This is a genomic window from Inquilinus ginsengisoli (genome assembly GCF_050434925.1).
Classification (GTDB): Bacteria; Pseudomonadota; Alphaproteobacteria; order DSM-16000; family Inquilinaceae; genus Inquilinus; species Inquilinus ginsengisoli_B.
Genome location: NZ_JBNDJK010000001.1, coordinates 6,433,182 through 6,663,867, shown reverse-complemented (window position 1 = coordinate 6,663,867; position 230,686 = coordinate 6,433,182). Strand labels below are relative to the sequence as shown.

The 230,686-nt window shown below is 69.1% G+C and carries 184 protein-coding genes, 2 pseudogenes and 1 riboswitch (2 of these 187 only partly in view); of the genes and pseudogenes, 82 read left to right on the top strand and 104 right to left on the bottom strand.

What is annotated here, in order from left to right:
* From treS to QFZ27_RS31510, 6 genes are all read right to left on the bottom strand, one after another.
* A protein-coding gene (treS, locus tag QFZ27_RS31535) for a maltose alpha-D-glucosyltransferase (protein ID WP_429230416.1) crosses the window boundary here: on the bottom strand, positions 1-2,244 show its 5' portion. It extends 1,047 nt beyond the left edge of the window; 2,244 of the gene's 3,291 nt are visible here — the first part of the coding sequence; the start codon lies at positions 2,242-2,244; its stop codon lies off the left edge, out of view.
* Between the two features lie 2 nt (positions 2,245-2,246).
* Positions 2,247-5,297, bottom strand: coding sequence for an alpha-1,4-glucan--maltose-1-phosphate maltosyltransferase (locus QFZ27_RS31530; RefSeq protein ID WP_429230415.1), 3,051 nt, complete (start codon positions 5,295-5,297; stop codon positions 2,247-2,249).
* Positions 5,298-5,728: 431 nt separating this feature from the next.
* Positions 5,729-6,934: a (R)-mandelonitrile lyase gene (locus tag QFZ27_RS31525; RefSeq protein WP_429230414.1), complete on the bottom strand. Its 1,206-nt coding sequence runs from the start codon at positions 6,932-6,934 to the stop codon at positions 5,729-5,731.
* A gap of 305 nt (positions 6,935-7,239) precedes the next feature.
* Positions 7,240-7,803, bottom strand: a complete 564-nt coding sequence (locus QFZ27_RS31520; RefSeq protein WP_429230413.1) for a PqiC family protein — start codon at positions 7,801-7,803, stop codon at positions 7,240-7,242.
* Complete coding sequence (locus QFZ27_RS31515; RefSeq protein WP_429230412.1) at positions 7,803-9,494, bottom strand: PqiB family protein; 1,692 nt, start codon at positions 9,492-9,494, stop codon at positions 7,803-7,805. The genes QFZ27_RS31520 and QFZ27_RS31515 overlap by 1 nt, the downstream gene beginning before the upstream one ends.
* Positions 9,487-10,752 carry a paraquat-inducible protein A gene (locus tag QFZ27_RS31510; protein ID WP_429230411.1) on the bottom strand — a complete coding sequence of 422 codons (1,266 nt, stop codon included), beginning with the start codon at positions 10,750-10,752 and terminating at the stop codon, positions 9,487-9,489. Before QFZ27_RS31510 ends, QFZ27_RS31515 begins: the two co-directional genes overlap by 8 nt.
* A gap of 356 nt (positions 10,753-11,108) precedes the next feature.
* Between QFZ27_RS31510 and QFZ27_RS31505 the strand changes: the two genes are divergently transcribed.
* Entirely contained in the window at positions 11,109-11,597 is a 489-nt protein-coding gene (locus tag QFZ27_RS31505) for a hypothetical protein (RefSeq protein ID WP_429230410.1), read from the top strand.
* A gap of 262 nt (positions 11,598-11,859) precedes the next feature.
* Here QFZ27_RS31505 and QFZ27_RS31500 read toward each other — a convergent pair whose 3' ends face one another.
* The gene (locus tag QFZ27_RS31500; protein WP_429232514.1) at positions 11,860-12,567 is read right to left on the bottom strand and encodes a Crp/Fnr family transcriptional regulator; all 708 of its coding nucleotides are present in this window, start codon (positions 12,565-12,567) and stop codon (positions 11,860-11,862) included.
* Positions 12,568-12,837: 270 nt separating this feature from the next.
* Complete coding sequence (locus QFZ27_RS31495; protein ID WP_429230409.1) at positions 12,838-13,737, bottom strand: LysR substrate-binding domain-containing protein; 900 nt, start codon at positions 13,735-13,737, stop codon at positions 12,838-12,840.
* 288 nt (positions 13,738-14,025) lie between these two features.
* On the opposite strand from QFZ27_RS31495, the gene QFZ27_RS31490 reads away from it, so the two are divergent.
* The 10 genes from QFZ27_RS31490 (at position 14,026) to QFZ27_RS31445 (ending at position 24,331) form a co-directional block, all read left to right on the top strand.
* Positions 14,026-14,871 carry a helix-turn-helix domain-containing protein gene (locus QFZ27_RS31490; RefSeq protein ID WP_429230408.1) on the top strand — a complete coding sequence of 282 codons (846 nt, stop codon included), beginning with the start codon at positions 14,026-14,028 and terminating at the stop codon, positions 14,869-14,871.
* A complete protein-coding gene (locus QFZ27_RS31485) occupies positions 14,864-15,622 on the top strand; it encodes a helix-turn-helix transcriptional regulator (RefSeq protein ID WP_429230407.1) in 759 nt (252 codons plus the stop codon). Before QFZ27_RS31490 ends, QFZ27_RS31485 begins: the two co-directional genes overlap by 8 nt.
* An 82-nt stretch (positions 15,623-15,704) precedes the next feature.
* The gene (locus tag QFZ27_RS31480) at positions 15,705-15,986 is read left to right on the top strand and encodes a YgjV family protein (protein WP_429230406.1); all 282 of its coding nucleotides are present in this window, start codon (positions 15,705-15,707) and stop codon (positions 15,984-15,986) included.
* Positions 15,987-16,030: 44 nt separating this feature from the next.
* Positions 16,031-17,893 carry a calcium-binding protein gene (locus tag QFZ27_RS31475; protein WP_429230405.1) on the top strand — a complete coding sequence of 621 codons (1,863 nt, stop codon included), beginning with the start codon at positions 16,031-16,033 and terminating at the stop codon, positions 17,891-17,893.
* A 5-nt stretch (positions 17,894-17,898) separates the two neighbouring features.
* Complete coding sequence (locus QFZ27_RS31470; protein ID WP_429230404.1) at positions 17,899-18,390, top strand: hypothetical protein; 492 nt, start codon at positions 17,899-17,901, stop codon at positions 18,388-18,390.
* A 42-nt stretch (positions 18,391-18,432) separates the two neighbouring features.
* Positions 18,433-20,925, top strand: coding sequence for a hypothetical protein (locus QFZ27_RS31465; RefSeq protein WP_429230403.1), 2,493 nt, complete (start codon positions 18,433-18,435; stop codon positions 20,923-20,925).
* Between the two features lies 1 nt (position 20,926).
* Complete coding sequence (locus QFZ27_RS31460; protein WP_429230402.1) at positions 20,927-21,571, top strand: DUF924 family protein; 645 nt, start codon at positions 20,927-20,929, stop codon at positions 21,569-21,571.
* 86 nt (positions 21,572-21,657) lie between these two features.
* Complete coding sequence (locus QFZ27_RS31455) at positions 21,658-23,568, top strand: calcium-binding protein (RefSeq protein ID WP_429230401.1); 1,911 nt, start codon at positions 21,658-21,660, stop codon at positions 23,566-23,568.
* Positions 23,569-23,611: 43 nt separating this feature from the next.
* Positions 23,612-23,872, top strand: a complete 261-nt coding sequence (locus tag QFZ27_RS31450; RefSeq protein ID WP_429230400.1) for a DUF1127 domain-containing protein — start codon at positions 23,612-23,614, stop codon at positions 23,870-23,872.
* Between the two features lie 33 nt (positions 23,873-23,905).
* Entirely contained in the window at positions 23,906-24,331 is a 426-nt protein-coding gene (locus QFZ27_RS31445; protein WP_429230399.1) for a DUF3574 domain-containing protein, read from the top strand.
* A gap of 103 nt (positions 24,332-24,434) precedes the next feature.
* Here the strand turns inward: QFZ27_RS31445 and QFZ27_RS31440 are convergent, their stop codons facing one another.
* Positions 24,435-25,697: a calcium-binding protein gene (locus tag QFZ27_RS31440; protein ID WP_429230398.1), complete on the bottom strand. Its 1,263-nt coding sequence runs from the start codon at positions 25,695-25,697 to the stop codon at positions 24,435-24,437.
* On the opposite strand from QFZ27_RS31440, the gene QFZ27_RS31435 reads away from it, so the two are divergent.
* The 4 genes and pseudogenes from QFZ27_RS31435 to QFZ27_RS31420 all read left to right on the top strand — a co-directional run bounded on the left by QFZ27_RS31435 (position 25,690) and on the right by QFZ27_RS31420 (position 29,419).
* The gene (locus tag QFZ27_RS31435; protein ID WP_429230397.1) at positions 25,690-26,049 is read left to right on the top strand and encodes a M10 family metallopeptidase C-terminal domain-containing protein; all 360 of its coding nucleotides are present in this window, start codon (positions 25,690-25,692) and stop codon (positions 26,047-26,049) included. The genes QFZ27_RS31440 and QFZ27_RS31435 overlap by 8 nt on opposite strands.
* Before the next feature lie 240 nt (positions 26,050-26,289).
* Positions 26,290-27,312, top strand: coding sequence for a tyrosine-type recombinase/integrase (locus tag QFZ27_RS31430; RefSeq protein ID WP_429230396.1), 1,023 nt, complete (start codon positions 26,290-26,292; stop codon positions 27,310-27,312).
* Positions 27,231-28,065: pseudogene (locus QFZ27_RS31425) on the top strand (IS91 family transposase). The gene QFZ27_RS31430 and the pseudogene QFZ27_RS31425 overlap by 82 nt, the downstream one beginning before the upstream one ends.
* A gap of 478 nt (positions 28,066-28,543) precedes the next feature.
* A complete protein-coding gene (locus QFZ27_RS31420) occupies positions 28,544-29,419 on the top strand; it encodes a hypothetical protein (RefSeq protein WP_429230395.1) in 876 nt (291 codons plus the stop codon).
* Positions 29,420-29,431: 12 nt separating this feature from the next.
* On the opposite strand, the gene chrA is transcribed toward QFZ27_RS31420, so the two are convergent.
* The 5 genes from chrA to hmgA all read right to left on the bottom strand — a co-directional run bounded on the left by chrA (position 29,432) and on the right by hmgA (position 38,921).
* The gene (gene chrA, locus QFZ27_RS31415) at positions 29,432-30,664 is read right to left on the bottom strand and encodes a chromate efflux transporter (protein ID WP_429230394.1); all 1,233 of its coding nucleotides are present in this window, start codon (positions 30,662-30,664) and stop codon (positions 29,432-29,434) included.
* A 75-nt stretch (positions 30,665-30,739) separates the two neighbouring features.
* Positions 30,740-34,792 carry an NAD-dependent epimerase/dehydratase family protein gene (locus QFZ27_RS31410; protein ID WP_429230393.1) on the bottom strand — a complete coding sequence of 1,351 codons (4,053 nt, stop codon included), beginning with the start codon at positions 34,790-34,792 and terminating at the stop codon, positions 30,740-30,742.
* Positions 34,793-35,253: 461 nt separating this feature from the next.
* Entirely contained in the window at positions 35,254-36,180 is a 927-nt protein-coding gene (locus QFZ27_RS31405) for an NAD-dependent epimerase/dehydratase family protein (RefSeq protein WP_429230392.1), read from the bottom strand.
* Between the two features lie 417 nt (positions 36,181-36,597).
* Positions 36,598-37,614: a fumarylacetoacetate hydrolase family protein gene (locus QFZ27_RS31400; protein WP_429230391.1), complete on the bottom strand. Its 1,017-nt coding sequence runs from the start codon at positions 37,612-37,614 to the stop codon at positions 36,598-36,600.
* On the bottom strand, positions 37,611-38,921 hold the full coding sequence (gene hmgA / locus QFZ27_RS31395) for a homogentisate 1,2-dioxygenase (RefSeq protein WP_429230390.1): 1,311 nt from the start codon (positions 38,919-38,921) through the stop codon (positions 37,611-37,613). The genes QFZ27_RS31400 and hmgA overlap by 4 nt, the downstream gene beginning before the upstream one ends.
* 638 nt (positions 38,922-39,559) lie before the next feature.
* Here hmgA and QFZ27_RS31390 point away from each other — a divergent pair.
* On the top strand, positions 39,560-40,597 hold the full coding sequence (locus tag QFZ27_RS31390) for a hypothetical protein (RefSeq protein WP_429230389.1): 1,038 nt from the start codon (positions 39,560-39,562) through the stop codon (positions 40,595-40,597).
* Positions 40,598-40,712: 115 nt separating this feature from the next.
* Here the strand turns inward: QFZ27_RS31390 and QFZ27_RS31385 are convergent, their stop codons facing one another.
* Both QFZ27_RS31385 and QFZ27_RS31380 read right to left on the bottom strand, forming a co-directional pair.
* Entirely contained in the window at positions 40,713-40,883 is a 171-nt protein-coding gene (locus QFZ27_RS31385; protein ID WP_429230388.1) for a hypothetical protein, read from the bottom strand.
* 78 nt (positions 40,884-40,961) lie between these two features.
* Entirely contained in the window at positions 40,962-41,900 is a 939-nt protein-coding gene (locus QFZ27_RS31380; RefSeq protein WP_429230387.1) for a LysR family transcriptional regulator, read from the bottom strand.
* Positions 41,901-41,993: 93 nt separating this feature from the next.
* Between QFZ27_RS31380 and QFZ27_RS31375 the strand changes: the two genes are divergently transcribed.
* Complete coding sequence (locus QFZ27_RS31375) at positions 41,994-42,806, top strand: NAD(P)H-dependent oxidoreductase (RefSeq protein ID WP_429230386.1); 813 nt, start codon at positions 41,994-41,996, stop codon at positions 42,804-42,806.
* On the opposite strand, the gene QFZ27_RS31370 is transcribed toward QFZ27_RS31375, so the two are convergent.
* Together QFZ27_RS31370 and QFZ27_RS31365 are read right to left on the bottom strand one after the other, a co-directional pair.
* Positions 42,803-44,146, bottom strand: a complete 1,344-nt coding sequence (locus QFZ27_RS31370) for a lysine N(6)-hydroxylase/L-ornithine N(5)-oxygenase family protein (protein ID WP_429230385.1) — start codon at positions 44,144-44,146, stop codon at positions 42,803-42,805. The genes QFZ27_RS31375 and QFZ27_RS31370 overlap by 4 nt on opposite strands.
* Positions 44,143-45,210: a GNAT family N-acetyltransferase gene (locus tag QFZ27_RS31365; protein WP_429230384.1), complete on the bottom strand. Its 1,068-nt coding sequence runs from the start codon at positions 45,208-45,210 to the stop codon at positions 44,143-44,145. The genes QFZ27_RS31370 and QFZ27_RS31365 overlap by 4 nt, the downstream gene beginning before the upstream one ends.
* A gap of 360 nt (positions 45,211-45,570) precedes the next feature.
* Between QFZ27_RS31365 and QFZ27_RS31360 the strand changes: the two genes are divergently transcribed.
* The 10 genes and pseudogenes from QFZ27_RS31360 to QFZ27_RS31315 all read left to right on the top strand — a co-directional run bounded on the left by QFZ27_RS31360 (position 45,571) and on the right by QFZ27_RS31315 (position 79,757).
* The gene (locus QFZ27_RS31360; protein WP_429230383.1) at positions 45,571-45,813 is read left to right on the top strand and encodes an MbtH family protein; all 243 of its coding nucleotides are present in this window, start codon (positions 45,571-45,573) and stop codon (positions 45,811-45,813) included.
* 4 nt (positions 45,814-45,817) lie between these two features.
* Positions 45,818-46,582 carry a thioesterase II family protein gene (locus QFZ27_RS31355; RefSeq protein ID WP_429230382.1) on the top strand — a complete coding sequence of 255 codons (765 nt, stop codon included), beginning with the start codon at positions 45,818-45,820 and terminating at the stop codon, positions 46,580-46,582.
* A complete protein-coding gene (locus tag QFZ27_RS31350) occupies positions 46,579-47,577 on the top strand; it encodes a TauD/TfdA family dioxygenase (RefSeq protein ID WP_429230381.1) in 999 nt (332 codons plus the stop codon). Before QFZ27_RS31355 ends, QFZ27_RS31350 begins: the two co-directional genes overlap by 4 nt.
* A gap of 21 nt (positions 47,578-47,598) precedes the next feature.
* On the top strand, positions 47,599-49,278 hold the full coding sequence (locus tag QFZ27_RS31345) for a cyclic peptide export ABC transporter (protein ID WP_429230380.1): 1,680 nt from the start codon (positions 47,599-47,601) through the stop codon (positions 49,276-49,278).
* An 8-nt stretch (positions 49,279-49,286) separates the two neighbouring features.
* A complete protein-coding gene (locus QFZ27_RS31340; protein WP_429230379.1) occupies positions 49,287-53,813 on the top strand; it encodes a TauD/TfdA family dioxygenase in 4,527 nt (1,508 codons plus the stop codon).
* Positions 53,810-56,977 (top strand): non-ribosomal peptide synthetase, encoded by a 3,168-nt coding sequence (locus QFZ27_RS31335; RefSeq protein WP_429230378.1) that lies wholly within the window; start codon positions 53,810-53,812, stop codon positions 56,975-56,977. The genes QFZ27_RS31340 and QFZ27_RS31335 overlap by 4 nt, the downstream gene beginning before the upstream one ends.
* A 5-nt stretch (positions 56,978-56,982) precedes the next feature.
* Complete coding sequence (locus tag QFZ27_RS31330; protein ID WP_429230377.1) at positions 56,983-64,743, top strand: amino acid adenylation domain-containing protein; 7,761 nt, start codon at positions 56,983-56,985, stop codon at positions 64,741-64,743.
* Positions 64,740-66,830, top strand: a pseudogene (locus tag QFZ27_RS31325) (condensation domain-containing protein); the annotation flags it as partial. The gene QFZ27_RS31330 and the pseudogene QFZ27_RS31325, both read left to right, overlap by 4 nt.
* A gap of 58 nt (positions 66,831-66,888) precedes the next feature.
* A complete protein-coding gene (locus QFZ27_RS31320; RefSeq protein WP_429230376.1) occupies positions 66,889-75,708 on the top strand; it encodes an amino acid adenylation domain-containing protein in 8,820 nt (2,939 codons plus the stop codon).
* Complete coding sequence (locus QFZ27_RS31315; RefSeq protein WP_429230375.1) at positions 75,705-79,757, top strand: amino acid adenylation domain-containing protein; 4,053 nt, start codon at positions 75,705-75,707, stop codon at positions 79,755-79,757. Before QFZ27_RS31320 ends, QFZ27_RS31315 begins: the two co-directional genes overlap by 4 nt.
* A gap of 28 nt (positions 79,758-79,785) precedes the next feature.
* Here the strand turns inward: QFZ27_RS31315 and QFZ27_RS31310 are convergent, their stop codons facing one another.
* The 8 genes from QFZ27_RS31310 to QFZ27_RS31275 all read right to left on the bottom strand — a co-directional run bounded on the left by QFZ27_RS31310 (position 79,786) and on the right by QFZ27_RS31275 (position 90,097).
* Positions 79,786-80,598 carry an ATP-binding cassette domain-containing protein gene (locus QFZ27_RS31310; RefSeq protein WP_429230374.1) on the bottom strand — a complete coding sequence of 271 codons (813 nt, stop codon included), beginning with the start codon at positions 80,596-80,598 and terminating at the stop codon, positions 79,786-79,788.
* Positions 80,595-81,317, bottom strand: a complete 723-nt coding sequence (fhuF, locus tag QFZ27_RS31305; protein ID WP_429230373.1) for a siderophore-iron reductase FhuF — start codon at positions 81,315-81,317, stop codon at positions 80,595-80,597. The genes QFZ27_RS31310 and fhuF overlap by 4 nt, the downstream gene beginning before the upstream one ends.
* A 33-nt stretch (positions 81,318-81,350) precedes the next feature.
* A complete protein-coding gene (gene fhuB / locus QFZ27_RS31300) occupies positions 81,351-83,360 on the bottom strand; it encodes a Fe(3+)-hydroxamate ABC transporter permease FhuB (protein WP_429230372.1) in 2,010 nt (669 codons plus the stop codon).
* The gene (locus QFZ27_RS31295; protein WP_429230371.1) at positions 83,353-84,252 is read right to left on the bottom strand and encodes an ABC transporter substrate-binding protein; all 900 of its coding nucleotides are present in this window, start codon (positions 84,250-84,252) and stop codon (positions 83,353-83,355) included. Before QFZ27_RS31295 ends, fhuB begins: the two co-directional genes overlap by 8 nt.
* Before the next feature lie 7 nt (positions 84,253-84,259).
* A complete protein-coding gene (locus tag QFZ27_RS31290; protein ID WP_429230370.1) occupies positions 84,260-86,353 on the bottom strand; it encodes a TonB-dependent siderophore receptor in 2,094 nt (697 codons plus the stop codon).
* 333 nt (positions 86,354-86,686) lie between these two features.
* Positions 86,687-87,220: a DUF4142 domain-containing protein gene (locus QFZ27_RS31285; RefSeq protein ID WP_429230369.1), complete on the bottom strand. Its 534-nt coding sequence runs from the start codon at positions 87,218-87,220 to the stop codon at positions 86,687-86,689.
* Positions 87,221-87,257: 37 nt separating this feature from the next.
* Complete coding sequence (locus QFZ27_RS31280) at positions 87,258-87,995, bottom strand: endonuclease/exonuclease/phosphatase family protein (protein WP_429230368.1); 738 nt, start codon at positions 87,993-87,995, stop codon at positions 87,258-87,260.
* Positions 87,992-90,097: a VTT domain-containing protein gene (locus QFZ27_RS31275; RefSeq protein ID WP_429230367.1), complete on the bottom strand. Its 2,106-nt coding sequence runs from the start codon at positions 90,095-90,097 to the stop codon at positions 87,992-87,994. Before QFZ27_RS31275 ends, QFZ27_RS31280 begins: the two co-directional genes overlap by 4 nt.
* Before the next feature lie 185 nt (positions 90,098-90,282).
* Between QFZ27_RS31275 and QFZ27_RS31270 the strand changes: the two genes are divergently transcribed.
* The gene (locus tag QFZ27_RS31270; RefSeq protein ID WP_429230366.1) at positions 90,283-91,545 is read left to right on the top strand and encodes an arsenic transporter; all 1,263 of its coding nucleotides are present in this window, start codon (positions 90,283-90,285) and stop codon (positions 91,543-91,545) included.
* Here QFZ27_RS31270 and QFZ27_RS31265 read toward each other — a convergent pair whose 3' ends face one another.
* Complete coding sequence (locus tag QFZ27_RS31265; protein ID WP_429230365.1) at positions 91,546-91,746, bottom strand: hypothetical protein; 201 nt, start codon at positions 91,744-91,746, stop codon at positions 91,546-91,548.
* A 232-nt stretch (positions 91,747-91,978) separates the two neighbouring features.
* On the opposite strand from QFZ27_RS31265, the gene QFZ27_RS31260 reads away from it, so the two are divergent.
* Positions 91,979-92,485 (top strand): ferritin-like domain-containing protein, encoded by a 507-nt coding sequence (locus tag QFZ27_RS31260; RefSeq protein WP_429230364.1) that lies wholly within the window; start codon positions 91,979-91,981, stop codon positions 92,483-92,485.
* A gap of 24 nt (positions 92,486-92,509) precedes the next feature.
* Here QFZ27_RS31260 and QFZ27_RS31255 read toward each other — a convergent pair whose 3' ends face one another.
* The 15 genes from QFZ27_RS31255 to QFZ27_RS31185 all read right to left on the bottom strand — a co-directional run bounded on the left by QFZ27_RS31255 (position 92,510) and on the right by QFZ27_RS31185 (position 109,594).
* A complete protein-coding gene (locus tag QFZ27_RS31255) occupies positions 92,510-94,441 on the bottom strand; it encodes a glycoside hydrolase family 127 protein (protein WP_429230363.1) in 1,932 nt (643 codons plus the stop codon).
* Between the two features lie 40 nt (positions 94,442-94,481).
* On the bottom strand, positions 94,482-95,336 hold the full coding sequence (locus QFZ27_RS31250; RefSeq protein WP_429230362.1) for a carbohydrate ABC transporter permease: 855 nt from the start codon (positions 95,334-95,336) through the stop codon (positions 94,482-94,484).
* Positions 95,333-96,262, bottom strand: coding sequence for a carbohydrate ABC transporter permease (locus tag QFZ27_RS31245; RefSeq protein ID WP_429230361.1), 930 nt, complete (start codon positions 96,260-96,262; stop codon positions 95,333-95,335). The genes QFZ27_RS31250 and QFZ27_RS31245 overlap by 4 nt, the downstream gene beginning before the upstream one ends.
* A 244-nt stretch (positions 96,263-96,506) precedes the next feature.
* On the bottom strand, positions 96,507-97,754 hold the full coding sequence (locus QFZ27_RS31240) for an ABC transporter substrate-binding protein (RefSeq protein WP_429230360.1): 1,248 nt from the start codon (positions 97,752-97,754) through the stop codon (positions 96,507-96,509).
* A 59-nt stretch (positions 97,755-97,813) separates the two neighbouring features.
* Positions 97,814-98,866 (bottom strand): LacI family DNA-binding transcriptional regulator, encoded by a 1,053-nt coding sequence (locus QFZ27_RS31235; RefSeq protein WP_429230359.1) that lies wholly within the window; start codon positions 98,864-98,866, stop codon positions 97,814-97,816.
* 387 nt (positions 98,867-99,253) lie between these two features.
* The gene (locus tag QFZ27_RS31230; protein ID WP_429230358.1) at positions 99,254-100,138 is read right to left on the bottom strand and encodes an ABC transporter ATP-binding protein; all 885 of its coding nucleotides are present in this window, start codon (positions 100,136-100,138) and stop codon (positions 99,254-99,256) included.
* Positions 100,135-100,983, bottom strand: coding sequence for an ABC transporter ATP-binding protein (locus tag QFZ27_RS31225; protein WP_429230357.1), 849 nt, complete (start codon positions 100,981-100,983; stop codon positions 100,135-100,137). The genes QFZ27_RS31230 and QFZ27_RS31225 overlap by 4 nt, the downstream gene beginning before the upstream one ends.
* Entirely contained in the window at positions 100,980-101,867 is an 888-nt protein-coding gene (locus tag QFZ27_RS31220) for an ABC transporter permease (RefSeq protein WP_429230356.1), read from the bottom strand. The genes QFZ27_RS31225 and QFZ27_RS31220 overlap by 4 nt, the downstream gene beginning before the upstream one ends.
* A 3-nt stretch (positions 101,868-101,870) precedes the next feature.
* A complete protein-coding gene (locus QFZ27_RS31215) occupies positions 101,871-102,848 on the bottom strand; it encodes an ABC transporter permease (RefSeq protein WP_429230355.1) in 978 nt (325 codons plus the stop codon).
* Positions 102,849-103,009: 161 nt separating this feature from the next.
* A complete protein-coding gene (locus tag QFZ27_RS31210) occupies positions 103,010-104,668 on the bottom strand; it encodes an ABC transporter substrate-binding protein (protein WP_429230354.1) in 1,659 nt (552 codons plus the stop codon).
* A 78-nt stretch (positions 104,669-104,746) separates the two neighbouring features.
* Positions 104,747-105,784: a glycoside hydrolase family 3 N-terminal domain-containing protein gene (locus tag QFZ27_RS31205; RefSeq protein WP_429230353.1), complete on the bottom strand. Its 1,038-nt coding sequence runs from the start codon at positions 105,782-105,784 to the stop codon at positions 104,747-104,749.
* A gap of 64 nt (positions 105,785-105,848) precedes the next feature.
* Positions 105,849-106,334, bottom strand: coding sequence for a GNAT family N-acetyltransferase (locus QFZ27_RS31200; protein WP_429230352.1), 486 nt, complete (start codon positions 106,332-106,334; stop codon positions 105,849-105,851).
* Between the two features lie 206 nt (positions 106,335-106,540).
* Positions 106,541-107,551: a calcium-binding protein gene (locus tag QFZ27_RS31195; protein WP_429230351.1), complete on the bottom strand. Its 1,011-nt coding sequence runs from the start codon at positions 107,549-107,551 to the stop codon at positions 106,541-106,543.
* Positions 107,485-108,477: a calcium-binding protein gene (locus QFZ27_RS31190; protein ID WP_429230350.1), complete on the bottom strand. Its 993-nt coding sequence runs from the start codon at positions 108,475-108,477 to the stop codon at positions 107,485-107,487. Before QFZ27_RS31190 ends, QFZ27_RS31195 begins: the two co-directional genes overlap by 67 nt.
* A 133-nt stretch (positions 108,478-108,610) precedes the next feature.
* Positions 108,611-109,594 carry a LacI family DNA-binding transcriptional regulator gene (locus tag QFZ27_RS31185; protein WP_429230349.1) on the bottom strand — a complete coding sequence of 328 codons (984 nt, stop codon included), beginning with the start codon at positions 109,592-109,594 and terminating at the stop codon, positions 108,611-108,613.
* A 251-nt stretch (positions 109,595-109,845) separates the two neighbouring features.
* On the opposite strand from QFZ27_RS31185, the gene QFZ27_RS31180 reads away from it, so the two are divergent.
* From QFZ27_RS31180 to QFZ27_RS31150, 7 genes are all read left to right on the top strand, one after another.
* Positions 109,846-111,039, top strand: coding sequence for an ABC transporter substrate-binding protein (locus tag QFZ27_RS31180; protein ID WP_429230348.1), 1,194 nt, complete (start codon positions 109,846-109,848; stop codon positions 111,037-111,039).
* Between the two features lie 58 nt (positions 111,040-111,097).
* Complete coding sequence (locus QFZ27_RS31175) at positions 111,098-111,973, top strand: carbohydrate ABC transporter permease (protein WP_429230347.1); 876 nt, start codon at positions 111,098-111,100, stop codon at positions 111,971-111,973.
* Positions 111,970-112,875 (top strand): carbohydrate ABC transporter permease, encoded by a 906-nt coding sequence (locus QFZ27_RS31170; protein WP_429230346.1) that lies wholly within the window; start codon positions 111,970-111,972, stop codon positions 112,873-112,875. The genes QFZ27_RS31175 and QFZ27_RS31170 overlap by 4 nt, the downstream gene beginning before the upstream one ends.
* 4 nt (positions 112,876-112,879) lie before the next feature.
* The gene (locus QFZ27_RS31165; protein ID WP_429230345.1) at positions 112,880-113,965 is read left to right on the top strand and encodes an ABC transporter ATP-binding protein; all 1,086 of its coding nucleotides are present in this window, start codon (positions 112,880-112,882) and stop codon (positions 113,963-113,965) included.
* A 30-nt stretch (positions 113,966-113,995) separates the two neighbouring features.
* Positions 113,996-114,763 (top strand): sugar phosphate isomerase/epimerase family protein, encoded by a 768-nt coding sequence (locus QFZ27_RS31160; protein WP_429230344.1) that lies wholly within the window; start codon positions 113,996-113,998, stop codon positions 114,761-114,763.
* Between the two features lie 174 nt (positions 114,764-114,937).
* Positions 114,938-116,089: a Gfo/Idh/MocA family protein gene (locus tag QFZ27_RS31155; RefSeq protein ID WP_429230343.1), complete on the top strand. Its 1,152-nt coding sequence runs from the start codon at positions 114,938-114,940 to the stop codon at positions 116,087-116,089.
* Positions 116,090-116,259: 170 nt separating this feature from the next.
* On the top strand, positions 116,260-117,651 hold the full coding sequence (locus tag QFZ27_RS31150) for an FAD-binding oxidoreductase (protein WP_429230342.1): 1,392 nt from the start codon (positions 116,260-116,262) through the stop codon (positions 117,649-117,651).
* Between the two features lie 160 nt (positions 117,652-117,811).
* Here the strand turns inward: QFZ27_RS31150 and QFZ27_RS31145 are convergent, their stop codons facing one another.
* The 5 genes from QFZ27_RS31145 to QFZ27_RS31125 all read right to left on the bottom strand — a co-directional run bounded on the left by QFZ27_RS31145 (position 117,812) and on the right by QFZ27_RS31125 (position 122,418).
* Positions 117,812-118,540: a class I SAM-dependent methyltransferase gene (locus QFZ27_RS31145; protein ID WP_429230341.1), complete on the bottom strand. Its 729-nt coding sequence runs from the start codon at positions 118,538-118,540 to the stop codon at positions 117,812-117,814.
* A 62-nt stretch (positions 118,541-118,602) separates the two neighbouring features.
* Complete coding sequence (locus QFZ27_RS31140; protein WP_429230340.1) at positions 118,603-118,929, bottom strand: NIPSNAP family protein; 327 nt, start codon at positions 118,927-118,929, stop codon at positions 118,603-118,605.
* Between the two features lie 81 nt (positions 118,930-119,010).
* A complete protein-coding gene (gene der, locus QFZ27_RS31135; RefSeq protein ID WP_429230339.1) occupies positions 119,011-120,426 on the bottom strand; it encodes a ribosome biogenesis GTPase Der in 1,416 nt (471 codons plus the stop codon).
* Positions 120,427-120,442: 16 nt separating this feature from the next.
* Positions 120,443-121,765: an outer membrane protein assembly factor BamB family protein gene (locus tag QFZ27_RS31130; RefSeq protein WP_429230338.1), complete on the bottom strand. Its 1,323-nt coding sequence runs from the start codon at positions 121,763-121,765 to the stop codon at positions 120,443-120,445.
* 11 nt (positions 121,766-121,776) lie between these two features.
* Positions 121,777-122,418, bottom strand: coding sequence for a tetratricopeptide repeat protein (locus tag QFZ27_RS31125; RefSeq protein WP_429230337.1), 642 nt, complete (start codon positions 122,416-122,418; stop codon positions 121,777-121,779).
* Positions 122,419-122,650: 232 nt separating this feature from the next.
* Between QFZ27_RS31125 and QFZ27_RS31120 the strand changes: the two genes are divergently transcribed.
* Genes QFZ27_RS31120 through QFZ27_RS31110 form a run of 3 tightly spaced genes read left to right on the top strand, consistent with a single transcriptional unit; the run spans position 122,651 to position 124,471 of the window.
* Positions 122,651-122,983, top strand: coding sequence for a DUF2794 domain-containing protein (locus tag QFZ27_RS31120; protein WP_429230336.1), 333 nt, complete (start codon positions 122,651-122,653; stop codon positions 122,981-122,983).
* 34 nt (positions 122,984-123,017) lie between these two features.
* Positions 123,018-123,785 (top strand): SDR family NAD(P)-dependent oxidoreductase, encoded by a 768-nt coding sequence (locus tag QFZ27_RS31115; RefSeq protein ID WP_429230335.1) that lies wholly within the window; start codon positions 123,018-123,020, stop codon positions 123,783-123,785.
* A 32-nt stretch (positions 123,786-123,817) separates the two neighbouring features.
* Complete coding sequence (locus QFZ27_RS31110) at positions 123,818-124,471, top strand: DUF2625 family protein (protein ID WP_429230334.1); 654 nt, start codon at positions 123,818-123,820, stop codon at positions 124,469-124,471.
* Between the two features lie 177 nt (positions 124,472-124,648).
* Here QFZ27_RS31110 and QFZ27_RS31105 read toward each other — a convergent pair whose 3' ends face one another.
* Entirely contained in the window at positions 124,649-125,335 is a 687-nt protein-coding gene (locus QFZ27_RS31105; protein WP_429230333.1) for a B3/B4 domain-containing protein, read from the bottom strand.
* A 49-nt stretch (positions 125,336-125,384) separates the two neighbouring features.
* On the opposite strand from QFZ27_RS31105, the gene QFZ27_RS31100 reads away from it, so the two are divergent.
* The 3 genes from QFZ27_RS31100 to QFZ27_RS31090 all read left to right on the top strand — a co-directional run bounded on the left by QFZ27_RS31100 (position 125,385) and on the right by QFZ27_RS31090 (position 126,872).
* Positions 125,385-126,008 (top strand): helix-turn-helix domain-containing protein, encoded by a 624-nt coding sequence (locus QFZ27_RS31100; RefSeq protein ID WP_429230332.1) that lies wholly within the window; start codon positions 125,385-125,387, stop codon positions 126,006-126,008.
* A 185-nt stretch (positions 126,009-126,193) separates the two neighbouring features.
* Complete coding sequence (locus QFZ27_RS31095; RefSeq protein WP_429230331.1) at positions 126,194-126,466, top strand: type II toxin-antitoxin system Phd/YefM family antitoxin; 273 nt, start codon at positions 126,194-126,196, stop codon at positions 126,464-126,466.
* 82 nt (positions 126,467-126,548) lie between these two features.
* Complete coding sequence (locus QFZ27_RS31090; RefSeq protein WP_429230330.1) at positions 126,549-126,872, top strand: hypothetical protein; 324 nt, start codon at positions 126,549-126,551, stop codon at positions 126,870-126,872.
* Positions 126,873-126,960: 88 nt separating this feature from the next.
* Here the strand turns inward: QFZ27_RS31090 and QFZ27_RS31085 are convergent, their stop codons facing one another.
* From QFZ27_RS31085 to QFZ27_RS31075, 3 genes are all read right to left on the bottom strand, one after another.
* Positions 126,961-128,427: an NAD-dependent succinate-semialdehyde dehydrogenase gene (locus tag QFZ27_RS31085; protein ID WP_429230329.1), complete on the bottom strand. Its 1,467-nt coding sequence runs from the start codon at positions 128,425-128,427 to the stop codon at positions 126,961-126,963.
* A 140-nt stretch (positions 128,428-128,567) separates the two neighbouring features.
* Positions 128,568-129,848 (bottom strand): 4-aminobutyrate--2-oxoglutarate transaminase, encoded by a 1,281-nt coding sequence (gene gabT, locus QFZ27_RS31080; protein ID WP_429230328.1) that lies wholly within the window; start codon positions 129,846-129,848, stop codon positions 128,568-128,570.
* 88 nt (positions 129,849-129,936) lie between these two features.
* Positions 129,937-130,839, bottom strand: coding sequence for a LysR substrate-binding domain-containing protein (locus QFZ27_RS31075; protein WP_429230327.1), 903 nt, complete (start codon positions 130,837-130,839; stop codon positions 129,937-129,939).
* A gap of 214 nt (positions 130,840-131,053) precedes the next feature.
* On the opposite strand from QFZ27_RS31075, the gene QFZ27_RS31070 reads away from it, so the two are divergent.
* From QFZ27_RS31070 to QFZ27_RS31055, 4 genes are all read left to right on the top strand, one after another.
* Positions 131,054-133,348 carry a calcium-binding protein gene (locus tag QFZ27_RS31070; protein ID WP_429230326.1) on the top strand — a complete coding sequence of 765 codons (2,295 nt, stop codon included), beginning with the start codon at positions 131,054-131,056 and terminating at the stop codon, positions 133,346-133,348.
* 130 nt (positions 133,349-133,478) lie between these two features.
* A complete protein-coding gene (locus QFZ27_RS31065; protein ID WP_429230325.1) occupies positions 133,479-135,242 on the top strand; it encodes a calcium-binding protein in 1,764 nt (587 codons plus the stop codon).
* Positions 135,243-135,289: 47 nt separating this feature from the next.
* Positions 135,290-138,583: a beta strand repeat-containing protein gene (locus QFZ27_RS31060; RefSeq protein WP_429230324.1), complete on the top strand. Its 3,294-nt coding sequence runs from the start codon at positions 135,290-135,292 to the stop codon at positions 138,581-138,583.
* A gap of 133 nt (positions 138,584-138,716) precedes the next feature.
* A complete protein-coding gene (locus tag QFZ27_RS31055; RefSeq protein ID WP_429230323.1) occupies positions 138,717-139,874 on the top strand; it encodes an MFS transporter in 1,158 nt (385 codons plus the stop codon).
* 7 nt (positions 139,875-139,881) lie between these two features.
* On the opposite strand, the gene QFZ27_RS31050 is transcribed toward QFZ27_RS31055, so the two are convergent.
* Positions 139,882-140,730, bottom strand: a complete 849-nt coding sequence (locus tag QFZ27_RS31050; protein ID WP_429230322.1) for an NmrA family NAD(P)-binding protein — start codon at positions 140,728-140,730, stop codon at positions 139,882-139,884.
* Between the two features lie 86 nt (positions 140,731-140,816).
* On the opposite strand from QFZ27_RS31050, the gene soxR reads away from it, so the two are divergent.
* Complete coding sequence (soxR, locus tag QFZ27_RS31045; RefSeq protein ID WP_429230321.1) at positions 140,817-141,269, top strand: redox-sensitive transcriptional activator SoxR; 453 nt, start codon at positions 140,817-140,819, stop codon at positions 141,267-141,269.
* A 6-nt stretch (positions 141,270-141,275) separates the two neighbouring features.
* Here the strand turns inward: soxR and QFZ27_RS31040 are convergent, their stop codons facing one another.
* From QFZ27_RS31040 to efeU, 8 genes are all read right to left on the bottom strand, one after another.
* Positions 141,276-142,049: an ABC transporter permease gene (locus QFZ27_RS31040; RefSeq protein ID WP_429230320.1), complete on the bottom strand. Its 774-nt coding sequence runs from the start codon at positions 142,047-142,049 to the stop codon at positions 141,276-141,278.
* Positions 142,046-142,969, bottom strand: coding sequence for an ABC transporter ATP-binding protein (locus tag QFZ27_RS31035; protein WP_429230319.1), 924 nt, complete (start codon positions 142,967-142,969; stop codon positions 142,046-142,048). The genes QFZ27_RS31040 and QFZ27_RS31035 overlap by 4 nt, the downstream gene beginning before the upstream one ends.
* The gene (locus QFZ27_RS31030) at positions 142,966-144,123 is read right to left on the bottom strand and encodes an ABC transporter permease (protein WP_429230318.1); all 1,158 of its coding nucleotides are present in this window, start codon (positions 144,121-144,123) and stop codon (positions 142,966-142,968) included. Before QFZ27_RS31030 ends, QFZ27_RS31035 begins: the two co-directional genes overlap by 4 nt.
* A 246-nt stretch (positions 144,124-144,369) precedes the next feature.
* The gene (gene osmF / locus QFZ27_RS31025) at positions 144,370-145,299 is read right to left on the bottom strand and encodes a glycine betaine ABC transporter substrate-binding protein OsmF (protein WP_429230317.1); all 930 of its coding nucleotides are present in this window, start codon (positions 145,297-145,299) and stop codon (positions 144,370-144,372) included.
* Positions 145,300-145,727: 428 nt separating this feature from the next.
* Positions 145,728-146,552 (bottom strand): iron uptake system protein EfeO, encoded by an 825-nt coding sequence (gene efeO / locus QFZ27_RS31020; RefSeq protein WP_429230316.1) that lies wholly within the window; start codon positions 146,550-146,552, stop codon positions 145,728-145,730.
* 67 nt (positions 146,553-146,619) lie between these two features.
* Positions 146,620-147,906, bottom strand: a complete 1,287-nt coding sequence (gene efeB, locus QFZ27_RS31015) for an iron uptake transporter deferrochelatase/peroxidase subunit (RefSeq protein WP_429230315.1) — start codon at positions 147,904-147,906, stop codon at positions 146,620-146,622.
* A 14-nt stretch (positions 147,907-147,920) separates the two neighbouring features.
* Complete coding sequence (efeO, locus tag QFZ27_RS31010) at positions 147,921-149,012, bottom strand: iron uptake system protein EfeO (RefSeq protein WP_429230314.1); 1,092 nt, start codon at positions 149,010-149,012, stop codon at positions 147,921-147,923.
* A 13-nt stretch (positions 149,013-149,025) separates the two neighbouring features.
* Positions 149,026-149,856, bottom strand: a complete 831-nt coding sequence (gene efeU / locus QFZ27_RS31005) for an iron uptake transporter permease EfeU (protein ID WP_429230313.1) — start codon at positions 149,854-149,856, stop codon at positions 149,026-149,028.
* Positions 149,857-150,082: 226 nt separating this feature from the next.
* Here efeU and QFZ27_RS31000 point away from each other — a divergent pair, with 226 nt between their 5' ends.
* Positions 150,083-150,409: a hypothetical protein gene (locus tag QFZ27_RS31000; RefSeq protein WP_429230312.1), complete on the top strand. Its 327-nt coding sequence runs from the start codon at positions 150,083-150,085 to the stop codon at positions 150,407-150,409.
* Positions 150,410-150,412: 3 nt separating this feature from the next.
* On the opposite strand, the gene QFZ27_RS30995 is transcribed toward QFZ27_RS31000, so the two are convergent.
* The 3 genes from QFZ27_RS30995 to QFZ27_RS30985 all read right to left on the bottom strand — a co-directional run bounded on the left by QFZ27_RS30995 (position 150,413) and on the right by QFZ27_RS30985 (position 152,889).
* Complete coding sequence (locus QFZ27_RS30995) at positions 150,413-152,095, bottom strand: SulP family inorganic anion transporter (protein ID WP_429230311.1); 1,683 nt, start codon at positions 152,093-152,095, stop codon at positions 150,413-150,415.
* A 74-nt stretch (positions 152,096-152,169) separates the two neighbouring features.
* Positions 152,170-152,442 (bottom strand): helix-turn-helix domain-containing protein, encoded by a 273-nt coding sequence (locus tag QFZ27_RS30990; protein WP_026870957.1) that lies wholly within the window; start codon positions 152,440-152,442, stop codon positions 152,170-152,172.
* A 201-nt stretch (positions 152,443-152,643) separates the two neighbouring features.
* The gene (locus QFZ27_RS30985; protein ID WP_429230310.1) at positions 152,644-152,889 is read right to left on the bottom strand and encodes a hypothetical protein; all 246 of its coding nucleotides are present in this window, start codon (positions 152,887-152,889) and stop codon (positions 152,644-152,646) included.
* A gap of 305 nt (positions 152,890-153,194) precedes the next feature.
* On the opposite strand from QFZ27_RS30985, the gene QFZ27_RS30980 reads away from it, so the two are divergent.
* From QFZ27_RS30980 to QFZ27_RS30970, 3 genes are read left to right on the top strand one after another with little or no spacing between them, the layout of a single operon-like run.
* Positions 153,195-153,911, top strand: coding sequence for an amino acid ABC transporter permease (locus tag QFZ27_RS30980; RefSeq protein WP_429230309.1), 717 nt, complete (start codon positions 153,195-153,197; stop codon positions 153,909-153,911).
* Entirely contained in the window at positions 153,908-154,660 is a 753-nt protein-coding gene (locus QFZ27_RS30975; RefSeq protein ID WP_429230308.1) for an amino acid ABC transporter ATP-binding protein, read from the top strand. Before QFZ27_RS30980 ends, QFZ27_RS30975 begins: the two co-directional genes overlap by 4 nt.
* A 26-nt stretch (positions 154,661-154,686) precedes the next feature.
* Complete coding sequence (locus QFZ27_RS30970; RefSeq protein ID WP_429230307.1) at positions 154,687-155,478, top strand: transporter substrate-binding domain-containing protein; 792 nt, start codon at positions 154,687-154,689, stop codon at positions 155,476-155,478.
* A 40-nt stretch (positions 155,479-155,518) separates the two neighbouring features.
* Here QFZ27_RS30970 and QFZ27_RS30965 read toward each other — a convergent pair whose 3' ends face one another.
* A complete protein-coding gene (locus tag QFZ27_RS30965; RefSeq protein ID WP_429230306.1) occupies positions 155,519-157,084 on the bottom strand; it encodes an acid phosphatase in 1,566 nt (521 codons plus the stop codon).
* Between the two features lie 169 nt (positions 157,085-157,253).
* Between QFZ27_RS30965 and QFZ27_RS30960 the strand changes: the two genes are divergently transcribed.
* The gene (locus QFZ27_RS30960) at positions 157,254-158,501 is read left to right on the top strand and encodes a cytochrome-c peroxidase (protein ID WP_429230305.1); all 1,248 of its coding nucleotides are present in this window, start codon (positions 157,254-157,256) and stop codon (positions 158,499-158,501) included.
* A 112-nt stretch (positions 158,502-158,613) separates the two neighbouring features.
* Positions 158,614-159,321 (top strand): DUF2076 domain-containing protein, encoded by a 708-nt coding sequence (locus QFZ27_RS30955; protein WP_429230304.1) that lies wholly within the window; start codon positions 158,614-158,616, stop codon positions 159,319-159,321.
* Positions 159,322-159,469: 148 nt separating this feature from the next.
* Here QFZ27_RS30955 and QFZ27_RS30950 read toward each other — a convergent pair whose 3' ends face one another.
* From QFZ27_RS30950 to QFZ27_RS30890, 13 genes are all read right to left on the bottom strand, one after another.
* Positions 159,470-159,931 (bottom strand): NUDIX hydrolase, encoded by a 462-nt coding sequence (locus QFZ27_RS30950; RefSeq protein ID WP_429230303.1) that lies wholly within the window; start codon positions 159,929-159,931, stop codon positions 159,470-159,472.
* Between the two features lie 10 nt (positions 159,932-159,941).
* Positions 159,942-160,385, bottom strand: coding sequence for an SRPBCC family protein (locus QFZ27_RS30945; protein ID WP_429230302.1), 444 nt, complete (start codon positions 160,383-160,385; stop codon positions 159,942-159,944).
* Positions 160,295-160,714 carry an ArsR/SmtB family transcription factor gene (locus QFZ27_RS30940; protein ID WP_138892067.1) on the bottom strand — a complete coding sequence of 140 codons (420 nt, stop codon included), beginning with the start codon at positions 160,712-160,714 and terminating at the stop codon, positions 160,295-160,297. The genes QFZ27_RS30945 and QFZ27_RS30940 overlap by 91 nt, the downstream gene beginning before the upstream one ends.
* 97 nt (positions 160,715-160,811) lie before the next feature.
* Positions 160,812-161,561, bottom strand: a complete 750-nt coding sequence (locus QFZ27_RS30935; protein WP_429230301.1) for an ABC transporter permease — start codon at positions 161,559-161,561, stop codon at positions 160,812-160,814.
* A complete protein-coding gene (locus QFZ27_RS30930) occupies positions 161,558-162,355 on the bottom strand; it encodes an ABC transporter ATP-binding protein (protein WP_429230300.1) in 798 nt (265 codons plus the stop codon). The genes QFZ27_RS30935 and QFZ27_RS30930 overlap by 4 nt, the downstream gene beginning before the upstream one ends.
* A gap of 8 nt (positions 162,356-162,363) precedes the next feature.
* A complete protein-coding gene (locus QFZ27_RS30925) occupies positions 162,364-163,377 on the bottom strand; it encodes an ABC transporter substrate-binding protein (RefSeq protein ID WP_429230299.1) in 1,014 nt (337 codons plus the stop codon).
* Between the two features lie 25 nt (positions 163,378-163,402).
* Complete coding sequence (locus tag QFZ27_RS30920) at positions 163,403-163,843, bottom strand: VOC family protein (protein WP_429230298.1); 441 nt, start codon at positions 163,841-163,843, stop codon at positions 163,403-163,405.
* A gap of 437 nt (positions 163,844-164,280) precedes the next feature.
* Positions 164,281-165,324, bottom strand: a complete 1,044-nt coding sequence (locus QFZ27_RS30915; protein WP_429224106.1) for an IS110 family RNA-guided transposase — start codon at positions 165,322-165,324, stop codon at positions 164,281-164,283.
* Between the two features lie 161 nt (positions 165,325-165,485).
* Positions 165,486-166,349, bottom strand: coding sequence for a helix-turn-helix domain-containing protein (locus QFZ27_RS30910; protein ID WP_429230297.1), 864 nt, complete (start codon positions 166,347-166,349; stop codon positions 165,486-165,488).
* A gap of 132 nt (positions 166,350-166,481) precedes the next feature.
* Entirely contained in the window at positions 166,482-166,718 is a 237-nt protein-coding gene (locus QFZ27_RS30905) for a tautomerase family protein (RefSeq protein ID WP_429230296.1), read from the bottom strand.
* Positions 166,719-166,775: 57 nt separating this feature from the next.
* Positions 166,776-167,489, bottom strand: coding sequence for an SDR family NAD(P)-dependent oxidoreductase (locus QFZ27_RS30900; protein ID WP_429230295.1), 714 nt, complete (start codon positions 167,487-167,489; stop codon positions 166,776-166,778).
* Positions 167,490-167,634: 145 nt separating this feature from the next.
* Positions 167,635-168,558, bottom strand: coding sequence for a LysR family transcriptional regulator (locus QFZ27_RS30895; RefSeq protein ID WP_429230294.1), 924 nt, complete (start codon positions 168,556-168,558; stop codon positions 167,635-167,637).
* A 240-nt stretch (positions 168,559-168,798) separates the two neighbouring features.
* Positions 168,799-169,914: a winged helix DNA-binding domain-containing protein gene (locus tag QFZ27_RS30890; RefSeq protein WP_429230293.1), complete on the bottom strand. Its 1,116-nt coding sequence runs from the start codon at positions 169,912-169,914 to the stop codon at positions 168,799-168,801.
* 157 nt (positions 169,915-170,071) lie between these two features.
* Here QFZ27_RS30890 and QFZ27_RS30885 point away from each other — a divergent pair, with 157 nt between their 5' ends.
* The 3 genes from QFZ27_RS30885 to QFZ27_RS30875 all read left to right on the top strand — a co-directional run bounded on the left by QFZ27_RS30885 (position 170,072) and on the right by QFZ27_RS30875 (position 172,283).
* Positions 170,072-171,052 (top strand): S1C family serine protease, encoded by a 981-nt coding sequence (locus QFZ27_RS30885; protein WP_429230292.1) that lies wholly within the window; start codon positions 170,072-170,074, stop codon positions 171,050-171,052.
* Positions 171,053-171,060: 8 nt separating this feature from the next.
* Positions 171,061-171,855 (top strand): helix-turn-helix domain-containing protein, encoded by a 795-nt coding sequence (locus tag QFZ27_RS30880; RefSeq protein ID WP_429230291.1) that lies wholly within the window; start codon positions 171,061-171,063, stop codon positions 171,853-171,855.
* A gap of 74 nt (positions 171,856-171,929) precedes the next feature.
* Entirely contained in the window at positions 171,930-172,283 is a 354-nt protein-coding gene (locus QFZ27_RS30875) for a VOC family protein (protein ID WP_429230290.1), read from the top strand.
* A 59-nt stretch (positions 172,284-172,342) separates the two neighbouring features.
* On the opposite strand, the gene QFZ27_RS30870 is transcribed toward QFZ27_RS30875, so the two are convergent.
* Both QFZ27_RS30870 and QFZ27_RS30865 read right to left on the bottom strand, forming a co-directional pair.
* Entirely contained in the window at positions 172,343-173,308 is a 966-nt protein-coding gene (locus QFZ27_RS30870) for an OmpA family protein (RefSeq protein WP_429230289.1), read from the bottom strand.
* Between the two features lie 255 nt (positions 173,309-173,563).
* Positions 173,564-174,604: a LacI family DNA-binding transcriptional regulator gene (locus tag QFZ27_RS30865; protein ID WP_429230288.1), complete on the bottom strand. Its 1,041-nt coding sequence runs from the start codon at positions 174,602-174,604 to the stop codon at positions 173,564-173,566.
* 200 nt (positions 174,605-174,804) lie between these two features.
* On the opposite strand from QFZ27_RS30865, the gene QFZ27_RS30860 reads away from it, so the two are divergent.
* The gene (locus QFZ27_RS30860) at positions 174,805-176,082 is read left to right on the top strand and encodes an ABC transporter substrate-binding protein (RefSeq protein ID WP_429230287.1); all 1,278 of its coding nucleotides are present in this window, start codon (positions 174,805-174,807) and stop codon (positions 176,080-176,082) included.
* A gap of 8 nt (positions 176,083-176,090) precedes the next feature.
* Positions 176,091-177,758, top strand: a complete 1,668-nt coding sequence (locus tag QFZ27_RS30855) for an acyltransferase (protein ID WP_429230286.1) — start codon at positions 176,091-176,093, stop codon at positions 177,756-177,758.
* 12 nt (positions 177,759-177,770) lie between these two features.
* Here the strand turns inward: QFZ27_RS30855 and QFZ27_RS30850 are convergent, their stop codons facing one another.
* Positions 177,771-178,682, bottom strand: a complete 912-nt coding sequence (locus tag QFZ27_RS30850) for a LysR substrate-binding domain-containing protein (RefSeq protein ID WP_429230285.1) — start codon at positions 178,680-178,682, stop codon at positions 177,771-177,773.
* Positions 178,683-178,779: 97 nt separating this feature from the next.
* On the opposite strand from QFZ27_RS30850, the gene QFZ27_RS30845 reads away from it, so the two are divergent.
* The gene (locus QFZ27_RS30845; RefSeq protein WP_429230284.1) at positions 178,780-179,133 is read left to right on the top strand and encodes an ArsR/SmtB family transcription factor; all 354 of its coding nucleotides are present in this window, start codon (positions 178,780-178,782) and stop codon (positions 179,131-179,133) included.
* Positions 179,130-179,633, top strand: a complete 504-nt coding sequence (locus QFZ27_RS30840) for an SRPBCC family protein (RefSeq protein WP_429230283.1) — start codon at positions 179,130-179,132, stop codon at positions 179,631-179,633. The genes QFZ27_RS30845 and QFZ27_RS30840 overlap by 4 nt, the downstream gene beginning before the upstream one ends.
* A 260-nt stretch (positions 179,634-179,893) precedes the next feature.
* On the opposite strand, the gene QFZ27_RS30835 is transcribed toward QFZ27_RS30840, so the two are convergent.
* Positions 179,894-180,505 carry an acetoacetate decarboxylase family protein gene (locus QFZ27_RS30835; RefSeq protein WP_429230282.1) on the bottom strand — a complete coding sequence of 204 codons (612 nt, stop codon included), beginning with the start codon at positions 180,503-180,505 and terminating at the stop codon, positions 179,894-179,896.
* A 107-nt stretch (positions 180,506-180,612) separates the two neighbouring features.
* Positions 180,613-180,802, top strand: a riboswitch (cobalamin riboswitch).
* A 111-nt stretch (positions 180,803-180,913) separates the two neighbouring features.
* On the opposite strand from QFZ27_RS30835, the gene QFZ27_RS30830 reads away from it, so the two are divergent.
* Positions 180,914-183,829 carry a ribonucleoside-diphosphate reductase subunit alpha gene (locus QFZ27_RS30830; protein ID WP_429230281.1) on the top strand — a complete coding sequence of 972 codons (2,916 nt, stop codon included), beginning with the start codon at positions 180,914-180,916 and terminating at the stop codon, positions 183,827-183,829.
* 24 nt (positions 183,830-183,853) lie between these two features.
* Here QFZ27_RS30830 and QFZ27_RS30825 read toward each other — a convergent pair whose 3' ends face one another.
* Positions 183,854-185,464: a GMC family oxidoreductase gene (locus QFZ27_RS30825; RefSeq protein WP_429230280.1), complete on the bottom strand. Its 1,611-nt coding sequence runs from the start codon at positions 185,462-185,464 to the stop codon at positions 183,854-183,856.
* Between the two features lie 83 nt (positions 185,465-185,547).
* Here QFZ27_RS30825 and QFZ27_RS30820 point away from each other — a divergent pair, with 83 nt between their 5' ends.
* Both QFZ27_RS30820 and QFZ27_RS30815 read left to right on the top strand, forming a co-directional pair.
* Positions 185,548-186,456, top strand: a complete 909-nt coding sequence (locus QFZ27_RS30820; RefSeq protein WP_429230279.1) for a LysR family transcriptional regulator — start codon at positions 185,548-185,550, stop codon at positions 186,454-186,456.
* A 268-nt stretch (positions 186,457-186,724) separates the two neighbouring features.
* A complete protein-coding gene (locus tag QFZ27_RS30815; RefSeq protein WP_429230278.1) occupies positions 186,725-187,783 on the top strand; it encodes a fatty acid desaturase family protein in 1,059 nt (352 codons plus the stop codon).
* Here QFZ27_RS30815 and QFZ27_RS30810 read toward each other — a convergent pair whose 3' ends face one another.
* Together QFZ27_RS30810 and QFZ27_RS30805 are read right to left on the bottom strand one after the other, a co-directional pair.
* Positions 187,784-188,248: a hypothetical protein gene (locus QFZ27_RS30810; protein WP_429230277.1), complete on the bottom strand. Its 465-nt coding sequence runs from the start codon at positions 188,246-188,248 to the stop codon at positions 187,784-187,786.
* A gap of 118 nt (positions 188,249-188,366) precedes the next feature.
* Positions 188,367-188,816, bottom strand: coding sequence for a tetratricopeptide repeat protein (locus tag QFZ27_RS30805; RefSeq protein ID WP_429230276.1), 450 nt, complete (start codon positions 188,814-188,816; stop codon positions 188,367-188,369).
* A 463-nt stretch (positions 188,817-189,279) separates the two neighbouring features.
* Here QFZ27_RS30805 and QFZ27_RS30800 point away from each other — a divergent pair, with 463 nt between their 5' ends.
* The 4 genes from QFZ27_RS30800 (at position 189,280) to QFZ27_RS30785 (ending at position 193,487) form a co-directional block, all read left to right on the top strand.
* Positions 189,280-189,420 (top strand): hypothetical protein, encoded by a 141-nt coding sequence (locus QFZ27_RS30800; protein ID WP_429230275.1) that lies wholly within the window; start codon positions 189,280-189,282, stop codon positions 189,418-189,420.
* Positions 189,421-189,508: 88 nt separating this feature from the next.
* Positions 189,509-191,791, top strand: a complete 2,283-nt coding sequence (locus QFZ27_RS30795) for a glycosyltransferase family 4 protein (protein WP_429230274.1) — start codon at positions 189,509-189,511, stop codon at positions 191,789-191,791.
* Between the two features lie 35 nt (positions 191,792-191,826).
* A complete protein-coding gene (locus QFZ27_RS30790) occupies positions 191,827-193,125 on the top strand; it encodes a glycoside hydrolase family 130 protein (RefSeq protein ID WP_429230273.1) in 1,299 nt (432 codons plus the stop codon).
* A gap of 50 nt (positions 193,126-193,175) precedes the next feature.
* Positions 193,176-193,487, top strand: coding sequence for a hypothetical protein (locus QFZ27_RS30785; RefSeq protein ID WP_429230272.1), 312 nt, complete (start codon positions 193,176-193,178; stop codon positions 193,485-193,487).
* Positions 193,488-193,533: 46 nt separating this feature from the next.
* Here QFZ27_RS30785 and QFZ27_RS30780 read toward each other — a convergent pair whose 3' ends face one another.
* The gene (locus QFZ27_RS30780) at positions 193,534-194,304 is read right to left on the bottom strand and encodes an SDR family oxidoreductase (protein WP_429230271.1); all 771 of its coding nucleotides are present in this window, start codon (positions 194,302-194,304) and stop codon (positions 193,534-193,536) included.
* A 75-nt stretch (positions 194,305-194,379) separates the two neighbouring features.
* Entirely contained in the window at positions 194,380-195,018 is a 639-nt protein-coding gene (locus QFZ27_RS30775; protein ID WP_429230270.1) for a hypothetical protein, read from the bottom strand.
* 276 nt (positions 195,019-195,294) lie between these two features.
* On the opposite strand from QFZ27_RS30775, the gene QFZ27_RS30770 reads away from it, so the two are divergent.
* Positions 195,295-195,525 (top strand): hypothetical protein, encoded by a 231-nt coding sequence (locus QFZ27_RS30770; RefSeq protein WP_429230269.1) that lies wholly within the window; start codon positions 195,295-195,297, stop codon positions 195,523-195,525.
* Here QFZ27_RS30770 and QFZ27_RS30765 read toward each other — a convergent pair.
* The 5 genes from QFZ27_RS30765 to QFZ27_RS30745 form a co-directional block, all read right to left on the bottom strand.
* Positions 195,455-196,102, bottom strand: coding sequence for an RNA polymerase sigma factor (locus tag QFZ27_RS30765; protein ID WP_429230268.1), 648 nt, complete (start codon positions 196,100-196,102; stop codon positions 195,455-195,457). The genes QFZ27_RS30770 and QFZ27_RS30765 overlap by 71 nt on opposite strands.
* Before the next feature lie 285 nt (positions 196,103-196,387).
* The gene (locus QFZ27_RS30760) at positions 196,388-196,558 is read right to left on the bottom strand and encodes a DUF3309 family protein (protein ID WP_429230267.1); all 171 of its coding nucleotides are present in this window, start codon (positions 196,556-196,558) and stop codon (positions 196,388-196,390) included.
* Between the two features lie 48 nt (positions 196,559-196,606).
* The gene (locus tag QFZ27_RS30755; protein ID WP_429230266.1) at positions 196,607-196,789 is read right to left on the bottom strand and encodes a CsbD family protein; all 183 of its coding nucleotides are present in this window, start codon (positions 196,787-196,789) and stop codon (positions 196,607-196,609) included.
* A 116-nt stretch (positions 196,790-196,905) separates the two neighbouring features.
* Positions 196,906-197,451, bottom strand: a complete 546-nt coding sequence (locus QFZ27_RS30750) for a DUF1003 domain-containing protein (RefSeq protein WP_429230264.1) — start codon at positions 197,449-197,451, stop codon at positions 196,906-196,908.
* Positions 197,452-197,739: 288 nt separating this feature from the next.
* Entirely contained in the window at positions 197,740-202,125 is a 4,386-nt protein-coding gene (locus QFZ27_RS30745) for a chemotaxis protein CheB (RefSeq protein WP_429230263.1), read from the bottom strand.
* Positions 202,126-202,349: 224 nt separating this feature from the next.
* Between QFZ27_RS30745 and QFZ27_RS30740 the strand changes: the two genes are divergently transcribed.
* On the top strand, positions 202,350-202,715 hold the full coding sequence (locus QFZ27_RS30740) for a response regulator (protein WP_429230261.1): 366 nt from the start codon (positions 202,350-202,352) through the stop codon (positions 202,713-202,715).
* Positions 202,716-203,278: 563 nt separating this feature from the next.
* On the opposite strand, the gene QFZ27_RS30735 is transcribed toward QFZ27_RS30740, so the two are convergent.
* The 4 genes from QFZ27_RS30735 to QFZ27_RS30720 form a co-directional block, all read right to left on the bottom strand.
* Positions 203,279-203,800 (bottom strand): DUF2147 domain-containing protein, encoded by a 522-nt coding sequence (locus QFZ27_RS30735; protein WP_429230259.1) that lies wholly within the window; start codon positions 203,798-203,800, stop codon positions 203,279-203,281.
* 162 nt (positions 203,801-203,962) lie between these two features.
* Positions 203,963-205,276 (bottom strand): Na+/H+ antiporter NhaA, encoded by a 1,314-nt coding sequence (gene nhaA / locus QFZ27_RS30730; protein WP_429230257.1) that lies wholly within the window; start codon positions 205,274-205,276, stop codon positions 203,963-203,965.
* 301 nt (positions 205,277-205,577) lie between these two features.
* A complete protein-coding gene (locus QFZ27_RS30725) occupies positions 205,578-205,778 on the bottom strand; it encodes a hypothetical protein (RefSeq protein WP_429230255.1) in 201 nt (66 codons plus the stop codon).
* Between the two features lie 180 nt (positions 205,779-205,958).
* The gene (locus QFZ27_RS30720) at positions 205,959-207,005 is read right to left on the bottom strand and encodes a fatty acid desaturase (protein WP_429230253.1); all 1,047 of its coding nucleotides are present in this window, start codon (positions 207,003-207,005) and stop codon (positions 205,959-205,961) included.
* 223 nt (positions 207,006-207,228) lie between these two features.
* Between QFZ27_RS30720 and QFZ27_RS30715 the strand changes: the two genes are divergently transcribed.
* On the top strand, positions 207,229-207,570 hold the full coding sequence (locus tag QFZ27_RS30715) for a hypothetical protein (RefSeq protein WP_429230251.1): 342 nt from the start codon (positions 207,229-207,231) through the stop codon (positions 207,568-207,570).
* Here QFZ27_RS30715 and groL read toward each other — a convergent pair.
* Positions 207,564-209,189: a chaperonin GroEL gene (groL, locus tag QFZ27_RS30710; protein WP_429230250.1), complete on the bottom strand. Its 1,626-nt coding sequence runs from the start codon at positions 209,187-209,189 to the stop codon at positions 207,564-207,566. The genes QFZ27_RS30715 and groL overlap by 7 nt on opposite strands.
* A 36-nt stretch (positions 209,190-209,225) precedes the next feature.
* A complete protein-coding gene (locus tag QFZ27_RS30705) occupies positions 209,226-209,513 on the bottom strand; it encodes a co-chaperone GroES (protein ID WP_429230249.1) in 288 nt (95 codons plus the stop codon).
* A 276-nt stretch (positions 209,514-209,789) separates the two neighbouring features.
* Here QFZ27_RS30705 and QFZ27_RS30700 point away from each other — a divergent pair, with 276 nt between their 5' ends.
* Positions 209,790-210,038, top strand: coding sequence for a hypothetical protein (locus tag QFZ27_RS30700; protein ID WP_429230248.1), 249 nt, complete (start codon positions 209,790-209,792; stop codon positions 210,036-210,038).
* Positions 210,039-210,122: 84 nt separating this feature from the next.
* Here the strand turns inward: QFZ27_RS30700 and QFZ27_RS30695 are convergent, their stop codons facing one another.
* The gene (locus QFZ27_RS30695) at positions 210,123-210,467 is read right to left on the bottom strand and encodes a hypothetical protein (protein WP_429230247.1); all 345 of its coding nucleotides are present in this window, start codon (positions 210,465-210,467) and stop codon (positions 210,123-210,125) included.
* 282 nt (positions 210,468-210,749) lie between these two features.
* On the opposite strand from QFZ27_RS30695, the gene QFZ27_RS30690 reads away from it, so the two are divergent.
* The 6 genes from QFZ27_RS30690 to QFZ27_RS30665 all read left to right on the top strand — a co-directional run bounded on the left by QFZ27_RS30690 (position 210,750) and on the right by QFZ27_RS30665 (position 215,046).
* Positions 210,750-211,178 (top strand): hypothetical protein, encoded by a 429-nt coding sequence (locus tag QFZ27_RS30690; protein WP_429230246.1) that lies wholly within the window; start codon positions 210,750-210,752, stop codon positions 211,176-211,178.
* Positions 211,179-211,262: 84 nt separating this feature from the next.
* The gene (locus QFZ27_RS30685; protein ID WP_429230245.1) at positions 211,263-212,018 is read left to right on the top strand and encodes a response regulator; all 756 of its coding nucleotides are present in this window, start codon (positions 211,263-211,265) and stop codon (positions 212,016-212,018) included.
* Positions 212,018-213,373 carry a sensor histidine kinase gene (locus tag QFZ27_RS30680; RefSeq protein WP_429230244.1) on the top strand — a complete coding sequence of 452 codons (1,356 nt, stop codon included), beginning with the start codon at positions 212,018-212,020 and terminating at the stop codon, positions 213,371-213,373. The genes QFZ27_RS30685 and QFZ27_RS30680 overlap by 1 nt, the downstream gene beginning before the upstream one ends.
* A gap of 59 nt (positions 213,374-213,432) precedes the next feature.
* Complete coding sequence (locus QFZ27_RS30675; protein WP_429230243.1) at positions 213,433-213,723, top strand: Dabb family protein; 291 nt, start codon at positions 213,433-213,435, stop codon at positions 213,721-213,723.
* 423 nt (positions 213,724-214,146) lie between these two features.
* A complete protein-coding gene (locus QFZ27_RS30670; RefSeq protein WP_429230242.1) occupies positions 214,147-214,875 on the top strand; it encodes a MipA/OmpV family protein in 729 nt (242 codons plus the stop codon).
* A gap of 9 nt (positions 214,876-214,884) precedes the next feature.
* Positions 214,885-215,046 (top strand): hypothetical protein, encoded by a 162-nt coding sequence (locus QFZ27_RS30665; RefSeq protein WP_429230241.1) that lies wholly within the window; start codon positions 214,885-214,887, stop codon positions 215,044-215,046.
* Positions 215,047-215,105: 59 nt separating this feature from the next.
* On the opposite strand, the gene QFZ27_RS30660 is transcribed toward QFZ27_RS30665, so the two are convergent.
* Positions 215,106-218,471 (bottom strand): M10 family metallopeptidase C-terminal domain-containing protein, encoded by a 3,366-nt coding sequence (locus QFZ27_RS30660; RefSeq protein WP_429230240.1) that lies wholly within the window; start codon positions 218,469-218,471, stop codon positions 215,106-215,108.
* 999 nt (positions 218,472-219,470) lie between these two features.
* On the opposite strand from QFZ27_RS30660, the gene QFZ27_RS30655 reads away from it, so the two are divergent.
* Both QFZ27_RS30655 and QFZ27_RS30650 read left to right on the top strand, forming a co-directional pair.
* A complete protein-coding gene (locus tag QFZ27_RS30655) occupies positions 219,471-220,595 on the top strand; it encodes a ribonucleotide-diphosphate reductase subunit beta (protein ID WP_429230239.1) in 1,125 nt (374 codons plus the stop codon).
* A 91-nt stretch (positions 220,596-220,686) separates the two neighbouring features.
* Positions 220,687-221,880 (top strand): NAD(P)/FAD-dependent oxidoreductase, encoded by a 1,194-nt coding sequence (locus QFZ27_RS30650; protein ID WP_429230238.1) that lies wholly within the window; start codon positions 220,687-220,689, stop codon positions 221,878-221,880.
* 20 nt (positions 221,881-221,900) lie between these two features.
* Here QFZ27_RS30650 and QFZ27_RS30645 read toward each other — a convergent pair whose 3' ends face one another.
* Positions 221,901-222,863 carry a sugar-binding transcriptional regulator gene (locus QFZ27_RS30645; RefSeq protein WP_429230237.1) on the bottom strand — a complete coding sequence of 321 codons (963 nt, stop codon included), beginning with the start codon at positions 222,861-222,863 and terminating at the stop codon, positions 221,901-221,903.
* Positions 222,864-223,087: 224 nt separating this feature from the next.
* On the opposite strand from QFZ27_RS30645, the gene QFZ27_RS30640 reads away from it, so the two are divergent.
* Both QFZ27_RS30640 and QFZ27_RS30635 read left to right on the top strand, forming a co-directional pair.
* A complete protein-coding gene (locus QFZ27_RS30640) occupies positions 223,088-224,311 on the top strand; it encodes a L,D-transpeptidase family protein (RefSeq protein WP_429230236.1) in 1,224 nt (407 codons plus the stop codon).
* Positions 224,312-224,906: 595 nt separating this feature from the next.
* Complete coding sequence (locus tag QFZ27_RS30635) at positions 224,907-226,895, top strand: M1 family metallopeptidase (protein ID WP_429230235.1); 1,989 nt, start codon at positions 224,907-224,909, stop codon at positions 226,893-226,895.
* Between the two features lie 63 nt (positions 226,896-226,958).
* Here the strand turns inward: QFZ27_RS30635 and QFZ27_RS30630 are convergent, their stop codons facing one another.
* From QFZ27_RS30630 to QFZ27_RS30620, 3 genes are all read right to left on the bottom strand, one after another.
* Complete coding sequence (locus QFZ27_RS30630; protein ID WP_429230234.1) at positions 226,959-228,656, bottom strand: calcium-binding protein; 1,698 nt, start codon at positions 228,654-228,656, stop codon at positions 226,959-226,961.
* Between the two features lie 183 nt (positions 228,657-228,839).
* Positions 228,840-229,298 (bottom strand): GFA family protein, encoded by a 459-nt coding sequence (locus QFZ27_RS30625; RefSeq protein ID WP_429230233.1) that lies wholly within the window; start codon positions 229,296-229,298, stop codon positions 228,840-228,842.
* A 92-nt stretch (positions 229,299-229,390) separates the two neighbouring features.
* On the bottom strand, positions 229,391-229,795 hold the full coding sequence (locus tag QFZ27_RS30620) for a VOC family protein (protein ID WP_429230232.1): 405 nt from the start codon (positions 229,793-229,795) through the stop codon (positions 229,391-229,393).
* 90 nt (positions 229,796-229,885) lie between these two features.
* On the opposite strand from QFZ27_RS30620, the gene QFZ27_RS30615 reads away from it, so the two are divergent.
* The gene (locus QFZ27_RS30615) at positions 229,886-230,590 is read left to right on the top strand and encodes a helix-turn-helix transcriptional regulator (protein WP_429230230.1); all 705 of its coding nucleotides are present in this window, start codon (positions 229,886-229,888) and stop codon (positions 230,588-230,590) included.
* A 29-nt stretch (positions 230,591-230,619) separates the two neighbouring features.
* Here the strand turns inward: QFZ27_RS30615 and QFZ27_RS30610 are convergent, their stop codons facing one another.
* Positions 230,620-230,686, bottom strand: the 3' portion of a protein-coding gene (locus QFZ27_RS30610) for an ABC transporter ATP-binding protein (RefSeq protein WP_429230229.1). The gene runs 1,577 nt beyond the window's last position; the window shows 67 of its 1,644 coding nt (coding positions 1,578-1,644); the start codon falls outside the window, past its right edge; it ends in the stop codon at positions 230,620-230,622.

Sequence of the window (230,686 nt, the reverse complement as noted above, 5' to 3'; positions counted from 1 at the left end):
GAGCACCAGCTTGTCGCCCATCACCAGCGAGCTGTTCGACTGCTCGGCGGCGAGCCACTGGATCTCGACATCCGGCGGCAGCTCGAAGCCCTCCATCCGTGTCGTCGGCCGGAACCGGATCTCCCCGTCTTCGGTGGGCACCGTGCGGCCGGTCTGCAGCCCGTCGATCAGGGCCAGCGGCAGCTCGCGCAGCGAGAAGGCGTCGGTCAGGAAGCCGACGCGCCGGCCGCGCCGGACCCGGGCGACGGCCAATTGCTGCTGCAGCGCCGGCAGGCCGCCATCCTCCCAGGCGATGCCGAGCGGCACCTGGTAGCAATCCGTCGTGCCCCCGGCGGTCGTCTCCACCTGGGTCAGCATCAGATCGGTCCCCGGCAGCGGCGTCGCCTTGGCGATGCGGACGCTGTCGATGCGTCGGTCCTTGGCCGCGAACCAGCGGCGCTTCGGCAGATAGGCCGGCAGGCTCTCCGTCTCCAGGATCTGCCGCGACGCCGACGACAGCACATCGGCCAGGCCGTCGCGCAGCACCAGGGTGACGAATTCCGGCATCTGCTCGGGCGGCTCCTGGTGCCAGCGCGGCGCCGTGGCGTCGGCGTGCAGATGGAACCAGTAGAAGCCGTAGGGCGGCAGCGTCAGCAGATAGGTCAGCTGGCCGATCGGCGGGAACACGGTGTCGCCGGTCATCTCGACCGGCGAGCGGCCCTCGAAATCGGCGAGGTCCAGCTCCACCGCCTGCGGCGCCCGCGACAGGTTGGCGACGCACAGGATGGTCTCGTCCTCGAAGCTGCGCAGATAGGCCAGGATCTTGCGGTTGCCGGGATACAGGAAGCGCAGCGTGCCGCGGCCGAAGGCGCGGTGCCGGCGGCGCAGCGCCAGCATCCGGCGGGTCCAGTTCAGCAGCGAATGCGGGTCGCGCCCCTGGGATTCGACATTCACCGCCGGAAAGCCGTACAGCGCGTCCATGATCGCCGGCAGCACCAGCTTCTCCGGATCGGCGCGGGAGAAGCCGCCGTTGCGGTCGGGCGACCATTGCATCGGCGTGCGCACGCCGTCGCGGTCGCCGAGATGGATGTTGTCGCCCATGCCGATCTCGTCGCCGTAATACAGCACCGGCGTCCCCGGCATCGACAGCAGCAGGCTGTTCATCAGCTCCATGCGCCGGCGGTCGCGCTCGAGCAGCGGCGCCAGGCGGCGGCGGATGCCGAGGTTGATCCGGGCGCGCCGGTCGGCGGCGTAGGTCTCCCACAGATAGTCGCGCTCGCTGTCGGTCACCATCTCGAGCGTCAGCTCGTCATGGTTGCGCAGGAAGATCGCCCATTGGCAATTCTCAGGGATCTCCGGCGTCTGGCGCATGATGTCGCTGATCGGGAACCGGTCCTCGCGCGCGATCGCCATGTACATGCGCGGCATCAGCGGGAAGTGGAACGCCATGTGGCATTCGTCGCCGCGGCCGAAATACTCCTGCGTGTCCTCCGGCCACTGGTTGGCCTCGGCCAGCAGCATGCGGCCCGGGTAATGCGTGTCGAGATAGGCGCGGATCTGCTTCAGCACCGCGTGGGTCTCGGGCAGGTTCTCGTTCGAGGTGCCCTCGCGCTCGACCAGATAGGGGATGGCGTCGAGGCGCAGCCCATCGACCCCGAGGTCGAGCCAGAACCGCATCACCCGCAGCACCGACGCCAGCACCCGTGGATTGTCGAAGTTCAGGTCCGGCTGGTGCGAGTAGAAGCGATGCCAGAAATAGGCGCCGGCCACCGGGTCCCAGGTCCAGTTCGACGTCTCGGTGTCGAGGAAGATGATCCTGGTGCCGGCATAGGCCTGGTCGGTGTCGGACCAGACGTAGAAGTTCCGGGCCGAGGAGCCTGGCTTGGCCCGCCGCGCCCGCTGGAACCAGGGGTGCTGGTCGGAGGTGTGGTTGATCACCACCTCGGTGATCACCCGCAGCCCGCGGCGGTGCGCCTCGGCGATGAAGCGGCGCGCATCGGCCATGGTGCCGTAATCCGGATGCACCTCGGTATAGGCGGCGATGTCGTAGCCGTCGTCGCGCCGGGGCGAGGGGTAGAAGGGCAGCAGCCACAACGTGTCGACGCCCAGGCTGGCGATGTAGTCCAGCTTCGAGATCAGCCCCTTGAAGTCGCCGATCCCGTCGTCATTGGCATCGAAGAACGACTTCACATGCAGCTGATAGATGACCGCGTCCTTGTACCAGGTCGGGTCGTCGAAGCCGGGGGCGGGGGAATGGTTCGCCATGGTCAAACCTCCTGCGCCGGACGGACGCGCCAGATCGCGAAGGGCGCGGCAGGGTCGAGGCGGATGTGCTGGATCTTGCCGTGCCAGGTGATTGCGCGGCCGGTCATCAGGTCCTCGGCCGCCAGGGCGCCGTGGTCCGGCAGGCCCCATTCCCACAACGGGATCTCGATATCGGCTTCCTGCGGCCGGTGCGGGTCGAGATTCACGACGACCAGCAGGACGTTGCCGCGGTCCGGCGTCGCCTTGCCGTAGTAGAGGATGCTGTCGTTGAAGGCGTTGTAGAAGGTCAGGCCCAGATGGCTGTGCAGCGCCGGGTTGGCGTGGCGGATCCGGTTCAGCCGGGTGATCTCGGCGACGATGTTGCCGGGCCGGTCCCAGTCCCAGGCGCGCAGCTGGTATTTCTCGCTGTCGAGATACTCCTCCTTGCCCGGGACGGCCCGCGCCTCGCACAGCTCGAAGCCGTTATACATGCCCCACAGGCCGGACAGAGTGGTCGCCAGCGCGGCGCGGATCAGGAAGCCCGGGCGGCCGCTGGTCTGCAGGAACTGCGGGTTGATGTCCGGCGTGTTGACGAAGAAGTGCGGCCGGAAGAAATCCTTCGGCGCCGTCGTGGTCAGCTCGGTCAGGTAGCTGGTCAGATCCGCCTTGCTGTTGCGCCAGGTGAAGTAGGTGTAGCTCTGCGAGAAGCCGATCTTGGCCAGGCGATACATCACCTTCGGCCGGGTGAAAGCCTCGGCCAGGAACACCACGCCGGGGTCGCGGCTGCGGATGTCGGCGATCAGCCATTCCCAGAACGGGAAGGGCTTGGTGTGCGGATTGTCGACCCGGAACAGCCGCACCCCCTCGCCGACCCAGAAGGCGACGATGTCGCGCAGGGCCCGCCACATGTCGGGCAGCGCCGCCTCGGCGTAGAACTCGACATTGACGATGTCCTCATACTTCTTCGGCGGGTTCTCGGCGTAGCGGATCGACCCGTCCGGCCGCCAGCCGAACCAGCCCGGATGCTCGCGCAGCCAGGGATGGTCGGGGGAGCATTGGACGGCGAAGTCCAGCGCCAGCTCCAGCCCGTGCTCCGCCGCCGCGTCGCGCAGCCGGCGGAAATCCTCGATGGTGCCGAGCTCGGGGTGGATCGCGTCATGCCCCCCTTCGTCCGAGCCGATGGCATAGGGGCTGCCGGGATCGTCCGGCCCGGGGGTCAGGCTGTTGTTGCGGCCCTTGCGATTCTTCCGGCCGATCGGGTGGATCGGCAGCAGGTACAGCACGTCGAAGCCCATGGCGCGGATCGCCGGCAGCCGCGGGATCACGTCGTCGAAGGTGCCGTGCCGGTTCGGGTCGCCGCTCTGCGACCGCGGGAACAGCTCGTACCAGCTGGCGAAGCCGGCGGCGCGGCGCTCCGCATCCACCGCCTGCGGCGGGTCCTGGCGGATGGCGAAGGGGCGTCGGTCGGCCCTGGCCATCAGCGCTGCGGTCTCCGGCGCCTGCAGCCGCGCCAGCCGGTCCGCCGGCGGCGCCTCGGTGAAGCCGGCCAGCAGCGCATCCAGCTCGGCCCGGATCCGGCCTCGGGCGGGGTTCTTGGCCTGCTCGACCAGCAGCCGGCCCTCCTCGATCTCGACGGTCAGGTCCAGCCCGGCCAGCTGCTTCTTGCGCAGGTCGGACAGGTAGGTGCCGAACACATCGCGCCAGGCCTCGACGGCGAAGAGGTAGCGCCCGATCCGCTCCAGCGGGAATTCCCCCGCCCAGCGGTCGTTGCCGATCGGCGCCATGCGCTGCTCGCGCCAGGCCCGCTCATCCTCCGGCCGCCACAGCAGGGCGACGGCGGTAATCTCGTGCCCGTCGGTGATCACGTCGGCCTCGACCCGGACGCTCTCGCCGGCGGTGCGCCGGACCGGGAAGCGCGGATGGCCGGGGGAGGGGGAGATCGCCTCGATCGCCACCCGCGGCGCGCGGATGGCGCGGGCCAGATCCAGCTCGGCGACGCGCGACGGGGCGGCGGCGACCGGCGCCGCGCGCGGCGCCTCCAGCACCCGGGTCTCGCCGGCGTCGAGCGTGATCGGTCCGTCCAGCCCGGCCGGCGCCGCGCCCGGCTTGCCCGTGCCCAGCTTGTCAATGAACGGGCCGAATTCGCCGCCGACGCCGCGCCGCACCGGCGCCGGCTGCAGCGTCGCCGGCCGGTGCAGGTCGGTGTTGGCCAGGATCAGCTCGGCCCGGTCCGGCGCCGCGCCGGCATCGCTGCGCAGCAGCGCGACCACCGTGGCCTCCGGGCCGGTCAGGCCGCGCAGCGCGGCGGCCCTGCCGTCCGGCCGGTCCAGCGCCGCGATCGTGGCGCCGATCTCCTCGCTCAGGTCGAACGGCGCCGTCTCGCGGGCCCAGCGCAGCTCGGCTTCGGCGGTGCCGATCGGCGTCTCGCGGGCGGCGAGCTCGAAGCCCATCGGCAGCAGCAGCCCGTCGCCCGCGGCGGCGGCCAGCCGCAGCGACCGCCGATAGGCGCGGCGCAGCAGCGCCGGGTGCCGCACAATCGCCGCCAGGCGTGGGCCGGCGGCCGGCTCGGGGGTGGTGATGGCCGGCAGCACCGGCGCCACCGGATCGGGCGGCGACCGGCGCCAGCTGTCGAGCAGCCCGGCGGTCGCGAGAGTGGCGTCGAAGCCGCTGTCGCGCAGCAGGGCCTGGTCCGCCGCCGGGTCGGCCCAGGCGCCGAACCAGATGTCGGCGGCCTCCTGGCGGGTCCCGGCGATGACGCCGCCCCATTGCCGGGCCTCGTCCGCGTCGGAGGCACCGCAGACGAAGCCGCCGATGCCCGCCTTCACCAGGGCCGCGAGCGCGCGCGCCAGCCCGGCATCCTTGCGCAGCACCACGTCCCGCCCGTCCGGCGCCCGGCGTGGGTCCGGCGGCTCATCGTCCGGCGGCGCCTGCCCCGCGCCCTTGGGCACGATCCGGCCCGCCAGGTCGAGCACGACGCCCAGCCCATGGCCGCGGCAGGCCGCGATGACGGAGTCCAGCGCGGCCGATCCCCAGGACTCCGGTGCCGCCGCGATCATGACATGGCCGAACCCCATCCGCGCAACATGCGGAAGGATGCTGCTCAGGACATCCGTCGGGATCGCCTCGGGACCGGCCGGGATGGAATAGAGATGGCGAGGCTGGGGTCGGGGTCCGGGCGGATTGTCATGGATGCGTCGACGCGACCGAAGTGCCTGTGCGGGCATTGCCCACCCCTCCCGACAGTGGCTTCTGTCCTCGTGAACGGGAGTGGCGTCGTGACGGTTCCTGTCTTTCCGGGACCGCCGCGCCTGCCATGGCGGAGCGGCTGGTTAACGGTGATGGAAAACAGCGAGTCTCTTACGGGCTGTGATTCCATTTTTAACTGTCATGCCCGGGCTTGACCCGGGCATCCAGGGAATGTCGAGGCCGCTCCGGGCGGCCCCTGGATCGCCGGGTCAAGCCCGGCGATGACAATAAGAGAATGGCCGGGCCGCCGCTGTGGTGCTCAGCGGGCCCCGTACTGCGCGTCGGTCACGTGCTCCAGCCAGTCGACGCTCTTGCCGCCGAGTGACTCCGAGACGGCGACATGGGTCATGGCCGTCGTCGCGGTGGCGCCGTGCCAGTGCTTCTCGCCCGGCGGAATCCAGACCACGTCGCCGGGGCGGATCTCCTCGACCGGGCCGCCCTCGCGCTGGATCCAGCCCTGGCCGGCGGTGACGATCAGCGTCTGGCCCAGCGGATGGGTGTGCCAGGCGGTGCGGGCGCCGGCCTCGAAGCTGACGATGGCGCCGCCGACCCGGGCTGGATCGGTGCGCTGGAAGCGCGAGGCGATCCGGACCGTGCCGGTGAAATATTCCGCCGGGCCGGGCTGGGCGGGGGTCGAATCGTGGCGAACGATGTCCAATGTCGTGCTCCCTTGCGTCTCGGAACCGGCGGCCGGCGGCAGGCCGCGCGCCTCGAACACCGATTTGGCGACCGGGACCGCGGACATCGCCTTGGGCCAGCCGGCATAGAAGGCGAGATGGGTGATGACCTCAGACAACTGGGCCGGGGTCAAGCCGTTGTCGATCCCCCGGTTCATGTGAAAGGTCAGCTGCTCGGCCTGGCCGGCCGCGATCAGGGCGGCGATCGTCGCCAGGCTGCGGTCGCGCGGCGTCAGGTCGTCGCGCCGCCACAGGTCTCCGAACAGGACGCCGTTGGTGTAGCCGGCGAGGGCCGGGGCAACGGCGCCGGCCATGGCCTCGACCGCGGCGGCGCGCCGCGCTTCCGCGGCCTCGTCGATCGGCAGCGGCTCGTCCGAAGGCGGTGCCAGCCGGTCGGGCCCGATGCCGCGCTTCTCGAACACCTCCTTGGCAAAGTCGACCGCCGACATGGCATTCGGCCAGCCGGAATAGAACGCCAGATGGGTGATGATCCCGGTGATCTCGCCCGGCGTCACGCCGTTGTCCAGCGCCCGGTTGAAATGGCCCGTCATCTGCCGGGTGTGGCCGCCGGCGACCAGCGCGGCGACGGTGACGAGGCTGCGGTCGCGGGGGGCGAGATCGGGCCGCGCCCAGACATCCGCGAACAGGACTTCATCGGTGTAGCCGGCCAGCGCCGGGGCGACCGCCCGGACATCGGCCGGGGCTACGCGTGGGGCCGGCTTCCGCTGCTCCGCCTCGGCCGATGCGGCCAGGGACAGCATGGCGAGCGTGGTGGCAAACAGCTTCATCGGTCACCCTTTCCGTTCTTCCGGTGGTCCGGAGATGGGCCGGGCGGCCGCGGGCGATTAGACGCCCGATGATGCATGGAGCTATCGATCGGGCTCATGAATTCGGATTCGGGTCTCCGCGGTAGCGACGCCCTGTCCGGCATTGCCGTGCAGGGCGCCCGCTACCCGGAGCACCTGCAGCGGCTGGTGGGGCGCTGACTCGCTGCTACGAACGTGTAGGAATTGTGCTTGCGCCATTTTTTGTTCCCCCTCGCCTTGCGGGGGGACTTACTTTGCAAGCGGGAGACGCAGTCACTTCGCTGGCCTTACCGCATCCCCTGGGCGATGCGGTCGGCGAGCTCGCCCAGCGCTTCGCTCATCGCCCGGACCTCGGCGGCGATGCTGTCGTCGGCCGGGCGGCGGGTGATGCGGGCGGTCTCGGTCTTGGCCCGGCCGCCGGCGTTGCGCCGCACCCGCCACTGCGCCTGCAGCACCACGGTGCCGTCCGAATCCGGGTCGAAGCGGCCGACCGCCAGCTCCACCGTCTGGGCCTCGTCGCCGGACAGCGTCCGGCTGGTGGTGACGACCGAACCGGCCGGCAGGCGCGCCGTCAGGTCGTCGGCCAGCACCCGCTGCACCATGTTGGCCAGCGGCTCGCCCCAGCGCTCGAACTCGTCGACGCCGAGCTGGTTCGCGCCCGAGCGGCGGACGATCTGCGGCCGGTCGAGATATTTCGGGATGTCGACCAGCGCCACCGAGGCCGTGACCGGCCGGCCGCCGACCGCCGTGCCCGGCACCGTCGTCAGGGTGTAGACCTTGGGCGGCGTCGAGGAGCAGGCCGCCGTCCCGGCCAGCAGGATGGTGAGGGCGGCGCGGCGGGACAGCATCATCAGTTGAACCCTTCGGTCTTGCCCCGGATCAGCGCCTCGGGGTGCTGCTCGAGATAGTCGGTCAGGACGCGGACCGAGCGCAGCGTGTCGTCGACCTGGCTCATCAGCCGGGTCAGGTCGCGCTTGAAGGTCGAATCCGCGCCATAGCCCTGGGTGACCGAGCCGAGCGTGCCGCTCAGCCGCCGCACCGCCTGCTGTGCCGCGTCCAGCAGCGGCGGCAGCTTTTGGATCACCGGGCCGAGATCGGTGTTGGCCTGGCTCAACAGCTGCTGGGTCGAGGCCAGGGTGCCGGCGAGCGAGCGCAGCGACTCGGTGATCTCCGGCGCGGCCGCGAGCGTCTCGAAGGATTTCAGCGTGGCGTTGGCCTGCTCGATCAGCTTCTCCAGCGGCAGCGACGAGACCTTGTCGAGGATGCCGTTGATCGAGCGCATGGCGCTGTCCAGCTGCCCCGGCACGCTCGGGATCACCGGATAGCGGTCGCCGGTGCCGAGCTCCGCCGGCGGCAGGGTGGGATCCATCTCGAAGGACACCACCATCGCGCCGGTCAGCAGGTTGCCGGTCTTCAACTGCGCCCGCAGCCCGCGCCGGACCAGCGCTTCCACATTGGCGCCACTGCCGAAGGCCTGGTCGGTGCCGACCAGTTCGATCCGCTGCGGCTCCACCTCGATCGTGACCGGGATCCGGGCCATGCCCGCGACGGCGTCGTATTGCAGCCGGACGTCGGTGACCTGGCCGATCTTGATGCCGTGCCATTCGACCGGGGCGCCCGGCGCCAGGCCGCCGACCGAGCTGTCGAAATAGACCAGGTAGGGCAGGCGGATCGTGTACTCCGATTCCTGCACGCTGGTCTGGTCCTTGTAGAGGGCGAAGCTGGTGCCGGCCTTGGCCGGCTCTCCGGTCCGGGCGGTGCTCGGGGTGTCGAAGGCGATGCCGCCGGCCAGCACTGCCTGCAGCGATTCGATCTGCAGCCGGAAGCCCTGCGGCCCGGTGGTCAGCGAGATGCCGGCGGCGTTCCAGAACCGGGTGCCGGCATAGACCTGCCGGTCATAGGGCGCGCGGACGAAGGTATGGATCTTCACTCCCGCTTCGAGATTGGATGAATCGAAGCCCATCACCTGGCCGACCTGGACGTCGCGGAAATAGATCGGCGAGCCGGCGCCGATCGAGCCGATCCGGTCGGCGGTGAGCAGGAATTCGGTGCCGGGCATGTCTGCCCGCACCACCGGCGGGTCCTCGAGGCCGGTGTAGCTCTGCTCGCTGGCTCCCTGGCCGGGGTCGAGCTCGATATAGGCGCCGGAGACGATGGTGGAGAAGCCGGTCAGCCCGCCGCTGGCGGAGAGGCGCGGCCGCACCACCCAGAACCGGGTGCCTTGGCGCAGATGCGGCGCCGCCTCCTTGGTCATCTCGGCGGTGACCTCGACATGGCTCAGATCCTCGGTCAGGGCCAGGCTCTTGACCGTGCCGAACACCACCTCCTTGTGCTTGATCACGGTCTTGCCGGCTTCCAGCCCGTCCGCGGTCTGGAAGGTGATGGTGATGGTCGGCCCCTTGTCGGACAGGGTGATCCAGGCGAGATAGACGCCGACCAGCGCCGCCACGATCGGCACCAGCCAGATCGGCGACAACCGGCGCTTGCGGTCGATGCGCGGCGCGGCCGGCGCCCCGGGCGCGGGATGATCGATGTCAGTCACGGTTTTCCCCCGCCGCGTCCCAGATCAGGCGCGGATCGAATGTCATGGCCGCGATCATGGTGGTGATCACCACGGCGGCGAAGCACACGGCGCCGACCCCGGGCTCGATCGTCGCCAGCCGGCCGAGCTGGACCAGCGCCACCAGGATCGAGATCATGAAGATGTCGATCATCGACCAACGGCCGACCGCCTCGACGATGCGGTAGATCACGGTGCGGTTGCGCAACTGCCCCGTCTTGCCGCGCTGGGTCGTGACCAGCAGGTAGATCAGCCCGGCCAGCTTCAGCACCGGCACGGTGATCGACGCGAAGAACACCAGCGCCGCCAGCGGCCACATGCCGGCATCGGCCAGCTCGATCACCCCGCTCATGATCGTGTCCGGCGCCCCGCTGCCCAGCGAGACCACGGTCATCACCGGCAGCAGGTTGGCCGGGATGTAGAGGATGATCGCGGTCACCACCAGCGCCCAGGTGCGGGTCAGGCTGTCCGGCCGGCGGCGGTGCAAGGCGGCGCCGCAGCGCGGGCACTCGCCGTGGCCGACGGGCGGCAGGTTGGAAACCAGGCCGCAGCCATGGCACAGGCAGGTCGGCCGGCGCGGATCGGCCGGCGGCGGGGTCGGCACCAGGCCACGGCGCTCGAACTGCCGCCACACCGTCTCGGTGTCCAGGCTGGTGCCGGCGGCGATGATCGCCAGCATCAGCCCGCCGACCGAATAGAGGCCGGGCCCGACCACGATGGTGGCGAGATCGATCAGCTTCACATAGGCGACGAAGACGCCAAGCATGTAGACTTCGATCATCGCCCAGGGGCCCAGCAGGTCGGCCCAGCGGTACAGCCGCGGCAGCCAGCGCGGCGGGCGCCTCAGCCGCAGGCCTCCCAGCACCAGGAACAGCGTGCCCAGCCGCAGGCCGGGGGCGACGAACATGGTCAACGCCACCACCGCCGCCAGCTCCCACAGCCCCTGCTGGTAGAGGGCGTAGACGCCGGTGACCAGGCTGGCGCTCTGCACCCGGCCGGAGATCTCCAGCGACAGGAAGGGCAGGAAGTTCGCCATCAGGAACAGCACCAGCCCGGCGCAGGCATAGGCGAAGGCGTGGTCCAGCGAGCTGGCGCGGAACTTGTGAAGCGTCGCGCCGCAGCGCACGCAGCGGGCGGCGGTGCCGTCCGGCAGCACCGGCACGGCATGGCCCAGGCCGCATTCGTGGCATTCCATCAGGCGCGGCGCGCTCGGATCGTGGGCCGGCCCATATCCCGGCACGGGACCGGATCGGCCTGCGGCGTTCACCTCAGATCCACTCGGCGCCAAGCATCCGCCCCGGAAATATCCCCTGAAGCACCATGCCTGTTCATTCCCTCAATGTCATCAATGCGTTGCCAAGAAACACTGCGACGACGACTGCATTGTATCAAAATGAATTCGATGCCACTCCGGAATAATTCCGGTTCCATAATATTGTATGGTCGGGATGGGGCGCTCGTCGCCTTAAAGTCATTGAACATTTGTATTTTTCTCACCAGAATGGCGGCAGAGCGCAAGCAGTTTTCGGATCGCCAAGCCGTGAGCGGCGCGCCAAGCCGAGAATTCAGAACACGATACAATAAGAGGGGGAGAACATGGCACTCGGTTTCTTCAGGGCGCATCGCGCGCGGATCGTCCTCGCTGCCGCGCTCCTGGCGCTGGGCGCGTGCTCGCAGCAGGGGGGCGGCACCGGCACCACCACCGAAACGGTCAAGAACCAGACCCCGTCCGGCACCGTCGAGATGAGCCAGGTCCAGGCCGCCTTCATCGGCAGCGGCAACACCGGCGACGGCACCCTGCAGTTCCGCGGCAGGACTTATCCGTTCACGGTGTCGGGGCTGGGCATCGGCGGCATCGGCGTGTCGACGCTCGAAGCCACCGGCGAGGTCTATGACCTGGCCAAGGCCGACGATTTCGAGGGCGCCTATGTCCAGGGCCGCTACGGCTTCGCCATCGGCGAGGAGAGCGGCGGCGCCCTGTGGCTGAAGAACGACAGGGGCGTGGTGATGCGCCTCAAGACCAAGCGCACCGGCCTGATGCTCAGCCTCGGCGGCGACGCCGTCGTGATCACCCTGAAGCGGTAGGCCTCCGGCCCGTCTGCCCGATCCCCTTCTTCCTAGTCCCCCCTTCCCTTGCGGGAGGGGGGTAGGGGGAGGGGTCTGCGCGCGTCCGCGCGCGAATGGGGTGGCAGATCCGGCTTGGTTAAAGAGCCTGTTGTTCGCCTGAGGGGCTGGCCGGATCGAGCGGAGAAAACCCCCTCCCCCTAATCCCCTCCCGCAAGGGGAGGGGGGACTCGTTAAGCTTCAACTGAGCTCGCGACGTCGACGAATTTGTCGCCTCGTCGCCTCAAATCTCCTCCGTCTCGGCAATATCCGCCAGACGGTCGCGGTCCTGCAGCACCAGCGCGTTGCCTTCGCGGCCCAGGATGCCTTCGGCGATCCAGCGGCCGATCTGGACATTGACCTTCGACCGGCTGGCCCCGATCAGCAGGCCGAGGTCGCGCTGCGACAGGGTCCGCGGCAGGCGCACCGCTCGCCCCGGCGGCGTGCGCCCGGCCTCGGTCTCGCCCAGGGTCAGCAGCAGCCGGGCCAGCCGCGCCGGCAGGTTCAGCAGGGCCACGCCCTCGAGTTGGTCGCTGGTCCGGCGCAGCCGGGTGGTCAGCAGCTCCATCATCTGCAGGCAGGCTTCGGGCGACTGCTTCAGCATGCGCCGCATGTCGCGCCCGTCGATGATCCGCAGCCGGCATTCGCCCAGCGCCACCGCATCGGCGCTGCGGCCGCGGCCGTCCAGCGCCGAGACCTCGCCGAACATCTCGCCGGCGCCGAGGATGCCGAGCAGGATCTCCCGCCCCTGGCGCGAGATCAGGCGCAGCGCCACGCGGCCGGACAGCACGACCATGATGCTGTCGCCCGGATCGCCGCGCAGGAAGATGGTGTCGCCGTCGTCGTAGCGCCGTTCGGTCAGCCGCATCGGAATGGCATCCAGCGTCGCGGGCCCGCCGCCGGCCGAACGGCGGGGCTCGCCTGCAGGGTGGGCCGAGGCCCAGGTCATCATGTAATTCACGGGTCTTCTCCAGCGATGGCCGGCCGTTGGCGCGGTCCGGGACGCGAGGCCCCGCAAGGCCCGCGTCCCGGCGCTCCCGGCCGGTGATCCATTGGTTCCGCGGCGACGCCGATGCGTCTCCGCCCTTCGTCGGAGGTCTCGGCGGCGGCGGCATTCGCTCCGTCGCCCCGGCGCTCCGTGATGTGAAGATTGTCTGCAAACGGGCCGGTCGGCTCAATACGCTAGAAATGAGGTATCGCCGCCCGCCGGTCGCCCAGCCGGTCAGGGGCCGCCGGCCTCCGCCTTCAGCCAGTCGACGAACTGCCGGATCGGCTGCCAGTCGGCGAGGGTGGGCAGGGTCACGGCATAGTGGTTCCAGTTGGTTGGGATCTCGGCGTCCAGCAGCCGCAGCAGGCGGCCGGTCCGCAGATCCTCCTCGACCAGCGTGCGGCGGGCGATGGCGACGCCCAGCCCGTTCACCGCGGCCTCCAGCGCCAGCAGCGAGCCGGTCAGGTTCATGCCGTCATTGACCGCGTCGAGCGGCAGCCCGTTGGTCTCGAACCAATGCTGCCAATGCGCGCCGCTCTGGTCGTCCCGGGCGGTGGTGTCGATCAGCCGGTCGAGGCGCAGGATATCGGCCGGCCCGGTCACCGGCCCACGCCGCGCGACATAGTCCGGGCTGGCGACCGGGAAGATCGCATCGGTCATCAGCCGCTCGACGCGCAGGTTCGGATAGGCGCCGCCGCCGAAGCGCAGGGCGATGTCGACCGCGCGCTGCGGCAGGTCGGCCAAAGCCAGGTCGGCGATGATGTCGATGTCGACCTCCGGGTGCAGCGCGCGGAACCGCTGCAGCCGCGGCGCCAGCCAGCGCACGGCGTGCGACGGGATCGCGCTGACCCGCAGGCGGGGCCGGCCCCGCCGGTCGACGCTGGCCACGGTGCGGCGGATCTCGTGCAGCGCCCGGCCCATCCCGGCGGCCAGGCCTTCGCCCTCGGAGGTCAGCTCGACGCGCCGGACATGCCGCACCAGCAGGGCGACGCCGAGATCCGCCTCGAGATCGGCGACCCGGTGGCTGACGGCGCTGGCGGTGACCGCCAACTCCTCGGCGGCGCGCTTGAAGCTGCCGAGCCGGGCCACCGCCTCGAAGGCGCGCAGGGAGTCGAGCGGCGGCAGCCGCCTCATCGCCGGCCTCCGGAAAGCGTGATCGGCCCCATGGATGAGCCCGCCTCAGTCATTGACGCAGAAATGATCGCTTGTCCGGCAATTCGTGCCAAGTCATAGCAATGTACGAGCGACCCGGTCTGCGCGGAGGCTTCCGCGGGCCGGGTCGGACCTCTGCCGGGCTTCGGCATGTCTCGGCTGTGACCGGCGTAACGTTGAGACCGCGTCTCACACGCAATGATTGTCGTAGCGGGGAGGCCGATCCCCAACCCAGGCGCAGGCGGACAGCGCCGCATCCCGACGGGGCCGATGCTCGATCGTCCTGACTCATCCACCAGCGCCGCCCGGGCGCCTGCCGTGCCGGCGCCGCGGCGCCGCCGGATCGATGCACGCGGTCCGGCCGCGTCCCCGCCCGGCGAGGACGACATCCTCAGGCTGGTCGGCCAGGTCTATGACGCCAGCCTCGATGGCGAGGCGTGGGAGGCGGTGCTGATCCGCCTGCTGGACCTGCTGGGCGGCGAGTCCGGGGCGCTGTTCCCGGCCGGCTACGCGGCGCCGGCGGACGGCGCCATCCATGTGCGCTGCGACCCGGCCTTCATCCCGCCCTACAACGACCATTACCACCGGATGTCGCCGGCCGTGCCGGCCATGGCCCGGCTGCCGGCCGGATCGGTCGTCACCAACCACATGCTGGTGCCGGAGGCGGCCTACACCCGGACGGAGTTCTACAACGACCACATCCGGCCGCAGGGCAAGTACAGCAACATTTCCTGGTTCGGGACCGGCGACGGCGCCGACCGGAGGATGCTGTGCCTGTGGCGGCAGCGCTGGCAGCCGGCATGGGAGCCGGCCGCGCTCCGCGTGCTCGGCGCGGTCGGGCTGCATCTCGGCCGGGCGCTGGAGATCCAGCGCCGCCTCGCCGCCACGCGCGCCCGGCCCACGGCGGCCGGCCCGGCCGACCTCCTGGCGCCGCAGGAGCGCGCCTGCCTGGCCGGCGTCGCCCGCGGCGCCTCCAGCAAGCTGATCGCCCGCCGGCTCGGCCTGTCGATGCACACGGTCAACGCCTATCTGGCCTCGGCCAAGCGCAAGCTGAAGGCCGGCAGCCGCAGCGAGGCCGTGGCCATGGCGCTGGCCGCCGGGGTGCTCGATGGCTGACCGGGTGTCGGGCGAGGACGGGGTCTCGGCCCTGATCGCGCAGGCCTATGACGCCGCCCTCGGCCGCGAGAGCTGGCCGGCGCTGCTGACCCGCCTGGCGGATCTGCTCGGCGGCGATGCTGCCGCGACGCTGCATCCGACCGGCACGCCGCTGCCGCGGGACGGGGCGGTCCGCATCCGTGTCGATCCCGGCTATGTGCCGCTCTACAACACCCATTATCACGCCACCTGGCCGGTGCTGCCGGCCCTGCCGCGGCTGCCGGCGGTCTTCGTCGATCGCGCGGCGGTGCCGGAGGCCGCCTTCCTGCAGACCGAGTTCTACAACGACTATGCACGGCCGCAGGGCCGGCACAGCGGCCTGTACTGGATCGATGTCGACCGCCGAGGCCTGGCCGCCCATCTCTCGGTCTGGCGGACGCGGCGCCGGCCGGATTGGAGCGAGGCGGAGGTCCGGCTGCTGCGCCAGGTCGGCCCGCATCTCGGCCGCGCGCTGAAGATCGCGGACCGGCTCGCCGCCGCGATGCAGCCCCGGCCGCCATCCGCCGTCGATCCCGACATCGTCGCGCCGCAGGAGCGCGCCTGCCTGGCCGGCGTCGCCCGCGGCGGCTCCAGCAAGCAGATCGCCCGCCAGCTCGGCCTGTCGATGCACACGGTCAACGCCTATCTCGCCTCGGCCCGGCGCAAGCTCAAGGCCGGCAGCCGCAGCGAGGCCGTCGCCACGGCGCTGCAACTCGGCCTGATCGAGGCCTGACCACCTGTTCCCCCGGTGACACATCCGGCCCGGACCTCCCGCTAAAGATCATCCGAACCATCGGCTGATGTGGAGGACGCCTGTGAACTGGATCGAGGCCTTCGGCTATGCCGGGACCGGCTTCACCATCCTGGCCTATTCGATGCGGCGGCTGCTGCCCCTGCGCATCGTCGCCATCCTCAGCAGCGCCAGCTTCCTGGTCTATGCCGGCCTGATCGGCAGCGCCCCCTTGATGCTGATGGAGGCGGCCCTGCTGCCGATCAACGCCTGGCGCCTGGTCGAGCTGCTTCGCCCGGCATCTGGCGGGCGGCTCTTCCCGCAACGACCTGTTCCCGCGGGGACATCGGACCGGCGGGGAAGCTGATAGGACATCCTCGCCACCCGATCTGATCTACAGAGAGATGAATCATGGCCACCGTGAACGGAACCGCAGACAACGACGTCATCCATGTCGCCGGCGACGGCACGCTGGTGCCGGTCGGCTTCACCGACATCGCGCTGGCGACCAGCAATGCCGACCAGATCCTCGCCGCTGACGGCGATGACCTGGTCGCCGGCGGCGGCGGCGACGACACCATCGACGGCGGGCTCGGCAGCGACGCGCTGTCGGGCGGGGCCGGCAACGACGTGCTGAGGCCGGGCGACAAGGATGTGGACGAGCCGGATACGATCAGCGGCGGTGCCGGCGTCGACACGGTCGACTACAGCGCGGCCAACCGGATCGTGTTGGCGGAGATCGGCGACTCCAACAATCAAGATCAGATTGCATCCGACGTGGAGAACATCACCGGGGCGAATTTCAACGACTCTCTGACCGGGTCGGCCGGAATCAATCGCCTGGTCGGCCTCGCGGGCAATGATTTCATCCACGGGCTCGGCGGCAACGATCAACTGATCTCTGGCGAGGGCAACGACTCGCTGGAGGGAGGAACCGGGGCAGACCTCCTCGACGGTGGTGCCGGCATCGATCAGGCCTTCTACAGCGACGGCATCGCCGGGGTCGTCGTGAACCTGACGACCGGGACCGGTTCGGGCGGCGAGGCCGATGGCGACACGCTGGTGTCGATCGAAAGCGTCATCGGTTCGGACGCCAACGACACGCTGATCGGGTCGGCCGAGGCGAACTTTCTGGACGGCCGTGACGGCAACGACATTCTCAACGGCATGGCCGGCGCCGACGTGTTGGGCGGGCTCGACGGCAACGACGTGCTGCGCGGAGGGGCCGGAGCGGATCTGCTGGCGGGCGGCGATCTTCAGACGGATACCGGCATCGACACCGCCACCTACAGCGACAGCGCGGCGGCGGTTGCGGTCAGCCTCGCCGCCGGCGCCGGCACCGGCGGCGACGCCCAGGGCGATACGCTGTCCGGCATCGAGAACCTGGTCGGCAGCGCCTTCGGCGACCATCTGACCGGCAATGCGGCCGACAACGTCCTGACCGGCGGGGCAGGGGGCGACCTGCTCGAAGGCGGCGGCGGCATCGACACGATCTCCTATGCCGACAGCACGGCCGGAATCGTGGTCAGCCTCGCCACCGGCCAGGGCGCGGGCGGCACCGCCCAGGGCGACCGCTTTTCCCTGATCGAGAACATCGTCGGCGGTCAGGGCACCGACCGGCTGACCGGCGTCTCCGGCGCCAACCGGCTGCAGGGATCCGGCGGCAACGACATTCTTGCCGGCGGCTCCGGGGCCGACACTCTGGACGGCGGCACCGGCATCGACCTTGCCAGCTATTTCGGCGCCGCGGCCGCGGTGACGGTCGACCTGGCGTCGGGGATCGGCAGCGGCGGGGACGCCGCGGGCGACCGCTATCTCTCGATCGAGAACGTCAATGGCGGCAAGGCCGGCGACCGCATCACCGGCACTGCCTCCGGCAATGTGCTGAACGGCTTCGAGGGCAACGACGTGATCCTGGGCGGCGCCGGAAAGGACGCGCTGGGCGGCGGCCTCGGCGCGGACATCTTCGCCTTCACCGCGATCGGCGACAGCGTGGTCGGTGCCAATGCCGACCGGATCACCGATTTCAGCCGGGCCCAGGCCGACCGCATCGACCTGTCGGCGATCGACGCCAGCACCGCCGCCGCCGGCAACCAGGCCTTCAGCTTCATCGGCGACGGCCTTTACACCGGCGTTGCCGGGCAGCTCCGCGCCGCCGTCACCAGCCCCGGCGTCACCACCATCGCCGGCGACCTCAACGGCGACAAGGTCTCGGATTTCCACATCACCCTGACGGGCGGCATCACGCTCACCGCCGGCGACTTCGTGCTGTAGCCGCCATGATTGCGATGACAGCCGAGGCGACGCCACGCGGGCTGCGCCTGGCCCGGCCCCACGGCGCGGCTGCGGCGCTGGGCCTCGCCGTCAGCCATCTGATGACGAAGCCCGCCTTCGCCGCGCTGCCCTTCGGCACCTGGTCGCGGGTGCTGGTCGGGCAGATCAACCGCGGGCACTACCAGCTCGTGGTCGACGACACCGGCCGGGTGGTCGGCTTCCTCGGCTGGGCCGCGACCAGCGAAGCGAATGCCGAGGCCTGGATGCGAGGCCATGGCGACGTGCCCGAGCTTCGCGACGGCGACTGCATCGTCATCAATGCCTGGTCGGCGGATGACCCCGCAGCCAACCGCCTGGTGCTGGCGGCGGCGCGCCAGGCCATCCAGGACAAGCGGCTGGTCTATTTCAAGCGCCACTACAAGGACGGCCGGACCCGGCCGATGCGGCTGGCCGTCAACGACTTCGTCGCCGGCCATCTCGGCCGCGGCGCGGGCTGAGGCCGGTCTCGTCATCCATCACTCGAACCAGGGACAACCAACATGGCTCTCGTTATCGGCACGGCTGCAGACGACATCATCCACGTTCCGTCGGACGGCCAGTTCATTCCGGTCACCTTCCATGAGATTGCGGAGGCCACGAACGACGCTGACATCCTCGATGGCGGCCTCGGCAACGATCGGCTGTTCGGTGGTGGCGGCGATGACTTTCTGATCGGCGGGATCGGCGCGGACATCGTGATCGGTGGAGACGGTGTCGATACGGCGTCCTATTCCGGCAGCACGGCCCAGGTGATCGTCGATCTGAGCACGGGCACCGCATCCTCCGGTGAGGCCCAGGGCGACACGCTGGCCCTTGTCGAGAACGTCGACGGATCCGCGTTCGACGACACCCTCGTCGGGGCGGCGGGCGCCAATGTGCTCGAAGGCTTCGGCGGCAACGACACGCTCAAGGGCCTGGGCGGCGACGACATCCTGGCCGGTGGCCGCGGCGACGACGATCTCCGGGGCGGCGCCGGTGCCGACCGCTTCATCGGCGGCGCCGATATCGACACGATCACTTACTTCGCCGCGGATGTCGACGGCGACGGCGACCTCGAGGGCGTGCGGATGACCATCGGCGGCACCGGCACCTTCGGCGAAGCCCTGGGCGATATCATCGACAGCGACGTCGAGAACGTCATCGGCACGACGGAAGGCGACGATCTGGTCGGATCGGCCTTGGACAACATGCTCGACGGCGGCGCCGGCGACGACGATCTCAGGGGCGAAGCCGGCAACGACACGCTGGTCGGAGGGGACGGCATCGACGACCTGGTCGGCGGGGTCGGGGCGGATCATCTCCAGGGCGGCGCCGGCATCGACACGATCCGGTACTTCGGCGACGTCGGGGTTCGCGTCGACCTGGCGGCGCTGACCGCCTCGAACGGCGAGGCCGAGGGCGACGTGCTCTCCGGCGACATCGAAAACATCAACGGGACGATCGCGGGCGACGACCTGGTCGGGTCGGCCGTGGACAACGTGCTCGACGGCGGCTCCGGCAACGACGACCTCACCGGCGGCACCGGCAATGATACACTGTTCGGTCGTGCCGGCGACGACGATCTCATCGGCGGGGCCGGGGCGGACCATCTCAGCGGCGGCAGCGGTGTCGACGAAGTTTCCTACAGCGGCGACACGAATGGGGTGACCGTCAATCTGACGACCGGGACCGCCGATTTCGGCGACGCCGCGGGCGATGTCATCACCGACATCGAGAATATCACCGGCGGCAATGGCCGGGACTTCCTGGACGGCTCTGCTGTCGACAACACCCTCTCCGGCAGCGGCGGCAATGACCGTCTCCACGGCCTGGCCGGCAACGACTTCCTGGTTGGTGGGTCCGGTGACGATGTTCTGGCCGGCGGGGCAGGGGCCGACAGGCTCAGCGGCGGTTCCGGCATCGACGCCATCATCTTCAGCGGCCTCGCCGGCGTCACCGTCGACCTGACGGCGCGGATTGCCCAGGGCGGCGAAGCGCAGGGCGACGTGCTCAGCGCCGGCCACGGCATCGAGGACATCTCCGGCGGCGATGGCGGCGACACCCTGACCGGATCGGGCGTGGCGAACGCATTCTCCGGCGGCAACGGCAACGACATCCTCAGCGGCCTCGACCGCGACGACATCCTGAACGGAGGCGCCGGCAGCGACGTGCTTCGCGGCGGCGCGGGGGCGGACAAGATGGATGGCGGCCAGGACAACGACGCCGACCTCGTCACCTATTTCGGCGCCGCGGCGGCGGTGACCGTCAACCTGCAGACCGGGACCGGCAGCCGCGGCGACGCCCAGGGCGACATCTATTCCGCCATCGGGAACGTCAATGGCGGCAAGGGCGGCGACGACATCACCGGCAACGGAGGCGCCAATGTCCTGCGCGGCTTCGAGGGCGATGACGTGCTCCGCGGCGGCATCGGGCCCGACACCCTCGACGGCGGCACCGGCATCGACACCGCCAGCTATTTCACCGGTTCGGTCGGGGTCGCGGTCAGCTTGGTCACCGGCAAGGGCGCCGGCGGCGAGGCTCAGGGCGACACCCTGATCGGCATCGAGAATCTCTCCGGCAGCCAAGCCAATGACGGCTTGGCCGGGAACGCCGGCGCCAACACGCTGCAGGGCTGGAACGGCAACGACGCCCTCGTCGGCGGGGCCGGCAAGGATGTGCTGACCGGCGGCCTCGGGGCCGACCGCTATCACTTCACCGCCCTCGGCGACAGCGTGGTTGGTGCCAATGCCGACCGGATCACCGATTTCAGCCGGGCCCAGGCCGACCGTATCGACCTGACCGCGATCGATGCCAGCACCATCGCGGCCGGCAACCAGGCCTTCAGCTTCATCGGCGCCGGCCTCTACACCGGTGTCGCCGGGCAACTGCGCTTCGGCGTCACCGCACCCGGCGTCACCACCATCGCCGGCGACGTCAACGGCGACAAGGTGTCGGACTTCCACATCACCCTGGCCGGCAGCATCACGCTCGCCGCCGGCGACTTCGTGCTGTGACATGACCGACATGGATTGGCGCAGGGTCCATCACTTCTGGTTCCCGGACGGCCTCGACACAGCCGATCTGGAGACGCATATGCGGCTGCATGGCTGGTGGTTCGGCGGCGGCGCCAATGCGGCCTTGATGCCGCTGGCCCCGGTGCTGGCCGCCGCCCGCGCCGGCGGCCTCGGGTCCTGGCTCGAAACGCCGCTCGGGCGGTTGTCGCTGATCCTGGTGCTGGACCAGTTCCCGCGCGGCCTGTTCGCCGGCCGCCCGGAGGCCTATGCCGGCGATGCCGAGGCCTTGCGGATCGCCCGGGACGGGCTGGCGAACGGCCATTACGATGCGCTGACCCGGCCGTGGGAGCAGATCTTCTTCCTGATGCCGCTGGCCCATGCCGAGGGGCCGGACCACCAGGCCCGGCTGAAGCAGGTGGTGGCGATGGCCGAACTGGTGGCGGCCGAGGCGCCGGAACGGCTGCGGCCGCTGTACCGGTTCCATGTCAGCCAGGCGCGGTCCCATCTCGATGTGATCGCCCGGTTCGGCCGCTTTCCCCATCGCAACCCGATCCTCGGCCGCGCCTCGACCGCGGCGGAGGCGGCCTGGCTGGCCCAGGGCGACCTCGTCCATCTGCGCCGCCCGCCCGGTCTCAAGCCGTCCTGAACCGCGCTGTTCCCCAGGTGACAGACGCTCCGGGGCGGATGCCGTAGACCGGCTTCGACACGCAACCCAAGACAAAGGAATCGATCATGGCCAACATCGTGGCAACCGACGGCCCGGACTTCATCCATGTCGCCGGCGACGGCAACTCGCCCCCAAGCGCCATCTTCACCGAGTTCGATACTGCCACCAACGGCAGCGACGTCATCAACACGGCGGGGGGCAGCGACATCGTCTTCGCCGGCGGCGGCGGCGACACGCTGAAGGGGCTCGGCGGTAACGACATCCTGAGCGGTCAGGCCGGCGACGACTCCCTCGACGGCGGCGACCTCAACGACCGGCTGATCGGCGGGGCGGGGGCGGACGCGCTCAGCGGCGGCGCCGGCCGCGACATCATCCAGTTCGACGGCGGCACCGGCGTGACGGTCAATCTGACGACGCTGCAGGCTTCGGGCGGCGAGGCCCAGGGCGACACCCTCGCGAACGACATCGAGGACATCCAGGGCAGCGCCGGCGGTGATGCCCTGACCGGGTCGGTCGTGGCCAACCAGCTCTTCGGCCTGAACGGCAACGACACTCTCCTCGGCCTCGGCGAAGACGACACGCTGGACGGCGATGCCGGCAGCGACCGGCTCGAAGGCGGCGACGGCGACGACATCCTCCGCGGCGGCGCCGGGGGCGATGTCCTGATCGGCGGCGCCGGCATCGACACGGCCCAGTTCGGCGGCGGCGCGGCCGGGGTGGTGGTGAATCTCACCGCCAATGCGGTCGCCGGCGGCGACGCCGCGGGCGACACCATCTCCGGCATCGAGAACGTCCTCGGCACCGGCAGCGCCGACACGCTGATCGGGTCCGCCGCGGCCAACCTGCTGGATGGCGGCGGCGGCAACGATATCCTGTCGGGACTCGCCGGAAACGATACGCTGCGCGGCAACTCCTTCGACGACCGCCTGCATGGCGGTGCCGGGGCGGATGTGCTGGACGGCGACAGCGGCATCGACACCGCCACCTACAGCGACAGCGTGGGCGGCGTGGCGGTCAACCTTGCCACCGGCATCGGCAGCGGCGCCCATGCCGCGGGCGACACGCTGCAGCAGATCGAGAACGTCCAGGGCAGCGCCTTCGCCGACAGCCTGACCGGGTCGAGCCTCGACAACGTCCTCCGCGGCGGTGCCGGCGCCGACGTGCTGGTCGGCGGGTTCGGCATCGACACCGCCGCCTATGACGAGGGCGGCGTCGGCGTGGTGGTTGACCTCGCCGCCGGCACCGGTGCCGGCGGCAACGCCCAGGGCGACACGCTGAGCGGGATCGAGAACCTCACCGGCGGCCTCGGCGCCGACCGGCTGACCGGGTCGAGCGCGAAAAACGTCCTGCAAGGTCTGTCGGGCAACGACATCCTCCGCGGCGGCAATGGGGGCGACACGCTGGACGGCGGCGCCGGCATCGACCTCGCCACCTATTTCGGCTCCACCACCGCGGTGAAGGTCGATCTCGGCAACACCAGCCTGGAAAGCGGCGGCGAGGCGGGCGGCGACCGCCTGATCGACATCGAGAACGTCAACGGCAGCACCGCCGGCGACACCCTCACCGGCAATGCCGTCGCCAACGCCCTCAGCGGCTTTGAGGGCAACGACCTGCTCAAGGGTGCGGCCGGCAAGGACATGCTGGCCGGCGGCCTCGGCGCCGACCGCTTCATCTATGCCGCGACCGGCGACAGCGTGGTCGGCGCCAATGCCGACCGGATCGTCGATTTCAGCCGAGCCCAGGGCGACAGGATCGACCTGGCCGGCATCGACGCCAACCTCTCGGCCATCGGCAACCAGAGCTTCAGCTTCATCGGCAGCGGCCTGTTCACCGGCGCGGCCGGACAGCTGCGCTTCGCCGTCACCGCCCCCGGCGTCACGACCGTCGCCGGCGACGTCACCGGCGACGGCGTGTCGGATTTCCACATCACCCTGGCCGGCCAGATCGGCCTGCAGGCCACGGACTTCGTGCTCTGACCCGAGCACCCGCCGCGGCCACCCGATATCGAGGAAGCGGATCATGCGCAGACGACAGGTCTTCACCGGACCTTGCCCGGCCCGGTCGGAAGCATCCGCGCTCTGGGGCCTGGCAGCCGCCGGGATGCTGCCCGGCCGGAGCATGAGCGACGCCGGCAGCCCGCGGCAGACCTTCGAGCTGTGGCTGCGGCGGGCGCGGACCCGCCGCCAGCTCGGCGTGCTCGGCGACCGTGAGCTGCGCGACGTCGGCCTCGACCGCGCCGCCGCGGCCCGCGAGGCGAACAAGCCGTTCTGGATGGCCTGACGGCAGACCTCTCGCTTCACAAGGAATCGCATCATGCGCAAACGACTGGTCCTCGCCCTGCTGTGCCTCGCCCTGCCGTCCGCGGCCCGGGGACATGAGGCGGCCGACGCAGCCCTGTGCCGCGGCGTCGGCGGCGACGGCGTGCTGCAGGCCGAACTGCTGTTCGGCCGCAATATCGAGGGGCGGGCCAATGTGTCCGACGCTCAATGGACGGACTTCCTGGGCCGGGAGGTGACGCCGCGCTTCCCGGACGGGCTGACGGTGTTCGAGGCGGCCGGCCAGTGGCGCGACAGCGAGACCCGGCAGGTGGTGCGCGAGCCCTCCTATGTCGTCATGATCCTGGCCCCGAACACGCCGGACACGCTGGCCCGGCTGGCGGAGATCCGGGCCGCCTATGTCAGCCGGTTCCGCCAGCAATCGGTCGGGCTGACCCTGGCCCCAACCTGCGCCGACTTCTGAGGCCTGTCGTGGCCAGTGCAGGCATGGCGCGTCGGGACGAGGTGGCGACCGCAGGCTGGCGCGACGTCTACGACGCTTGGTTCCCGTCGGGGCTGAATCGCCACTATATCACGAAGTCGCCGGCCACCACGCCGATAGACCCCGTGAGCTGGATGTGAAAGTCCGAAGTGCCGTCGCCGTTGATGTCGCCGGCAATGGTGGTGATGGTGCCGTTGGAGTGGTAGCGCAGCTGCCCGGCGACGCCGGTGTAGAGGGCGGGGCCGATGAAGCTGAAGGCTTGGTCGCCGGCGGAGCCGGTGTCGGCGTCGATCGCCGACAGGTCGATCTTGTCGCCCTGGGCATGGCTGAAATCTGTGATCCGGTCGGCATTGGCCCCGACTGCGCTGTCGGCGGAAGCGGTGTAGGCGAAGCGGTCCGTCCCGGTGCCGCCGGCGAGCGTGTCCTTGCCCCCGGCGCCGGTAAGCACGTCGTTGCCGTTCCAGCCCTGCAGTGTGTTCATGCCGCTGTTGCCGATAAGACTGTCGTCGCCGTGGCTGCCGGAGAGGTTCTCAATTCCGGTCAGCATGTCGCCCGCGGCTTGGCCGCCGCTCCCGGTGCCGCTGACGAGGTCGACCACGACCCCAGTGGTGCCAGTATAATAGCTGGCGGTGTCGCTGCCGGTGCCGCCATCGAGCGTGTCGGCGCCGAGATAGCCATAAAGCACATCGTTGCCGCCGCCGCCGTTGAGCACGTCGTTGCCGCCGTTGCCGGTGAGCACGTCGTTGCCGTACCCGCCTTGCAGCGTGTTCGCGCCGCTGTCGCCGATGAGGCTGTCGTCGCCCTGGCTGCCGTCGATGTTCTCAATTCCGGTCAGCCTGTCGCCCGCGGCCTCGCCGCCGCTGCCGGTGCCGTGGTGGTCGACGAGGGTGAGGTTGACCACGACCCCAGTGGTGCCAATGTAGTAGCTGGCAGTGTCGCTGCCGTCGCCACCGAAGAAGTCGTCGGCGCCGGCGCCGCCGCGGAGCACGTCGTCGCCGGAGTAGCCGAAGAGGACGTCGTCGCCTTCAAGTCCAGACAGCATGTTGGCGCCGTCATTTCCCGAGATCCTGTTGTCGGCGGCGTTGCCGGTTCCGCTGAGATTGGCGAGGCCGCCGAAGGCGAGCGCCTCGACATTGTCGGCCAGCGTGAAATTGATGAAGGCGGCGACCTGGTCATAGCCTTCGTTGGCATACTCGATCACGATGTCGCCGGCGGAGTCGACCGTCACCTGATCGTCACCGGTGCCGCCGATCAGGAGGTCGTCGCCAACACCGCCGTCCAGCCGGTCGTCACCGGTGCCGCCGATTAGGATATCGTCACCAAGACCGCCATCCAGCCGAGTGCTCACCGGGGGCGGCGGCGGCGACCTGCTGAAGGGCGGGGCCGGCAATGACAGCTTCGTCTACACGGCGCTGTCGGACAGCACCGTCTCCGGCGCCGGCAAGGACACCATCGCCGATTTCTCGACCGGCGACCGGATCGACCTGTCGGCGATCGATGCCGATGGCAACCCGAGCAATGGCGACACCGCCTTCAGCTTCGGCACCGGCGACTACACCCGCCATGCCGGCGAACTGCGGATGGTGACCTACGGCCAGGTCCAGGTGGTCTATGTCGACGTCAACGGCGACAAGGTCTCCGACTTCGCCATCAACGTCACCGCCGACCACGCCCTGACCGCCAGCGACTTCCTGCTGTAGCCGCTGCTGATCTGAGCAATCTTGCGACCGCTTCCTGCCCAATCCGGACGTCGCGCCAAGCCGCCGTGACGTCCGCTCCTCACCCATGAACGAACCCGCTTTCGCGGGAGGACGAGTGTCGCAGCCGGACCATAATTGGCAATGGTGGTGGGTGGGTGAGCGGTAAGGCGTGACGACCAGGGCATCCGATCCCGAGCATCGAAGGTCCAGCGACCTTCGGCTCGAGAGAGGAGCACCCCGATGACCATCCATCCGTCACATCGTCCCGTCAGCGCGCTCCGCGAGCGCATGATCGAGGACATGAGGGTGCGCGGCTTCACCGAGAAGACCCGCAGCGACTATGTTCGGCACGTCCGTTCGTTCGCGGCCTTCATCGGCCGGTCGCCGGACACGGCGACGGCGGAGGACCTGCGCCGTTTCCAGTTGCACCAGACGCAGACCGGCGTGCAGCCGCCGAGCGTCAACAGCGCGGTCTCGGCCCTGCGCTTCTTTTTCACCGTGACGCTGGATCGGCCGGACTTGGCCCGGCGGCTCACCGTGGTGCGCGAGCCGCGCCGGCTGCCGGCCGTGCTGAGCGTCGAGGAGGTCACGCTGCTGCTCCAGGCGTCGCCGGGGCCGAAGTACAAGGCGGCGCTCGCCACCGCCTACGGCGCCGGGCTGCGCGTCTCCGAGGTGGTCGCGCTCAAGGTCGGCGACATCGATTCCGAGCGCATGCTGCTGCGGGTCGAGCAGGGCAAGGGCCGCAAGGACCGCCACGCCATGCTGTCGCCGCAGCGGCTCGAGCTGCTGCGCGCCTGGTGGCGGGAGGGGCGGCGCTTGGGCGTTCTGCTGCCGCGGGGCTGGCTGTTTCCGGGCCGCAACCCGGTCGAGCCGCTGTCGACCCGTCAGCTCAACCGTGCCGTCCATGCCGCCGCCGAGGTCGCCGGGATCAAGAAGCGGGTGTCGCCGCACACGCTGCGGCACAGCTTCGCCACCCACCTGCTGGAACAGGACACCGACATCCGCGTCATCCAGAGCCTGCCCCGCGAAGGCGGGGGTGCTGCTCGGCCACGCCAAGCTCGACACCACGGCCCTCTACACCCGCGTCGCCAACACCACGATCCGCAGCGTGACCAGTCCGCTCGACCGGCTCGCGCCGCTGCCCGCAGGGAGGCCGAGACCCGGAGCCTAGCCCGGCGGCGGTGCGCCGCCCGAAGCTGGAGGTCGCAGACATCTTCCATCACCATGGGGCCGCCTGGCGCCGAGCCAATGCCGGGCATGTGAGCCTCGGCCAGCTCAAGGTGATGTCGGCCATCGAATGCTGCCGCTCGGCCGCCCTCGGCGGTCATGTCGAGCACTGCGAGGATTGCGGCCACAGCCGGATCGCCGACAACTCGTGCCGCAACCGCCATTGTCCCAAGTGCCAGGGCGCCCATGCAACCGGCCGGCTGGCGTTCTTCGGCGAACTCGATGGCTTGCGTGACCGGCAGGCCTTCGCCGCGCACCTCGCGCCGCTCGGCAGGAAGAACTGGTTCGTCTACGCCAAGCCGCCCTTCGCCGGGGCCCGAGGCGGTGCTCGCCTATCTCGCCCGCTACACCCACCGCGTCGCCATCTCCAACAGCCGCCTGGTCGGCCTCGACGAGCGCGGCGTCACCTTCCGCGACAAGGATTACCGCCGCAACGGCCGGGAGCGGCTTCGCACGATGACGCTGGCGCCCGACGAGTTCATCAGGCGCTTCCTGCTCCATGTTCTGCCCAAGGGGTTCCACCGCATCCGTCACTACGGATTGCTCGCCAGCGCCACCTGCAAGGCCAACATCGCGCGGGCCAAAGAACTGATCGCCGCGCCCCCGATCTCGATCGATCCGGCAACCCAGCATGACGACGCGGACATGGCCGCCGGCGTCGCGGCCGACCATCGCCCGCCATGCCCCTGTTGCGGCGGCCGCATGATCATCGTCGAGAGCTTCAGGCGCGGCAACGCACCCCGCGGCCCACCATCGCCCCGAGCCGGGGTCAGGGCCGCGATGCCATGACGCCCACTGCCTCATCGCACCAGCCGCCTGCCGGGGGACCTTGCTTCCGCCGTCGCATCGCTGTCGCCCCGGCGCCTCCGAAGGCGCGGGCGACGCCGTCGATCATGCCAGGACAACCCCGCCGACGGCCGTCGCGACGACAAACTCCCGACCGCTATCGTCGTGCCGCCGCCATCGATACCCGCCAGCGCATTCCTCACGCACCCCGCCGCCGCCATCAAATCCCCATAGACCGCTGATCCTCACCTGGCCGCCGCGGGGTCCTTCCTGGGAGGGTTTCGGACGCCGGCCCTCAGCGCCGGCGGATAGGTCTCGACGGGCCGGCATCCGAAACCCTTCACCATTGCAGACGTTCGACAGCCCTGACGGAAAGCATCCACTGTGGGTCGAGCAAGGTTTCGAGCCGTTTCCAGGTCGGACGGCGTTGTTAACGCAATGTTCATTGCGCCGGTTATGTGCCTCGTTCATGATACGTTCTATGGAACCCGCATCAGAAGAACTCGACCTCCAGGCCTATTGCCGCAGCCTTGCGCTGCAGCAGGTCCGGACGCTTACGCGCCTGGCCGAGATCGCCATGCAGTTGGCCGAAGGCGAAGGCGCCCGCGCGCTGGCCGCCCAGGTTCGGGCCGCCGAGCCCAAGGCCGACGCGGTCGCGGTGGAGACGGCCCGGGCCGAGGCGCGGGAGGCCGGGCTGGCCTTCAGCCGCTTCTCCAACTCGGTGCAGCGCTCGCTGGCCCAGCGCGCCCGCGCCGCCGACCGGCTCTGCGCCCGCGACAAGGTCGAGGCTCCCGACCGCGAGGCCGCCCGCAAGGCCCGCCGCGATCGGCACCGCGAGCAGGTCCGGGAGGTTCTGCAGGACATGATCTGGAATGAGACCGAGGATCTCGACCGCGTCGACGACCTGCACGCCGAGCTCGATGAGCGGATCCGGCACCTCTACGAGGACGAGGATGTCCGGGTCGAGGACCGGCCGGTCGGCTCGGTGATGGCCGGGCTGGCCTGCGGCCTCGGCTTCGCCGAGCAATGGCGCAACTGGGCTCACGGCTGGCCGGGCACGCCGCGGCCGGCCCGCCCCGCCGGCAGCGAGGCCAGAATTGAAGCCGAGCGGGCCAAACGTCGGGACGCCGCCGTTGCCGCTGTCGAGCGGGCCTGCGCCCAGGTCGACCCGGCCCGGATCGACGGGATCAGGGCCGGTCTGGCGGTCCGGCTGCAGGAAGCCGACGTGATCGAATGGCTCGACACCGAGACCATCTTCACCGTCACCGACCGTCTCTGCCGCTCCCTCGGCATCGACAGCTCCGACTGCCTCGAATCCCTCTGCGACCAAAACCCCGACACCCCCGACACCGGATAACGGTCCGCAGCGCTACGCCCCGATCAGCGGCAGCGCGCCTCCGGCCGCGGCCAGGCCGAGGACGACGGTCCAGGGCGGCGCCTTCCACACCGTCAGGGCCAGGAAGCCGGCCAGCGCCAGGGCGAAATCGCTCGGCGCCAGCACGGCACTGGTCCAGACCGGGCTGTAGAGGGCCGCGCCGAGGATGCCGACCACGGCCGCATTGGCGCCGCGCATGGCGCTCTGCGCGCCCGGGTACCGGCGCAGCGCGTCCCAATAGGGCAGGGCGCCGTAGAGCAGCAGCAGCCCCGGCAGGAAGATCGCGGCCAGCGCGATCGCGGCGCCGGCGACGCCGTTCGGCGCCGGCCCCATCACCGCGCCGAGCCAGGCGGCGAAGGTGAACAGCGGCCCGGGCACCGCCTGTGCCAGGCCGTAGCCTTCGAGGAAGGCCTCGTTCGTCACCCAGCCGGGCGCCACCACCTCGGCCTGCAGCAGCGGCAGCACCACATGGCCGCCGCCGAAAACCAGCGCGCCGGAACGGTAGAAAGCATCGAACAGCGCGAGGCCCTGGCTTCCGGTCGCCGCCGCCAGCGCCGGCACGGCCAGGAAGAGCGCGGCGAACAGGATCAGGGCGGCGGCGCCGCCTTGGCGCGACACCGGAACGTTCAGCCGGCCGGCCGAGGCGGGGCCGCCGTCGCGGCAGAGCCGAAGGCCGGCGACCGCGCCGAGGGCGATGGCGCCGATCTGGCCGAGCGATCCGGCGGCGAACGCCGTGACCGCCACTGCCGCCAATGCGATCGCCGCACGCTCCCGGTCGGGCGTCAGGGTCTTCGCCATGCCCCAGACCGCCTGGGCGACGACGGCGACCGCGACCAGCTTCAGCCCGTGCAGCACGCCCGCCGCGACCGGGCCGGTGAGGGCGGCGGCGCCGAACGCGAACAGGCAGAGCAGGACGGCCGAGGGCAGGGTGAAGCCGCACCAGGCGGCGAGCCCGCCGAGCAGCCCGCGGCCGCGCAGCAGGCCCAGGGCGAAGCCGACCTGGCTCGAGGCCGGCCCCGGCAGGAACTGGCACAGGGCGACGAGATCGGCATAGCCGGCCTCGTCGATCCATTTCCGCCGCGCCACCAGCTCGTCCCGGAAATAGCCGAGATGGGCGATCGGCCCGCCGAAGGAGGTAAGTCCGAGCTTGAGGAAGACCCAGGCCACCTCGGCCGGCGAGCCCCGGCTTGGCGGCGCGGCCGTTTCGGCGTCGTCGGTAGCAGTCATCGCGGCGGCTCGCAGCTCCGGGCGGGGCTCACCGATAGGGGAGTCCCGCCGAGGCCGTCAACCGTGGACTCCCGCCTACTCCGCCGCCGTGCCGCTGTACTGCGCCGCCGGCACGGCCGGCTGCCTCACCCGGCTCTGCGGCCTGGCCTTGCGAGCCTCGGCCAGGGCGATCTCGAGCTGCCGCCGCGCCCCGGCATGGGACGGCTCCAGCTCGACCGCCCGGCCCTGCGCCAGGGCCGCCTCGTCCCAGCGCTTCTGGGCGGCCAGCAGGTTGCCGAGATGGCGATGCAGCGCCGCCTCCTCGGGCGCCAGCTTGATCGCCTTGCGCGCGGTCGAGACCGCCTTGTCCGCCTGGTCGAGCGCGGCGAAGGCGGCGCTGAGCTGCCGCAGCGCGCCGGCATGGCCGGGATCGAGCTCGATCGCCCGGCGCAGCTCGACCACCGCGTCCTTCCAGCGCTTCCAGCCGGCGAGCAGGTTGCCGAGGTGGCGGTAGAGAGCCGCATCGTCGGGCGACAGCTCGATCGCCCGGCGCGCCGCCGCCTCCGCCTCCGCCGGCCGGTCGAGCGCGGCGAGGGCGTTGCTCAACTGGCGCTGGGCGCCGGCATGCGACGGTTCCAGCGCGATCGCCGTCTCCAGCGCCCTGGCCGCCTCGGCCCAGCGCTTGTCGGTGATCAGCAGCGCGGCCAGGGCGCGGTGCAGATGCGGCCCCTCCGGATCATGCTCCAGGGCGCGCCGGCAGGCGGCGATCGCCCGCGGCATCCGGCCCAGCTGCGACAGCACGGTGCTGTGCAGGTGGTGCAGCCGGGAATGGTCCCCGCCGCGGGCGATGGCCTCGGCGATCAGCCGCTCGGCCGCCTCGGCCTTGCCCGCCGAGATCAGGAAGCCGGCCCGCGCGGTCGTGGCATTGGCGCTGCCGGCGAAGTGCCGGCCGATCTCCTCGATCGTCGCCATCGCCTCCGCGGCATGGCCGCAGCGCAGCAGGATGCCGGCGACCCAGGCGTACAGCCCGACCATGTCGCGCTCGCGGTCGAAGGCGGTGCGGATGGTGTTGGGCGGATGGCCCAGCAGCTCGCGCGCCACCGCCGCTGCCTTCTCCTGCTCGGCCCTGGCCTGCTCGGGCTTGCGCAGATCGGTCAGGATCTCGGCCAGCAGCAGATGCAGGTCCGGGTCGATGCGGCTGTTGCGGATGGCCTCGCGCACGGCGTTCAGGGCACCGTCCAGGCGGCCCCTGGCGCGCAGGATGCGCCCGAGCTGCTCCCACATCGACGACCGGGTCGATGCTCGCAGCAGCAGCTTGCGCTTCAGCTTCTGCACCAGCTCCGGCGGGGTGGGGTCGCGGTCGTGGTCGGTCTCCGCCTCGAACAGGCGGATCGCCGTCCGCTCCGCGTCCTCCGCTTCGGCCAGGCTGCGGTCGAGCAGCAGGCAGCGTGCCAGGCTGTGGTGGAAGTCGGACCGTTGGGGATCGAGCGCCAAAGCCCGGCGCCAGTGCGGGATCGCCTCCGGCGCCCGGCCGATCGCCATCAGCATGGTGCCGGCCAGAGCCTGAGCCTCGGCCAGGTCGACCGGGGCGCGGGCGATCCACTCGCGGGCCAGCGCCCGGCCCTCGCCGTAGCGGCCATGGCCCCAGAACAGCTTGAACAGCAGCTCGGCCGCGTCGATCGACTCCGGGTCGAGCTCGAGAGCGCGGCGCAGGCTGGCGACGGCCTCGTCGATCGCGCCGGTGTGCTGGGCCGACCGGCCCATCTGGACATGGTACAGCGGGTCTGCCTCGCGCAGGCGCTGCGCCTCCCGCTCCAGGCCGGCGGCCTCGTCCTCGCCGCCCCCGTCCTTCGGGCCCCCCATGCGCAGCAGCTTGCCGAGATGCAGGAGTGTCGCCGGATGGCCGGGCAGCAGCTCCGCGGCGCGGCGCGCCTCTCCGATCGCCTCCCCGGTCCGGCCGCCGCGGGCCAGGGCCTCGCTCCGGACCCGGTGCTGATAGGCCGTGACCTCGGCCGGCCGGGCAGGGGCCTCGACCGGCTGCTCGTCCTCGCCGTCGGGAAAGACCCGGGCCAGGGTCCGGTGCAGCTCCTCGTCGATCTCCAGCCCCGGGCCGTCGCCATGGAACAGCTCGGTCCGCTTGGCGTCGGACAGGTTCGAATCGACGTCCCAGGCGGTGTTGATCGGCTTGAAGTGGCGCAGGCCGACCTTGAAGCCGGCTTGGTCCGGGATCATGCCGATGACGTTGTGGATCGCCCACTGCACGTCCTCGGGCGACTTCGCCGGCACCACCGCCCATTTCTCGGTGCAGGCGTCCAGGCGCCCCGCCTTCTTGTGGAAGAAGTGCTTGTGCCGGCGCTGCTGCGGCAGGGGCTCGGTCGCGTAATTGTGGATCCACCAGCCGTCGAAGCGGATGAAGCCGGTGTCCGACTGCTCGGCGATCTCGAACACGCTCTGCCCGTCGCGGGTGACGGCCAGCTCGTCGATATCGGCGTTGACGACGCTGGCGGCCGTCGGGAAACAGCGCAGCCGCGCATGCTCGAAGGCCGCGGCCTGGCCGTAAAACGAATCCCAGATGCTGTAGGACAGCGGCCGTCGGCCGTCGAACACGCCCCATTTGTACGGCCAGGGGATGGTCAGCACCTCGATCGCCGGATCGATCGAGCGCAGCGCGTCGTCGAGCTCGCGCACGTCGTAGGCGGTGGAGTTGTTGTCGTACAGGACGACGCCGTTGCAGCCATGGCCGCGCGAATAGTAGCGGACCCAGTCCTGGATCCAGGCGATGTCGTTGTCCTGGCTCATCGCATAGATGCAGCGCCGGCCGGCGAACAGCCCGCTCAGATTGGGCTGCGGCGCCAGGAAGGCGCGGCCCAGGCTGGTGTCGGCGATCAGCCCGGTGGTCCCGGGCGGTACCGGGACGGTGACCAGGTCGACCCAGCGCTTGTGCCGCACCTGGAAGGTGCACGGCTGCATCGAGGGCAGGGCGGTGAACCGGAACTCCAGTTCCGTCTCCAGGTTCAACAGCGGCGGCCCGACCAGGCGGATCGACTCGCCCGACGCGTCCCAGAACACGTCGCAGAACACCGTGGTGAAGTCGAAATCATCCTCGTAGTCGGCATGCCGCAGGGTGGGCGGCCGCGGCGGCATGCGGATCGGGTCGTGGCTGAAATCCAGGATCCAGGGGGACAGCGCCGACAGCCGCCGGGGCGCGCTGCTCTTCGTCGCCGGCGTCTCGGCGGCCTGCTCCGGCTCCGCCTCGGCCGCATAGGCTTGGATCAGCCGGCGCAGCCCGTCCTCGACCGTGATCTCGGCGCGCCAGCCCAGCAGCGCTTCGGCCCGTGCCGGATCGCCCCGGAAATGTGCCACGTCGAAATTGCGGGGCGGTGCCGTGCGGATCTCGACCGGGGCCAGCGCGCCCGCCCGGGCCATCTCGGCCAGCTCGCCCAGCGACACGGCGCGGCCGCCGACGAAATGGATCGGCGGCAGCGCCCGGTGGCCGTCCTTCAGGCATTCCACCAGCAGGGCGAGGCCGCGGCCGACATCCTCGACATGGGTGAAGTCGAAGGTGTTCTCGGCGCCTTCGATCGAGATCGTGCCGCCCGTCGCGGCCGCCCGGGCGAAGGCCGGCACCACCCGGTCGGGATGGTCGGCGGTCGAGCCGAAGACGTTGGAGAAGCGGACGATCGCGGTGGCCAGCCCGGCCTCCCGGGCGCGGCCGACCGCGGCCTCGGCGGCGGCCTTGGACCGGCCGTAGATGTTGACCGGCTCGAGCGGCGCGTCCTCCGGCACCGGCAGCGTCGCCGAATCGCCATAGACCTCGCGGCTGCTGGCATAGACCACCCAGGGCCGGCGGTCGGCCGGCTGCTCCAGCGCGACCTTCAGCACCGTCTCGGTGCCGTTCACATTGATGTCCCAGCACAGCTCCGGGTTGCGCTCGCCGGTGATGACGCGGGAGACGGCGGCGAGGGAGATGACGCCATCGCAGCCGGCCATGGCCTGCCGCAGCTGGTCGGCGTTCCGGATGTCGCCATGGCCGGGCGTTTCCGGCTCATGGGCGATGTCGAAGGGGACCGGCTCGTGTCCGGCCTCAGCCAGGCATCGCATCGCTTCCGTGCCGATCAGCCCGCGCGAGCCCGTGATGAGGATTCTCATGAAGGTCGGCGTTCCCATGCTCGAAGGCGGCAAGTCCGCGCTCGCGCGCCCTCAGGTTCCACGCATCCGAACGAAAGCTCGGCAATGAAACCTTGCGTCACCCGACGGGCGGCCGCTGGAATGATCGCCTTGTCACGAAACCTTGGTTTCGCCGGAGTTTCGGTCGGAGGTTTTCAGATTTCGAATTCAACCTTTGAGAGCTTGTGATGTCAATGAAGTTTCTGTAAAGTTTTATGAGATAATTTTCTCAAGATATAAACTCGAAATCTTAGTGCCTGGAGGGGTGGTTGGCATCGATGCGGGAACGGGCAGGCTCGCAGAAGGCGTGCCGAGCATGGCCTCGACGGACGTCGCCGATCTCAAAACGAAAAGGCCGGCCACGCGTCACGTGGCCGGCCTCTCCGGGATCCTGGCTGCGGCTTGGGTCTACATGACCCTGCCGCGGAATTGTCCGAAGCCTGCTACTTCGCCGGTGCCTGTTGTCGGGCGGCGTCGGCCGCATAGGCGTGGATCAGGCGGCGCAGCCCATCCTCGACCGTGATCTCGGTGCGCCAGCCCAACAGTTCCTCCGCCCGCTTCGGGTCGCCCCGGAAATGCGCCACGTCGAAGTTGCGGGGCGGTGCCGTGCGGATCTCGACCGGGATCAGCGCGGCCGCCTGGGCCATCTCGGCCAGCTCGCCCAGCGACACGGCGCGGCCGCCGACATAGTGAATCGGCGGCAGCGCCCGGTTGCCGTCCTTCAGGCGCTCCACCAGCAGGGCGAGGCCGCGGCCGACATCGTCGACATGGGTGAAGTCGAAGGTGTTCTCGGCGCCTTCGATCGAGATCGTGCCGCCGGTGGCGGCCGCCCGGGCGAACGCCGGTACCACCCGATCGCGGTGGTCGGCGGTCGAGCCGAAGACGTTGGAGAAGCGGACGATCACCGTGGCCAGCCCGGCCTCGCGGGCGCGCCCGACCGCGGCCTCGGCCTCGGCCTTGGACCGGCCGTAGATGTTGACCGGCTCGAGCGGCGCGTCCTCCGGCACCGGCAGAATCGCCGGGTCGCCATAGACCTCGCGGCTGCTGGCGTAGACCACCCAGGGCCGACGGCCGGCCGGCTGCTCCAGCGCGACCTTCAGCACCGTCTCGGTGCCGTTCACATTGATGTCCCAGCACAGCTCCGGGTTGCGCTCGCCGGTGATGACGCGGGAGACGGCGGCGAGGGAGATGACGCCGTCGCAGCCGGCCATGGCCTGCCGCAGCTGGTCGGCGTTCCGGATGTCGCCATGGCCGGGCGTCCCGGCTTCATAGGCGCTGTCGAAAGCGACCGGCTGGTACCCGGCCTCGGCAAAGCGCCGCATGATTTCGGTGCCGATCAGCCCACGCGAGCCTGTGACAAGGATTCTCATAAGGGATTTCTCTCAAACGTTGTCCGATACGATGCCGGCCAATGTGTGCCGGCCGGGTCTTGGTCAGGCTGTTCCGACCCTGGCTTCCGCTCTCCGCCTTGCCCAGTCTACGCGGCCGAAGAGCAGAACTCTACTTCCGTGAATCACATCCCCCTCCCTCATCAATGGGCACGAGAAATCCTGGTTATTGAGATTCCGCGCGCCATGCCCCCAAACCCGATAGTGAAATCTCGATACAGTTCGCCAACTGAGCGGCAGACAACCTGTCCGTCTCGAAAGAAATTCCTCCGAGGGTGGATTTCAAGCTTTCTGTGCTTGGAGTGTCAAACGATTTTTGTGAGTTTTGTGGGCTTTTTTGAGGCGAAAGAAGGCCTGGCACGAGGCGAAGCCGGATGCAGCCACGCGATGCCGCCTCCGCTACCCGGCAGCCTCCTCGACCGTCTGCTCGATGGCGCCGAAGATCGAGTGGCCCTGCGCGTCCTTCATCTCGATCCGCACCGTGTCGCCGAAGCGCAGGAAGGATGTATGGGGCGCGCCCGACAGGATGGTCTCGACCATGCGCAGCTCGGCCAGGCAGGAATAGCCGTGGCCACCCTGCAGGATCGGCTTGCCCGGCCCGCCGCCGGCGTCGCGGTTCGACACGGTGCCGGAGCCGATGATGGTGCCGGCGCCGAGCGGCCGGGTCTTGGCCGCATGGGCGACCAGAGTGGGGAAGTCGAAGGTCATGTCGACCCCGGCATCGGCCCGGCCGAAGGGCGCGCCGTTCAGCTCGACCAGCAGCGGCCGGTGCAGCTTGCCGCCGTGCCAGGCGTCGCCCAGCTCGTCCGGGGTCACCGCCACCGGCGAGAAGGCGGAGGACGGCTTGGACTGGAAGAAGCCGAAACCCTTGGCCAGCTCGGCCGGGATCAGGTTGCGCAAGGACACGTCGTTGACCAGCATCACCAGCCTGATGGACTGGGCCGCCGCGTCGCGGCCGGCGCCCATCGGCACGTCGCCGGTGACCACCGCGACCTCGGCCTCCAGGTCGATGCCCCAGGCCTCGCTCGCCATCCGGATCGGGTCGCGCGGGGCCAGGAAGCTGTCGGATCCGCCCTGGTACATCAGCGGATCGGTCCAGAAGCTCTCCGGCATCTCGGCGCCGCGGGCCTGCCGCACCAGCGCGACATGGTTCACATAGGCCGAGCCGTCGGCCCATTGATAGGCGCGGGGCAGGGGCGACAGGGCCTGGTGCTCGCGGAACCGGTCGCTCGGCACGGCGCCGAGCTCGAGGTCATGGGCCAGCGCCTCCAGCCGCGGCCGCAGCAGGTCCCAGTCGTCCAAGGCGCGCTGCAGCGTCGGGGCGATGCCCCCGGCCACGGTGTAGCGGGTCAGGTCGCGTGAGACGACGACGAGGCGCCCGTCGCGCGACCCGTCCCTCTGGCTGGCGAGCTTCATCGGCCGGTGTCCTCCCGTTTGTCGAACTGCTTCTCCAGCCCGCTCCAGCAGGCCGGATAGTCATCCTGCAACGTCGGCAGCTCCGCTGCATAGCGCGTCAGTTGCTGCGGGAACCGGGTCTCGAACATGAAGGCCATGGTGCCGGTCAGCTTCACCGGCTTCAGCTCGGCGGTCGAAGCCTTGGCGAAGGCGTCGGTGTCGGGCCCGTGCGGCAGCATGCAGTTGTGCAGGCTGATGCCGCCGGGCAGGAAGCCCTCCTCCTTGGCGTCGTAGCGGCCATAGATCAGGCCCATGAACTCGGACATGATGTTCATGTGGTACCAGGGCGGCCGGAACGAATGCTCGGCCACCAGCCAGCGCTCCGGGAAGATCACGAAGTCGACATTGGCCGTGCCGGCCTCGCCGGACGGGGCGGTCAACACCGTGAAGATCGACGGATCCGGATGGTCGAAGCCGATCGCGCCGACCGGCGAAAAGGTTCGCAGATCATATTTGTAGGGGGCGTAGTTGCCATGCCAGGCGACGACGTCGAGCGGCGAGTGACCGATCACCGTCTCGTGGAAGCCGCCGCACCATTTCACCACCACGCGGTGCGGCGTGTCTCGCTCCTCGAAGGCGGCGACCGGCGTCTTGAAGTCGCGCGGATTGGCCAGGCAGTTGGCGCCGATCGGGCCGCGGTCCGGCAGGGTGAACTTGGCGCCGTAATTCTCGCAGACATAGCCGCGCGCCGGCCCGTCCACCAGCTCGACCTTGACCTTGGTGCCGCGCGGGACCACCGCGATCTCGGCCGGGCCGATCTGCATGATGCCGAGCTCGGTGACCAGGCGCAGCGACCCCTGCTGCGGCACGATCAAGAGCTCGCCGTCGGCGTCGATGAACACCTCGTCGACCATCGATTCGGTGGCCAGGTAGACGTGCGCGGCCATGCCGGCCTGGGTGAACACGTCGCCCGCGGTGGTCATGGTCCGCATTCCGGTCAGGAAGGTCAGGCGCTCATCCGGGATCGGCGTCGGGTCCCAGCGCAGCTGGCCCAGCGGCAGGCCGTGGCGGACGACATGCGGCGCCGTCTTCCAGTGCGGCAGCTCGATCTCGCGGAACCGGCCGACATGCTTGACCGAGGGCCGCAGCCGGTACAGCCAGGACCGCTCATTGGTGCCGCGCGGCGCGGTGAAAGGCGAGCCGGAGAGCTGCTCAGCATAGAGCCCGTAGGCGCAGCGCTGCGGCGAGTTCTGGCCCTGGGGCAGGGCGCCGTCCAGGGCCTCGGTCTCGAAATCGTTGCCGAATCCCGGCATGTAGCGGAGCGTCATCGCATCCTCCCGGCCGGCCCGGCGCGACCCGAGCCTCATCAGTTCATCTTACGTGGATGATCGTTTCATTTGAAACGAATTTCAATGTGAATCTGCGCCGCAACCGAAAGGGCCACGGCCCGCCGGGGCCGGGTCCTCCGTATGAAACAACCGCTCTGGCCGATTTTTGAGCATTGCTCGCTTCCAAAAAATAGAGTAATATACAACGTATATTGTTTAATAATTATTAGATTCGGGAAAGGATGAAGATGATGATTACGAAAAACGATTTGGAATCATACTTGGGGAAAGACATAAAGAGTATATGTCAAAACGATTTCGATGATCCCAACTTAAATCACTGCGCACACTTCGCGTCACATGCGCTCAATCTGGGCTTTTCGTTCAGTTGCGCGCAGATGACCGGCGGCAGTCATCCTACGGCTAACATCCGCGTCCACGAGGTTTTTGCTCGCTGCCCGCGGGTCGGAAAATGGGATGACGCAGACACATCCCAGATCCAACTCGTCTTCGTGATACGAAAGGATGCTTGCAATATATCTACGAAGACAATGCAAAATATACCACAGAAGCACGTCGGGATTTTCTGTGATGGGTTTGTCTATAATTATTCAAACGGGAATGATCAGGTTATAAAGGTGACTGTTGATGATTTTTACCAGCGCTTCCAGTCGATATACACGGGGGATCAGGGTTTGTTTTTTGGTGAAATCCCTGGCTCTGACCTGTTGCTGTCGGTCGACGCAACGGGCGGCGTGATCGACCGGGGCATCGGCTTTTCCCTCAGCAAGCAAGGAAAGAAGTGGTTCGCGCACAGGATCGACTCGCCTCAGGAACCGAAGTTCTATGTAGGTAGTGAAACTATTAATCCGGCGAAGGGATTCTACGGACTTTTTCAGCCCGGTTCTGCCTATTATGGCGCGCAATACAGGGCCAGTGATCACATATCGAAGATCGACCATTGGGCCTATCTGCTGGATGTCACGGCATTCTGCGAGAGTGATCTCTATATAAATCTAATAAACACATATGATCGTGCTCGATTTACGTTCGGATTCTATCAACTGGCCGCGCATACGCCTCGTGACAACCTCATTCTGTTTTTCCGGGCAGCGCTTGTGGAATCTGAATTCCAGGAGCTTTTCCCTGATTTGGCGTTGAAGGGAGGCCGTGTCTTCCGTGTTGCGGAGGACGGAACCGAAACCGATCTCGAGAAGGAGACGTTTGACCCCGCATCCGGTGAGGATCAGCTTCAGGCCTTCATGGAGTATATGAATCCGACGCGCAAACAAATCGACGAGCAGGAGATTCTGCAGTCCGCCCGATTGATCTGGTGGGCGAACACATCGACGAAATGCGCGGAGATACAGGCAGATGTGAGCGCATCGATTCTTCAAGGGAAAATGGCGAACCGCTATGCTGCCTGGTACGACCTCGATGGTGAGTCCGACATCGTTTGCGCGATCATAGCCGACATTCATCATCAGGGACGCGGGAAGAAAGCCGACGTCCGGAACGCGTTGGCAACGGCCAACAAGGTGAACGCGCTGCTGCAGATCGGAAAGACCGCCTATCCTGTGCGCGTCCAAGCCCTGACAGAGCGGATCGAGAAGTGGAAGGCCGCCGGGATCATGGGGGTAAAGCGCTACCGGCTCGGCACGAACGAGTTCCAGTGAGAGAAGGCGGCCAGCGCCAGGGCGATCGCTCGTCCGGAAAGTCGCATCTTGACGGTCTGCCGTGAGTGAGACGCCGCTCGCCCGCCTTTTCGCTGTGGGCGAAGCGGCGCATCCATCAGTCGTCGTTGACAGCGAGGCGGCGCAGCGGGGCGGGGGCGTGGAGATCGGGCGGGACGCCGCGTCGGCGCTTGGCCGCCAGCAGCGATTCCGCGATCTCCCGCGACCGCACCGACAGCAGCGTGTTGCTGAGCCCGTGCGAGGTTTCGGGCGACCCCTGCTGCGGCACGACCAGCAGCCCCGAGCCTCGTTATTCCGTCTTACGCGGGTGATCGTTTTATTTGAAACGAATTTCAATGCCAAACTGTCAGCGCGGGCGGTCCGGCCGCGGCGTCTCGATTCCCGGGATGCCGCCGATGCGCTCGGCCAGGAAGTCGACCAGCAGCCGGACCCGGGCGATGCCCGCCCGCTCCGGCACGATCAGCAGGCTCAAGGGGACGGGCGGCGGCTCCCAGCCCGGCAGGATCGCCTCGAGCCGGCCGGCCGCCAGCAGGTCGTCGACCAGCCAGCGATGGGCGGGGGCGATGCCGCGCCCGGCGGCCACGGCCTCGCGCGCGGCGAGGCCGTGATCGATCCGGAACCGCCCGCCGAACGGCACGGCATGCCGCTCGCCGCCCGGTCCCTCCAGGGTCAGCGTGTCGCTGCCCGCGATGTTCGTCATCCGGATGCCCTCGTGCCCGGCCAGGTCCGCCGGTGTAGCCGGGCGGCCCCGTGCCGCCAGATACTCCGGCGCCGCCACCAGCAGGCGCCGCGACCGGCCGAGGGCGCGCAGCTTCATCGAGCTGTCGGTCAGCGGCCCCAGGCGCAGGGCGATGTCGACGCCCTCGCGCACCAGGTCGACGCGTTCGTCGGTCAGGCTGAGGTCGATCCCGATGTCGGGATAACGGTCCTGGAAGGCAAAGGTCAGCCTGCTGACCTGCAGCACCCCGAAGGCCGCGGTGCAGGAGATCCGGATCGTGCCGGCCACAGCACCGCGCGTGGCGCGCGCCTCGTCCCCGGCCTGTTCGACCAGGCGCAAGATCTGGACGCAGTCGGCGTAGTAGCGGCTGCCCTCGTCGGTCATGGTCACGCGCCGGGTGGTGCGGCTGAGCAGCGGCACGCCGATCGCCTCCTCCAGCTCGCGCAGGTGCCGGGTAATGGTCGACTGGCCGACTCCGAGCTCGCGTGCCACCGCCGACAGACTGCCGCGCTCGGCGACGCGGACGAAGCTGCGCATGCGCTCGAGCGATACGTCCGGCCTATCCATTTATCGGCACAATCCTATCCATTATCGACATATAGTGGATCAACCGAGGACTGGCCACCTGAAGGGTCGGTTTCCTTGGAAGGATCGTTGATCATGAAGGTGCTGCTTGTCTTCGCCCATCCCGAACCCCGCTCGCTCAACGGCGCGTTGCGCGACGTGGCCGTGCGCGAGCTCGAGGCCCAAGGCCACGAGGTGCGGGTGTCGGATCTCTACGCCGAGGGCTGGAAATCAGAGGCCGACCGCGGTGACTTCCCGGCGCTGGCGCCGGAGGCCCGGCTGAAGGTGGCCGGGGCGTCCGCCGAGGCCTTCGCCGCCGGCGCGCTGACCGAGGATGTCAGAGCCGAGCAGGAGAAGCTGCTTTGGGCCGACATGCTGATCCTGCAGTTCCCGCTGTGGTGGTACAGCATGCCGGCGATCCTCAAGGGCTGGGTCGACCGGGTCTACGCCTATGGCTTCGCCTACGGCGTCGGCGAGCACAGCGACAAATATTGGGGCGACCGCTTCGGCGAAGGGACCCTCGCCGGCAAGCGCGCCATGCTGATCGTGACCACCGGCGGCTGGGAGGAGCACTACGCCCCGCGCGGCGTCAACGGGCCGATCGACGACCTGCTGTTCCCGATCACCCACGGCATTCTCTACTACCCGGGCTACGAGGTGCTGCCGTCCTTCGTGGCCTATCGGGTCGATCGTCTCGACGAGGCCGGGTTCGCAGCCGTGGCCGAGCGGCTGCGCGAGCGGATGCGGACGGTCGCCACCACCCCGCCGATCCCGTACCGGCGGCAGAATGGCGGCGACTATCTGATCCCGAGCCTGCAACTCCGTCCCGGCCTGGGCGATCCGGGTACGACCGGTTTCGCACTCCATGTGGACGACGTCGGCACGGCTAGCCGGGCTTCGGCCGCCTAGTCGTCGTTGACGGCGACGCGGCGCAGCGGGGCGGGGGCGTGCAGCTCGGGCGGCACGCCGCGCCGGCGCTTGGCCGCCAGCAGCGATTCCGCGATCTCCTGCGACCGCACCGCCAGCACCGACAGCAGCGTGTCGCTGAGCCCGTGCGAGGTCTCGGACTGGCCTTGCAGATGGATCTGCGGCCGGAACTCGGGCCGGGTTCGCAGCCGGTAGTCGCGGTCGACCGTGAAGTCCTCGATCCAGGGGGCCAGCGCCGACAGGAGGCGGCGCCCGCCGTCGCGCTCATAGCCGGTGGCCAGCACCACCGCGTCGTAGCCGCGCCGCGCGGCGGTGCCGGCGAAGCCGTCGCGCACCGTCAGCTCGACCGTCTCCGGGCCTGCCATGGCCTCGGTCACCTCGCAGCGTCCGCACAGTGCCAGCCGCGCCGGCCCCTGCACCTTCTGCTGGTACAGGATGTCAAAGATCCGCTCGATCAGGTCGGCATCGACGACCGCATAGTTGGTGTTGCGGAACTCGCGGATGATCGCGTCGCGCTGCGCCTCGCCCTGGCCGAAGACGTAGTCGGTGAAGCCGGGGTTGAAGATCTCGTTGACGAAGGGGGTGTTGTCCGACGGCTTCAGCGCGTGGCCGCGGTAGATCAGGTCGATGCCGAGCTGCGGGAAGCGGCCATGCAGGTCGAGCGTGATCTCCGCCGCGCTCTGGCCGCCGCCGATCACCGCCACCCGAGCGGAGGGGCGGCGCGCCAGGCCCAGCCCGTGGATGCGGTCGAGGTAGAAGGAAGAATGCAGGACCCGCGATTCGCCGCGGAGGGTGGCGAAGGCCGCCGGGATGCGCGGGCTGCCGCCGGTGGCGACGACCAGGTTGTGCGTCCGGCGCACGGTCTCGCCGCCCGAGACGGTGCGCGACCGCACCCGCAGCCCGGTGACGACGCCCTGCGCCATCTCCGGCTCGACCGCCGTCACCTCTTCGCCATAGCTGCAGTGGTCGGCGAAGCGGGCGGCAACCCAGCCCAGATAGTCGTTGAACTCGACCCGGCTGGGGAAGAAGGTCTTGCGGTTGATGAAGGCCTCCAACCGGCCCTTCTGGTGCAGGTAGTTGACGAAGGTCAGCGGGCTGGTCGGGTCGCGCAGCGACACCAGGTCCTTGAGGAACGAGATCTGCATGTCGCTGTCCGGCAGCAACATGCCGCCATGCCAGGTGAAGCCGGGCTGCTTCTCGACGAAGTGATGGCTCAGCGCCGCGCCCCGTTGGCGCAGCACCTCGTCCAGCGCGATGGCCAGGGCCAGGTTCGACGGGCCGAAGCCGACGCCGACGACGTCGTGGATCGCGTCCTGACTCATGCCTGCGGCACCGGCTGCTTGGCGGAGGCGGGCAGCCACAGCCGGTCGAAGAAGAAGCGCTCGCGCAGCAGCATCACCAGCGCCGCCCGCTTGTGCGGGAAGTCGAAGGTCTTGATGCGAACGAAGCCGGAGGTCTCGAGATTGCGGATCTGCTGGTGATGCGCCGCCGCCGGCTCGCCGACGATGCGCTGGGTGCGGCAGTCGTCGAGCAGCATGTAATGCGTCAGCGAGGGCAGCCAGGCGCTGATGAAGCTGCGGCCGCGATACGCGTCTTCGCCGACCACGACATGCCAGCCGCGGTCATAGTCCTGCACGTCATAGAACGGCGCCAGCCGGTTCTCGCGGGCCCAGTAGATCTCGAAATAGGCGAAGGGCGTGCCGTCGAAGGTCGCGATCAGCGGCACCATGTGCGGGTCCGCGATCAGCCCGGACAAATAACGGCGATGCTTCTCCAGGTCGCCGTCCTCGTTCCAGAAGGCGGCGACCCTCGGATCGTTCATCCATTTGTGCAGATTGCCGAGATCGTCCTCCACCGTGGCGGCGCGGAAGGCGATGGTCTGCTCCAGCCAAGGGATGTAGCGGGCATAGACCGTGCCCTGCGGCTTCGGCGGCCGCTGCGGATGGCGCTTTCCGTCGGTCATGACGTGGCGCTGCGGGAAGGCCGGCAGGTCGGGCCGGCCGTGCCAGAGTTCGGCCTGCTGCATGAACAGTTCGGGCAGCACGGTCAGCGGGGCTTCGGTGGTCTCGACAGCGACGCCGCGCCGACGCAGCGCGTCGGCCAGCACCTCGTTGCCGTCGCCGAGGTCGAGCGCCAGCCGCTCCTGCTCGGGATGCCAGGCGAAGGCGGCTTCGATAGCGGCATTCAGGCCTCGGAAGGTGGTGTCACCGGAGCCGGCCGGTCCGGTCAGCGTCAACCGCCCCTCGGCCAGGCGCAGGGTGAGTGGCGCGGAGCCGGCCTGCCGCACCGTCAGCGAATCACCCTGGCGCGACGTCGTCACCGGAGCCGTGGTGGCGGCGTAGGAAAGGAAGGTCGTGCCGGGCTGCGGAATGGGTATGGCGTCCATCGTCTTCTCCTTCCGCGGCCGCAGGGACCCTGCCGGTTCCGGCATGCCAGCGGCCGCCGGCAAGCGGCGGATTCGTCTCGTCTGGTCTGATCGCCTGTTCCCTGACGAGGGGCGGGGAAGGGCGAAAACGGGCTTGACTTGCAATGCAACTGCAACTCATTATCATTCATAGCCAGAAGGGAACGGGAAGTCCAGGCACGTTGTCGCCTCCTGATCGATCTCCTTCAAGCCACCGGAAACCGATGAAGATCAAATCAAGACGCCAGGCCGAGAGCATTCGGCAGGGCGTCGTGTGGCTGCATCTGCGGAATCCGTAAAATTTTCGTCAACTCTGCATGCGATATCGGCGAGGAGTGCCTGATGGCCTTCGATCGGGACGACACCGTCTTTCACGTCGTGGTCAACCACGAAGAGCAATACTCGATCTGGCCCAACTACAAGGAGATCCCGGAGGGCTGGACCGCCGTCGGCAAGACCGGCCCGAAGGCCGAGTGCCTGGCCTATATCGCCGAGGTCTGGACCGACATGCGGCCGCTGTCGCTGCGCCGGCACATGGACGGCCCGGCCACGGCGGACGCGCCTCGGGCCGACGCGGCGCAGTGACCGCATGAGCAGCGTTGCCGCCCGGCTGTTCTGCCTGCCCTATTCGGGGGCCAGCGCCATGATCTATGCGCGCTGGCGCCGAGGGCTGCCGTCCTGGGCAGTGCATCCGGTCGAGCTGCCCGGACGCGGCGCCCGCGCCGGAGAGCCGCTCTCGACCGACCCGGTCCGCCTCGCCGCATCATTGGCCGGGGAGGTCGAGGGTCAGATCGACGGGCCCTACGCCTTGTTCGGTCACAGCCTGGGCGGCCTGCTGGCCTTCGAGCTGGCGCACGCTCTGCTGGAGCGCGGTGCCGCGCCGCCGCTGGTGCTGTTCGCCTCCGGCAGCGAGGCGCCGGCCGTCCGCGACGACCGCGACCTGGCCCGGCCGCGCAGCGATGCCGAGCTGATCGCCGATCTCCGCGGCTACCGCGGCACGCCGGAGGAGGCGCTGGCCGATGCGGAGCTGATGGCCGCCGTCCTGCCGGTGCTGCGCGCCGACTTTATGATGGCCGGCGCCTATGCCTACCGGCCTCGCCCGGCGCTGCCTTGCCCGGTGCATGTGCTCGGCGGCACCGAAGACGGTCTCGACCGCCCGGCGCTCGATGCCTGGGGCCGGGAGACGCACGGCGACTTCGCCATCGACCTGTTCGACGGCGACCACTTCTTCATCCACTCCCGTCAGGCGGAGGTGCTCGGCGTCGTCGACGCCGCCCTGTCGCGACGGATGAACGGCGGCCGGGCCGCCCTGTCCCGTGCCGGCGGATCGCCCGCCGGCCGGACGCTTCAGTGAGTGCACACGCCATGGATGCCGTGACCACCGCCACGCTGACGATCCGCCCGCTGCGCGACGACGGACCCTTGCCGCTGCTGGTCGAGCCCGCTGCCGGCAGCACGCCGTCGCTGATCGAGGCCCTGCCCGAGATCCGGCCGATCGTCGACCGCCATCTGAGCGTCGAGGGCGGATTGCTGTTCCGCGGTTTCGCGCTGGACGGCGCCGACGCCTTTCGCGGCTTCGCCGCCGGCTTCGGCCACCCGCTGCTGACCTACGAGTTCGGCTCGACCCCGCGCAGCAAGGTGACGCAGGGCGTCTACACCTCGACCGAATACCCGCCGCATCAGCACATCCCGCTGCACAACGAGCAGGCCTACACCCGGGACTGGCCGATGAAGATCTGGTTCTACTGCCAGCAGGCGGCGCCGGAGGGGGGCGAGACGCCGATCGCCGACAGCCGCGCCGTCTACCGCGCCATGCCGCCCGCCCTGCGCGACCGTTTCGCCGCGAAGGGGCTGATGTATGTCCGCAACACCGGCAACGGCCTCGACGTCTCCTGGCAGCAGGTGTTCGGCACCGAGGATCGCGGCGAGGTCGAAGCCTATTGCCGCGGCCACGGCATCGACTGCGAATGGAAGCCGGATGGCGAGCTGCGCACCCGCCAGGTCTGCCAGGGCACGATCGCCCATCCGGTGACCGGCGAGATGCTCTGGTTCAACCAGGCCCACCTGTTCCACGTCTCGAACCTGGAGCCGGAGGTGCGGTCGACGCTGCTGGAGCTGGTCGACGAGCCGGACCTGCCGCGCAACGTCTATTACGGCGACGGCTCGCCGATCGAGGACGAGGTGCTGGCCACCGTTCGCGAGGTGCTGGAGGCGAACAAGATCAGCTTCCCCTGGCAGGCGGGCGACGTGCTGATGCTCGACAACATGCTCACTGCCCATGCGCGGGCACCGTACAAGGGGCCGCGCAAGGTCATCGTCGCCATGGCGGAAGCGCACGGTCTGCACTGACGCTCCGAGCCGGAGAAAGCCGTGCCGCTTCTCGGAATGCTGATCCGCGGGTCGCGAATCCTGTTCGCGGCCGCCATCCTGGCCAGCCTGGCCTGCGGGATCGGCGGCGCGCTGCTGGTGCTGCTGATCAACCGCGCCCTGCACGCGCCGGCCGAGACATTGCCGCAATGGCTGCTGCCCTTCGTCGCCGCCGCGGTGCTGGTGATGGCGGCGCAGGTCGCCTCGCGCGCCCTGTTCGCCCGCCTCGGTCAGCGGGCGCTCGGCGGGCTGCGGCAGCACATCGCCGAGGCGGTGGTGGCGGCGCCCTACCGGCGGCTCGAGGTGGTCGGCCGGGCGCGGATCCAGTCGCTGCTGACCGACGACGCCTCCGCCATCGCCACCTTCTGCATGGGCCTTCCGATCCTGGTGACCAACGGGGTCGTCATCCTCGGCGTGCTGATCTATCTCGCCACGCTGTCCTGGAGCTTCCTGCTGCTGGCCGCGGTGGTGCTGGTGCTCGGCTCGGTCGGCCACCAGCTCAGCTACGGCCGCGTGCTGTCGCATTTCCGTGAGGCAGGCCGCGACCAGGACCGTCTGTTCGGCCATTTCGAGGCCCTGAACGGCGGTGCCAAGGAGCTGAAGCTGAACGCCGGCAAGGCGCGCCACTTCCTCGACGCGGTGCTGGCGGAGGCGATCGACGCGGTTGCCCTCAGCCGGGTCCGCGGCCTGTCGCTGCTGGCCTTCGCCGATGGCTGGGGCCGGCTCCTGTTCATGGCGACGATCGGCACGGCGCTGTTCGCGCGGATCTGGATCGCGCCGGAGGATGCCGGCGTGGTCTCCGGCTATGTCATCGCCTTCCTCTACATCATGGGCCCGCTGGAAGGGCTCCTGGCCAACATCCCGCATCTCGGCATGGCCCGGGTGGCGCTCGGCCGCATCGGCGACACGCTGGCGGAGCTGGAGGCGGGGAAGGAGGACCCGACGCCTGTCCCGGCCGGGCGCGAGGTGACGCTGGCGCTGGAAGGCGTCACCCACGGCTACTATGACGAGCGCGAGGACGAGGTCTTCACCCTCGGCCCGATCGACCTGACGCTGCGGCCGGGCGAGATCACCTTCCTGGTTGGCGGAAACGGCAGCGGCAAGACCACGCTGGCGAAGCTGGTCACCGGCCTGTACGCGCCGGAGGCCGGCACCATCCGCGTCGACGGCCGGGCCCTGGCCATGCCGGGCGGGGAGGCGCACCGGCAGCTGTTCTCGGCCGTGTTCTCCGACTTCCACCTGTTCGAGACGCTGCTGGAGGCGGCGGAAGGGTCGCTCGACGACCGCGCCAACACCTGGCTGCGACAGCTCCATCTCGACCACAAGGTCGCGGTCCGCGGCGGCGCATTCTCGACCCGCGACCTGTCGCAGGGCCAGCGCAAGCGCCTGGCGCTGGTGGCGGCCTGCCTCGAGGACCGGCCGGTGATGGTGTTCGACGAATGGGCGGCCGACCAGGACCCGCAGTTCAAGGACGTGTTCTACCGCGAGGTCCTGGCCGAGCTGAAGGTGCGGCGGAAGACGGTGCTGGTCATCACCCATGACGACCGCTGGTTCCCGCTGGCGGACCAGCTGGTCAAGCTCGAGCGCGGCCAGGTGGTCGAGCGCAGCGGCCCTGTCGCGGCGGATGCTGCACCGCCATCGCGCGCGCCCGGTCGCGATCTTTCCCTTTCGCCGGTGTCATGAGGTTCGCCGTGAGCGACGCTGCCTTCGATCTCCGCCCGCGCCGCGACGCCGCCGCCCCGCTGGCCCTGGACTATGCCGATGCCGAGACGCTGGTCGAGCTGCTGCGCCGCCGCGCCGCCGCCGATGATGGCGGGCCGGCGCTGCGCTTCCTGACCGATGGCGAGACCGTCGGCGACACCCTCGACTACCGCGCCCTGGACCAGCGGGCCCGGGTGATCGCGGCGCATCTCCAGGCGGTCGCGGCGCCGGGCGACCGGGCGCTGATCCTGCTGCACAGCGGGCCGGACTACATCGCCTCCTTCTTCGGCTGCCTCTATGCCGGGGTGATTGCCGTGCCGGCCTATCCGCCCGAGGGCATGAGCCTGCATCATGTCGAGCGGCTGCGGGGCATGGTCGAGGATGCCGGTGCCCGCCACCTGCTGATCGACCGGTCGCATCGGGTCTCGGTCGAAGCCCTCTGCGCCGGGCAGCATGGCGTGGACGTGATCGCCGTCGACACCCTGTCCGCCGCGCTGGCGGAAGCCTGGCGGCCGCATCCGGCTGCAGGCGGCGACATCGCCTTCCTGCAATACACCTCGGGCTCGACCGCGAACCCGAAGGGCATCGAGGTCACCCACGCCAACCTGATCGACAACCAGCGGATGATGGTGCATGGCTGCGGCGTCACCGCCGCCGACGTGCTGGTCTCCTGGCTGCCGCTCTATCACGACATGGGGCTGATCGCCGGGATGATCCTGCCCTTCTTCGCCGGCATCCCGCTGGTGCTGATGGCGCCGCAGCATTTCCTGGCCCGGCCGGCGCGGTGGTTGGAGGCGATCCACCGCTTCGGCGGCACCGTCAGCGGCGGACCCGATTTCGCCTTCCGCCTGTGCTGCGAGCGGATCAGCGACAAGACCCTCGCCGGCCTAGACCTGCGGTCCTGGCAGTTCGCCTTCTGCGGATCCGAGCCGGTGCGGGCCGACACGATGGCGGATTTCTCCGCCCGCTTCGCCCCGGCCGGCTTCCGGCGCGAGACGCTGGCCCCCAGCTATGGGCTGGCCGAGGCCACGTTGACCATGTCCTGCAGCCCGCGGCCGCACGCCTATGTCACGCTGCGCGTCGACCCCGAGGCGCTGGCGGCGCACCGGGTGGTGCCGAGCGGCGCGGGCATCGAGCTGGTCAGCAGCGGCCGGCCGATCCGGCCGGAGCAGCTGCATATCGTCGATCCCGAGACGCTGCAGCCGCTGGGCGAGGGCGCGGTCGGCGAGGTCTGGGTGACCGGCGGCAGCATCACCCGCGGCTACTGGCGCAACCCGAAGGCGACGGGCGAGGCCTTCCTCGATCGCGGCGAGGGAGTTTGGCTGCGCAGCGGCGACCTTGCCTTCCTGCATGAGGGCGAGCTGTTCATCACCGGCCGGCGCAAGGATGTGATCATCATCCGCGGCCAGAACCGCTACCCGCAGGACATCGAGAAGGCGGTCGAGGCCGCCGTGCCCAAGATCCGCAAGGGCCGGGTCTCGGCTTTCGCGGTCGAGCATGACGGCCGCGAGAGCATCGGCGTCGCCGTCGAGATCAGCCGCACCACCCAGCGCAAGATGGCGCCGGGGGTGCTGGTCGAGGCGATCGACCGGGTCATCGCCGACGCCCAGCAGGAACCGGCGGCGCTTGTCGCGCTGCTCAACCCCGGCACTTTGCCGAAGACCACCAGCGGCAAGCTGCAGCGCTCCGCCTGCCGCGACCGGCTGGCCTCGGGCGAACTGCAGGCCTGGCACCTTTACCGCCGCCCGTCGGCCGGCGACGGGGCGCAGGATCGGGAGGTCCCGCGGGACGGCACGGAGCAGCGCCTGGCCGCGATCTGGACCGAGCTGCTGGATTGCGGGCCGATCGCCCGCGGCGACCAGTTCCTGGCCCTCGGCGGCCATTCGTTGCTGGCGATGCAGGCGATCGACCGGATTCGGGCCGAGTTCGGCGTCGAGCTGCCGCTGCGCGAGATCTTCGCGCCGCACAGCCTGGCCGAGCTCGCCGCCCGACTGGACGCGGCGCCGCGCCAGGCGCCGGAGGCCGGGCTGCCGCCGGTGACGGCCGAGCCGCGGCAGGCCGAGATGCCGCTGTCGCTGGCGCAGCAGCGCCTGTGGCTGGCGGAGCGGCTGGCGGGGGAAGCGGCCCGCAGCGCCTACAACCTCACCGGCCAGCTGCGCCTGACCGGCCCGCTGTCGCGGCCGGCCCTGGACCGCGCCCTCACCGGCCTGCTGGCGCGGCACGAGATCCTGCGCACCGCCTATCCGGAGGATGCCGACGGTGTGCCGGTGGCCCGGGTCGATGCCGACGCCGTCCTGCCGCTGCCGGAGATCGACCTCTCGGCGCTCGACCCGGCCCGGCGCGAGGCGCGGCTGGCCGAGATCGAGGCGGAGGAGGCGCGGCGGCCCTTCGACCTGGCCACGGCGCCGCTGCTGCGCGCCACCCTGCTGCGGCTGGGGCCGGCGGAGCACAGCCTGCTGCTGGGCCTGCACCACATCGTTGCCGACGGCTGGTCGATCGGCGTGCTGATCGACGATCTGGGCGCGCTGTACCGCGCCGCGCTGGCGCACGGCCCGGCCGATCTGGCGCCGCTGCCGGTGCAGTATCTCGACTATGCGCTGTGGCAGCGCCGGCTGCTGCAGGGCGAGGGGCTGGAGCGGCGGAAGGCGTTCTGGCGCGACCGGCTGGCCGGCGTCCCGCACCGGCTGGAGCTGCCGGCCGACCATCCGCGCCCGGCCGTGGCGTCCCAGGCCGGGGACAGCGTCCGCTTCAGCCTGCCGGGCCCGCTGGTCGCGCGGCTCGAAGCGCTGGGCCATGCCCGCGGCGGCACGCTGTTCATGGTGCTGCTGGCGGCGTTCGAGGCCCTGCTGCACCGCCTGACCGGCGCCACCGACTTCGTCGTCGGCACCGATGTCGCCGGCCGGCCGCGGCGCGAGCTCGACCGGCTGGTCGGCTTCTTCGTCAATGTCCTGCCGCTGCGCGCCCGGCCGGAAGCGGCGCTGTCCTTCGCCGGGCTGTTGGACCGGGTGCGCGAGGACTCGCTGCAGGCCTTCGAGCAGCCGCTGCTGCCCTTCGACCAGATCGTCGAGGCCGCCGGCACGCCGCGCGACCGCGCCCGCAATCCGCTGGTGCAGGTGCTGTTCGTGCTGCAGAGCGCGCCGCGCGGCCGCTTCGGCGTCGACGGCCTGACGGCGGAGCTGCGGCCCGCCCAGGCGCATGGCTCCAAGTTCGACATGGCCCTGTTCCTCGACCCGCTCGGCCCCCGCGCCGCGCAGGGGCTGGAAGGCGAGTGGGTCTTCGCCACCGACCTGTTCGCCCGGCCTCGTGTCGGGCGGCTGGTGGCCGCCTGGACCGCTCTCCTGGAGCAGATCGCCGAAACCCCGGACCGCTCGCTGAGCGGCTTCACCCTTCCCTCACTGGAGGAACCAGCGATGTCGTCGTCCGCGTCGCCGTCCGAAACCACCGCCCGCATGGGCGCCAAGCTGGACAAGCTGAAGAAGTTCGCCTCGCCCGCAGCCCGGCCGGCTGCCGCAGCGGTGCCGGCGCGCGAGCTGGTGCGGACCTCGTCGCTGACCCCGGGCGCGATCTTCCCGCTGGTGGTCGAGCCGGCCAGCGCCGATCTCGACGCCGTGGCCTGGGCCGCCGCCCATCGCGACCAGGTCGAAGCCTGGCTGCGGCGCCATGCCGGCCTGCTGTTCCGCGGCTTCGGCCTGGCCACGCCGCAGGAGTTCGAGGCCTTCGCCGAGGCGCTGCAGCCCGGCCTCTACGGCTCCTATGGCGACCTGCCGAAGAAGGAAGGCGGCCGCAACACCTATCGCTCCACGCCGTATCCGGAGCGGAAGATGATCCTCTACCACAATGAGAGCTCCCACCTGCCGCGCTGGCCGCGCAAGCAGTGGTTCTTCTGCGAGCAGCCGTCGCCGGTCGGCGGCGCCACCCCGATCGTCGATTGCCGCGAGATGCTGCGGCGCCTGCCGGCGGAGCTGGCGGAGCGCTTCGCCCGCCTCGGCCTGACCTATGTCCGCACCTTCACCGAGAATCTCGACGTCGACTGGCGCGACTTCTTCAAGACCGACAGCCGCGACGAGGTCGAGGCCCGCTGCCGGGCCGCCGGGGTCGATTTCGCCTGGATCGGCCAGGACGAACTCCAGACCCGCACCCGCTGCCCGGCGGTGATCACCCATCCGCTGACCGGCGAGCGCTCTTTCTTCAACCAGGTCCAGCTGCACCACACCCGCTGCCTCGACGCCGATGTGCGCGAGGACCTGCTGGCCATGGTCGGCCCGGAGCGGATGCCGCGGCAGGTGTTCTACGGCGACGGCTCGCCGATCGAGGACGAGGTCATGGACCTGATCGGCGAGCTGTACGAGGCCTGCGCCGTGCGCTTCGACTGGCGCCGCGGCGACGTGGTGATGCTCGACAACATGCTCGCCGCCCATGCCCGCGACCCGTATGAGGGGCCGCGCCGCATCGTCGTGGCGATGGGCGACATGGTCGACCGCAGCAGTCTCGACGCCGGGCAGGGGGGCGCGCGATGACCGACCCCGCCCTCTCCGCCGGGGTGGAGACCTGGCCGCTCGGTCCTGAGCAGCGCATCGCCGCGGAGCATCCGGACGATGCCGCGATCCTGATCGTCGGCATCGCCGGCGACCTGGACGAGGCGCGGCTGCGCGCGGCCCTGCTGCGGGTGGCCGGCCGGCACGAGATCCTGCGCACCGCCTTCGTCGCCGTCCCCGGATTCCGCGGCCTGCGCGCCCGCCCGCTCGACGCGCCGGCGGAGCCGGCCTGGTCTGGGCTCGACCTGCGCGGCCGGGCCGATGCCGTTGATACGATGGCGACGGACCTGGCGGCGCAGAATGGCTTCGATCTCGGCTCCGGTATGACCCTGCGGGCGGCGCTGTATCGCCTGGGCGACGCGGAATGGCGCCTAGCGCTGCTGGCCTCGCCGCTGGTCGCCGATCGCGGCGCGCTCGACCTGATCCATCGCGCCCTGCGTGACGAGTACGCCGGCCCCGCCGTCCCGGCCAACGAGGACGGCGTCGCCTACGCTCAATATGTCGAGTGGCGCGCCGAGATGGCGGCCGACGAGGACGCTGCCGAGGGCCGCCGCTACTGGCAGGACCATCTCGGCCCCTCGGCGCCGCCGGCCCTGCATCTGCCCTATCGCCATCGCGAGGCCGACACGAGCGCGCGAGCCAGCCGCGATGCCGCGATCGACGCCGCGGTGGCGCGGCGGCTGACGGAACTCGCCACAGCGCGCGGCATCGGCTTTGACGTCGTGCTGCAGGCGGCCTGGTGGGCGCTGCTGGCCCGCATCGCCGGCCGGGCCGAGCTGGTGGCCGGCTGGCAGCATGATTGTCGCCGCGACTACGACGCCTTCGCCGAGACCGTCGGCCCGTTCGACAAGGTGCTGCCGCTGCGGCTGACGGCCGACCCGGGCAAATCCTTCTCCTCCTTCCTGGACCGTCTTGCGCCGGTGCTCGACAGCCATCGCGGCTGGCAGGAGCACTGGCCGGTCGAGGCGCCGGGCCGCAGCGACCACCTGATCGCCGGCTTCCGGGTCACAGCCCATGCGGCCGATGACGGCGCCTGGCGCCTGGTCTCGGCGGACGCGCCGCAGTCCTTCGAACTGGCGCTGCAGGCCGACCTCGCCGAGGACGGCAGCCTTCGCGCCGTCGCCCTCCACTGGGACGGCGGCCGCTACAGCGACGCGGCGATGGAAACGCTGCTGGAGCAGGTCGTGGCCTTGCTGTCCGAGCTGCCGGACCAGCTCGAGACGCCGCTCGGCGCCCTGTCGCCGGTGGCCGCGGCGGAGCGGGCGCGCCTCTCGTCCTTCGACGCCACGGCGCAGGCCCCGTCGCCCGGCCCGTCGCTGCCGGCGTTGATCGCCCGCTGGGGCCGCGAGACCCCGTCGGCGCCGGCCCTGGCCGGCAGCGGCGTCGCTCTCGACTATGCCGGGCTGAATGCACAGGTCGACGGGCTGGCCGCCTGGCTCGTCGCCCATGGCGTCGGCCGCGAGGCGGTGGTGGCGCTCGACATGGCGCGCTCGGCCGACATGGTGGTGGCGCTGCTCGCCGTCTGGCGCGCTGGCGGCGCCTATCTGCCGCTCGATCCGCAATGGCCGCAGGCGCGGCGGCAGTTGCTGCTCGACCAAGCCCGTCCGGTGCTGGTGCTGACCGACGCCGCCGACCCGGTTGCTTCCGACTCCATTCCGGTCCATCCGCTTGCTGCGGCGACCGCGGAACCCGCGTCGGCAGCGCTGCCTGACCTCGACCAGGACGACTGCGCCGCCTATGTGCTGTTCACCTCCGGCTCGACCGGCACGCCGAAGGGCGTGGTGATCGAGCACGGCCAGCTGCGCACCTATGTCGAGGCTGTGAGTGAGGCGCTCGGCCTCGCCGGCTGCCGGCGCTTCGCCCTGACCTCGACCGTCGCGGCCGATCTCGGCAACACCGTGCTGTTCGGCGCGCTGCGGCACGGTGCCTGCCTGGTGGTGGCGGATGAGGCCGAGATGGCCGATGGCGCCGCTTTCGCCGGCTTCCTGCGGCGGAACGACATCGACTGCGCCAAGCTGGTGCCGTCGCATCTGGCGGCGCTGCTCGATGCGCCGGAGCCAGCGCTGCCGGCCACGCTGATCCTCGGTGGCGAAGCGACGCCGAAGGCGCTGGTCGAGCGGATCCTCGCGGCGGCGCCGCAATGCCGGGTGTTCAACCATTACGGCCCGACCGAAACCACGGTCGGCGTGCTGGTGCACGCCCATGATCCCTCAGCCCCGGCCTGGGCCGGCGACGCGCTGCCGCTCAGCCGCCCGGTCGCCGGCAACGAGGTGCTGGTGCTCGACGCCGCCGGCCGGCTGGCGCCGACCGGTGCCGTAGGCGAGCTCCACATCGGCGGAGCCCAGCTCTGCCGCGGCTATCTGCACGGCGACCCGACCGGCGCCTTCGTCGACCACCCGTTCCGCGAGGGCCAGCGGCTCTATCGCAGCGGCGACCTGGCCCGGCACCTGCCGGACGGTTCCCTTCAGGTCGTCGGCCGGGCCGACCACCAGGTGAAGATCCGCGGCTTCCGGGTCGAGCCGGGCGAGGTCGAGGCCGCGCTGCAGGCCCTCGATGGTGTCCAGCAGGCGGCGGTCGTGGTGCATCGGCCGGACGGCGGTGAGGCACATCTGGTCGGCTTCGTCACTCTGGCCTCGGGCGACGCCGCGGCGTTGCGCCCGGCCCTGGCGGCGCGGCTGCCCGGACCGATGGTGCCGGCGCAGATCGTGGCTCTCGACCGGATGCCGCGCCTGGCCAATGGCAAGATCGACCGCCGCGGCCTGCCCGATCCGGCGACTTTGGCCGAGACCAGCGCGAAGGTGGCGCCGCGCGACGCGGTCGAGACGCTGCTGCGCCAGGTGGCGGCGGAGCTGCTGGAGCGGCCGGCCGAGGGGATCGGCGTCACCGACGATTTCTTCGACATCGGCGGCAACTCGCTGCAGGTGATCAAGCTGGTCGCCCGCATCCGCAAGCTGTTCCAGCTCGACGTGCCGCCCGGCATCGTCTTCGACCATCCCAGCATCGCCGCCCTGGCCCAGGCGCTGCGCGGCCATGCGGCGCCGGGTCGGATCGACCAGATCGCCACCCTCCGCCTCAGCCTCGACGGCATGAGCGAGGCCGAGCGGGCGGCGCTCCTGGAGAAGGCGCGGCAGGCCAAGGCTCTCTGAAGACCATGAACGATATCGACGCCGACGCGCTGCTCGCGCTGCTGCTGGACGACGACGTCGCGGACCCGGATGCGATCCGCCCGCGCGACGGCGGGGCCTCGGCCCCGCTGTCCTTCCAGCAGCAGCGCCTGTGGTTCCTGCAGCACTACGACCCGGAGGGTGCGGCCTACAACTCGGTCCGCGCGCTGCGGCTGCGGGGGCGGCTGGATGTGCCGGCGCTGGAGGCCACATTCCGCCGCCTGGTTGAGCGCCACGCCGTGCTGCGCACCCGCTTCGAGGGCGGGGAGGGCGAGCCGCGGCAGGTGGTGCTGCCGCGGGTCGATGTCGCGATCGAACATGCCGTGCTGCCCGCGGCCGAAGTGTCGGGGGCTGAGCAGGCGCTGTCGGCCTGGCTGCAGGCGCGGGTGCGCCGGCCCTTCGACCTCGCCCGGCCGCCGCTGCTGCGCGTCGCCCTGGCTCGGCGCGGTGAACCGCGCGGCGATGACGGCGAATGGGTGCTGCTGCTGGTGATGCACCACATCGTCGTTGACGCCTGGTCGGCCGCCGTGCTGGTGCGCGACCTCGCCCAGGCCTATGGCGAAGCGCTGCGCGACCCGTCCCGCCGGGGCCGGCCGCTGCCCGCCCAGGCGCTCCACTACGCCGACTACGCCGTCTGGCAGCGCCGGCGCTTCGCCGGCGACCGCCGCGACCAGGCCCTGGCGCGATGGAAGGAATATCTCGGCGGCGACGTGCCGGTGCTGGCGCTGCCGACCGATCGGCCGCGCGACGCCGAGGGCAACCGTCCCGGCGGCCGGATCGATTTCGCGCTGCCGCCGGACCTGGTTCGGTCGGTCCAAGCTCTGTGCCGGGAGGAGAACTGCACCCCCTTCGTGGTGCTGCTGGCCGCCTGGCAACTGCTGCTTGGCCGGCTCTCTGGCCAGCCGGATTTCGCGGTCGGAGTGCCGAACGCCGCGCGCGGCCGGGCCGAGGTCCAGGACCTGCTCGGCTTCTTCGTCAACACCCAGGTCTACCGCGTCCGGCTCGATCCGTACCTGAGCGTCCGGGCGCTGTGCCGCCGGCTGCGCGGCGAGGCGATGGCTGCGCTCGACCAGGCCGATGTGCCGTTCGAGCTGCTGCTGGATGGTCTCGGCATCGCCCGCGACGCGCGGCACACGCCGCTGTTCCAGTCGCTGTTCAACTTTCGGCCCACCCGCGACGCGGCACCGCTGGCGCTGGACGGGGTGACGGCCGAGCTGATCGACATCGACACCGGCAGCGCCCAGTTCGACCTGTCGCTGGACGTGGCCGCGGACGGGCGCGGCATCGATTGCCAGCTCGAATACGATGCCGCGCTGTTCGACCGCGCCACCGTGGCTCGCTGGAGCACGCATTTCGTCACCGTGCTGCGGCAAGTGACGGCCTTGCCGGATGCGCCGGTGGAAGCCCTCTCCTTGCTGGCGGAGACGGATCTCGCCCAACTCGTGGCGTGGCAGACCGAGCCGTACGAGGCGGAGCCGTATCGTCCGGTGCAGGACTGGATCGCGCATTGGGCGGCGGCCGAGCCGGGCCGGACGGCGGTGATCTTCGGCGACCGTGAGGTCAGCCGGGGCGAGCTGGACCGGCGGGCCAACCATCTGGCCCATCGGCTGGTACAGGCCGGGATCGGGCCGGACGTGCTGGTCGGAGTGGTGCTGGAACGGTCGGTCGAGCTGCTGGTGGCGCTGCTGGCGGTGCTGAGGGCGGGCGGCGCCTATGTGCCGCTGGCGCCGGATGCGCCGGCGGCGCGGCTGGCCGAGGTGGCGGCGGATAGCGGGCTGCGCCTGGTGCTGACCCAGGCGTCGCTGGCCGGGCGGCTGCCGCAGGATCTGGAGCGGATCCTGGTCGAGGCTGGTGAGGCCGAGGCGGGGCCGGCGGTGGCGCTGCATGCCGACAACCTGGCCTATGTGATCTACACCTCGGGCTCGACCGGCAAGCCCAAGGGCGTCGCCGTCGCCCACGGCCCGCTCGCCATGCATTGCCGCGCCGTCACCGCGCTGTTCGGCCTCGGCGAGAGGGTTCGCGAGTTCCATTCCCTGTCCTTCAGCTTCGATGCGGCGCATGAGCGTTGGCTGACGGCGCTCGGCTCCGGGGGCAGCCTGGTCCTGTCCTCCGAGGGGCTGTGGACGGCGGACCAGGCGCTGGCCGCCATCCGTCGCCACCACGCGACCAACGCGGATTTCACTCCCGCCTATCTCGCCGAGCTCGCCGCCTCTTCGGATGCGGACGGAACGCCGCCGCTGGAGCTGATCTCCTTCGGTGGGGAGGCGATGCCGGCGGCGGGGTACGACCGTGTACGCCGGGCTTTGCGACCGCGGGCGCTGATCAACGGTTATGGCCCGACGGAGGCGGTGGTGACGCCTTTGGTGTGGAAGGGGACGTCGGAGACGGCGTGCGATGGTGCGTATGTGCCGATCGGCCGTCCGGTGGGGGACCGCCGGGCCTATGTGCTGGATGGCAGGCTGCAGCCGGTGCCGGTGGGGGTGGCGGGGGAGCTCTATATCGGTGGCAGTGGGCTGGCGCGCGGCTATGTCGGCCGGGCGGACCTGACGGCGGAGCGGTTCGTGCCGGACCCCTATGGCGAACCGGGATCGCGGATGTACCGGACCGGGGACGTGGTGCGGTGGCGGCCGGACGGGTCGATCGACTATCTTGGCCGGGCCGACCACCAGGTGAAGATCCGGGGCTACCGGATCGAGCCCGGCGAGGTCGAGGCACGGCTGCTGTCGCACCCGGATGTGCGCGGCGCGGTGGTGTCGGCGGTGTTGTCGCCGGGCGGCAAGCGGCTGGTGGCGCATGTCGCGGCGCCGGAAGCCGGCGAGGGGCTGGAGGCGGCGCTGAAGGCGTATCTGGCGGGGCAGCTGCCGGACTACATGGTGCCGTCGCGGATCGTGGTGCTGCCGGCGCTGCCGCTGCTGCCGACCGGCAAGCTGGACCGCAAGGCGCTGCCGGAGCCGGAATGGGAGAGCACCGCCCGGTCGGCGCCGGAGGGCGACGCGGAGCAGGCGATCGCCGGAATCTGGGCGGAGGTTCTGGGGCTGCGGCAGGTCGGCCGGGACGACAACTTCTTCGAGCTGGGCGGGGATTCGATCCTGTCGCTGCAGGTGGTGTCGCGGGCCCGCCGGGCGGGTCTGGTGCTGACGCCGCGGCAGCTGTTCGAGCACCAGACGGTGCGCGGGCTGGCGGCGGTGGCCGGTCGCGAGGCGGTCGCGGTGCAGCAGACGGCGACGGGCGAGGCGCCGCTGACGCCGATCCAGCGCTGGTTCTTCGCCGAGGCGATCCCGCAGTGGCAGCACTGGAACCAGGCGGTGCTGCTGGCGCCGCGGCAGCGGCTGGACGCGGACGCGCTGCGCCGCGCCATCGCGGCGATGGTGGCGCATCACGACGCGCTGCGGCTGCGCTTCGTGCAGGGCCAGGACGGCGCCTGGAGCCAGGCCTATGCCGATCCGGCGGAGCAGGACTGGCTGTGGCTCCGCAACGTCGCCGACGAGGCCGGGCAGATTGCGGTGGCGGAGGCGGCCCAGCGCAGCCTGGACCTGGCCGCGGGCCCGCTGCTGCGGGCGGTGCTGATGGAGCGCTGGGACGGCACGCAGCGCCTGCTCCTGGCGATCCACCACCTGGTGGTGGACGGGGTGTCCTGGCGGATCCTGCTGGAGGACCTGCAGGCGGCCTATGGCCAGGCCGTGGCGGACGAACCGATCGCCCTGCCGGAGACGAGCAGCAGCTTCGGCGCCTGGGGCCGGGTACTGCAGGCCCATGCCATGAGCCCGGAACTGCTGGCGGAGCTGCCCTACTGGCAAACTGTGCTGGACGGTCCGTCGCGCTTCCCGGTGGCGCGTCCGGCGGGCGAGAACACGGTGGCGCATCGGGCGGAGCACCGGCAGCGCTTCGATGCCGCCTTGACCGAGCGCCTGGTGACGGCGGGGCGGGTGTGGCGGGCCGGAGTGGAGGACCTGCTGCTGACGGCGCTGGCACGGGCGCTGTGCCGGCAGACCGGGCAGGCCTCGGCGCTGGTGGCGCTGGAAGGCCATGGCCGGGAGGAGCTGGGCGGGCTGGACCTGAGCCGGACGGTCGGCTGGTTCACCAGCATCTACCCGGTGCGGCTGACGCCGGCGGAAGATCTCGAAGCGTCGCTGAAGGCGGTGAAGGAGCAGCTGCGGGCGGTGCCGCAGCGCGGCCTCGGCTATGGCGTGCTGCGGCACATGGGATCGGACGAGACGCAGGCGTCGCTGTCCGGGCTGCCCTGGCCGGCGGTGACGTTCAACTATCTGGGCCGGTTCGACGGTGTGACGGCGGGGGCGTTCGCCCTGGCGCGGGAGAGCGCGGGCCGGGACCAGTCGGAGGGCTCGCCGCTCGGCGCCGAGCTGGTGGTGAACGGCCAGGTGGCGGAAGGCGTGCTGGGCCTGTCCTGGCTGTACAGCGCCGCCCGGCACGATGCCGGCACCATCGAACAGCTGGCGCAGGCCTTCGCGTCCGAGCTGGAGGCGCTGGTCGTGCTGTGCTCTGCGCCGGGAGCGGGCGGGCTGACGCCGTCGGACGTGAAGCTGGCCGGTCTGAGCCAGGCCGAGCTCGACGCGCTGCCGGTGCCGGCCCAGGAGATCGAGGACCTGTACCCGCTGTCGCCGATGCAGCAGGGGATGCTGTTCCACAGCCTGCAGGTGCCGGAGCTGTATGTGACGCAGATCCGGGTGGATGTGGACGGGCTGGATGCCGGCCGCTTCGGCCGGGCCTGGGAGGCGGCGGTGGAGGCCCATGCGATCCTGCGCACCGGCTTCCTGTGGCAGGGCGACACGCCGCTGCAGCTGGTGCGCCGTCGGGTGCCGTCGCCGGTGGAGCATCTGGACTGGCGGGACAAGCCGGATCCGGAGCAGGCGTTGACCGACCTCGCGGCGACGGACCGGTCGCGCGGCTTCGACCTGGCCACGCCGCCGCTGCTGCGGGTGCTGCTGGTGCGGACATCGGAGGCGCGGCATCGGCTGATCCTGACCAGCCACCACCTGCTGCTGGACGGCTGGAGTACGTCGCGGCTGATCGGCGAGGTGTTGACGCGGTACCACGGCAAGCCGCCGGCCTCGGTGGTGGGGCGGTACCGGGACTACATCGCCTGGCTCGCCGGGCGGGACCAGGCGGCGGATCAAAGCTTCTGGCGGGAGCGTCTGTCCGGTGTGGAGGAGCCGACGCTGCTGGCCGTGGCGCTGCCGGCCTTGGCCGTGCCGGCGCCGGAGGCGCAGCCGGGGCACGACAGCGCCAGGCTGCGGCTGGACGGCGCGGCGACGGAGGCGCTGAAGGCCTTCGCCCGGCGCGAGCACGTCACGCTGAACACGCTGCTGCAGGGGGCGTGGGCGCTGCTGCTGTCGCGGGTCACCGGGCAGCGTCGTGTGGTGTTCGGGGCGACGGTGTCGGGGCGCCCGGCGGAGCTGCGGGATGCCGAGGCCATGATGGGGCTGTTCATCAACACCCTGCCGGTGGCGCCGGCGCTGGACCCGGTCCGGACGGTCGGGGGCTGGCTGCGGGAGCTGCAGGCGGAGAATGCGGCGCTGCGCGAGCACGAGCACACGCCGTTGTATGAGATCCAGGGCTGGGCGGGCCAGGGCGGGCGGTCGCTGTTCGACACGATCCTGGTGTTCGAGAACTACCCGGTCGACCAGGCGCTGCGCGAGCGCGACAGCCGCGGGCTGCACAGCCAGGGGCTGCGCTTCGGCGAGGTCTCGAACCTGGAGACGACGAACTACGCGCTGACCCTGACGGTGCAGGCCGGCGGCAACATCGAGATCGGCTGGGGCTGGCGGCGCGATGCCTTCGACCGGGACCGCATCGACAGCCTGATGCGGCAGTTCGAGGCGCTGCTGGTGGGTCTCGCCCAGGCTCCGGATGCACTCCTGGGCACCATCGCCCTGCCGGCAGCGGAAGACCGGCAGCGCCTGTTGCAGTGGAACGCGACGGAGATCGCCTACGAATCCGTCCCGACCGTGCTGGCGCTGATCGAGCGCCAGGCGCGGGCGACGCCGGAGGCGGAGGCGCTGGTGTTCGGCGCCGAGCGGCTGAGCTATGCCGAGCTGGACCGCCGGACCAATCGGATGGCCCAGGCGCTGGCGGCCCGCGGCGTCGGCCCGGACGTGCTGGTCGGGGTGGCGGCGGAGCGGTCGGTCGAAATGGTCGTGGCGCTGCTCGGCATCGCCAAGGCGGGTGGGGCGTATCTGCCGCTCGACCCGGAGCATCCGCGCGAGCGGCTGGCCGGCACCATCGCCGAGACCGGGCTGACGCTGGTGCTGGCTCAGGCGCATCTCACCGACCGGCTGCCGCAGGGCGTCGAGGTGGTGGCGCTGGAGGGCTGGGACCTGTCCGGCTATCCGGACCAGGCGCCGGCGGTGGCTTGGCATCCGGAGGGGCTGGCCTACTGCATCACCACCTCGGGCTCGACCGGCAAGCCCAAGGCGGTGGGCAACAGCCACAAGGGGCTGCTGAACCGGCTGCAATGGATGCAGGCGGAATACGGCATCGGTCCGGGGGACCGGGTGCTGCAGAAGACGCCCTATGGCTTCGACGTGTCGGTGTGGGAGTTCTTCTGGCCGTTGATGACCGGGGCCTGCCTGGTGGTGGCGGAGCCCGGAGCGCATCGCGACCCCGAGGCTTTGGGCCGGGTGATCCGGGACGAGGGGATCACAACGCTGCACTTCGTGCCGTCGATGCTGGGGGCCTTCGCGGCCTCGGGCGAGCTGCCCGCCTGCCGCAGCCTGCGCCGGATCATCTGCAGCGGCGAGGCGCTGCCGCGTGAGCTGCAGGACGCGGTGCTGGGGCAGACCACGGCCGGGCTGCACAATCTGTACGGCCCGACCGAGGCGGCGATCGACGTGACCGTCTGGGCCTGCCGTCCCGAGCCCGGACAGACCAGCGTGCCGATCGGGCATGCCATCGCCAACACCCGGATCCACATTCTCGATGCCGACCTGAACCCGGTGCCGGAGGGGGTGTCGGGCGAGCTGTACATCGCCGGGGTGAACCTGGCGCGGGGCTATCTCGGCCGTCCGGACCTGACGGCGGACCGGTTCGTGCCGGACCCGCAAGGTCCATCGGGCAGCCGGATGTACCGCTCGGGCGACCTGGTGCGGCGCCGGTCGGACGGGGCGATCGAGTATCTCGGCCGGCTGGACCACCAGGTGAAGCTGCGCGGCCTCAGGATCGAGCTCGGCGAGATCGAGGCGGGCCTGCGCTCCTACTCCGACATCCGGGATGCGGTGGTGGTGCTGCGGGAGGGCCGGCTGGTCGGCTATGTCGCCGGCGAGGCGCAGCCCGACGAGGCTGCCATCAAGCAGCACCTGTCGGCGATGCTGCCGGAGTACATGGTGCCGTCACGGCTGCTGTGGCTGGAGCGGCTGCCGATCTCGGCCAACGGCAAGCTCGACCGCAAGGCGCTGCCGGACCTGGAGTGGGAAAGCACGGCTGACAGCCGGGCCGAGCCCGAGGGTGAGACCGAACTCGCCATCGCCCAGATCTGGATCGACGTCCTCGGCCTCGCCCGCGTCTCCCGCCACGATGACTTCTTCTCACTCGGCGGACATTCGCTGCTGGCGACCAGGATGGTGTCGCGGCTGCGTCAGACCCTGGCGGTGGAGCTGCCGCTGGCGGCGCTGTTCGAAGCCCGCACCATCGCCGGCCTGGCTGCGCTGATCGATCGACACGGCCGCGGCAACGCCGCGGCGGAACTGGATGCGATGTCCGACCTCTTGGACGCGCTGGAGCTGCCCGAATGAACGACATGACCGTGCCGCCGGCCGACCCGATGCGCGCGATCGCCGAGCGCGTCGCCGCCCTGCCGGCCGACAAGCGCCGGCAGTTCCTGGCCCAGCTCGACGCCAAGGGCATCAGCGCCCAGCGGCTGCCGATCGTGCCGGTACCGCGCGACGGCGATCTGCCGCTGTCCCACGCCCAGCGCCGCCTCTGGCTGCTGTGGCAGCTCGAGCCGGAGAGCACGGCCTACCACATCACCGGCGGCCTGCGCCTGTCGGGCAATCTCGACCCGGCCGCGCTGCAGGCGGCGCTGGATGGGCTGGTCGCCCGGCACGAGGCGCTGCGCACCGTCTTCCCGGAAGCCGAGGGCGAGCCGCGGCAGCGCATCCTGCCGCCGGGGCCGGTGGATCTTGCGCGCGTCGACCTGTCGGCGGTGGCGGAGACCGAGCGGCAGGGGCGGCTCGACGAGATCTCGGCGGCCGAGGCGCGGCGGAGCTTCGACCTCACGGCCGGACCGCTGCTGCGCGCCACTCTGGTCACGCTGGCGGCTGACGAGCATGTGCTGCTGCTGACCCTGCACCACATCGTCGCCGATGGCTGGGCGCTCGACCTGCTGGTCGAGGATCTGGCCCGCGGCTACGACGACCACCGGTCGGGCCGGCCGCAGGCTGGGGCATCCGGGATCCAGTACGCCGACTATGCGGTCTGGCAGCGCCAGGTGATGGAGGCCGGCGAGGGCGAGCGGCTGCTCGCCTCCTGGCTCGAGCGGCTCGGTTCCGAGCAGCCGGTGCTGGAGCTGCCGGCCGACCGGCCGCGGCCGACCGAGCCGAGCTGGCGCGGCGGCACCGTCGCCTTCGACCTGCCGGACGATCTTTCCGCATCGCTGCGCGCGCTGGCGCAGCAGCAGGGCGCGACCCTGTTCATGGTGCTGCTGGCCGGCTTCTCCGCGCTGCTGCGGCGGCTCGGCGGGCAGGACGAGCTGCGCGTCGGCGTGCCCGTGGCCAACCGCCAGCGCCAGGATATCGAGGCGGTGATCGGCTGCTTCGTCAACACCCAGGTGCTGCCGGTCCGGGTTGACGGCCGGGCGGATTTCCGGTCGCTGCTGGCAGCGGTGCGCGACACGGCGCTGGCTGCCCAGTCGCATCAGGCGCTGCCCTTCGAGCGGCTGGTCGAGGCGCTGAACCCCGAGCGCAGCCTGAGCCGCAACCCGCTGTTCCAGGTGATGATGCAGCACGGACGGCGCCGCGACGCGGTCGCGCTGCGCCTCGGTGACGTGCGGGCCGAGACCCTGGGGCGGCCCGGCGGCAGCGCCCAGTTCGACCTGAGCCTGACCACGGCGGAGGATGAGGCCGGGCGGATCTCCGCCGAGCTGGACTTCGCCACCGAGCTGTTCGACCGGTCGACGGTGGAGCGCTGGCGCGACAGTTTCCTCCGACAGCTGCAGCAGGCCGTGGCGCATCCCGACCGGCCGCTGGCGCGGCTGGACCTGCAGACCGATGCGGACCGGCAGCGCCTGTCGCAGTGGAACGCGACGGAGATCGCCTACGAATCCGTCCCGACCGTGCTGGCGCTGATCGAGCGCCAGGCGCGGGCGACGCCGGAGGCGGAGGCGCTGGTGTTCGGCGCCGAGCGGCTGAGCTATGCCGAGCTGGACCGCCGGACCAACCGGCTGGCCCAGGCGCTGGCGGCGCGCGGCGTCGGACCCGATGTGCTGGTCGGGGTGGCGGCGGAGCGGTCGGTCGAGATGGTCGTGGCGCTGCTCGGCATCGCCAAGGCGGGTGGGGCGTATCTGCCGCTCGACCCGGAGCATCCGCGCGAGCGGCTGGCCGGCACCATCGCCGAGACCGGGCTGACGCTGGTGCTGGCTCAGGCGCATCTCACCGACCGGCTGCCGCAGGGCGTCGAGGTGGTGGCGCTGGAGGGCTGGGACCTGTCCGGCTATCCGGACCAGGCGCCGGCGGTGGCTTGGCATCCGGAGGGTCTGGCCTACTGCATCACGACCTCGGGCTCGACCGGCAAGCCCAAGGCGGTGGGCAACAGCCACAAGGGGCTGCTCAACCGGCTGCAATGGATGCAGGCGGAATACGGCATCGGTCCGGGGGACCGGGTGCTGCAGAAGACGCCCTACGGCTTCGACGTGTCGGTGTGGGAATTCTTCTGGCCGTTGATTGACCGGGGCCTGCCTGGTGGTGGCGGAGCCCGGAGCGCATCGCGACCCCGAGGCCTTGGGCCGGGTGATCCAGGCGGAGGGGATCACGACGCTGCACTTCGTGCCGTCGATGCTGGGGGCCTTCGCGGCCTCGGGCGAGCTGCCGGCGTGCCGCAGCCTGCGCCGGATCATCTGCAGCGGCGAGGCGCTGCCGCGTGAGCTGCAGGACGCGGTGCTGGGGCAGACCACGGCCGGGCTGCACAATCTGTACGGCCCGACCGAGGCGGCGATCGACGTGACCGTCTGGGCCTGCCGTCCCGAGCCCGGACAGACCAGCGTGCCGATCGGGCATGCCATCGCCAACACCCGGATCCACATTCTCGATGCCGACCTGAACCCGGTGCCGGAGGGGGTGTCGGGCGAGCTGTACATCGCCGGGGTGAACCTGGCGCGGGGCTATCTCGGCCGCCCGGACCTGACGGCGGACCGGTTCGTGCCGGACCCGCAAGGCCCATCGGGCAGCCGGATGTACCGCTCGGGCGACCTGGTGCGGCGACGCGGGGACGGTGCGATCGAGTATCTCGGCCGTCTGGACCACCAGGTGAAGCTGCGCGGCCTCAGGATCGAGCTCGGCGAGATCGAGGCGGGCCTGCGCTCCTACTCCGGCATCCGGGAAGCCGTGGTGGTGCTGCGCGACGGCCGGCTGGTCGGCTATGTCGCCGGCGAGGCGCAGCCCGACGAGGCTGCCATCAAGCAGCACCTCGCGGCGCTGCTGCCGGAGTACATGGTTCCCTCCAGGCTGCTGTGGCTGGAGCGGCTGCCGCTCTCGGCCAACGGCAAGCTCGACCGCAAGGCGCTGCCGGACCCGGAATGGGAGAGCGAGACCGAGGCGCTGGCCGAGCCGGAGGGCGATGCGGAGCAGGCGATCGCCGGGATCTGGGCGGAGGTTCTGGGGCTGCGCCAGGTGGGCCGTGACGACAATTTCTTCGATCGGGGCGGGGATTCGATCCTCTCCCTGCAGGTAATCGCCCGCGCCCGGCGGCAGGGGCTGGTCCTGACCCTCCGCGACACCTTCCAGCACCAGACCGTGCGGGCCCTGGCCGCGGCGGCGCGCCGGGGGACGGCACCGACACCCGGTCCGGCCTCGACGGTCGTCACCGAGAGGGCAGAGCGCCTGACGCCGTCGGACCTGCCGTTGGCCGGGCTGACCCAGGCGCAGATCGATGCGCTGCCAGTCCCGGCCGCGGAGATCGCCGACGCCTATCCGCTGTCGCCGCTGCAGCAGGGGCTGCTGTTCCACGCCCTGCACGCGCCGGAGGCGGGGCTCTACGTCAACCAAGTGCTGGCGACCTTCGACGGGCCGTTCAACGCCGGCCGCTTCGTCCGCGCCTGGGAGGCGGCGATCGCGCGGCACGACATCCTGCGCACGGGCTTCCTGTGGGACGGCCCCGCGCCGCTGCAGCTGGTGCGGCGCAGCGGGTCCGTGCCGGTCGAGATCCGCGACGGCAGCGGCCTCGACGAGCCGGGGATCGCCGAGATCGCCCGCTGGGAGCGCGAGCGCGGCTTCGACCTGTCGACACCGCCGCTGATGCGGGTGCTGCTGCTGCAGGTGGCGGAGGACCGGCACCGGCTGGTCTGGACCTTCCACCATATCCTGATGGATGGCTGGAGCACGGCGCGGCTGATCGGCGAGGTGCTGTCGCAGTATCATGGCGCGGCGCCGGCTGTCGGCCCGGGCCGCTACCGCGACCACATCGCCTGGCTGGCCGGCCGCGACGCCGCGGCGGACGAGGCCTTCTGGCGCGGCCAGCTGGCAAGGCTGGAGGCGCCGACCCGCCTGGCCGATGCGCTGCCGGCCCCGGTGCAGAAGGGCGACGGGCACGGCGTCCTCGCCACCCGCTGCGACGCTGGCCGCACCGCGCGGCTGGCCGCCTTCTGCCGGCGTCAGCGCATCACCCTGAACACGCTGGTGCAGGGCGCATGGGCGCTGCTGCTGTCGCGCTACATCGGCCAGCCGAGCGTCGCCTTCGGCGCCACCGTCGCCGGCCGCCCGGCCGAGCTGCCGGGCGCCGAGACGCTGCTGGGCCTGTTCATCAACACCCTGCCGGTGATCCAGCAGCCGGACCCCGAGGCCCGGGTGGGCGACTGGCTACGCCAGGCGCAGGACGTCATGCTGGCGCTGCGCGAGCACGAGCATACGCCGCTGGCGGATATCCAGCGCTGGGGCGGCCAGGGCGGCCTGTTCGACACGCTGCTGGTGTTCGAGAACTACCCGATCGACCATGCCGCGCGCGCCGGCGGCGACCTGCAGGTAGTGGCGGCGGAGACGGTGGAGGCGACGCATTATCCGCTGTCGCTTGCGGTCCAGGCCGGCGACACGCTCGACATCGCCTATGGCTATCGCCGCGACTCCTTCGCGCCGGCGCAGATCGAGGCGCTGGCCCGCCATCTCGACACGCTGCTCGACCGTATGGCCGGGAACGAGGGTGCCGTGCTCGGCTCCCTCTCCCTGCTGGCGGAGGCTGATCTGGCGCAGCTGGCGGCCTGGCAGACCGAGCCGTACGAGGCCGAGCCGTATCGTCCGGTGCAGGACTGGATCGCGCATTGGGCGGCGGTGGAGCCGGGCCGGACCTCCGTGATCTTCGGCGACCATGAGGTCAGCCGGGGTGAGCTCGACCGGCGGGCCAACCATCTGGCGCATCGCCTGGTGCAGGCCGGCGTCGGTCCGGATGTGCTGATCGGGGTGGTGCTGGAGCGGTCGGTGGAGCTGCTGGTGGCGCTGCTGGCGGTGCTGAAGGCGGGCGGCGCCTATGTGCCGCTGGCGCCGGATGCGCCGGCGGCGCGGCTGGCGGAGGTCGCGGCCGACAGCGGGTTGCGGCTGGTGCTGACCCAGGCCTCGCTGGCCGGACGGCTGCCGCAGGGTCTGGAGCGGATCCTGGTCGAGGCCGGGGAGGCCGAGGCGGGGCCGGCGGTGGCGCTGCATGCCGACAACCTGGCCTATGTGATCTACACCTCGGGGTCGACCGGCAAGCCCAAGGGCGTCGCCGTCGCCCACGGCCCGCTCGCCATGCATTGCCGGGTGACCTCGCCGCTCTACGACATGGACGAGATGTCGCGCGAGTTCCACTTCATCGCCTTCAGCTTCGACGGCGCGCATGAGCGCTGGCTGACCGCGCTGACCTGCGGCGCCAGCCTGGTGCTGCGCGACGAGAGCCTGTGGCCGGCGGAGAAGACGCTGGCGGCGATCGGCCGGCACGGCGTCACCAATGCCGGCTTCCCGCCGGTCTACATCAACGAGATGGCGGCCTGGGCCGAGCAGACCGGCCAGTGTCCGCCGGTCGACCTCTACTCCTTCGGCGGTGAGGCGATGCCGGCGGCGGGGTACGACCGTGTGCGCCGGGCTTTGCGACCGCGGGCGCTGATCAACGGTTATGGCCCGACGGAGGCGGTGGTGACGCCTTTGGTGTGGAAGGGGACGTCGGAGACGGCGTGCGATGGTGCGTATGTGCCGATCGGCCGTCCGGTGGGGGACCGCCGGGCCTATGTGCTGGATGGCAGGCTGCAGCCGGTGCCGGTGGGGGTGGCGGGGGAGCTCTATATCGGTGGCAGTGGGCTGGCGCGCGGCTATGTCGGCCGGGCGGACCTGACGGCGGAGCGGTTCGTGCCGGACCCCTATGGCGAACCGGGATCGCGGATGTACCGGACCGGGGACGTGGTGCGGTGGCGGCCGGACGGGTCGATCGACTATCTTGGCCGGGCCGACCACCAGGTGAAGATCCGGGGCTACCGGATCGAGCCCGGCGAGGTCGAGGCACGGCTGCTGTCGCACCCGGATGTGCGCGGCGCGGTGGTGTCGGCGGTGTTGTCGCCGGGCGGCAAGCGGCTGGTGGCGCATGTCGCGGCGCCGGAAGCCGGCGAGGGGCTGGAGGCGGCGCTGAAGGCGTATCTGGCGGGGCAGCTGCCGGACTACATGGTGCCGTCGCGGATCGTGGTGCTGCCGGCGCTGCCGCTGCTGCCGACCGGCAAGCTGGACCGCAAGGCGCTGCCGGAGCCGGAATGGGAGAGCACCGCCCGGTCGGCGCCGGAGGGCGACGCGGAGCAGGCGATCGCCGGAATCTGGGCGGAGGTTCTGGGGCTGCGGCAGGTCGGCCGGGACGACAACTTCTTCGAGCTGGGCGGGGATTCGATCCTGTCGCTGCAGGTGGTGTCGCGGGCCCGCCGGGCGGGTCTGGTGCTGACGCCGCGGCAGCTGTTCGAGCACCAGACGGTGCGCGGGCTGGCGGCGGTGGCCGGTCGCGAGGCGGTCGCGGTGCAGCAGACGGCGACGGGCGAGGCGCCGCTGACGCCGATCCAGCGCTGGTTCTTCGCCGAGGCGATCCCGCAGTGGCAGCACTGGAACCAGGCGGTGCTGCTGGCGCCGCGGCAGCGGCTGGACGCGGACGCGCTGCGCCGCGCCATCGCGGCGATGGTGGCGCATCACGACGCGCTGCGGCTGCGCTTCGTGCAGGGCCAGGACGGCGCCTGGAGCCAGGCCTATGCCGATCCGGCGGAGCAGGACTGGCTGTGGCTCCGCAACGTCGCCGACGAGGCCGGGCAGATTGCGGTGGCGGAGGCGGCCCAGCGCAGCCTGGACCTGGCCGCGGGCCCGCTGCTGCGGGCGGTGCTGATGGAGCGCTGGGACGGCACGCAGCGCCTGCTCCTGGCGATCCACCACCTGGTGGTGGACGGGGTGTCCTGGCGGATCCTGCTGGAGGACCTGCAGGCGGCCTATGGCCAGGCCGTGGCGGACGAACCGATCGCCCTGCCGGAGACGAGCAGCAGCTTCGGCGCCTGGGGCCGGGTACTGCAGGCCCATGCCATGAGCCCGGAACTGCTGGCGGAGCTGCCCTACTGGCAAACTGTGCTGGACGGTCCGTCGCGCTTCCCGGTGGCGCGTCCGGCGGGCGAGAACACGGTGGCGCATCGGGCGGAGCACCGGCAGCGCTTCGATGCCGCCTTGACCGAGCGCCTGGTGACGGCGGGGCGGGTGTGGCGGGCCGGAGTGGAGGACCTGCTGCTGACGGCGCTGGCACGGGCGCTGTGCCGGCAGACCGGGCAGGCCTCGGCGCTGGTGGCGCTGGAAGGCCATGGCCGGGAGGAGCTGGGCGGGCTGGACCTGAGCCGGACGGTCGGCTGGTTCACCAGCATCTACCCGGTGCGGCTGACGCCGGCGGAAGATCTCGAAGCGTCGCTGAAGGCGGTGAAGGAGCAGCTGCGGGCGGTGCCGCAGCGCGGCCTCGGCTATGGCGTGCTGCGGCACATGGGATCGGACGAGACGCAGGCGTCGCTGTCCGGGCTGCCCTGGCCGGCGGTGACGTTCAACTATCTGGGCCGGTTCGACGGTGTGACGGCGGGGGCGTTCGCCCTGGCGCGGGAGAGCGCGGGCCGGGACCAGTCGGAGGGCTCGCCGCTCGGCGCCGAGCTGGTGGTGAACGGCCAGGTGGCGGAAGGCGTGCTGGGCCTGTCCTGGCTGTACAGCGCCGCCCGGCACGATGCCGGCACCATCGAACAGCTGGCGCAGGCCTTCGCGTCCGAGCTGGAGGCGCTGGTCGTGCTGTGCTCTGCGCCGGGAGCGGGCGGGCTGACGCCGTCGGACGTGAAGCTGGCCGGTCTGAGCCAGGCCGAGCTCGACGCGCTGCCGGTGCCGGCCCAGGAGATCGAGGACCTGTACCCGCTGTCGCCGATGCAGCAGGGGATGCTGTTCCACAGCCTGCAGGTGCCGGAGCTGTATGTGACGCAGATCCGGGTGGATGTGGACGGGCTGGATGCCGGCCGCTTCGGCCGGGCCTGGGAGGCGGCGGTGGAGGCCCATGCGATCCTGCGCACCGGCTTCCTGTGGCAGGGCGACACGCCGCTGCAGCTGGTGCGCCGTCGGGTGCCGTCGCCGGTGGAGCATCTGGACTGGCGGGACAAGCCGGATCCGGAGCAGGCGTTGACCGACCTCGCGGCGACGGACCGGTCGCGCGGCTTCGACCTGGCCACGCCGCCGCTGCTGCGGGTGCTGCTGGTGCGGACATCGGAGGCGCGGCATCGGCTGATCCTGACCAGCCACCACCTGCTGCTGGACGGCTGGAGTACGTCGCGGCTGATCGGCGAGGTGTTGACGCGGTACCACGGCAAGCCGCCGGCCTCGGTGGTGGGGCGGTACCGGGACTACATCGCCTGGCTCGCCGGGCGGGACCAGGCGGCGGATCAAAGCTTCTGGCGGGAGCGTCTGTCCGGTGTGGAGGAGCCGACGCTGCTGGCCGTGGCGCTGCCGGCCTTGGCCGTGCCGGCGCCGGAGGCGCAGCCGGGGCACGACAGCGCCAGGCTGCGGCTGGACGGCGCGGCGACGGAGGCGCTGAAGGCCTTCGCCCGGCGCGAGCACGTCACGCTGAACACGCTGCTGCAGGGGGCGTGGGCGCTGCTGCTGTCGCGGGTCACCGGGCAGCGTCGTGTGGTGTTCGGGGCGACGGTGTCGGGGCGCCCGGCGGAGCTGCGGGATGCCGAGGCCATGATGGGGCTGTTCATCAACACCCTGCCGGTGGCGCCGGCGCTGGACCCGGTCCGGACGGTCGGGGGCTGGCTGCGGGAGCTGCAGGCGGAGAATGCGGCGCTGCGCGAGCACGAGCACACGCCGTTGTATGAGATCCAGGGCTGGGCGGGCCAGGGCGGGCGGTCGCTGTTCGACACGATCCTGGTGTTCGAGAACTACCCGGTCGACCAGGCGCTGCGCGAGCGCGACAGCCGCGGGCTGCACAGCCAGGGGCTGCGCTTCGGCGAGGTCTCGAACCTGGAGACGACGAACTACGCGCTGACCCTGACGGTGCAGGCCGGCGGCAACATCGAGATCGGCTGGGGCTGGCGGCGCGATGCCTTCGACCGGGACCGCATCGACAGCCTGATGCGGCAGTTCGAGGCGCTGCTGGTGGGTCTCGCCCAGGCTCCGGATGCACTCCTGGGCACCATCGCCCTGCCGGCAGCGGAAGACCGGCAGCGCCTGTTGCAGTGGAACGCGACGGAGATCGCCTACGAATCCGTCCCGACCGTGCTGGCGCTGATCGAGCGCCAGGCGCGGGCGACGCCGGAGGCGGAGGCGCTGGTGTTCGGCGCCGAGCGGCTGAGCTATGCCGAGCTGGACCGCCGGACCAATCGGATGGCCCAGGCGCTGGCGGCCCGCGGCGTCGGCCCGGACGTGCTGGTCGGGGTGGCGGCGGAGCGGTCGGTCGAAATGGTCGTGGCGCTGCTCGGCATCGCCAAGGCGGGTGGGGCGTATCTGCCGCTCGACCCGGAGCATCCGCGCGAGCGGCTGGCCGGCACCATCGCCGAGACCGGGCTGACGCTGGTGCTGGCTCAGGCGCATCTCACCGACCGGCTGCCGCAGGGCGTCGAGGTGGTGGCGCTGGAGGGCTGGGACCTGTCCGGCTATCCGGACCAGGCGCCGGCGGTGGCTTGGCATCCGGAGGGGCTGGCCTACTGCATCACCACCTCGGGCTCGACCGGCAAGCCCAAGGCGGTGGGCAACAGCCACAAGGGGCTGCTGAACCGGCTGCAATGGATGCAGGCGGAATACGGCATCGGTCCGGGGGACCGGGTGCTGCAGAAGACGCCCTATGGCTTCGACGTGTCGGTGTGGGAGTTCTTCTGGCCGTTGATGACCGGGGCCTGCCTGGTGGTGGCGGAGCCCGGAGCGCATCGCGACCCCGAGGCTTTGGGCCGGGTGATCCGGGACGAGGGGATCACAACGCTGCACTTCGTGCCGTCGATGCTGGGGGCCTTCGCGGCCTCGGGCGAGCTGCCCGCCTGCCGCAGCCTGCGCCGGATCATCTGCAGCGGCGAGGCGCTGCCGCGTGAGCTGCAGGACGCGGTGCTGGGGCAGACCACGGCCGGGCTGCACAATCTGTACGGCCCGACCGAGGCGGCGATCGACGTGACCGTCTGGGCCTGCCGTCCCGAGCCCGGACAGACCAGCGTGCCGATCGGGCATGCCATCGCCAACACCCGGATCCACATTCTCGATGCCGACCTGAACCCGGTGCCGGAGGGGGTGTCGGGCGAGCTGTACATCGCCGGGGTGAACCTGGCGCGGGGCTATCTCGGCCGTCCGGACCTGACGGCGGACCGGTTCGTGCCGGACCCGCAAGGTCCATCGGGCAGCCGGATGTACCGCTCGGGCGACCTGGTGCGGCGCCGGTCGGACGGGGCGATCGAGTATCTCGGCCGGCTGGACCACCAGGTGAAGCTGCGCGGCCTCAGGATCGAGCTCGGCGAGATCGAGGCGGGCCTGCGCTCCTACTCCGACATCCGGGATGCGGTGGTGGTGCTGCGGGAGGGCCGGCTGGTCGGCTATGTCGCCGGCGAGGCGCAGCCCGACGAGGCTGCCATCAAGCAGCACCTGTCGGCGATGCTGCCGGAGTACATGGTGCCGTCACGGCTGCTGTGGCTGGAGCGGCTGCCGATCTCGGCCAACGGCAAGCTCGACCGCAAGGCGCTGCCGGACCTGGAGTGGGAAAGCACGGCTGACAGCCGGGCCGAGCCCGAGGGTGAGACCGAACTCGCCATCGCCCAGATCTGGATCGACGTCCTCGGCCTCGCCCGCGTCTCCCGCCACGATGACTTCTTCTCACTCGGCGGACATTCGCTGGCCGCCATGAAGGTGCGGGCGCTGCTGCTGCAGCGGCACGGCCAGGCCTTGCCGATCCGCCATTTCTTCGACCATTCCACCCTCGCCGGGCTGGCCGCCAGCCTGGACCTCGGGCCTGCCGAGCAGCGCCTGGACGAGATGGACAAGTGGATGAGCGAACTCGAGGACCTGACATGACCGTCGACGCTCAGCAGATCGCGCGCCGCTTCGCCGCGCTGGCACCGGACCGCCGCCGCGCCTTCCTCGGCAAGCTGGCCGAGCACGGCGTGGATTTCGCCACCCTGCCGATCGTGCCGGTCGAGCGCGGCGGCGACCTGCCGTTGTCCCACGCCCGGCGCGGGCTGTGGCTGACCTGGCAGCGCGACCCGGCCAGCCCGGCCTATACCATGGCCGGCATCCTGTCCCTGTCCGGCGATCTCGACGCCGCGGCGCTGCAGGCGGCGGCCGGCGATCTCGTCGCCCGGCACGAGGCGCTGCGCACCACCTTCGGCATCGACGCCGAAGGCCGTCCGGTGCAGCGCCTGCATGCCGAGCTGCCGCCGCCCTTCACCGTCCGCGACCTGCGCGCGGCAGGGGAGGTGGAGAGCGACGCCTTCGCCGAGGCCCTGGCGCGCCAGCCCTTCGACCTTGAAGCCGGGCCGCTGCTGCGCTTCGAGCTGCATGGGCTGGGCGAGCGCGAGCACCGGCTGGTCCTGGCCCTGCACCACATCGTCGCCGACGGCTGGTCGATCGGGCTGCTCATCCGCGACCTTGCCGCCCTCTACGCGGCCCGGCGCGACGGCAAATCCGCCGGCCTTCCGCCGCTGGCGCTGCACTATGCCGACTACGCCGCCTGGCAGCGCAGCTGGCTGGAGGCAGGGGAGGAGGCGCGCCAGCTCGAAGCCTGGAAAGAGGCGCTGGGCGCCAGCCACCCGCCGCTCGACCTGCCCTTCGACCGGCCGCGGCCGCAGGAGCGCAGCGACGCCGGGGCAGCGCACCACTCGCGGCTGTCCAGGCCGGTCAGCGACGGGCTGCGCGCTCTGGCCCGCAGCCGCGGCGCCTCGACGTTCATGGCCGTGCTGGCGCTGTTCAAGCTGCTGCTGGCGCGCAACGGCGGCGGCGACGACATTCGCATCGGTGCGCCGCTGGCCCATCGCGGCCGGGCCGAGACGCATCCGATGATCGGCTACTTCACCAATGTCGCGGTGCTGCGCACGGTTCTGGACCAGCGCCAGGGCTTCGCCGCCCTGCTGGACCAGGTGCGCGAGGGCCTGCTGGCGGCCGAGGCCCGGATCGACGTGCCCTTCGACATGGTGGTCGAGGCGCTGGCCCCGCCGCGCCAGGCCGGGGTGCATCCGCTGTTCCAGGTGAAGTGCACCGAGCAGGCCGATGCGCCGGGGGGCGGCGACTTCGCCGGCCTGGCCATGACGCTGCGCGGCCTCGGCAGCGGCGCCGCGCATTTCGATCTCAGCCTCGACTTCACCGACCGGGCGGAGGGCATCGACATCCTCATCGCCTACACCACCGACGTGTTCGACGCGGCGACGATCGAGCGGCTGGCGGCGGATTTTTCCGCCCTGGCCGAGACCGTTGTAGCTGCGCCGGGGCGGCGGCTGGTCGATCTTGCGCCGGCCCCGGCGCCGGACACCGCGTTCGGGCCGGTGAACGGCGAGGCGCCGGCGGATCTGGTCGCCGCTTGGCGGGCGCAGGCGGCGGCGCGACCGGAGGCGGTCGCGATCCGGCATGAGGAGCGGTCCTACAACCGGGCGCAGCTCGACCAGGCCTCCGACCGCCTGGCGCGACGGCTGGTCGCCCGCGGCGTCCGGCCCGAGGACCGGGTGGCGCTGCAGATGGGGCGGACACCGGAATGGGTGCTCGGCATCCTCGGCGTGCTCAAGGCCGGCGCGGCCTATCTGCCGCTCGACCCCACGGCGCCGGTGGAGCGGCGGGCCGAGCTGGTGGCCGACAGCGGCGCCCGCTGGCTGCTGGTCGATGCCGAGACGCCTGAAAGCTTCGACTGCGAGGTGCTTCGCCTGTCGCTGGACGACAGCACCGATGAACCTCTGGCGCAGCTGCCCGAGCCGGCGTCGGACCAAGCCGGCTGCCTGATCTACACCTCGGGGTCGACCGGCAAGCCCAAGGGCGTGGTCGTCACCCGTGGCGGCGTCGCCGACTACGCCCGTGGCGTGCTGCAGGTCCTCGGCCTGCCGGATGGCGCGCGGATGGCGATGGTGTCGACCGTCGCCGCCGATCTCGGCAACACCGTGCTGTACGGGGCCCTGTACGGCGGCGGCGAGCTGCACCTGATCGACCCGGCCCGCGCCTTCGACCCCGACCGCTTCGCCGAATACATGGCGGCGCAGCGCATCGAGGTGCTGAAGATCGTGCCGAGCCACCTGCAGGCGCTGCTGCAGGCGCGCCAGCCCCAGGATGCGCTGCCGGCCCACACCCTGGTGCTGGGCGGCGAGGCCACCGGCTGGCCGCTGCTGGAGCGGATCCACGAGTTGGCGCCCGCCTGCCGCGTGGTGAATCATTACGGCCCGACCGAGGCCACCGTCGGCGCCCTGTGCCAGCCGGCCGCCGAGGCTTGGCGCGCATCCGGCACGCTGCCGATCGGCCGGCCCCTGCCGGATGCCGCGGCGCATGTGCTGGACGATCACCTGAGCCCGGTGCCGGCCGGGGCGGCGGGGCAGCTCTATCTCGGCGGCCCCGGCGTGGCGCGTGGCTATCTCGGCCGCCCGGACCTGACGGCGGAGCGTTTCGTGCCCGATCCCTTCGGGTCGTCCGGCGCCCGGTTGTACCGCACCGGCGACCGGGTGCGGCGGCTGGCCGATGGCAGCCTGGAGTTCCTCGGCCGGGCCGACGACCAGTTGAAGATCCGCGGCTACCGGGTCGAGCCGGGCGAGGTGGCGACGGCGCTGCGCGGCCTCGACGGCGTCGCCGACGCCGCCGTGGTGGCGCTGCCGGCGGAGGATGGCAGGCTGCAGCTCGCCGCCTATGTCGCGGCGCCGGCCGGCACGGATCTGGACGCGGTGAAGGCCCGGCTCGCCGCCCGGCTGCCGGACTACATGGTGCCGGCCGCCTGGGTGCGGCTCGACGCCCTGCCGGTCACCCCCAACGGCAAACTCGACCGCAAGGCGCTGCCGGCGCCCGAGGCGGCGAAGCCGGCCGGCGAGCCGCCGCGGGAGGGGACCGAGCAGGCGCTGGCCGCCCTCTGGTCCGGCCTGCTGGGCACCGACGCGATCGGCCGCGACGACAACTTCTTCGCCCTGGGCGGGGATTCGATCCTCAGCCTCAAGCTGCTGGCCCGGATCCGCAAGCAGGGGCTGGCCGGGGGGAAAGCCCTGACCCTGGCCGACATCCTGAACGCCCGCAGCCTGGCCGACCTTGCGTCCCGGATCGCGCCGGAGCCGCCGAAGGGGCCGGAGGTCGTGCACCTGCAGCAGGGCGGCGACGGCGTGCCGCTCTATTGCCTGCCCGGGCTGATCGTGAACTCGACCGAGTTCGCCTCGATGGTCGCGGCGCTGGGCGGCGACCGCCCGGTCACCGGCTTCGTCAGCCACGTCTATACGGGGCAGCGCTGGCGCGGCTACGACATGGCGGCGCTGGCCGAGGAGTTCGCCGCCCATATCGAGCGCACCGCCGGCGGCCGCTGCGCCCTGCTCGGCTGGTCCTCCGGCGGCGACCTGGCCTTCGAGACGGCGCATCGCCTGAAGGGCCGGGTGGCTGTCGAGTTCCTGGGCCTGGTCGACGTCTTCGAATCCGTCGATTTCCGCACTGATTGGCGGCCGGCGGCGGAGGAGCGGCAGCGGTCCGCGGCCCTGCTGGAGCAGTGGCTCGGCCGCTCGGCCATGGCGGCGCAATGGCGGTCGCTGTTCGGGCTGATGGGCGAGAGCGAGCGGGCGGCGCTGGACGAGTACGTCCTGGCCCATGCCGACGGCCTGCCTGCGGACGGGCCCGACCTCACCTCGCGCGAATTCGAGCTCTGGGCGATGCTGGACAAGCGGCTGCGCGCCGCGCGCTACGCCTACCGGCCGCTCGACCTGCCGGTCCATGTCTGGCAGGCGGAGGATTCGCTGCACCGGCCGGAGCGGCTGCGCGACTGGAGCCTGCTGGCGCCGGTGGCGGCGCTGGCCCGGGTGCCGCGCGCCACGCATCTCGACATCATCCACGCCCCGGACTTCCGGTCCGGGGTTCGGGAGGCGCTGCGCCGGGCCGATGCCGTGCCGGCGGTGGCGGCGCAGTAGGCGGAGAAGGGGGCTCCGGCCCCGCCGGTCAGTGCGGATAGCTGATCGGCGGTCCGCCGGCCGGGTTGGGCAGGACGCCCATCGGAATGCCATAGATCGCTTGCAGCCGCTCCGGCTGCAGGATGGCGTCGGGAGCACCGCGGGCGATCAGCCGGCCGGAATGCAGCGCCACGATGTCGTCGCAGAACCGCGCCGCCATGTTGATGTCATGCAGCACCACGACGACGCCCAGCCCCTTGCTGCGGCTCAGCCGCTGCACCAGCGCCAGCACGTCGACCTGATGGGCGATGTCGAGGGCGGAGATCGGCTCGTCCAGCAGCAGGCAGGCGGCGTCCTGCGCCACCAGCATGGCCAGCCAGGCGCGCTGCCGCTCGCCGCCCGACAGGGTCTCGACCAGCCGGTCGGCGAAGGGGGCGATGTCGGTCAGCACCATCGCCTCCTCGACCTTCTCCCGGTCAACGGAGCCGAAGCGGCCGAGCGCGCCGTGCCAGGGATAGCGCCCGAGCGCCACCAGTTCGCGCACCAGCAGGCCGGAGGCGGGTGGCGTCTGCTGCGGCAGATAGGCGACCCGGCGGGCGAAGGCACGGTCGGCCCAGTCCCGCAGCGGCCGCCCCTCGAAGCGGACCGAACCCGCGCTCGGCGGCTGCTGCCGTGCCAGGATCTTCAGCAAGGTGGACTTGCCGGAGCCGTTATGGCCGATCAGCCCGGTGACCCGGTGTGGCGCCAGCGTGAGGTCCAGCGGCTGCAGCAAGGTGCGGTCGGCCACGGCGAAGGCGGCCTGCGACAGCTCGAACATCGCGGGCGCGGCATCGGTCTCGGCCGCAGGCGCGGCGTGGTTCATGCCGGTCTCGCTTTCACCAGCGGGCAGGTCGAGCACAGCTCGAGGCTGGGGATCAGATAGCGGATGCAGCAGACCCGCCGCAGCCTCTTTTGCTGGCCGTCGCGCTCGACATAGCGCACCGGCTCGAACAGCGGGTTGGCGCGGCGGCCGGGCCAGTCGCGGGTGGCCATCAGGGCGCGGGCCTGGGCCGGGCCTGGGCCGCGCGCCATGCCGGATGCCTCGATCTGCCGCAGCAGGTTCTCGAACAGGTTGCCGACATTGCTCCACAGCACCTTCGCCGAGGCGCCGCTTTGTGCTGAGACCGCCCGGATCAGCGGGTCGATATGGCCGTCGACCAGCATCCCGAACCGCTCGAACCCGTCAACCGGCGTGGTCCAGCCGCCGCCATGCGGCAGCCGGAAGGCCGTGGTCTGCCCGTCGGGCGCAACGATCACCTCGATCTCGTCGAGGTCGGTCGGCAGCTCGTGCTCCAGCAGCAGGCTGGCCGCCACCACCGGGGTCAGCAGCATCCAGAAATGAAATTTCACCCACATCGAGGCCACCGCCCGCGGCTCCGGCTGGTCGTAGCGCTGGGCGAAGCGCTCCAGGATCGGGCCCAGCACGGCGGGGTCGAGCAGATCCGCTCCGCGCACGCCCGGGCGCGGATCATCGGCCAGCACCAGACGGTCGGCGAAATCGGCCAGCGGGCCGATGAAGATCGGGGCCAGGGCGTCGATCATGGGGTGCCTGCCATCACTTGTCGCTCACCCATGTCACGCCGGCCGCCGTCGCTGCATCAGCCAGATGAAATACGTGCCGCCGACGAAGGTCGCAACCAGCCCGGCCGGCACCTGCCAGGGAAAGGCGATGGTCCGGCCCAGCCAGTCGGCCAGCACCATCAGCCCGGCGCCGAGCAGACCCGCCCCCAGGATCTGCTGCGTCGGCCGCCGCAGGCCCAGCATGCGGACCATGTGCGGCGCCATCAGCCCGACGAAGCTCAGCGGGCCGACGGTCAGCGTCGCCCCGGCCGTCAGCACGGCGGCCAGCAGCAGCAGGGCGGCCCGGCTGCGGGCCAGCGACACGCCCAGCGCCCGGCCGGTCGCGGCGCCGAGCGGCAGGATGGTCAGCCAGCGCCCGACCAGCGGCAGGATCAGGGCGGCGGCTAGGGCAAGGCCGCAGGTGATTGCGGCGTCGCGGGCGGAGACGCCATAGGTCGATCCGGACAGCCAGCCCAGCAGCAGCGCGGTGCGCGGATCGCCGCTGAACAGCAGCCCCGCGAGGAAAGCGAAGGCGATGGTGGTCAGCGCCGTGCCGGCCAGCAGCATGTGCTCGGAGGAGTAGGCCGAACGCCGACCGAGGGACAGGACCGCCAGCAGCGCCGCCAGGGCGCCGAGCCCGGCAATCCCGGTCAGGGCCAGCCGGTCCAGCCCGGGCACAATGAGGGCGGCGACGATCAGGGCCAGGGTGGCGCCGGAGGAGACGCCGAGCAGCTCCGGGCTGGCCATGGCGTTGCCGGTCAGGCGCTGCAGCACCACGCCGGCCGTCGCCAGCATGAAGCCGGCGCCCAGAGCGGCGGCGACGCGCGGCGCCCGCCACGGCAGCAGCAGATCGAGCTCGCCGTCCAGGCTCCAGCGCCAGCCCTCCGGGATGCGGCCCAGCGCCAGCGCCGCCCAGACGACAAGGCCGAGCAGCAGCAGGGCGCCGGCGATCCAGGGCCAGGGATGCCGGCGGCGGTGATCAGCGGACACGGCGGGCCGGTCCGGCCGGGCCTCGCCCGCCGCCGGCCGCAGCCGGCGCAGCAGCCACAGCAGCAGCGGCGCCCCGAGAATGGCGGTGACCGCGCCAGTCGGGATCGCACCGCCGGCATCGACGAACTGCACCAACTGGTCGGTTAGCGCCAGCAGCCCGGCCGAGACCGCGGGACCCCAGACCAGCCGGTCGCGAAAGCGGCGGGCGCCGGCGAGGCGGGCGATCGCCGGCCCGGCCAGGCCGATGAAGCCGATCGGCCCGACCAGCGCGGCGACCGAGGCGCTCAACAGCACCGCCACCGCGATCGCGGCGAGGCGCGCCGCCGCCGGCGACAGGCCGAGGCCGCGCGCGCCGTCCTCGTCGAGATCGAGCAGCGTCAGCGGCCGCAGCATCAGCGCGCCGGCCAGCGCGGCCAGGGCCAGGCGCGGCGCGAGGGCCAGCGCCACGTTCCAGTTGTTCTGGTTCAGCGATCCGCCCTGCGACACGAACAGGTCGGTCAGGGCCTGATGGTTGAACAGCACCAGCATCTTGCTGCCGGCGTCGAGATAGAAGGTGACGACCAGCCCGGCCAGGATCACGGCGATCGGGGCCAGCTTGTGACGCCAGCTCAGCAGCAGGATCAGGGCCATCGCCGCGGCGCTGCCGAGCAGGGCCACGGCCTCCTGCCCGACATCGAGCAGCGACGGCGCCGACAGGGTGGCGGCGATCAGCGCCAGCCGGGCGCCGGCGAAGACGCCCAGCGTCCCCGGCTCGGCCAGCGGATTGCGCAGCGCCTGCTGGAACAGCACGCCGGCCAAGCCCAGCGCGGCGCCGCCGAGCAGTCCCACGATCAGGCGCGGCAGCAGGCTGTACTGGGCCAGCATCTGGCGCATGTCGGCCGGGTCGGGCGCGGTCAAGGCCTGCTGCCATTCCGCCGGCGGCAGCAGCGCCCGCAGATGGTGCAGGAACAGGGCCAGGGCCGCGGCGATCAGCAGCGCTGCCAGCAGGGCCGGGCGGCCGGTTGCCGCCGGCCGGGACAAAGCAAGGTCAGCCATTCGCGGTGCCGTGCGCCGGCAGAACCCGGGCGAGCTGCTGGGCGAAGCGCGCGGCCGAGAACAGCCCGCCATTCGGATAGATCACCGGCATCTCGATCACCCGGCCCTGGCGCACTGCCGGCAGCGCGGCCCAGAGCGGGCTGGCGGCGAGCTGCCGCAGGGCGCGCTCGGTTTCGGCGCCGCGGTCGAAATGGATCAGCCTGGCCTCGGAGTTGCCGGCCAGCTGTTCGATGCCGATCGAGACGGTGCCCCAGACATTGGTCCGCCCGGTCCAGGCATTGCGCAGGCCGAGGCGGGACAGGACGTCGCCGATCATGCCGTTGCCGCCGAAGATCGCGGCGTGGCGCCCGTCTTCGTTGAAGCGGACGACATAGACCGGCCGGTCGGTCCAGGGCTCCAGCACCTCCCGGGCTTCGGCCACGACGGCGGCGGCGCGGTCGGACCAGGCCTTGGCTTCGGTGTCCCGCCCGGTCAGCGCCGCCGCCCGGACCAGCAGGTCCCGGGCATGGTCCAGCGCCGGCTTCTGGGTGGAGAAGGTCGGCAGCCAGGCGACCGGGGCGATGCGTTCGAGATTGTTCAGCCCGACCTCGGCCCAGGACGGGGCCAGGATCAGGTCGGGCCGCAGCTGCTGCAGCAGCTCGAGATTTGGCTCCTGCAGCGGCCCGAGATCCGGCACGCCGTCCAGCAGCGCCGGCTCGGCCACCAGCCGCTGATAGAGCGGGATGTTGCCGACCGCGACAGGGGTGACGCCGAGCGTCAGCAGCGTCTCGGTCAGCAGCAGGTCGAGGCAGGCGACCCGGCGCGCGATGGGGTCGGAAACTTGCGCACGCGTCCGGGCCGGGCCCGCCAGGGCCAGGCCGACCCCGCCCAGGAGCGCGCGCCGGTTCAGCATCAGCAGCTCACCAGCGGTAGCCCAGCGAGGCCGAGACCGTGAGGGGCTCGCCATAGCGGCAGCCGCTGATGTCGGCGCAGGTCATGTATTCCTTGTCGAACAGGTTCTTGGCGTTGAGCTGCAGCGTGGTCCCGGTCAGGCGCTCGTCGAACGCACCGAAATCATAGGCAATCATGGCGTCGACCAGCACCCGGCCCGGCACGTCCTTCTCGGTCTCCTCGTTGCCCGGGATGTTGGTCGAGCTCAGATACTGCAGCCCGGCACCGATCGTCAGGCCGGCGAGGCCGAGTTCGTCCAGCTTGTAGTCGGCCCACACAGCGAGGTTGTGATACGGCACCTGGGCGAGGCGCTCGTCCTTGAAGTAGTCGGCCTCGTTCTCGAGGAAGCGGGCGTCGGTGTAAGCATAGGCGGCGACGAGGTTGAGCGCGCCGATGCTGGCCCGGGCCTCCAGCTCGATGCCTTGCGACCGCACCTTGCCGTTCTGGATCGAAAAGGTGTTGTCCTCCGGATCCGTGGTCAGGACGTGGTCCTGGTCGATCCGGAAGATGGCGCCGCTGATCAGGAAGTTCTCGCCGGCCGGCTGGTAGCGCAGGCCGATCTCGTACTGGTCGGCCTTGGTCGGCTCGAACTGCTGCCCGGTCGCGCTGATGCCGGCGTTCAGCGCGGTGGGCTGGAACGACTGGCTGAAGCTGGCATAGGGCGCCAGGCCGTTGTCGAACAGGTACAGCAGCCCGACGCGGCCGGTGAAGGCGGTGTCCTCCCGGCTCTGCTTCCGGTCGAGGTCGAACGCGTCGAGGAAGGCCTGCGAGCGGTAGTTGGTGTTGTACGAGTTCGCCCAGTCGTAGCGGCCGCCGAGCACCAGAATCAGCTTGTCGTAGATCTTCATCTGATCCTGGAAATAGACGCCGACCTGTGAGCCCGAATTCTTGAAACCGGTGTTGTTGTTGTAGTTGACGGTCACGTCCGCGTCATAGACCGGGTCATAGATGTCGGCGAGCGGGCCGACGCTGCCGCCGAAGCGGTTGGTGTCGTAGCTGACGCCATAGGTGTCCACGCCGGCCAGCAAGGTGTGCTGGACCGGCCCGGTCTCGACCTTCGCTTCCAGCGAGGTGTCGGTGGTGAAGCCGGTCGACGTCTCGCGGCGGTTGACCACGGACCGGCTCAGGCTGTCGCCGGTGAGCGTGCCGTAGTTCAGGTAATCCCAGGTCACGTCGGCGTGATAGTAGCGCAGGGAATTGCGCAGGATCAGGCTGTCGTTGAACTCGTGCTCGAGCTGGTAGCCGAGCGTGTAGCTCTCGCTATGGTAGCGGTCGTAGCCCTTCTGGCCGATGAACAGGTCGCGCGGGATCGTGCCGTGGCGCAGATCGTCATAGTCCATCGGCGGGGCGAAGCGGGTGTAGATCTCCTGATAGTCGCTCAGGAAGGTGATCGTGGTCGCATCGGAGGGGCGCAGGGTGAAGGCCGGGGCGATGTACAGCTTGTCGTCGGGGACGTGGTCCACCCAGTTGCCCGAATCGCGCCACAGCCCGGTCAGCCGATAGGACAGCACGCCGTTCTCGTCGATCGGGCCGCCGGTATCGCCCGAGAACTGGGTCCGGCCATAGCTGCCGTATTCGGCGTTCATCTCATGGAACGTCGTGTCGGTCGGCCGCTTGCTGATGGCGTTGACCACGCCGCCCGGGCTGAGCTGGCCGTAGAGCACGGAGGAGGGGCCGCGCAGCACCTCGATGCGCTCCAGACCGTAGGGCTCCTGGTTGCCGTCATAAACGTTGGACTGGAGCCGCAGGCCGTCGCGCAGCATGCCGGACCCGCCGGCGGCGACGTTGAAGCCGCGGATCATGAAGTCGTCGTTCATCCGGCTATAGGCCGGGGACTGGAAGGTGATGCCGGGCGTGTAGGTCAGCGCCTCGGACAGGGTCTCGGCATCCGTCGCCGTGATCTGGTCCTTGGTCACCACCGAGATCGACTGCGGCGTCTCGATCAGCGGCGTGTTGGTCTTGGTGGCGCTGAGGCCGGTGTTGGCCACGAAGCCCTGCACCGGCCCGGTCGGGTCTTCGCCCTGGCCGGTGACGACGATCGGGGGCAGGGCGGCACCATCCACGGCCGGGGCCTGCTGGGCCTGTGGCTGCACCGGAGGCTGAGTTTGCGTCTGCGCCTGCGCGAACGTGCCGACCGATCCGCCGGCCGCGACGAGAATGGTTGTCGTTAGCAACATCCGCACGCGATCGCGCGCGCCGTATCCAGCACCCACCATGCCACCCCATCCTTCTTATTCGGAACCGCGGGCGCCGGCGACCTGCGCCGACCCGTCTTCGAATGCCGGGTGCTCATTATCAAGAATAATAATGACTCGCAATCTCATTTCGTGAAGATTTTCGACGATCTCGACGGATCGGCGGGCCTCGGCGGCATCCGTTCCGAGGCCCGCCGATTATCACGCCTTGGCGAGCCGGTCGAGGATGGTCTGGGCCTGGTCCAGGTGGCGCTTGGTGACCGGCACCAGTTGGGTCGCGATCGCCTTCAGCGCCGGGTTGGCGCCGAAGCTGCTGTAGTCCTGCTGCAGCTTCAACGCCGCGGTGTGGGCCTCCACCTGAGTCCGCATGTACAGCCGGTCGAAATCCTGCTCGGTGGCGCTGGCCAGATCCTGCAGCAACTGGTCGTGCCGGGCGTCGACGCTGGTGGGCAGGGAGAGGTCCTGGCCCTTCGCCGCCTCCGCCAGCTGCTCGCCGGCCTTGGTGTGGTCGTCGAGCATCATCCGGGCGAAGCTGCGGACCTCTTCGGTGGACGCCTTCTGCAGCGCCGCCTGGGCGGCCGAGACCTCGAACAGGTTGCTGATCGCGGTCTGCTCGACATAGCCGGAGGCATCGGTCTGCGCCGGTTGGGCGGCGGCGCTCTGCGCCGATGCGGGCGGGACAATCGCCAGGCAGGTCAGGGCGGCGAGGGCCGCAACCGCCAGGAGGCGTCTCATGGTCGGCTCCGTGCTGGAGGCAGGCGGGCTTGCCTGGTCAACGAGCGGCCCGGATCGCGGGTTCCGACGCCATCGGCACCGGGTTGACGCGGATCTCTGCGATCAGCGGCAGATGGTCCGAGACGTGCCGGCCCTCGGGATCGACCCAGCTGCGGATCAGGGCATCGTGCGGCCGGCAATACACCCGGTCCAGCGTCAGCACGGGGCAGCGGGCCGGGTAGGTGCGTTGCGGCGTCCGGCCCGGCAGCACTTCGGCCAGCGACCGCCGCACGGCGCCGTTCCAGGTCCAGTCGTTGAAGTCGCCGAGCATGACCGAGGTCCGCGCCGCGCTGTCGGCGATCCGCGCCAGCATCGCCGCCTGGCGCCGCCGCTCGGCGAAGGCGAGGCCGAGATGCACCGAGGCGATGTGCAGCGGCCCGCCCGGGGTGGTGACCATCGTCTCGATGGCGCAGCGCGGCTCCCGGCTGGAATGGGTCAGGTCGTGCAGCTGGATGGCGGACAGGGGCCAGCGGCTGATCAGCAGGTGCCCGTAATGCCCGTCCGGCGCGACGATGGTCCGCGCCGCGGCGGTGTGGTTGCCGAGCGCGGCCGCGAGCTGGGCGAAGGGCGAGTGCGGGCCGGTGCCCCGGCCGCGTGAATCCACCTCCTGCAGGGCAATGATGTCGGGCTCATGCCGGCGGACCAGGGCGATCACCCGGTCCAGGTCGTAACGTCCGTCCGGACCGATGCCGGCATGGATGTTCCAGGTCAGCAGGCGAAGCGGCGCATCCGTCACGACCGGGAACGCCGCCTCCGGCTGACCAGCGCCTGCAGCCCGACCGACAGCGCGATCCAGGCGGCGATGACCGCCAGCAGGATGCCGATCTGCGCCGGCGACGGGTCGTTCAGGATCGACAGCAGGCGGTCGCCCAGCGTCGACAGCACCAACAGCCCCGGCGCCAACCCCATGGCCGTGCCCAGGACGAAGTCCAGGATCGGGATCCGTGCTGCGCCCGCCACCAGGTTGACCAGGGTGAAGGGCGCGATCGGGACCAGCCGGATGCTGGCCACGGCGACGATGCCGCGGCGGGCGATGCCGTCCCGGATCCGGTGCAGCCGCGGGCCCATCACGGCGCGCAGGGCCTTCTCGCCGGCCAGCATTCCGACCAGATAGCCGGCGAGAGCGCTGGCCAGCGCGCCGGCGCCGGCATAGGCCAGCCCGGGCCAGGCACCATAGGCGGCGGCGGTGGCGGCGATCAGCACCGTCACCGGGAACATCACCATGCCGCCCAGCACGAAGGCGGCGATGACCAGCGGCAAGGCCCAGCCGGTGCCGGCCAGCCCGTGCAGCGACTGCTGCAGCCGCTCCGGCTGGACCCAGCCGGCAAGGTCGGTGGTGCCCCAGGCCAGCGCCAGCAGCAGGGCGGCGACGACGATCGGGGCGATGCGCAGCAGGCCGCGCCAGCGCGCCTTGACTGAGGCCAGGGCGCGATCGACCAGGCCGGTCGCCGGCAGCGGAGTGTGAGGATCGGCCACCGCTGCGATGGTCCAGCCCCGTTCCTCCGCGGCCGCCCGGCCGTCGTCGATCGGCACCAGGCGGCGCTCTCCGACACCCATCCCGTCGAGGGCGGCGAGCAGCGATCCGGCGGCGCAGATCTGCCGCTCCACCTCTGCCGGCTCGACCCCGCAATGCTCGCCGAGCAGCCGGGCGCGCACCGCCCGGATGGCTTTACGCTCCGCCGCGGTCATGGCTTCGATGGTCAGGTCGCATTCACTGTCGACGCCCATCGACCGGTTGCACAGGTTGGCCGAGCCGACCCGCAGCAGCCGGTCGTCGACGATCATCAGCTTGGAATGGACCATGATGTCGGCGGTCGTACCGTTGTGGCCGGTCTGGGGATGCAGCAGCCGGACGCGGTCGGCGACGCCGGCGGCGCGCAGGATCTCGACGAAGCGGATGCGGCCCGCCGCCATGGCGTGGTGCTCGACCCAGCTGTGATGGATCCGCGGCGCCGTGAGCACTGCCTGCAGCCCAGGCACCTGCCGCATCCGGCGGGCCAGACGTTCGGCGATGCGGGTGCAGGTCAGGAACTGGTTCTCGATGTAGATCGTCTCCTGCGCCGCATCGATCATGTCCTCATACAGGGCCTCGATCTCGCGCACCTCGCCTTCGCCGGGATAGAGCGGGAGAGTGCGCGAGATGCCGACCGCGACATCGCTGAAATCGGCCTCGAGCCCGTCGGGCCAGGGCACGGAACGGGCGGCGATGGCGGGCAATGCCTCGCAGCTGCTGCGCTCCCAGCGCCATCGGGCCAGGTCGCCCAGGGCCCGCGCGGCGGGGCCGTCGACCGCCATCTGCACGTCGTGGAAGGGCGGGTAGGGGACACCGGCGGGGTCGATGCGGCCGGGCTCTTCCGGCCGGTGCTCGGTCGTGTCCCAGCGCCGGATCGTGAGGTCGAGCCCGCCGACGAAGGCGACCGTATCGTCGATCACCACGATCTTCTGGTGGTGCGAGGAGCCGACCGGGATCTCGTCGTCCAGGCACAGCTCGATCTGCGGCGGCGTGCTCCATTGCAGAGTGAGAAGCGGCAGCGGCTCCCGCTCCAGCGTGTAGTAGAGCGAATAGTTCCACAGCAGCAGCTTGACCGACAGCTCCGGCCTTTCGCGGACCAGGGCGCAGAGGAAGTCGCCCAGCGCCTTCGGCAGCCCGTCCGTCGGCTCGCCCTCCGGCCCGACCAGCGGCGTGCGGCTGTCGATATCCCAGCCGATCACCAGGATGCGGTGCTTCGCCTGCCGCATCGCCGATCGCAGCGCCCCGAAATAGGCGGCGGCGTCGACCAGCACGGCGGCGCGATGCGCATGCTCGATCCGCCAGACGTTCCGCCGTGGCCGCAGCACGGACGTCTCAGGCGGGCATTCCTCGTCGACGGCGGCACTTCGAATGACCCTCACGTGCGGGATCCCTCGCTTCATCTCCTGTCACTCAACGCGCGGAGGACGAAAAATGTCACCGCCGACGGCTCTTGCCGCGGAAACGGCGGCCGGCTACGAGATGCGGCTTCCTCGCCTGGAGACGAACCGCCATGAGCCTGCTGACCGACGGTGCCGCCGCCACCTGGGGCATCGCCGCGCTGGCCACGGGCGGGGTGATCCTGCGGCCCTGGCGCCTGCCCGAGGCGATCTGGGCGGCGATCGGCGCCGTGGCGCTGGTCGGGTTCGGCCTGCTGCCCGTCACTGACGCCCTGGCGGCGATCGGCAAGGGCGCCGATGTCTACCTGTTCCTGATCGGCATGATGCTGCTGGCCGAGCTGGCGCGGACCGAGGGGCTGTTCGACTGGGCCGCGGCGATCGCGGCGCGCAAGGCGCGCGGCTCGGCCAGCCGGCTGTTCGGCTTGACCTATGTCGTCGGCATCGTCGTCACGGTGTTCCTGTCGAACGACGCCACCGCCGTGGTGCTGACGCCGGCGGTCTACGCCGTGGCCCGCGCGGCCGGGGCGGCGCCGCTGCCCTACCTGTTCATCTGCGCCTTCATCGCCAACGCCGCCAGCTTCGTGCTGCCGATCTCCAACCCGGCCAATCTGGTGGTGTTCGGCAGCCAGATGCCGCCGCTGCTGACTTGGCTGTCCTGGTTCGCCCTGCCGTCGGCGCTGGCGATCGGCGCCACCTTCGTCGCCCTCCGGCTGACCCAGGCGAAGGCGTTGCGCGCGCCGATCGCGACCGAGGTGACAGTGCCGGCCCTGCCGCCCGGCGGCCACATGGCGGCCTGGGGTCTCGGCGTCACCGCCGTGGTGCTGCTGCTGGCCTCGGCCTTCGGGCTCGATCTCGGCCTGCCGACGGCGCTCGCCGGCCTCCTGACCACCGCGGCGGTGCTGCTGCATCGCCGGGCCGCGCCCTGGGGCCTGCTGCGCCGCATCTCCTGGGAGGTGCTGCCGCTGGTGGCCGGGCTGTTCGTGCTGGTCGAAGGGCTGGACCGCACCGGCGTGGTCCATCTCCTCGCCGCGACGCTGCAGGACGTCGCCGCCCGCTCGGTCGACGGCGCCGCCTGGGGCACCGGTGCGATCGTGGCGGTCGCCACCAACCTGATGAACAACCTGCCGGCCGGGCTGATCGTGCAGTCGACGTTGAGCCAAGCCCCGATGCCGCCACAGATCGCCGGCGCCGCCTTGATCGCCATCGATCTCGGCCCGAACCTGTCGGTCACCGGGTCGCTCGCCACCATCCTCTGGCTCGTCGCCCTGCGCCGCGAGGGGATCGAGGTCGGGGCCCTGCAGTTCCTCCGCCTCGGCCTGGTGGTGATGCCGCCGGCGCTGCTGCTGGCCCTGGCTGGGTTCCTGCTGCCCTGGTGATCAGGCCAGGGGCCACAAGGCGAGGATCAGCGTCACCACGAGCACCAGCACGAACAGGAGAACGACGGAATAAATCGGCCTCAGGCCCTGGGGCGTCCGTGGATCGGGCGTTTCCGGGCCGCGCGCGAGCCCGGTGTCCGGCGGACGCCCGATCGACTCGCGACGGCGGGCGTCCTGGATCTCGTCGGGTGTGGGCGGCATGCCGGCGGCCTCGTCATCGGTGCCGAGCGGGGCCGCCGCCGGGATCTTGCCTCCGGTCAGGCCTCGGCCGTTGTCCTGGCAATGCCTGGAGCCGGCCGCCGGTTCCGGAGAAGGGGCGGCTCTGCATTTTTGACGGGCCGGGCGAACGGCTCCCGGCGCGGCGCTGTTGAGCCTTCAAGACGCATCGGAGCCGGAGAGAGCCGGCCCGGGCGCGGTTCGACAGGAGAGTGCGATGACTGACCCGAGAGAGCATCTGACCCACTGGTTGCGCGACGCCTACGCCATGGAGAGTCAGGCTGTTTCCTTGCTGGAGACGCAGATCAGCCGGCTTGAGACCTATCCCGCGGCCAAGGCGAAGGTGCAGGAGCATCTGCAGCAGACCCGGCGGCAGCGGGAAGATGTGGAGGACTGCCTGGCGAAGCTCGGCGCCGACCCGTCCGACCTCAAGGTCCTGGCGCAGAAGACCATCGCCAATATCCAGGGCCTGTTCCACTCGATGACCGAGGACGAGGTGCTGAAGCACGCGCTCGGCAGCTACTCCTTCGAGCAGTTCGAGGCCGGCAGCTACCGCATGCTGGCGGCGGCCGCCCGCGAGGCTGGCGAGCCCGGGATCGCCGAGACCTGCGAGCGCATCCAGGCCGAGGAGGAGGCGATGGGCGACTGGATCTGGCAGCAGATGCCGGCCCTGACCCAGGAGTATCTCAGCCGCTCCGAGGTCGGGGTCACCGCCAAGCGCTGACCCCGGCCGGCCGGGCGCGGCCGATCAGGCCGTCCGCACCCAGACCAGCATCTCGCCCGGATCGCGGTTGTCCCAGGCGTAGTAGGGCACGGCCCTGACCCGCACCGGCCGCTCCGCCAGCGGTGCTGTGCGGTACAACTCGTCGCCCCAATCCGCCGGGGACCCGGCCCGGGCCTCGCCCTCCAGCGTCACCACCCCGCCCAGCAGGCCCGGCTCCTCTCGCGCGGTTAGTGCCGCATCCGCCGGCAGCACCACGCTGTTCAGCGGCACGCCGTGGTCGATGCCTTCCAGGCAGTAGACCAGCGGCCCGCGCCGGATCGCGGCCCGGCCGGCATCGTGACGGATCTCCGGATGGGCGTGGATCCGCTCCACTGCCAGCTCCAGGTCCAGCCGCACCGTGTCGCCGGCCGCCCAGCGCCGGGTGATCGCGGCATAGCCGTTGCGGGTGATCGCGGCCAGGTTCTGGCCCTCGCCGTTCACTGAGAGCGTCGCCTTCCGGCACCAGCCGGGGATGCGCAGATGCAAGGTGAAGCTGGCCGGCGCCTCCGGCTCGACGGTCAGAGCGATGGCGCCGTCCCAGGGATAGCGTGTCGCCTGGGTCAGCCGCACCTTGCCGCCGGCGACGTCGAGCGTCGCGGTGCTGTCGCCATAGAGATGGACGGCGATCCCGTCCTCGGACTGGCCATACATGTAGCTGCCGATCGAGGCGGTCAGCCGGGCGATGTTGGGCGGACAGCAGGGGCAGCGGTGCCAGGTCCAGCGGTGGTGGCCGCCGCGGCTCTCCAGCGGGTTCTCGTAGAAGAAGGTGGCGCCGTCCAGCGACAGGCCGGAGGCGGCGCCGTTGTACAGCGCCAGCTCCATCATGTCGGCGTAGCGCGCATCGGGGCCGAGGCCGAGCATCCGCCCGGCCCAGAACACCAGCCCGACCGCGGCGCAGGTCTCGGCATAGGCGCTCTCGTTCGGCAGGTCGTAATCGGCGGTGAAGCCCTCATTGTCGGCGGAGGGGCCGAGGCCGCCGGTGACGTAGAGGCGCTTGCTCGTCAGGTCGCGCCACAGCCGCTCCAGCGCCAGGCGCAGGCTGTCGTCGCCATACTCCATGGCGATGTCGGCCATGCCGCTGTACAGGTACATGGCGCGGACGGCGTGGCCGACGACCTTGTCCTGCTCCCGCACCGGCAGATGCGACTGGTTGTACTCATAGGTCTTGAAGATGTAGTCCTTCGGGTCGCGACCTTGCTCGCGCGCCTCGGCATCGTAGAAATGCGGCTGCCGGCCGCGTTCGTCGATGAAGTACTTGGCCAGATCCATGTATTTCTGCTGCCCGGTGACGCGGGCCAGCTTGACCAGCGCCAGCTCGATCTCCTCATGGCCGCAATAGCCGCGCTTCTGGCCGGGGCCGGTGCCGAGCACCGCGGCGACGTGGTCCATGAAGCGGCACATGATGTCCAGCAATTGCCGCTTGCCGGTGGCCTGGTAGTAGGCGACGGCGCCTTCGATCAGGTGGCCGGCGCAGTACAGCTCGTGGCAGTCGCGCAGATTGGTCCAGCGCAGCCCCGGCTGGATCCGCTGGTACCAGCTGCTGAGATAGCCGTCGGGCTGCTGCAGCCGGCCGTACAGCTCGATGACATGGTCGACCTTGCGCTCCAGCTCCGGGTTCGGGGTGCGCTGCAGGCAATAGGCCGCGGTCTCGATCACCTTGCCGAAATCGGAATCCCAGAACATCTGGGCGGTGACCAGCCCGCCATGGAACGGGATCTTCACCCCGGGCGAGGGCGCGTCGGGGTCGATCTGCTGCAGCATCCCGGCCTCCTCGCAGCGCTGGTACAGTGTGTCGGCGGTCCTGGCGCAGACGGCATCAATGCGGCCGCCCCAGAAGCCGCGGACCTCGACCTGCGGCACGGCGGGCGGGCGGAAGCGGGCGCGGGGCGCAGTCTCGGCAGCGAGGGCGAGGGTCATCCGGAACTCCATTGATCGATCGGTCGGTCAGGGAATGCGCCTACTTCACCGCGCCGGCCGTCAGGCCGCGGATGTAGAAGCGCTGCAGGGCGAGGAACAGGATCAGGCAGGGGATCATCATCACGGTGACGCCGGCCTGCACCGCGCCCCAGTTCACGGCGCCGAAGCGGCCGGAGCGGACGGCGGTCATCAGGATCGGCAGGGTGAACTTGTCCTGGTCGGTCAGCAGGATCAGCGCCGCCAGGAACTCGTTCCAGGCGGCGAGGAAGGCGAACAGCGCCACGGTGACGATGCCGGGGAACACCAGCGGCAGCATCACCCGGGCGAGCAACTGGAGGCTGCCGGCGCCGTCGATCCGCGCCGCCTCCTCGATCTCGCGCGGCACCGCGTCGAACGCGTTGCGCATCATGAAGATCGAGAAGGGCAGCTGCAGGGTGACGTAGATCAGCACCAGCCCGGCCAGCGTGTTCTGCAGCCCCAGCCTGGTCAGCAGCAGGAACAGCGGCGTCAGGATCGACTGGAACGGGATCATGATCGTGGCGATGACCAGGACAAACAGCGCGTTCTTCAGCGGGAAGCGGAAGCGCGAGAAGCCGTAGCCGCCGAGCAGGCTGACGATCGAGGTGATGACGGCGGTGGCCAGGGCGACGGTCAGGCTGTTGCCGGCATAGTGGCCGACCCCGGCGCCGAAGGCGTCGAGCGCGGCGTAGCTGTCGGTGCTCCAGCCCGCGCTCGGCCAGGGCGGCAGCGGCGGCAGGTTGGCCTCCGACGCCGGCTTCAGGCTGGCCAGCATGGTCCAGGCGATCGGGGCGAGGAACAGCAGGGCGGCGATCAGCGCCGCCGCCTGCAGCAGGAAGCCGGGGGCGGCCCGGCGCAGCGGCACGGCCGTGCTCATGACTCGCCCTCCGGATGGCGCAGCAGGCGAAGCTGGACGACGCTCAGGACCAGCAGGATGGCGAGCAGCACCATCGACAGCGCCGCGCCGTAGCCCAGGCGGAACGAGACGAAGGACTGGTTGAAGATCCAGTAGACCGCGGTCACGGTCTGGTTGCGCGGGCCGCCGCCGAGGATGATGTAGAACTGGTCGAAGGCCAGCATCGATCCCGTGACCGACAAGATCAGCGCCAGGGCGATGGTCCGGCGCATCAGCGGCAGGGTGATGCGGCGGAACCGGGCCCAGGGGCCGGCGCCGTCGATCTTCGCGGCTTCCAGGTAGTCGGCCGGGATGCCCTGCAGCCCGGTCATCAGGATCACCATGGTGAAGCCGGCGACCTTCCACACCACCATGGCGATGATCGACCAGAAGGCCGGGTCGAAATCGGCCAGCAGGTTGGCCCGGCCCGCGGTCAGCCCCAGCGCCTCGGCCGCCGGGCTGAACAGGCCGGCATCGACGTTCAGCAGCCAGGCCCAGAGCAGGCTGGCCGAGGCGAAGCCGACAACCACCGGCAGGAAATAGGCGGTGCGGTAGAAGCTGCCGAAGGGCCGCGGCTTCTCCACGAACAGCGCCAGCGGGAAGGCGGCGGCGAAGATCGCGATGGTGACGACGACGGTGTACAGCGCGGTGAAGCGCAGCGCGTTCCAGAACCGGGTGTCGCGGGCGATGGCCAGGTAGTTGTCGAAACCGATGAACCGCGACACGCCCATCAGCGGCCAGTTGTGCAGCGACATCCACGCCGTCATCGCTAGCGGCACCACGAAGAACACCACCACCAGCGCCACCGCCGGCAGGACGAAGAGCAGGCCTGCCCATTGGTGCCGGCGGATCGGGCGGCGGCGGGCGAGGGGCCGCGGGATGGCGCCAGCGGCTTGAGTCGTGGACATCAGGCCTGCCTCCCCGGCGAGCCGAGTTCTTTCTTGTCCCCCCTCCCCTTGCGGGAGGGGGGCAGGGGGAGGGGGCTGCGCGCGTCCGCGCGCGAATGCGGAGAGGGTCGATCTCGTCGGAACCGGTTTGCGACGGTCAGGGCTGGCCCAGGCGGAGACAACCCCCTCCCCCTAACCCCCTCCCGCAAGGGGAGGGGGGACTCGTTTGGGTTGGCCTCGGCGTTTCTGGATGCCATCACCGGCCTCAATTCCCCGGGGCGCTGTCGATGATGCCCTGCATCGTCTCCTGGGCGTTGGCGAGGGAGGCGTCGATGTCGTCGCCGAAGAACACCTCGTTCACCATCTGCGCCCAGGGGCTGTTCATGCTGTTGATGATGTCGTTGAAGACCACGGAATAGGGCGTCCGGCCCTTCTCCATCGCCTCGGCGGCGATCTTGTAGCGGGGGTCGAGGTCCTTCAGCGCCTCGCCGGAGATGTCGCTGCGCACCGGCAGGCTGCCGTAACGGGCCAGCAGCGTCTGCCCTTCCAGCGAGTAGGAGAAGTCGAGGAAGGCCTTGATCGCCTTCAGCTTGGTCGTGCCCTTGGTGACCACGAAATTGTCGCCGCCGGCGAAGGACGACCAGCCGCCGGTCTTCCCCGGCAGGAAGGTGACGCCATAGTCGATGTCCGGATACTGCGTGTTGAGCGCGCCGATGGCGAAGGCGCCGGACGGGGCCAGGCCGATATTGCCGCGGGCGAAGGCGGCGAAGAAGTTCGACCCGGTGTCGGTCCGCGCCCCCTCCGGCACCAGCCCCTTGCCGACCATGCTGCGATAGAAGGCGATGGCGTCGCGCATCTGCGGCGTGTCCAGCGTCGCCTTGCTGCCGTCCTCGGTCAGGATGTCGCCGCCGCTGGCCCAGATCAGCGGCGTGAAGGTGAAGATGTTGCAGCCGCCGCAGGCGCCGGAGAAGTAGAAGCCCTTGATGTCGCCGCCCAGCGCCGCGACCTTCTCCGCCGCCGCCTCGATCTCGGCCCAGTTGGTCGGACCCTTGTCGGGGTCGAGGCCGGCCTGGCGGAACAGCTTCTTGTTCCAGATCAGGACCGAGCTGTCGGCGGAGTAGGGCAGGCCGTAGATCCGGTCCTTGTAGGTGCCGGTCTTCACATGCGCCGGCGACAGCTTGTCGAAATACGGCAGCGACTTGGCCCAGTCGGTGATGTCCTCGAGCTGCCCGGCGGCGGCGAAGGACGGGGTGTAGATCAGGTCCAGCGACAGCGCGTCGGGCGCCGCGCCGCCCGCGGCCGCGGTGGCGTATTTCTGCACCAGCTCGGCCACCGGCACGATCTGCAGCTCGGCCTTGTCCTCGTGGCTCTGGTTGAACGCCTCGACGATGCGGGGCATGAAGTTCGACCCGTCGGACCGCACCCACAGGGTGAAGGTCTCGGCCGAAGCGGCGGAGACGGTGAGGGCCAGAAGGGCGATGCCCCCGGCCAGGCGCTGCATCAGACGCTTCATCTCGTGTCCTCCCTCGGTTCCGGCCGTCCTTCGGGGCGGCCTTGTTGCTCGGCGTGCTCTCAGACGGGCGGGGCGCCGCAGGACGCCCGCACCACCAGGCGGCAAGGCAGCTTGCGGATGCCCGGTTCGATCGGTTGGCGGTCGACCAGCTTCAGCAGGGTCAGCCCGGCCTCGCGGCCCAGATCCTTCAGGTTCATGTCGACCGTGGTCAGCGGCGGACGCGTCGCGGCGGCGACGATCTCCCAATTGTCGAAGCCGATCACGGCGACGTCGTCCGGCACCCGCCGGCCGCGCTCGCGCAGCGCGTCGACCACGCCGCGGGCGATCTGGTCGTTGCCGCAGAACACCGCGTCGGGCGGGCGGCCGATGCCGTCGAACAGATAGCCGGCGGCCTCATGCCCCCAGGCCTCGGTCCAGTGCCCGGTCAGCACGCCCTGTTCGGGCTCCTCCAGCCCGACCTCGCGCAGCAATTCGCGATAGGCCTTGGCCCGCTGGTGCACGACGCGGAAACTGGACGGGCCGGTGACATGGGCGATGCGCTTCCGGCCCAGCCGGGCGAGATGCTCCATCGCCAGCCGGGCCCCGGCCTCGTCGTCGGAGACGAAGCCGATCGACTCCGGGTCGGGCTCGGTGAAGGCGTAGATCACCGGGATGCCGAGGCTCGACAGGTCGACCGGCAGATGGCGGTCGATCCGCTTGCCGGAGGCGATGATGCCGTCGACCCGCTTCTCCAGCATGGCGTCGACATGGGTCTGTGCCAGCCGCGGATCGTCCTCGATGTTGCACAGGAAGACCGAGACGCCGTTGTCGACCAGCGCGTCGGCGATGCCGGCCATCACCGGCAGGGTGAAGCGGCCATAGGTGTCGTTGGTGAGCAGGCCGACGGTGAAGCTGCGCTGCCGCGACAGGCTCTGCGCCAGCCCGTTCGGGCGGAAGCCCAGCGCCTTGGCGGTCTGGCGCACCCGTTCCCGCGTCTCCTCCGCCATCCGGCCCTGGTCGTTCAGCGCCTTCGATGCGGTGGCGACGCTGACCCCGGCGGCCCGCGCCACGTCGCGCAGCGTCACCGGCCGGCCGGGCCCGTTCGGAGCGGATCGTGGTGACCTCTGGTCCATGCCGAGCCTGGTTGCGCCTTGATGAGAAAGTGGTTTCTCTCGTCACCTTCGTGAAGTTTGCCTTCAAGTGTGAGAAACCGTTTTCTCAAGCACGGTAAGCGAAGTCGCCAGGGGTCGGCAAGTCGGAATCATCGGCTTTCAAACTTTGGACCAGCCTCTGCCTTCCATCCTCCCCCTCTCCTTGCGGGAGGGGGCAGGGGGAGGGGGTTCTCTCGGCGCGAACCAGTCCTGACTGTCGCAAACCGGCGCGGACGCGAGTTCGGTGCCCTGCCTTGTATGCGCGCGGACGCGCGCAGACCCCTCCCCCTTCCCCCCTCCCGCAAGGGGAGGGGGAGAGTAGAAGGGGTAGACGGCTCCAAATGCCGGGGGATTCCGACTCGCAGCCGGTCAGGCCGCTCGCACGAAGTGGTTGCCGGCGATCTGGCGCACGCCGCCGGTCATGCGGGCGGCGTCGCGAGCCTGGGCGACGAGGTCGGCCTGAAGCTGTGAGGCCTCGCCGTCAAACGGCCGCTCGGGGTCCGGCACGGCGGAGAGCAAGAGCTGGGTGTAGGGGTGCTGCGGCGAGTCGACCACCGCGCCGGTGTCGCCCCATTCGACGATCCGGCCGGCATACATCACCGCGATTTCCTCGGCGACGTAGCGCGCCGTGGCGATGTCGTGGGTGATGTAGAGGAAGGCCATGCCGCGCTCGCGCTTCATCCGCTCGAGCAGGTTGAGCACGCCGAGCCGGATCGAGACGTCGAGCATCGAGGTCGGCTCGTCGGCCAGCACCACCTCGGCCCCGACCGCCAGGGTGCGGGCGATGTTGACCCGTTGGCGCTGCCCGCCGGACAGCTGGTGCGGGTATTTCGGCGCGGTCGAGTCCGGCTCCAGCTCCACCGCCGCCAGCAGCTCCATCACCCGGGTGTTGAGCGCCTTGCGGCCGGCGATGCCGGCATGCAGGGACAGGGGGCGGGCGATGTGGTGGAAGATGGTGTGCACCGGGTTCAGCGACCCGAAGGGGTCCTGGAACACCATCTGCACCGCGCGGCGATACGCCAGCAGCTCGGCCGTGCCGTGCAGCGCGGCGACGTCGCGGCCGCGGAACAGCACCCGGCCGGCCGAGGGCTGGTGCTGCAGCATCAGGATCCGGGCGCAGGTGGTCTTGCCGCTGCCGGATTCGCCGACCAGCGCCAGGGCCCGGCCGGCATGGAGGTCGATCGACACGTCGTCCAGCGCCTGCAGCGGGCCGAAGCGCTTGCCGACGCGTTCGAGGGCGAGGAGAGGGGTCATGATGCCTCCGCCGCATCCTGCAGCGCCGTGCGCCGGGCCCCGTGCACCGAGGGGAATGAGGCCCAGAGCTTGCGGGTGTAGTCGTGAGCAGGCGCGCGGAAGATCTGCTGCGCCGCCCCGACCTCGACCAGCTTGCCCTTCAGCATCACGCCGATGCGGTCGCAGAACTGCACCATCAGGCTGAGGTCGTGGGTGATGAACAGGATCGAGAAGCCCAGCTTGCGCCGCAGCCCGTCGATCTGCTGCAGGATCTCGCGCTGGACCACGACGTCGAGCGCAGTGGTCGGCTCGTCCATCACGATCAGCTTCGGGTTCAGGGCCAGGCAGATGGCGATGACGATGCGCTGGCGCATGCCGCCGGAGAACTGGTGCGGATAATCGCGCAGCCGCGCCGGGTCGATGTCGACCATGCGCATCAGCTCGACCGCACGGTCATGCGCCTCGACCCGGCTGCAGCCGGTGTGGGTGACCAGCACGTCGCGGAACTGCGCCTCGACCGTCAGCACCGGGTTCAGCGCGTTCATCGCGCTCTGGAACACCATCGCGACCTCGCTCCAGCGGAAGCGGCGCAGCGCCTCGCCGTCCAGGCGCAGCACATCCTGCCCGTCGAAGCGGATCTCGCCGCCGCTGATCAGCGCCGGCGGCTTGTGCAGCCGGGTGATGGCGAAGGCGATGGTGCTCTTGCCGCAGCCGGATTCGCCGGCCAGGCCGAACACCTCGCCGCGGCCGATGTCGAAGCCGACGTCGTCGACCGCCCGGAAGTCGCCACGGTCGCCGATATAGTCGATGGTCAGGCCCTGCACCGACAGCAGCGGCCCCGGCGCCGCACTCGCATCCGGGCTCACGGCCGTGCCTCCCGCAGCCGGGCCAGCCGCTTCCAACGCGCCATCGACCGGCCGACGCGCAACTGCGGGTTGGCGACCTCGTCGATGGCGAAGTTCGTCAGCGACAGCCCGGCGCCCAGCAGGGCCAGCACGGCGCAGGGCGACAGCAGCTCCCACCACGCCCCGACCGCCATGGCCGAGGCGTTCTGGGCGTTGAACAGCATGATGCCCCAGGAGATGGTCTGCGGGTCGCCCAGGCCCAGGAACTCCAGCGTCGCCTCCGTGATCACGGAATAGATCACGCTGCCGATGAAGTTGATGCCGACGATCGACACCAGGTTCGGCAGCAGCTCGAACAGCATGATGCGCCAGCGCGGCTCGCCGATCATCTCGGCCGAGCGCACGAACTCCTTCTCCCTGAGCGCGAAGGTCTGAGCCCGGGTCACGCGCGCGCCCCAGGCCCAGGACGTGGCGCCGATGATGAGGGCTATGACCAGCGGGCTGGCCTGGCCGATGAAGGCGGCCAGCACCAGCAGCAAGGGCAGGTTCGGGATCACCAGCACGACATTGGTGGCGAAGTTCAGCGCCTCGTCGGTCTTGCCGCCGAGATAGCCGGCGGCGATGCCGACCGCGGTGCCGATCACGGTGATCAGCAGCCCGGCGCCGAAGCCGACCGCCAGCGAGGTGCGGGCGCCGTAGACGAGCTGGGAAAAGACGTCGTAGCCGTTGCGGGTGGTGCCGAGCACATGGGTGGCCGAGGGCGGCTCATGCGGCCGGCCGACCCGGCGCGACGGGTTGTAGTCGGTCAGCAGCGGCGCGATCAGCGCCATCACCAGAAGGAAGGCGACGATGACGAGGCCGATCGCGGCCTTGCGGTTGGACAGGGCAGCCAGGATCATCCGCATGGTTCAGCTCCTGCGCAGCCGGGGGTCGAGCCGGGCATAGGCGATGTCGGCCAGGAAGTTCGCGGTCAGCATCGCCAGGGTCATGATCAGCAGCTGGCCCTGGATCACCGGATAGTCGCGCCCGAGGATCGCCTTGTAGAGGGTGTTGCCGAGGCCGGGATAGTTGAACACCACCTCGGTCACCAGCGACCCGCCCAGGACCTTGCCGATGGCGATGGCCAGATTGGTGACGCCGGGGAGGAGCGCGTTGCGGGCGCCGTACATCAGCATCACCCGCCGGTCGGCCAGGCCCTTGGCCCGGCCCATGGTGACGTAGTCCTCGCCCAGCAGGTTGATCATGTTGTTGCGCATGGTGACCAGGAAGTCCCCGGTCAGCACCACCGACAGGGTCACCACCGGCAGGATCGCGTGGTACAGCACGCTGAGGATGTATTGGGCGGAGAGGGCGGGATCGATCGAGGTGTCGGCGGCGTAGCCGGTCGGGAACCACTGCAGCGTGAAGCCGAAGACGAACAGCCCGAACAGCGCCACCACCACCGCCGGGGTGGCGGTGGAGACGATGGCGGTGGTCGAGACCGTGACGTCGAAGCGGCTGCCGCGGCGCCAGGCGGCGACGATGCCGAGCAGCGTGCCGAGCGTGAAGCTCAAGAGCGTCGCCCCGCCCATCAGCACCAGGGTCCAGGTCAGGGCGCGGCCCAGCACGTCGGACACCGGGGTCGGGAAGTACTTCACCGAGACGCCGAGGTCGCCGGTGAAGACGCTGCCCAGATAGGTCAGGTATTGCTGCCACAGCGGCCCGTCGACGAAGCCGAAGGTCTGCTTCAGCGCCGCCAGATTCTCGACCGACAGCCTTGTGCCGGACTGCGAGAACATGATGTCGATCGGATCGCCCGGCATCAGCCGCGGGATCAGGAAGTTGATGCTCGCGGCCACCAGGAAGGCGACCAGGTAGAAGAACAGTCGTCGGGCGACGAAGGCCATGTGGTCAGGTCATCCGGCTGGTGGGCGGGCTGTGGGCTGATGGTGGTACCGCAATCCCCCATCTGTCATGCCCGGGCTTGACCCGGGCATCCAGAGACTGTCGACGCCGTCTGGATTGCCGGGTCAAGCCCGGCAATGACAGAAAAGGGGAGGGGCCTCGACTACTGAGCCGGCCGCAGCGCCAGCAGGTGCAGCAGCCGCTCGTGGTTGGGGTCGTAGTTCTGCGGGCTGACGAAGGGGTTGTCGGCGGTGGCCCAGCCGGTGAACCGCTTCGAATTGTACTCGTACCAGATCGGGTTGTTGTAGATCGGCACCACCGGCAGCTTCTCCGCCAGCAGCGTCTGCGCCTGGTCCAGCAGGTCCTTGCGCTTGGCGTCGTCGGTGGTCTGGGTGTAGGCGTCCAGCAGTTGGTCCAGCTTCGGATCGAAGAAGCGCTGCGCCGAGAACCGGGTCTTGCCCTTGTTCCGGGAATGGAAGGCGTCGTCCATCTGGTAGTAGGGCGTGGCGCCGACGTACCAGGAGTTCAGGGCCATGTCGAACTTGCCGTCCAGCAGGCTCTGGCGCCACACCGCACCGTCCGGCGTCGCCAGCTTGACGTCGATGCCGATCTGATTGAGGCCCTCGATCGCGATCTGCGAGGTGCTGATCCAGTCGGTCCAGCCATTCGGCACGATCAGGTCGAAGGACAGCCTCTCGCCGTCCGGCGTGTCGCGGAAACCGTCGCCGTCCTTGTCCTTGAAGCCGGCCTGGTCGAGCAGCGCCTTGGCCCCTTCGAGATCGTACTGGGTGTACTTGCCATAGGTCTCCTTGACCTTCGGGTCGGCCCAGCTCTCGAAGCGCTTGCCGAAGGTGCCGGGGTCGTCATTCAGCGTCGGATAGCCGTAGCCGGCGACATTGACCATGGCGTCGCGGTCCATCGCCATGCTGACGGCGCGGCGGAACTCGACGCTGTCGAAGGCCTTGCGATGGACCGGGTCCGGGCTCTCCAGGTTCATGATCACCGCCACCAGGCTGCCCGGCGGGAACCAGTAGCCGTGATGGTCCTTGTCGGAGGCGACATAGGTCTTGTCGATGTCCGGCAGGAAGGAGGCGAACCAGTCCAGCTCGCCGGCGGTGGCCGCGGCCAGGGCCTGGTCGTTGTTGGCGATCTGCGGGAAGCGCAGGCAGTCCACCTTCAGCGACGCCGCGTCCCAGTAGTTCGGGTTGCGGCACTGCTCATAGACCTGCGGGGTGAAGCGGGTGACCTCGGTCATCGGCCCGGTGCCGACCGGGGTCTCGTTCAGGAAGGTCACCGGATCGGCCACGTCCTTCCAGGCGTGCTGGGCGATGATCGGCATCTCGACGATCTTCTCCGGCCCCAGCGCGGTCGGCTCCTTGAAGGTGAACTTCACCTTGGTCGGGCTCAGCTTCTCGACGCCGTCGATCACCTGCCAGATGCTGTTGAAGTCCAGCGCCGGGAATTTCTTCATCAGTTCGAAGCTGAACGCCACGTCGTCGGCGGTGAAGGGCTTGCCGTCCGACCACTGCACGTTCTCGCGCAGGTCGAAGGTGACCGCCTTCAGGTCGTCCGCCAGGCTCATCGCCGTCGCCAGGCGGTAATAGGGCTTGTTGCCCTGCAGCTTGCCGAACACCACCAGCGGCTCGTAGATGAAATCCATCGTGCTCTGGCGGTACGAGGTGCGGTTGAACGGGTTGAAGTTCCGCACCCAGTTCGTCTCCTCCTCGATATGCATCGACAGGACGGTCTGGGCGACGGCCGTGGCGCTGGTCGCCGCCAGCAGCGCGGCCGCGAGCAGGAACACCGACTTCTTCTGTCTCATGACATTGGCCTCCATCTGTGCGTTTTCTCGTTGAACGTCAATCTGCCGGCCTGCGAGCCCGGTCGGCAGCCGGGTGGATCAGGCCGCGGCCAGCAGGGCCTCGACCTCGGCGTGCAGCGCGGTGACGTCGGCGGGGGCGGTGCCCAGGCGCCGCTCCGCCGCGTCCAGCCGGGCGACCGCGGCATCGTCCAGCGGCCGGGCCCGGGCGGCGGCGCGCTGCATCTCCGGCAGCTCGCCATGGCAGTGCAGGGCGATGTCGCAGCCGCCGTCCAGCACCTGGGCGACGCGGTCATGCACCTCGCCCTGCAGCGAGTTCATGAACACGCAGTCGGAGATCAGCACGCCCTCGAAGCCGAGGCGGCCGCGGATCACCTCTTGCGTGATCACCGGCGAGACCGAGGCCGGCCGGTCGCGGTCGAAGGCGCTGTAGACGACGTGGCTGACCATGGCCCAGGGCGTGTCGCGCAGCCGGGCGAAGGGCAGGAAGTCGGTGGCGTCCAGCGTGGCCGCATCGGCGGTCACCACCGGCCGGGTCTTGTGGCTGTCCTCAGTGGCGCGGCCATGACCGGGGATGTGCTTCATCACCGGCATCAGCCCGACCTCGAGGAAGCCGTCCACCACCTCGCGGCCCAGCGCCGCCACCAGCTCCGGATCGCCGGCGAAGGCGCGCTCGCCGATCACCGCGTCGGCGCCGGGCATCAGCAGGTCCAGCACCGGCGAGCAGGCGCTGTTCAGCCCGACCTCGCGCATCATCCGGCCCATGGCGATGGAGGACAGGCGGATGGCGCGCTTGGCCGCCGGCAGGTCGCGCTCGGCCAGCCGGCCGAAGCTGCGAAAGCTGCGGAACATGGGCCAGGCGCCGGAATCGAGATGCGAGACGCGGCCGCCCTCCTGGTCGGTCAGCACCGGCGCATCCGGCCGGCCCACCGCCTCGCGGAAGGCGGCGCACAAAGCGCGCAGCTGCTGCGGGTCCTTCATGTTGCGGCGGCCGAGGAACAGGCCGTAGGGGTTGGCCTCGCGGAAGAAGGCCAGCTCGTCCGCCGACAGGGTCGGCCGCTGGATGCCGAGGACGAGTGCGAGCGGCCGGCCGCCCCTGGACGCATTGGCTGCGGTCACGTCTCAGAACCTCCCGAATGTCTGCGATGGGGCGGGCCCGCCGTGGTCGGGCCGCGCCGTCGGATCACTCCGTCGTCTTGGACCGTATCATGCCGTGGTATAGACCACTTGTGGAACCCGGAATCTCGGTCGCCCCGACGATTTTCTCGTAGAAGGCGACCGGGCCGGCGCCGCCGATGATGGCGTAGGCGTGGCCGAGGTGGCGCATCGCCTCCATGGTCTCGCGCAGCAGCGCCTCGCCGATGCCCTTGGCGCGCTGGCCGGGGTCGACGCCGGTGGGGCCGAAGAAGCCGATGGCGGTGGCGTTGTGGCAGGCGAACCCGAGCAGGGCGCCGTCCTGGACCGCGATCAGGCAGCCGACCGGGCGATGGGCGAAGGCGACCTCGACCTCGCTGGCCCAGCCGTCGCCGAAGCGCTCCGTCACCCAGCGGACGACCGCGCGCTTTTCCGGCGCGATGGCGGGGCGGACGGTGATGCCGGCCGCCGCCATCGCCGCGCGCGACTCCATCGGCGGCGCCAACGCGTAGAGCTTGACCAGAAGATCGGCCATCCCTGCCCTCCTGTTATTCCACAATAACGAAATATGTGACGTTATTGCGTCCTAACAGGTAAAGCCGGGAACGGGGGCGGCGTCAATATGGAAGGCAGGGAGTCCGCCTCAGGCCAGCGTCCAGAATAGTCCGTGGCACATCACTCCGGGTTGCGCCGCGCCCGGACGGCGGGGTGGCGAAAGTCTGGTGAAGGGGCTCGCCGGTATCAGAGCACGAAGTCGGCGGCGACGAGACGGACGGTGCCGGTCAGGGTGATGTGGAAGTCCGAGACCCTGTCGCCGTTGACGTCGCCGGCGACCGTGGTGACACCGGGGCTGGTGAAAGCAAAGCGAAGCTGCCCCGTGACGCCGGTGAACAGTCCGGCCCCGATGAAGCTGAAGGCCTGGTTGCCGGCCACGGTGGTCCGGGCGTCGATCCCTGCCAAGTCGATGCGGTCGCCGTGGGCGTGGCTGAAATCGGTGATCCGGTCGGCATTGGCCCCGACCACGCTGTCGTCGCGGGCGGCGAAGGCGAAGCGGTCCGCCCCGGCGCCGCCGGTGAGCGTATCCTTGCCGGCTCTGCCGAAGAGTGCGTCGTTGCCGTTCCAGCTCTGCAGGACATTGGCCCCGGCGTTGCCGTAGAGGCTGTCGCTGCCCTGGCTGCCGGAGAGGTTCTCGATGCCGGAGAGGATATCGCCCTGCGCCTCGCCGCCGCTGCCGAGGCCGCTGGCGAGGCTGACCACGACCCCGGTCGTACCGCTGTAGTAGCTGGCGGTGTCGAGGCCGGCGCCGCCCTCGAGCCGGTCGGCCCCGGCGCCGCCGCGGAGGATGTCGTTGCCGGTCCAGCCTTGCAGCGTATTGGCGCCGGCGCTGCCGGCGAGGGTGTCGTTGCCCTGGCTTCCCGACAGGTTCTCGATCCCGATCAGGGCATCGCCCTGGGCCTCGCCGCCGACGCCCCTGCCGGTGGCGAGATCGACCGAGAGTCCGACCACACCGGTATAGTAGCTGGCCGTGTCGATGCCGGTTCCGCCCCTCAGCGTGTCCGCGCCGGCGCCGCCCCGGAGGACGTCGTTGCCGGCACCGCCATCGAGGGTGTTCAGCCCGGCATTGCCGACCATGGTGTTGCCGAGACCGTTGCCGGTGCCGTTCACGCTGGCAAGGCCGGTCAGCGTCAGATTCTCCACATTGCCGAAGACGCGGGACGCGTCGGCCAGGCTGAAATGGATCGAGGACTGCACGGTGTCGATGCCCGACGAACCCGCCCAGGCCTCGTCAACCCGTCGCCGGATTCGTCGATGACATAGGTGTCGTCACCGCTCGCGCCGCGCATGGTGTCGCTGCCGGCACCACCATCCAGACGATCATTGCCGGCTCCACCGGACAGCAGGTTGCTGGCGGAATTGCCCGTCAGCACGTTGTCAAGGGCGCTGCCGGTGCCGTCGATCGCTTCCGTTCCTGCGAGGGTCAGGTTCTCGATCGCCGGGAAATCCGCCAGGCTGCGGCTCGTGGTCGAGAGGAGTGTGTCGATCCCGGAGGAATCGCTGATGGTGTCCGCATCCCCCGCCAGAACGTAAGTGTCGTTGCCGGCGCCGCCATCCAACGCGTCGATGCCTTCCTGGCCGTCCAGGGTGTCATCGCCCTCGCCGCCGCTGAGGGCGTCGTTGCCCTCGTCGCCCTTGAGCGCGTCGTCACCCGCGCGGCCGTCGAGCGCGTTTGCCCCGTCGCTTCCGTAAAGCCGGTTGTCTGCTGCATTGCCGGTCAGGTCGAAGGGCTCCGAGTACCCGCCGAACGTCCCATTCTCGACATTCTCTGGGAGAGTATAGTGGGTCGTCAGGCCCCCGAACTGGCTCGGCGCGGGCAGGATTATGATCGTGTCGATGCCGCCATCCGCCTCCTCGATCACCGCGTCATACGCCTCTCGTAGGGGGTTTATGAGGAGAGTCACATCGAACAGCAGGTAAGTGTCGTCGCCCGTGCCGCCGATGAGCCGATCGTATCCCTCGCCGCCGCCCAGCCAGTCATTTCCGCCGAAGCCGTACAGGAGATCCCCGCCCGATCCGGTTGCCACGTAATCGCCGGCCGCGGAACCAAAGATCCTGAACGAGTCGGTGGAGTCCCCATGGGCAAAGGAGGTGTTGGTTACGGTCAGATAGACGTCGGTCATCTCGTCCCCTCCGGCTTGGCTCGGCAGCACCGTTTGCTGCGGTGCGACTGGGAGACTATCAGCCCAGCGGCGCCGCTTCGTCATACGGATGGGGGATGTTGTCGCGATAGACGGCCGGAGCTCCCGGGAGGTCTCAGCCTCCGCTGCTCCTCCGCTCGACCAGCGCGAAGGGCAGGGTGACGTCGCCGCCGATGTCGGACTCGCCGGCGATGCGGCGGCCCAGCAGGGCCATCGCCTCTGCCCCCATGCGGCGGCGCGGCTGGCGGATCGTGGTCAGCGGCGGCTCGTAGGTGCCGGCGAACTGGATGTCGTCGAACCCGGCCACGGCCACATCGCGCGGCACCTCGCGGCCGCTGACGCGCAGCACCCGGATGGCGCCGATCGCCATCTCGTCATTGCTGCAGAACACCGCCGTCGGCGGGGCGGGCAGGGACAGCAGCGCCGCCATCGCCGACTCGCCGCTCGGGATGGTGAAGTCGCCATGGCGGATCAGGCTTGGCTCCACCTCAAGGCCGGCCGCGCACAGGCCGGCGCCATAGCCGGCCAGGCGCTGCTGGGTCAGGATGTTGCTCTCCGGCCCGGCGATGTGGCCGATGCGGCGGTGGCCCAGCCCGGTGAGGTGGGCCACGACCGCAGCCGCGGCGCCCGCATTGTCGATGCCGACCACCGGCACCCTGGCGCCGGGGATCGCCTCCGACACCGCCACGATCCGGCCGTCGAAGTCGCGGTCGCGCTGCAGCCGCGGCGGCAGCCGGCCGTTCAGCAGGATCAGCCCGTCGACCGCGCCGGTCAGCATCTGGCCGGCATGCCGGTCCTCGCGCGCCGGATCCTTGGCGGTGTTGCCGACCAGCATGCTGAAGCCGCGCGCCGCCGCCTCCTCCTCGATGCCCAGCAGCACCTCGGAGAAGAACGGGTTGCCGATATCCGGCACCAGCACCAGGATCTGCCGCGCCTCCTGCCGGCGCAGGCCGCGCGCCAGCGGGTTCACGGCATAGCCGGTCTGGCGCACCGCCGCCTCGATCCGCTCGCGCGTCTCGGCCGTGACCAGGGGCGAGCCGGTCAGCGCCCGGCTGACCGTCGCCACCGAAACCCCGGCCAGCCGGGCGATATCGACCATCCTGGTGCGGTTCGACCCATTCCCGGAAGAAGGCAATATTCGATCCCCGATTCCGCGGTTGACGCCCCAATGTAATCGATTGTACGATCCGGTCAAAATACGGAATGCGCTGCAGTTCCAGTGTTCGCTGTCCGCTGTGCGGGCGGTGATGGGTCCGATGAGCCGGTAAACCGAATAATCGAGGGAGGAGACTTATGAATTTTCCCCAACGACTTCTGCTGTCCGCCGCTTTTTGCGGTGCAATATCAGCGGTGGCTGCGGGAACGGCGACGGCGCAGACCGTCGACGTGATCCATTGGTGGACCAGCGGCAGTGAATCCAAGGCGATCGGCGTGTTCGCCGAGGAGTTCAAGAAGCGCGGCGGCACCTGGATCGACAGCGCCGTGGTCGGCGGCACCGCGGCGCGGCAGGCGGCGATGAACCGGATCGCGGGCGGCGACGCGCCGGGCGCCATCCAGTGGAACATCGGCGTCGCCGTCACCAACCTGGCGAAGGAAGGGCTGCTGGCCGATCTCGACGACCTCGCGGCCGCCGGCAAGTGGCAGGAGAAGCTGCCGCCGCTGATCGTCAAGAACGCCTCCTATGACGGTCATTTCTACGCCGTGCCGACCGACATCCACGGCGACAACTGGCTGTGGTACTCGACCAAGATCTTCCAGGAGATGGGCGCCGAGCCGCCGAAGACCTGGGACGAGTTCTTCCCCCTCGCCGACAAGATCAAGGCCAAGGGCTACGTCGCGCTCGGCGTCGGCGGCGAGCCGTGGCAGGAGGCGCTGCTGTTCCGCTCCGTCCTGATCGGCGCCGGCGGCAAGGAGACCTACCGCAAGGTCTATGTCGACCATGACGCCGAGGCCGCGGGCGGGCCGGAGATGGTCAAGGCCTTCGAGACCTTCGGCAAGCTGCGCGCCTACGTCGACCAGGGCAGCGCCGGCCGGAAGTGGAACGACACCACCACCATGGTCGCCACCAACAAGGCGGCGATGCAGATCATGGGCGACTGGGCCAAGGGCGAGTTCGCCGCCGCCGGCCTGACCCCGGGGAAGGAATTCGGCTGCGCCCGGCCGCCGGGCAACCAGGACGCCTATGTCCTGACCGTCGACGTCTTCGCCTTCCCCAAGCTGGACGACCCGGAGAAGACCAAGGCCCAGAAGCTGCTGGCCGAGGTGATGATGGACCCGGCCACCCAGGTCGCCTTCAACAAGTTCAAGGGCGCCCTGCCGCCGCGGACGGATGCCGAGGTCGGCGCCCTCGACATCTGCTCGCAGGAAGGCCAGAAGGTGATGTCCAAGGTCGAGAACCAGCTGCCGAACACGGCGCTGGCTTTCAGCAACGACGTCGAAGGCCAGCTGCAGGACCTGATCACCCAGTTCTGGACCAGCCCGGAGATGAAGCCGGAGGACGCGGCCAAGCAGTTCTCCGAGATCGTCGCCAACGCCGACATCTGACCGACCACCTCAACCGGACCGCTCCGCCGCCGTGGCGGGGCGGTCCCCGGGAGGGATCATGGCTGCGCTCCGCATCCGATACCTGACGGCCAAGGCCGTGGTCGCGCCGACCGTGCTGGTCATGGCCACGTGCTTCTACGGCGCCATCCTCTGGACCATCTATATCTCCTTCACCCGGTCCAGCCTGGTGCCGAATTACGACTTCGCCGGCATCGCCCAGTACGTCCGGCTGTTCAGCACCGCGCGCTGGTACACCGCCTTCGGCAACATGTTCGTGTTCGGCGGGCTGTTCATCGCTTTGGCCCTGGTGCTGGGCACGCTGCTGGCGGTGCTGATCGACCAGAAGGTGAAGGGGGAAGGGGTGTTCCGCACCATCTTCCTGTATCCGCTGTCGATGTCCTTCATCGTCACCGGCCTGGCCTGGCAATGGTTCCTGAACCCGGCCATGGGGCTGCAGGATTTCGTCCGCGGCCTGGGCTGGGAGGGCTTCACCTTCGACTGGATCGTCGACCGCGACCGCGCCATCTACACCCTGGTGCTGGCCGCCGTCTGGCACTCCTCCGGCCTGATCATGGCGATCATGCTGGCCGGGCTGCGCGGCATCGACCACGAGATCTGGCGCGCTGCCCGGGTCGAAGGCATTCCGCGCTGGCGCACCTATCTTTCGATCGTGCTGCCGATGCTGCGGCCGCTGGTCGTCACCTGCGTCGTGCTGCTGGCGATCGCGGTGGTGAAGAGCTACGACCTGGTCGTCGCCATGACCCGGGGCGGCCCCGGCAACGCCACCGACATGCCGGCCAAGTTCGTGGTCGACCTGACCTTCGAGCGCGCCAATATCGGCCTGGCCTCGGCCGGCGCCGTGGTCATGCTGGTCGCGGTGCTGGCGGCGCTGGCGCCCTATCTCTACATCGAGCTGTCGCGGAGGGCGCGATGACCCACACTGCCGTCGTTGGTGCGATCCCGCGCGCCGCCCGCCGGCCGGCCCGCAAGGTCTCGGCAAGCCGCGCCGGGCTCTACGCCGTCCTGGTGCTGGCCGCACTGTTCTTCGCCATCCCGCTGCTGATCGTGCTGTCGACCTCGCTGAAGCCGATGGACGAGATCCGCGAGGGCTCGATCTTCGCCCTACCGATGGCGCCGACCCTGGAGCCCTGGTCGAAGGCCTGGCTGTCGGCCTGCACCGGCCTGTTCTGCGACGGGCTGCATGTCGGCTTCTGGAACTCGATCCGCATCCTGGTGCCGAGCGTGATCCTGTCGGTGCTGGCCGGGGCGCTGAACGGCTATGCCCTGGCGCAGTGGCGCTTCCGCCATGCCGATAAGATCCTGACCGCGCTGATGCTGGGCGCCTTCATACCGTACCAGGTGATCCTGTATCCGCTGGTCAAGATCTTCTCCAACATGGGCCTCTACGGCACGCTGCCCGGCATCGTGCTGATCCATGTCATCTTCGGCCTGCCGACGCTGACCCTGATCTTCCGCAACTTCTATGCCGGCCTGCCGGAGGAGCTGGTGAAGGCGGCGCGGGTCGACGGCGCCGGCTTCTTCCGCATCTTCCTCCAGATCATGCTGCCGATGTCGGTCAACATCCTCATGGTCGCCCTGATCCTGCAGGTCACCGGCATCTGGAACGACTACCTGCTGGGCTACATCTTCGCCGGCCGCGAGAACCTGCCGATGACGGTCCAGCTCAACAACATCGTCAACACCACCACCGGCACGATCGAGTACAACGTCAACATGGCGGCCACGGTGCTGACCGCGCTGCCGCCGCTGCTCGTGTACTTCCTGTCCGGCCGGTACTTCGTCCGCGGCATCGCCTCGGGCGCCGTGAAAGGATAGGCCCATGTCCGCCGGCATCCAGATCCGCAGCCTGAACAAGTCCTACGGCGCGCTGCATGTGCTGCGCGAGATCGACATCGAGGTCGATCCCGGCGCCTTCACCGTGCTGCTCGGCCCGTCCGGCTGCGGCAAGTCCACCCTGCTCAACGCCATCGCCGGCCTCGACGACGTCGATTCCGGCGAGATCGTGATCGGCGGCGTCGACGTCACCGACGCCGAGCCGAGCGCCCGCGGCCTGGCTATGGTGTTCCAGTCCTACGCGCTGTACCCGACCATGACGGTGCGCAAGAACCTGTCCTTCGGGCTGCGCGTCAACCGCATGCCGAAGGAGCAGGTGGAGAAGCGCGTCGCCTGGGCCGCCGACCTGCTGCAGATCCGTGAGCTGCTGGACCGCAAGCCGGGCCAGCTGTCGGGCGGGCAGCGCCAGCGCGTGGCGATCGGCCGGGCCCTGGTGCGCGACGCCCAGGTGTTCCTGTTCGACGAGCCGCTGTCCAATCTCGACGCCAAGCTGCGCACCGAGATGCGGGTCGAGATCAAGCGTCTGCACCAGGAGCTGGGCTCGACCATCGTCTACGTCACCCACGACCAGATCGAGGCGATGACGCTGGCGACGCGGATCGCGGTGATGAAGGGCGGGCAGGTCGAGCAGTATGCCGACCCGCAGACCCTCTACGAGAAGCCGGCGACCCTGTTCGTGGCCGGCTTCGTCGGGTCGCCGGCGATGAACTTCCTGCCCGGCACGGTGGTCGGCGGCGGCGGCGCCAATGCCCGAATCGAGGGCCACGACCTGCCGCTGGCCGGCTATCCCTTCCTGTCCGAGCCGGCGGCGGGGGACGAGATCGTGCTCGGCTTCCGGCCCGAGGATATCGGCCTGGCCGAGGACGGCGCACCCGGCGTCCAGGTCGAGGCGCCGCTGCTCTTCACCGAGCCGATGGGCGCCGACACGCTGGCCTGGTTCGACCTGGCCGGCAAGCGCGTCTCCGTCCGCCTGTCGCCGGACCGGGCGCGGGGGCTTTCGGGCGGCGCCCGGCTGGCGCTCGACCTGTCCAAGGCCTCCCTGTTCAGCACCCAGACCGAGCGCCGGCTGTAAGGCCGGGCTCCCCGAAACCACGAGGAAGCGATGTCCACTCCGGATGTGATCTCCATCCAGCTCTACAGCCTCCGCAACTATGGCGATCTCGACAAGCAGCTCGATGCCGTGGCGGCCGCCGGCTACCGCCATGTCGAGACGATCCAGTCGCATTTCGACGACGCCGCCGGCACCCGCCGCAAGCTCGATTCCCGCGGCCTGACGGCGTCGTCCGGCCATATCGGCCTGCCGGCGCTGCGCGAGCGGCTGGACTGGGTGGTCGAGGGCGCCAAGACGGTCGGCCTGACCCAGCTGTTCATGCCGGCCCTGCCGACCGAGGAGCGCAAGGGCGGCGGTGAGCATTGGCGCCGCGCCGGCCAGGAGCTGGGCGAGTTCGCGGCCCGGCTGGCCGACAAGGGCATCAAGCTCGGCTACCACAACCACCATTGGGAGCTGGAGGCGGCGGAGGACGGCCGCCCGGTGCTGGCGCATTTCTTCGACGGCGCCAACGGCCTTCCGCTGACCTGGCAGGTCGACGTCGCCTGGCTGGCACGCGGCGGGGCCAATCCGTCCGAGTGGCTGGTGAAGGAGAAGGCGCGGGTGACCTCGGCCCATGTCAAGGACATCGCCCCGGCCGGCCAGAAGACCGACGAGGATGGCTGGACCGATGTCGGCACCGGCACGCTCGATTGGCCGCGGCTGTGGCGCGAATGCCGCGCGGCGGGCGCCGAGTGGATGGTGGTCGAGCACGACAACCCCAAGCACCCCGACGCCTTCGCCAAGGCCAGCTTCGACTTCCTCAAGGGCCTGCCGGCCTGACCTGAAGGTCTTCGCCGATACCGCCTTGTCCCCTTACTGTCATGCCCGGGCTTGACCCGGGCATCCAGAGACTGTCGACAGCTTCTGGATTGCCGGGTCAAGCCCGGCAATGACAGGGTGGGGAAGGGGTGGCACCGACGGACGGCCAACCAAGACACCCCGGAGACTCCATCCATGACCCCCGTCACCCTCGGCATCATCGGCTGCGGCAACATCAGCGACGCCTATTTCCGCGGCGCCGCCGGCTCCAGCCTGGTGCGCGTCAAGGCCTGCGCCGACCTGCGGCGCGAGGCGGCCGAAGCCAAGGCCCAGCAATACGGCGTCACCGCCCTCTCGGTCGACGAGCTGCTGGCCGACCCCGAGATCGAGATCGTCATCAACCTGACCGTGCCGCTGGCCCATGCCGCGGTCGGGCTGCAGATCATCGCCGCCGGCAAGCATGTCTATCTGGAGAAGCCGCTGGCGGCGACGCTGGCCGATGCCCGCGCCCTGGCCGAGGCCGCGGCAAAGGCCGGCCTGCGCATCGGTTGCGCGCCCGACACCTTTCTCGGCGGCGCCCACCAGGCCTGCCGCCGGGTGATCGACGAAGGCCGCATCGGCCAGGTGGTCGGCGGTGCCGCGGCGGTGATCTCGCGCGGCATGGAGATGTGGCACCCGAACCCGGAATTCTTCTTCAAGCCGGGCGGCGGGCCGATCCTCGACATCGGGCCGTACTACGTCACCCAGCTGATCAACCTGCTGGGGCCGGTGAAGCGGGTGGCGGCGGTCGCCACTAAGGGCTACCCGACCCGCACCGTCACCAGCGAGCCGCTCAACGGCCAGATCATCCAGGTCGAGGTGCCGACCACGGTCAATGGCGTGCTGGAGTTCGAGAGCGGCGCCAACATCTCGCTGACCGCGTCCTGGGACGTGTGGAAGAACAAGCGCATCCCGTTCGAGATCTACGGCACCGAGGGCTCGCTGCTGGTGCCCGACCCGAACTTCTTCGGCGGCGCGCCGCAGATCACCGATCAAGGCGGCGACTGGCAGGATGTCGACATTTCCGTGCATCCCTTCGGCGTGCCGAACCGGCCGCTGAAGGATGGCCGGTCGGTGGCCGACTACCGCATCATCGGTGCGCTCGACATGGCCGTGGCGATCCGCGAGGGCCGGCCGCACCGCGCCTCCGGTGACCTGGCGCTGCATGCGCTCGAGGTGATGGAGGCGTTCGCGCTGTCCTCGACCGAGGGCCGGCACGTCACCATCGAGAGCGTCTGCCAGCGGCCGGAGCCGGTGCCGCTGGGCACCGACGAGTCGGTGTTCGTCGCGGCGCGCAAGGCGGCGTAACGGGGAAGGCAGACCCTATTTGCTGTCATTGCCGGGCTTGACCCGGCAATCCAGGAGATGTCGACATTCTCTGGATGCCCGGGTCAAGCCCGGGCATGACAGCTTTGGGGTTGCGGCTTGCTTGCAATGGCCTCCCCCGCCATTCTCGGCCGTCACCGACCGGGACTGCCATGACCACCCTCGACGCCGCCTTCCTCGCCCGCCTCGACGCGCTGCTCGGTCCGGGCGGGGTCGCACGGGCGGAAGCCCTGGCCGGCCTCGATCCCGGCTACCACCCCGACAACCTGGCGGCCGGCATCCAGGCCTCGCCCCGCAGCGTGGATGAGGCGTCGGCGGTGCTGGCGCTGTGCCATGAGGCCGGCGTGTCCGTCGTGCCGCATGGCGGCCGAACCGGCCTGGTCGGCGGCGGCGCCTCGCGGCCCGGGCAGATCGTGCTCAGCACCCGCCGGCTCGACCGCATCCTCGAGATCGACACCGCCGCACGGCTCGCCGTGGTCGAGGCCGGGGTGACGCTGCAGCAGCTGCAGGAGGCAGCCGCCGAACACGGCCTGACCCCCGGCATCGACCTCGCCGCCCGCGGCTCCGCCACCATCGGCGGGCTGATCGCGACCAATGCCGGCGGCATCGAGGCGTTCCGCCGCGGCACCATGCGGAACCGGGTGTTCGGCCTGGAGTTCCTGGGCGCCGACGGCACCTTGGTGTCCGACCTGGTGCGGGTGCTGAAGAACAACACCGGCTACGATCTGAAGGACCTGATCGCGGGGTCGGAGGGCACGCTGGGCATCGTCACCCGGGCCGTGATCCGGCTGGAGCGGCTGGTCGGCCCGGCGGCGACGGCGCTGGTCGCCTGCGCCTCGGCCGAGGCGGCGCTGACCGTGGCCGGGCGGCTGCGCGACCGCTTCCCCGGCCGGCTGCGGGCGCTGGAGATCCTGTGGCACGCTTATGCCGAGACGGTGGCGCGGGAGCATGGCGTTGCCCTGTCCGGCTTCGGCCTCGACCCGGCGCCGGTCTATCTGCTGACCGAGGCCGAGCAGGACCCGGACATCGACATCGCCACAGCGATGGAGGCGGAGATCGGGGCGTTGTGGGAGGAGGGGCCGGTGACCGGCGCCGCCCTGGCGCAGAACGAGCGGCAGCGCGAGATGTTCTGGCGCATCCGCGACGATTCCGACGCGGTCAGCCGGCCCTGCCCGGACGCCAAGACCTTCGACGTCTCGGTGCCGCTGTCGGGGCTGCCCGGCTATGTCGAGCGGATGCGCTCTGACCTGGCCGCGGCCTTCTCGCCGGCGATGCGGGTCTATGTCTTCGGCCATCTCGCTGACGGCAACCTGCATGTCATGATCGGCGACCGGCCGGAAGGGTCGGAGGCGCGGATCGAGGCGATCCTCTATGACGGGCTGGCCGAGGCCGGCGGCTCCTTCTCCGCCGAGCACGGCATCGGGCTGGAGAAGCAGGACGCCTTCCGCCGCTACGGCGACCCGGCCCGGCGGGCGGCGATGGCGGCGATCAAGGCAGCGCTGGACCCGAAGGGGATTCTCAACCCGGGGAAGATCCTGTCCTAGTCGACTGTTTTTGTTCCCTTTCTGTCATGTCTCGCCTTTTTCCTGTCATTGCCGGGCTTGCCCCGGCAATCCAGGGGCCATCGAGAACCGCTCCGGCCGCCCCTGGATCCTCGGGTCAAGCCCGAGGATGACAATAAAAATAGAAATGGAAGGGGGACGGCTACCCCAGCGGCCGGGCCTTCAGCCACAGGAACAGCGGCAGCCGCATCCATTGCTGCAGCAGGGCGTTGCCCTCCGGGTGGTCCGGCTGCGGCTCGCGGATCGAGGTGACGGCCAGGCCGGCGGCTTCCAGCGCCGCGGCATAGGCCTCCAGCGGCTGCGACCAGCCGGCGAAGTCCATGCGCAGCCCGTCGCGCTCCTCGCTGCCCTCGAAGCGCTCGCGGCCGTAATAGCTGCCCTCGAAGATGAAGGGCGCGTCCGGCTCCGGCCCGGCAAAGCGGCCGCGGTCGCGGAACGGGTGGACCAGCGAGATCATCAAAGTGCCGCCGGGCCGCAGCACGCGCCGGATCTCGCGCAGCGCGCCCGGCACGTCCTCGACATCCATCAGCATGTTGTAGGCGACCACCAGGTCGAAGCGGCCGTCCTCGAAGGGCAGGGCGGCGGCGTCGGCCACGGCGTAGTCCTGCGCCGACCCGGCCTCGGCCGCGATCTCGACCAGCTCGGCCACGGTGTCGGCGGCGGTGACGCGGTAGCCCAGCGCCGTCAGCTCGCGCGACACCCGGCCTTCGCCGCAACCCAGGTCCAGCGCCTCGCCCGAGCCGCGGCCGAGATAACCGATCAGCGCGTCGCGATAGGCCCAGAAGGCGTCATGGCCCGGCTTCCGCGCCCAGGCGGTCCAGTCCCGGGCGACGCGGGCCCAGTGCTCCCGGTCGGGTGAAGTCTTCGTCATCGCCCTCTCCGGCAAAAGGAAAGGGCGGCCGTAACCGGCCGCCCCGTCGGTCGGTCAGTCGCCTACTTGACCTTCGAGAACGCCGTCGGCTTCAGGATCGTGTTGGTGATGTGCGACACGATCGGGCCGTCGCGCTCGGTTCCGGCACGCTTCTCGAGCCACTCCGGGTCGGTCGCGAAGGCGGTCCATTTCTGCTCCCGCTCGGCCAGCGACTCCCATTCCAGCAGGTAGTACAGGGCCTGGTTGCTCTCGCCGATGTCGACGGTCCAGAAGCCGGCCTGGCGGATGCCGAAGCGCTCCCAGATCTTCAGGGTGATGGTCTCGAAGCGGTTCACCACCGCCGGCAGCTTGCCCGGCACGGCGTAATAGACGCGCAGCTCGTGAATCATTCTGATCTCCTCCCGCAGGGAAGGGGACTGTGGCCCCGCCGCGGACCGATTGCAATCGTCCGGCAAAAGGGCCGGCAGCGATCAGTCCTTGTCGGCGTAGGGGTTTTTCGGCTGGCGCAGCACCACCCGGATCGGCACGCCGCCCAGATCGAAGCTCTCGCGCAGCCCGTTCACCAGATAGCGCAGATAGCTGTCCGGGAACTCCTCCGCCTGGGACACGAACAGGGCGAAGGTCGGCGGCCGGGCCTTGACCTGGGTGATGTAGCGGATCTTCAGTCGACGGCCGCGCACCAGCTGCGGCGGATGCGCGTCCAGCATCGCCGGCAGCCAGCGGTTCAGTGGGCCGGTGCGGACTCGGCGGTTCCACACCTTGTGGATGTCCAGCACCGCGTCCATCAGCTTGTCCAGCTTCTGGCCGCGCAGGGCGGAGATGGTGACGGTCGGCACGCCGCGCACTTGCGGCATCGAGGTCTGCAGCTTGTCGCTCAGCTGCCGCAGCGCCGCGGCATGGTCCTCGACCGTGTCCCATTTGTTGATCGCGATGACCAGGGCGCGGCCTTCCTCGATCACGTGCCGGGCGATGGTCAGGTCCTGCTTGTCCATGATGGCGCCGGCGTCCAGCAGCAGCACACAGACATGGGCCAGCCGGATCGTCTCCAGCGTGTCGCCGACCGACATGAATTCGAGCTTGTCGTCGATCTTGTCGATCCGCGCCTTGCGGCGCAGCCCGGCGGTGTCGACCAGCTTGATCGCCTGGCCGCGCCAGGTCCAGTCGACCATGATCGCGTCGCGGGTGATCCCGGCCTCGGGCCCGGTCAGCACCCGGTTCTCGCGCAGCAGCGCGTTCATCAGGGTCGATTTGCCGACATTCGGCCGGCCGATGATGGCAAGGCGGATCGGGCGGCTGAGCTCGACCTCGGGGTCGACCACGTCGCCTTCGCCTTCCTCCTCCGGCATCACCTGGTCGTCGTCCTCGACCGGCGCGTCGTCGTCGGCCCCATCCTCCGGCATCAGCGGCCGCAGCGCATCGAGCAGGTCGACCAGGCCCTGGCCATGGGCGGCCGAGATCGCCACCGGCTCTCCCAGGCCCAGCGACCAGGCCTCGTGCATCCCGGCCTCGGCGGCGCGGCCTTCGCATTTGTTGGCCACCAGGATGACCGGCCGGCCCTGGCGTCGCAGCCAATTGGCGAAATGCGCGTCCAGCGGCGTCACCCCGGCACGGGCATCGATCATCATCAGCGCGACGTCGGATTCCTGCAGCGCGATCTCGGTCTGCTGCCGCATCCGCGCCTCGAGGCTGTCGTCGAACGCCTCTTCCAGCCCGGCGGTGTCGATGACGCGGAAGGTCAGATGGCCCAGCTGCCCATCGCCGATGCGCCGGTCGCGCGTCACCCCCGGCAGGTCGTCGACCAGCGCGGTGCGCTTGCCGACCAGCCGGTTGAACAGCGTCGACTTGCCGACATTCGGCCGGCCGATGATGGCGAGGGTGAAGGGCATGCGCTCTCTGGACTGCTCAGCGATAGGCGGTCAGGGTGCCGCCGGTGCTGACAATATACAGCGTTCCGTCGGCGATGACCGGGGCGATCCGCGTCGGGTCGGTTTCGAAGGTCCCGGCAATCTCGCCGGTCTTGGGCGAGATCAGCACGCCGTCGCCGGTCGAGCTGGCCAGGACCAGCGTGTCGCCGGCCAGCACCGGGCCGGTCCAGGTGATCGGGCCTTCCTTGTCCTCGGGGTCGGTCCAGCGGTCGAGCTCGCGGACCCAGCGCACCTTGCCGGTGTTGCGGGCCAGCGCCACCGCGACGCCTTCATTGGAGACCAGATAGACGGTGTCGCCGGCCACCCAGGGCATCTGGGTGCCGCTGATCGGCTGCTCCCACACCGTGATGCCCGAGCGCATGTCGATGCCGACCGCCTGGTTGCCGTGGCTGACCGCGACCACTAGGTCGCCGTCGATCGCCGGCAGCGCGGTGATGTCGGCCAGACCGGCCAGGGCGCCCGCGGCACGGGCGGCGCCGCCGCCGACCGTGGCCGACCACACCGGCCGGCCGTTCTCGATCCGCAGGCCGTACAGCTCGCCCGAGGAATAGGGCACCACCACCACGCCGTTGTCGACCGCGGCGCTGCCGCCGCCGAGCAGGGCCGAGGCTTCGGTGATGCCGCTGTGGTTCCACACCTCGGTGCCGGTCTTGGCGTCCAGCACCTCGGTCTGGTTGTCGACGGTGATGGTGACGACGCGGCCCTGGGTCACGGTCGGCGCGCCGCGCACCGGCCCGGCCAGCTTGCTGCGCCAGATCAGGCCGCCGGTCGACGGGTCGACCGCCACCGCCTCGCCGAAGCCGGTTGTGGCGTAGACCGTGCCGTCGGCATAGGCGGCACCCCCGCCGATCGGCACGCTGTCCTGCTCCGGATCCGCCACCCGCACCCGCCAGTAGGAGCGGCCGGTGGCGGCGTCGAGCGAGCTCAGCCGGCCGGAGGCGTCGGTGATGTAGACCTTGCCGTCGGCGATCACCGGGCCGGTCAGCAGGGCGGTGCTGCTGCTGTCGCCGGTGCCGATGCTGCTGCTCCACGCCCGCTGGAATGGGATCTTCAGCGCCAGGTTGCCGTTGACGTGGTTCACCGCCCCGCCCGGGTTGCGCCAGTCGGGATTGGTGCGCACCGCCGGCAGCACGGCCGGCTGCCCGGCATCGGCCGACGGCTCCAGCCCCTGGGTTCGGCTGATCACCGCGATCCGTTCGCCCGGCAGCGGCGTCTTCGCCTCCTCGAACCAGCTGCAGGCGCTGAGCAACCCGGCGAGCGCAAGTACGGAGATCCGGGGCAGCAGGTGGCGTCGCCGCATGGCGTGGTCCCTCAATTGCTCGAAATGCTGAGGAGCTGTTCGGCCCGGCTGCGCACGCCGGGGGACGAGGCCGGGTCCTTCGACAGCGCCTCGAAGATCTCGCGGGCCTTGGCCGCATCCTTCTGGCGCAGGGCCAGCAGGCCCTGCAGCTCGCGCGCCTCGGCGCGCCAGGGCGCGCCGTCGGCAGCCAGCGGCGCCAGCTCGTCGGTCAGCGCCGCGGGGTCGCCGTCGTCGAGCCGGGCCATGACCGAATAGAGTCGGGCGAGGTCGCGCACCACCGCATTGACGCCGCTGTCGCCGGCGATCTGCTGATAGATCTTGCCGGCCTCGTCGCGCTTGCCGGCGTCGAGATCGGCGCGCGCCTCCAGCAGGCGGGCCAGGGCCCCGCGGTCGGCGCTGCTGTCGGCAGCGACGGCGGCGTAGATCGAGGCGGCGTTCTGCGGGGTGGCGGCGGCCTGCTGCTGAGCGTTGACCAGGGCCAGGGTCTGCGACTGCGCCTGGCTCTGGCTGTAGCTGCGCCAGCCGACGAAGGCGGCGGTGCCGAGGACGATCGCGACCGCGCCCGCGATGATCAGCGTGCCGTGCCGGTTCCAGATCGCCTTGACGCGATCCTCGCGCAGGGCTTCGTCGACTTCGCGGAAGATATCGGTCATTCACAGGATTCCGAACAGGGCGCCGCCTCGGCCGGGCGTCGCGGCCGAGCCGCCCTAACTAGACGATTGGTTCGGGGAAGACAATCCAACGGTGTGGCAGCGGTATGGCGATGTGCGGCGGCGGGGCGATCCGGCCGATCCGGCGATCGCTGCGACTCCATCTGGACGCGGCGCCGGATTTGTCCAACACTCGGCGGACCGACTCAACGGTGTCGAGGCGTCTCGTCGGCGTATGTCGCAGGTTCTCGATCTCTCCCAGATACGGCGCCGCCGCGGGCGCGTCTATTTCAACCGCGGTGAACTCGGCCAGCTTCTCGGGCTGTATTTCGATCGTGTCGCCGCCGGCGAATGGCGCGACTATGCGATCGACCATGGCGTCGGCATCGCCGTGTTCAGCGTGTTCCGGCACAGCCATGACCGGCCGCTCTACGGCATTGCCAAAGTGCTGGCCGCGCAGGGGACGGAATACTGCGTCTATGAAGGCCGGCACCGGCTTCGCCGCGGCCACACCCTGGCCGAGGTGCTGGAGATGTTCGAGCGCAAGCTGACGCTGGTCCGCGACTGACCCCGATTCTGTTCATCCCCATCCAGGCGGCATCATGACCGACTTCGCGCTCTATCCCAGCCTGCAGGACCGGGCCGTGCTGATCACCGGCGGCGGCTCCGGCATCGGCGCCGCCCTGGTCGAGCATTTCGTCCGCCAGGGCAGCCGGGTGGTGTTCTGCGACATCGATGCGGAGTCGTCGCGGGCGCTGGCCGAGCGGCTGGCGGGGAAGGGGCTGGCCGCCCCGGCCTTCCTGCCCTGCGACCTGCGCGACATCGATGCGCTGCGCGCCATGGTGCGGGCGGCGGAGGCGGCGGTCGGGCCGATCCGGGTGCTGGTCAACAATGCCGGGCACGACCAGCGCCACAGCATCGACGAGGTGACGCCGGAGTATTGGGACGACCGGCTGGCGGTGAACCTGAAGCATCAGTTCTTCGCCGTGCAGGCGGTACGGCCGGCGATGCGCGAGGCCGGCGGCGGCTCGGTGATCAATTTCGGCTCGATCTCGTGGCGCGCCGGGATGGGCGGCATGCCGGCCTACACCACGGCCAAGGCGGCGATCGAGGGCCTGACCCGCAGCCTGGCGCGCGATCTCGGCGCCGAGGGCATCCGGGTCAACTGCGTCCTGCCCGGCGCGGTCCGGACCGAGCGGCAGGTCAAGCTGTGGTACACGCCCGAATATGTCGAGCGGATCATGGCAGCGCAATGCCTGAAGGGCTTCGTCGAGCCGGACGACATCGCCCGCATGGTCGCCTTCCTGGCCTCCGACGACGCCCGCATGTGCACCAGCCAGATGTATGTTGTGGACGGCGGCTGGATCTGAACGGCCGGTCCCCGGCCGTAGAGAGTGCTGCCATGCGCTCGCTTGACGATCTTCTCAACGTAGCCGATCCGGCGTGGCCGCTGTTGCGGCAAGAGATCGGCCGTGCCAGCAATCCGGTCGACGTCCTCCCACCCACGCCAACGACTGCGGCTGATTTGCACCGACTGCAGGTCACTGTGCGCTCGACTCTCGGCGCAGTTGTCTATGAGACCGGCGGGCTGCTGATCGACCATGGCTGGGTGCGGCTGCTGGGGTCCGGGGACGATCGGCTGGGCCGCTCGCTCGTGTCCTGGAACCTGATCTGCGGTCTGATTGTGCCGGGAGATTCGCTGCTACTGGTCGGCGATGATGCCGTCGGAGGCCTTTTTGCCGTCAATGCCGGTCGGTTTGCCGGCCCGCCGGGCGAGATCCACTATTTTGCGCCCGACAGCCTGGCCTGGGATAGCCTTGGCCTGGGCTATTCGGAGTTCGTCGCCTTCCTCCTGAACGGGGATCTGGCGGAATTCTACGGCAATACCCGCTGGGATGGATGGCAGGCGGAGGTCGCGGCCATGGCCGGGCATCAGGCCATGTCGATCTATCCGCCCCTCTGGGCGAAGGCATCCAAGAGCGGAGAGCGAAGCCGGCGGCCGGTGCCTCTGCAGGAGCTGGTCGGGCTGACGGGAGCGCTCGAAACGCGGCCGTGATCGCTAGCCTCGCGTCGATTCTGGTACCATCGATCATCCTCATCTGGATCTAACGGCCGCGGCCGAAATCCCACATGCTGCGATCGACCCGGCATTCGGCTGGACCGTCGCGATGCCCCGGCGTGGCCGGGGCAGGAGGAGGCGCAAATGCGCGCGACCTGCCCAGGGCCGCCCGGCTCAGGGGCTCAGCAGCGTGGTTTCGATCCGGGCCGCCGGCGCGATCGCGCGGATGCCGTCGGCCAGCTCGCGGCCGACCGCCTCGAGCGCCGCGAGCGGCATCGGCTCCAGCCGTTCGATCACGAACCACATCTCGGTGGTCGGCAGGTCGAGGCGGGTGCGCGGGCCCTGCCGCCAGTTCCAGCGCCGGCAGGTGACGCCGCGGTCGTCGCGCCAGACCACCTCGCCCGGCTCCGGATGCTCGATCGCGGGCTCGCCGTTCGCCAGCATCTCGAAGGCCTCCTCGCCCGTCGCCCGCACCAGCCGCGGCGGCCCGGCATAGGCGGCCAGGTCCTCGCCGCCGATCGGCACCGCCCAGCGCACGCTCAATGCATTGTAAAGGTCGACCATGCGGTTGATCGGCGGCAGCCCGCCGTCGCGCTGGGCCCGCTTGCGCAGCGCCTCGGCCGAGCAGGGCGTACGCTGCGGCTTGGCGCCGAAGCCGCGATAGGCCTCGCGCCAGGCCTCCAGATGCGCCGCGGCCCAGTCCGGTCCTGTCGCGGCGGCCTGGCAGGCCGCGGCCAGCCGGGCTGCGCCGTCGGCATCGCTCCCACCGTTGCGGGCGCCGCGTGCCACCACGCTCAGCCCCATGAAATCGGGGCGCAGCGCCCGGACGGCAGGATCGACGACGGGTGTGAAGGACAACATGAGATCGGTTCGTTAAAGTGACCGAATGTATCACTATGTTGAATAGGCCATGACGATCGAAGAGGTCAATACGCTGACCGACACCGCACCCGACGGCGCCGAGGCGGAAACCACCGCGGCGGTGGCGCGCCGTGTCGCCGAGCTGCGGCGAGCGCGGCGGCTGTCGCTGGAAGGGCTGGCCCGGCTGTCAGGCGTCAGCAAGGGCATGCTGGTGCAGATCGAGAACGCCCGCTCCAACCCCTCGATCGCCACGCTGTGCCGGGTGGCCGCGGCGCTCGGCGTCTCGGTGGCGCAGCTGGTGGAGCTGGGCGGCGAGGACGTGGTGCGGCTGGTCGCGCCGGAGGAGGCGGCGCGGCTGTGGGCCGGGCCGGAGGGCGGCCGCGCGGTGCTGCTGGTCGGCAGCGAGGGCCCCGACATGCTGGAGCTGTGGAGCTGGGAGCTGAAGCCGAAGGAGCGGCACGTCTCCGACCCGCATCCGGCCGGCACGCGCGAGCTGCTGCACGTCACCGCTGGCACGCTGCTGCTCGAGGTCGAAGGCCGGGCGCACGAGGTCCAGGCCGGCACCTCGGTCCTGCTGCACAGCGACAGGCCGCACGCTTATGCCTGTAAGGGCGCGCGGTCGGTCCGCTTCACCATGGCGGTGATGGAGCCACATGCTGTGCGGCGCTTTTGAGCCGGCTTGGCGCGATCAAACTTTCGCTGTCCCGTGTTGTCGCCGTGGTTCCCTAAATTGACGATTTCCCGGATTATCCTTATCTTCCGGAAAATCGCGCCTCCATGCTCAGGCCCAAACTGCCGACGCACAGATCCTCGCGCATTGAAGCCCGAAGCCCGCAAACCGCGCTGGAGCACCCGGTCATGACGAAAGCCATGGAGATTGTTCCCTCGAGTGAGCTGCAGAAGCAGTTCGGTCGCTACTCTGACGAGGCGATGATTCGCCCGGTCGGCGTCAGCCGGAATGGTCGCGTGCGCTTCGTCATGGTTCCCGTCGATGAATATGAGCGTCTGCGCCGCCGCGAGCGCGTCGCGGGTTGCGCGGAGGATCTGGATGACGAAACCCTCGCGGCGATCCGGTCCGTCGAACCCGCATCCGAATGTGAAGATGCAGAGGCCAGGCTCAAGTCTCCCTAAGCCGGGCGAGGTCATCAACTACAGCTATCTCTGGGAGCACGAGTATCGGGAGGGGCGCGACGAAGGCGCGAAGGATCGGCCGGTGGCGGTTGTCCTTGTGACGGAATCGGCCGATGGTCTCGACCAAGTCCATGTCGTGCCGATGACCACCAGGCCGCCTGGGCAGGGCCAGGAGGCTGTCGGGGTTCCGGAGGCGGTGCGTCGTCAGCTCGGCCTGTCGGCCGAGCGCTCCTGGATCATCGTCAGCGAATGGAACCGGTTCACCTGGCCCGGCTGCGACATCCGGCCGATCCGCGGGCGCGAGCCCTCGGTGAGCTTCGGCTTCCTTCCGGCCGGGCTGTTTCGGCGGGTGCGCGACGCGCTCGTTGCCGCGGCGATCGGCCGCCCGGTCGATCGGGGCGATTGACCGGGTGCGACGAGGTGCCCAATGAGAGAAATGGGGCGAGCAGGCCGGGTTCGCCGTGGCGAATCCAGCCTGCTGCCTATCCGATGACCTAGCTGCCCATCCCGGCGAGCAGGACGTATTTCAGCTCCACGAACTCCTCGATGCCGTGATGCGAGCCCTCGCGGCCGAGGCCGGATTCCTTGACCCCGCCGAAGGGAGCGACCTCGGTGGCGACCACGCCGGCATTGACGCCGACGATGCCGTAATCCAGCGCCTCCGCCACCCGGAACACGCGGCCGAGGTCGCGGGCGTAGAAATAGGCGGCGAGGCCGAAGGGCGTGGCGTTGGCCTGGGCCACCACATCCGCCTCGTCGCGGAAGCGGTAGACCGGGGCCAGCGGGCCGAAGGTCTCCTCCTGCGTCACCACCATCTCGGTGGTGGCGCCGGACAGCACCGTCGGCTCGAAGAAGGTGCCGCCCAGCGCGTGGCGATGGCCGCCGGTGACGACCGCCGCGCCCTTGGCCGTGGCGTCGGCGATGTGGCGCTCGATCTTCTCCACCGCCTCCATGGTGATCAGCGGGCCCTGGACCACGCCGGGCTCGGTGCCGTTGCCGACCTTCATCGCCTTCACCTTGGCGGCGAAGCGGGCGACGAAATCGTCGTAGACCGCGTCCTGGACGTAGATCCGGTTGGCGCAGACGCAGGTCTGGCCCATGTTGCGGAACTTCGAGGCCAGCGCGCCCTCGACCGCCGCATCGATGTCGGCGTCGTCGAACACGATGAAGGGCGCGTTGCCGCCGAGCTCCAGCCCGACCTTCTTCACCGTGTCCGCGGCCTGGCGCATCAAGAGCTTGCCGACCTCGGTCGACCCGGTGAAGCCGACGAACTTCACCGCCGGGTGACCGGTCAGCACCTTGCCGATCTTCGGCGCGTCGCCGGTGATCACGTTCAAGACGCCCGCCGGCACGCCGGCGCGCACCGCCAGCTCGGCCAAAGCGAGGGCGGTCAGCGGCGTCTCCGGCGCCGGCTTGATCACGGCGGTGCAGCCGGCGGCCAGGGCCGGCGAGACCTTGCGGGTGATCATCGCCGCCGGGAAGTTCCAGGGCGTGATCGCCGCGACCACGCCGATCGGCTGGCGCAGCACCAGGATGCGGGCGTCGGCGCGGTGGCTCGGGATGGTCTCGCCGTAGATGCGCTTGGCCTCCTCGGCGTAGAACTCGACGAAGGAGGCGGCATAGTCGACCTCGCCGCGCGCCTCGGCCAGCGGCTTGCCCTGCTCGCTGGTCATGATCAAGGCGATGTCCTCCCTGTTCGCCAGGATCAGGTCGAACCAGCGGCGCAGGATGGCGGAACGCTCCTTGGCGGTCTTCTTCGCCCAGGGGCCGAAGGCGGCCTCGGCGGCCTCGACGGCGTCGGTGGCCTCGGCCTCGCCGAAGCGGGGCACGCGGCCCAGCGTCTCGCCGGTCGCCGGATTGGTCACCGGGTCGACGGCCTCGCCGATCCAGGAGCCGCCGATCAGGGCCTGGCTCTTCAGCAGGGTCGGGTCGTTCAGGGTCAGGGTGGTCACGGTCGACATTGGGGACCTCACGGGGTCACGGAACGGGGGCGCCCGAAGGCGCACACTCTCTCGTCATTCCCGCGAAAGCGGGAATCTCTTCGGTCGATGCTTCGCGAGATCCCCGCTTTCGCGGGGATGACGCAGTCGTCGTGGGTCGATCAGGCGGCCGCCAGGGCCGTCTCCAGCACGTCCAGGCCTTCGTCGACGATGGCGTCGCTGGCGGTCAGCGGCACCAGGATGCGGATGACATTGGCGTTGACGCCGCAGGACAGCAGCACCAGGCCGTTCTCATAGGCCTTCTGGGTCACCCGCTTGGTGGCGTCGGCATCCGGGTCGTAGGCGCCGCGCGACTTGACGATCTCGAAGGCGACCATGCCGCCCAGGCCGCGGATGCCGGCGATCGGCAGCAGGTCGTTGCGCCGCGACAGCGTCTCCAGCCGCGCCTTGATCCGGGCGCCGATGGCGTTGGAGCGCTCCAGCAGCTTCTCCTCCTTGAACACCTCCAGCACCGCCAGCGCCGCGGCGCAGGCCAGCGGGTTGCCGGCATAGGTGCCGCCCAGCCCGCCCGGATCGGCGGCGTCCATGATCGGCGCCCGGCCGATCACGCCGGACAGCGGGAAGCCGCCGGCCAGGCTCTTGGCGACGCAGATCAGGTCGGCCTCGACGTCGAAATGCTCCATCGCGAGCATCTTGCCGGTGCGGCCGAAGCCGGTCTGCACCTCGTCGGCGATCAGCACGATGCCGTGCTCGTCGCAGACCCGGCGCAGGGCGCGCATCAGCTCGGCCGGGACCTCGTAGAAACCGCCTTCGCCCTGCACCGGCTCGATGATGATCGCGGCGACGCGCGACGGGTCGACATCGGCCTTGAACAGGAAGCTCAGCGCCTTCAGCGAATCCTCGACGGTGACGCCGTGCTGGGCGACCGGGAAGGGCAGGTGCCAGACCTCGGGCAGCACGGGGCCGAGGCCCTTCTTGTACGGCACCACCTTGCCGGTCATGGCCGAGGCCATCACGGTGCGGCCGTGGAAGGCGCCGGTGAACGAGATCACGCCGCTGCGGCCGGTGGCGGCGCGGGCGATCTTGACCGCATTCTCGGTGGCCTCGGCGCCGGTGGTGAAGAACACCGATTTCAGCGGGCCGCTGATCGGCGCCAGCGCATTCAGCTTCTCGGCCAGCTCGATATAGGGCTCGTACAGCATCACCTGGAAGCAGGTGTGGGTGAAGTTCGCCATCTGCTCCTGGACGGCGGCGATCACCTTGGGATGGCAATGACCGGTGTTGACCACCGCGATGCCGCCGGCGAAGTCGACATAGCGCTTGCCCTCGACATCCCAGATCTCGGCGTTCAGCGCGCGGGCGGCGGAGATCGGCGTGGTGTGCCCGACCCCGCGGACGACGGCGGCGTTGCGGCGCTGGAAAAGCTCGGCATTGGTGGTCATGGGCATCCCCTCGGGTCAGGCTGTCATAAGAGAGTCGGTGCGGCAGGGCCGCTGCACAATCGCCTAGTTTGAACGTGTCCGGTGCATTCTATGCACCATTGCCGTTCGGGGTCGCGAACAGATCGCGCAGCCAGCGCCGCAGCGTGGCCAGGCCGGGCTCCTCCCAGCGCGCCGCCTCGGACAGGAAATAATAGCCGCCCAGGCGGATGTCGGACGGCACCATCTCGACCAGCAGGCCTGCAGCCAGATCCTCGCCGGCCAGCACGGCATTGGCCAAGGCGACGCCCTGGCCCAGCCGCGCTGCCTCGATCGCCAGATGGGCATGCCACAGCCGCGGGCCGCGCAGCGGCGGCAGCTCGGCCACCCCGGCCTTGCGCAGCCAGCGCTCCCATTGCTCGGTCGACTCCTCATGGATCAGCGGCACCCGCAGCAGGTCGGCCGGCGCCGCGACATCGGCATGGCGGGCGCGGAAGGCGGCGCTGGCCACCGGGAAGACGCGCGGGCTGGACAACAGCTCGGCCCGCACCCCATCGCGTGGCCCTGCCGCCTCCAGATAGATGATCTCGGCATCGGCCTCGTCGCGGGCGAAATCCGGCCGGGCCAGGGTCGGCAGCAGGGTGATCTCGTGCTCCGGCAGCAGCGCCTCCAGCTCCGGCAGCAACGGCAGCACCCGGCGCGAGGCGACGCCGGGGGCGCACCAGATGGTGAGGGTGCGGCGGCGCGGCGCCGCCAGCTCGGCGGTGGCGCGCTCGATCAGGTCCAGCGCCTGGGCGATCTGGGCCAGGTAGCGCTGCCCTTCCGGCGTCAGTGCCAGGCCGCGCCCGGCCGGCCGCAGCAGCCGGGCGCCCAGCCGCTGCTCCAGGTTGCGGACATGGCGCGACACCACGGTGTGGCTGACCGCCAGCTCCTCCCCCGCGGCGCGGACGCTGCCGAGGCGGCCGACGGCCTCGAAGGTGCGGAGCGCGATCAGTGGAGGCAGTCGGCGGGCCATGGCGGTCTCGGGTCGGGGCCGGGTTCGGAGGCGGGCGAGGCGGACCCTAGCACGGCGGCGGCGTAGCCGGGCGCTCGGCCGATCTGTGAATTTTTTCACGAATTCGCAGAATCCGCATTGCCGAGTGGGGCGCAGCCGGGATTAGCTGGTATGGGCGCGGGAAGGCCGGGGAACACCGGCCGCGGCGCGTGTGATTTGAGGGGGAGAGGATTTCATGCCAGTATTTTGGGGAACGGCGGCTGCCGACGCGATCCTCGGCAGCGCCGGGGCGGACGAGATTTATGGCCGGGACGGCGATGATGCGCTCTACGGCGGAGATGGCGACGACCTTCTGGTGGGTGGCAGAGGCAATGATGGGATGGTCGGCGGCAAGGGGGACGATGTCTATGACGTCGATGCTGCCAGCGACCGGATCGTGGAGCAGGCGGGCGAGGGGGTCGACGGCGTTCGGGCGTGGGTCAGCTATCGGCTGGCTGGCAATGTCGAGAACCTGACCCTGGTCGGCCCGGAGGATCTCGACGGTGTCGGCAACGCACTGGACAACAGGATCGGCGGCAATGCCGGGGCCAATCTGCTGTATGGGCTGGCCGGGAGTGATCTGCTTTCCGGCGGTGCCGGCAACGACAGGCTCTTCGGCGGAGACGGCATTGATTATCTCTATGGCGGAGACGGCAGCGATGTTGTCGATGGCGGCGCCGGAATCGACCGCATGGAGGGCGGGGCAGGCGACGACACTTACGAGGTCGACTCCGCCGGCGACCGGGTGGTGGAGGAGGCCGGCAAGGGCATCGACGGCGTCCGGGGCTGGGTCAGCTATCGGCTGACCGAGAATGTCGAGAATTTGCTGCTGCTCGGCACAAGCGATCTCGACGGCGTCGGCAATGCGGTGGACAACAGGATCATTGGCAATGGCGGAGCCAATCTGCTGTACGGGTTGGCCGGGAATGACGTGCTTTCCGGCGGTGCCGGCAATGACAGGCTCCTCGGCGCCGACGGCATCGACTACCTCTATGGCGGGGCCGGAAACGACGAGCTCGATGGCGGTATCGGCGCCGACCTCATGGATGGAGGGAAGGGCAACGACAGCTACGAGGTCGATTCGGCCGGCGACCGGGTGGTGGAACTGGTTGCCGAAGGTATTGACAGCGTCCGGTCCTGGGTCAGCTATCGGCTGGGCACTTATGTCGAGAATCTGACCCTGCTCGGCACGGGCGATCTGGACGGCATCGGCAACGCGCGGAACAACAGCATCACCGGCAATGCCGGAAACAACGTGCTGGACGGGGGTGAGGGAGAAGACATTCTGGTCGGCGGCCAGGGCAACGACATCTATTACATCGACGCGTTCATCGACCAGGTCGTGGAACAGACCAGCGGGGGCATCGACGAAATCAGGATACGAAACGACGGCTTCACCATCGCTCTCCCCGACGCTATCGAGAATGTGAGGTTGCTCACCAACGGCGGCGCGGATGCCTATGGCAACGGGCAGGGCAACGGCATGGTCGGCGGCGGCTGGCGAAATATGCTGAGCGGTCTGGCCGGAAACGACGTCCTGATGGGAGAAGGGGGCGACGACACGCTTTACGGCGGCATCGGCCGAGATCAACTCTATGGCGGATCGGGCAATGATGAGCTCAATGTCGGTGAGGATCTCGCTCTCGATGCTCGCAATGGCATAGCGGCTGGAGAGGTTTATGATGGCGGAGCTGGCACAGATGAACTAAGGGTTGTTCAATATGATCTGTCCGGCGGCGGCGGAGTTGATCTGTCTTCTATAGATATTTCCAAAATTAATATCTCGAATATCGAAAATATCGAAAGTCATTTTCACACAACCAAGCTTTCGGCTGCTCAAATGTCTTCATTTGAAGAAGTCCGGGCGAATGAAATTGATATCACAAACGGTGGCTACGTCGATATCTCCAGTATGAATGTTCAATTCAACTGGATAAATCTATCGAGCTTCGGAAATACATTGATCTTGGGGCCTGGTCCTTTCGGATCCATAAATTTTGGTATCTCGTGCGGAGCCGGTGATGATATTCTGGTCGGCGCAAATTCATACGGTACGATTCACGGCGAAGGTGGAGATGACGAGATCACAGGTGGGACTGTAGACAATCAGTTCTTTGGTGACTCCGGAGATGATATTCTTCGCGGTGAAGGTGGCAACGACGTTCTCGGCGGTGGTGAGGGCAACGATCGCCTTGTAGGAGGCGCCGGTGAAGATGAGTTCGCGTTTTATAGCGTAAATTCTGGAATAGATATCATAGCAGATTTCAAGTCGGCACAAGACGACAAGCTGGCTTTTTCAAATCTGCTACACGGTACCTTCAGCTATCTCGGATCGGCAGCCTTCACCGCCGGTGGCAACAGCGAGGCCAGGTTCGCTGGCGGGCAGGTGCTCGTCGACACGGATGGGAGCGGATCGGTGGATATCGTCATCAACCTGACGGGGATTACGGCGGCGTCCGAGCTCCACGCCTCCGACTTCATATTCTCCTGACGGTTCCCTGCCGGGCGGGCTCACGGCGAGCGATCCATCCGGCATCACCATGTCGACCGCGCCCGGGGCGCGGCGCGGCCGCGAGACATCAATCGTTGCGTGCCGGGTATTTGCAGGGGGAGAGGGCTTCATGGCAGTGTTTTCGGGTGCGGCCGCAGCTGACAGGATCGTCGGCAGCGCTGAGGCGGACCAGATCTACGGCCTGGGTGGCGACGACACGCTCTACGGCGGGGGCGGCGATGACTGGCTGATCGGGAGTGTTGGTGCCGATATCCTGGTCGGCGGCCTGGGCGACGACTCCTACGACGTCGACGCCGCAGGCGACCAGGTGGTGGAGCGCGCGGGCGAGGGCATCGACCGGGTGCGCGCTTCGGTCAGCCATCAGCTGACGGCCAATGTCGAGATTCTGACGTTGTCGGGCGGGGCCGACATCAACGGCTTCGGCAACGGGCTGGACAACACCATCGTTGGCAATGCCGGCAACAACGTCCTCAATGGCGGCGCCGGCAATGACGCGATGGCTGGAGGCAAGGGCGGCGATGTCTACGATGTGGACTCAAGTGGCGACCGGATATCGGAAGTCGCAAATGAAGGTCACGACCGGGTTCGCTCGCTGATCAGCTGGCAACTGGACGCCAACATCGAGGATCTGACCCTCGGCGGCGGCGGCAATCTGGTCGGCACCGGCAATGCGTTGAACAATACGATCATCGGCAATGCCGGCGACAACGTGTTGAATGGCAGCGCCGGTGATGACCTGTTGATCGGCAGGGCCGGCAACGACGTCTATGATGTGGGCTCGCTCGGTGACCAAGTCCAGGAAGCCGCGAATGAGGGCTATGACCGGGTTCGGTCGTCGGTCAGCTTCACGCTCGGAGCCCATTTCGAGGAACTGAACCTGACCGGCACAAGCTCCATCAACGGCATCGGCAATGCGTCGGCCAACACGATCGTCGGCAATGCCGGCAACAATATGCTTAACGGCGGCGCTGGCAATGATCTCGTTATCGGCGGCGCCGGGGCCGATACTCTAGGTGGCGGCGCCGGCAAGGACCACATCAGCGGCGGTCTTGGCAATGACACCCTCAAGATTGGTTGGAGGGACTATGCGGCGGGAATTATAATCGATCCGCGTGCAGATGCCACTGCAGGGGATGTTTTTGATGGCGGCGACGGGAATGACGTCCTTTTCATAGAAGAGGATTTTGGCACTCCGGTTGATATATCTGGAGCATATCTCTACAATATGGAGTCTCTGACAAGTTACGCCAAAATATTTGAGATTTCTGTCGCGCAAATCTCTCAATTTTCCACTATAGGCGGAAATACGATTATCATATCCGATGGTGGGACAATAGATTTATCCGGAAAGCGTGTCAGTATGCTTGATATTGTTCTGTCTGACGAAGGGAATAGTTTGATATTTAAGCAACCCTGGACTGGTATTTCGGGGCCGTCGATTCATGGGGGAGCGGGGGCTGATGTCATTGTCGGCGGAGACAACGGCAGTGATATTTTTGGGGGTGGCGGAGATGACAGAATTACCGGTGGATCTTATGGGGATCGCATCAACGGTGGCCAGGGAAATAACTATCTCACTGGCGGAGCCGGAGGGGATTGGTTTGTATTTTACGGTGATAATGAAGGAATAGATACTATTTCGGATTTCAATTCCTCGAAAGGGGACAATCTACGTTTTAAGGATCTGTTGCATGGCTATTTCACCTATCTTGGGTCGGATGCATTTAGAGCCAGCGGAAACAGCGAGGCGCGGTTTGCAGATGGACGTGCTCTCGTCGACGTCGATGGCAATGGTACCACGGATATCACCATCAAGCTGATCGGCTTCACGAGCGCGTCGCAGCTTTTTGCCTCCGACTTCGCGTTCTTTTGAGGCGTCGGTCGCCGATATCGGCCGGCCGGGGTGAACGATGCGGTTCAATGGGTATGCGCGCTGATTGCCAAAGCACGATCGGGCATCGGCGTGCCGGATTTGAAGGGGGAGAAGATTTCATGCCTGTATTTTGGGGAACGGCGGCGGCCAACGTGATCCTCGGCAGCGCCGGGGCGGACCAGATCTATGGCCAGGCCGGCAACGACACGCTCTATGGCTCGGGCGGCGACGACTTGCTGAACGGAGGCCTGGGCAACGACTTGATGGGGGGAGGGCTCGGCAACGACGTCTACTACGTCGCCGCGGCCGGTGATGCGATCGTGGAGCGCGCGGGCGAAGGCACCGACTCGGTGCTGGCTTGGGTCAGCTATCAGCTCGCCGCCAACGTCGAGGTGCTGATCCTGCAGGGCGCGGCCGCCATCAACGGCACCGGCAACGGACTGAACAACACCATCATCGGCAACGCCGGAAACAACGTCCTCAACGGTGGTGTCGGGAGCGACACGCTGGCCGGGGGTAAGGGGAATGATATCTACGACGTGGACTCGGCCGGCGACCGGGCCCAGGAGGCGGCGAACGAGGGCTATGACCGGGTGCGCTCATCGGTCAGCTTTGCGCTCGGCGCCAATCTTGAGGAGTTGAGCCTGACCGGCACGGCGGCCATCAACGGCACCGGCAATGCGCTGGCCAACACCATCACCGGCAACGCCGGGAACAACCTGCTCAACGGCGCCGCCGGTGACGATCTGCTGGTCGGCGGCAAGGGCAACGACATCTACTATGTCGCCGCAGCCGGTGACCGGGTGGTGGAGCAGGCGGGAGAGGGCCTCGATCAGGTTGTGGCTTGGATCAGCCATCAGCTTGCAGCCAATGTCGAAAATCTCACCTTGGTTGGTACGGCTGATCTGGCCGGCACCGGCAACGCGCTCAAGAACACGATCATCGGCAATGCCGGGAACAACGTGCTTAACGGTGGGGCCGGGAGCGACACGCTGGCCGGGGGCAAGGGCAACGATGTCTACGACGTCGACTCGACTGGTGACCGGGGCCAGGAGGCAGCGAATGAGGGCTATGACCGGGTGCAGGCGTCGGTCAGCTTCACGCTCGGCGCCAATCTCGAAGAATTGACCCTGACCGGTGCTGCTGCCATCGGCTTCGGCAACGCGCTGAGCAACACCATCACCGGCAATGCCGGGGCCAATGTGCTGAGCGGCGAAGGCGGGGACGACGTGCTCCTTGGCGGAGCTGGGGACGATTCCTTATATGGCAATTCAGGACGGGATCGTCTCGATGGAGGGACCGGTGCCAACACTCTGGGCGGCGGGATCGGAGATGACACGTACATCACGGACAACGACTTCTACGAATATAACCCGCGGCAGTTCGACACGCTCGTCGAGCGAGCAGGCGAGGGCATCGATCTCGTCATCGCCTCGCGTTCCTATGCTCTCGGGAGTAATTTTGAGAACTTGATCCTTGCCGGTACGGAAGATAGCGAGGCCTTCGGCAATCAGCTCTCGAACTCCATCACCGGAAACAGTGGAGATAATGTTCTCGACGGCCGCGGAGGCAATGATCGGCTGATAGGGGGCGGTGGCGACGACACCTATGTCGTGGACAGAGCCGGCGACATCGTCATCGAAGACAGCAATGCCGGAATCGATACCGTCCGGTCGCAGTTCGACTATGTGTTGGGCACGAATATCGAGAATCTCGTTTTGGAAATGCCGAGTTCCGATGATCCGGCTCATGGGACCGGCAATGAACTGGACAACAAGATCTGGGGCAGCGACGGAGACGACATCCTCGATGGCCGTGGCGGCAACGACACTCTCAGTGGGGGCGGCGGCCACAATACCTATATCGTCGACTCCGCCGAGGATATTATTGTCCAATGGGCTGATTTCTGGTCATCCGGGACGGTTCTAGCCTCTGTCAGCTATGTCCTGGGCGCCAATGTAAGCGGACTGATCTTGAGTGGGAGCGCAAATCTCAACGGTACCGGAAACGCGATATGGAATCGGATCGAGGGAAACGGCGGTAACAACGTTCTTCGTGGTGAAGGCGGAAGTGACCAGTTGATCGGTGGCTTTGGTCGAGATCAAGTCTATGGAGGTGATGGTGAAGACTACATATATATAGATAAATTGCATATTGTATCTGGGGAGATCTATGATGGAGGGGTCGGTTACGATCGAGTAGAGTTCACTTTCGACTCTATGCTGTCAAACGAATATATCGATATTGTGGATCTGAGGATCGGCGGTGTCGAGTCGATCAAGAGTGGATATCAGATAACCCGGATGACGGTGGCGCAGGTCACCGAATTCTCGCGGATCGAAATGGGTGGCCTGAAGCTTGCTGACAGCGGAGTTCTCGATCTTCGGGCAAATCCAAACGTTACGATCGGACGATTCGTGCTTTCAGACCAGGGCAATACGATCAATCTCACCGGGCGGACATTTGCGAGCACTGTCGACGGAGGCGTTGGCGCAGACACGATTTTTGGCGGAACATACGCCAACTTCATCAACGGAGGAGGTGGCGATGACCATATCGTCAGCGCGGCCGATATGGATTCGATCCTCAACGGCGGAAGTGGCGACGATTACATCGAAGCGGGCCAAGGGAACGACTCGTTTGTCAATGGAAATGACGGCGCGGACGTCATCGATGGCAAAGCCGGCGACGACATGCTGTTCGGGAATGCCGGAGATGATCGCCTCATCGGCGGCGGAGGTAATGACCAGCTTTGGGGTGGTTCCGGCAATGATACCATGCTGGGTGGAGCCGGCGGTGATCTCTATATCGTAGATTCAGCAACGAGTATAATCGTCGAATTGGCGGGGGAGGGCAATGACTTCGTCCAGTCGTCAGTGAGCTACACCCTGAGCGCGGGTGTTGAAAGCATGCGCTTGATGGAAAGCAGCGGGACGATTGACGGCACGGGGAACTCGTTGAACAACACCCTGGACGGCAACAGCGCTGCCAACACCCTGTCCGGAGGGCTGGGCAACGATACTCTGACCGGAGGTGGCGGAAGTGATATCCTGATCGGCGGCGGCGGCGGCGACGTCTTCTGGTTCTATAGGTCGCAGGTGGTCTCGACCGTCTCGGATTTCAGCTCGTCTCAAGGCGACAAGATCGCTCTGGTGAGAAGCGGGTCATTCGGCTACCTGGGCGCGGCAGCCTTCACGGCGGGTGGCCATACAGAGGCGCGGTTTGAAGGCGGGCAACTATTCGTCGACACGGACGGCAACGGGACGGCGGATATCACGATCAAGCTGACCGGAATCACCTCCGCGTCTCAACTGCACGCCTCAGACTTCGTGTTCTCCTGACGGTTCGCGCCAGGCGGAGACCCGCCGGTCTCCGCTCCGCATTTCCCGAATGCTGCATTGCAGCATTCGTATGACGTATCGCGAAGCTAAGCGCGCATCTTAGGGCGACGTCCCGTCACCGGATTCGCCCCTCATGCCGCTGCCACTTTTTGCCCTGGCCGTTGCCGCGTTCGGCATCGGCACCACCGAATTCGTGATCATGGGCCTGCTGCCCGATGTGGCGCGGGACCTCGGCGTCTCGATCCCGGCGGCCGGCATGCTGGTCTCCGGCTATGCCCTCAGCGTCACCATCGGCGCGCCGATCGTCGCCCTGCTGACGGCGAAGCTGCCGCGCAAGACCACGCTGCTCGGGCTGATGGGCGTGTTCATCCTCGGCAACCTGCTCTGCGCGCTGGCGCCCGACTACTGGTCGCTGATGGCGGCGCGGGTGCTGACGGCGCTGTGCCACGGCGCCTTCTTCGGCATCGGCGCCGTCGTCGCCGCCGGCCTCGTGCCGCGGCACCAGCGCTCCCGCGCCATCGCGCTGATGTTCTCCGGCCTCACGCTGGCCAATGTGCTGGGCGTGCCCTTCGGCACCGCGCTCGGCCATGTCGCCGGCTGGCGCGCCACCTTCGGCGCGATCGTGCCGATCGGCATCGCCGCCGCCCTGGCCATCGGCTTCATCCTGCCGCGCGACCGCGAGGCGCCGGCCGGGAACCTGCTGTCCGAATTCTCGGTGCTGCGCAAGCCGCAGGTGCTGCTGGCCATGGCGCTCAGCATACTGTCCTCGGTCAGCCTGTTCTGCGTCTTCACCTACATCACCCCGATCCTCGAGACCGTCTCCGGCCTGACGCCGCAGGGCGTCACCACCGCGCTGCTGCTGTTCGGCGTCGGCATCACCATCGGCAACCTGTTCGGCGGCCGCTTGGCCGACTGGCGGCTGATGCCGGCGGTGATGGCCAGCTTCACCGCGCTCGCCGTGGTCTGCGCCGGTTTCGGCCTGGCCGCGCCCTTCACCATCCCCGCGGTGGCAGCGATGGTGCTGTGGGGTGTGGTCCAGTTCAGCCTCGGCGCGCCGCTGCAGACCCGCGTGGTCGACCAGGCGCATGAGGCGCCGAACCTGGCCTCGACCCTGAACCAGGGCGCCTTCAACCTCGGCAACGCCGCCGGCGCCTGGCTTGGCGGCGCGGCGATCACCGCCGGCATGCCCTATGGCCAGATCCCCTATCTCGGCGCCGCCGTCGCCGTGATCGGCCTCGCCGTCGCGGTGCTGTCCTACACGCTGGACAGGCGCGCCCCGGCTTTGGCCTGACCGGGCGCTACGCCCAGCCCGCCAGCGGCCGGTCCGCGGGCTCCGGCCGGAAGGCCTGGCGGTGCTCGGCCGCCCAGTCGGCGAAGCGGCGCGCCGGCCGGCCGGTGATCTCGCGGACGGTCGGCCGCACGACACGGGCGATCTCGGGCGTGTCCCGGTACCAGCCGGCGAGGGCATCGACCACCTCCGGCGGATAGCCCAGCGCGACCCATTTCGCGCGCGCCTCCACCTCGCTCAGCGCCTCGTAGCGGATGGCCACGCCGGTGGCCTCGGCCAGGATCCGCACCTTGTCCGCCGGGGTCAGCGCCTCGGGCCCGGTCAGCACCAGGGTGCGGCCGGCGAGGCCGTCCTCGGTCAAGGCCCGCGCCGCCACGGCGCCGATATCCGCCTCATGGATCATGGCACAGACGGCCGGGCCGAAGCTGCGCACCACGCCCTCGGCCCGGATCGATCCGGCCCAGTGCAGGGCGTTGGCCATGAACTCGACCGGCACGAACAGGTCGGTCCAGCCCAGGCCGCTCGCCGCCGCCGCCTGCTCCAGCGCGCCGCGCTCCAGGCCGCGGAAGGTGGTCAGCCGCCGCACCCCGGCCGCCCTGGCCCGGGCCAGGATCTTGCCGGCGGCCGGCAGCGGCCCGGCGCCGTCGGCATTGATCAGGTGCAGCGCCGTGGCGCCGTCCAGGGCCCCCGCCAGGCTGTCGGGCCGGCCGAGATCGCCGGCCACCACCTCCACCCCCGCCGGCAAGGCCGCCTTAACCGGATCGCGGGTCAGGGCCCGCACCCGCCGGCCCATCCGCAGCAGCTCCTCCGCCACCTGCCGGCCCACCGTGCCGGTCGCGCCTGTCACCAGGATCGTCATCGTCCGCTCCGTCTCTCCATCGGCTCGACTCAGGCTACAAGTTGAAGTTAACTTGAGATCAAGAGCCGGTGACGATGAGAAAGGCGATGGACGGAGTCCTGACGATCAACCAGGTGGCGCGGCGCAGCGGCGTCGCCGCTTCGGCGCTGCGCTACTATGAGGAGCGCGGGCTGATCCGGTCCGAGCGTGCCGGCTCCGGCCATCGCCGCTTCCCCCGGGCGGTGCTGCGGCGCATCGCCTTCATCGTCTTCGCCCAGCGCCTCGGCATGTCGCTGGAGGAGGTGAAGGCGGAGCTGGACAAACTGCCGACTGACCACATCCCGACCGGCGAGGACTGGTCGCGCCTGTCCGGCGGCTGGACCCGGCGGATCGACGAGCGGATCGCGGAGCTGGAGCGGCTGAAATCCGGGCTGGCCGGCTGCATAGGCTGCGGCTGCCTGTCGCTGTCCACCTGCGGCTTCGTCAACCCGGCCGATCGGGCCGCCCGCCTCGGGCCGGGGCCGAGGGTCTGGATCGGCGACAACAAGCCTCGAAGCTGAGGCGTCTCAGGGTCTCTTCCAGCGCTGCAGCAGCTCGGTCACGCGGCCGAGGGCGAGATCGGCCAGCACCGCCAGCGTGCCCACCACCAGCGCGCCCTGGATGACATAGGCCAGGTTGTTGCCGTTCAGCCCGACGATGATGGGCGTGCCCAGGGTGCGGGCGCCGACGGTCGAGGCGATCGCCGCGGTGCCGATGTTGATCGCGACCGAGGTGCGGATCCCGGCCAGGATCACCGGCGCCGCCAGCGGCAGCTCGACCGACCACAGCCGCCGCGCCGGCCCCATGCCCATGCCTTCCGCCGCGTCGCGCGCCGCCGGCGGCACCTGCTCCAGCCCGGCGATGGTGTTCTCGACGATCGGCAGCAGGCCGTACAGCGACAGGGCGATCAGCGCCGGCCAGGCGCCGAAGCCGATCAGCGGCACGGCGATCGCCAGCACCGCAACCGGCGGGAAGGTCTGGCCCATCGCCGTCACCGTCTCGACCAGGCCGCGGAACTCGGCGCCGGACCGGCGGGTGACGAAGATGCCGGCGGCGACGCCGATCACGATCGCGATCAGGCTGGACGCCCCGACCAGCAGCACATGGGCCAGCACCAGGCCCGGGAAGCTGTCGGCCTCGTAGAAGGGCCGCTCCAGCTGCGGGAACCAGGCGGCGAAGATCGGCTTGGTCAGCGGCAGGCCGAAGACCAACGCGGCGAAGCCGGCGGCCAGCCACAGCAGCGGGTCGCGCCATGGCTGCCAGCCCGGGCGACCGGAGGCATCCGCGGCGGTGACGCTCACGCCCGCACCAGATCGTCGAGATACAGGGCGCCCAGCGGCTTGCCGTCCGCCGCCGCCACCGGGGCGCTGTCGGCATGGCGCGCCACCAGGATCGACAGGGCGGTGCGCAGCGAGGCCTCGGCCGGGATCGGCGCGCCCTCGGCTGCCTCGCCGGGCCGCACCCGGTCCGCCGCGGTCTCGGTCGCCAGCAGCTTCAGCCCCAGATCGTCGCGGCCGATGAAGTCGCGCACGAAATCGTTCGCCGGTGACGTGAGGATCTCGCGCGGGCTGCCCAGCTGCACCAGCCGACCATGATCCAGAATGGCGATCTGGGTGGCCAGGCGCAGCGCCTCGTCCATGTCATGGGTGACGAAGACGATGGTCTTGCCGGTCTCGCGGTGGATCCGCGCCATCTCGCCCTGCAGCGCGTCGCGGGTGATGGGGTCGAGCGCGCCGAAGGGCTCGTCCATCAGCAGCACCTCGGGGTCGGCCGCCAGCGCCCGGGCGACGCCGACCCGCTGCTGCTGCCCGCCGGACAACTGGTGCGGATACTTCTCGGCGAAGCGCGGGTCCAGCTGCAGCAGCGCCAGCAGCTCGCGCACCCGGTCGTCGATCTTCGGCTGCGGCCAGCCCAGCAGCGCCGGCACCGCGGCGATGTTGCGGGCCACGGTCCAGTGCGGGAACAGGCCGATCGACTGGATGGCATAGCCCATGCGCCGGCGCAGCGCCTCGACCGGGATCGCCGCCACATCCTCGCCGCCGACCTTGAGCGTGCCTTCGGTGTGCGGGATCAGCCGGTTGATCATGCGCAGGCTGGTCGACTTGCCGGAGCCGGAGGAGCCGATCAGGGCGCAGAAAGCGCCCTTCGGGATGCTCAGGGTCAGGTCGTCGACCGCCCTGACGCCGTCGAAGACCTTGCTGACATGCTCGAACTCGATCATGCGGCTCTCCTCGCCGAAGAGGGCAGGGCGTCGACCAGGATGCGGAACAGGGCGTCGACCGCCACCGCCATCAGGATGATCGGCAGGGCGCCCAGCAGCACCAGGTCGAGGGCGTTGGCGAACAGGCCCTGGAACATCACGGCGCCGAGCCCACCGGCGCCGATCAGCGCCGCCACCGCGGCCAGGCCGATCGCCTGGATCAGGGTGATGCGCAGGCCGGACAGGAATACCGGCAGGGCCAGCGGCACCTCGACCTTGCGGAAGATCTGGCGTCTGGTCATGCCGATGCCGCGGGCGGCGTCGATCACCCCGGCCTCGACCTGATCCAGCCCGGCGGCGGTGTTGCGGGCGATCGGCAGCAGCGAATAGAGGGTGAGCGCGATCACCGCCGGGGTGAGGCCGATGCCGCTGACGCCAAGCCAGGGCAGGGCCGCGGAGAGGGCCGAGAGCGGCGCGATCAGCAGGCCGAACAGCGCGATCGAGGGCACCGTCTGGATGATGCCGAGGACCGAGAAGATCGGCCCGCGCGCGGCGGCGGAGCGGTGCGCGGTGATGCCGAGCGGCACGCCGATCAGCAGCGTCGGCACCAGCGCCAGCCCGACCAGCAGCAGGTGGCGCAGCACCTGCGGGCCGAACACGCCATGCTGCTGGGCGTATTCCTTCATCAGCGACAGCTGGTCGACCGCGCCGCCGGCGATCAGCGCCGCGACCGGCACCGCCAGCAGCAGCGCCGCGCCCAGCCGGGCTAGCGGGCCGAGCTGCAGCCGGCGCGTAGCGTCGGCCGCGGCCAGCAGGGCGGCCAGGGCCAGCACCCAGAAGCCGGCGCCGAGCGAGGTGCGGGCCGAGGGCCGGGCGCCGACGGCCAGCACCTCGGCCTGCATTCCCGCCAGCCAGACCAGGCCGACGGCGATGCCGATGCCGGCCACCAGCTGCACCGCCAGCGCCCAGCGCCGGGCCGGCGCGAAGGCGCCGGCCAGCAGCAGGACGGCCGCCGCGACCGGCAGTGCCGCCCAGGGGCCGGCGAGGTCGAGCGCGCCGATCGGCTTGCCGGACAGCAGCCGGTTCGGCGCATGGGTCAGGATCGGCAGCGCCAGCACCCCGGCCAGCGCCACCAGCCCCAGCACCAGCAGCACGCGGTTGCGGATCAGGGGCATGGCGGGCGAGCCACGAAGGACGGTTCTCGCTCGAACGGAGCCCTGGAGAGTCCCCCCTCCCCCCGCGGGAGGGGGCTAGGGGGAGGGGGTTTTCTCCGTCCGAGCCGGCTCCCGACGCCAGCGAACTGCGACCGTATCAGGCAAGCCGTACGCGCGCGGACGCGCGCAAACCCCTCCCCCTGCCCCCCTCCCGCAAGGGGAGGGGGGACAAGAAAGGAAGCTGTCGAGAGGGGAGGCATCGTCGCCTTACTTCACGAACCCCTTCGCCTTCAGGTACTCGGCCGCGACCGCCTGCGGGTCCTCGCCGTCGACCGCGATCTTGCCGTTCAGCTCCTGCAGGGTCTTGAGGTCGAGCGAGGCGAAGACCGGGGCCAGCGCGTCCTTGATCTTCGGGTATTTGGCCAACGTGTCGGCACGGATCGTCGCCGCCGGCTCATAGACGATCTGGGCGCCCTTGCTGTCGTCCAGCACCACCAGCCCGACCGAGGAGATGGCGCCGTCGGTGCCGTAGACCATGGCGGTGTTGACGCCGGAGGTCTGCTCCGCCGCGGCGCGGATGGTGGCCGCGGTGTCGCCCCCGGCCAGGGTGACGATCTGGTCCTGGTTCAGCTTGAAGCCGTAGGTCGACTGGAAGGACGGCAGGGCCGCCGGGCTCTCGACGAACTCGGCCGAGGCCGCCAGCTTGACCTCGCCGCCGTCCTTCACCCATTTGGCGAAATCCTCCAGCGTCTTCAGCTTGTTGCTGTCCGCCACCTCCTGCCGCACCGCCAGCGCCCAGGTGTTGTTGGCGGGCGCCGGAGTCAGCCAGACGATCTTGTTCTGGGCCTCGTCCAGCTGCTTGACCTTGTCGTAGCCGGCCTGCGCGTTCTTCCAGGCCGGGTCGGTATCGATGTTGAAGAAGAAGGCGCCGTTGCCGGTGTATTCCGGATAGACGTCGATCTCGCCGGCCAGCAAGGCGCTGCGCACGATCTTGGTGGTGCCCAGCTGCAGCTTGCTCTCGGTCGGGATGCCGTTGGCGTTCAGCACCTGCAGGATGATGCTGCCCAGCAGGCTGCCTTCGGTGTCGACCTTGGAGCCGACGCGGACCGCATCGGCGGCCATGGCGGCGGAGGCGGCCAGCAGGCCGGCGCCGAGCGCGGCCACGGCCAGGATGCGCTTGAATGGGGACGGAGTCATGGGCGCTGCCTTCTCTGTTCAAGCCGAGCGGAACGGCGGTGTCCCTTCACCGAATACGTTCGCCGGCTCGCTTGTTCCGGTTGCAGGCAGGCAGCTTAATTGACGCCTCGTAAACGTCAATTCGATAAGAAAAATCTTAAGAAATTTGTAGAAAATGGAGGTAAAGAGACCCCCAAAACTGTCATGCCCGGGCTTGACCCGGGCATCCAGAGTCTGTCGAGGCCCTCTGGGTTGCCGGGTCAAGCCCGGCAATGACAGACAGGGAAGGGCCGGAGAGCGGCTGCAGAGACCGTTTGAGAATGCGCTGGCATGAGTCGACTGGTGATGGTTTCGAGAACCGGCGCGCAGCGGACGTTATAGTCCGTGAGCACCGGAAGCGCAGAAACCGTCATCAGACGGCCATGCCAGTAGCATTATCAGGCGGTCTCTCAGCTCAGGCCCAGCGTGCCGCGCAACTGGGACAGGTCCTCGGCCAGCGTCGTGATGGGGCCTTTGAGCGCGTTGCGGTCGGCTTCGGTCAGCTTGTCGTAGGTCTCGAAGCCGCCATCCGGGGTCTTGTACTTGGCCAGGATGCCGTCGACCGTCTTGAAGTTCGCGTCGACCTTGGTCAGCAGGGCCGGGTCGCTCTTCTCCAGGATCGGGCGCAGCAGGTCGACGATCTTCTTGGCGCCATCGACATTGGCCTGGAAGTCCCAAAGGTCGGTGTGGCTGTAGCGGTCCTCCTCGCCGGAGATCTTGGTGGCCGCGACCTCCTCGATCAGCGCCGCGGCACCGCCCACCACCTTGTCCGGCGGGGTGGTCAGCTCCTTGATCCGGCCCTGCAGGTCGATCACGTCGGCCAGAAGCTTATCGGCGAAAGGCGCCAGGCCTTCGGTCGACTGCTTGGCGAACAGCCCGTATTCGATGCGGTGGAAGCCGGTGAACTCCGGATCCTCCTCGTTCTTCGCATGGTCGTCGGCGCGCGAGTCGATGCTGCCGTCGAGGTCGCTGAACAGCTCGGCGAGAGGTTCGATCCGCTCGTAATAGACCCGGGCCGGGGCATACAGCGCCTGTGCCTTCTTCAGGTCGCCGGCCTTCACCGCCTCGGTGAACTGGCGGGTGTGCTCGACGAACTGATCGACCTCGCCGATGACCCAGGTCTTGTACTTGGCGATCGGCTCGACCAGCTCAAGCGGCGAGGGCGGGGCCGCCATCGCCCCGGACGCGATCAGCAGCGCGGCCGCGCTCAGGCTGAGAGTCAGAATGCGTTTCATAATCAATCCCCTCCTACAGATAGGACCGGATGACGGTGGTCGTCCGGTGCTCAGGGCCCTTCCGGCCCTAGGTCGATACGGATTGCAGCAGCCCTTGGCCCAGATAGCCGTCCTTGTCCGGCACCCCGGGAAGGGCGAAGAAATAGCCGCCGCCGGTCGGCTTGATGTACTCCTCCAGCGGCTCGCCGTTCAGCCGGTTCTGCACCGCGATGAAGCCGGCGTTCAGGCTCGCCTGGAAGCAGATGAACAGCAGGCCCATGTCGAGCTGCCCCGACCTGGTGACCCCGCGCGAATAGTTGAACGGCCGGCGCAGGACCAGGCTGTTCGCAGTCTCGCGGGTGCGCGGATTGGCCAGGCGGATATGGGCATCGAGCGGCATGGTCTTGCCCTCGGGATCGCCCGAATAGTCCGGCACGTCGAACTCGTCCTTCAGGCCCAGGGCGGCGCCGGACGCCTTCTCGCGGCCGATGATCGCCTCCTGCTCGCCCAGCGGAGTGCGGTCCCAGCGTTCGACGAAGTTGCGGACGATCCGCACCACCTGATAGGTGCCACCCATTGTCCAGGCCGGCTCCCCGGTCCCCGGCTGGATCCAGACGATCCGGTCCATCGCTGCGGCGTCGGCCGGGTTCGGGTTGGCGGTGCCGTCCTTGAAGCCCAACAGGTTGCGCGCCGTCTCCTTGCGGCCCGTCCTGGTGGCGGCCGGCAGGAACCCGTCCAGCTTCCAGCGCAGCGCCAGCAGGTCCGGCGTCGCCTTCAGGACCGCGCGCAGGGCGTGGATGTTGGCCTCCGGCGTGTTGGACGAGAATTGCAGCAGCAGGTCGCCGTGGCAGTATTCCGGGTCCAGCGCATCGTTCGGGAAGCGGGTCATGGTCACCAGCTCCCGCGGCTTCGCCTCGGCCAGGCCGAAGCGCTGGTCGAACAGCGAGGCGCCGACGGCGGCGGTGACGGTCAGGTTGTCCGGCACGATCACCGGGCCCAGAACGCCGGAATCGGCCGGCGGGAATTTCGGGTCCAGCTCCGGCGGGGCGCCGCCGCCCATCAGGAAGGCGATGCGCTCGGTCAGGGTGCGGAACAGCCGCTCCAGGTCAGGGCGCGAGGTCGCCAGCACGTCGAAGGAAGCGACCAGTCCGGCGGCGGGCGAGGGGGTGACGATCCCGGCCTGGTGCACGCCATGGAATGGCTGCACCTGCTGCGCCGCTTCGGCATCGCGGCCGGGCGGCTGCTTCACCGACTGGGCGACGGCCGGGGCCGCGGCCAGGGCGCCAAGCGCGGCGCCGCCGCCGGCCAGGCCGCGCAGGACACTGCGCCGGCTGGCGATGGTCGGGTCGGGGATCTTGCCCTGTTCGTCGGTCATGGCGTTCGGTCCGGTCAGTCCAGCCCCAAGGCGGTGCGCAGCTTCGGCAGGTCGTCGGCCAGGGCCGTCACCGGGGGCTGCAGCCCGGTCCGGTCGTCGCGGGTCAGCGCCAGCCCGGCCGCGGTCAGGTTGCTGTCGACCCGGTCGCTCAGCGCCTTGTCGGCCTTCTGGCTCAGCGGGCGCAGCAGCCCGACGATGCGGGCCGCGCCCTCGAGATCGGCCTTGGCGGCGGCGGGGTCGAGGCCAGGGTCGGCGGCCAGGCGGGCGATCACGGTGGCGGCGCCGCCGGCCATCTTCTCCGGCGGGATCGATAGATCGGCGATCCGGGCCTGCAGCGCCTGCACATCGGCCGCCAGCTTGTCGGCGACCGGGCCTAGCCCGTCGGTCGTGCCTCCGGTGAACAGGCCGTATTGCAGGCGGCGGAAGCCGGTGAAGCCCGGATCCTGCTCCTTCTTCTCGAAATAATCGGCGCGGGCGTCCAGCGCCGTGTCGAGATCGGCGAACAGGTCGGCGATCGGCTTGATCCGCTGATAGTGGATCCAGGCCGGGGCCAGCAGGTCGCGCGATTTCGCCAGATCGCCCGCCTTGATCGCGGCGACCAGCGGCGGCGTCGCATCGGCCAGAGCCTTGGCCTCGCTGGTGACGTAGACCTTGTACTCGGCGATCGGCCCGATCAGCTGGATCAGAGAGGGCTGCAGCGCCTGCGCCGGGGCGTTCTTGGCCGCGGTCACCGTCAGGGTGCCGCGCGGATTGCTCAACAGGCCGCAGGTAATCTGGTAGGCGCCCGGCTCCAGCTTGGCGGTCAGGCTCTGGGTGAAGCCGGGGGCGATGTTCTCGCGCTCCTCCACCACCATCACGCCCTGCAGGATCTCCCATTCCAGGGCGCGGTCGCTGGCATTCTTGACCTGGAAGGTGACGCGGCCGGCCTCGACCGTCAGGTCGTTCGGCTCGCAGCTCTTGGCGGTGATGGTCACGGCGTTGCCGCCCGCGGCCACCTTGGGCACGCCGGCGCGATGCATGTAGGCGTAGACGCCCAGGCCGACGACGGCGACGGCCAGCAGGGCGACGACGCCGATGCCGATCCGGGTGGTGCGCTGCAGGGACATTCTGGCTCCAGGCTCAGGCATTCGATCGCGCTTCCTGCGCGACCCGGCCGCCGCTCAGGAACAGAGGCAGCGTCACAATGAGGAAGAGGATGTAGACGGCGACCTCGCCGACCGTCGGCGTGTCCTGGTAGCCGAAGATGCCGGCCAGCACCGAGCCGAGCGGCCCGTCGATCGGCAGGACATGGCTGAGGTCGAAGGCGATCTCCTGCAGCCCGTTCCACAGCCCGGCCTCGTGCAGCGCCCGCAGCGACCCGGCCAGCAGGCCGGCGGCGACAACCAGGATGAACAGCCCGGTCCAGCGGAAGAAGCGCTTCAGGTTCAGCCGGACGCCGAACCAGAAGATGGCGAAGCCGACCGCGACCGCGACCAGCACCCCGGCCAGGGCACCGATCGGCGCCTCCAGTCCGACATCCTGCTGGAAGGTGGCCAGCAGGAAGAACACCGATTCCAGCCCCTCGCGGGCGACCGCGAAGAAGGCCATTCCGATCAGCGCCAGGCCCTTGGCATCAGGGCCGTCCAGCGCGGCGTCGACCGAATGCTGCAGCTGCGCCTTGATCGAGCGCGCGGCCTTGCGCATCCAGAACACCATCGAGGTCAGGATCCCGACGGCGACAAGGCCGACCAGCGCCTCGAACAGCTCCTGCTCGCGCTGCGGGAACTCGGCGCTGACCAGGTCCAGCACAATGCCGGCGGCGATCGACAGCAGCACGGCGACGGCGATGCCGATCCAGACCAGCGGCATCCATTGCGACCGCCCGGTCTGGCGCAGATAGCCGGCGATGATGCCGACGATCAGGGCGGCCTCGATGCCCTCGCGCATCATGATCAGGAACGGTACAAGCATCCCGACATCATCCCGAACCCGCCGCCCGCGGCGGCCCACATGCTCACGGACAATTGCGAGCAAGAATGCGTATCTCTCGCAATTCTTCTGCTCCGATCGCCCGGCGTTGTCGAGGCCGCTTCGCTGCGGAATTGGTTAAATTTGTCGTAATGCGGCGCCGCCGCCCGCCTCCGCTCTGGAACTGGCGATGCGCAGCGGCTGTTGGGGGAGCAGAAAGGAGCCCGCCATGCCCGAGACCGGATCGAACAAATCTTTCGAGACTGGAGCCCCCAAATCCGCCGCCGACGCCGCCGCGCAGGTGTCAGGATCGAAGTCGACGCGCGCCGCCGCTGAACTGGATGCGGCGACGACCGAGACCGAGGCTGCTCGCCGAGACCTGGAGGCTGATCTCCGCGCCTTGCGTGAGGACGTCGCCCGCCTCGGCGAGACCGTGGCATCGATGGCCCAGGCCCGGGCGAGCGCGCTCGACGAGGCGGTGCACCGCAACCCCTGGTCGGCCGTGGTCGCCGCGGTCTGCGTCGGCTTCTGCCTGGGCCTCAAGGCGCGGCTGTAGCCTTCAGGCAGCGCTCGACGCTGTCCGTCGGGCCGCCGCCAGCGCATCGGCCGGGTCCGATTTGAACCGGACCAGCGGTCGCCGCACACCATGGGCCAGCAGCGCCCGCAGGACCGGCCGGCGGGCGCCGGCGATATAGATCACAGTGCCCTGGCGCCGGGCCTTGCGGGCGAAGCCCTCGATCGTGGCGGCGGCGGTTGAATCGATCACCGGCACCGCCGAGAAATCGACGACATAGGCCTTCGGGTGCTCGCCGATCCGGTCCAGCGCCGCCGCGACACCTGCGGCAGCGCCGAAGAAGAAGGCACCGGAGATTTTGTAGACGACGACGTCGCGGTCGGTGGCCAGCGTGGAATCATAGGGCACACGGCCGTCGCCGTTGCCGGTGTCGGGCCGATCGACCTGCACCGCCTGCGCCATGCGGTGCAGGAACAGCAGGACGCCGAGGCCGAAGCCGACGAGAATGCCCTCGGTCAGGTCCCGGAACACCACCAGGCCGAAGGTCGCCAGCAGCACCACGGCGTCGCCGACCGAGGCGCGGATCAGGGTGCCGAACTGGTGCTTCTCGGCCATGGTCCAGGCCACCACCGCCAGCACGCCGGCCAGGGCCGAGAGCGGGATGTAGGCGGCCAGCGGCGCCGCCGCCATCATGAACAGCAGCAGAAAGACCGAGTGCAGCATGCCCGAGACCGGGCCGTGCGCGCCGGCGCGGACATTGGTGGCGGTGCGCGCGATCGTGCCGGTGACGCAGATGCCGCCGAACAGGGATGAGGCGATGTTGGCCAGCCCCTGGGCCACCAGCTCGCAGTTCGAACGGTGGCGCCGCCCGCTCATGCTGTCGGCGACCACGGCAGACAGCAGGCTCTCGATGCCGCCGAGCAGGGTAAAGGACAGGGCCGCCGGCAGCACCGCCTGAATCCGCGCCCATGACAGGTCGGGCAGGTGCGGCGCGGGCAGGGAGGAGGGGACGCCGCCGAAGCGGCTGCCGATGGTCTCGACCGGCAACTGCAGCAGGACGGTCAGGATCGAGGCCAGTGCGACGGCGATCAGGTAGGACGGCCAGTGCGGTCGTAGCCGCCGCACCAGCAGGATGGTAGCGACCGACAGTGCCGCAACGGCTATGGCGGCGCCGCTGGCCGTCGGCAGCGCTCGGCCCAGCGCCTCCAGCTTCGGGATGAAAGGCCCCGGCTCCGGCCCGTCCAGCGACAGGCCCAGTAGGTCCTTCAGCTGGCTGGCGAAGATGATCGTGGCGATGCCGGCGGTGAAGCCGACGGTCACCGGGTAGGGGATGTATTTGATGAAGGTGCCCAGCCGCAGGAGGCCGATCGCCGCCAGCATCAGCCCGGACAGGAAGGTCGCCAGCAGCAGCCCGTCGACGCCGTGCGTGGCAACTGTCGCCGCCACCAGCACGATGAAGGCGCCGGCCGGCCCGCCGATCTGGAACCGGCTGCCGCCCAGCGCCGAGACGATGAAGCCGCCGATGATCGAGGCATAGAGGCCGCGGTCCGGGGTGACGCCCGAAGCGATGGCGATCGCCATCGACAGCGGCAGCGCCACGATCGCGACGGTCAGCCCGGCCACCACATCGGCCTTGAGGTCGGCGAGGCCGTAGCGCTCGCGCAGGACGGTCACGAGCTTGGGCGTGAACAGCTCGATGAAGGACGGATCATGACTGCGAGCCACCATAAGCCTCGACGCTCCCATCACCGCAGGGGCGGCGGGATCGTCGGATCGGCCGGCGGTCGCCGTCGCTGAATGCGTCAGCCGGCCCCGCCCTCCGGTGTCCGCGGGGTCTTGAACCGCACCCCGCGGCCGCCTTCGCGACTGACCGCATGATCGCCGATCAGCTCGACCCCGGCCCGGTCGAACGCCTCGACCACCTTAGTCAGCGTGTCGACCACACCGCGGACGTTGCCCTCGCTGGCCTCCATACGCTGGATCGTCGGCAGCGACACCCCGGACAGCTCGGCGAGCTGCCGCTGGTCGATGCCGAGCAAAGCGCGGGCGGCGCGCATCTGGGCGGCGGTGATCATGCAGTTTCCTCTGACAGGGATAACGTATCATGCGGCAGAAATGATGTACAGAACATCAGTATGGATGCTTTTGAACTGCATCTTAACGTTTGAATCACGCTGCTTCTCATGGCGGCCGGCGAGGCGAGCATCCGACCATGCTTCCCGGCCAGGGGGAAGGGCCGGGTCGACCAAGCCCGGATCGCGGCTGCGCGGCAGGGATCAGGGCTGCCCCGGCGTCCGCCTTTGCTCCCAGCGGATCTCATCCACCTGTGTCTGGATGTGGTCGAGCTGCTTCCCGATCATCGCCGTGCGATCGAGAAGCTTGGCGACCGCGGCGAGGATGAGCGCAAGGACGAGCGACTGGATCCCGGCCTCGGGCCCGGCGCCCGAGCTGCCCAGGATGGCCGCGATGATGGCGAGCACGCCGATCACCGCCAGCAGCCCGGCGATGATCTTCAGCAGCATGGACATGATCCCCTCCCGATGCCCCGTCGATCGGAGGCTAGCGTCTCGCATCGACCGGGCGCCAGGGGCGGGCGATGCGGGAACGGGCCTATTATTAGCTAAGGATATTTGTGAAAACTAAACATGCACATTTGATGGTTGCCTATAAGCGGGCGTATCACCACGTTCCACGCTCGCCGCCCAACCCGCTCTCGGGGCAAGGCCCCGGCCCGAACAAGCAGGTTGACGGATCCCGTGCAGACCACATCCTTCCAGGCCAACCGCCGCCCTGACGGGGTGCGCGGCACCCAGCGCGCGGGGACCGCATGACCTCGATCTTCGACTTCGACTACTTCCTGTCGGCCTTCCCGCTGATCCTGCCCTATCTGCCGGTGACGCTGCTGATCGCCTTCAGCGCCATGGCCTTCGGCCTGGTCATCGGCACCGGCGCCGCGCTGATCCGGATCTACCGGATCCCGGTGCTGCGGCAACTGGCGACGCTGTACATCTCCTTCATCCGCGGCACGCCACTGCTGGTGCAGATCTACCTCGCCTATTACGGCATCCCGAAGCTGCTGCAATATGTGAACGCCCAGATCGGCACGGACATCGACGCCAACCGGGTGCCGGCGCTGGTCTTCGTCATCTTCAGCTGCGCCGTCAATGTCGGCGCCTACCTGTCGGAGGCGATCCGCTCGGCCCTGCTGTCGATCGACCGCGGCCAGGCCGAGGCCGCCTATTCGATCGGCATGACCCCGTTCCAGGCGATGCGCCGGATCATCCTGCCCCAGGCGCTGGCCGTGGCGTTGCCCAATCTCGGGAACAGCTTCATCAGCCTGATCAAGGACACCTCGCTGGCCTTCCTGATCGCGGTGGTCGACATCATGGCGGCGGCCAAGATCATCGGCGGCCGGTCGCTGCGCTTCTTCGAGCTCTATCTGGCCGTCGCGGTGATCTACTGGGTGATCTGTATCCTGGTCGAGATCGGCATGCGGCGCTGGGAGGCCTATCTGACGCGCGGCCGGCGGGATATCTCGGCATGATCTCGATCCGCGACGTCCGCAAATCGTTCAAGGGCCAGGTCGTGGTCGACGGCATCGGCCTCGATGTCGGCCAGGGCGGCATCGTCTCGATCCTCGGCCCCTCCGGCTCCGGCAAATCGACCTTCCTGCGCTGCCTGAACCGGCTGGAGACGCCGGAGGACGGCACCATCGACATCGACGGCGACCGCTACGACCTGCCGCGGCTGGACCGGCGCCGGCTGCAGTCGCTGCGCATGCGCATCGGCATGGTGTTCCAGAACTACAACCTGTTCCGCCACAGGACCGCGATCGAGAACATCCTCGAGGGCCTGCTGGTGGTGAAGCGCCTGCCCCGGCGCGAGGCTCGGGAGATCGCCGAGCATCACCTCGCGCTGATGGGGCTGGCCGACAAGGCGGGTGCCTATCCGTCCTCGCTGTCCGGCGGGCAGCAGCAGCGCGTCGCGATCGCCCGCACTTTGGCGATGGCGCCAGAGCTGATCCTGTTCGACGAGCCGACCAGCGCGCTCGACCCCGAGCACACCGGCGAGGTGCTGGAGGCGATCCGCAAGGCGGCGGGGCAGGGCATCCCGATGATCATCGTCACCCACGAGATGGGCTTCGCCCGCGAGATCTCGAGCCAGGTGCTGTTCATCGACAGCGGCCGCGTGATCGAGCAGGGCGACCCGAAATCGCTGTTCGGCAACCCGCAGCAGCAGCGGACCCGAGACTTCCTCAAGAACTATCTGCGGTCCTTCAGCTTCGACATCTGAGGGGCCGGCCAATCATGGAGAGAGCGATGCGACGGATTCTGGCCAAGGGCGCCGCGCTGGTCGCGGGCCTGGTGGCACTGGCCCTGGCGATGACCCCGGCGGTTGCGCAGGAGACGGTTCGGGTGGGGACCGAGGGCACCTACGCCCCCTTCACCTACCAGGACGACAGCGGCAAGCTGACCGGCTACGACGTCGAGGTGCTGCGCCTGGTCGAGACCAAGGTGGCGGACCTGAAGTTCGAGTTCGTGCCGCAGCCCTGGGACAGCATGTTCCTGGGCCTGGAGGCCGGCAAATACGACGTCGTCGCCAACGAGATCTCGAAGACGCCGGAGCGCGAGGCCAAGTTCCTGTTCTCCGACGTCGCCTATTTCCACAGCGGCTCGGCCATCATCGTCAAGAAGGGCGTCACCGGCATCCATAGCCTGGACGACCTGAAGGGCAAGGTGGTGGGCGCCGGCACGGGCAGCGAGCACACCAAGCTGGTCGAGGATTATCTCGCCGCCCATCCGGGCGCGTTCGAGATCCGCTACTACGACGGCAACGTCACGCCGGTGCTGCTGGACATCGCCGAGGGCCGGATCGATGCGCATATCAACGACCCGATCGTGGCCAAGGAGCATGCCGACAAGCTGGGCCTGGCGGTCGAGGTAACCGGCGACCTGCTGGCCAAGGTCCCGTCCTATTTCGTGTTCCGCAAGGACGCCAAGGGCGAGGCGCTGAAGGCCAAGGTGGACGCCGCCCTGACTGGGCTGAAGGCCGACGGCTCGCTGTCCAAGCTGTCGCAGCAGTGGTTCGGCCAGGACTACACACAGGATTGAGGAGGGAAGGGGCGGGGCTCGCGCGCCCGCCCCTTCGGCCTTAATCCGCCGCGGGCAGGTTCAGCGCAGCGGTCATATCGCCCAGCGGCGGGTTGCCGTTGGCGGCGATGCCGGCGTCGCGCGCCGCGATGCCGGGCAGTACGGGCAGCCCGAAGCGGTGGGTGATGAAGCGCAGGATCGAGGTCGTGTCGTAGGGCGTGTGGTCGACATAGCCTTGCCTGGCGAAGGGCGAGACGATGATCGCCGGGATCCGGGTGCCGGGGCCCCAGCGGTCGCCCTTCGGCGGCGCCACATGGTCCCAGAACCCGCCATTCTCGTCATAGGTCACCACCACGAGCATATGAGGCCATTGCGGGCTCCTCTGCAGATGGTCGATCAGCATGGCGAGATGGGCGTCGCCCGAGGCGATGTCGGCGTAGCCGGCATGCTCGTTCAGGTTGCCCTGCGGCTTGTAGAAGGTGACCTGCGGCAGCGTGCCGGCATCGATCGCCTTGACCAGCTCCGCGCCGTCCAGCCCGCCGTCGCGCAGATGCTCCCGCCGGGCCGCGGTACCGGGCGCGAAGCTGGCGAAGTAGTTGAAGGGCTGGTGGTGGTACTGGAAGGCCGGGATCGGCGTCTGGTTGCCGTGGTCCAGCACCGACTGCCAGGCGCCCGAGTACCAGGCCCAGCTGATCCCCTTGGCGCTCAACAGGTCGCCGATGGTGATCTCGGTCTGCGGCGGCAGCGTGGTCGGCGCCTTCGGGTCGGCCAGCGCCGGATCGCCACCCTCGGCCGGTTTGTTGGCGCTCGGCTGGTAGGGCGGCTGCATCGTGTTCACGGCGAAGAAATCGGGCGTCAGGTTGCCGTCGGCCACGAATTTCGGAATGCCGTCCATCGCCGATTTCGGCGCGTTCGCCGCCAGGGTCAGGCTGACGCCGTCCGGGTTGACGACCGCGATCGAGGGCTTGGCCGCGGCGGTGTCGGCGTCCGGATAGCGGGCGACGCAGGCGCAGGCCAGCCAGATGTGGTTCATGTACGAGCCGCCGAAGGCGCCCATGAAGAAGTGGTCGGCCAGCGTGTAGTGCTGGGCGATGGTCCACATCGCCATCTTCGAGCCGTCGAGATGGCCCATCACCTCGGCCCCGGCATCGGCCCAGGCGACGAACTTGTCGTTCCTGCCGCCGTCGATCTGCATCTGGTTCTGGTAGAAGCGATGCCACAGATCGTGGGTGATGGTGCCGGCCGAGACGTTCAGCCCCTGCGGGTCGTCCATGGCGAAGGGGGCGTTCGGCAGATGCTCGGTCTGTGCCTGGGTCACCGGCGGCGTCACGCCCTTGGCGGTCAGCCCGTCCCACACCGGCGGCAACTCCTGCAAGGGTGTGCCGTCGCGGTCGAGCTGGGTCTTGGCCGTATCGGAGGCGTTCGCCAGCCCGTCGGCGCCCGGGAAGGTGCCGTACAGGTTGTCGAAGCTGCGGTTCTCGGCATAGATCACGACAACCGTGTCGATGGCGCGCAGCGCCCTGGTCTGGGCGGTGTCGGCGCTGCCCGGCGCATCCGCGGCCAGCAATGGCGGCGCGAGCAGCCCGGCGGCGCCGGCCGCGAGGGCGGTGGCGATCAGTTTGCGCATATGGCATCCCCTTGGCTCCCGGCGCCGAGGCCCCGGTGGCTGCGATCCCCCTTCCGCCCGCCAGCACTCGCGCGAAGCGGGCTGTCGCTCAAGTGAAACTTTTTCGGCATAGATAGGCGTCTGCGGGCCGGCTCCGGCGCCGCTTCGCGCAGATCACGGGATGGCGGGAATGGCGTTGCGAACGGGTCGCTGGTGGGCGATGGGCGGCGGCTTGGCCGCGGCGGCTCTGATGGTCTCGGCGGCGACGGCCGGATCCCACCCGGAGGGCGGCCTGTCGCGGGCCGAGGTGCGGCGCCAGGCGGCGGAGCTGACGGCCTTGGGCCGTGCCATGTTCGTCGACCCGTCGCTGTCGGCCTCGGGCAAGCTCTCCTGCAACTCCTGCCACGACCCGCGGCAGGGCTTCGGCCCGCCGAACGCGCTGCCGGTGCAGATGGGCGGCGGCGACATGGCACGGGCCGGTATCCGGGCGGTGCCGTCGCTGACCTATCTCCAGGCGGTGCCGCCCTTCACCGAGCACTTCTTCGACTCGGAGGATGATTCGGATGAGAGCGTCGACAATGGCCCGACTGGCGGCCTGACCTGGGACGGGCGGGTCGACCGCGGCGCCGACCAGGCGGCGATCCCGCTGCTCTCCGATTTCGAGATGGGCAATGCCGGCCCCGACGCGGTCGTGACCAAGGCGCTGGCCGCCGGCTATGGCGACGCGCTGCGGCGGATCTATGGCGCCGACGTGCTGCAGGACCGCAAGGCGCTGTATGCCGGCATCCTCAAGGCCTTCGAGGTCTATGAGCAGGACGCCGCCAGCTTCTACCCATACAGCAGCAAATACGACGCCTGGCTCGCCGGCACGGCGACGCTGACGCCGCAGGAGGCGCGCGGCCTCGACCTGTTCAACGACCCGGCCAAGGGCAATTGCGCCGAATGCCATATCAGCCAGCGCGGCAATGACGGCACCCCGCCGCAGTTCAGCGACTACGGCCAGATTGCCATCGCCTTGCCGCGGAACGCGCAGATCCCGGCCAATGCCGATCCGGCCTATGTCGATCTCGGCGTCTGCGGGCCGCAGCGCACCGACCTGAAGGACCATCCGGAATATTGCGGCCTGTTCCGCACCCCCACCCTGCGCAACGTGGCGCTGCGCCAGACCTTCTTCCACAACGGCGTGCTCCACAGCCTGCGCGACGCGGTGGCGTTCTATGTGACGCGGGAGACCGATCCCGGCCGCTGGTATCCGCGCAACCCGGACGGCAGCGTGCGGCTCTATGACGACCTGCCGCCGCAATACTGGGCCAACATCAACCGCGACCCGCCCTTCGACCGCCATCTCGGCGACGCGCCGGCCCTGACCGACGCCGAGATCGACGACGTCGTCGCCTTCCTGAAGACCCTGACCGACGGTTATCAGCCGCATTCCTGAGCAGGCGGCGCGACACGGCGCCGCGCCGTCGATTGCGGCGCTCTGCCGCCGGGCCCATATCAGCGGTGGAAGGGGGATGCCCGCGACAGCGGATCCGACCGGAGAGCCCAAGATGACACCCCAGGAACGCGAGCTGCTGACCAATCTGGTCGCCCGGCTGAAGCAGGCCCCGCCCGCCGAGACCGACGATGAAGCACTGGCGATGATCCGGGACCTGGTCCGCGACCTGCCCGACGCGCCCTACCTGCTGGCCCAGACCGTGCTGATCCAGGACTTCGCCCTGCACCAGGCCCAGTCGCGGATCGCCGAGCTGGAGCGCCAGGCCCAGCCGCAGCGCGCCAGCGGCGGCGGCAGCTTCCTTGGCGCCATCTTCGGCAGCGCCGCGCCGTCGCGCCCGCAGCCGGCGCCGCAACCGCAGGCTCCGGCCTACACCCAGGCACCGACGAGCTACACTCAGCCCCAGCCAGGCCCATGGGGCGGCAGCGGTGGGCCCTTCGCCCAATCCTCTGGCCCGTCCTTCCTGCGCAGCGCCGCCGCCACCGCAGCCGGCGTCGCCGGGGGCGCGCTGCTGTTCCAGGGCATCGAATCCCTGTTCGGCATGGGCCATGGCGGGCTCGGCGGCTTCGGTGCCGGCGCGGCCCCAGGCCTGACCGAGACGGTGGTCAACAACTACTATGGCGACGCCACCCCCGGCGCTGACGGCAACGATCTGCGCGAGGCCGATGCCGTGCCCGCGGACCAGGGTGTCCAGGATGCCGACTATCAGGACGACGGCAGCCAGGATTTCGGCGGTGGCGGCGACGACACGGTAGGCGTCTGACGCAGGCGCATGAAAAGATCGTCATTGCGAGCGCAGCGAAGCAATCCAGGGCGACCAGAGCGGAAGCATGGATTGCTTCGTCGGCTTCGCCTCCTCGCAATGACGGCTCTTTTGCAGGAGAAGGAAGAGCCGACCACGCGCGCCGGTCTCAGCCCTCCAGGATCTCCTCCAATCGATCGAGCAGAGGCCGCTGGCCCTCCAGGATCTTGTGCCGGGCGGTCGTCAGGTCGAACCATTCCGCCCGGTCGACCTCCGGGAAGGACTGGATTCGGCCGCTCTTCGGCGGCCATTCCAGGTCGAACTCGCTGCTGCTGACCCGGCTGACATCCAGGTCGCCGGCGACCGCGAAGGCGGTGACCGCCTTGCCGCCGCGCTGGCGGATCCGGCCCAGCGGCAGCAGGGCCCCCTTGGGCTCGACCCCCAGCTCCTCGGCGAATTCGCGCCGGGCCGTGGTCTCAAAATCCTCGCCCGGCTCCGGCTCGCCCTTCGGGATCGACCAGGCGCCAAGGTCCTTGCCGCGCCAGAACGGGCCGCCGGGATGCACCAGCAGGACGAGCCGCTGCCCGTCGACGCGCTTGTGCATCAGAATCCCGACGCTCTCCGCGGGCATGGCATCGTCCTCAAGCGACAGCTTCCTCGAGAAGATAGCGCTCCAGCCGGTCGAAGCAGCCGCTCCAGCCTTCGTTGTGGCGGTCGCGGGCCGGCTCATCGAAGAACTGCTCATGGGTCAGGATCAGCACCGTGCCGTCGCCGTCCGGCCGAAAGGTCAGCGTCACCTGCGACTCGCGCTCCGGCATGGTCCGCCAGACCCAGCTGAACACCAGCTTCTCGTTCGGCACCACCTCCTTGTACACGCCGGCGACGTCATGGCGCTCGCCGTCCGGGGTGGAGAAGGCGACGTGGTAGCGGCCGCCGGTGCGCGGGTCGGCCTCGGCGCTGATGGTCTCGGCGCCTGCCGGCCCGAACCAGCGCATCATTTTTTCCGGCTCGATCCAGGCCCCGTAGACTTTGGCGGGAGGGGCGGCGAGGCGGCGCCGGATGCTGAGGCTGGGCTTGGCGAGCATGCTTCCTCCTCGACGAACGCGGCCAGGCGGTCGAGCTGTTCGGACCAGAAGCGCTGGTAGCGGCTCAGCCAGTCCATCGCCTGCTCCATCGGTGCCGCGGACAGGCGGCAGGTCACGGTGCGCCCGGTCTTGGTCCGCGTGATCAGCCCGGCGTCCGACAGCACGTCGAGGTGCTTCATCACCGCCGGCAGCGACATGGTGAAGGGCCGGGCCAGCTCGCTGACCGACAGGTCCTGCTGCTCGCCCAGCCGGCTGATCAGCGCCCGGCGCGTCGGGTCGGCCAGTGCGGCGAAGGTACGGTCGAGAACGGGCTCTTGATAGTTAACCATCAAGTGAACTTTGCGTTTGCGGGAGCAGGCTGTCAAGCCATATGCGACGACATGGGTGGCGCGGTCTAGAATGCCAGACGTTTAGGGACCGGCGGCCCTACCGCACCCAGCGCCGGAAGCCCAGCCGCTCCACGAGCACCACCGCGCCGAAGGCCAGCAGCCCCATCGCCGCGGCGACGAAGACGGCGGCGAACAGGCGGTCGGCCTGGTAGTTGAAGGTCGCCTGGATGATCAGCGCGCCCAGCCCGGCATTCGACCCGATCCATTCGCCGACGATGGCGCCGATGACGCTGCCGGTGGCGGCGATGCGCAGGGCGGTGAACAGCATCGGCAGCGACCGCGGCGCGCGCAGCCGCCAGAAGGTCTCCCAGCCGCTGGCCGACAGCACCCGCATCAGCTCCCGCTCGTTCGGCGTCGCCAGGGTCAGGCCGCGGACCATGGCGATCAGGGTCGGAAAGAAGCAGATCACCGCCGCGATCACGATCTTGGGCAGCAGGCCCAGCCCGAACATCAGGATGAAGATCGGCGCCAGGGCCAGCACCGGGATGGTGTTGAGGAACAGCACGATCGGGAAATAGGCGGCGCGGACCGGCCGGCTGTAGGTGAACAGGATCGCCAGCAGCACCGCGACCGTGTTGCCCAGCAGGAAGCCCAGCACCGCCTCCAGCGCCGTCGGCCAGGCATTGGCCAGCAGCAGCGCCCGGTCGGTCCAGAGCTTGCCGAACACCGCGGCCGGCGTCGGCATGATGAAGGCCGGCACGCCCAGCGCCGGTACGACGAACTGCCACACCATCAGGATCGACAGCGCCCCCAGCGCCGGCCACAGGATGTCGGAGGGGTGGGTCATGGCACCCCCGACCCCGCCGCCAGCAGCCGCCGCAGATGAGCACAAACGGCGGTGATCTCGGGCGCATCGCGGTCGCAGCGGCCCTCCGCATCCTTCAGCGGCCGCAGGTCGACGATCTCCTGCACCCGGCCGGGATGGGCGGCCAGCACCAGCACCTCCTGGCCCAGATACACCGCCTCGGCGATGCTGTGGGTGACGAAGACGACGGTGGTGTCGGTGCGCCGCCACAGCGCCAGCAGCTCGTCGTTCAGCCGGTCGCGGGTGATCTCGTCCAGCGCGCCGAAAGGCTCGTCCATCAGCAGGATGCGGGGCCGGGACAGCAAGGCGCGGGCGATCGCCACGCGCTGGCGCTGGCCGCCCGACAGCTGGTCCGGCATCCGCTCCCCCAGCCCGCCGAGGCCGAGCAGCGCGAGAAGATCATCGGTCGCGAGGCCGTCGGGACGAGTGCCGCGGCCCCCGCCGACCTGCAGCGGCAGCTCGATATTGGCGCGCACGCTGCGCCAGGGCAGCAGGGTCGGGTCCTGGAACACGAAGCCGATGTCGCGGCGCATCCGGGCTGCGTGCGGCGGGCCGCCCAGCACCGTGATGTCCCCGCCCAGCGGCGCGAGCAGGTCGGCCACCACCCGCAACAGGGTCGACTTGCCGCAGCCGGACGGCCCGAGAATGGTCAGGAAGCCACCCTGCGGCACGTCCAGGTCGACGCCGTCCAGCACTGGCTCCGCGCCGAAGCCATGTTCGGCGGCCGGATAGCCGATGGCGAGGCCCCGGCAGCGGATCGCGGTGTTGGTTTCCAACCGCCCCGTCACCCCAGCTTCGGCCGGTCGGCTGCGGTCATCTCCAGGATCGCGCTCGACCAGCACTCTTCCGGCTTCGGCGCGCTGCCCTGGAACTGGCCGATCGAGTCGTAGATCCGCACCTGCTCGGCGATCGCGGCCGGGTCGAACCAGCCCCAACCCTTCGCCTTGGTGTCGGCGTCGAAGCTCAGCTTCAGCACCAGCCCGACCGTCGCCTGCTCAGTCCCGTGGTCCAGCTGCGGATAGGCGTCGACGGTCAGGTCGACGGCCTCCTTCGGATGCGCGTGAGTCCAGGCCCAGCCCTTGGCCACGGCGCGGAGGAACTTGGCCAGCACCTCGGCATTCTCGGCCAGCGCCTGATCGGTGGCGAAATAGACGTTGGAATAGGAGGGCAGGCCGGTGTCCTTCATCATCAGGTCGATCCGGTCCGGCCCGATCACCGACAACGCCCGGGTGTTGGTGATCCAGCCGGTGACGGCGTCGACCTGGCCGGTGACCAGAGGCGTCATGTCGAAGCCGATATTGGTGATCTGCATCTGTGCCGGGTCGATCTTGTTCTGCGCCAGGATCGCGTCCAGCACGAAGCGGGCGGTCGGCTGAATGCCGATGCGCTTACCGATCATGTCCTTGACCGAGCGGATCGGCGCCTTGGGCAGGGAGTAGAAGGCGAAGGGGCCCGAGCGGTAGCCGCAGGCGATGACCTTGACCGGCACGCCGGAGCCGCGGGCCAGCAGCAGCTGCGCGGAATCGGAGAACTGGCCCAGCGCCGCCTGGCCGGTGACGACCGGCGGCACGGTGGCGGAATTCGGGCCGCCGGGCGAGAACTCGACCTCCAGCCCCTCGGCCTGGAACAGCCCCTGCTTCAGCGCCACCACGTCGCCGGTCTGGCCGTTGCTGATCAGCCAGTCGTACTTGATCACGACCTTGGCGGCCTCGGCCCGGCCCTCCGGGATCCTCAGCGCGATGCCGGCGCCGAAGGCGGCGATGCCGGCCAGGACGGTGCGGCGGTCGAAGGCGGTCATGCGGTCCTCCGTCAAGTGGCTGGCGTCAAGCGGCCGGGCCTTCGACGTCGCCCACAGGGCCGCCGTCGAGCCAGGCATAGATCTCCCACAGATTGTCGTCCGGGTCGGTGAAATAGGCGCAGCGCGCATTCCACGGATAATCCGCCGGCGGCCGCGTGAACGTCACGCCGAGCGCGCTCAGCTCGTCATAGACCGCGTCGACCGTCGCGGGCGAGGGCAGCTCGGCCGCGGCGCAGGCCTTGTGCACCTGCGGCGGGGCGCGGCGGGCGGAGACGCCGGTGTTCTCGGCGATATGGCCGATCTCCCACAGCGCCAGGGTCAGCCCGGCGCCCTTGAAGTCGGCGAAGCCCGGAGCCCGGCGGCGCAGCTTGAAGCCCAGCTTGTCGATGTAGAAGGCGGCGGCCCGCTCGACATCCTCGACCAGGAAGCAGATATCGGTGATCGGGTGGGCCTGGGCGAAGGGCATCGCGGTCTCTCCGGACGGTCTCGGCCCGATCATGCTGCCGGCCGCCGCTGCCCTTCTTTCGCAATCCTGCGCATCTGTTGCTTGATCTTGCTCCGGCTTCGACCACCTGGCTCATTCTCTCAACTGTCATTGCCGGGCTTGACCCGGCAATCCATATGTGGACGGCCCCCTGCCTGCAAGGCATTTGGGCATGGTCAGGGAGCGGATCGCTAGCATCCATATGTCCGGCCTGTTGAGTGCGGTCGCGATGACCGCTGGCCAAGATGATATCCACGGCGGGAGTTCCAGACAGGGGCGAGACGTTGAGGCGCCACTGGATTGCACGGAGTGTCTCCCGGCTTGGATCGATCGATCCCAATCATCTGCTCGTCAGCTTGCAGGTCCGGCCTCAGCGGGAGCGGGCGAGCCCGTGAGGGCTCCCGCTCGTCGCGGAGCTCTCAGGCGCCGAGGGTTGCGGCGGCGGGTTGGGGGCGATAACGCTCGCCGGAGACCATCAGCTTCCAGGCGATGCGGGCGATCTTGTTGGCCAGCGCCACGGCGGCGAGCTTGGCCGGCTTGCGGGCGACGAGATCGAGCAGCCAGGGCGGGGCCGAGCGGCTGGTGCCGCGGCTGACCTGCCGGATCACGGAGGTGGCGCCGACCACGAGCTGGCTGCGCAAGGCCTCGTCGCCGGCGCGGGTGATGCCGCCGAGCCGCTGCTTGCCGGCGGTGTTGTGGTTCTTGGGCGTGAGGCCGATCCAGGCGGCGAAGTCGCGGCCGGAGCCGAAGCGCTGGGGCTCGGGCGCCCTCAGCACCAGGATGGTCGCGCCGACCGGCCCGATGCCGGGGATCTCGGCCAGGCGACGGCTCGCCTCGTCCTGCCGGTGCCAGGCCATCAGCCGGGCGTCGGCGGCCTCGACCTGCACCTCGAGCCGGGCATGCTCGCAGGCCAGCTCGGCGAACAGGGCCCGCGCCGTCTCCGGCACCGTCGGATCTTCCTCGATCCGCCGCAACAGCGCCGTGATCTTGGCCGGGCCCTTGGCGGCGACCAGCCCGAACTCGGAGGCATAGCCGCGGATCGTGTTGATCAGCTGGGTCCGCTGCCGCACCAGCCGTTCGCGCAGCCCGGCCAGCATCAAAGCCGCCTGGATCTCGGCGCTCTTCACCGGCACCAGGCGCTGCCGCACCTTCGGCCGGCTCATCGCCTCGCAGATCCCCTCGGCATCCGCCGCGTCGGTCTTGCCGCGCGGCACGTACGGCTTGACGTATTGCGGCGGGATCAACTCCACCTGATGGCCCAGCGCCTGCAGCTCCCGAGCCCAGTAGTGCGATCCACCACAGGCCTCCATCCCCACCCGGCACGGTGGCAGCTTGGCGAAGAACTTCAGCACGTCCTGACGCCGCAGCTTCTTCCGCAGCACCACCTGCTCCGCTGCATCCACCCCGTGCAGCTGGAAAACACTCTTCGACGTGTCCATCCCAATGCGCGTAATCTCGGTCACGGACGGCCTCCTTCGATGAGATCTTTGACAGCCTCATCCTGGCACACTGATGCCGTTCGGGGGCCGTCCACCTCATCAGGGGCCATCCAGAGCGGCATCGACATCCCCTGGATCCTCGGGTCAAGCCCGGGCATGATAAGAAGGGGTGGGCCTCAACCCCTTCACCCCTCCGCCCGGTAGCGTGCCGGGGTGGTGCCGGTGGCGCGGCGGAAGGCGGTGGAGAAATGCGCCTGGCTGGCGAAGCCGACGCGGTAGGCGATCTCGGCCAGCGCCAGGTCGGGCCGCGCCAGCAGCGCCTTGGCCCGCTCCACCCGCCGCGCCAGCACGAACTGGTGCGGCGCCTGACCGGTCGCGGCCTTGAAGGCGCGGCTGAAATGGAACGGGCTGAGCCGGGCGACGGCGGCGAGCTCGGCCAGGCTCAGATCGCCATCCTCCAGCGCATCCTCGACATGCTCCAGCACTCGGCGCAGCCGGTCCGGCGACAGCGCGTCGGGCCGCTCCGGCCGCAACGCAGGGCGATGGGACAGAAGACGGAGGGTGCAGAATGCGAAGGACAAGCCCAACTGCTCCGAGAGCAGCGGGTCGGTCGCCTCCGGCCGTCGTGCCAGCTCGGCCAGCGCCAGGGCGACATGGATCGTCACCGGGTCGGCGGCGACCAGCATCTCGCCATCCTCGAACTCGGCCGGGCCGAGCTCGCGGCCGATCCGGCGATAGGCCTCGGGCGGCTGGAAGATCGAGATGTAGTCGGCGCCGTCGCCGTCGACGAACAGCGGCAGACCGGCCGGCTGCACCCCCAGCGTCCAGGGCGGCCGCGCCACCCGCCGTGTCGGCCCGTCGCCGATCCGGAAGGCATAGCGCCCATGGCCTGTGCGATTCAGCGACAGGCGATGCAGCGCGCCGCGCGAATTCATCTGCCCGGCATCGCTGCGGTAGCATTCCACCGTGATGTCCGGCCGCGCTGCAGCCGCATAATCGTGCAGCGCCGGCCGGCTGATGGCGAAGACCGAAGGGTCGAGACCGTCCATCCCATGCTCTCCCTGCTTGCCCGGTCCGCGGCTCTCGCGGCCACGGTCCCGAGCCGCCGTTCCTGCTCCGGAACGACGCAAGCAGCATGCCAGACGGGGGCGGGCAGGGCCATCGGCTCGCCCGCTGGGAGCTCAGCCTGATTTGGCCGCGAGCTGCCGGCGATACTCGGCGACCGGCAGGCCGCCGACGCCCCAGTTCTCCAGCGGCACCTCCTCGATCACCACAAAGGTGGCGTCGAGCGGCTTGTTCAGAACGTCGAGCAGCAGCTGGCTGACGCCCTTGATCAGGGCGGCCTTCTCTTCCGCCGTCACCGCGCTGCGGTCGGGCGACGACTCTTCCCGGGTCACCTGGATGGTCACCATCGGCATGATTGGTCTCCTCTCGGCAGGGATGGCGGCGGCGCCTTGCCGCCGCCGTCCTGATTGTTACCAGCGGCCGGCGTTCTGGCCGCCATCGACATGCAGGATCTCGCCGGTGACGAAGCCGGCATTCTCCAGGAAGACGACCGCGTCGACGATGTCGCGGATCTCGCCCATCCGGCCGACCGGGTGCAGCTTGCCGAAGGCCTCATGCGTCTCGGCCGGATGCATCGGCGTCTTGATGATGCCGGGCGACACGGCGTTCACCCGGATGCCCTGGGTCGCGTATTCGATCGCCAGCGCCTTGGTGGCCGAGTTCAGGCCGCCCTTGGTCAACGAGGCCAGCACGGCGGGCACGCCGGCGATCGGCTGGTCGACCAGGCTGGTGGTGATGTTGACGATGTGGCCCGAGCCCTGCTTCAGCATCGCCGCCGCGGCGCGCTGCGAGACATGGAAGAAGCCGGCCAGGTTGACCGACAGGACCGCGGCGTAGTCCGCCTCGGTGTAGTCGGTGAAGGGCTTGGCGATGAAGATGCCGGCGTTGTTGACCAGCGTGTCGACCCGGCCGAAGCGGGCCAGGCCTTCCTCAACCACGCGGGCGGCGGTGCGCGGGTCGGCGATGTCGCCGTCGATCGCGAGGACGTCGGGGTCACTGCCCTGGCGGATCGAGCGCGAATTGGCGACAACCCTGTAGTTCAGGTCGCGATAAGCCTGGACCAGGCCAGCGCCGATGCCCTGCGAGGCACCGGTGATGATGGCGACCTTCCGTTCGGTACCCATGATGTGTCTCCGATCATGCAGCGGCCGGAGCGGTCTCCGGTCGGCCGGGCCACTGCGGCGCCGGTGCCGATGTATTTACGGTCTGCCGCCGATCGTTCGAATAGGCGTCATCTGGGAGACACTGTTGCGCGAAACGGAATGCCGCTCAGGTATTGGCGTCGGGCGTGAGGCGGGCGAACCGGGCCTTCAGCCGCGGCAGGGCGAAATCGACGAAGGCGCGGACCTTCGGCACCGCCAGGCGCCCCTCCGGGGTGATGATGTGGACGGGCAGCGGCGCGGGCTCGGCATCGGCGAGCACGATCTTCAGCCGGCCGGCCCGGACCTCCTCGCCGACATGGTAGGAGAACAGCCGGGTGACGCCGTGGCCTTCGGCGGCGGAGGCGATCGCGGCGCGGACGCTGTTGACGATCAGCCGCGGGGCGAACTGCACCGTCCGGGCGGTGCTCGATCCCGGCGCCGGCGGGAAGCTCCAGGAATCGATGCCGAAATGGGTCATCGACACGACGCGGTGCTTGGCCAGGTCGGCGGGCTCGGCGATCCGCGGATGCTGCGCCAGATAGGACGGCGCGGCCGCCACCACCCGCCGGACCTCGCCGACCCGCGCCGCGACCAGGGTCGAATCCGGCAGATGGGCGATGCGCAGCGCCGCGTCGATGCCCTCGTCGATCAGGCTGACCGGCCGGTCGAGCAGCAGCAGCCGCGCCGAGACAGCAGGATGGGCGTCGAGGAAGGCGTCCAGGATCGGGCGCAGCACATCCTCGCCGCTGATCAGCGGGGCGGTGATGGTCAGCAGGCCGCGCGGCGCCGCGCGCTCGCCGGCGGCCAGCATGTCGGCCTCCTCCAGGTCGGTCAGCACCCGCCGGCACGCGGCGGCATAGCGCTCGCCGGCCTCGCTCAGCCGGATCGACCGCGTCGTGCGGTGCAGCAGTTGCACCCCGACATGCTCTTCCAGGAAGGCGATGGCCCGGCTGACCGCGGCCGGCGAACGGCCCAGCCGCCGCCCGGCGCCGGCCAGGCTGCCGGTGTCGAGGGCCGAGACGAACACGCGCATGGCGTCGATCCGGTCCATCATTCTTCCCGGATGTGGAACACTGGATGCTGGAGCGTAGGCATTCCGGCGTTCGGTGGAAAGGCCGGGTCTAAGCCACCCAGGGCGGCGAACTAAAGGAGATTGTCATCCTTGAGCTTGACCCGAGGATCCAGGGGCCGCCAGAACGGCTCTCGTGGCCCCTGGATTGCCCGGTCAAGCCGGGCAATGACAGAAAAGAGGGGAACGTTCTGGTCTCTGAAGCGTGGATTCGGAGCCCTGCTACGCCACCGCCTCGATCCGCACCTCGCGGCTCTTCGCGCCCTCGGCGACCAGCTGCAGCAGCCGTTCGCCCTCCTCGGTCACCGCCGCGGCCTGCGGCTTCGACAGCGGCTCGAACATCTCGATCCGCAGCACCGCGGCGCTGCGCGCCTGGGTCGCCTTCCAGCGGCCACGCACCAAGCCGTCCACCAGCAGCACCGGCGGCATGAAGTTGCCGTAGACCAGCGAGCGGTACTGCTCGGCGATGACATGCTCGCGCTCGGCATGGGACAGCAGCAGGTTGTCGTATTCCGGCAGGAAGCGCGGCGGCGCCGGAACGTCGGGGTCGGGGCGCGGCGCATCCGGCAGGTCGAACAGCTCGCGGCCGCTTTCGTCATGGAACGTCACCAGCTTCGGCCGCAGCGCGTCGACCACCGGCTGCAGCCGGGTCAGCCCGGACCAAATCTGCATGTCCTGCACGCTGGCCGGGCCGAAGGCGGCCAGATAGCGCAGCAGCATCGGCTCCGGCGCCGTGTCGGTGCCCAGCGGCTGCCGCAGCCAGGCTTCGGCCGTGGTGCACAGCGGCAGGCCGCCGATGCCCCACAGCCCGCGCGGCGGCACCTGCACCAGGGGCAGCAGGTTGCGCATGGCGTAGGACAGGGATTTGGCGTCACGGCCCGGCCATTGCTTCTGCAGCAGCCGGCCCATCTCCTCGACCGTGCGCGGCTGGTCGACCAGCATGCGCCGACCGGCCGCCACCACCGCCTCGAGGTCCAGCCCGGCCAACGCCTTGCCATAGGGCGTGCCGGTCATCAGCAGCCGTTCCTGCAGCGCCTGCAGCACCGGGCGCAGCGCCCGGCAGTCGCGGGCGGTGACGAGATGGATGGTCGACCGCATCAGCGCGATCCGCACCGCCTTGCGGTCGCGGATCAGCCCGGCCAGATCCTCCAGCTCGAACCGCTCCAGCCGGCTCCACAGCCCGACATAGCCGGCGGTGGGGGATTGCGACTGCATCCCGACCAGCCGCTCGATCGCCTCGGCCGCGGTCGCCTTCCAGCGCTGCAGCAGCCCCTGCCGGGCCAGCAGCGCCCGGTTGCGGCTGCGCCGGTCCAGCATCGCCGCATCCCCCTTCGCCATGCATCCCCCGATCCCGCGAATTCGGGCGCAGCCTGTCCCGGATCGGCGGCAGGACACAAGCGCAGCGTCCGGCCCGATCCGTCTCGGGGCTTGCATCCGGCCCCGCATGCCGTCGAGAATTGGGGAACTATCCCGCCCGACACCCATGGAGGCCGCGATGGCCCTCGGACCGGACGACTGGGAAGTGCCCGTGCGGGCGCAGCCCGACCCAGACGACTATGCCTTCGACCTCGACCGGGCGCTCGACGCCGTGGTCGGCCTGACCGCGCGCGTCCCGCCCGACGCTTTTACCGCCGGCACGCTGGGCACCGAACGCGCCGGCAACGGCGTGGTGATCCGCGACGACGGCATCGTGCTGACCATCGGCTACCTGATCACCGAGGCCGAGGAGGTCTGGCTCACCACCAACACCGGCCGGGTCGTGCCCGGCCATGTGCTGGGCTACGACCAGTCGACCGGCTTCGGCCTGGTCCAGGCACTGGGCCCGCTCGGCGTGCGGGCGCTCAAGCCCGGCTACGCCCGCGACGCCGAGCCGGGGACCGAGGTGGTGATCGCCGGCGCCGGCGGCCGCCGGCGGTCGCTGGCCGGGCGGATCGTCGCCCGCCAGGAATTCGCGGGATACTGGGAATACGTGCTGGACGACGCCATCTTCACCGCGCCCGCCCATCCGCATTGGGGCGGCACCGCGGTGATCGGCCCGGCCGGCGACCTGCTCGGCATCGGCTCGCTGCAGATCCAGCACCAGGCGGAAGGCGGCCGGGTGCTGCCGCTGAACATGGTGGTGCCGATCGACCTGCTGCAGCCGATCTTCGACGACCTGGCCACGCTCGGCCGCGCCGACCAGCCGCCGCGCCCATGGCTCGGCCTGTTCGCGACCGAGGATGAGGGCCGCGTCGTCGTGGTCGGCTTCGCCGGCAACGGCCCGGCCAAGCGGGCGGAGCTGCGCGAGGGCGACGCCGTGCTCGCGGTGGACGGCGAGGCGGTCACCGACCTGGCCGGCTTCTTCCGCGCCGTCTGGGCGCTGGGCGAGGCGGGGGTCGAGGTGCCGCTGACGCTCGACCGCGAGGGCGATGTGTTCGATGTGAGCATCCGCTCGGCCGACCGCGCTCGCGTGCTCAAATCGGCGAAGCTGCATTAGAGATCGGGATGCGGCCCGGCGACCCGGTCCTGGCCAAGCGCGCCGGCCTCTATCGCGAGGCCCGGCCGGCGTCGGCCCTGGTGCCGCATCTGCTGTGCCGCTGGATTCATGTGATCCCCCAGGGCCCGGCCCTTTCAGTCGCGGTGGTGCCGGATGGCTGCGTCGACCTGCTGTGGGTCCGCGACCGGCTGGTGGTGGCCGGGCCGGACCTGACCGCGGCGCATCCCGTGCTGCCGCCCGGCGACCCGGTGGCGGCCGTGCGCTTCCGTCCCGGCGCCGCGCTGCGCTGGCTCGGCCTGCCGATGTCGGAGATCGCCGGCCGCCAAGTCGATCTGCAGGAGTTCGGCCGGCCCTGGGCGCGCGGCCTGACCGACCGGATCGGCGAGGCGCGGACGATGACGGAACGGATGGCGCGGCTCGAGGGCGAGCTGGTCCGTGTCGCCCCTGAGATCGGGCCGCCGGCGCCGGAGATGGCGCTGGCCTTCCGCTGGCTCGGCCAAGGCGCGGAGGAGGCGGGGCTGGCGGCGCTGCGCGACCGGCTCGGCATCAGCGAGCGCAGCCTGCGGCGGCGCTGCCACGAGGCCTTCGGCTACGGCCCCAAGACGCTCGACCGGACCCTGCGCTTCCAACGCTTCCTGCGGCTGGTGACGGCGGGCGAGGAGCCGGGGCTGTCGGCCCTCGCCGCTGCGGCCGGATACTCCGACCAGGCGCATCTGACGCGCGAGACACGGCGCCTGTCCGGCCTGACCCCGGCTGTGATTCTCGGCCAGCTGGGCCGCCGGGACGAACGCAAGGCCGCCTGACTGGCCGTTCCGTTCAAGACGAGGCCGCGCCGGCCATGCCACGCTCGCGCTCAAACAGAGACAGGAGGACGCCCATGGCCAGCCCCGGCAACGATCGCCGCATCGATTACATCGAGTTCGCCGTCGCCGACGTTCCGCGGTCGTGCGACTTCTACGGCCGCGCCTTCGGCTGGAGCTTCACCGATTACGGCCCCAGCTATTGCGAGTTCGACGACGGCCGGCTGAAGGGCGGCTTCGCCCAGGGCAGTCCGGCCAAGTCCGGCGGCCCGCTGGTGATCCTCTACGCCGAGGACCTCGCCGCCGTGCAGCAGCGCCTGGAGCAGGCGGGCGGCCGCGTCGTCAAGCCGATCTACAGCTTCCCCGGCGGGCGGCGCTTCCACTTCCAGGACCCGGACGGCTACGAGCTCGCCGTCTGGTCCGACCGGTAGCGCGAAAAGAGGGAAGGGGGCCGAGACCCCCTTCCGGTCGTCTTCAGTTCACGACGATCTTAGTTGACGACGATCTCGACCCGCCGGTTCTGCGGCTCGCGCACGCCGTCAGCGGTCGGCACCAGCGGATCGGCCTCGCCGACGCCGCGGGTCACGATCTCGCTGTCGGCGACGCCGTCGGAGACCAGCTCGCGGCGGACCGCCTCGGCCCGGCGCACCGACAGGGCCTGGTTGTACTTGTCCGAGCCCGAGCGGTCGGTGTGACCGGTGACGTCGATCCGGGTGCTCTTGCCCTGCAGCGCGTCAGAGGCGGCGGAGCCGACGATCTGCTTGGCCTCCGGCGTCAGCTTCGAGCTGTCGAAGTCGAAGAACACCAGGTAGCTGCGGGCCTGGGTGACCTCCTGGACCTGCTCCGGCGGCGGCGCCTCTTCCGCGGCGCCGAAGGTGTAGCGCAGGCCGACCAGGACGGTGTGGTTGTTGTCGTCGTCCGACTTGATCCGGACGCCGTTGTCCTTGAACACCGGCCCGGTGTTGCCGAGGTAGCGGTATTCCAGGGTCGCGGCCAGGTTCGGCGCGAAGTTGTAGGCCACGCCGGCGATGCCCTGATAGGCGAGCTGCGCCTTGGTCGAGCTGAAGTAGTTGCCCGGGCCGCTCGGGTTGAAGTCGGCATCCACCAGCGCCACGCCGATGCCGGCGCCGATATAGGGCACGAAGGGCGACCCGAAATCGAAATCGTAGTAGCCGTTCGCCATCAGGCCATAGGTGGTCTGGTGATTGTTGCCGTCGTGGCTGTTCTCCCGGATGCTCGCCTCCAGGTCGGTGCGGAAGCCGTTGCCGAAGCCGTAGCCGACATAGAGGTTGCCGGCCGGGCCGACATCGTAGTCGTCCTTGTTCAGCCCGTTGCCCTGAAGGAAGTTGGCGCCCGCTCCGGCGCCGACATAGAGGCCGCTCACCTGCTGCGCCACGGCCGGCGTCGCGGCGAGCAGTGCGGCTGCCCCTGCGGCGAAGACGATGCGTTTGCTCATTCCTGACTCCACGAATTTCTCGCTTAGGATTTCGGTCTCGAATCTCGTCCCAGGTCAGACGATACAGAGGCATACGTCCGTGAATGTATGCCAAAATGGCGCGCAGCGGCATTGTCGCACCTTGAACTGTCATGGGGCCGTCATACGGAAATTGGCGGGAAGTGGACGAAAGCTGCAAAAGCGCAGGAACGGCAAGGTGTCGGCAGGGGCGTGGCCATCCGGCAACACCGTTCCGGGATTGCCGGCGGGCGGGCTTCAGCGCCGCGGCGGTGCGGTGCTGGCGCGGACGATCAGGCGGTACGGCACCTCGACACCACGCTTCGGCCCGGCGACTCCGGCCAGGCGGTCGGCCAGCAGGCGCATCGCCTCGAAGCCCAGCCGCCGGCTCGGCTGGTCGATGGTGGTCAGCGGCGGGTCGGTGACGGCGGCGAAGTAGATGTTGTCGAAGCCGACGATCGAGATGTCTTCCGGCACCCGCAGCCGTGCCTGCTTGATGGTGCGGATCGCGCCCATGGCGATCTCGTCGCTGCCGCAAAACACGGCGGTCGGCGGTTCGGGCAGAGCCAGCAGCTCCACCATCTCCTCGGCCCCGGTCGCGATCGAGAACACGCCATAGCGCACCAGCTCGGGCCGCAGCTCCAGCCCCGCTTCGGCCAGGGCCGCGGCATAGCCGTCGAAGCGCTTCGGCGTCGCCGTGGTCGCGGCAGTGCCGCCGATATGGCCGATCCGGCGATGCCCCAGCCCGATCAGATGGCGCGTCGCCTCCCGCGCCCCTGCCTTGTTGTCGATCTCGACCACCGGCACCCCGGCGGCGGCGACCGGCTCGATCACCGCCACCAGGCGTTGCTGCAGCGCCGGGGCTTTCAGCGGCTCCGGCAACCGGCCGCCCAAGAGCAGCATGCCGTCGACCGCGCCGGTCAGCAGTTGGCGGGCATGCTCCTCCGCCCGCGCCGGGTCGCCGGCGGTGTTGCCGATCAGCACGTGGAAGCCGGCTGCCACCGCCGCCTCCTCGGCGCCCAGCAGCACCGAGGCGTGGAACGGGTTGGCGATGTTCGGCACCATCACGAACACCTGCCGCGCCTGCTGCAGCCGCAGGCTGCGGGCCATGCGGTTGACGACATAGCCGGTGTCGCGCACCGCCGCCTCGATCCGCTCCCGCGTCTCGCCGGTCACCCGCGGCGACCCCGCCAGGGCCCGGCTGACCGTCGCCACCGACACGCCGGCGATGCGGGCGATGTCGGCCATGCGCGGCCGCCCGTCCTCGGGCGCCGGCGGCAGGCTGCGGCTTCGGTTCACGGCCGGGTCTCGGAATCCTGGATCATGCCCCGACGATGCCCCGGAACGGCGGTGCGGGCCAAGGGGCGCGATCCGCCGGTCCGATTAAGGTGCATTGCGAATTGACAGCGGGCGCGTTCCTCGGTTCACTTGTAACCAACTGGTTACTTCTCGGGCAGGCATACCGCCCGGATCATCGGCAACCAAGCAGGGAGGGTGCGATGTCGGCTGTGATCGGGCGCAGATCCGTGTTGGCCGGGGCGTTGGGACTGGCCGGGGCGGCGGTGCTGCCGGCCGCCCTGCGGGCCGAATCGGAACGGCTGCGCGTCGTCTGGTGGGGCAATGACGACCGCACCCGCCGCACGCTCGAGGTGCTGAAGCTATACCAGGCCAAGGCGCAGGGCGCCGAGCTGGTGGGCGAGGTCAGCAACGCCGAATACTTCCCCAAGCTCGCCACCCAGCTGGTCGGGCGCAACGCTCCGGACATCTTCCAGCTCGAACCCGGCAGCTTTGCCGATTTCGTCCAGCGCGGCGCCACGTTGCCGCTCGACGATTTCATGCCGCAGCCGATCGACACCGCCGGAATCGGCCGCGACCTGCTCGACCTCTGCGCCCTCGACGGCAAGGTCTGGGGCATCCCGCACGGCCTGAACTCCTTCGCCTTGATGTACGACACTGCCGTGTTCAAGGCGGCCGGCATCGCCCCGCCCGACGAGAAGACCAGCTGGGACGACTATGCCGACCGGATGGCTGAGCTGACCAAGGCGGCGGGCCGCGACCAGTACTGGGGCTCCTGCGACGCCAGCGGCTACGGCTACGCCTTCCAGGTCTGGCTGCGCCAGCGCGGCGCCGACCTGTTCACCGCCGACCGGGCGCTCGGCTTCAGCCAGGACCATGCCGCGGAGTGGTTCAGCTACTGGGACAAGATGCGCCAGCGCGGCGGCTGCGTGCCGGCCGACATCGCGGCGCTCAGCCCGGATTCGACCATCACCCAGATGCCGCTGATCCAGGGCAAGGCGGCGACCAGCCTGGCGTTCTCCAACCAGATCGTCGGCATGCAGTCCGCCACCACGGCGCCGCTGGCCCTGACGATGTATCCCAACGGTGGCCCTGATGCTGCGCCGGGGCAGTTCTATCGGCCGGCCACCTGCTGGTCGATCTACGCCCGGTGCGAGGCGCCGGAGGCGGCGGCCGGCTTCATCGCCTTCTTTCTCAGCGACCCCGAGGCAGCCAAGGTGCTGGGGGTGGAGCGCGGCGTGCCGATGGCCCCGGCCATCCGTGAGCTCATCCTGCCGACGCTGAAGCCGGTGGAGCGCGCCACGATCGACTACGTCAACTTTATCGCCGACAAGGTCGGCCCCTATCCGCCGCCGCCGCCCAAGGGGTCGCAGCAATTCGGCCGGGTGATAAAGCGGGTGGCGGACACGGTCGCCTTCGGCAGCGCCTCGATCACCGACGGCGCCGCCCAACTGATCGCCGACGCCGGCGCCATTCTCTGAGAGGTTCGATGTCGGTCCCGGACGCCCGCCCAGTGGAAGAGTTCGACTCCCATCCCTGGCGCTTCGAGAGCCAGGCGACGGACGCGCAACGCCGCGCCCAGGCGGCCTTCGTCGCCGAGCTGGCGCAGCGCCTGCCGTTGCAGCTCGGAGAAGGCTGCTACCTGTCGCCCCAGGCCTATATCTTCCCCGACAGCCTGACGCTGGGCGACGGCTGCGTCGTGGCCGCCGGCGTGCGTCTGCACGGCCAGCTGACCGCCGGCGACCACTGCTCGTTCAATCTGCATTGCTCGGTGATCGGCCAGGTGCGGATGGGCTCCTGGGTCCGCATCGCCGCCGGCGCCATGATCGCCGGCTTCGACCATGTCTCGGACGACCCGGAGACGCCGATCGCGCAGCAGGGCGTGTCGACCAAGGGCATCGAGATCGGCGACGATGTCTGGATCGGCGCCAACGCCGTGGTCACTGACGGGGTGCGGATCGGCAGCCACTGCATCGTCGCCGCCGGCGCGGTGGTGACCCGCGACGTGCCGGATTACATGCTGGTCGGCGGCAACCCCGCCCGGGTGATCCGCGACCGGCGCCGGCCGCGGGGCGCGCCCCCGGCCGACGCCCTGCTGGCCGAGGTCAAGGCGTTCGACGCCCGGATCGAAGAGGAGTGGCCGGCGATCCTCGCCGCCCACGTCGCGCCGCCCGGCCAACCCTGCTGGTACGGCGACTCGCGAAACGCCGGCAACGCGCCGTTCCGCGCCGATTGCGACGCGATCCAGATCGCGGCGATGTTCGGTTCCGTGCCGCCGCCCTTCGGCCGCGAGGACTGGATCGCCCGCCTGCAGGCGTTGCAGGACCCGGAGACCGGGCTGTGCTTCAACCCGGGCACGCCGGATGCGGTGCGACGCGACCCGCCGGCCGATCCCGGCGGCGACAACCTCTACAACATCCTCTGCGTCGGCTACGCGCTGGAATGCCTGGGCGCGGCCTTCCGCCACCCCGTCGCCTGGGCCTCGCGGCTCGACCCCGCGGCGCTGCAACGGGCGCTGGACGGCCTGCCCTGGGCCGAGCGCGGCTGGTCCTCCGGCGCCTGGGTCGATGCGCTGGGGACTGCGTACTACCTCAACACCCGTGACTTTGGCGATCCGGGCGGGCTCACCACGCTGATCGGCTGGCTGACCACCCGGGCCAGCGCCACCACCGGGCTGTGGAGCGGCCCGGTGGGCGACGACTGGCTGCAGCCGGTGAACGGCTTCTACCGGCTGACGCGCGGCACCTACGCCCAGTTCGGCCTCCCGTTGCCATATCCGGAGCGGACGATCGATTCCGTCCTGGCCCATCTCCGCCGCCATGGCGGGTTCGAGCCCACCGGCTTCAACGCCTGCAACGTGCTCGACGTCGTGCATCCGCTGATGCTCTGCGCCCGCCAGACCAGCTATCGCGCAGCGGAGATCACGGAAGCCCTGCGCCTGCTCCTCGCCGCCGCGCTCCGGCATTACCAGCCCGGCCGCGGCTTCGCCTTCAGCCGCGGCGAGGCGTCGGGGCTGCAGGGGACGGAGATGTGGCTGTCGATCATTGCCCTGATCCTGACCCATCTCGGCCTGGCCGATGCCGCGAGCTTCCGGCTGGTCGGCGTGCACCGCTGGGGCCCGGCCCTGCCGGCCGACAGGATCTGGCCGGGGCGGTGAGGCGAATGGGCTTCAGCTCCACACACCGGACACCGGCCGCGCCCGCTTGGAGGTCAGCTCCGCGTCCAGCCAGGCGCGGAACAGCTGCACCTTGCGCTGCCGCGACCGGGATTCGGTGGTGACGAACCAGTAGGCGATCTCGGTCGGCGCCGCGATCGGGAAGGGGCGGACCAGCCGTCCGTCCGCCAGCGCGTCGGCGGCGATCAGCTGCCAGGCCATGAACACGCCCTGGCCGGCCACCGCCGCCTCGATCGCCGGGATCGGGTCGGTGTAGGACGGGCCGGACAGGCGCGGCGGCGACGCCACCCCGGCGGCGGCGAACCATTCGGCCCAGGAGATCAGCGAGCCCTCGTCGCGGATCACCGGCACCGTCGCCAGGTCGGCCGGGCGCTTCAGCCGCGACGCCAGCGCCGGGGCGCAGACCGGGAACACAGTCTGCGGGATCAGCTTCTCGGCCAGCGCCCCGGTCCAACCGCCGCGGCCCATGCGGATGGCGCAGTCGATGTCGCCGAGCGCCAGGTCCAGCACGTCGGCGGTGGCGACGAAGCGCAGCTCGATCTCCGGATGGGCGCCGGTGAAGCGCGACAGCCGCGGCACCAGCCAGCGCGCGGCGAAGGCGCTGCCGGTGGTTACGGTCAGGATGCCGGCGCGCTCGACCGCCAGCGCCGCCATCGCATCGGCCAGCATGCGGAAGCCGGCGTCCAGCATCGGCCGGATCCGCCACAGCTCCGCGGTCGGCACCAGCCCGGTCGGGGTGCGCTCGAACAGCATCACACCCAGCCGCGCCTCGGCCCGGCGGATGTGCTGGCTGACCGCGCCCGGCGTCACCCCCAGCTCCTTCGCCGCGGTCGACAGCGAGCCGCCGCGCGCGACCACCGCGATGGCGCGGAGCGCGTTCAGCGGAATCGGGAAGGGCGAGGTCATGCCTCTTCTTTGAGCGGCGGAGGCCGGGCTGTCCAGCGTCGCATCGGGCGGCTGGACAGGGGTTGACTCGTAAATATCCAATTGGTTATATAACCATATGGTTTTGGAAGATTCGCTCACCCTCAAATTCGCCGCGCTCGCCGACCCCACAAGGCGCGCGATCCTGCTTCGCCTGTCGCAGGGCGAGGCCACGGTGACGGAGCTGCAGGCCCCGTTCCGGATCAGCCAGCCCGCCATCTCCAAGCACCTCAAGGTGCTGGAAGGGGCGGGGCTGATCGAGCGTGGCCAGGCCGCCCAGTCGCGGCCGCGGCGCCTCAACCACCAGGCGCTGAAGGAGACGGTCGAGTGGTTCGACCACTTCCGGAACCTCTGGAACGACAGCTTCGACCGCCTCGAGGCGCTGCTCGAAGCCGACCCGACGCCCGAACCCAAGAAGGACGACCGATCATGAAAACCGCCACCGCCGACACCGAATTCGTCATCACCCGCCTGTTCAAGGCGCCGCTCAGCCGGGTCTGGGAGCACTGGACGAGCGCCGAGCGGATGTCGCAATGGTTCGGCCCGAAGGGCGTCACCACCACCGTCAAGACCCTCGACCTGCGGCCGGGCGGGATCATGCACGCCCGCATGGACCAGCCCGGCGGCGGCCGGATGTGGGTGAAGTTCGCCTATCGCGAGGTGGTCGAGCCGTCCCGCCTGGTCTGGGAGCACTCCTTTGCCGACGAGCAGGCCAACATCGTCCAGTCGCCCTTCGGCGGATCCTGGCCGCTCAGGATCCTGTCGACCGTGACCTTCGCGGAGGAGGGGGCGGAGACCCGGATGCGCCTGGTCTGGACGCCGCTCGACGCCAGCGAGGACGAACGGCGGGCCTTCGCCGAGATGCTGGACTCGATGACTGAGGGCTGGGGCGGCACCTTCGACAAGCTGGACGAGGCGCTGGCGGCAGGCTAGGCCGACCCGTCGGATCTATAGAGATTTTCTATAGTCTCGGAGAGACACTGTCCATCGCGGCCGCCGGCCGGCGGATCTATCTCTTGGAGAAGATCTGCCGAGGAGGCTGCGATGTTCTCCTTCCTGCGGCGCCGGAATGTCCGGCGCCGGGCCGACGGCGCCGAGGCGCTGCTGGCCATGACCCCGCGCGAGCTGGCCGACCTGCCCTTCTGGGCCGAGCCGCCGCAGACCGGACTGTGCCGATCCGGCGGGCCGGCCGGTCACACCCCGAACCGCGCCTCGGCCCCTGCCAGCGTGAGGGTCAGCAGCGGCCGTTTCCCGGTCAGCAGGGCCAGCGGCCCGTCCGGCGGGAAGTCCCAGCCGAGGCCGCCGAGGCGCGGCCGGCCGGTGGCGGCGGCGCGGGTGACCCGGACACCGGTTCCGTCCGGCTGCAGCACCCGCAGCCGGACCGGCAGGCGCAGGGGCAGGGCGCGTCCCGGGCGGTCGGTGAAGGTGGCGACCGGCCCCTGGGCGTCGCTCAGCGCGGCCTGCCCGTCGATCGTCTCGAAGCGGCCCAGCCCCTTCGGGATCGCCCACAGCGCCCGGCCGCCGGCCAGCGAGGCCACGCTGTCGACCCAGGCGGCGGTGATCGCGACCCCGATCCGCCGTCCCAGCCGCACCGGCACCGCCACCACCAGCTCGGCATAGGTCAGGTCGCCGCCCGACTCCCATGTCGCCCTCACCGTCGCCAGCAGCGCGCTCCGGCCCCAGCCCAGCGGCCTAGCCTCGTCTGGCAGCGGTCCCGGCAGCGCCGACCGCGGCACCCGCCACAGCGCTGCGTGGACCGTGCCGCGCAGCCGCCAGGGCGGGGAAGGGTAGGGGGCATCGATCATGCTGGAGACAGAGTCCGAGATTTCAGTCGGCGAGTCCAAAACGCACTTGGATTGCGAAGTTTGCGACGGCTCCAACTAGGTATTGACGGAAACCGGCGGAAGGACGTCTATATCTAGACATCACGGGCAACCAAGGGAATCCGGTGCGCCGCTTGTCGGCAAGGCCGGAGCTGCCCCCGCAACTGTAAGCGGCGAGTCGGTTCGTCGTTCGGGCCACTGGCGGGCAACCGCTGGGAAGGCCGGACGATCCGATGGCGACCCGCAAGCCAGGAGACCGGCCCGTGATCACGTAGTGCGTCCTCGGGCGGGGTGACCCGGCGGTGCGATGAGCGAGATGCGCCGGCCCGCCGGCGCATTGACGACTCCGCATCTTCGGCCCAAGCCCCAATACGATCATGGGGTTTGCCGATGTCCGTCCTCCTCGAATCCGACCGCGCCCTCGCCGGCGCACCCGCCGTCCCGGCCCCCCGTGCCGCCGCCGAGCCTGCCTATCAGGTGATCCGCCGCAACGGCGCGGTCACCGCCTTCGACGAATCCAAGATCTCGGTGGCGCTGACCAAGGCCTTCCTGGCGGTCGAGGGCGTCGGCGCCGGCGCCTCGCGCCGGGTGCATGACATCGTCGAGGGCCTGACCGGCCAGATCGTCGGCGCCCTGGCCCGCCGCGCCGATCACGGCCGCACCTTCCACATCGAGGAGGTGCAGGACCAGGTCGAGCTGGCGCTGATGCGCGGCGAGCACCACAAGGTCGCCCGCGCCTATGTGCTGTATCGCGACGAGCGGTCGCGCGAGCGCGCCGCCGCCGCGGCCAAGACCGAATCCTCGCCGGTGGCGCCGGCGCTGCATGTCACGGCAGTCGACGGCAGCCGCGCGCCGCTCGACCAGGCGCGGCTGGTCCGGCTGGTCGAGGAGGCCTGCGCCGGCCTGGACGATGTCGCCGCCGGCCCGGTCCTGGCCGAGACCCGGCGCAACCTCTATGACGGCATCAGCGAGGCCGAGCTGGCCCTGGCGCCGATCATGGCCGCCCGCACCCTGATCGAGACCGAGCCGAACTACAGCCAGGTCAGCGCCCGGCTGCTGCTGGACCTGCTGCGGCACGAGGCGCTGTCCTTCGTTTACGGCCGCCCGACCCGCGCCACCCATGCCGAGATGGGGCAGGGCTATGCCGAGTACTTCCCGGCCTATGTCAAGAAGGGCATCGCGGTCGACCTGCTGGACCCGGAACTGGCGCGCTACGACCTGGCCAGGCTGTCGGCGGCGCTGAAGCCGGAGCGCGACCTGCAGTTCCAGTTCCTCGGGCTGCAGACGCTGTACGACCGCTACTTCCTGCAGACCGGGGGCATCCGCTTCGAGCTGCCGCAGGCCTTCTTCATGCGCGTCGCCATGGGGCTCGCCGCGCGGGAGATCGACCGCGAGGCGCGGGCGATCGAGTTCTACGACCTGATCTCCTCCTTCGACTTCATGTGCTCGACGCCGACGCTGTTCAACGCCGGCACGCCGCGGCCGCAGCTGTCCTCGTGCTTCCTGACCTCGGTGGCGGACGACCTGGACGGCATCTTCAAGGCGGTCAAGGACAACGCGCTGCTGTCGAAATACGCCGGCGGCCTGGGCAATTCCTGGACCCGCGTGCGCGGCCTGGGCGCCCATATCCGCGGCACCAACGGCCAGTCGCAGGGGGTCGTCCCGTTCCTCAAGGTCGCCAACGACACCGCCATCGCGGTGAACCAGGGCGGCAAGCGCAAGGGCGCGGTCTGCGCCTATCTCGAGACCTGGCACGTCGACATCGAGGAATTCCTCGACCTGCGCAAGAACACCGGCGACGACCGGCGCCGCACCCATGACATGAACACCGCCAACTGGGTGCCGGACCTGTTCCTGCAGCGGGTCGAGGCCGACGGCCCCTGGACCCTGTTCTCGCCGGACGAGGTGCCGGACCTGCACGATTTGTACGGCCCGGCCTTCAAGACCGCCTACGAGGGCTATGAGGCCAAGGCCGCGCGCGGCGAGATCCGCGTCCACAAGCAGGTGCGCGCGCTCGACCTGTGGCGCCGCATGCTGACCATGCTGTTCGAGACTGGCCACCCCTGGGTGACCTTCAAGGACCCCTGCAACATCCGCTCGCCGCAGGGCCATGTCGGCGTCGTGCACTCCTCGAACCTGTGCACCGAGATCACGCTGAACACCTCGGACGACGAGGTCGCGGTCTGCAACCTCGGCTCGATCAACCTGGCCAACCACATCGGCGGGCGCGGGCTCGACCGGGCGCGGCTGGAGCGCACCATCCGCACCGCGATGCGGATGCTGGACAACGTCATCGACATCAATTTCTACACGATCCCGGAGGCGCGCCGCTCCAACCTGCGGCACCGCCCGGTCGGGCTCGGCATCATGGGCTTCCAGGACGCGCTGCAGGCGCTGCGGCTGCCGGTCGCGTCCGACGCCGCGGTGCGCTTCGCCGATGAGAGCATGGAGGTGATCAGCTTCCACACCATCTCCGCCTCGGTCGACCTGGCGGCGGAGCGCGGGCGCTACCCGTCCTTCGACGGCTCGCTGTGGAGCCGCGGCATCCTGCCGATCGATTCCGTCGAGCTGCTGGCCGAGGCGCGGGACGGGGTGCTGGATCTCGACCGCTCCACAAGCCTCGACTGGAGCGGCCTGCGCGAGCGGGTGCAGACGGTCGGCATGCGCAATTCCAACACCATGGCGATCGCGCCGACCGCCACCATCTCCAACATCTGCGGCGTCGCCCAGTCGATCGAGCCGGCGTTCCGCAACCTCTACGTCAAGGCCAACATGTCGGGCGACTTCACGGTGGTGAATCCCGGCCTGGTCCGCGACCTCAAGGCGCTCGGCCTGTGGGACGAGGTGATGATCTCCGATCTGAAGTATTTCGACGGCAGCCTCGGCGCCATCGACCGGGTGCCGGACGACCTGAAGGCGCTGTACGCCACCGCCTTCGAGATCGACGCCTCCTGGCTGGTCGAGGCGGCGGCCCGGCGGCAGAAATGGATCGACCAGGCCCAGTCGCTGAACCTGTACATCGCCAACCCGAACGGTCGGAAGCTGGACACGCTATACCGGCTAGCCTGGAAGCGCGGGCTGAAGACCACCTACTACCTGCGGGCGATGAGCGCGACCCATGTCGAGAAGTCGACGCTGAAGGGCACCGACGGCAAGCTCAACGCCGTCTCCGCCCCCGGGCCGGTCACGACCGCGCCGGTCCTCGCCGCACCCGCGCCGGCCCCGGCCGCGGATGAGCTGGTGCTGACCGACGGGGCGCCGATGGTCTGCCCGATCGACGACCCGACCTGCGAGGCCTGCCAGTAGCGGTTCCGGCAGATCCTCGGCGTCTCAGCGCGCGGCGTCGAGGATCAACGCCGCGCCTTTCTCCGCGATCATGATGGTGGGGGAGTTGGTGTTGCCCGAGGTGATCGTCGGCATCACCGACGCATCGACCACCCGCAGGCCGGCGATGCCCCGGACCCGCAGGGAACCGTCGACCACGGCCATGGGATCGCCTTCGACGCCCATCCTGGCGGTCCCGACCGGGTGGAAGATGGTGGTGCCGACATCCCCCGCCGCAGTGATCAGCTGCGTGTCGGACGTCAGCTCCGGGCCGGGCCGCAGCTCCTGCGGCGCATAGCGGGCCATGGCCGGCTGCTGCATGATGCGCCGCACGATCCGGATCGAATCGGCCGCGACCTGGCGGTCCTCCGCCGTCGCCAGATAGTTTGGGGCGATGACGGGTGGGGCCGCGGGGTCGCTCGACCGCGCATGGATCGAGCCGCGGCTGCTCGGGCGGAGATTGCACACGCTGGTCGTGATCGCCGGGAACGGATGCATGCTGTCGCCGAACTTGTCGAGCGACAGCGGCTGGATGTGCATCTGCAGGTTGGGCGTCTCGTACTGCGCCGCCGAGCGGGTGAAGGCGCCGAGCTGCGACGGCGCCATGGTCATCGCCCCGCGCCGCAGCAAGGCATATTCGGCCCCCATCAGGCCGCGGCGCAGCAGCGACCGGTACTGCATGTTCAGCGTCGGGACGTTGGCGACCTTGAAGATCGGCCGCAGTTGCAGGTGATCCTGCAGGTTCTCGCCGACGCCGGGCAGGGGACGCGCGACCTCGATCCCGAGCTGCCGCAGCCGATCGCCGTCGCCGATGCCCGAACGCTCCAGCAGGGCAGGCGTCGCCACCGCGCCGGTCGAGACGACGACCTCCGCCCGCGCCCGCAGCAGGCGCTCCTGTCCGTCCTGGCGTATGACGACGCCGGTTGCCCGGCCGTCCTCGACGATGACCCGCTCGGCGATTGCCCGGGTGAAGATCGCAAGGTTCGGCCGCTTCAGCGCCGGCTGCAGGAATCCCCGCGCCGCGCTCCAGCGCCGGCCCCGCTTCTGGTTGACGTCGAAATAGCCGCAGCCCTCGTTGCTGCCGGTGTTGAAATCGGCCGACCGCGGGATCCCGGCCTGCTCCGCCGCGCCGATGAAGGCGTCCAGGACCTGCCAGCGCAGCCGCGGTCGGTCCACCCGCCACTCCCCGCCGGCGCCGTGCAGGGCATCGGCGCCGCGCCAATGGTCCTCATGCGCCTTGAAGACGGGCAGCACGTCGTCCCAGCCCCAGCCGACCAGGCCCCGCTGACGCCAGCCATCGTAATCCGCGGCCTGGCCGCGCATATAGATCATGGCGTTGATGGCGGAGCAGCCGCCCAGCACCTTGCCGCGGGGATAGGCCAAGTCGCGGCCGTTGAGGCCGGGGACGGGCTCGGTCCGGAACAGCCAGTCCGACCGCGGATTGCCGATCGCGAAGAGGTAGCCGACGGGGATGTGGAACCAGATCCAGTCGTCGCGCCCGCCGCCCTCGACCAGCCCCACCCGATAGCGCCCGCTCGTGGATAGGCGGTTGGCCAGCACGCAGCCGGCCGAACCGCCGCCCAAGACGATGAAATCGAACTCCAGATCGCCGGCCATCGCCATCCTCCCGTTGTTGCGGTTGCATTACTGGGAGAATTTGATCAGCAATACGGGAATGTTCCCCAAGGGCCTGTGTGATTATGAACAGCATGCGTCGCTACGACTGGAACGACCTCAGCTTCTTCGTCGAGGTGGCGCGGCATGGCACGCTGAGCGGCGCCGCCCGCGCCATCGGCAGCGACCATGCCACGGTCAGCCGTCGCGTCGCCGCGCTGGAACATGCCCTGGGATCGGCGCTGTTCCACCGCAGCCCGGTCGGCTACATGCTGACCCCGGCCGGCGCCGAGCTGCTGCCGCATGCCGAACGGGTCGAGACCGCGGCGCGAGAGGCGACGGAGGCCCTGGGGCGGCCGCAGGCCGGGCTGGTCGGCAAGATCCGCCTGGCCACGCCCGACGGCTTCGGCAACCACTTCCTCGCCCGGCATCTGGGCGAATTCGCCTCGGCCTATCCGCAGCTGACGATCGAGCTGGTCACCGTCTCGCAGATCCTCTCGCTGTCGCAGCGCGAGGGCGATCTTTCGGTGACGCTGGCGCCGCCTGCCCGCGGCCGGTTTCAGACCGAGCGGCTGACCGAGTACGACCTCGCGATCTATGGCGACGCCGGCTATCTCGCCAAGGCCCCGCCGATCCGGACCCGGCAGGATCTGCGCGGGCACCGCTTCATCGGCTATGTCGACGACCTGATCTTCACGCGCGAGCTGGACTATCTCGGCGAGGTCCTGCCGGGCCTGATCGTGCCGTTGCAGGCGACGAGCCTGCTGGGGCAGTTGAACGCCGTCCTGCGGGGCGACGGCCTGTGCGTGCTGCCGCGGTTCATCGCGCAGCAGCATGCCGCCCTTGCCGTGGTCCTTTCCGGCGACGTCAGGCTGCGCCGGAGCTATTGGATCAGTGCCCATCAAGAGCACACGAACCTGCCCCGAATCCGGGTCCTGCGGGACTTCATCCGCCGATGCGTCGAGCGTCACGGCGACTTCCTGATGGACCCGTAGGCCGCCTTCGGATGCCGGCATTTTCCGCCGGCCGCATTCCGACCGCGGATCCGGGTGACTTAAAATCGCCGACGGCGATCCTATATATATTGGATCGACCGAGATTTGTTCGGCTAGCGCTCAATGCTCGTGGCCGAGCTCAAGCCCGGTTTCGTACCTTTGGACGTTTGACCCCTTGCTGTTGTGGAGCGCTGCTACCGTCCGCTTTGCACTCGACAATTCACAAGAATAGTACCGCCCGGCTCCGCCGGGCTATTCAGGGACGCACATGCAAAGCACTTCCGATCCAAGCCTCGTAACGGCACAGCCGCGCCTTCCACTCGATGCGGATGCGGCGCTGCGGGCCGAGGTGGCGCGCTTCCGGACACCGAGTCTGCCGTGGGCGATCTGGCAGCTGGCCTCGACCCTGGCCGGCTTCGTCGCGGTCTGCGCCACGATGTATGCCAGCCTGGGGGTGTCGTACTGGTTGACGCTCGGGCTGGCCGTGATCGCGGCCGGCCTCACGGTGCGCCTCTTCATCATCCAGCATGATTGCGGGCACTCGTCGTTCTTCGCCTCGCGCCGCGCCAACCTGGTGATCGGCCGCCTGTGCAGCCTGATCACCTTCACGCCCTTCGCGAATTGGCGCCGCCAGCATGCCGGGCACCACGCCGTCTGGAACAATCTCGATCGGCGCGACAGCGGGGCCGACATCTACTCGACCTGCCTGACCGTCTCGGAATACCAGGCCCTCACGCCGCGGCGCCGCTTCCTGTATCGGCTGAGCCGCCATCCGGTGATCACCGGGCTGCTGCTGCCGCCGCTGGTCTTTCTGCTGCTGTACCGGATTCCGTTCGACACGCCGAAGGACTGGCGCCGGGAACGACTGTCGGTTCACGCTACCAACGCCGGCATCGCCATTCTCTTTGTCGGGCTCGGGCTCGCTTTGGGGTTCGAGCGCGTGCTGCTGGTCCAGGTGCCGATCATGGTGATCGCCTCGATCATCGGCGTCTGGCTGTTCGCGGTGCAGCATCGCTTTGAGGAGACGCTGTGGCAGCGGGATGCGGAATGGCGGTTCGGCACGGCCTCGCTGCAGGGCTCCTCCTATCTCAAGCTGCCGCGGATCCTGCAATGGTTCACCGGCAATATCGGGTTCCACCACATCCACCATCTCAATCCGCGCATCCCCAACTATCGCCTGCCGGCCTGCCACGCCGCGATCCAGCAGCTGCACGCCGTGCCGAGCCTGACCCTGTGGGATGCCCTGCGCGCGCCGTTCTTCGCACTGTGGGACGAGACGCGGCAGCAGATGGTCGGTTTCCCGGCCGCTTGCGACAGCCGGGGCTGATCACCAAGCCACGACGAGGGTGGCGAACAGGACGCCGGCGACGATCGCGATGATCCAGGCCGGCGCCCGGGGATTGGTCGCCGCCCAGTAGCGCCAGCCGTCCGCCAGCCGGTCGAGCGGCCGCGGTGCAGGCTGCCCCGGCGCCTTTGCCGGCCGGCCCTCGGCGCGTGCTTCCTCCGCAGGGCCGGGTTTCGCGGGTGAGGCCGGCGGCGCGCCATCCCGCAGCAAAGCCGCGGCAAGCTCGTCCGGATCCACGGTGACGACCTGGACCAGCTCGCCGCTGCCGGATCGGCCGGGCAGGCGGATCATTGTCGCGACCCGGCGATAGACCGGGGGCGAGGAATCGTCGAAATGCTCCTCGTCCGTCTCCACCGTGTAGGTTCCGGGCGGCTGCGGCCCGTCGATGCCGCTCAGGGTGAACGGCCGAGCGAAGGTCACGGTCCTGCTGCTGGTCCGCATGGTCATTCGCGGCTCCTTCATCCTCAGCCCGGGCTTGGCTAGGCGAAGGCCCGGGCTGCGGCGTAAACGACGATCAGCACCACGAGGCCGATCGGAATCACGATGGGTGGGACGAACCAGGCCTTCATTGCGGTGCCGTCGCGAGGAGGAGCGGCGCCTCTGTCCCGGTCTTCTCCACCCCGGCTTTCTCCGTCTCGATCTTGGGCTTCCAGCGCGATGCCCGGCGATGCGCCTGCGCGACCTGGGTGGCGGTCAGATGCGCGGCGGTACGCTTGTAGCCCGATCGGGCGTCCTGGCCCCGGGCGCCGGGCTGCCCCTCCGCCGCCAGCAGAAACCATGCGCACGCCTTGACCGCGTCCTTGGACGCGCCCGGGCCTTCGACATAGATCTCGGCCAGCCGGCTCTGCGCCCGCGGCAGGCCCTGGTTCGCCGCGCGCAGCAGCCACCGGATGGCATCGATCCGCCTGTTCTCGACGGTATAGCCGGGTTCACCGTCCCGATTGCCGTAGACGATGCCGAGATTGAACTGCGCCACGGCATCGCCGAGCTCGGCGTCCCGTTGCAGCCGCCGCATGCTGTCAATCTTCAATGGTGATCTCCTTGTGCCGGCGTTCCGGCGACCGGAACGCCGGAAGGGCTAAAGCGGAGCGACGACCGATATTCCGGTCACGGCAAATACCGGACGCGATTCCTCGCGTTATGAGCCTTGATATGGTGTCGGCCCATCACTATTGCGACCTAAAATATCACAGCTCGGCCGGGAACTATATTCATAATCTCGTTCGCCTCTCTATGTGTTTGAAATATAATGCCGATTCATGAATTGAATCGAAGCTTGATTTTTTACGAGATGGCGGTCGTATTTTCTATAGATATCGACGGATTTGGTCCATAATTATTGGTGAAATTCCGGACATAAAGCTTCGGCTTCGAGCCATCGGGCGCGACATGGATCCGGATTCTATCATCTGAATTGAAATTCGGCCGGCCCGCGAATGTCGCGGGCGACCGAGTCAACGCTTGCGGACGAGGGATTCATGGCCAAAGGGCAGAAGCGTAGCAGTCGGGAAATCCGCAAGCCCAAGCAGGCGGCGAAGCCGGTGGTCCACGGCGCGGCCGTGAGCCTGCTGAGCCGGGTGGCGGCTCCGGGGGCCGGCACCGGCAAGAGGAAGATCTGAGGGCCGGCGCATCGACCGTCCTGTTCCGGACCGCCTTCCTATCGCCGCCGCGGCAATGGACAGGCGGCCTTCCGATGGAGGCGCTATCATGACCCAGCCGATCCGTGTAGCCTTCATCGGTAATTCGCTCCCCCGCCGCTGTGGGATCGCGACCTTCACGACCGATCTGCAGCAGGCGGTCGCGGCGTCGGACACAGTGGCCGACACCTGCATCGCGGCGATGACCGACCCCGGCCGCGCCTATGACTACCCGGCTGCCGTTCGCATCGAGATCGCCGACGATCGGATCGAAGACTATGTCCGGGCGGCCGATGCCATCAACGCCGGCCAGTTCGACGTCGTCTCGCTGCAGCACGAGTTCGGCATCTTCGGCGGCGAGGCCGGCGGTCATGTCATGGCGCTGCTGTCGCGCCTGACCATGCCGGTGGTCACCACGCTCCACACCGTCCTCGCCGAGCCGACGGCGGCGCAGCGGGACGTGCTGAGCCGGATCGTCGGCGTGTCGGCGCGGGTCGTCGTCATGGCCAGGAAGGGCCGCGACCTGCTGCGAACGGTCTATGGCGTCCCGGCGGACAAGATCGACGTCATCCTGCACGGCATTCCCGACGCCGCCTTCACCGAGCCCACCGCGGCCAAGGCCAAGCTGGGCTTCGCCGGACGGCCGGTCATCCTGACCTTCGGCCTGTTGTCCCCCAACAAGGGGATCGAGGTCGTGATCGATGCCATGCCGGAAATCCTGCGGAGCCGGCCCGACACGATGTATGTCGTGCTCGGCGCGACACACCCCAACCTGGTCCGCGACCAGGGCGAGGTCTACCGCGAAAGCCTGGCGGCCCGGGCGCGGGACCGCGGGGTCGAAGGGCACGTCGTGCTGCTCGACCAGTTCGTCGATCTGGCCACGCTGCTCGAGTTCATCTCGATGTGCGACGTCTATGTCACGCCCTATCTCGACGAGGCGCAGATGACGTCGGGGACCCTCGCCTACAGCTTCGGCCTGGGCAAGGCGGTGGTCTCGACACCCTATTGGCACGCCCGGGAACTGCTGGCCGACGGGCACGGCATCCTGGTGCCATTCGGCGATGCCGCGGCCACGGGCGCCGCGGTCGCGGGGCTCCTGACCGACGACATCCGGCGCGAGGCGATGCGCCGGCGCGCCTATGCGAGCAGCCGGTCGATGACCTGGGCGCGCACGGCGGAGCAATACCGGGACGTCTTCGAGCGGGCGCGGCGCGGGCATCGGTTCCGCGTGGTCGAGCGGCGCGACCCGAGCTCGCCGATGAACCCCGGCTTCGCGCCGCCGGCGACGCAGCTCGGCCATTTCCTGTCGATGTGCGACGACACCGGGCTGTTCCAGCATGCGGTGCATTCGGTGCCCGACCGGTCCCACGGCTACTGCGTCGACGACAACGCCCGCGCGCTGCTGGTGGCCTGTGCCCTCAACAACCCGCGCGAGGCGCGGCTGCCGGAGATCCTGACGGCCCGGCTTGCGGCCTTCGTCCAGCATGCCTGGAATCCCGATACGCGGCGGTTCCGCAACTTCATGGGCTTCGACCGGCGCTGGCTCGAGGAGAGCGGTTCGGAAGACAGCCACGGCCGGACGCTCTGGGCCCTGGGCGAATGCGCCCGCAGCGACGCCAGCGCGTCGCGGCGGCGCTGGGCCGCCGCGCTGTTCGCCGAGGCGTTGCCGGCAGCCGAGGCCTTCGGCTCGCCCCGCGCCTGGGCCTTTACCCTGCTCGGGCTCGACGCCTATTGCGCCGTGACGGCCGAGGATACCCTCGCCGAACGGATCCGGCACGGCTTGGCCGCAAGGTTGATGGCGATCCTCGCGGCTGCCGAGACCCAGGGCTGGACGTGGTTCGAAGATGGGCTGGCCTACGACAATGCAAGGCTGCCGCAGGCCCTGATCGTCACCGGAATGGCGGTCCGATCGGCGGAGTTCGTCGATGCCGGCCTGCGGACCCTGCACTGGCTGATGGCGCTGCAGACGACGCCGGCGGGCATGTTCCGGCCGGTCGGGTCGAGCAGCTTCGGCGACAAGCGGATGGCGCCGCAGCCCTTCGATCAGCAGCCCCTGGAGGTCACGGCGACGGTTTCCGCCTGCCTGGCGGCGTGGCGCGTGGAGGGTGACCCGGAATGGCGGGCCGATGCGGTGCACGCCTTCGCCTGGTTCTTCGGCGACAACGACCTGTCGCTGCCTCTGGTCGACCCGGAGACCGGCGGCTGCCGAGACGGCCTGCATCCCGACCGGGTGAACCAGAACCAGGGCGGTGAATCGGTCGTCTCCTATCTGCTCAGCCAACTGGAGATGCGCCAGATCGCGCATGTCGTGGACGGCCGAGCGAAATTCGTGCCTCGCCTGGCCGAGACGTGAGCGCGTGACCTTCCCTTGACCTGCCCGAGGACACCTTGTCGCAAATCACCTTCCTGAACCGGCAGGCGCTCCACCTGCGCCCGGATCCCGCCCGGGTGGTCGTGCGCCCGTTCAAGCCGTCGGTCGAGCCACGGGATCTCAATCCCGGCGACAAGTCCCGCGCCAACCACATCGTCGACCGGGTGCTGGCGCTGGACCCCGAGGCGGCCGCCGGCCAGCTGGCCGAAGTGCTGACGAATTTCGAAGGCCGCCACCGCCGCCTGCTGGAGAGGTTCGAGGCCCGGGCGGACGACATGGAGGACGCCTTCTCGATTCATACCGTGTTCACCGAGACGCAGCGCCAGCTGGTCGGTGCCTACTTCCTGCTCGAATACGCCTTCGAGGCGGCGGCGCTGTTCAATCCCAGCATCGTGCCTCATCCCGACCAGTCCGGTGCGCCGGAGGGCGGGCGCCGCTTTATCCTCAGCCTCCGCGCCGTCGGTGAAGGGCATATCTCGTCGCTGACGTTCCGGTCGGGCTCGATCACGGCTGACGGCCGCCTGACCATCGACCCGTCGGCCCGGCTCGCCTCCGTTCCCGGGGTGGAGCGGCGGACTCCCGGCCCGCATGGCGACGAGGTCGAACTGGTCTTCTTGCCGGACGAGGACATCAGCGAGCGGGTGATCTTTCCCGTCACGGACTCCCAGGCCCGCGGTATCGAGGATGCCCGTTTCGTCGAATTCGACGAGGGCGGCCGGACGATCTTCCGCGCCACCTACACCGCCTATAGCGGCCAGGGGATTCGGTCCGAGATGATCGAGACCTCCGACTTCGTCTCGTTCCGGATGTTCCCGCTGCGCGGGGATGCTGCCGGCAACAAGGGCATGGCCCTGTTTCCCCGCCGGCTCGGCGGCCGCTACGCCATGATCGGCCGGCAGGACAACGAGAACCTCTATCTGATCTATTCGGACGACATGCATGTCTGGAACGGTGGCCAGTTGATCTTGAGGCCTCAGTTCCCGTGGGAGTTCGTGCAGATCGGCAATTGCGGATCGCCGATCGAGCTCGACGAAGGCTGGCTGCTGCTGACCCATGGTGTGGGTCCGGTCCGGAGGTATTCGATCGGGGCGGTTCTCCTCGACAAGGACGACCCCTCCAAGGTCCTCGCCCGGTCGCGCGAGCCGCTGGTGCGGCCCGAGCCGTCGGAACGCGAAGGCTACGTGCCCAACGTCGTCTACACCTGCGGGGCGATGCGGCACGGCGGCCAGATCATCCTGCCTTATGCGGTCTCCGACACTTTCTCCACCCTCGCGACGATCGAGATCGCGGCGCTGCTGCGGGCGATGGAGGGCTGACCGCCGCTCCAGCCGCCCCCGGCCGCGCAGGACCGACAGGGAGACGCATGATGCAGATGGAGATCAGGCCGACGATATCGGTATGGGACGAGGACCGATGGCTCCGCGTCGACACCGGCGCCAAGCTGCTCGACCTGCTGCGGGTCCTGGCCGGCGAACTGCCGAAGCCCGGTTTCGTCATGCCGCATGACGGGGCCGGACTCGACCCGTCGACGATCGCGCATCGCCGGTTTCAGGAGCTGGTGCGGCTGGTCGAGCGGGAGGGCGAAGCCGGCGCGGAGCGGCTCAGCCGGGCCGCGGCGGCCTGCGCGGGGGATCTGATCGGCGCCTACCGCCGGGTGTTCATCGGCGTCCTGCCCTGATGCCGCTCTCACCAAGTTCACGGATTGCCCCGGACGGAGATCGCGCTCAGCTTCGATTGATCGACACGCCGCCATCGGCAAGCAAGGCACTGCCGGTGGTGAAGCTCGATGCGTCCGAGGCGAGGTAAAGCGCCGACTTTGCGATCTCCTCGGGCTGTGCGATGCGCCTCAGCGCGTGGAGCCGTTCGATGAAGGCCAGCACCTCGGGGCCTGCGCCCGGCGCGTTGGTGACGCTTGCCGGCGTGTCGGTGCCACCCGGCAGCAATGCATTGACGCGAACCCCCATCGGTCCGTATTCGGCGGCGAGAACCTGCGCCAACCCGATCAGCCCCGCCTTGCTCGCAGCATAGGCGGTCATGCCCGGCATGCCTACCGTGTAGCCAACGAATGAGGAGGTCAGGATCACAGAGCCGCCGCCGCGTTCGATCATGGCGGGCACCTGATATTTGGCGCCCAGGAAGGCGCTCGTCAGATTGGTGTCGAGCGTTTCGCGCCAACCCTTGAGTGTCAGGTTGGCAATGGGTCCCATCTCGCCGATTATGCCGGCGTTGTTGAAAGCGACATCGAGCCCTCCGAATTCGCTTATAGCCAGTTCGACCAGGGCCTTCGCATAGGCTTCGTCCTTGACGTCACCGGCAAGGGCCGCCGCCTGACCATCGGCCTCCCGGATCTCCGCGACGAGCGTGTCGAGCTCTGCTTGGCGCCGGGCGGCGACCACGACCTTGGCGCCCTCTCGCGCGAACAGCAGCGCGGTCGCCCGGCCAATTCCGGAACTCGCCCCGGTCACAATGGCGACTTTTCGGATGAGGGCAGTCATCTGGAATTCCTTTTTCTGGTTCTGATGACGCAGATCTAGAGAAACTCCCGGACGGTCACACCCCGCCTCTTGCTTTCAGTTGATCGTCCATCGCGAAGGCGGCGGTTGTTCTTCCGAAGCTGCCTGTGTCAGCGGCGCACTGATCGGGTGTAGGAAATACTCGTTCCCACCCAACGTCATCAGGAGCGTGTGCGCCTGTTCGAGATAACGGCTCGCGACCCGGCGTTCGAAAGGGCCGGGCTCCGCCTCGGATCGGCTGACAAGGGCGGCGGTTGAGGTGTCCGCGTCGGGGTGACGGTAGATCTCGATGGTCGCGGCGCAGGGCGACAGGACCGTAGCCTGCACGAGAAGGTCCAAGCCATCCTCCATCACGCGGAAGTTCATCGCGTGCCGCGGCAGCCGCGGATCGTGATCGAGCGCCGAGAGAATCTGCCTGACCGCCACCGGGGCGACGGCGGCGATCCATCGGATGTCCCGATTCCGCAGGGTAAAGTCACGCGTCAGCCGCTCGCTCAGCGGCCCGACAATGCCGTGCCCGAAGACGACCAGGTCGAAATCGGCGGCGTCGAACTGTTGCGCGGCTCCCTCGGGATCGGTGGACCCCTGGACTGGGATGCCGAGCGCGAGAAGCGGCCCCACCACGCTCTGGTTGACCGCCGGCGATCGGCCGATAACCAGGACGCGCTGCGAGGGCCGAGGGGAAAGGTACATCATCTCATCCGTCCCTTCATGAACCGGAAGCCTGCATGGCCGAACCGGACGCCCACGGAGCTCTGCGTCCCGGACGAATTCTTCTGAAACTCATGGATTTGTCAGTAGGATCATCGCACTTGCGCAATCCAAAAAATAAAACGGCCCCAGAGCACAAGATTGGAACAGAATTTTGTTTCGCTCTGTTATCCATCCACCATGAAACATTCCCCGACGTCCAAAAACAGACCGCCCGGTGATCGAGAAAGGTTCGAATGCGCCGCCCATATGACTCGGACGATGCTCGATCAGGTGCTCGCCGAGAGAATGTCGCCGGTGGAGCTGGCGACATGGCTGCGGCAGCTGATGATGCATTCGGAGGACCCGATGTCCGACAACGAGAAGAGCGCGATCGTCTGCACGCTGGCCGTTGCTCTGCTTGACGATGACGGCCCCGAATTCAACCCATCCCGATTGATGGATCTGGTGGACGCCTCGGACCAGGCGATCGCAATTGGACGTCTGGTCTGAGGGCCGCGCCGCGCGGCGCTCCCGTGTCGTGTCGCAGGCGGGTTCGGGCCCGGGCCAACCGGGACCGTATCGTACCGATCGGGATGCGAAGCTGCGCCGCGGCTTCCTCGTAGGAGGCACCCCAGACCGCCACCATGTCGAGGATCTCTCGATGATCCTTCGAGAGATCCTGCCAGCGCGCCGCAACCTCCATCACTTCGACCGTCTGCATTTGCGTCGCCGGCGTGCTGGCATCCCAGTCGTCGATCGGAATCGTCTTGGCCCGGTTGTGCTTGTTGTCTATGAAATGCGAGAGGTGGAGCCGGCGCATCATCACGACGAGCCAGGCCATCATGTTGGTGCCCGGCTGCCATAGGTGGAGCTTGCGGACCGCGCGGAACAGCGTGTCCTGAACGAGATCGTCTGCATCGGCGGGGTTTCGCGTCAGGAAGATCGCGAGGCGGCGAAGGTCCCGGATGCAGGGAACTACGGTCGCGAGAAATTGTCGCTCTGTCGCGGCAGTGATGTTCGACATTGAGAAGCATCCTTCAGTCGTGGCCGCCACCAGGATGATCGGCACGACGGTGCCGAGGCTCATGGCATGACCTATCGAGGAGGGCGGCGCGAGCCGCCTGGCTCGGCCGCCCTTGTTCCGGATTCACGTCGCCGACATTGATCGGCATGCTGTTGGTGATGTCCGGTTTGCGCCCGCATTACATCGGCATCCGGCACACTTGACCAAAGGGCCGGGTGCCGATGGTCCAGAGATTTCGAACAACCAGGCGCAGCGTAATCGGCAGCAAAACGGCGGCGCCAGACTCGGAAACTACTCAGATCCGCCCGAGAGGTATCTGAAGTCTTGCCTCAGATCACCGACGGTCGACTAGATCCGACCCATGCCGCCCAGGCCGCCGAGAAGCCAAAGCACCACGAGAACGAGAACCACCAACCCGAAGACGCCGCCGAGTCCTGCCCCGCCATAGCGACCGTGCGCGTAGTATCCGCCGCCGCTGAACAGCAGGATCAGCAGAATTACGATCAGAATAGTGCTCATTGCCATAGTCCCATCAGATGATGATCGTCCTGCGAAAGCCGGAAGACGCTATATCCTCAGCGCATTCCTGATCGCATCCTTGACGCGTCCGACGGCGTTCTGGATCTTGCCTTCGGCCTTGTCCGTCCTGCCGCGGGCCTGCAGCTCGGCGTCGCCCGTCGCCTCGCCAACAGCTTCCTTGATCGAGCCCTTGATCTCCTTCGCCGATCCGGCGATCCGATCCTTGTCCATGACAGCGTTCTCCAATCAGGGCTGTAGCCACCCCGTCGCAAGGCTTCGAAACTCCACGCCTTCGACACTTCCGAGCGTAGCGGGACGGCGACGGCGCCGGCAGGCTCGGAATGTACTCAGGCCGCGCCGCCTGCGTCGGCCAGGCGCGTCAGCAGCCGGAGCTGCTGTTGCTGGGCGCGCAGCAGCTCCTCGAGATGCTGCGAGCGGATCCGATCCAGCTTCTCGTGCAGCTCCATGATTTCGACCTCGGCCTTCAGGTTGATCTCATAATCGAGACTTGCGGCAACGCGGTCTCGCGCCGCCTGGCGGTTCTGCGACATCATGATGATCGGCGCCTGCAACGCGGCCAACATCGAGAGCAGGAGATTGAGGAAGATGTACGGGTAGGGATCGAACGCCTCGACAAACCCGGCCAGAATCGCGCTGTTGAACAGAGCCCAGGCAGCCAGCGTTGCGAGAAACAGCGTGATGAACACCCATGAACCGCCGAAGGTGGCGACGCGATCGGCGAGCCGGTCGCCGAAGGTCCGCTTCTCCTCGAAGGCGTGATTGACGTTCCGGCTGACCTGGGTGCGCTGGGCGACACCGGCGATCACCCGGCACTCTCGCTCCGAGAGTCTATCGAAACCGGTGGCGAGAAGCTGTTCGGCCAGCTGGCGCACTTGCGGGCTGATGCCACCCGCCTGAGCGAGTGGCCCGTCCGAGGGAGAGGATGGTTTCATGCGCTTGCCGGGATTCGACGCTGCACCCGAATTGGCCGGATGACCTCTGCCCCGCCGACGCCGGATTGGCCCGGCGGCAAGAGTCAGGTGGGGACGACCCAAGTCGATTTGCAAGCAATTGCGAGCGACTGAGTATTTTCCGAGGATCTGTCGGCTGTTCGTCGTTCGCCCTGCGAATGCAAAAGACCCTGCCGACGTGTCGCCGGCGGTCGAGGCTGGAAATCCAGGTCAGGCGAGCGGTTCGTCTGCGCCGGTCCAGGCAGCGGCCAGCGCCAGCCGGGCCAGCGCCGGAAGGGACCTCGACCCGGTCTTCTTCATGATCGCGGCGCGGTGGTTCTCGACCGTGCGCTGGCTGATGCCGAGATCCGCGGCGATGTTCTTGCTGGGCTGGCCGGCGAGGACCAGCTCCATGATCTGGCGCTGGCGCGCACTCAGCCCCGCGACATGGGTGGCCGCGGTCTCCCGCCAGGCGGTCAGCTTGTTCGCATCGCGCGATTGCTCGAGGGCACGTTCGACGCCAGCGAGCAGCTCGACGCGGCCGACCGGCTTTTCGATGAAGTCCGACGCACCGGCCTTCATGGCCTGGACCGCCATCGGCACGTCGCTGTTGCCGGTGATCATGATGGCCGGCAGCCGATGGCCGGCATCCCTCAGCCACCGCAACAGTTCGAGCCCGCTCATCCCGGGCAGGTAGGCATCGACCAGGAGGCAGGCTGCACGGCCCGGATGATAGGCCTCGAGGAAGGCCTCGCAGGACGCGTAGTCCTCGACGATCCGGCCGTCCTCCTCGAGCACGCTGCGGATTCCGTCCCGCACATGGCTGTCATCATCGACGATGAAGATGACGGGTTCGCCGGCCTCGTCGGCAGGGCTTTCTGCGTGCGGATGCATCGAGGACGGCGCCGTCGCCAGCATGCGCTGGATCGCCTGCGCCAACTCCTTCAGCTTCACCGGCTTGTTGAGCTGCACGCAGTCCTGGCGGGCGATGTCGCGCAAGGTGGCGGTCGAGATGTCACCGGTCAGGATGATGACCGGAACCTGATGACGAAGCCTTTCACGCAGCTTCGCGGTGACCCGGAGGCCATCCATGCCGCCCGGTAGGTTGTAGTCCGCAAGGATGAGATCGGGCCGGATCGTCCCCCGCGACACCAGCTCCAGCGCCGCGGAGCCGTCTGGTGCCGCCGCGGCGCGATGGCCCTCGTCCCTTAGGAAGAGTTCAAGGAGCTCGCGCACCTCGGGATCGTCCTCGACCACCAGGATCACGCCGGTGCGGTGGCCGTCTTCCGCGATCCGGTCATCTTCGCCGTGCCGCTGCGGCTTGGGCGACGATCCCGTCTCGCCTTGCGGCAGCATGATTTCGACGGCGAAGACCGACCCCTTGCCCGGCTGCGAGCGGACGTGCACCCGATGACCCAGCAGGTTCCCCAAGCGCTGCACGATGGAAAGTCCGAGGCCGAGGCCGCGGCTTCGTTCGCGCGCGGCATTGTCGAGCTGGTGGTACTCCTCGAAGATCGCATGCAGTTCCCCGACCGGAATCCCGACCCCGGTGTCCCAGATCTCGATGCTCAGCATCCCTTCACGCCGACGGCAGCCGAGCAGCACCTTGCCCTGCTTGGTGTATTTCAGCGCATTCGACAGCAGGTTGCGGATCATCTGCTCCAGCAGACGTGGATCGGTGTGGATCGAAAGGCTGCACGGGACCACGTGCAAGGCGAGCCTCTGGGCCTGCGCGTGGTAGGTGAACTCGTCCTTCAGCCGTTCCAGCAGATCGTTGACCGGGAAATGGACCTTGTCCGCGCGGACGGTCCCGGCCTCGATCTGGTTGATGTCGAGCAGCGCGTTCAGCATGCCGGTCATGGCGCCCAGCGTCTCGTCGAGCCGCGCGACCAGCTTCCGCCCCCTCTCCCCCTCGACGCTCTTTGTCAGCAGCCCCTGCAGCAGGGCCAGCGTCTGCAACGGCTGGCGAAGATCGTGGCTGGCGGCGGCGAGAAAGCGCGACTTCGCCGCGGTGGCCTGCTCCGCCTGCCGCCTGGCCGCCTCCAACGCGTCCGACGTGTGCCGGCGCTCGGTGATGTCGGCAAAGGTGATGACGACGCCTTCGACCCCGTTGTCCTGGGTGCGGTAGGGCAGGATGCGGCGGATATACCAGGCGCCGCTCTGCGCTTCGATCTCCCGTTCGACCGGCGCGAGGTTCTGCAGCACCATCCGGGCATCGGGCAGAAGGGCGCCGTCGGCCGCCAGCGAGTGGAGGTCCGCGAGCGGCCGGCCGACATCGCCGGGAATGACGTTGAACAGCGATCTGGTGGCGGGCGTGAAGAAGCGGATGTTCAGGCTGGTATCGAGGAAGATCGTCGCGACATCGGTGCTGTACAGCACGTTCTGCAGGTCGTTGGAGGTCGTGCGCTGCCGTTCCAGCGTTTCCTGGAGCTGGCTGTTCAAGGCGGTCAGCTCCTCGTTCAGCGACTGCAACTCCTCCTTCGAGGTGATCAGCTCCTCGTTCGTCGACTGGTATTCCTCGTTCACGGACAGGGCTTCTTCGTTGATCGCCTTCTGCTCCTCGGTCAAGATCTCGAGGTTGCGGATGGCGCCCTGCAGCTCCGCCCTCGTGGCCTCGAGTTCCTGCTCGAGCTCTGCGAACCGCGGACCGCGTCCTGGGGAGGCCGAGCGTCCTGCTCCGCGCTCCGGCTTGGGTTCGTCGATGAAGCTGATCAGCAGCAGCTCCTCGCCCTCGCTCTGGACCGGCTGCACGGCGATGCTGAACGAGGCTGGATGACCTTCGTGATCGATCCGGCCGCCGCCGACGACGATGCGTGCATTCTCGTGAGCGGCCCGTTGGATCGCCGCGCGGAGCTTGGTGCGCATGCCCTCCCGCGCCATCGCCAGCAGGTCGTGCGTCGGGTGGCCCGGCGCCATGCGCAGATAGCGGTCGGTCGGCCCCAGGGAGTACAGGCACTCATGCTTGCGGTCGATCAGCACCGCCGCCGGCGCGTACGCCTCCATCACCAGCCGCCGGCACAACTCGGCCAGAACGGCCTGGCGTGAGGGCGCCGGGCCTTGTCCCGGGCGCGCCGGGGCCCGGACGCCGTTGCCGGCACCCGCCGAAAATCCGACATCGCCCGGCCGGCTGCGGCCGATGTGCCGATACAGCCGCTCCGGCTTGGAGATCACGTCGAAGCGGCCGTCGGGGTCCCCGATCGTCTCGGAACTACCGAGCAGCAGGATGCCGCCCTCGCGCAGCGCAAAATGGAACAGCGAGACCACCTTCGCCTGCGCCTCGGGGCGCAGATAGATCAGCAGGTTCCGGCAGGACACCAGGTCGAGGCGCGAGAAGGGCGGGTCGGCCAGCACATCCTGGACCGTGAAGACCACCGACGCGCGTAGTTCGGGCGACACCCGGTAACCGTGGTCCTCCTTCGAGAAGAAGCGGGCGAGACGAGCGGGCGACACCTCCGACCCGATCGTCTCCGGGTACAACCCTTCGCGAGCCCTGGCGACGGCATCCGGGTCGACATCGGAGGCGAAGATCTGCAGCTTGAGGCTGGGCCTCGTCGCCGTGATCTCTTCGCGGAACAGCATGGCGAGGGAATAGGTCTCCTCGCCGGTGCTGCATCCGGCGATCCAGATGCGCAGCGGGTGGTCGGGTGAGTGGTTGCGGACCAGGTCGGGAACGATCTCCTTCGCCAGGAGATCGAACACCTTCGGGTCCCGGAAGAAGCTGGTGACGTTGATCAGCAGGTCCCTGGCCAGGAGGTCGAGCTCGCGGGGATCGCTTTGCAGGATCTCGAGATACCGGCCCATGTCGGCGGCCCCGGTCGACGCCATCACCATGCGCCGCTCGATCCGGCGCTGCAGCGTCCCCGGCTTGTACAGAGTGAAATCATGGGCGGTCTTGGTCCGCAGAAGTTCGATGATCTGGGGCAGCCGGATCTGCGCGCCACTCTGCGGTGCCGAATCGCCAGGCGCGAACTTTAACCCCGTCCTTCGGTCGTACGTCGCGAGCGCGTCGGGAATCTTGGCCAAGGGAAGCACTAGATCGACCGCCCCCGTCGCGATCGCGCTCCGTGGCATGCCGTCATAGCTGGCCTCGTCGGGGTCCTGTGCGATGACGAGCCCGGACTTCGCCTTCACCGACCTCAGCCCGAGGCTGCCGTCGGCCCCGGTTCCCGAGAGGATCACGCAGATGGCGCGCGGACCGCAGGCGTCCGCCATCGAGTGCAGCAGAAAGTCGAACGGCAGACGCGCGCCGTGACGCGCCTGGGGTTGCGAGAGGTGGAGGGCGCCGTTACCCACGGACAGATAGGTCCCCGGGGGGATGACATAAAGGTTCTCGCGCTCGATCAGTATCCCGTCCTCGGCCTGCCGCACGGTCATTGCCGTGTGGCCGGCCAGCAGTTCCACCATCATGCTTTCGTGGGTCGGATCGAGATGCTGGACCAGAATGAAGGCCATGCCGGTCTTGACGGGCAGGCCGTCCAGCAGCTTCCTGCAGGCATCGAGGCCGCCCGCCGAGGCACCGATTCCGACGACTGGGAAATCCCCGGATGGCGCTGGCGAGGCTCGCCGGCTCGATCGCGGCCGGGCCGCTCCGGCCCGCTGCGGACGGCTTCCCGGCATGGTGCATGAGCCTCACGGGATTGCCTCCCAATAGGAGGAACATCCCGATATTACCACAGCCGCATTGTGGCGGCGACCTGCGGGCGCCGGGAATGGCGGCCCATACGCCAGAGCGTGGTAACGGGAGTGGGCTGCGTAGTTTCCGAGCCTGCCCTCGGCGGTCTCGCGCCGGCTATGGTCGGAAATCTGCGAACCGAGACAGTGCCGGAGGCGACGAGAACCAAATGGCAGCGCTCCGCGTCCTGCTCGTGGAAGACGAAGCCGTCATCGCCATGCTGCTGGCCGAAGTGCTCGGCGGAATGGGCTATGACGTTTGTGCGATCGAGGCCACCGAGGCGGATGCGGTGGCCGCCGCCCTGCGGTGCAGGCCGGACCTGATGATCGTCGATGCGCGATTGGGCGCCGGCAGCGGTGTCTCGGCCGTCGAGACGATACTCCGGGCCGGGCCCGTTCCGCACGTGTTCGTCAGCGGGGACGCGTCAAGTGTCCAAGCGCTCAGGCCGGACGCGGTGGTGATGCAGAAGCCGTTTCGGGAAGCCGACCTGGTCCGCGCCATTCAACGCGCGCTCGGTACCGCACCTGTCCCTTGAAGGGCCAACTGCGCGAAATTTGTGCCGCGCCTTGCCTAGATCACAGTAAGGCACAGATGAAATGGACGTGTCGTACCTTTATTGGAATTTCCGCTCTGATTCCAGTTGTTGCGTACCCTCAGCCTTATGAGGCACTGAGTATGTTGGCCGGATCACGAAAGACCCAGGAGGAGAGTCCGTAACGTTGGCAATAAGAGAGCAGCGGGCCGAGGATGACTCTGTCAGTTTCCGTTGCACGGCCCCCGATCTGTCGATAACCGTATTCTTCAAATTTGGTCGCGCTGACAGCAGCCGCGGCACCATATCGGTTCCCATTGTATGCCTCACAATCAATCAAATCCGCGAAGGCGTCCCCCTTACAACCGAAGATGGCTCCAGTGCCCATTATCCTATCGCCCAAGCACTCCAAGAAATTGTTCGAATCCACGAAGATCGGCAGATCTTTCAAGCTGGAGCGGCATGATGGGGCGGCTCAGGAGTACCAGCTCGGCGCATTCTCCAGTGCCTTCCGCGAGCTCGAATCCCAGTGCGAAGATCTTGCGAACTGACTCGTCGGCATATCCTCAGCACCAGCCTTCCGATGTGCCGTGTGGAACCCGTTGTAGGGTCTTGGTCTCGCCGAGGGCCGGGATCCCCGCATAGATTCGTGCAATGAGCACATCGGCGGATTTCAGTTCCGCTGAGACACCGTATGTCTTCCCATCATCCGGATTGTAGAACGAACCACCTTCCCAGCGATTGGGATCGGTCGGCCGCATCCCCGAAATGATCGTCAGGCCGCAGAGTTGCCGCTGCCGCAGCGTCGGTTCCGGATTGTTCTTGTCACGGACCGCCTGATCCTGAGGATCCCGCGCATTCTGCAACCAACGAATCCGGCCGCACAGCAATCCTTCGCAGTCAAACATCTGCACCGCCGCCTTTCCGTCGATCAGCCACACGCCCTGCAGGGTGGCCGCCCAAGCCGTGGTGCGCGGAACCGCGAGACAAGCGATCGCCGCGATCAGCAGGGCAACGCGGCGCAACTGACGCGGCGAGCGCAGCCCGGGAGCCTTCGGACACCTCTGCTTCCCGCTATCGTCGTTCAAGCGCGTGTGCGAAGCCCTTCGAAACGGATGCGGGCACATGTCTTTCGGCTTCCAGGTGGTTCGCGGTCAGCGCGCGGGAGCAGCAACGGAGATGATGTCGCAAGCTCATCACTTCGGCGGTGGGACTGCAAGGGTGCGGCTGAAAGATCGATCTGATCCAGGTCACCGCCTGGCCGGAGACGTCAGCCAAGCCAAGGCCAGCAGCCCGCATGCCGCTGAGGCGGCGGAGGCGCCCAGAATGCCCAGTTTGGCCGCGTTGAGCAGGCTGGAATCGAAGGCCAATTCGCCGATGAACAGGGCCATCGTGAAACCGATGCCAGTCAGGAGGGCGCCGGCTGCCAGCACGCTCCACGGTAGCTCGGGCGGGCGCACCGCAAATCGGAGGCCTACGGCCAGACAGCTGAAAGCCACCACGCCAATAGGTTTGCCGAGTACGAAGCCCGCAAAGATCGCCACCCCGAGGGTCCCGCCAATGTCTTCGGGGGAGATCGTCAGACCGGCATTCGCCAGCGCGAAGAGCGGCATGATCGTGAATGCCACCCAAGGGTGAAGGATGAACTCGAGACGCTCGATGGGAGACAAGGCTTCGCGGGAAGCAATGCTCGCGCGGCGGAGATCGCGCCGGTCCCTCGTATTGCCGCTCCAGCGGTTCCCGGGAGGATAGGCCACCACGCGGTTCAAAATCGCACGCAGGCGGTTGTCGCTCACCCAGCTGTGCGCCGGAGTCATCAGGCCCAGGACCAGACCCGCGAGCGTGGGGTGAATTCCCGATGCGTCCAGGGCCAGCCAGATCGCGCCGCCGATCGCGAAATAGATCGGGAAGCTCCGGACTCCGAGGCGCGCGATCCCTGCCACGAGCGCAAGTCCCAGCCCCGCCATTCCGAGCGCCGCCCAATCCAAAGCGCCGCCATAGCCGATCGCAATCACCACGATGGCGCCGATGTCATCGAAGATCGCCAGCGACAGCAGAAACAGCCGCAAGCTCTGCGGAACGCGGGATCCGAGGACTGCGAGGCAGCCGATCACGAAAGCGGTATCGGTCGCCATGACGATGCCCCAGCCGTGGGCGCCCTTGCCTCCGCCTTCCAGCAACAGGAAGAGGCCCGCCGGCACGACCATTCCACCGAGGGCCGCGGCGATGGATAGAGCCGCCATACGCGGGTTGCGCAACTCCCCCAAGACCATCTCGCGCTTCAGTTCGAGGGCGACGACGAAGAAGAACAGCGTCATCAGCCCATCGTTGATCCAATGCTTCAACGAGCGGGAGAACTCTAAGCCGCCCAGCCGGAAACCGGCCTTAATGTCCCACACAGCGAGAAACGACGTCGACCAGGAGGAGTTGGAGAGAATCAGGGCGAGGAGCGCACAGAGCAGCAACACGGCACCGGCCGTCGCCTCGATGCGAAGGAACCGCGTGAACGGTTTGGTAACCCGGTCCACCGGTTCCTGTGGAAGCCGCGCAAGGCTGCGGTACATGGTGTGCGGACTTTCGTGATCGGTTCCGACGGTCGTCCGTCAATCGGAATGCAAAACCGCAGTTTGCACGCATTCTGCCGCACAATATCCGGAGCACCCGCGGCTGGGTAAACCATCGAGGTCAGTCGCCTGCCGGCCGGTGATTACATCTCTTGCCGCCGCCGTTTCTCGCGGATTTCTGCTGGGAGCGGGTGGCGCAGCCGCCTGGGAGCAAAGCCTCATCCGCACAGAACCGCATGTGAAGCGGTGCGGACAGCGGTGATCATCTCACGCGATCATCCGCTTCCGCTCCGCGGTGAGCTCAGTACGCCTGCGCCGGCACGACAACCGTGCGTTGCGGCGCCGTGACGTAGGTCGTCGTTCCGGGCTGGGTGGTGATCACAGTGGGCGGTGCCATTACCGCGACAGGTGTTGGCGTCGGTCGCGCGTTGTTGACGGTGCATCCGGCAACGACAAGCAGTGCTGGTGCGATGAACGCGATGATCTTCATGGTGCCGCGCATTGGGGTATCTCCGTGTAGCTACGGGGTGACATCACTCCGTGGCCCATGGCGAATAGAGAAATATAGATTCTTGTTCCCAAGAAAATTTTAGCCAACCACGTCGACCGATTGTTTCTGGATTTTGTGCGCAATTCGCGATAGCAGCTGCCGCGTTGGCGGGATGATCTCGGCGCCGGTGTTTCAGTTGCCAGCGGGTCTTGGAACGGCGGAGCGCACATTCGAACGCCGCGTCCGCAGTTCGCGAAACGATATCAGCCGTCCCTGCCTTTCGTCCCAAAGAGCAAGCGTCGCGCATCGAAAGCTCTGAACGAACGTCAGCCGCCCGACACCCGCCAGTTCGGGGTGATCATCCAGGACCTGGCGCAAACGATAGAACGGGATCCGGCTGCACAGATGATGCACATGATGCACGCCGATGTTCCCTGTGAACCAGGCGAGGGCACGGGGCAACTCATAGTGCGAACTTCCATGAAGGGCGGCTTCATGGAAGTCCCAGTCTTCTTCATGCGCCCATCGCGTGTCCTCGAACTGATGCTGCACGTAGAAGAACCACACCGCGATCGAGGCGGCGATCAGCACCACCGGGCCATGCACCAGAAGGAATGGCCCGACCCCGACCAAGCACACCATCAACAGGACGACGGCCGCGATGGACGCGTTCGTTCCCATGGTGCTGGCCCAGGGCTGTCCGCCGGCCCGAAAGAGACCAAAGGGAAAGCGGTGGTGCAGCAGGAACAGGTATGCCGGACTGATGCCGAACATCACGATCGGATGGCGATAGACGGTGTAGGCAAGGCGGCCGGCGGCGCCGAGCGCGAGGTATTCACTCACCGTTTTGGTGTCGATATCGCCGATGCCGCGATGGTCGAGGTTGCCGACCGCCGCGTGATGCGTCGCATGGTTGCGGCGCCAGACGCCATAGGGCGTCAACGTGAAGACGCCGATGACCCGGCCCACCCAATCATTGATGACGCGTCGACGGAAGAAGGCGCCATGTCCGCAGTCGTGCTGAATCATGAAAAGGCGCATGAGGAAGGCCGCGGTCGGCACCGCGAGCAGCAATGACAGCCAATAGCCGACGTCGAGCGCGGCCCACATGAGGGCCCAAAGCACCGCGAACGGCACCGCCGTGATCAGCAGTTCAAATGCGCTGCGCGCGGCTTTCGTTTCGCGGTATCGGCTCAGCGCCCGGAGTCCGGCCTTGGCGTCTCCGACAGGGAAGGTCATGTCTTTTGTCATCCGTCATCGACGCTCGCTGAGAGCTTTACCGTCGCGCGATCGAGCCGGCCATCCGCGCGCGCCTGGCCGTTCGATCAAGCACTCGGCACTTGCAACCCTAATCATCGCGGGGTGAATGAGGGCAGACTCGGAAATCACTCATGGATGTGGCCGTGCGGCCTGGCGATCGTTCGAGGTTCCTCTGCGCCGCACCGGCTTCATCGCGACCCTGGTGCCGACGCTGACCAACTCGAACTTCGCCGACACCGCGCACGGCTGTCGGAGGCGCATGATGCACATTGAGATCAGGCCGACGATATCGGTGTGGGACGATGACCGGTGGCTCCGCATCGACACCGGCGCCAAGCTGCTCGACCTGCTGCGGGTCCTGGTCGGCGAACTGCCGGAGCCCGGTTTCGTCATGCCGCATGCGGGGCCGGACTCGGCGGCCTCCGCCGGGGACCTGATCGGCGCCTACCCGCCGGGTGTTCATCGGCATCCTGCCCTGACGCCGCTGCCGATGCCGTCGCCCGTGACCGGCGCTGCCGCCGGTCACGGGCTGGCGGATCAGTAGCCCATGCCGCCGGCATCCGGCGCCGCCGGGCCGCCCGTCTCCGGCACCGCGGCCACCATCGCTTCGGTGGTGATCAGCAGGCCGGCGATCGAGGCGGCGTTCTGCAGCGCCACCCGCACCACCTTGGCCGGGTCGAGGATGCCTGCCTTGATCATGGCGGTGTATTCGCCCTTCTGGGCGTCGTAGCCCCAATTGTGGTCCTTGCTGTCGAGCAGCTTGCCGACCACCACCGACCCGTCGCTGCCGGAGTTCTCGACGATCTGCCGCACCGGCGCCTGCAGGGCACGGCGGACGATGTCGATGCCGACCTTCTGGTCGGTGTTCTCGGGCTTCAGCTTGTCGATGACGCGGCTCGCGTAGAGCAGGGTGACGCCGCCGCCGGCGACGATGCCCTCCGCGACCGCGGCGCGGGTGGCGTGCATCGCGTCGTCGACGCGGTCCTTGCGCTCCTTCACCTCGATCTCGCTGGCACCGCCGACGCGGATGATGGCGACGCCGCCGGCCAGCTTGGCCAGGCGCTCCTGCAGCTTCTCGCGGTCGTAGTCCGAGGTGGTCTCCTCGATCTGCGCCCGGATCTGGTTGGTGCGGCCCTCGATGTCCTTCTTGGCGCCGGCGCCGTCGACGACCGTCGTCTCCTCCTTGGAGATGACGACCTTCTTGGCCCGGCCGAGCATGTCGAGGGTGACGTTCTCGAGCTTGATGCCGAGATCCTCGGAGATGACCTGGCCGCCGGTCAGGATGGCGAGGTCCTCGAGCATCGCCTTGCGCCGGTCGCCGAAGCCAGGGGCCTTGACCGCCGCGACCTTCAGCCCGCCGCGCAGCTTGTTGACCACCAGCGTGGCCAGCGCCTCGCCGTCGACATCCTCGGCGATGATCAGCAGCGGCTGGCCGGCCTGGACCACGGCCTCGAGCAGCGGCAGGAAGGACTGCAGGTTGGGCAGCTTCTTCTCGTGCAGCAGGATGTAGGGGTTCTCCAGCTCCGCGATCATCTTCTCGGCATTGGTGACGAAATAGGGCGAGATGTAGCCGCGGTCGAACTGCATGCCCTCGACGATGTCGAGCTCGGTCTCGAAGCTCTTGGCCTCCTCGACCGTGATCACGCCCTCGTTGCCGACCTTCTTCATCGCCTTGGCGATCATGGCGCCGATCTCGCGCTCGCCATTGGCCGAGATGGTGCCGACCTGGGCGATCTCGTCATTGGTCGAGATGGTCTGCGCGCGCTTGCCGATCTCCTCGACCACGGCGGCGACCGCCAGGTCGATGCCGCGCTTGACGTCCATCGGGTTCAGCCCGGCGCCGATCGCCTTGGCGCCTTCCCTGACGATGGCGTGGGCCAGGACGATGGCAGTGGTGGTGCCGTCGCCGGCCAGGTCGGCGGTCTTGGTCGCGACCTCGCGCACCATCTGCGCGCCCATGTTCTCGAACTTGTCGGACAGCTCGATCTCCTTGGCCACCGTCACCCCGTCCTTGGTGATGCGCGGCGAGCCCCAGGATTTGTCGAGCACGACGTTGCGCCCCTTCGGGCCGAGCGTGACCTTGACGGCGCGGGCGAGGATGTCGATGCCGCGCAGCATCCGGTCGCGGGCTTCGGTGCTGAATTTGACGTCTTTGGCTGGCATGGTGGCGATCCTTGAAAGGGGGGGAGGCGGGTGGGATCAGGCGACGACGCCGATCACGTCGCTCTCCTTCATCACGAGGTAGTCGACTCCCTCGAGCCGGATCTCGGAGCCGGACCATTTGCCGAACAGGATGCGGTCGCCGACGCCGACGTCGAGCGCCTGGATCACGCCCTGCGCGTCCCGCGCGCCCAGGCCGACAGCCACGACCTCGCCCTGCTGCGGCTTCTCCTGGGCAGTGTCCGGGATGATGATCCCGCCCGCGGTCTTGGCTTCGGCATCGATGCGGCGGACCACGACCCGGTCGTGCAGCGGGCGGAATTTCATCGGCTGAGTCCTTCGGAAAATCAATTTTGGGAGATAGGCGTGATTCACTATCTCCTTCACAAATGCGCATCGCCATCCCAACATTCAAGGTGAATTCCTTGTTCTATGGAAATAAGTCTGGCGCTTTGTTCTGCGATCGATAATTCAGATCTTATTGTGATTTTCAACGATTATTAGGTGATCGGTCCGATTCAGCGGGCTTGTTCCTGGGTTCCGGTGTACTCTGTCGGAAATTCCCGCAGCCGGCGCTCCTCTCGGGAGGCCAGAAATGTCGTGATGAAGGACTTCAAATTCCCGGTGGGCACCACCGTGCAGGTCTCGCGCAAATCGCTGTCCGGGCACGCCGCGGTCGGCGCATTCAAGGTGCTGGCCCGCTACCCCAGCGACTCCTCCGGCCCGATGTACCGGGTGCGCAGCGTGCTCGGCAGCGAGGAGCGGATGGTGCCGGAGCACGAGCTGTCGAGCTCGGCGCAAATGGCTGAGGTGGACGCCGCCTGGAAGTCGCCCAAATCCGGCCGCCGCTGACCGGCGGTCGTGGCCGGCGTGGCAGACGATGGACGACCTGGGCTGGGTGCGGGGTTCTTCTGACTCCGCACCCGGCCGCGCGCCTCAGCTGGCGAGCTGGGTGGCGCAGGCCTTGGCGACCTGGGCATCGGCGACCGTCCCTCCGGGCATCGTCGCCCAGCCGGCTTTGACCACGACGTCGCCGCGGCTGTAGGTCGACGCCGCCTTGATCTCCGCCAGCCGCTCGGTCAGCTGCGGGTCGCGCTTCGACTGGTCGACGCAGATCAGCGAAAGCACGGCCACCACGTCGGTCTTGGACCGGTCCTGGGCCATGCGCTGGGCAGACGAGCCGGTCATCCAGCCACCCCAGCTGAAGCCGATGACACCAAGCGCAATGGCGCCGCACACGGCACCATACAGCGCCGGCTTGAGCCATTCAGGGGATTTCATGGATTGTGCTTTCATTCGGAGAGAGGCAAATCTCTCTCACTCATAAGGTTACCACGTTTGAGGTTCTGGCCGGGATTTATTTTGCCTGTGTCGATCGGGCGTCAAATTCCGATCTCTACTCCATTTGATCTTCTCGCCACTTTGTCAGGTGGCCTGCAGCATTAATTCTAGTCGTTGATAAAAAATGGAGAATCCCGATATTCCGGCATCGCCGGCATATTTTGATCTTGATTTTTGGTGTGCGGATATCACGTGATGCATCTTGCGAGGTGTGATTTGGATATGCCCGATACCGACGTCTTTCGCCTGCGAAAGTCGAATCTGAACGCGTTTCTATTCGCCGATGTCGGGGCGGAATCCAACGGCATGCCATTGAGCGTGGTCTCGATGCTCGGCCGTCTGGGCGGCGATCCCTGGGCGACGGCGAACCGGCTGGCCGGGCAGCCGCGCGACGCTGCCGTGCTCGAGCTGGCGGAGATCATCACCGGTGCGGCCCGCGCCGAACGGTCGAACGCCGAGATCATGGCGATCGCGACGCGCCTGGCCTCGCTGCTGCCCGGTACTGGGTCAACCTCGTCCCGCGCTGCCCGCGCTGCTTCCCCCGGACCGTCATCGTCTGCCCCCGGCCGGTGGAGCGGGGGCGCCCTGGCCATGCTGCTGCTCGGCCTGGTTGCTGCCTTCCTGCTTCTGAGGATGGCCGGCTTCTTGTGACACTGGGCTGCCGCAGGCGGCGCGTTTACAAAAAATAATAATTGGACGGATGATCGACCGCCGGCTCGCTGCGAGAATGCCGCCATGGTGGGATTCAGGAAATCCATATCCTTCGCCGCAGCCGCGCGGCCGGAAGGACAGCCGCATGTGCTGCTCGTCGAGGATGATCTCGAGATCTCCCGGATGCTGCAGGGCGTGCTGTCCGAAAGCGGCTTCGCCGTCTCGGCCGCGACCGGAGCGGCCGCGATGGATTCGGTGCTGGGCCTGGCCCAGATCGACCTCGTCGTGCTCGACCTCATGCTGCCGGGCGAGGACGGGCTCAGCATCTGCCGCCGGCTGCGGGCCGCGTCGGCGATCCCGATCATCATGGTGACGGCCCGCGGCGACGCGGTCGACCGCATCATCGGGCTGGAGATCGGGGCCGACGACTACCTGCCCAAGCCGTTCGATTCCCGTGAGCTGGTGGCGCGCATCCGGGCGCTGCTGCGGCGCGCCCAGGGCGGCAACGGCGGCGGCCGGATGCACCCGCTGCGCTTCGCCGGCTGGCGGATCGATCCGGCGTCGCGGCAACTGCACGATCCCGACGGGGTCCAGGTCGCCATGACCAGCGTCGAGTTCGACCTGCTGGCGGCGCTGTGCCGGCATTCCGGCCAGGTGCTGTCGCGCGACCAGCTGATCGAGCTGACCCACAGCGGCCTGGCCAGCCCGGTCCAGCGCAGCATCGACGTGCATGTCAGCCGGATCCGGCAGAAGATCGAGCCGGATCCCGACAGCCCGCGCTACATCAAAACCGTGCGCCTCGGCGGCTACATGTTCACCGAGCGGGTCGAGCAGGCCTGATGCGGTTCCTCCTTCGCCTGGCCCCGCGCAGCGTCGTCAGCCAGATCACCGGGATCGTCGCCGTCTCCGTGCTGCTCGGCATCGGGCTGACCAGCGCCATCCTGTTCCTGTTCTTCCGCGAGCCCGACGCGCGGGACGGGGATTCGCTCTCGGCGACGGGGATCGGCAAGGTCATCCAAATCGCCCAGACCGCTGAGACCCCGGAGGAGCTCGACAAGATCCTCGACATCGCGCAGCGGGCCGGCTTCAGTGCCATCCGGGTGCCGCTGGCGGAATTCACGGCCCGGTCCGCGGACGCGCCGATGCCGATCGCGGCCGGTGTGATCGCGTTTCAACTGAGGACCCTCTGGGGCATCGAGGCGCGCAGCGCCGACTTCCACCCGGGCGCCGGAAACGGCCTGATCGTGCCGGTCGACGACCGGTCCGCCCTGCTGTTCGCAGCCCCCAGCCTGTCCACCCTGTGGCGGTTCATCCTCAGGCCCACCGTCCTGATCATCATCACGATGCTGGTGTTCGTCGTGTTCCTGTCGGCCTATGCGGTGCGCTCGATCATCGCGCCGCTGTCGGCGTTGGGACGCGCGACCGAATCCTTCGGCCATTCGCCCGACGACGACCGCCTGATCGATCGCAGGGGCCCGCGCGAGATCGGTCAGATGGCCGACGCTCTGAACGACATGCGCACCCGCATCCGGGCCCTGATCGACGACCGCACCCGCATGCTGGCCGCGATCAGTCACGACCTGCGGACGCCGCTGACCCGCCTGCGGCTGCGGGCCGAACGGATCGGCGACCCGGAGCTGCGGGACGGCATCCTGTACGAGGTGGTGCGGATCAGCAGCATGCTCGACGAGACGCTGGAGTATCTGCGGCCCGGCACCCGCGAGGAACGGATGGCTCCGGTCGACCTGCCGAGCCTGCTGCAGACAATCTGCACCGAATTCGGCGATGTCGGGCACAGCGTCAGCTATGCCGGGCCGCCGCGCCTTGCCTGGGGCTGCCGGCCCAACGCGCTGACCCGGGCGGTCAGCAACGTCGTCGACAACGGAGTCCAGCATGGATCGGCGGTGCGGGTCGGCCTGCGGGTGGGCGAGGGTGGCATGGCGGAGATCGAGGTCGCCGACGACGGTCCGGGCATCCCGGCGCCGCTGCGCGAGAAGGTCTTCGATCCGTTCTTCAAGGGCGACCACAGCCGGCCCGCGGCGACGGGCAGGGGCTTCGGGCTGGGCCTGTCGATCGCGCGCGACGTCGTCCGCGGCCATGGTGGCCGCATCGAGCTGCTCGACCGCCTGCCGCACGGCCTGGTCGTCAAAATGTTGCTGCCCCGAAATCCATCCGGTCTTCGGTCGGGAATCTGATTCGAGCCGGTCCCGCGCACCCGCCACAGACGTCCAACACCAGAATCGGAGCTGCCTCCATGATCCGCCACACCGTCGTCTTCAGCCTCAAGCACCCGGAAGGCTCGAGCGAAGAGACGAGATTCCTGGACTCCGCCATGGTTCTCGCCGGCTTGCCGACGGTGAGGAAATTCGAGCGGCTGAAGCAGGTGAGCGCCAAGAACCGGTTCAGCCATGGCTTCTCAATGGAGTTCGAGGATCAGGCTGCCTATGACGCCTACAACCTCCATCCGCTGCACGTCGAATTCGTCCGCGACCGATGGCAGGCGGAGGTCTCGGACTTCATGGAGATCGACTACGTCAGGATCTGACGGCAGCGCGGCCCGCTCGCAGGCGCGCCCGACAACCGCTCCGGCGAGGCCTGCCGATGCGAACCAAGCCGCGTCGCAGCCTCCGGAGAACCTGAGTCCCAGCATGATGGACAGGACGTCCCGGCACCGAGCCGACGAAGTATTACGAGGCAGGGTTCCGCGAGCCATCTTGATGATCTACAGCCAGGATCTCCGGAAACATCTCTTAACATAACTTAAAACCCGTCTATCCGGTCGACTCCTATCCTCGCGGCTCAATCGAGTCACGGGATGAACCGAATGCAAGCGTCACTGTCGACTGCCGCCTCTTCTTCGCGACCCAATGCCCGCTGGGCCATGACTTGGGCGCCTCTCGCCTTGGCCGGCGCCTGCCTGGTCCTTGCCGCGCCCGGCATGCGTGCGGAGGCTCAAGACGGGCTTATCTTGCCGCAGGACAACGCCCCGGTTCCGGAGACGGCCAGTCCCGGCGGCGACTGGACCTTCGTGCTCGGCGCCGGCGCCCAGGTGGGGCCAAGCTACGAGGGGTCGGACAAATTCTCGGTGACACCGGGTCCCTTCGTCTCGATCAACTGGCGGGACCGGGTTTTCCTCGACATGGAGCGCGGGATCGGCGTCAACGTCGTGCGCACCGACGCGCTGCGGCTGGGTGTGTCGGTCGGCCTCGCGCCGGGTCGGGACGAGGATGATGAGGACCATCTGAAGGGGCTGGGCGATATCGACACGGCCGCGCGCGGCCATGTGTTCGGATCCTACTCCTTCGGCATGTGGCAGATCGGCCTCGACGTGGCCAAGGATTTCGGCGGCAGCGAAGGCCTGCAGGTCCGGCCCGACATATCGGTGAAGGTGCCGCTGTCCGAGAGCTGGACCCTGTCGTCCGGCATCTCCGCCACCTGGGCCGACGACGAATATATGCAGAGCTTCTTCGGCGTCTCGCCGACGCAGTCGCGGAACTCGGGGCTGGATCGCTTCGACGCCGGGGCCGGGTTCAAGAGCGTCGATTTCAATATCGGGCTCCGCTGGATGTTTTCCGAGAACTGGTTCGCCATGGCCAATGTCGGCGTCGGCGTCCTGCTCGGCGATGCGGCGGACAGTCCGATCACCGAGAGCCAGGTGCAGCCCTCGGTCGGGTTGGCGGTCGGCTACCGGTTCTGAGGCCGGATCGTGTTCGCACTCGGCCTCATCGAAGCGTTGAGGGACCAGATCATGACCTTCGCCCTGCTCTGGCTCGGCGGCATCCTGCTCTGCGCCGCGCCCTATCTCTGGGCCCTGTGCCGCGCTGCCCGCGAGTCTGCGTGGACGCAGCCGCCGCAGCGCAGCAAATAAAATAGGAGAGGCGGCGGGAGAACCCGCCGCCTCAGTCGTTCTTGGCCGTGACCAGTCGGTCAGAGCACGAAGTCGCTCGCCGCCATGATGCCGTTCAGCCCCTTCAGCACGATGTGGAAGTCCGACACGCCGTCGCCGTTGATGTCGCCGGCCACGGTGATGACGCCCGAGCTGGTGTTGAGCGCGCGCAGCTCGCCGGCATGGCTCGAGAAGCCCGCCGAGCCGATATAGGTGAAGGCCTGGTTGCCCGCCACGCTGGTGTTCGCGTCGATCGCGGAAAGATCGATGCGGTCGCCCTGCACACGGCTGAAGTCGACAACCACGTCGGCATTGACGCCGACAGTGCTGTCGCCGACCGCGGAGAAGGCGAAGCGGTCGGCCCCGGCGTCTCCGTACAGCGAATCCCGTCCCGCGCCGCCATTGATCGCGTCGTTGCCCTCATAGCCGTAGAGGACATTGTTGGCGATGTTGCCGGTCAGCGTGTCGCCGCCCTTGCCGCCATTGACGTTCTCGATGCCGATCAGGGTGTCGCCCTGCGCCTCGCCGCCGCTGCCAATACCGGTCGCGAGATTGACCGTGATCGCGTCGGTGCTGCCCCAGTAGCTGACGGTATCGAAGCCCGCCCCGCCATCGAGGACATCGGCCCCCGCGCCGCCGCGGAGGAAGTCGACGCCGCCGCGGCCATAGAGGATGTCGTCGCCGTCGCCGCCATCGAGATTGTCGTGCCCGGCCACGCCGATCTGCGGCGAGGTCGGCGGCGGCGGGGTCACCGAGACGTTCAGCTCATAGGTGGCACCGGCGGGGACGGTCTGTTCGGTATCGTTGGTGTCGTTGTTGTATTGCCCGACCACGATGTAATAGTCCCCGGTCTCGGCGACCTTGAAGCTGAACAGCGAGTCCGTCCGGCGGGCGGAGCCGGGATCGTTGCCGCCGTCGTCGTTGAAGGCGACCACGGTGCCGTCGGCCCGCTCCAGCCAGATGGCGCTGTCGCTCAGCCCGTCCGAGGTGTGGTCGATGTCGACCGTGACGAGCGTGCCGGCATTCACCGTCAGCTTGTAGTAGGCGCCCTGGCCGTTGCCGGTGGCGTTGACCGTCGAATGCGCCAGGGTGGTGGCGTTGCCGATGTCGGCGTCGGCGGCCAGCGAGAAGTTGTTGGTGATGGTATGGGCGGTGGCGACGGAGTTGTTGGTCGCACTCGGCGCCAGCGTCGCGTAGCCGTTGCCCATGCCGACGCCGGTGATCGGGAAGGGGGTGAAGTCCCCGTCCAGCGTGTCGTTTCCGGCGCCTCCCTTGAGCACGTCGTTGCCGCCCTGTCCGACCAGCTTGTTGGCGAGGGCGTCGCCGGTCAGCTGGTCGTTATGGGCGGAGCCGGCCAGGCCCTCGATCGAGATGTAGGTCTCGGGATGCGAGCCCGGGACGAGGAGCGAGATGTTCACTCCCGTGGCGCTGCCGTAATAGGCGGCCATGTCCAGGCCGGCGCCGCCGTTCAGCGTGTCCAGCCCGCCGCCGCCGGCGAGGACGTCGTCGCCCGCGGCGCCCGACAGGACATTGACGCCGCTGTTGCCGATCAGCGTGTCGCCGAACTTCGAGCCGATCACGTTCTCGATGTTCGCCAGCTTGTCGAACTGGTGCGTCGTCGTGGTGTCGCCTTCGCCGTCGCCGCCAAAGGCGGTGCCGGTCGCGAGGTTGACGGTCACGCCCTCGGTCGCGGGCGTCCGCGCCGGGCCGAACATCGGCTGGCGCTCGTCCAGCGTGTAGTCGGCCGTGTCGATGCCGGCGCCGCCGTCCAGGAAGTCGGCCCCGGCGCCGCCGATGAGGAGGTCGTTGCCGGCGTCGCCGTTCAGCACGTCGCCGTCGCGGGCGCCCTCGAGCTTGTCGTCGCCGTTGCCGCCGCTGAGGACGTCGCCGCCGCCGAGGCCGAGGAAGTAGTTGTTGGAATCATTGCCGACGAAGCGGTCGATGCGGTCGTCCGATCCGATCAGGTTCTCGACGCTGAAGAAGGTGTCGCCGGACGCCGTGCCGCCCGCGGCGACGTTGGTCACCAGGTTGACCAGCAGCTGGAACGGGCTCTCCAGGCTGAAATCGACCGTGTCGTTGCCGGCGCCGCCGATGAAGACGTCGACGCCCGCCATGCCGCGCATGACGTCGTCGCCGGCGCCGCCATCGAGGATGTCGTTGCCCTTGCCGGCATTGATCGTGTCGTTACCGTCCTCGCCATACAGCCGGTCGTCGCCGTCCTTGCTGTCGGGGCCGGTGATGATCGGCAGGGTGTTGTTGCGGTCGCGGCTGTCATTGGTGTCGGCGCCGCCGACGATGATGTCGTCGCCGGAGCCGCCATGGATCTCGTCGGCGCCGTTGCCGCCGTCGATCCGGTCGTCGCCGCCGCCGCCCAGCAGCTCGTTGTCGCCGTCATTGCCGATGATGATGTCGAGGAAGGCGCTGCCGACGCCCTTCTCGACATAGTACTCGGTCGCGTCGGCATTGTGGCCGTCGAAGATGGCGATGTTGTTGGTGTGGCCGTTGACGCTGGAGAAGCGGCCCTCGCGCAGGTCGAGGATGGTGCTGCTGGTCGAGCCCGAGAAGTCGACCGTGTCATGGCCGCCGGTGTCGTGGATGACGAAGCCGATGTCAGCGGTCGACCCGGCCGCCGTCAGCGTGTAGCCCAGCCGCGTGCTGCCGAAGCCGTAGACGTCGTCGCCGGTGTTGAGCTGGATGTCCTGATAGCTGCGGACGCCGCCCGTCACCGTCGAGAAATAATGCCGGATGACGGCCTCGATATCGGCGATGCCCGGCGTGGTGTTGGTCCAGGCCGTGGTGCCGCCGATGTCGATATTGTCGAAATACGACATCACCGAATACTGCTGGTTGTCGTAGACCCATTTGGCATCGTTGTAATAGGTGATCTGCGGGCCGCCGGGGCCGCCGTAATTGTAGAAGCCGGGGTGGTTCAGGCCGAATTCATGGCCGAACTCGTGGATGAAGGTGTTGAAGATGTAGCCGCCCGGAGAGGTCGCGTCCGGCTCGGTGTCGTGGAAGCGCTGCCCGACGCTGACATAGCGGCCGGCGGAATAAGCGCTGCCGTCGTCCTGCTCGCCGACCTCCGGGCTGACCACTTCGAGATAGTCGGTGGCCGCGTCGAAGGGCCGGTCGGTGACGATCTGGAACTGCAGCGGCGTCACCGCCGACCACATCTGCAAGGCCCCGATCGCGGCCTCCAGATAGGCCGGATGGTCGCTCAACTCGGACAGGTTCACCACGAGCGGCGATTGCGCCATCGCCGGCGTCAGCGGGCGGTTCAGCGCGCCGAGGTAATTGAGGAACGTCTCGTAATTGGTGTCCTTGTTATACGGATTGTCCGGGGTCTGGTCGATATTCTGCCAGTTCTGCAGATCCTGCGGGCTGATCGTGAACGAGCCGGCGCTCACCTGTCCCGTCGGGGTGGAATGTTCTCGGCTGTAGCCCATCTGGCAAAGGACGCACATGTGTTTCCCCTTATGATATCGGCCCTGGCATGGGTCCGTGTCGGGTCGGCGCATTCGGCGGCGAATAGACTCCCGTTCACGGAGCCGTGACAGCTTCGGCCGTGGTGTCAGCGTCTGGGATTTGTCTTGTCAGCTGTCGGCGTCGGACTCTGTCCGCCGCCCGTACTCAGCACGTCCGCGCCGTGCCCTGGGCATCACTGCGCTGACATCGTCCCGGACGCGGCGTCTGCGCCGGCGATGCCTGGCCCGTCGGGATCGATATGGGCGCCAAACAGCGACGCCGCGCCAGTCCCGACGTGAATCCGATGCTCATGGTTGTCGATATCCCCCTGTTTGCGGTTCGCAGTCTGTCGACACGCCGGGCCGGGAAACGTTACGCGTCACCCGTCCAGCCGCTGCGGCCATTTCTTGACGGACGCCGATTGACAATGGCGTCGCATCATGGCTCTTCCGCCTCGCAAACGAGAGGCGGAGCGCGATTCAGCATCTCGACTGCCTGCGCACCTCTTGGCCGTCATCCTTCGGCAATGTAGCGGCCGCCGCAATCAAAAAATCTCTCGCATTTGGTTACATCGAAGGGGTTTGTTGGTGTGCATACACTGCTCTCGCCGGCCGAAGACAGATATTTCCAGAAGGCCTATCATTTTATGCAATAGATTATCCAAAATTATCGGCAAAACCGTTCAATCCACTGTACGATCAATTGCTGCGAATTGCGCGTGCCGCGATATGACTTACTTTTCTTTTGCAACCCATGCGATGGCGATCAGCCTGGCGCCTCTGCTGCGTCCGAAGCCGCCACTACAACCTCTAGCGCCATCCTTGCCGGAAGTGACCACATCTTGTAGGGTCGCCGACCCTGCATCGCTGCCCGGACCGTGCGGTCCGCGGCACCGGGCCGAGGACGCCGTTCAACCCCGCCGTGAGCCGAGAAAAACGCCCATGACCATGCTCGACTGGTCCGACACCGCCGCCGCGCCGATCCGGGCGAAGCGGGACGATGCGCCTGGAACCGACGCCACCGGCCTCGGCGCCATCGACCGGTCCGGCGGCCGGGTCAGCATCGACGACAAGGCGATGATCAACTGCCGCGCCGACGTCAACCAGCTGCTGCCGATGAAGTACCGCTGGGCGTGGGAGAAGTACCTGGCCGGCTGCAACAACCACTGGATGCCGACCGAGGTCTCGATGCAGGCCGACATCGCGCTGTGGAAATCGCGCGACGGGCTGACCGAGGACGAGCGCCGGTCGGTGAAGCGCAATCTCGGCTTCTTCGCCGCCTCGGAATCGCTGGTCGCCAACAACATCGTGCTGGCGATCTACCGCCACCTGACCAACCCGGAATGCCGCCAGTACCTGCTGCGCCAGGCCTTTGAGGAGGCGGTGCACACCCATACCTTCCAATATGTGGTCGACAGCCTGGGCCTGGACGAGGGCGAGCTGTTCAACATGTACCGCGAGGTGCCGTCGATCACCGACAAGGCGGCCTGGGCGCTGCGCTACACCCAGAACCTGTCCGACCCGTCGTTCCAGACCGGCACGCCGGCCTCGGACCAGGCCTTCCTGCGCGACCTGGTGGCGTTCTACGTGATCTTCGAGGGCATGTGGTTCTACACCGGCTTCGCCCAGATCCTGTCACTCGGCCGGCGCAACAAGATGGTCGGCATCGCCGAGCAGTACCAGTACATCCTGCGCGACGAGTCGATCCATCTGAACTTCGGCATCGACGTGATCAACCAGATCAAGATCGAGAACCCGCATCTCTGGACGTCTGCGTTCCAGGAGGAGCTGCGGCGGATGCTGGCCGAGGCGGCGGAGCTCGAGGCCGCCTATGGCCGGGACACCATGCCCCGCGGCTTCCTCGGCCTGAATGCGGCGCTGTGCGAGCAGTACATGCATGTCATCGCCAACCGCCGCTGCGCCCAGCTCGGCCTGGCCCCGGTCTTCGCCGAGACCGAGAACCCGTTCCCCTGGATGTCCGAGGCGATGGATCTGAAGAAGGAGAAGAACTTCTTCGAGACCCGGGTGATCGAGTACCAGAACGGCGGCGCGCTGAGCTGGGACTGATCCGTTCCGGCGCGTTCAGCCGGAGGACGACGTTGCTTCCGGCCCTGGCCGGGCCTAGCGTTCAGGCTGGACCAGCGGGCGGGGGCGGGCGATGCAACGCATCTTGATCCTGGGCGCAGGGTTCGCCGGGCTGTGGGCCGCGGCCGGCGCGGCGCGGGCGCTCGATGCCTTCGGCGTCGGGCCCGACCGGGTCGAGGTGACGCTCGTCAACCGCGACGCATGGCACGGCATCCGCGTGCGCAACTACGAGGCCGACCTCGACGCCATCCGCGTGCCCCTGGCCTCGGTGCTCGACCCGATCGGCGTGCGCCTGGTCGAGGGCGAGGTGACGGACATCGACCTCGCGCAGCGCAGCGTAGGATGCACGGTGTCGGGGCAGGGGACAGCGCTGCCCTATGACCGGCTCGTCTTTGCCCTCGGCAGCGGCCTCGCCCGGCCGGCGGTTCCGGGGCTCGTCGAGCACGGCTTCGACATCGACACCTTCGCCGGCGCCCGCCGCCTGGCCGACCATCTGGCCGGGCTGGCGGAGCGGCCGGCATCGCCGGGGCGCGACACCGTCTTGGTCGTCGGCGCCGGCCTGACCGGAATCGAGGCCGCGACCGAGATGGTCGACCGGATCGGGCCGGGGTCCCGGGTGATCCTGGCCGACCATGCGTCGCAGGTCGGCTCCGACATGGGCGACAGCGCCCGGCCGGTGATCGAGGCCGCGCTCGCCGCGCTCGGCGTCGAGACCCGGATGGGCGTGTCGGTCACGGCGGTGGATGCCGACGGTGCGACGCTGTCGACCAGCGAGGTGATCCCCGCCGCGACCGTGATCTGGTGTGCCGGCATGCGGGCCAGCCCACTCACCGCCCGGTTCCCGGTGGAGCGCGACCGGCTGGGCCGGTTGCCGGTCGATCCGACCCTGAAGATCACCGGCCGCGAGGCCGAATTCGCCGTCGGGGATTCGGCGCGGGCGATGGTCGATGACAGCCACGCCTCGGTGATGTCCTGCCAGCACAGCCGGCCGATGGGCCGCTTCGGCGGCCACAACGCGGTCGCCGACCTGCTCGGCCAACCGCTGCTGCCGATGCGGATCGAGTGGTATACGACCATCCTCGACCTCGGCGCCTGGGGCGCGGTCTACACCGAGGGCTGGGACCGGCAGGTGGTGACGCAGGGCGCGACGGCGAAGCAGACCAAGCAGATCATCAACCGCCAGCGCATCTACCCGCCGCTGACCGGTGACCGCCGCGCCATCTTCGATGCGGCCGCCCCGGTGATCCAGGCGCCGCCACGGCGATGATGCTGACGCTTGGCCCCGGGCTAGCCCAGGCTGACCAGCGCTGAGGCCGCGGTCTCGTCGGTGATCAGGCCCTGCAGCAGGCCGCGCGCCAGCACGGCGCGGATTGCCGGCACCTTGACCGTGCCGCCGGCGATGGCGATGGCCGGACGTCGGGCGACGGCGTCGAGCGGCAGCCCGATCACCCGGTCGCGCAGCGGGGAGGGCAGGATCTGCCCCGCGGCATCGAGGAAGTTGCCCAGCACCTCGCCGATCGCGCCGGCCTGCCGCAGCTCCTGGTATTCGGCGCGGCTGATCACCTTGTCCTGCAGCACCGGAGCGCTGTCGTCGAGCTGGCCGATGCCGATCAGGATCGCGTCGGCCCGTGCCGCCAGCGCCATGATCTCACGGAACGGCTTCTGCTCCTCCAGCACCCGCCGGTCCGCGGCGCTCTCGGCGATCAAGGGCGCCGGCATCAGGAAGCGCTGGGCGCCCAGCCGGTCCCCGAGACGCATCACCACGTCGAACGGGTTGTAGGAGGAATCGCGGGCGATGTTGCCGGTGACCGACACCACCTGGTGCTGCGGCCGCGGCGAGGACGCCATCTCCTCCACCGCCGCGCGCACGCTGCGGCCGTTGCCGACGCCGATCACCAGCGGCGCCTCGGTGTCGACCAGCCGCTCGATCCAGGTGGCGCCGGCGATCGCCAGCGCCGGCAGGTTCGGCTGGGCCGGCGCCACCGGGTCGGCCGGCACCACCTCGCAGAAGCGCAGGCCATGGCGGCGGGCGATGCGCTCGCCCAGCTCCATGCAGGCGGCGATCGGATGGTCGATCCGGACCTTGACCATGCCTTCCTGCGCGGCGAAGGCCAAAAGGCGCTGCGCCGCCATGCGCGAGACATTGAGCCGCCGGGCGATCTCGTCCTGGGTCAGGCCCGAGACATAGGACAGCCATGCCGCCCGCGCCGCCTGGTCCCGCTTCCTCTCCGCCTGGTCGATCCCCGGCATCCGCCACGCTCCGCGCCGTTCCTTCTGCACCATCTCCGCCGATCGGGGCGTCCGGCGCAACGGTGGCGTGCAGCGATTGCGGTTCGCCGGCACCGCGGCTGCGGCGATGATGCTTGCTCCGACACGTGTCGAAAGGCTTGACCGTGGCGGGGCGAAGCGGTCGATTCCGGCCGCGAGGAAGGGTATGCCCGACCGGGAAGGCCGGCGGGCGAGCGAAGGGGCAGATGATGATTCGGTGGGCCTTGGTTCTGGCGCTGGCGCTGGCGCCGCATGTCGCGGCGGCCGCGACCAAGCCGACGCCGGTGGCGGCGGAGGACAAGGTCCACGCCCAGCTGCGCCTGGCGCTGGAGCGGGCGGACGCCGAGCTGGCTGCGGCACCGCCGGCGATCCCCGTCGGCACCATCAAGCCCAGCGCCGTCGACCCGCGCGTGCCGCTGCTGCGCCAGCGGCTCGACGCCATGGGCGTGGCGCTGCCCGAATCCGCCATGCCCGCGGTGGCCGTGCCCGCCATCGCCCAGCCCGCCATTGTCGAATCCGGCGCGGCGCCGGTCGAGCCGGTCCCGGTGGTGGTGACCGAGCCGGAGCTGATCGGCCCGGTTGCGCCGGCGACGCTGGTCTATGACGAGGTGCTGACCCAGCGGGTGAAGCTGCTGCAGTCGCGCTGGGGCCTGCGCGACGACGGCGTGGTCGGCCGACGCACGCTCCGGGCGCTGAACTTCACCCCGGCGGACGAGGCGGCGTCGCTGCGCCAGACCCTGGCCCGCTGGCAGCCGCCGCCGGCGCGCGGCAAGTCGATCACGGTCAATGTGCCCACCGCCGAGATCATCGCCTTCGAGAACGGCGTCGAGGTGCTGCGCACCCGCGCCGTGGTCGGGTCGCCGCTGACCCAGACGCCGCTGATCCAATCCAATATGATCGCGGTCAAGTACAACCCGGACTGGACCGTGCCGCCCGGCCTGACCAAGAAGTACAAGGCCCAAATGGCCGCCGGCCAGTACGAAGACATGCGCAAGCACGGCGTGGTGGTGAAGACGCCGGAAGGCCAGACCTTCGACCCGGCCCAGGTGCCGCCGGACATGGTCGGCACCATGGGCTGGAAATTCTGGCAGCCGCCGGGCGACGACAACGCCCTCGGTCTCCTGAAGTTCGAGCTCGACAACGACCAGGCGATCTACCTGCACGACACCAACAACCGCAAGCTGTTCGCCACCGACAACCGGGCGGTGTCGAACGGCTGCATCCGGGTCGAGAACTATCTCGGCCTGGCCGCCTGGGTGCTGGGCACCGACACCGCAGGGGTGGAGGCCGCGATCGCCACCGGCAAGACCCATTTCGCCCGGGTGCCCAGCCGGATCCCGGTGCGCATGACCTACTACCTGGCCTATCCGGACACCGCGGGCGGCATCCGCTACGGCGAGGACGTCTACACCCTGGCCGAAGGCAGCTAGGGGCGGGGCCGGCAGTCCGGATGTCGAGCGTCTCCGCGTTGCGTCTCCCGCAAGCGAGACCTTTTCAGAACTAGCCGCTTGGGCCGGCTTACCCCTTCCCCCCTTCTCCTCCCCTTGCGGGAGGGGGCAAGGGGTCTGCCGCGTCCGCGCGCGAATGGGCAGTCGACAGAGCTCGCCGCGCGCCGGCTTGCGACGATCCGGGTCGAGCCGCGAGAGAGAACCCCTCCCCCTGCCCCCTCCCGCAAGGGGAGGGGGAGAATAAAAAGTCCATAGGGCGGGGTCATGCTGAAAAAACCTCGCAAGCGGGAGAAGCAAAAACTCGCCGCCTTGGTGCATCAGGAAAGCTCGATCGACGCTCGGCGCCGCTCTCTCATTGGTAGGGCACTACTGCGAAATCGGATTTAGCTCGAATTCAATATTTGTCGGACACTGATCCGCTAGATGCGCGACCTGCGCGAATCATGCTCTAAGCGAGTCATCGGACTCATGAACTCCTTCCTGGATCGCGCGCGACAGCATCGGCCAGGTCACCGTCGAAACTGCGACGGTCCGCGACGGCGCGCCCGGGGTGGCCATTGCAACGGAGCGGAAAGCCATGCAGCGGATCAGCCGCCTGTCTCGTCCCGTCATCGTGTCGCTTCGCCCGACCCTTGCCGTCCTCCTCATCGCCACGCCGGCGCTGGCGGCGGAATACCAGTCGCGCGAGACCTTCGCGCCGCGGGACATGGGGCAGGCGGTCAACGCCTATCGGTCGGGCAACGGCGCGCCCGGCCCGGACTACTGGCAGAACCGGGCCGACTACCGGATCCAGGCGACACTTGATCCCAAGACCCCGTCGCTGAGCGGCGAGGAGGTGATCGCCTACACCAACAACAGCCCGGACGCGCTCGGCGAGCTGTGGCTGCAGCTCGACCAGAACGCGTATCGGCCGGACAGCCGCGCCGTCTTCGCCGCCGGCAAGCCGGACAAGGGCTCCTCCGACGGCTACGTGCTGGACGAGGTCGCGATCGAGCGCGACGGCAGGACCACGCCGGTGACCGTGCAGGTCAGCGACACCCGTGGGCGCATCGCGCTCGGCACGCCGCTGGCGCCGAAGGGCGGGCAGCTCAAGCTCCACATCCGCTATCATTTCGAGATTCCGGGGGAGGAATGGGGCGGCCGCATGGGCTGGGGCAACGCCAAGGACGGCCCGATCTACAGCCTCGCCCAATGGTATCCGCGGATGCAGGTCTATGACGACATCCGCGGCTGGGACACGCTGCCCTTCCTGGCCCAGGAGTTCTACCTGGAATACGGCGATTTCGACTACGAGATCACGGTGCCCAGCACCATGATCGTCGCCGGCTCCGGCGAGCTGAAAAATCCCGACCAGGTCCTGACGCACGAGCAGCAGGCCCGGCTCGACCAGGCCCGCGCCAGCGACGCGACGGTGGCGATCATCGGCCCGCGGGAGATCGGCGGCGCCGCGACCCGGCCGAAGACGGACGGCACGCTGACCTGGCATTTCGCGATGCAGCACACGCGCGACGTGGCCCTGTCGATCTCGCCGGCCTTCGCCTGGGACGCGGCCCGCATCAACCTGCCGGACCACAAATCGGCGCTGGCCATGTCGTTCTATCCGGCCGAAAGCCAGGGCGTCGACCGCTGGGGCCGGTCGACCGAGTATCTGAAGGATTCGGTCGAGCGGTTCTCCGCCCGCTGGTATCCCTATCCCTGGCCGGTCGCGGTCAATGTCGCGGGGCCCGACAACATCTCCGGGATGGAGTATCCGGGCCTGCTGTTCGACGGGATCAGCGACGAGGGCAAGGACCTGTTCTGGATCACGGCGCACGAGATCGGCCACACCTGGTTCCCGATGATCGTCGGCTTCGACGAGCGCCGCGACGCCTGGATGGACGAGGGCTTCAACACCTTCATCGACGTCTACCAGTCGGACGAGTTCAACAAGGGCGAATACGCCCCCAAGCGCGACAGCGAATATGCGCCGGGCGGCGGCAACCCGGCCGACGAGATCCTCGCCGTGCTCAAGGACCCCGACGCGCCGATCATCCTGTCGCGCGCCGACACGATCATCGAGAAGTACCGGCACCCGGTCACCTACTTCAAATCGGCCTTCGGCCTGGTCCTGCTGCGCGAGGAGATCCTCGGGCCCGAGCGCTTCGATGCCGCCTTCCGCGACTTCATCGCCGCCTGGGCCTTCAAGCATCCCAAGCCGGCGGATTTCTTCCGGTTCATGGACAGCGCCGCCGGCGAGGACCTGTCCTGGTGGTGGCGCGGCTGGTACGACCACAACTGGTCGCTCGACCTCGCCATCGGCAAGGTCCAGCCGGGCGATGCGGCCAAGGGCACGGTGATCACCGTCGAGGCCAAGGACAAGCTCATCATCCCCGCGACCCTGCGCGTCGACTTCACCGATGGCAGCCACCGCGACTATCGGCTGCCGGCCGAAAGCTTCATCCGCCAGGCGGCGACGACGGTGACGACCGAAGCCGGCAAGACGGTCGCGCAGGTGATCCTCGACCCCGACCACAAGCTGCCGGACGAGGACCGCACCGACAACGTCTGGAAGGCCCGCACGCACTGAGCCGGATGATTTTCCCGAGGGGGCGGGGAGGGCCTGTTACCAGGCCTCCCGCCCCTCCGGTGATCAGAGGTAGAAGTCCGTCGCCGACAGCTCTGCAATGCCCTCGACGCGGATCGCGAAATCCGCCGTCCCATTGCCGTTCACATCGCCCTCAACCAGCAGCGCCTCGCCCACGGCGGTGACGCGGACCTGTCCCGCCTGGCCGGAGAACGGGTCGCCGCCGATGAAGGTGAAGGCCTGGTCGCCGTTCCCCTCGTTGACGTCGGCATCGATCGCGCGCAGGTCGATCTTGTCGCCGTCGAGGTCGTTGAAATCGACAATGGTGTCCTGGCCGGCCGCGCCGACGGTGCTGTCGCCCACCGCCCGGCAGGCGAAGATGTCGGCGCCGGCGCCGCCGGTTAGCATGTCCGCGCCGCTGCCTCCGGTGAGCAGGTCGTTGCCGCCGGCGCCGGACAGGGCATTGGCGCCGCCATCGCCCGTCAGCCGGTCGCCCATGGCGGAGCCGGCCAGATTCTCGATCCCGCTCAGGATGTCGCCCTGGGCCTCGCCGAAGCGGTTCAGGTTGGTGCCGAGATCGATCGTCACCCCGAGCAGCGAGTCCTGGTAGCTGGCGGTGTCGCTGCCGTCGCCGCCGACCAGCGTGTCGGCGCCGAGGCCGCCGGCGAGGACATCGTCGCCGGCCTCGCCCTTGAGGGCGTCGTTGCCCGCGCCCCCGGCCAGCGTGTCGCTGCCGAGCCCGCCCCACACGCCGTTGACGCTGCCATCGCCGGTCAGCGCGTCGTCATGACTGCTGCCGATGACGCTCTCGACCCCCGCCAGCGTGTCGCCCTCGGCCGTGCCGCCATGGCCGGTGCCGAGGCCGAGATCCACCCGGACGCCGGCGGTGCTCTCGGTATAGAGCACGGTGTCGATGCCGTCTCCGCCCTCCAGCCGGTCGGCGCCCCCGGCCCCGGTGAGGATGTCATTGCCGGCGCCGCCGCGCAGCCAGTTGGCGACGGCGTTGCCCGTCATCCTGTCGTCGAAGGCCGAGCCGATCACGCCATCGATGTTGATCAGCGTATCGCCCGTGGCATCGCCGCCGACGGCGACGCCGTTGCCGAGGTTGAGCGACACGGCCACGGCGTTGCCGGCATAGGAGACGATGGTGGCGAAGGGAACCTGGTCGGGCTGGGAATAGTCCGCGCCCTCCAGCCGGTCGGCGCCGGCACCCCCGATCAGGATGCTTTGTTCGACTGCGCTGCCCGAGAGGTGGTCGTTGCCGGCCCCGCCGAGCAGCGTGCCTCCGGTCCCGCTGATCTTGTCGTTGCCGTTTCCGCCATCGGCGATGCCGCCTCGTGCGACCAGCTCGTCGTTGCCGTCGCCGCCGTTCAGATCCGTGCCGTTGTCGCCGAACAGGATGTCGTCGAAGCCCGACCCGGTCAGGACCTCGACGCTCGACGTCGCGAAGACCGCCGCGGTGGTGCCGGTCGCGGAGCCGGCATAGCTGAGCGTGTCTCGGCCCAGGCCGCCATAGAAGACGTCGCCGCCATTGGCGACGCCAAGCAGCAGGTCGTCGCCGTTGCCGCCATAGAGTACGTCGTTGCCGGCCCCGCCGCTGAGGGTGTCGTTGCCGTCGCCGCCATAGACGTAGTCGTCCCCGCCGCCACCGTCTGCCGTATCGTCGCCGGCTGTCGCGAGCGGGATGTCGTTATAGCCCGACACCGATCCATACTGCGTCGGATGGATGAAATCGCGGCCGTCGGTCCCGACAATGTTGGCCATGGAATTCTCCTAAATAAATAAGAAATGTTGTCTAAGATATCCTGATTCGTGCGTCTTCCGATTCGGCTAACTCGCAAGACCATCGTTAGCCGATGCTGTCCAGCCGCAGAGGGGGCCGCTCGAAGCACCGCCCTCGAGGCAAAGCATCGCTTTCCAGGCTTCCGCCGCTTGCGTCCATCCGCCTCACGACGCGGCCGCCGGCGGGGCGTCGATCAGCCGGAAGAACTCCGCCGCCTGCGGTGGCCCCTCTGGCCAGGCGGGGACCTGCGGGTCGAGCATCAGCCAGGGCTGCTTCCGCTTCGTCCACATATGGGCGACCACCGCCAGGCGATGGCTGTCGTCGAAGGTCCCGGCCCGGATCGCGACCAAGCCCGGGCGCGAACTGTTGGTGTTATAGACCCGGGTGAAGCAGGTGGGGCAGGCGACCTGGTGCGAGACCCGCAGGCCGTCGGCGCTGGGCAGGTCGAACCGGCCGACCGGGCCGGTGCATTGGAACCTGTCCTGCGCCACGATCGCCTGCTGGCTGAACGCGCTGCCGCTCCAGGTCTGGCAGTCCAGGCAGTGGCAGGCATAGGTCAGGGGCAGGCGGTCGGCCTCGAGCCGCCAACGCACGGCGCCGCAGCGGCACCCTCCTTCGATCACATCGTCCTCCCCGGATTCATCCGCGCGGCGGCGAGAATGCGGGATCGGGACGGGGAGGGGAATGTGTCCTGGCGGCAAGGCCTGTCTCGCCGTTATGCCGACCGCGACGCGAAGCGGTGTTTCGCGGCTTCTGATGCCGGCATGTAGAGAGAGACGGCATTGCCCTCCGGATCCCGGACCAGAAACATCGCATTGCCCCACGGCATGGTCTTCAGGTCATGCACAAGGGTGACGTGGTCTTTCAGACGAGCATATTCGGATTCGATGTCCTCGACCTGCAATTCGATGACGAGGCTGCGATTGGCTGCCGGTACGGCACTGCCTTCCTTCCACAATGCGACCGTCTCGACGGCGCCGATAGCCAGGGTGGCGCCGGGCATCACGATCTCGGCAAAAACCGGCGCAAGCCATTGCGCCTTGATCCCCGTGACCATCTCGTAGAAAGCAACCATCGGGCCGATGTCGGCGGCAATGATCCTGACCGATGCGAATTTCATGGGAGACCCCTTGTATCAACGGCCTTGCCGGCCGCCGGGATCTTGTCGCACAGCCCTGTTGCCACCATCATGGCAGCAGGAGTCAGCACGGTGCGTCGAGCCGATCGTCTCTTCCAGATTGTCCAGATCCTGCGTCGGACGAGGTCGCCGATCACCGCGGCGGCGATTGCGGACGAGCTCGAAGTCTCAAGGCGTACCGTCTACCGCGATATCGGCGACCTGATTGGCCAGAGGGTTCCGATTGCCGGTGAGGCAGGGTTCGGCTACCGGCTGGATCCGGATTTCGACATGCCGCCGCTGATGCTGACGCCCGATGAGATCGAGGCCGTCGTGTTGGGCGCGCAATGGGTAGCCGGACATTCCGATGCCCTCATCGCCAATGCGGCGCGGGATGTGGTGGCGAAGATCGCCTCTGTCATTCCGGAGACGTTGCGGCCCTTCATCGACGAGCCGAGCATGGGCGTCAGGCCGGTGTTGCCGCCGCCTGCCGAAACCGTGGACATCGCCGATATCCGGCAGGCGATCCGCGCGGGGCGCAAGCTCGAGCTGCGATATCGGACCGAGGCCGGAGAGATCACCGACCGGATGGTATGGCCGGTGATCCTCGGCTATGCCGAAACCGGCCGCCTGCTCGTGGCCTGGTGCGAACTCAGGCAGGGGTTCCGGCATTTCCGCACCGACCGGATGCTCGCGGCCGGCGTATCCGACATCCCCATCGGTCTGCGCGCCGGCGAGTTGCGCCGCCGCTGGCAGGCGTGGCGGGAGGAGCAACTGCCGAACAGGCAGGGGCGGTGACGGCGGTCGCCAACTCGCCGCCAGGCCCCTCACGCCGCCGCGATGCGCCGTCCCTTCAGTTCGAAGCCGCCACCGTCCAGCCGGTGCAGGGCTGGG

Excerpts from the sequence above, each read along its gene's own strand:
- QFZ27_RS30855 (WP_429230286.1), top strand. The coding sequence starts at position 176,091 with ATGTCGGTCCCGGACGCCCGCCCAGTGGAAGAGTTCGACTCCCATCCC.
- QFZ27_RS30620 (WP_429230232.1), bottom strand. The coding sequence starts at position 229,795 with ATGAAATTCGCATCGGTCAGGATCATTGCCGCCGACATCGGCCCGATG.
- QFZ27_RS30830 (WP_429230281.1), top strand. The coding sequence starts at position 180,914 with ATGTCCGTCCTCCTCGAATCCGACCGCGCCCTCGCCGGCGCACCCGCC.
- QFZ27_RS30955 (WP_429230304.1), top strand. The coding sequence starts at position 158,614 with ATGACACCCCAGGAACGCGAGCTGCTGACCAATCTGGTCGCCCGGCTG.
- QFZ27_RS31170 (WP_429230346.1), top strand. The coding sequence starts at position 111,970 with ATGACCCACACTGCCGTCGTTGGTGCGATCCCGCGCGCCGCCCGCCGG.
- QFZ27_RS30935 (WP_429230301.1), bottom strand. The coding sequence starts at position 161,561 with ATGACCCACCCCTCCGACATCCTGTGGCCGGCGCTGGGGGCGCTGTCG.
- QFZ27_RS31490 (WP_429230408.1), top strand. The coding sequence starts at position 14,026 with ATGCTCGATCGTCCTGACTCATCCACCAGCGCCGCCCGGGCGCCTGCC.
- QFZ27_RS30785 (WP_429230272.1), top strand. The coding sequence starts at position 193,176 with ATGCAGATGGAGATCAGGCCGACGATATCGGTATGGGACGAGGACCGA.
- QFZ27_RS30910 (WP_429230297.1), bottom strand. The coding sequence starts at position 166,349 with ATGGACGGTCTCGACCCTTCGGTCTTCGCCATCAGCCGGCCGGCGCTG.
- QFZ27_RS31450 (WP_429230400.1), top strand. The coding sequence starts at position 23,612 with ATGCGCAGACGACAGGTCTTCACCGGACCTTGCCCGGCCCGGTCGGAA.
- QFZ27_RS30980 (WP_429230309.1), top strand. The coding sequence starts at position 153,195 with ATGACCTCGATCTTCGACTTCGACTACTTCCTGTCGGCCTTCCCGCTG.
- efeO (WP_429230314.1), bottom strand. The coding sequence starts at position 149,012 with ATGTCCCTGCAGCGCACCACCCGGATCGGCATCGGCGTCGTCGCCCTG.
- QFZ27_RS30995 (WP_429230311.1), bottom strand. The coding sequence starts at position 152,095 with ATGGTGGCTCGCAGTCATGATCCGTCCTTCATCGAGCTGTTCACGCCC.
- QFZ27_RS31140 (WP_429230340.1), bottom strand. The coding sequence starts at position 118,929 with ATGATTCACGAGCTGCGCGTCTATTACGCCGTGCCGGGCAAGCTGCCG.
- QFZ27_RS31455 (WP_429230401.1), top strand. The coding sequence starts at position 21,658 with ATGGCCAACATCGTGGCAACCGACGGCCCGGACTTCATCCATGTCGCC.
- QFZ27_RS31285 (WP_429230369.1), bottom strand. The coding sequence starts at position 87,220 with ATGAGACGCCTCCTGGCGGTTGCGGCCCTCGCCGCCCTGACCTGCCTG.
- QFZ27_RS30940 (WP_138892067.1), bottom strand. The coding sequence starts at position 160,714 with ATGGTTAACTATCAAGAGCCCGTTCTCGACCGTACCTTCGCCGCACTG.
- QFZ27_RS30890 (WP_429230293.1), bottom strand. The coding sequence starts at position 169,914 with ATGGCGAAGGGGGATGCGGCGATGCTGGACCGGCGCAGCCGCAACCGG.
- QFZ27_RS31185 (WP_429230349.1), bottom strand. The coding sequence starts at position 109,594 with ATGGTCGATATCGCCCGGCTGGCCGGGGTTTCGGTGGCGACGGTCAGC.
- QFZ27_RS31235 (WP_429230359.1), bottom strand. The coding sequence starts at position 98,866 with ATGGACCAGAGGTCACCACGATCCGCTCCGAACGGGCCCGGCCGGCCG.
- QFZ27_RS31165 (WP_429230345.1), top strand. The coding sequence starts at position 112,880 with ATGTCCGCCGGCATCCAGATCCGCAGCCTGAACAAGTCCTACGGCGCG.
- QFZ27_RS31065 (WP_429230325.1), top strand. The coding sequence starts at position 133,479 with ATGGCAGTGTTTTCGGGTGCGGCCGCAGCTGACAGGATCGTCGGCAGC.
- chrA (WP_429230394.1), bottom strand. The coding sequence starts at position 30,664 with ATGACTGCTACCGACGACGCCGAAACGGCCGCGCCGCCAAGCCGGGGC.
- QFZ27_RS31310 (WP_429230374.1), bottom strand. The coding sequence starts at position 80,598 with ATGAACCACGCCGCGCCTGCGGCCGAGACCGATGCCGCGCCCGCGATG.
- QFZ27_RS31400 (WP_429230391.1), bottom strand. The coding sequence starts at position 37,614 with ATGAAGCTCGCCAGCCAGAGGGACGGGTCGCGCGACGGGCGCCTCGTC.
- QFZ27_RS31075 (WP_429230327.1), bottom strand. The coding sequence starts at position 130,839 with ATGGCCCGCCGACTGCCTCCACTGATCGCGCTCCGCACCTTCGAGGCC.
- QFZ27_RS30770 (WP_429230269.1), top strand. The coding sequence starts at position 195,295 with ATGCTCGATCAGGTGCTCGCCGAGAGAATGTCGCCGGTGGAGCTGGCG.
- QFZ27_RS31530 (WP_429230415.1), bottom strand. The coding sequence starts at position 5,297 with ATGGGGTTCGGCCATGTCATGATCGCGGCGGCACCGGAGTCCTGGGGA.
- QFZ27_RS30685 (WP_429230245.1), top strand. The coding sequence starts at position 211,263 with ATGGTGGGATTCAGGAAATCCATATCCTTCGCCGCAGCCGCGCGGCCG.
- QFZ27_RS31240 (WP_429230360.1), bottom strand. The coding sequence starts at position 97,754 with ATGAAGCGTCTGATGCAGCGCCTGGCCGGGGGCATCGCCCTTCTGGCC.
- QFZ27_RS31190 (WP_429230350.1), bottom strand. The coding sequence starts at position 108,477 with ATGACCGACGTCTATCTGACCGTAACCAACACCTCCTTTGCCCATGGG.
- QFZ27_RS31520 (WP_429230413.1), bottom strand. The coding sequence starts at position 7,803 with ATGATGCTGTCCCGCCGCGCCGCCCTCACCATCCTGCTGGCCGGGACG.
- QFZ27_RS30655 (WP_429230239.1), top strand. The coding sequence starts at position 219,471 with ATGACCATGCTCGACTGGTCCGACACCGCCGCCGCGCCGATCCGGGCG.
- QFZ27_RS30960 (WP_429230305.1), top strand. The coding sequence starts at position 157,254 with ATGGCGTTGCGAACGGGTCGCTGGTGGGCGATGGGCGGCGGCTTGGCC.
- QFZ27_RS30990 (WP_026870957.1), bottom strand. The coding sequence starts at position 152,442 with ATGATCACCGCCGCCCAGATGCGCGCCGCCCGCGCTTTGCTCGGCATC.
- QFZ27_RS30835 (WP_429230282.1), bottom strand. The coding sequence starts at position 180,505 with ATGATCGATGCCCCCTACCCTTCCCCGCCCTGGCGGCTGCGCGGCACG.
- QFZ27_RS31160 (WP_429230344.1), top strand. The coding sequence starts at position 113,996 with ATGTCCACTCCGGATGTGATCTCCATCCAGCTCTACAGCCTCCGCAAC.
- QFZ27_RS31335 (WP_429230378.1), top strand. The coding sequence starts at position 53,810 with ATGACCGACCCCGCCCTCTCCGCCGGGGTGGAGACCTGGCCGCTCGGT.
- QFZ27_RS30760 (WP_429230267.1), bottom strand. The coding sequence starts at position 196,558 with ATGAGCACTATTCTGATCGTAATTCTGCTGATCCTGCTGTTCAGCGGC.
- QFZ27_RS31355 (WP_429230382.1), top strand. The coding sequence starts at position 45,818 with ATGAGCAGCGTTGCCGCCCGGCTGTTCTGCCTGCCCTATTCGGGGGCC.
- QFZ27_RS31460 (WP_429230402.1), top strand. The coding sequence starts at position 20,927 with ATGACCGACATGGATTGGCGCAGGGTCCATCACTTCTGGTTCCCGGAC.
- QFZ27_RS30895 (WP_429230294.1), bottom strand. The coding sequence starts at position 168,558 with ATGGACCGGATCGACGCCATGCGCGTGTTCGTCTCGGCCCTCGACACC.
- QFZ27_RS30675 (WP_429230243.1), top strand. The coding sequence starts at position 213,433 with ATGATCCGCCACACCGTCGTCTTCAGCCTCAAGCACCCGGAAGGCTCG.
- QFZ27_RS31380 (WP_429230387.1), bottom strand. The coding sequence starts at position 41,900 with ATGGATAGGCCGGACGTATCGCTCGAGCGCATGCGCAGCTTCGTCCGC.
- QFZ27_RS31465 (WP_429230403.1), top strand. The coding sequence starts at position 18,433 with ATGGCTCTCGTTATCGGCACGGCTGCAGACGACATCATCCACGTTCCG.
- QFZ27_RS31215 (WP_429230355.1), bottom strand. The coding sequence starts at position 102,848 with ATGGCCTTCGTCGCCCGACGACTGTTCTTCTACCTGGTCGCCTTCCTG.
- QFZ27_RS31370 (WP_429230385.1), bottom strand. The coding sequence starts at position 44,146 with ATGAGTCAGGACGCGATCCACGACGTCGTCGGCGTCGGCTTCGGCCCG.
- QFZ27_RS30950 (WP_429230303.1), bottom strand. The coding sequence starts at position 159,931 with ATGCCCGCGGAGAGCGTCGGGATTCTGATGCACAAGCGCGTCGACGGG.
- QFZ27_RS31270 (WP_429230366.1), top strand. The coding sequence starts at position 90,283 with ATGAGCCTGCTGACCGACGGTGCCGCCGCCACCTGGGGCATCGCCGCG.
- QFZ27_RS31295 (WP_429230371.1), bottom strand. The coding sequence starts at position 84,252 with ATGCTGAACCGGCGCGCGCTCCTGGGCGGGGTCGGCCTGGCCCTGGCG.
- QFZ27_RS31250 (WP_429230362.1), bottom strand. The coding sequence starts at position 95,336 with ATGAGCACGGCCGTGCCGCTGCGCCGGGCCGCCCCCGGCTTCCTGCTG.
- QFZ27_RS30860 (WP_429230287.1), top strand. The coding sequence starts at position 174,805 with ATGTCGGCTGTGATCGGGCGCAGATCCGTGTTGGCCGGGGCGTTGGGA.
- QFZ27_RS31260 (WP_429230364.1), top strand. The coding sequence starts at position 91,979 with ATGACTGACCCGAGAGAGCATCTGACCCACTGGTTGCGCGACGCCTAC.
- QFZ27_RS31505 (WP_429230410.1), top strand. The coding sequence starts at position 11,109 with ATGGCACTCGGTTTCTTCAGGGCGCATCGCGCGCGGATCGTCCTCGCT.
- QFZ27_RS31150 (WP_429230342.1), top strand. The coding sequence starts at position 116,260 with ATGACCACCCTCGACGCCGCCTTCCTCGCCCGCCTCGACGCGCTGCTC.
- QFZ27_RS31060 (WP_429230324.1), top strand. The coding sequence starts at position 135,290 with ATGGGTATGCGCGCTGATTGCCAAAGCACGATCGGGCATCGGCGTGCC.
- QFZ27_RS30975 (WP_429230308.1), top strand. The coding sequence starts at position 153,908 with ATGATCTCGATCCGCGACGTCCGCAAATCGTTCAAGGGCCAGGTCGTG.
- QFZ27_RS31000 (WP_429230312.1), top strand. The coding sequence starts at position 150,083 with ATGCCCGAGACCGGATCGAACAAATCTTTCGAGACTGGAGCCCCCAAA.
- QFZ27_RS31110 (WP_429230334.1), top strand. The coding sequence starts at position 123,818 with ATGCGCTCGCTTGACGATCTTCTCAACGTAGCCGATCCGGCGTGGCCG.
- QFZ27_RS30965 (WP_429230306.1), bottom strand. The coding sequence starts at position 157,084 with ATGCGCAAACTGATCGCCACCGCCCTCGCGGCCGGCGCCGCCGGGCTG.
- QFZ27_RS30745 (WP_429230263.1), bottom strand. The coding sequence starts at position 202,125 with ATGCCGGGAAGCCGTCCGCAGCGGGCCGGAGCGGCCCGGCCGCGATCG.
- QFZ27_RS31255 (WP_429230363.1), bottom strand. The coding sequence starts at position 94,441 with ATGACCCTCGCCCTCGCTGCCGAGACTGCGCCCCGCGCCCGCTTCCGC.
- QFZ27_RS30635 (WP_429230235.1), top strand. The coding sequence starts at position 224,907 with ATGCAGCGGATCAGCCGCCTGTCTCGTCCCGTCATCGTGTCGCTTCGC.
- QFZ27_RS30630 (WP_429230234.1), bottom strand. The coding sequence starts at position 228,656 with ATGGCCAACATTGTCGGGACCGACGGCCGCGATTTCATCCATCCGACG.
- QFZ27_RS30945 (WP_429230302.1), bottom strand. The coding sequence starts at position 160,385 with ATGCTCGCCAAGCCCAGCCTCAGCATCCGGCGCCGCCTCGCCGCCCCT.
- QFZ27_RS30905 (WP_429230296.1), bottom strand. The coding sequence starts at position 166,718 with ATGCCGATGGTGACCATCCAGGTGACCCGGGAAGAGTCGTCGCCCGAC.
- QFZ27_RS30690 (WP_429230246.1), top strand. The coding sequence starts at position 210,750 with ATGCCCGATACCGACGTCTTTCGCCTGCGAAAGTCGAATCTGAACGCG.
- QFZ27_RS30695 (WP_429230247.1), bottom strand. The coding sequence starts at position 210,467 with ATGAAATCCCCTGAATGGCTCAAGCCGGCGCTGTATGGTGCCGTGTGC.
- QFZ27_RS31085 (WP_429230329.1), bottom strand. The coding sequence starts at position 128,427 with ATGTCGACCGTGACCACCCTGACCCTGAACGACCCGACCCTGCTGAAG.
- nhaA (WP_429230257.1), bottom strand. The coding sequence starts at position 205,276 with ATGTACCGCAGCCTTGCGCGGCTTCCACAGGAACCGGTGGACCGGGTT.
- QFZ27_RS30885 (WP_429230292.1), top strand. The coding sequence starts at position 170,072 with ATGGCCCTCGGACCGGACGACTGGGAAGTGCCCGTGCGGGCGCAGCCC.
- fhuF (WP_429230373.1), bottom strand. The coding sequence starts at position 81,317 with ATGATCGACGCCCTGGCCCCGATCTTCATCGGCCCGCTGGCCGATTTC.
- QFZ27_RS30810 (WP_429230277.1), bottom strand. The coding sequence starts at position 188,248 with ATGACCATGCGGACCAGCAGCAGGACCGTGACCTTCGCTCGGCCGTTC.
- gabT (WP_429230328.1), bottom strand. The coding sequence starts at position 129,848 with ATGACCACCAATGCCGAGCTTTTCCAGCGCCGCAACGCCGCCGTCGTC.
- fhuB (WP_429230372.1), bottom strand. The coding sequence starts at position 83,360 with ATGGCTGACCTTGCTTTGTCCCGGCCGGCGGCAACCGGCCGCCCGGCC.
- QFZ27_RS31125 (WP_429230337.1), bottom strand. The coding sequence starts at position 122,418 with ATGACCGATATCTTCCGCGAAGTCGACGAAGCCCTGCGCGAGGATCGC.
- QFZ27_RS31145 (WP_429230341.1), bottom strand. The coding sequence starts at position 118,540 with ATGACGAAGACTTCACCCGACCGGGAGCACTGGGCCCGCGTCGCCCGG.
- QFZ27_RS30970 (WP_429230307.1), top strand. The coding sequence starts at position 154,687 with ATGCGACGGATTCTGGCCAAGGGCGCCGCGCTGGTCGCGGGCCTGGTG.
- QFZ27_RS31500 (WP_429232514.1), bottom strand. The coding sequence starts at position 12,567 with ATGATGACCTGGGCCTCGGCCCACCCTGCAGGCGAGCCCCGCCGTTCG.
- QFZ27_RS30985 (WP_429230310.1), bottom strand. The coding sequence starts at position 152,889 with ATGCTGCTGAAGATCATCGCCGGGCTGCTGGCGGTGATCGGCGTGCTC.
- QFZ27_RS30825 (WP_429230280.1), bottom strand. The coding sequence starts at position 185,464 with ATGGCCGGCGATCTGGAGTTCGATTTCATCGTCTTGGGCGGCGGTTCG.
- QFZ27_RS31095 (WP_429230331.1), top strand. The coding sequence starts at position 126,194 with ATGACGAAAGCCATGGAGATTGTTCCCTCGAGTGAGCTGCAGAAGCAG.
- QFZ27_RS31050 (WP_429230322.1), bottom strand. The coding sequence starts at position 140,730 with ATGACGATCCTGGTGACAGGCGCGACCGGCACGGTGGGCCGGCAGGTG.
- QFZ27_RS31365 (WP_429230384.1), bottom strand. The coding sequence starts at position 45,210 with ATGGACGCCATACCCATTCCGCAGCCCGGCACGACCTTCCTTTCCTAC.
- efeB (WP_429230315.1), bottom strand. The coding sequence starts at position 147,906 with ATGACCGACGAACAGGGCAAGATCCCCGACCCGACCATCGCCAGCCGG.
- QFZ27_RS30900 (WP_429230295.1), bottom strand. The coding sequence starts at position 167,489 with ATGGGTACCGAACGGAAGGTCGCCATCATCACCGGTGCCTCGCAGGGC.
- QFZ27_RS30880 (WP_429230291.1), top strand. The coding sequence starts at position 171,061 with ATGCGGCCCGGCGACCCGGTCCTGGCCAAGCGCGCCGGCCTCTATCGC.
- QFZ27_RS30805 (WP_429230276.1), bottom strand. The coding sequence starts at position 188,816 with ATGCGGCGGCTGCAACGGGACGCCGAGCTCGGCGATGCCGTGGCGCAG.
- QFZ27_RS30870 (WP_429230289.1), bottom strand. The coding sequence starts at position 173,308 with ATGAGCAAACGCATCGTCTTCGCCGCAGGGGCAGCCGCACTGCTCGCC.
- QFZ27_RS30705 (WP_429230249.1), bottom strand. The coding sequence starts at position 209,513 with ATGAAATTCCGCCCGCTGCACGACCGGGTCGTGGTCCGCCGCATCGAT.
- QFZ27_RS31315 (WP_429230375.1), top strand. The coding sequence starts at position 75,705 with ATGACCGTCGACGCTCAGCAGATCGCGCGCCGCTTCGCCGCGCTGGCA.
- der (WP_429230339.1), bottom strand. The coding sequence starts at position 120,426 with ATGCCCTTCACCCTCGCCATCATCGGCCGGCCGAATGTCGGCAAGTCG.
- QFZ27_RS30925 (WP_429230299.1), bottom strand. The coding sequence starts at position 163,377 with ATGACCGCCTTCGACCGCCGCACCGTCCTGGCCGGCATCGCCGCCTTC.
- QFZ27_RS30640 (WP_429230236.1), top strand. The coding sequence starts at position 223,088 with ATGATGATTCGGTGGGCCTTGGTTCTGGCGCTGGCGCTGGCGCCGCAT.
- QFZ27_RS30875 (WP_429230290.1), top strand. The coding sequence starts at position 171,930 with ATGGCCAGCCCCGGCAACGATCGCCGCATCGATTACATCGAGTTCGCC.
- QFZ27_RS31200 (WP_429230352.1), bottom strand. The coding sequence starts at position 106,334 with ATGGCCGATCTTCTGGTCAAGCTCTACGCGTTGGCGCCGCCGATGGAG.
- QFZ27_RS30920 (WP_429230298.1), bottom strand. The coding sequence starts at position 163,843 with ATGCCCTTCGCCCAGGCCCACCCGATCACCGATATCTGCTTCCTGGTC.
- QFZ27_RS30740 (WP_429230261.1), top strand. The coding sequence starts at position 202,350 with ATGGCAGCGCTCCGCGTCCTGCTCGTGGAAGACGAAGCCGTCATCGCC.
- osmF (WP_429230317.1), bottom strand. The coding sequence starts at position 145,299 with ATGACTCCGTCCCCATTCAAGCGCATCCTGGCCGTGGCCGCGCTCGGC.
- QFZ27_RS31375 (WP_429230386.1), top strand. The coding sequence starts at position 41,994 with ATGAAGGTGCTGCTTGTCTTCGCCCATCCCGAACCCCGCTCGCTCAAC.
- QFZ27_RS30755 (WP_429230266.1), bottom strand. The coding sequence starts at position 196,789 with ATGGACAAGGATCGGATCGCCGGATCGGCGAAGGAGATCAAGGGCTCG.
- QFZ27_RS30815 (WP_429230278.1), top strand. The coding sequence starts at position 186,725 with ATGCAAAGCACTTCCGATCCAAGCCTCGTAACGGCACAGCCGCGCCTT.
- QFZ27_RS31220 (WP_429230356.1), bottom strand. The coding sequence starts at position 101,867 with ATGCGGATGATCCTGGCTGCCCTGTCCAACCGCAAGGCCGCGATCGGC.
- QFZ27_RS30780 (WP_429230271.1), bottom strand. The coding sequence starts at position 194,304 with ATGACTGCCCTCATCCGAAAAGTCGCCATTGTGACCGGGGCGAGTTCC.
- QFZ27_RS31495 (WP_429230409.1), bottom strand. The coding sequence starts at position 13,737 with ATGAGGCGGCTGCCGCCGCTCGACTCCCTGCGCGCCTTCGAGGCGGTG.
- QFZ27_RS31360 (WP_429230383.1), top strand. The coding sequence starts at position 45,571 with ATGGCCTTCGATCGGGACGACACCGTCTTTCACGTCGTGGTCAACCAC.
- QFZ27_RS30820 (WP_429230279.1), top strand. The coding sequence starts at position 185,548 with ATGAACAGCATGCGTCGCTACGACTGGAACGACCTCAGCTTCTTCGTC.
- QFZ27_RS30845 (WP_429230284.1), top strand. The coding sequence starts at position 178,780 with ATGGTTTTGGAAGATTCGCTCACCCTCAAATTCGCCGCGCTCGCCGAC.
- QFZ27_RS31470 (WP_429230404.1), top strand. The coding sequence starts at position 17,899 with ATGATTGCGATGACAGCCGAGGCGACGCCACGCGGGCTGCGCCTGGCC.
- groL (WP_429230250.1), bottom strand. The coding sequence starts at position 209,189 with ATGCCAGCCAAAGACGTCAAATTCAGCACCGAAGCCCGCGACCGGATG.
- QFZ27_RS31210 (WP_429230354.1), bottom strand. The coding sequence starts at position 104,668 with ATGAGACAGAAGAAGTCGGTGTTCCTGCTCGCGGCCGCGCTGCTGGCG.
- QFZ27_RS31105 (WP_429230333.1), bottom strand. The coding sequence starts at position 125,335 with ATGTTGTCCTTCACACCCGTCGTCGATCCTGCCGTCCGGGCGCTGCGC.
- QFZ27_RS31485 (WP_429230407.1), top strand. The coding sequence starts at position 14,864 with ATGGCTGACCGGGTGTCGGGCGAGGACGGGGTCTCGGCCCTGATCGCG.
- QFZ27_RS31330 (WP_429230377.1), top strand. The coding sequence starts at position 56,983 with ATGAACGATATCGACGCCGACGCGCTGCTCGCGCTGCTGCTGGACGAC.
- QFZ27_RS30795 (WP_429230274.1), top strand. The coding sequence starts at position 189,509 with ATGACCCAGCCGATCCGTGTAGCCTTCATCGGTAATTCGCTCCCCCGC.
- QFZ27_RS31405 (WP_429230392.1), bottom strand. The coding sequence starts at position 36,180 with ATGAGAATCCTTGTCACAGGCTCGCGTGGGCTGATCGGCACCGAAATC.
- QFZ27_RS31115 (WP_429230335.1), top strand. The coding sequence starts at position 123,018 with ATGACCGACTTCGCGCTCTATCCCAGCCTGCAGGACCGGGCCGTGCTG.
- QFZ27_RS31265 (WP_429230365.1), bottom strand. The coding sequence starts at position 91,746 with ATGCCGCCCACACCCGACGAGATCCAGGACGCCCGCCGTCGCGAGTCG.
- QFZ27_RS31030 (WP_429230318.1), bottom strand. The coding sequence starts at position 144,123 with ATGCCCCTGATCCGCAACCGCGTGCTGCTGGTGCTGGGGCTGGTGGCG.
- QFZ27_RS31230 (WP_429230358.1), bottom strand. The coding sequence starts at position 100,138 with ATGACCCCTCTCCTCGCCCTCGAACGCGTCGGCAAGCGCTTCGGCCCG.
- QFZ27_RS30765 (WP_429230268.1), bottom strand. The coding sequence starts at position 196,102 with ATGAGCCTCGGCACCGTCGTGCCGATCATCCTGGTGGCGGCCACGACT.
- efeU (WP_429230313.1), bottom strand. The coding sequence starts at position 149,856 with ATGCTTGTACCGTTCCTGATCATGATGCGCGAGGGCATCGAGGCCGCC.
- QFZ27_RS31430 (WP_429230396.1), top strand. The coding sequence starts at position 26,290 with ATGACCATCCATCCGTCACATCGTCCCGTCAGCGCGCTCCGCGAGCGC.
- hmgA (WP_429230390.1), bottom strand. The coding sequence starts at position 38,921 with ATGACGCTCCGCTACATGCCGGGATTCGGCAACGATTTCGAGACCGAG.
- QFZ27_RS31100 (WP_429230332.1), top strand. The coding sequence starts at position 125,385 with ATGACGATCGAAGAGGTCAATACGCTGACCGACACCGCACCCGACGGC.
- QFZ27_RS30775 (WP_429230270.1), bottom strand. The coding sequence starts at position 195,018 with ATGATGTACCTTTCCCCTCGGCCCTCGCAGCGCGTCCTGGTTATCGGC.
- QFZ27_RS31475 (WP_429230405.1), top strand. The coding sequence starts at position 16,031 with ATGGCCACCGTGAACGGAACCGCAGACAACGACGTCATCCATGTCGCC.
- QFZ27_RS31245 (WP_429230361.1), bottom strand. The coding sequence starts at position 96,262 with ATGTCCACGACTCAAGCCGCTGGCGCCATCCCGCGGCCCCTCGCCCGC.
- QFZ27_RS31070 (WP_429230326.1), top strand. The coding sequence starts at position 131,054 with ATGCCAGTATTTTGGGGAACGGCGGCTGCCGACGCGATCCTCGGCAGC.
- QFZ27_RS31420 (WP_429230395.1), top strand. The coding sequence starts at position 28,544 with ATGGAACCCGCATCAGAAGAACTCGACCTCCAGGCCTATTGCCGCAGC.
- QFZ27_RS30840 (WP_429230283.1), top strand. The coding sequence starts at position 179,130 with ATGAAAACCGCCACCGCCGACACCGAATTCGTCATCACCCGCCTGTTC.
- QFZ27_RS31155 (WP_429230343.1), top strand. The coding sequence starts at position 114,938 with ATGACCCCCGTCACCCTCGGCATCATCGGCTGCGGCAACATCAGCGAC.
- QFZ27_RS31175 (WP_429230347.1), top strand. The coding sequence starts at position 111,098 with ATGGCTGCGCTCCGCATCCGATACCTGACGGCCAAGGCCGTGGTCGCG.
- QFZ27_RS30680 (WP_429230244.1), top strand. The coding sequence starts at position 212,018 with ATGCGGTTCCTCCTTCGCCTGGCCCCGCGCAGCGTCGTCAGCCAGATC.
- QFZ27_RS31410 (WP_429230393.1), bottom strand. The coding sequence starts at position 34,792 with ATGAGAATCCTCATCACGGGCTCGCGCGGGCTGATCGGCACGGAAGCG.
- soxR (WP_429230321.1), top strand. The coding sequence starts at position 140,817 with ATGGACGGAGTCCTGACGATCAACCAGGTGGCGCGGCGCAGCGGCGTC.
- QFZ27_RS30700 (WP_429230248.1), top strand. The coding sequence starts at position 209,790 with ATGAAGGACTTCAAATTCCCGGTGGGCACCACCGTGCAGGTCTCGCGC.
- QFZ27_RS30650 (WP_429230238.1), top strand. The coding sequence starts at position 220,687 with ATGCAACGCATCTTGATCCTGGGCGCAGGGTTCGCCGGGCTGTGGGCC.
- QFZ27_RS30720 (WP_429230253.1), bottom strand. The coding sequence starts at position 207,005 with ATGACCTTCCCTGTCGGAGACGCCAAGGCCGGACTCCGGGCGCTGAGC.
- efeO (WP_429230316.1), bottom strand. The coding sequence starts at position 146,552 with ATGAAACGCATTCTGACTCTCAGCCTGAGCGCGGCCGCGCTGCTGATC.
- QFZ27_RS31035 (WP_429230319.1), bottom strand. The coding sequence starts at position 142,969 with ATGATCGAGTTCGAGCATGTCAGCAAGGTCTTCGACGGCGTCAGGGCG.
- QFZ27_RS30850 (WP_429230285.1), bottom strand. The coding sequence starts at position 178,682 with ATGACCTCGCCCTTCCCGATTCCGCTGAACGCGCTCCGCGCCATCGCG.
- QFZ27_RS31120 (WP_429230336.1), top strand. The coding sequence starts at position 122,651 with ATGTCGCAGGTTCTCGATCTCTCCCAGATACGGCGCCGCCGCGGGCGC.
- QFZ27_RS31130 (WP_429230338.1), bottom strand. The coding sequence starts at position 121,765 with ATGCGGCGACGCCACCTGCTGCCCCGGATCTCCGTACTTGCGCTCGCC.
- QFZ27_RS31525 (WP_429230414.1), bottom strand. The coding sequence starts at position 6,934 with ATGAAGCTGTTTGCCACCACGCTCGCCATGCTGTCCCTGGCCGCATCG.
- QFZ27_RS30800 (WP_429230275.1), top strand. The coding sequence starts at position 189,280 with ATGGCCAAAGGGCAGAAGCGTAGCAGTCGGGAAATCCGCAAGCCCAAG.
- QFZ27_RS30645 (WP_429230237.1), bottom strand. The coding sequence starts at position 222,863 with ATGCCGGGGATCGACCAGGCGGAGAGGAAGCGGGACCAGGCGGCGCGG.
- QFZ27_RS31055 (WP_429230323.1), top strand. The coding sequence starts at position 138,717 with ATGCCGCTGCCACTTTTTGCCCTGGCCGTTGCCGCGTTCGGCATCGGC.
- QFZ27_RS31445 (WP_429230399.1), top strand. The coding sequence starts at position 23,906 with ATGCGCAAACGACTGGTCCTCGCCCTGCTGTGCCTCGCCCTGCCGTCC.
- QFZ27_RS30725 (WP_429230255.1), bottom strand. The coding sequence starts at position 205,778 with ATGCGCGGCACCATGAAGATCATCGCGTTCATCGCACCAGCACTGCTT.